The sequence below is a fragment of the Ruegeria sp. HKCCD6426 genome (assembly GCF_057221115.1).
In genome coordinates this window covers 112624-338205 of the sequence record NZ_JBWVBF010000004.1, presented here as the reverse complement: position 1 = coordinate 338205, position 225582 = coordinate 112624, and the positions used below count along the sequence as shown (strand labels likewise).

Here is a 225582-nt window from a genome sequence, read left to right as displayed (position 1 = left end):
TTCTGGAATTTGGTAAGATTGCGCAGGTGGGTACGCCTCGTCAGCTTTACGAAAGCCCCGCCAATCTATTTGTGGCACAGTTCATTGGCAGCCCGAAAATGAACATCCTGCCATGCACGACACAAAATGGCAGGTACAGCCTAAAACAAGGTGGTAGTGGTGATTTCGCTCTGCCCGGTGAAGCCACTGATCTCGGCATTCGACCCGAGCATATCGGCGTGGTCGCGGCTGGTGAAGGTCAAAGCGATGGTGTCATCGAGGTTTTCGAATATCTGGGGGCAGACACGTTTCTGATCGTTGATTGTGGTGTGGAGGAGAAAGTAACGGTTCGCCTTAACGGGGATACGAATCTTGAGCCTGGGGCTAGGATTGGCCTGCAATTTCCTTCGGAAAAACTACATTTCTTTGATGAAAACGGGCGGGCGCTGGTATCCGCTGACTAGCTGGTTCCGTTGGTTTGAAACTCCAAAAGAAAGAAAAATGAGGTGCGCCATCTGCGGTTTGGACGTTAGGTCGGGAATCTGAGTGCGGGCAGCCTGCAAACCCTGCGGTCTTAGCGATGACTTCTTGCGTCAACTATGCTCCGGCTCTCGGGTCGTGGCTTACGACAAACGGAACAAGTTAGGATATTCAGCCTGCCAATGAGGCTGAGCGTCGTAATAAGGTGCAAATCACAACCGGCGAGGAAGGCTGAGCGTCAGACTTGCGCCTTTGGAAACGTTGTTAATTGACAGTTGGCCATTGTGGCGTTGCGCAACGGCCAAAGCGATTGAAAGCCCAAGTCCACTGCCTGCTGAATGGTCCAGCTGAGTGAAGCGACGAAATGCCATTTCACTTTGTTCTGGTAAAAGGCCTCTGCCGTCATCTGTTATCGTAACTGATGCGCGATCCGGGTCACCAGTCAACACTACTGAAATTTTGCTAAGGGGCTCGCCGCCATGTTTCAATGAGTTGTCCAACAGGTTCTTAATCGCCTCGCTCAGAAATACTCTATCGCCAGGCACAAGTATCCTCTCAGCCGGTATCGACACGTCGAATTCGACGCCCATGGCAAGAACCTGTACACCCATATCTGCGCAGACCTCTTCGACAACTCTGCAGAAATCCACTTCTTCCAAGCGGTCTTGATGGGATGGCTGTCTGAGCCGCTCAAGGGACAATAGCTGCTCGGCGACGGTTGCCGAGTTCTTCGCGGCCCTTACCAGTTCGGCGATGCGCTTGTCTTTGTCATCATCGGTAGTTGCATCCCGCAATGCTTCGGCCATTGATTGCACGGCCGCCGCCGGGTTGCGCAGCTGATGTGCAGCTTCTGAGATGAAGGTTTGGTGGTCGCTGATACTCTTTTCCACCTGGCCGAACAATCTGTTCAGTGTTCTTACGACGCCCTCTACCTCGGATGGGACAGGCCGCCGGATTACGCTGAGATCATCCGGCGAACGCAAAGCAATTGCGCTCTGCAAGTCGAGCAGGGGACGCAGGCCGCGTTTAACGCCGAACCACACGACAAGAGCAAGGGTTATTAATAGTGCACCCATCAGGATTGCGGCGCGTATCGACAATTGATTGGCGAAGGATTGGCGGTCAGCCATCAGTTGCCACACGGTGACTGTCGCATCACCCACCAGATTGTCCAAAGTGACGCGCTCGGTCATTCGGAGGACGCGGACAGGTTCGTTGCGGTAGATCGCTTCGAAAAAATCGGGTTTGTATGGGTCCTGAGATTCACTGGCCCCGGACACGGGCGGGTAGGCATATCCCGTAACGTAGTATCCTCCGGGTCCCGTGACGTGATAAAAAACTTCGCCTCCAGAGGCGTCGCGGATCATGTTGCGCGTCGACGGTAACAGAGCATCGCCGCCAGATATTGCCACGTCGCGCGAAATCGCGAGACCTGCCGCCAGCAGGCTGTCGTCAAAAAGCTCTTCGGTCGTGTTTTGTGCCACCATGACGCGCCAGAAGCCTAATACCACCGACAGCAACACCAATGGCGTCAAAATAAGAAGAAAAAGACGCAGTCTGAGTGATCTGGACCTGATCACTTCTGTACCTCGAGCAGATAGCCCAGCCCGCGCGCGGTTTTGATCCCGATGCCGAATTCCTTCAGCCGCTTACGCAAACGAGAGACATGCGGTTCAACCGCCGTGTCGTCCACATCTGCACCAACGCCGTACACATGATCGGTCAGTTGACCTTTGGACACAATGCGACCGCGCCGTTCCAGTAGGCATTCCAGCACCGCCATCTCGCGTCGTGGAACGTCAAGAACCGTACCCTGCGAACTGACCTGACGGTTGGCACGGTCAAATTCCAGCCCACCCACTTGTTCTCGCACACCGTAGTCAAGGTCTTTGCGGCGTGACAGAGCTCGAATGCGCGCTTCGAGTTCGTCCATCTCGAAAGGTTTGACCAGGTAGTCGTCGGCGCCCATATCCAGCCCGGTGACCCGGTCGCTTGTTTCTGACCGTGCTGTCAACAGGATGACTGGTGTGCTTTCGCCGCGCTGACGCAGCGCATGCAGGATATTCAGCCCTGAACGGCCGGGCAGGTTGATGTCCAGCACAATCAGATCGGCGCCTTCGTGCATCAGGAACGTGTCCGCCTGATCGCCATCGTGCAGGACATCCGCAGAATGCCCTCGATCCCGCAGGCGATAGGCAATGGCGTTGGCAAGGGTTTCGTTGTCCTCGATGATGACGATCCGCATCCGTGCTCCCGCAAGTTTCACGCAAGGTTGGCCCCTCATGATTGCCAGATGGGAGGGGGAATCAACCCCACAGTTTCATTTGCGATCACGGTGGCGCGAAAGGCACCGTCGTGGTTGTTTGGTCAACAGGGAGGAACCAATGACCAATTCCAACTTCACCCGCCGTGCCGTCGTGGGGCTGATCGCCGCCGCAGGTCTCGCCGCGCCCGCAGCCGCTGAGGTCGATTTCTCGGGCAAGACCGTCGAATGGGTCATTCCGTTCTCGGAAACAGGGGGTTCAGCAAAATGGGCAAATTTCTTTGCCCCGCTTCTGTCCGAGGCGCTACCGGGCCAACCGACCGTTGTCGTGAAATTCATGCCGGGTGCCGGGTCGACCAAAGGCGCAAACTGGTTCCAAGAGCAAAATCATGAGGATGGAACCCTACTGTTCGGGACGTCCGGATCGACTCAATTTCCTTACCTTCTGAGCGACCCGCGCGTGCGTTACGAATATAATGACTGGATACCGGTTATGGCATCGGGGACGGGTGGTGTTGCTTATATCAACCCTGAAGATGGCGCCAAATTTGATGGCTCTGCAAACGGGCTCAAAGACACCAGTTTTATCTATGGTTCGCAGGGGGCAACCCGTCTTGACCTGGTGCCGCTGCTGGCCTGGCAAATGCTGGGTATGAATGTAGAACCGGTCTTCGGTATCAAAGGTCGGGGTGACGGCCGTCTGATGTTCGAGCGTGGTGAGGCCAATATCGACTACCAGACTTCGTCCGGCTACCTGGGAGGCTCAGTGCCTCTGGTCGAAGCGGGCCAAGCCGTACCAATGATGACTTGGGGCGCCCTGGACGCGGATGGCAACATCGTTCGCGACCCGACATTTCCAGAGATCCCGACATTCAAGGAAGTTTGCGAAGCCACTGACGGTTGCGAAACCAGCGGCGAGGCTTGGGACGCTTGGAAGGCGTTCTTCGTCGCCGGTTTCCCTGTTCAGAAACTTGCATTCCTTCCGGGCGACACACCTCAGGACGTCGTCGATACATACACAGCTGCATTCCAGGCTGTCACAGAGCGCGCGGATTTTGGCGAGATTTCATCTAAGCGCGTAGGTAAATACCCCGTGTTTGTCGGTGATGGCTCTAAAGCCGCACTGCAGACTGCGACCAACGTTGATGACAATGCCAAGGCCTATGTCCTGAACTGGCTCAAAGAAGCTTATGGCGTGGAATTAAACTGAGCCGAACGCTCACGGCGCGTGCCCTGAACTCAGGGCGCGCTCTTTTCAAATAATATCAAAAGATATGAAAGGCGGCCGCTATGGAGGTTTTCGCCACAGCTCTTCCTGCGCTTGGTGATGCGTGGAGTCTGATCCTGCAACCTGTTGTTCTGGGTTATCTGGTTCTCGGAGTCGTCATGGGGCTAGCCGTTGGGGTTTTTCCGGGGCTCGGTGGTATTGCAGGATTGTCCCTGTTGCTGCCTTTCATGTTTGGAATGGACCCAATCCTGGGTCTGGCGTTGATGATCGGGATGGTCGCGGTTGTTCCGACATCCGATACGTTCGCGTCGGTTCTGATGGGCATACCGGGCAGCTCGGCTTCTCAGGCCACTGTCCTGGATGGGTTCCCGATGGCCAAAAAAGGTGAGGCCGCGCGGGCCCTGTCAGCGGCCTTTGCGTCATCATTGTTTGGCGGGCTGGTCGGCGCAACTTTCCTGACAATGTTTATTCTGGTCGCAAGGCCGATTGTCCTGGCATTCGGTCTGCCAGAGATGTTGATGATCACAATCCTGGGCCTTTCAATGGTTGCCATTCTCGCTGGTCGCATTCCGCTGAAAGGAGTAGCGGCTGCCGGACTTGGCTTGATGGTCGGAACAATCGGCGAGGCGGATGCCGGCGGATCGCTGCGTATGGCGACCTATGACATTCCATACCTCACGGATGGGTTGAAGCTCGTCATCGTGGGTTTAGGCATTTTCGCCGTGCCTGAAATCGTCTCGCTGCTTAGGCAGGATCGTTCAATTGCCAAAGGGGCTTCACTTGGAGCCGGTTGGTTGGACGGCGTCAAAGACTGGTTCGCCAATATCTGGCTTTCAGTTAGGTGTTCAATCATTGGCGTAGTCGTCGGCGTCATACCTGGGCTGGGAGGATCGGTCGTCGACTGGATCGCTTATGGTCACACCGTTCAATCAACCAGAGACAAGAGCAATTTCGGCAGCGGCGAAGTCCGTGGTGTGATCGGCCCGGAAAGTTCGAACAATGCGAAGGAAGGCGGTGGTCTGGTGCCAACGCTTCTGTTCGGTATTCCCGGGTCGGGTTCGATGGCGATCTTTATTGGTGCGGTTGCCCTGCTGGGGTCAGGCGATATTGAAGTCGGACCGAGCATGCTTCAGGACAATCTCGACATCACGTATTCGATTGTCTGGCTGTTGGCTCTGGCCAATGTCGTCGGCACAATTCTTTGTATTGCAGCCTCGGGCGGTATCGCAAAGCTGACCACAATCCGTTTCACGTATCTGGCGCCGTTCCTGTTCATGCTGATCAGTTTCGCTGCCTTTCAATCGGGTCAGAACTTCGAAGATTTGCTGGCCCTTTTTGTCATCGGGTTGATTGGCATTTTCCTACGCCGCTTTGATTGGTCGCGTCCGGCCTTTCTGATCGGCTTCGTGCTTTCAAACCCGGTGGAAAAATTCACGAACCAAGCTTTCCAGATCGCATCGTTCCGTTTCCGCAAGAGCTTTGAAGAGGGAATGGAGTACGTTTTCAGCCCCATCGTAATCGTGCTTATCGTCGTCACCGTCATCTCAGTCATTCTGGGCATTCGCCAGGCAAAAATGATAATGGCCGAGGGCGATGTGCAGTCAGGCAGCAAACGCGCGCCATTGATTTTCCTATTGTCGCTTATGGCGTATCTGATTGTCGCCCTGGTCAACGCTAATGCGATCCCCGATTACAACATGACTGACAAGATCATACCGCTGGTGATCGGAGGCGTTTCGCTGCTTTGTTGTGTGATCCTGCTGATCCAGATGATGCGGCGGCCTGAAGGCGATGCGATCTTCGCCGACAAGGAAGTCGCTGGTGAAGACGCCAGTGCACCCCATGGTCTCTGGTCTACATTGGCTTGGTTTGCAGCGCTGATTGCGGCCACTTGGGTCGTGGGCTTTATCCTCGCTCTGATCGGATTCCTGATCGGGTTCCTCCGTGTTCGCGCCGGATCCAGCTGGCAGATGACGCTGATCCTGACTGCCTGTGGCATCGGATTCATGTGCTTCATGGCGGGTGCGTTGAACCGGGACTTCCCTCCAGGGCTGCTGCAGGACATGGTGAGCTTGCCGTGGCCCCTGAAATGAGTGATCCCCTCAAGTTGCGCTGCCTCGAAGGTGACGGCGCAGGTCCAGAAATCACGGCCGCATCACTGGCGTTTCCGCATGCGGCCAAACCCAACCTGTGCCGGGACCTCGAGATCGAGCATCAGGAATTAGGTATCGCGGCTCTGGCGGCGAACCGGTCGACAATTCCGAACTCTGTTGTCGCTGCCGCAAAAGCGGAAGATGGCTTTATTCTTGGATCCGTTAATCACAACGATTATCCGCCGGTAGAGAAAGGCAGCCGTAACCCTTCGGGCGTCCAGCGCAAGGAATTGGAGTTGCACGACAATCTCTGCCCAGTCATGACAGGGTTTGGGGTGGATGTGCCGTCGAATAAATCGTTCGATCTCGCGGAAACTTGTTCAGCTCAACATGTGACAGCGTTCCACGAAACAAACGCAATGCGTTTGTTTGACGAGTTTTTCCTGGACTGTACCCGGTCCATAGCGGCCGAGTATCCCCGCATCGCCTGCGATGAATTGCATGTATATGCCACCGCCGCTGATCTTATTCCCTCATCTGTGGGCACCGCTCTAACCGTGCCAGAAACGCGACATCGCGATCTGCATGGCGGACTTGAGGCGCGTGAAATCACCGAAGTTCACATAAAGCTCATCACGGAGGTTACGCGGTGACACAAACAGCAATCCCTTATGTTTTCATACGCGGAGGCACCTCGCGCGGTCCGTATTTTCATCGACCCGCTCTACCGGACGATCTGGAAACTCTGACTGAAGTACTGATCGCAGCCCTTGGGGCCGGGCATCCACTTAACATCGATGGGATCGGTGGTGGTGCGGCAGTTACGACAAAAGTTGCTATGCTGTCTGTCAGCGACGACGACTGGGCCGATATCGACTATTTCTTTGCGCAGGTTTCAGTGGAAGACAAGCTTGTCGATTTCAAACCTACCTGCGGGAATATACTTTCTGGGGTCGGTCCGGCGGCAATCGAAATGGGTTTGATTGAGCCGCAAGGCGACGAGACCGAAATTCGTATTCGTGCAGTCAACACAGGCGCACAAGTCGTGGCCAAGGTGCAGACCCCGGGTGGTGACCTGACTTATGATGGCAACACTGAGATTGCGGGGGTTCCGGGGCATGCGGCACCGGTGCAACTGAGCTTCATGGGGGTTGTAGGGTCATCCACGGGCGCCTTTTTACCCACTGGAAAGCTGCGCAACACTATTCAAGGGATTGAATTAACCTGCATGGATGTCGCGATGCCCATGGCTATTGCGCGCGCTGCGGATTTTGGTTTGACAGGCCATGAGAGCGCCGAAGAACTGGATGCCAACCGAAGTTTCTTTGAACGTATGGAAACCGTGCGGATCGAAGCAGGGCATTTGATGGGTATGGGCGATGTCTCGCAATCCGTGACACCGAAGTTCGGATTGTTGGCGCCAGCCAAAGACGGTGGGACCGTTGCGGTGCGGTACTTCATGCCGTGGAAAACGCACCCGACAATGGCGGTCACCGGTGCTCAATGCATGGCGTCGTGTGCCCTAACTCCGGGAACTGTCGCAGATGGCCTTCTGGATCGAATGGATTCACGCCCAGCCGAAGTCATACTGGAGCACGCATCTGGAAAAATTGACGTCCTTGTGGACTATGAAACCGACAATGGGTTTGTCCTGAATGCGGCAGGTTTGGTTCGTACGGCGCGTAAGCTTGCAGATGGGCAAATTTATGTGCCGCGCAGCGTGTGGGGCGGGCATTGATCGGATTCCCTGAAAATAGTATACCTTGGTATACAGTTTGGGAGGCCACAATGGACACGTATTCTGAATGCATCGACATTGCCCGGCAGGAACTTAAGTTGGCTCTGGCCGCATTGCGGCGCGACATAGCGGAATACCCGACACCAATCGCCGGATGTGACGAGCAATTCAACTATTTGCTGGACCAGAGCCAGCGTGTTCGCAATGCGCTGGCGGCACTTGAGGCTCCGCATTTCGTACCAACACCCAGGAAGCTGGAACTAGGGCGGGGCACCGAAAGCCGATGAAGGTGCACATTCTTGATGATTGGTTTGACACCCTGCGCAACTTGCCTTGTTTTGCGAAGCTATCTGGCCAGGATGTTACAGTTTGGACAGATCACGTCGAAGACACGTTTCAGCTTGCCACGCGCCTTCAGGATGCGGACGTGCTCGTTCTCTTTCGTGAGCGAACAAAGGTTACCCGCGACCTGCTCGAGAATCTGCCGAATTTAAAGCTTATCAGTCAGCGAAGCGTATATCCGCACGTGGATGTGCAAGCTTGTACAGATCACGGCGTCCTGCTGTGTTCGAACATGCATAGCGGCACACCTTCTTATGCTGCGGCCGAGTTGACTTGGGCTTTGATCATGGCGGGGATGCGCGATTTGCCGGCTCAGATGGCGTCGGCCAAAGCTGGACGATGGCAGGCAGGTGTCGGCAAAACGCTAAGGGGTCGGCAGTTGGGCCTGTACGGCTACGGCCGAATTGCGCGCGCAGTTGCGGGTTATGCCGAGGCGTTTGGAATGAAAGTCGTTTGGTGGTCGTCTGAAGAGGGGAGATCGCGGGCGAAAGGAGATGGTGCATGTGTCGCCCGCAATCGCCAAGCCTTCTTTTCAGAAAGTGACGTCGTTTCTGTGCACGTACGACTCAAACCGGAAACAATGGGTATAATCACTCCGGTCGATTTTGCAGCCATGCAACCCGCATCTCTTTTCGTGAACACTTCGCGAGCCGGATTGATCGCTCCCGGTGCACTGCTTGACGCGCTCAATGCCGGGCATCCAGGTAAAGCAGCAATTGATGTATTTGACACGGAACCGATGACTGAGCCCAGCGACCCGCTGTTGTCTCATTCAAACTTGATTGCGACGCCCCATATCGGCTTTGTCACAGAAGACGAGTTCGACCTGCAGTTCGCGGACATCTTCGATCAGGTCATCGCCTATGCGAAAGGAGCACCGACCCATATGATCAATCCCGAGGTTTGGACCAGCGCAAAATGAGATTGGCAACAATTGGTGCGCCGATGATCACCAGCACAATCCGTGTCAGGTGGTGGCTGATCACAAAGCCCAGATCTGCACCGGAAACGATAGCCAGCACTGTCATTTCTGCCTGACCGCCCGGAGCAAAGGCGAGGAAAGCTTCGACCGGGTGGCCAAGCCCAAGCGTTGTGACAACCGCTGTGAAAGCTGCCGCAAGAATAGCCAGCACGACCACGTATGCGACGCCTGCTGCAACAATCCGCCGTAATTCTGCCAGCGTCACACCCACGAACTGAACGCCAATTCCGCAACCGATGAAGAACTGGGCCATGAGAATCGCCTCACGCGGCGGTCGTGAATGTATGAGATCCGAAAGCGACAAGGCAGCAGTCAGGATCATAGGGCCAAGAATAGACGCGCCAAACAGTCCAATTTTCTCTCCCCCCTTCCATCCAGCGATCGCTGCCATGATCATCAATAACAGTTCGTGAATCGGCAAATCGCGTGCGGGTTCACCAATGGGGTTCGTCAGCTCGGCGCCGTAAAACACCGTTAGAAACAAGGGTGCCAATGTGACAATGATCAGAACGCGTGTGCCATGAATCAATGACAAAGTCCGTGGGTTCGCACCAGCTTCGGTGCCAAAGATGACCATATCCTGTAACCCGCCGGGCATCGCCGCATAAAACGCGGTTTTGTCGTCAAATCCCCAGATCTTGCGAAAAAATGGCACGCCAACTAGCCCGATCAGGATGATGAAGAACGGGACCAGCATGATCGACGCCGCCATCTTCGGCAGCTCCGCAAATAATGCAGGTGTGATCGAAGCACCCACAGCGACGCCAAGGATTGTACGGGCTCCGACTGAAACCTGACCGAACCCTTTAAGTGGAGCATGGGCCAATGCTGCGATCAGGCAGGCGGACATCGGGCCAAACAAGAACGGCAAAGGCAGGTCCAGCGCCCAAAACACCAGTGTGCCCAATACCGCAAGACTGATGGTGAACAACCTCTGCAACACCTGTTTTTTTTGGGCGGACAAAATGGGGTTTCCGTTTCGGTTGACTCGCTATGTATCCAAGTGTATACAATTGGACGCAATATGCAAGTGTGAGTGCCATGACCTTCCAGGACGACCAGATTCAGCCGGGCCCACAAGGGAATTCTGCGTATCAACGGATGCTGGACGAGATTCGAGCCGGTGCCTTGCTGCCAGGGGATCGGCTGCGGGAAATTGAGTTGTCCGAGCGGCTGGGTGTCAGCCGCACACCAGTGCGTGAGGCGATCCGGCAGCTTGAGGCAGACGGGCTTGTCACGCATGTCCCGAGACAGGGCGCTACGGTTCGCAGCCTGGATTATGCCGAGGTCATGGAGCTGTATGAGATGCGTGCTGTGCTTGAAGGCACCGCAGCGAGGTTGGCTGCGAGGGCGGCGTCGGATGTAGAGATGGATGAGCTGGAAGTTCTGAATGATCGTCTGGCTGAAGCAGGTACAGGGCCGGACGCGGCGCAGATCAATCGTATTTTTCATGCCACGCTACTGGACGCTGCCAAGAACCGATTTCTCGCAAAATCGATGTTGTCACTTCAAAAGGCTCTCCTGATCCTGGGCCCTTCACAACTGTTGGATGGTGATCGTGCCGAGGCAGCCGTGACTGAGCATCGACGTGTCATGACGGCACTGAAGGCACGAGACGGAGCGACAGCAGAGACAGAAATGCGCGCTCACATTCAAGCCGCACAGCGGATGCGTATTCGCGCCCTGCAAGAGCGTGATCGCACAATCGACCAGAACTGACAGAAAGACCGGACATGTCCACCAGAATGGAAGCTTACGATATCGCGGTCATAGGAGGCGGCAATGCCGCGTTGTGCGCTGCTATGACCGCGGCTGAAGCCGGGGCAAAAGTCTTGATCCTCGAAACGGCACCCAAGCCGTATCGGGGTGGAAACTCCCGCCATACGCGCAACTTTCGTTGCATGCATGTTGGCCCGCTGGGTCCGCTGGTCGAGGAATACAGCGAAGACGAATACCTCTCGGACCTGATGAAGGTTACAGGCGGCAAGACTGAAGAACATCTGGCGCGGCTTGCGATCCGAACCTCAGAAGAATGCCTGCCCTGGATGGAAAAACGAGGTGTAAGGTTCCAGCCATCCCTTTCCGGTACTCTTTCTCTTGCGCGAACCAATGCGTTCTTCATGGGCGGAGGTAAATCGCTGGTAAATGCTTATTACCGGACGGCCGAAGGCTTGGGCGTGGATGTCCTGTACGAAGCAGCTGTTACACATCTGGAGTTGAACGAAGACCAAGTGGAATGGGTCGACTATTCTTATGAGGGCGAGTCACATCGCATAACGCCCAAGGCCGTGATTGTCGCCTCGGGCGGGTTTCAGGCTGACACCGATTGGCTGACCCGTGCCTGGGGCCCTGCCGCGCAGAACTTTTTGATCCGCGGTACACCCTACAATCGTGGCGTTGTACTGGCGGATCTTCTGGATCAAGGTATCGAGAGCGTCGGTGACCCGACCCAATGCCACGCCGTGGCGATTGATGGGCGGGCTCCAAAATTCGACGGCGGCATCGTGACCCGTCTGGATTGTGTGCCCTTCTCTATCGTTGTGAACAAAGACGCTCAGCGATTTTATGACGAGGGCGAAGACGTCTGGCCCAAGCGCTATGCGATTTGGGGACGTCTCGTTGCAGCACAACCCGATCAGGTGGGCTATGTTATCATCGATGCCAAATCGCTGAACCTGTTCATGCCATCGGTATTTCCACCGCTCAAGGCGGATACGCTGGACGAACTGGCGGATATGATGGGACTGCCGGCCGACAAACTGAATGCTACTGTTGCGGCATTCAACGCGGCCTGTGGAGACACCAGCGCCTTCCATCCGACCGAGCTGGATGGGGTTGCGACAACCGGGTTGGAACCACCCAAAACCAATTGGGCCCGTCCGATCACTGAACCTCCATTTTATGGCTATTCGCTGCGCACTGGCGTGACCTTCACCTACCTGGGGTTGAAGGTCGACGACACCGCGCAGTGTTCAACACCTTCGGGCAAAGTCAGGAACCTTTGGGCCGCAGGCGAAACCATGGCCGGATCGATTCTGGGGCAGGGGTATCTCGCTGGTTTTGGCATGACCATCGGAACCGTTTTCGGACGTATTGCAGGACGTGAGGCCGCTGCTTATGCAAACTGATCTCATACAGGAAGCCCGTCGTCAGGCAGAAATCTGCAATGCCTGCCGTTATTGCGAGGGCTATTGCTCAGTCTTCCCCTCCCTTCACGCCGAACGCGCATTCTCGGACGGCGACATCACGCAGTTGGCCAATCTCTGTCACAACTGCCGAGGGTGCTATTATGCCTGCCAATACACGGCTCCGCACGAATTCGATCTCAATCTGCCCAAAGCGCTTGCCGAAGTGCGTCGGGACAGTTGGGAAAACCTTGCGTGGCCCCAGACACTGGCGCACAAGTTTCACACGCACGGTGCTGCCATCGCTTTGGCGCTGGTCGTCGGCTTTGCTGCCCTGTTCTGGGCAATACATGCGATTGGTTCGGCCGGCGGCCGTGGTTTCTATGCTGTCCTTTCTCATAACGCGATGGTGGCGATATTCGCGCCGGCATTCCTGTTGCCGTTGTTCAGCATTGCCATCAGTATGCGCCGGTATTGGCGCGCTGTGGGCGGCGAACCCATTCAATTGAGCGATCTATTAGCGGCCTTTAGGCGGGCAAGCAAAATGCAGGATCTGACAGCAGGACACGGAGAAGGCTGCAATTTCGAGGACGAGGATCGGTTCAGCCAAGCGCGCCGTCACGTGCATCAGGCTATTATGTACGGCTTCCTTCTTTGCTTTGCCTCTACATCGGTGGCCACGGTAATGCACTATTTCTTTGGGTTGCATGCCCCTTACGGATTCTGGTCACTGCCCAAGCTCTTCGGGATATCGGGTGGTATTCTTTTGACCGTTGGCTGCGTCGCGATGGTCCTGCTGAAACAGAGGTCGGAACGCGAGCTTGGCGACAGTTCGGCATGGGGTGGTGATATCGGGTTCACTCTGCTGCTGGGTTTCATCGGTTTCAGTGGGCTTGTTCTGTACGGTCTTGGGCACACCGCCCTTATGCCAGTAATGCTGGCGATTCACCTCGGGTCTGTCCTGACTTTTTTTCTGCTGACGCCGTTCACAAAGATGGCTCATGGGTTCTATAGGCTGGCAGCTCTTGTAAGAGATGCCCAACGGAAGAGGAACGCCTGAACAGGCATGTTTGCTTCAGCTTCTTTTGGTAAAACAGGTTCGCGGCTTCCAGCCGGGATTAGTCAGCAATAAGAACAACCTCTAAAACTGTGTAGGTTACGTGCCGTGCGTGCTCCAAATTGGGCTCGGAAAGACGACTTTCCGGTTCGAACACCTTCCAACTATGCTATTTGTTGTCCCACAGAAGGCACCGATCACCACGACCGGTTCTTCCCCATTCTGCGCTGCCAAGTCAGTCATGACCGTCGGAAATCCACCCGTATCAACCCGACGCTTCCAGCGATTGTAGAACAGCAGCGCGGATTGGAATGTCGCCAATTGGTCATCGACAAGTGCGAATTCGCTGCAACTGCATAAACGACACCTAACCGGGCAATGATTTGGTGGCCAAAATTTTGGGCGTAAGCAACATAGCTCTACATGCGATCAGAATATCTGATGCCTTTGGCTAGCCTCCAGATTGCGCTTGCACTCAGGCTCAGTCGTCGTATGACGATAAATGAAGTTGCCGCGAGGGAAGTTTGTAATGCAAATGCTTGGCACATTCATCAAGCCGATGCACCCCGAGGGCATCAAGTTTGTCGGGATTTTCGCACTGGTCACCTTGGGGCTGTTTCTGCTTTCGCCTGTTTTGGGTTGGGTTGGTATTGGCCTGACGATCTGGTGTTACTATTTCTTCCGCGACCCCAAACGCATTACACCCACTCGCCCCGGACTGATCGTAAGCCCGGCGGATGGTATCGTATCACTGATCGAACCCGCGGCTCCGCCAGCGGAGCTTGGCATGGCGGAGACGCCGCTCACGCGTGTCAGCGTTTTCATGAGCGTTTTCAATTGCCACGTGAACCGGAGCCCGGTTGCTGGCGAGATCACGTCCGTCGCCTATCGCCCCGGTAAGTTTTTCAACGCCTCTTTGGACAAAGCCAGCACCGACAATGAGCGTAACGGCCTGTGTATTCGGATGCCAAACGGGCAGGAACTTGCAGTGGTCCAGATCGCTGGTCTGGTGGCTCGCCGTATCGTCTGTTTTGTGGCCTGCGGCACGCAAATGCAGACGGGTGAGCGTTTCGGCCTGATCCGGTTTGGCTCACGCTTGGATGTCTATCTGCCGCCCGGTGTGACACCGTTGGTCAGTATTGGCCAGACTATGATTGCGGGCGAAACCGTGTTGGCCGAATTGCCCGTCTATGATGACGGATCGAGGACAGAACGGTGAATGGCGGTCGGGACAAGGCCATCACGGATTTTGCGCTGGTTCAGCTGATCCCGAATATGCTGACAATTGCAGCGATCTGCGCCGGCTTGTCGGCAATACGGTTTGGGATCCAGGGCAACCAGGTGTTGGCCGTGCAACTGATCGTGGCCGCCTGTGTTCTGGACGGACTTGACGGGCGTATTGCGCGCCTACTGAGCAGCGACAGCAAGATGGGGGCTGAACTCGATTCTCTGGCGGATTTTTTGAATTTTGGTATCGCACCGCCGCTGGTCCTCTATCTCTGGGCGCTCCAGGATATGCGCAGCGCGGGTTGGATATCGGTTCTGGTCTTCGCCGTCTGTTGTGTCATGCGTCTGGCCCGGTTCAATGTCAGCAACAAGACTGACGAAGATGAGACATCAAACGATTATTTTATCGGCGTGCCTGCGCCGGCCGGTGCGCTGCTGGTCCTGTTGCCGATGTCTGTTTCGTTTGCCTTTGCCAACACGCCTCTTCTGCCAGGTATCGTCATCTGCGCCTATATGGTCCTGATCGGCTTTCTGATGATCAGTCGTATTCCGACCTGGTCGTTCAAATCCGTCAGTGTGTCGCGGGACAACGTAAAAATATTTCTGGTGGGTTTCGCTTTTGTCGGAGCGGCGGTTCTAACCTACGCCTGGACTACTTTGGTTGTCCTGTGCGTCGGGTATGTTGGGATAGTTCTTTGGCACCTTTGTTTCAGAGGATCCCGCGCACTCACTCAACCGATCAGGAAGGGGAAGTAAGTTGAAAATCGAGGCGGTTCAAACCTCATATGCCCGCTGGGCACCGGTATATGACAAAACCTTCGGTGCAGTGACCAATGTAGGCAGACGTCGGGCAGTGGACTACATCAACACCCGCGCGGGGTCGGTGCTTGAGGTCGGTGTGGGGACCGGACTTTCACTGCAGCACTACAAAGCCGATCTGCAGGTGACCGGCATCGATTTCAGCAGCCAGATGCTGGCCAAAGCCCAAAGCAAAGTACAGCACCTGGGATTGAAGCAGGTCGTGGCACTAAAGCAGATGGATGCCCGTTCACTCGAATTTCCTGACAATTCTTTCGATATCATTGCCGCAATGCATGTGCTTTCGGTCGTACCCGACCCCGAACAAGTCATGTCCGAGATTGCCCGCGTGCTCAAACCGGGTGGCAAGGTCGTCATCACTAACCACTTTGTACGTAGCCAGGGCGTGCTGGCCATTCTGGAACGGATTTCCGCCCCCTTCGCCAACATCATAGGTTGGCATTCGGATTTCGAAATCGAAACGGTCCTGCAAGAGCCAAGCCTTGCGGTCGAAGAGCAGAAATCCTTGCCTCCACTGGGTATGATGACTTTTCTGGTTCTGACCAAAACTGCAAGAACCTGATTTGCTCAACGGCTGATCGCGGCCAGACGCAGTTCGCGCGGGCCAAATAGATGTCTGTGTCAGCTATTAGCGTTTTGCTTCTTAATCCCAGATGCATGGCTTCATCGCGATTTTGGCTCAATGCGCCATACAAATAGATAGCTTCTATTGCCTATCTCCGACCAAAATGGTCTCGCCTTATGAACCTGCTTACTGGTCTAATCGCTGAGGCAGGCTAGAATCGCATTCTGCGTTGTTTTTCAGCAAATCCGTACATTTTGCTGACAGGTTGGGCGCGACACACGTGTTTTAGTCGTTGCCTGAGCCGGTAGCATTGTCTCTACCTAAGCCGTTGCCCAAGCCGGTGGGCATGAACCGCAATTTGACCGTCGTAGTAGTTGAACAAAACCGTGACCGTGCTTTCGCAATTGTCGATGCACTGAAAGAGTCTGGTAACGTCGACGTATATGTGATCGGAAATGTCTCGGGGCTTGCACGCAAGATCGCCACCCACAGCCCGGATATTGTGCTGATCGATATCGATAACCCTTCGCGCGATATGCTTGAAGAGCTTACAATCGCCTCTGGTCCAATGGAGAGGCCAGTGGCGATGTTCGTGACCGGTGCCGCCGGGGGGCTTGCCAAAGACGCAGTTGAGGCAGGTGTTTCGGCATATGTCGTCGACGGGCTGCAAGCTGAGAGGATCAAGCCTGTCATAGATACGGCGATTGCCAGGTTTCAGGTCCTGCGCCAGATGCGCACGGAACTTGCCGAGACACAACGCGCGCTGGAGGAGCGAAAAGTCATCGACAGGGCGAAGGGATTGCTGATGAAAGCCAAAGGCATCCAAGAAGACGAAGCCTACGCTCTTCTACGCAAGACTGCGATGAACCAGAACCGCCGCGTTGCCGATGTGGCCGAAGCCCTTGTAACGGCGTCCGGGCTGTTATCATGAGAACGGTCTCTCTTCCCGTTGCGTATATGCCGCTAGTCGACGCGGCCCCATTGATCGTTGCAAGAGAAATGGGGTTTGACCATGCCGAGGGGGTGTCGCTGGAGCTGCACCCGGCGCCGTCCTGGTCATCACTGCGGGACATGTTGGCCTTTGGACATGTCGATGCAGCACATCTTCTATCTCCGATCCCGATTGCTACGAGATTGGGCCTGGGCGGCATCGCAACACCCCTGTCGGCTGTTTCGGTTCTCTCGCTGAATGGAAATGTCATCGGAGTTGGACGCGCGCTGGAACAGTCGCTTCGCGCTCAGGGTTACTCATTTGACTTCCATGATGCGAGTGCCGCTGGAGCCGCACTCGCGCGGGTCGCGGATGGCACGCTGGTGTTTGGTGTACCGTTTCCTTTTTCCATGCATGTCGAGCTTTTGCGGTATTGGGTAGAAGGAACCGAATTGGAATCTACGCAGGTCGAGATTCGAACCGTTCCGCCACCGTTGATGGCTCAGGCACTCGCGGCGGGTGAGATTGACGCCTTTTGTGTTGGAGAGCCTTGGGGGTCCGCCTCTGTCGAGGATCAAGCCGGTGCATTACTGCTGCCCGGGCGCGCGATCTGGTCCTGTGCGCCCGAAAAGGTTCTGGCAGTCAGGTCGGGATGGGCTGACACCGAGCCGCATTTGCTAGGCAGCCTGATGCGCGCGGTTTGGCGCGCTGGTCGCTGGCTTTCGAGCACAGGTAGCAGGACAACGGCTACGGAAATGCTGGCGCGTAAATCCCATCTGAATGTATCCCCGGAACTGATTGACCGTGCGCTGTCAGGAGCGTTCACGATTTCTTCCCGAGGTGAGCAACGTCATGTCGATCGATTTGTTGAATTCTATGACGGCGCAGCCACCTTCCCCTGGCGCAGTCAAGCTAAGTGGATCGCGCATCGTCTGGCGAAAAGAAACGGTCTGAACGCCTCGGATGCAGAGCATCGGGTCGCCGGGATTTTCCGCAGCGACCTGTACCGACGTGAGTTGCAAAACACGGGGGCAGAATTGCCGGGCGCTTCGGCAAAGCTGGAAGGCGCGAATCCCCATGCGAACGCCGTAGCATCGGCCCAAGGCGGTCTGATCCTGCCTCCAAACGTGTTTTTTGACCGCCAAATTTTTGAGCCGTCCGAATAGCTCTGCACAATCTTTTTGCACTGCAGCATAGAAAAATGCTGCGACGCAGAAAAAACAAAGCCCCAGTACCTGTTTTGGGATGACGGCACACATCGACGATGGCTTAATTTGATTATCGGAAGGCAACGACGCCCGCCGAAGGAATTCACCCGAAGACGACGGGTACCAATCAAGAGCAAAGCCGCTCGACCAACCGCCAACTCCTCCTGGCGGTGTGTGTCGGCGGCTTTTTTGTTTGCCCGAGAAGGGCAGGACCGAAAGGGACCAAGATGAATAGACTTCTTCTAAGCCTTGCTGCGACAACAGCGCTGGCCACGCCGTCATTTGCCGAATTGCTGGAGCTGGAGAAAGACGAACTGACTTTTGGCTTCATTAAGCTGACCGATATGGCGCCTCTGGCCGTGGCGTACGAGCAGGGGTATTTTCTGGATGAGGGCCTGTTTGTGACCTTGGAAGCGCAGGCCAACTGGAAAGTCTTGCTGGATGGTGTGATCGACGGGCAACTGGATGGTGCCCACATGCTGGCGGGTCAGCCCTTGGCCGCGACCATCGGATACGGGACTGAGGCACACATAGTCACGCCGTTTTCGATGGACCTGAACGGCAACGGCATCACCGTGTCAAACGAAATCTGGGAAGAGATGAAGCCCAACATTCCGGTGATGGACGACGGCCGCCCTCAGCACCCGATCAGCGCCGAGGCTTTGGCCCCGGTGGTGGAAAAATACAAATCCGAAGGCAAGCCCTTCAACATGGGCATGGTCTTCCCGGTTTCGACCCACAATTACGAGCTTCGGTATTGGCTGGCAGCCGGTGGACTGCACCCAGGTTATTACAGCCCCGATGACGTGACTGGTCAGATCGGTGCGGATGTATTCCTGTCAGTGACCCCTCCGCCGCAGATGCCCGCCACTTTGGAGGCCGGAACAATCTACGGCTATTGTGTGGGAGAGCCTTGGAACCAGCAAGCGGTGTTCAAGGGCATCGGTGTGCCGGTCATCACAGATTACGAGCTGTGGAAGAACAACCCCGAAAAGGTTTTTGGCATCACCGCAGAATTTGCCGAAGAGTATCCGAATACCACCTTGGCTGTGACGAAGGCGCTGATCCGTGCGGCGATGTGGCTGGACGAAAACGACAACGCCAACCGACCCGAAGCTGTCGAAATACTCAGCCGACCTGAATATGTAGGCGCGGATTATGATGTCATCGCAAACTCGATGACCGGTACTTTCGAATATGAAAAGGGCGACAAACGCGAAGTTCCGGATTTCAACGTGTTCTTCCGCTACAACGCGACTTATCCGTTCTACTCGGACGCTGTCTGGTACCTGACTCAAATGCGCCGTTGGGGTCAGATTGCCGACGCCAAGCCCGATAGCTGGTACGACGAAGTCGCCAAATCGGTTTACAAGCCTGAGGTCTACCTCGCCGCGGCCCGCCTGCTGGTGGACGAAGGTCTGGCGAATGAGGCTGATTTTCCCTGGGACAGCGATGGTTACAAGGCGCCGACACCAGCTGCGGATATCATCGACGGCATCGTCTATGACGGCCGCGTGCCCAACGCCTACCTCGAAAGCCTGTCCATCGGTCTGAAGGGCGATCAGAAGATCGTCGGCTCGGACGTACAAGGCTAATCCCGAAACGCCGCGCCCGGCTTTGATCGGGCGTGGCCCCCCAGGTTCCGCCCGCCAGTGCAAGGACACATCAAATGACAACGGTCGATCCAGAATTTAACGCAGACGCCGCCCGCGAGGAGCGTCGCGCCCGCCTTTTCACCCGCATTAATGCCGCCGACAAATGGTTCCAGGTACTGGGTCTCAGCTGGGCCACTCCGATCCTGAAGGCCGCTGCCGGAGACAATCCGCGTGCCCAGTTGGGCCAGATATGGAAGCTGCTGATTGTGCCCTTGCTGTCGATCTGCGTCTTCTTGCTGCTGTGGGCGACGCTGGCGCCCAAGGTGCAGACGTCTTTGGGCGCAGTACCCGGACCAGCGCAGGTCTGGGAAGAGATGGTCAGCCTAAATAACGACGCCCAGGCCAAGGCTGCAAAACGCGCCAAGTTCGAGGAAATGGTCGAAAAACGGAACCAGAAGTTCATTGACGCCGGTCAGCCTGAAAAGGTGAAAGACGTCGCCTTTACCGGTGCGCCATCCTACTACCAACAAATCTGGACCTCGATTAAGACCGTATTTTTCGGGTTTGTGGTTGCGACCGTTGTGGCCGTACCGCTTGGAATCGCTGCAGGCCTGTCTCCTACAGCAAATGCCGCCTTGAACCCACTTATTCAGATCTTCAAACCGGTCTCACCGCTGGCTTGGTTGCCCATCGTCACCATGATCGTTTCCGCAGTTTACGTCACCAATGACGGTTGGTTTGCCAAGTCGTTCCTGATCTCGGCAATCACCGTGACCCTGTGTTCGCTGTGGCCGACCCTGATCAACACGTCACTCGGTGTCGCGTCGATCGACAAGGATCTGGTGAACGTCTCGAAAGTTCTGAAGATGAACACCTACACCAAGATCACCAAGCTGGTATTGCCGTCGGCCCTGCCGCTGATCTTCACTGGCTTGCGCCTCAGTCTGGGCGTCGGCTGGATGGTTCTGATCGCGGCCGAAATGCTTGCGCAAAACCCCGGTCTGGGCAAATTCGTCTGGGATGAATTCCAGAACGGCTCGTCCAGTTCGCTGGCCAAGATCATGGTTGCGGTCTTCACCATCGGTATCATCGGCTTCCTGCTGGACCGGGTGATGTACGCGCTGCAATCCCTCTTTACCTTTACCAACAACCGGTGAGCGCGATGAGCATTCTAAGCTTCAAGAACGCCTCGAAATCCTTCAGTGAAGGGACTGCCCGTACCGATGTGCTGAAAGGTATCGACCTTGATGTGCAAGAGGGCGAGTTTCTGGTGATCCTCGGTTTCTCGGGCACCGGCAAAACTACCCTGATCAATCTGATGGCCGGGCTGGATACCCCGACTGACGGTGAGATCTTGTTTAAGGGCGCCTCGATCCAAGGACCGGGCCCGGAACGGGGGGTGATTTTCCAGAACTATTCGCTAATGCCGTGGCTGACGGTCAGCGGGAATGTCGGGCTGGCGGTTGATACGGTTTTTCCGGGTCTCAGCAAGGCCGAAAAGGCCGAGAAGATCGCGCGTTACGTCAAGATGGTGGGTCTCAGCCACGCAGCGACGCGCCGTCCGGCGGAACTGTCAGGTGGGATGCGCCAGCGGGTCAACGTGGCTCGTGCGCTGTCGATGAACCCCGAGGTTCTGCTGCTGGATGAGCCGTTGTCGGCGCTCGACGCCCTGACGCGTGCCAATCTGGCGGATGAGATTGAACATATCTGGGAAGCCGACAAGAAGACCTGTGTGCTGATCACCAATGACGTGGACGAGGCCATCGTACTGGCTGACCGCATCATCGCGCTGAACCCCGATGGCACGCTGGGGCAGGAGTTTCGTGTGTCGATCCCGCGCCCGCGCGACCGGGGGGCGATGAACAATGATGAGATCTTTAAACAGCTGCGAGCAGACGTCACCAAATATCTGATGGATGTGGGGATCGAAGCCAAGGTTGAAGGCTCGCGCATCCTGCCAGATGTGACACCGATCCATGGCGTGCCGACAGCGGTGGCAGAGGCGCAAAAAGGGTTGATTGAGAACCGCTTCCTCGACTTCTCTCAATTGCACAAGGTCTATCCGACGCCCAAAGGGCCGTTGACTGTAGTCGAAGATTTCGATCTGAAGATCGACAAGGGTGAGTTCATCTCGCTGATCGGCCATTCCGGGTGTGGCAAATCCACGGTTCTGACGATGGCGGCGGGGCTGAACGAAATCTCGAAAGGTGCGATCAAGCTGGATGGCCGCCATGTCGAAGGGGCTGATCCAGAACGCGCCGTGGTGTTCCAATCCCCCAACCTGTTCCCTTGGCTCAGCGCCAAAGAGAACGTCGCGATTGGTGTCGACAAGGTCTATCCCAAAGCCAGCATCGCCGAGCGGCAGGACGTAGTTGAATATTACTTGGAACGGGTCGGTCTGGCCGATGCGATGGATAAATCAGCCTCTGATCTGTCGAACGGCATGAAGCAACGCGTCGGCATCGCCCGCGCCTTTGCCCTGTCGCCCAAACTGCTGTTGTTGGACGAGCCCTTCGGAATGCTCGACAGCCTGACGCGCTGGGAATTGCAGGAAGTGCTGATGGAGGTCTGGTCCCGCACCAAGGTGACCGCGATCTGCGTGACCCATGACGTGGATGAGGCGATCCTGCTAGCCGACCGCGTGGTGATGATGACCAACGGCCCGCAGGCGACCATTGGCAAGATCGCCAAGGTCGATCTACCTCGACCACGGACACGCAAGGCGTTGCTGGAACATCCCGATTACTACACCTACCGGCAGGAAGTTCTCAGTTTTCTTGAAGAGTACGAACACGGCGCCAAGCCGAAATCGTCCGCCCCCAAGGCGATTGCAGCGGAGTGATGATATGAAACAAAGACTAGTCGTAATAGGTGCGGGAATGGCCTCGGGCAGGGTGCTGGAGCACTTGACAGACGCCGCGCCCGAAAGGTTCGATATTACCCTGTTCAACGCAGAACCGCGTGGGAACTACAACCGCATCATGCTCAGCCCGGTCCTGTCGGGAGAGAAAACGTACGAAGAGATCGTTACCCATGATGATGACTGGTACGCCGAACGGAACGTAAACTGTCGTTTTGGCGAGCAGGTGGTGAAGATCGACCGCGAGATGAAGGTGGTCGAGGGCACGAATGGGCATGTGCCCTACGACAAGTTGGTGATCGCGACCGGATCGAACCCGTTCATTATTCCGATGCCCGGTCACGATCTGGACGGCGTGATCGCCTATCGTGATCTGGAAGATACCCAGCAGATGATGGGTATGGGTCCGGACAATAAGGTTGTCGTGATCGGCGGCGGTTTGCTGGGGCTTGAGGCTGCTGCGGGCATGGCTGCCCATGGCGTTGACGTGACCGTGGTTCACATCATGGGTCACCTGATGGAGCGGCAGTTGGATGAAGCCGCCGGATACTTGCTAAAAAAGTCTCTGGAGGACAAAGGCATAAAGATCTGCCTTCAGGCGAATTCCAAGGAAATCCTCGGGCAGGGCGGCAAGGTCCGTGCACTGCTGCTGGAGGATGGCACCGAACTGCCCTGCGATCTACTGGTCATGGCCGTGGGCATCCGTCCCAACGCTTCGCTCGCGCAAGAGGCTGGGTTGGCTACCGGGCGGGGTATACATGTGGATGATCAGATGTTGACTTCTGACCCGGATGTCTACGCCCTAGGCGAATGTGTTGAGCATGACGGGGCTGTCTTCGGTCTCGTCGCGCCGCTCTACGATCAGGCCAATGTGGCCTCGCGGTCTCTGTTGGGTGAAGATGCTGCTTTCGTGCAGAAAACCTTGTCGACAAAGCTGAAAGTCACCGGCTGCGATCTGTTCAGCGCTGGTGATTTCACCGATGGTCCAGGGCGCGAGGATATTGTTTTCCGTGACCCTTCGCGCGGGGTCTACAAGCGCCTTGTCATTGAAGAAGACCGCCTGATCGGTGCGGTGATGTATGGTGACACTGCTGACGGCAGCTGGTTCTTCGGCCTGATCAAGGACGGTACCAGCGTCGAAGAAATGCGTGAGACGCTGATCTTTGGTCCAGCCTATCAGGGGGGCGATACTGCGGACCCTCTCTCAGCCGTTGCAGCATTGCCGCCTGAGGCGGAGATTTGCGGCTGCAACGGCGTATGCAAAGGCGACATTGTCGAGGCGATCGGCGCAGGCGCCCACGATCTTGGTGCCGTGCGAACAACCACCAAGGCCAGCGCGTCTTGCGGGACCTGTACGGGACTGGTCGAACAGTTGCTGCAGGTCACACTGGGCGACGGGTTCGAAATACCGACGGCCCAGCCGATTTGTGGCTGCACAGATCTGACGCATGAAGACGTGCGCCGTCTGATCAAGGGGCAGGAACTGAAAAGCCAGGCTGCCGTCTGGCAGGAACTCGGCTGGACCACGCCCAATGGCTGTCATGTCTGCCGTCCGGCAATCAACTATTACCTGCTAGCGGATTGGCCTCTGGACTACAGGGACGACCCGCAAAGCCGGTTCGTCAATGAACGCAAGCACGCCAACATTCAGAAGGACGGTACCTTCAGCGTCGTGCCACGTATGTGGGGTGGGATTACCACTCCGGAAGAACTGCGCGCCATCGCAGATGCAGCTGACAAATACGACGTGCCAACCGTCAAGGTCACAGGGGGTCAGCGCATCGACCTGCTGGGTGTCAAGGGCGAGGACCTGCCTTCGATCTGGTCGGATCTGAACAAGGCGGGACTGGTTTCGGGCCATGCCTATTCCAAGGGCCTGCGTACGGTCAAAACCTGTGTTGGCACCGATCACTGCCGGTTTGGGACGCAGGACAGCACGGGGTTGGGCATCAAGCTTGAGAAAATCTTGTGGGGATCTTGGACGCCACACAAACTGAAATTGGCCGTGTCGGGTTGCCCGCGCAACTGTGCCGAGGCGACCTGCAAGGACATCGGTGTGGTCTGCGTGGACTCAGGATTTCAGATCAGCATAGGCGGTGCTGCGGGCATGGACGTGAAGGAGACCGAGCTGCTGTGTCAAGTTCCCACGGAGCAGGAGGCGATCGAGGTCGTGATGGCCGTTACGCAGGCGTATCGTGAAGGCGGTAAGTATCTGGATCGACTTTATAAATGGTTGGGTAAGGTCGGTATGGACTGGGTAAAGGGGCAGGTGGTCGACGTTGAAAACCGTGCCGCCTTGGTCGCCCGATTTGAAGTGTCGCAAAGTGTTTATCGCAAGGACCCTTGGGCAGAGCACGTGCGGGAGAAGGCGCAGTGCTACGCGCCGATTGCAGATTTCACATTGGAGGCCGCGGAATGAGCTGGATCGACATTGGACATATCGACGACATTCCCCTTCGCGGCGCGCGTTTGGTGAAAACCCATATCGGCTGCATTGCCGTCTTTCGCACTGCTGAGGCCGAGGTGTTTGCCGCCACCAACAGTTGCCCGCACAAGGGTGGCCCTCTGTCAGAAGGGATCGTTCATGGCCAGTCGGTGACTTGCCCGTTGCACAACTGGGTCTTCGATCTGAACACAGGCGAAGCGCAGGGCGCAGATGATGGTCGGATCACCACATACCCCGTTCGGATCGAGGCAGGGCGCATTCTGATGGACGACAGCGCCGTAACCCAACGGAGTGCCGCTTGATGGACGGAACAGGCCTGCCAGAGGTTCGATCGACCTGTGCATATTGCGGCGTGGGATGCGGGGTCCTGCTGCGTCCGGACGGCGCCGGAGGGCTGACGGTACGCGGCGATCCGGACCACCCTGCAAACTACGGTCGGTTATGTTCCAAAGGCTCCGCCTTGGGTGAAACTGTTGGCTTAGAACACCGCCTGCTGACGCCGCGCGCTTTTGGGCGGGACACAAATTGGGACGATGCTTTGCAATTGGTCGCGGACCGGTTTTCCAGCGCGATTGCTGAACATGGCCCAGACAGTGTGGCCTTCTACGTTTCGGGGCAATTGCTGACCGAAGACTATTACGTCGCCAACAAGCTGATGAAGGGCTTCATGGGCTCGGCCAACATCGACACCAACTCGCGGTTATGCATGGCGTCGACCGTTGCAGGGCATAAAAGAGCCTTCGGTGCCGATACAGTGCCAGGCACCTACGAGGATCTGGACGAGGCCGATCTTGTCGTCCTTGTGGGCTCAAACCTCGCATGGTGCCATCCGGTGTTGTATCAACGCATACTGGCTGCACGTCAGGCGCGCGGCACAAAGATCGTCGTGATCGACCCGCGGCGCACTGCAAGTTGTGATCAGGCCGACCTGCATCTGGCGTTACGACCGGGCAGCGACGTCGCGCTTTTTAATCGGCTTTTGGTGAGAATTAACGATGCCGGCCATGTCGCCCCAGATTTTCTCAAGCAGACCGTAGGCTTCTCTGAGGCACTGAACGCTGCGGGGCGAGATGACCCGGCAGTGACTGGTTTGACGCAGGATGAAATCAATAGGTTTTGCGATCTATGGGTAAAAACCGAACGCGTTGTCACGATCTTCAGCCAGGGTGTGAATCAATCGTCCAGCGGGACGGACAAAGTGAACGCAATCCTCAACTGTCACCTTGCTACGGGTCGGATCGGTCGCCCCGGCATGGGTCCTTTTTCGGTCACCGGACAACCTAACGCGATGGGCGGGCGCGAGGTCGGCGGCCTGGCCAATATGCTGGCCTGTCATCTGGACATTGAGAACGCCGATCACCGCGCCGCCGTTCAGCAGTTCTGGAATGCTCCGTCGATGCCCAACAGGCCAGGATTAAAGGCGGTGGATCTATTCCACGCGGTTAATGAAGGTCAGATCAAAGCGTTGTGGATCATTCACACCAACCCGGCTGTCACCATGCCCGATGCCGACAAGGTTGCAAACGCCATCGCAGAATGCCCTTTCACCGTGGTCAGCGATCTTACCGATAAAACTGACACTGCACGTTTGGCCGATGTCCTTCTTCCCGCTGCCGGCTGGGCAGAAAAAAGCGGCACCGTCACGAATTCCGACCGCACCATAAGCCGTCAACGTGCAGCCTTGCCTCCGCCAGGACACGCGCGGCCCGATTGGGACATTCTGGCTGAAGTTGGGCGCCGTATGGGGTGGGACATGGCATTCGACTACCGGTCTCCCGCCGAAATCTTTAGAGAATACGCGGCGCTTTCGTCGGTTGCGAGCGGGTTTGGAAGGGACTTCGACATTTCCGGGTTGGCGGACATCACCGATGCCGCTTACGCAGAATTGGAGCCTGTAAAATGGCCGGTCGCCAAAAACCGCAACGGCGGAAGGTTTTTCCGCCGCGGGCACTTCTTTCATCCGGACGGCAAAGCGCGGTTTGTGCCGGTACATCACAGACCGCCCGCAACGAACACCGATCAGAAGTATCCCTTTCGCCTGAACACCGGTCGCATACGGGATCAGTGGCACACGATGACCCGCAGCGGATTGTCGCCCCGCCTGTCGGCGCACCTTGCCGAACCGTTTTTGGACATTCACCCCGAAGATGCAAGACGCCTTGACCTGTCCCCTGCAGATCTTGTTGAGGTCGAAAGCTCTGTGGGTCGCGCGATATTTCGGGCGCGCGTGACTGATGCAGTGGCGCCGGGTCAGGTTTTTGCGCCGATTCACTGGACCGGTGAGACGGCACCGTCTGCACGCGTAGATATGCTGGTTCCCAGCGTGACCGATCCAATTTCCGGGCAGCCGGAAAGCAAGGCCACCGCAGTTTCCGTTCGTGGCGTGAAAGCCGCCTGGTATGGTTTTGCCGTTTCAACGGAACCAATGTCACCACCCGTTGAATATTGGGCGACAGCCAGATCAGAAAAGGGATATCGCACGGAACTGGCTGGAGACGCGCCCGTCAAAGATTGGGAAAAAACAGCACGCGGCTGGTTTGGGTTGCCGGACGCGGCAGTCATATCAATTACCGATCCAGCACGGGGATCCTATCGCCTTGCCTTGGCAGAAGGGAGCCGGTTGAAAGCCGTCTTATTCATCGCGCGGGAACCGGTGACGGTGATGCGCGACTATGTATCGACGCTGCTTGAAACAGCGACCGAGCAGGTTTTAACCGGCCGCGCACCTCTGACATTTGAAGATGCGGGCCCAATAATCTGCTCGTGTTTTGGGGTTGGGCTGAACACGATTACTCGCGCTATCGAAACGAAACGATTGGTCAGTGTGGATGAAATTGGAGCGATGCTTCAAGCGGGATCAAACTGCGGCTCCTGTCGTCCTGAGCTCGCCGAATTGCTCAAGAAACGTTCAGTTTGCGGAAGCCGCACATCGCAGATCAAGCCACAACACAATATCGCATAGAGCGGTCGGAATACGGCCAGTACAAAGTCATGTACAACCGTTGGAAGGGGTGGAATGAAAAGCACCTTTACCTGTTCCATCAGGATGTCCCGCCGAACCTGCTCGTCGCTGACGTGTGCCCAGAAATCTGAGGTAGCGTTCGGCAGGTAACAGCCCTCTGCGGGTATTCGCTAAACAAAGTGTCTTTGGCATCGCTGCGGGGCAAAGCAGATACTCGATAGGGTCGATACAGCAAACCGTGTTAGGGGTTTGCCATGGAGAACACGACGCCAAGTTCCGGGCCTAGGCGCCGGACATCCGTTTGTCGTTATGTCAAAACAAATAGTGCCAACCCTATGCACTTCGAATGCCCTATTAATGCGACTAGGTCTACGACGACGTCGTTGAAGCATACACCTACTACACTCCGACGCCGGACTTCTCGCTACCGGGCAGAGTAGGGAATTGCGCGATAGCGATATTGTTCGTGCCGCAAACTCACGCGGAGCAAAAAACGAATTCACAGTATCGGCTATTTCCAGGCTTTCTCTGCAACTTGAAGGAAAGGCTGGTAGCAGCCCTAAGCTGAAATTGAGTTCCAGTACCCTTGGTGCGATGCAATCTTCCGGAACAACCGAAAAGTCCCTGCCGGATTTGTCATATGCGGGTGCTTGCTATGATCGGTCGCAATGCTTGCCCGATACTATTCTGCATTATGAAGTTTCCACGTGTTAGAGCATACCTTCCGACTTCCAGTCGGACCCGCCTCATCCCGAGTAAGGTCATGCAGAACAACACCGGGAAGCACTGCGTTTTCTGTCGCTGCTATCACATCGTTTGGTTGGCGAAGTATTGCTATCTGGTGCGTGACATTGGCCGACAGAATGAGGTCGGTATCTTGCGCAGAGTGCCTCCCCTCGGTCACGTGTATATGTTTGCGCTAGCACTGCTGGGGCCGTAGGTTCTGGCGGCTCAGCTAGCGGAATAACAAGATCGGATCCGCTGGCTACAACAATGACTAGTCTGAGAATTGGCGCCTTTTTGCAGCGCGGATTTCACGCGATTGTCGTTCCTGACCTACGCGGAAGGAGGTCTCGACAAAATCCATGTGCTGCCGGGCTGCGGCTTCGGCTCGGATAGGGTCGCCGTCGATGATGGCTTGCGCAATCTCTTTGTGCTGCTCCAATAGCGCCTCGCCCGAGCCGTCCATTGTGCGCAGAAACCTGCGATTATAAAACACCCCCTGACGGGTAAGGTCATAGATCGAGGCCATCATATGAATTAGGGTCGTATTCTGGCTGGCATCGACGACCGCTGCATGCAGTCGAAAGTCGGCATCTTCGCTGGCGTCATTGTCATCTTCTTCCCACGCCTTTTGCAAATCGTTGATGATTTCCGCGATACGTTCTTTGTCGGATTGAGTAGCGCGTTGCGCAGCCAGGCGGCTGGCAAAGACTTCCTGCTCGCGGCGATATTCAAGATAATCATAGAAAGCATCGCCATGGCGGGCATAAAGCGACAACAGGGCAGGGGACATGGCCCGTCCGGTTAGCGGGGCGATAAAGGTACCTTCGCCATGACGCACGGTGACCAAGCCGCGGTTTTCCAGCGTTTGAAGTGCTTCGCGCAACTTGGGACGCGAAACTCCCATGGCTTCGGCGAGGTCTCGTTCTGAGGGAATTTTTCGGCCCTCTTTCAGGATACCGTCGACGATCATCGTCTCGATTTGCTCGACGACGGCATCGGCGATTGATTCGTGACCCACGGGATCAAATAGGCTGTTGGCGCTCATGGTTCTTGTCCGGTGCTGAATATGTGGGGCACATAGGTTGTTCTTAAAATTTACCACTGATCTATTGTATTGCAAGCGAAACTACCCAAAAATACGGATAAAAGTTTTTTGAGTAACTATTTGTTTTTAAATAAATAGATCGAGATCCAAGAGAATTGAGGAAAAAATTGCAAAATCTGATGTTCGCTCACAGTCAATTGTTTTGGGATCAAGTGGTAAATTAAATTGTTGACTGGTAGATGTGGTAAAGAATATTTACCAGGTGTGCCGCTGACGCGGTGAGACTGGCAGCCGGACTATTGGCTGACCCGCACCTTGGAGGAGAAATCATGAAAACCACCCTGACCTCGATTGCCGTCGCTGCCTCACTGCTGGCAGCGCCGGTTGCTCATGCGGCAGATAAGATGTTGCTCAAGACCCCAATCGCGTTCTCAACCGCGCTGCCGGGTCTGGGATCGCCAATTCCGCGCGTGGCCGAACAACTGGACCTGATGTCCGGCGGCACGCTGAAAATGAAGGTTTATGAGCCGGGCAAACTGGTTCCGCCATTCGAAATTCTGGACGCTGTGTCCTCGGGCAAGATCAACTCGGGCTACACCACGGCTGGATACTGGGCCGGCAAAATTCCCGCAGCTCCGCTGTTTTCCGCTGTCCCGTTTGGCCCCGAGGCGGGCGAATACATGGCCTGGCTGTATTATGGCAACGGCATGAGCCTGTATCAGGAGATGTATGACCAGGCGGGCTTCAACGTGCACGTCATTCCATGCGCCATTATCGCCCCCGAAACATCGGGTTGGTTCGCGACAGAAATCAATAGCCCCGAAGACCTGAACGGCCTGAAGATGCGCTTCTTTGGTCTGGGTGGTGAAGTCATGCAGAAGTTGGGCGTTGCCACGTCACTGCTGCCGGGCGGCGAAATCTTCCCTGCGCTGGAAAAAGGCGCCATCGACGCGACTGAGTTTTCGATGCCTGCGATCGACGCGCGTCTGGGGTTCCACAAGCTGGTCAAGTACAACTATTTCCCCGGCTGGCACCAACAGGCCACCGTGTTTGAATTGATGATCAACAAGGACGTTTGGAACGAAGCCAGCGACCAGCACAAGTCGATCATCGAAAATGCCTGCAAGGCATCGATGGCCGATAGTTTTGCAGAAGGTGAGGCAATCCAGCATGCGGCCTTGCTCGACAACGTTGAAAACAACGGCGTTCAGATCAAGCAATGGAATGACGAGATGCTCGAGACGTTCCGCGCAACCTGGGAAGAGGTTGCAGCCGAACAGGCCGCCAACGACGCATTTTTTGCCAAGGTTCTGGCCGACATGAACGAATTCCGCGATGGCTATGCCGTCTGGAAAGAGAACGCGTTCCTCCCCCGCAAGTGATCAACCACTTGCGACTGTCCGGAGGCAGCACGATCCGCCGCCTCCGGATCCCCTGATTTTCTTCACTTTTAGTACATACCGGGCGCATTCACGTCCCCACCGCCTAATTCTCGAGGAGGAGACCATGGCCGAGATACACCGTCATCAGGACGACCCGATTGAAGTCTATGAAAGCATCCTTGAGCACGGCGAGCCTGATCGTCAGGCATTGGCCGTCGCCATCGACAAAGGCGTCAAGGGTATCAGCCATGTTGTCATGTGGGCCAACCTGCTTCTGGTCGCTGCCATCGTTTCACAGGTGGCCATGCGTTATCTGTTCAATCAAAACTATCCCAAGCTGGATGAAATTCAGTGGCATTTCTATGGGTTGGTAACGATGATCGGTATTTCGTATGCGCTGGTCACCGACAGCCATGTTCGTGTCGATCTGCTGCACATGCAGCTCAGTCTGCGGGCCCGTCGGATTATTGAAATAATCGGTATCTTTGCCCTTCTGGTCCCGTTCATCTACCTGATGGTCGATCAGGGCTATGATTACTTCTACGAAAGCTGGCGCGTGAATGAATCCTCGGACAGCCCTACCGGTTTGCCTGCCCGCTGGGCCTTGAAGGCGGTGATCCCGATCAGTTTTGTCCTGCTTGCTTTGGCTGCAGGCGCACGTTTGATCCACGACATTCACGCGCTGATCGCCAATCTCGAGGAAGAACGTCGGGGTAAGGGCCTGCGCCTGATATTCTGGGCGCTGTTGGGATTTGCCGTTGTGGCAACCGCGCTGACTTTCCTTGTCGAGACGACTGAAGAAAAGCTCGTCATCGCAATGTTCCTGACCTTCATCGCGCTTTTGTTCACCGGCTTCCCGGTGGCATGGACGCTGGCAGGGGTAGGGGTCGCCTATTGCGGTCTGGCCTATCTGTTCGACAACGGCATGATGAACTGGACGGGTCTAGAGGAAACGCTGACCGGTCTCGATTACCTGACACTGGGCGCGGTGGTGAACCGAGTCTATGCCACCATGTCCAATGCGGTGCTTGTGGCGCTTCCGATGTTTATCTTCATGGGCCTGATGCTGGACGAATCCGGCGTGGCCGAGCGGTTGATGTCGTCGATGCAGCGCCTGTTTGGCACAGTTCGGGGTGGGCTGGCGATCACGGTCACAATGATTGGGATTATCCTGGCTGCTTCAACGGGTATAATCGGCGCCTCCGTCGTTCTGCTGGGCGTGTTGTCGCTGCCTTCGATGATGGAGCAGAAATACAGCCCTTCTCTGGCGGCAGGCGTAGTCTCGGCAAGTGGCACGCTGGGCATCCTGATTCCACCATCGATCATGTTGGTCATCATGGCCGACCAGATGGCCTTGTCCGTGGGTGATCTGTTCATGGCCGCAGTATTCCCCGGGGTGATCATTGGCGCACTGTATCTGACCTATATCTTCGTGGTTGCCCTGATCAAACGTGATGTAGCTCCGGTGCCTGAAGGCGCGACCCGTCCCGATTGGGCAGCTGTCAAAGATGTGTTGATTGCTGTCCTGCCTACTCTGGCACTGATCCTGGCGGTTTTGGGATCGATCTTTGCAGGCCTCACCACACCAACCGAAGCCTCGGGCGTCGGCGCATTGGGCGCGACCCTGCTGGCGCTGGGGTATCGCAAGCTGACACTGGTCAAGCTGGTGAATGTTTTGAAAGCCACGTTCAATACGACCGCCTATATTTTCGCGATCTTCCTTGGCGCGACCGTATTTTCCTATGTCCTGCGTGAGCTGGGCGGAGATGCGCTGATCGAAGAGATGATCCAGGGCACGGGTTTTGGCCCCAACGGCACCGTTTTCATGATCCTGTTCATCGTCTTCCTGCTGGGCTTCGTTCTGGACTGGATCGAGATCACGCTAATTGTGCTGCCTCTGATGCGTCCGATCGTCAACGGGCTGGGTCTGGACATCAATGGATTCGGCGTCATCGATGAGCCGGCACTGGTGTGGTTCGTGATCCTCGTCGCGGTGACACTGCAAACTTCGTTCCTTACGCCGCCCGTGGGCTTTGCGCTGTTCTACCTGAAAGGTGTCTGCCCTCCCGAAATCAAGCTGACCGATATCTACAAGGGCATCATTCCGTTCGTGATCCTGCAGCTTACTGGCTTGTTCTTTGTCTTCCTATGGCCTCAATTGGCGACGTGGCTTCCTTCGGTCGCGTATTAAGGAGGGCCTCGGGATGACCGACATCGACCTGATCAAGCAGTTACAGGCCATTTGCGGGCGACGGCATGTGTTGACTTCTGCCCGCAGCACCCGCCGCTTCCGCCTGGGTTTCCGATCCGGTGAGGGGGATGCATTGGCAGTCGTCCAGCCTGGGACATTGCTTGAGCAGTGGCAGGTGCTTGAGGCCTGCGTTGACGCCGACAAGATCGTTATCATGCAGGCCGCCAATACCGGTCTGACCGAAGGATCCACGCCTAAAGGGCAGTACGATCGGGATGTGGTGCTGATCAACACGCGTCGCATGGATCAGCTGCACCTGATCAACGATGGCCATCAAGTGATCAGCTTTCCGGGCAGCACCCTGTTTGCGCTGGAAAAACTTTTGGCCCCGATTGGCCGACAACCCCATTCGGTGATAGGGTCGTCCTGCATCGGAGCATCGGTGGTTGGCGGTGTCTGCAACAACTCGGGCGGTTCTCTGGTCGAGCGTGGGCCCTCCTACACCGAACTGTCTCTGTATGCCCGCATCACAAAGGATGGTGTTTTGGAACTTGTCAATCATCTGGGCGTTCGCCTGGGTGACACACCGGAAGAGATCCTGACCCGGTTGCAAACAGGCGAATTCAGCGCCGAAGACATTGAGACCGATAATCGAAAAGCCTCGGATACTGATTACGCCCGTCGTGTACGCAACGTGGACGCCGACACCCCGGCTCGTTTCAACGCCGACAAGTCGCGGTTGTACGAAGCAGCGGGTTGCGCGGGTAAACTGGCTGTTTTTGCAGTGCGGCTGGACACGTATGCCAAGAACGAAACCGAGCGTACATTCTTTATCGGAGCACAAGACACCGCAGCACTGACCGAACTGCGCCGGCGTATCCTTTCAGATTTCAAAACGCTGCCAGTTAGTGCCGAATACATGCATCAGGAAGTTTTTGATATCTCGGATCGATATGGCAAAGACACGATGGTCATGATCGACAAGCTGGGAACTGACCGTTTGCCGACTTTTTTTGCCATCAAGGGCGCGGTGGATTCACGGCTCGAAGGTGTTCCGGTCCTTGCCAATTTCACCGACCGGTTCATGCAGTTTGCAATGCGCTTTTGGCCGGACATCCTGCCGCGCCGGATGCGGGCTTATCGGGATCGGTTCCCACATCACCTGATCCTCAAGATGCGCGATGACGGTATTGAAGAAGCCCGGAATCTGCTCGACGGTATGACCGCGGATAGCAAGTTGGATTTCTTCGAGTGCGACACACGTGAGGCCAAGATCGCTGGGCTGCACCGCTTCGCTGCAGCAGGGGCCGCCATTCGTTACATGAAAGTGCATGCGCACGAAGTGGAAGACATCATCGCGCTCGATATCGCGCTACGGCGCAACGATACAGATTGGTTCGAGGATTTACCGACGGAAATCGCCGACCAATTGGTGAGCAAGCTATATTACGGCCATTTCATGTGCCATGTGCTGCATCAGGACTACATCGTCAAGAAAGGCGCCGACCCCAAAGCGCTCAAATCCGCGATGTTGGACATATTGGATAAACGCGGCGCTGAATACCCGGCTGAGCACAATGTCGGGCATCTTTATGCGGCCAAACCTGCACTTTCTGCGTTCTACAAATCGGTCGACCCAACAAACAGCATGAATCCAGGAATCGGCAAAATGTCTCGCAACAGGAACTACTTGTAAAAACTTTCTCTGTCGAAGGCGCTGTCGCCGACTGGAATGCAAGAGGACTGAACGGGATCAAACGAAAAACAATCGAAACACGATGTATGCTTCACCGTAAATCCGCCGCATAACCAATCCAACCAGTGGAGCCAATTCCCTCTTAGATCAGACTGCTCTCTGGCCCGAAATCCCCGACAACGGGCAATTGCTCAGGGCTAAATCCGGACTTTGATATCTTCAGAGCGTTTGTCCGAGTGGACTGGGGCCGATGTGCATCGCGTTGTCAAAGAACTTCTGACGTTTTCACCTCCGTTTCAGCATCGCAAGCGCTGTGCCGGGGCAAAACTCATCATTGGCAACAAGCTGGCGGAATCAGGCGAAACCTGCTGCGATATCGCTCGGGCCCACCGGCAATTTGAGCAGGCATGATCTGGCAACGCCTTCGGCGAAATTCCTGCTGCTGAAGGCGTTTCAATACGCCGTATACAGCATTTGGTTGAGCTGACATCACCAAGGCCCTAACCTTGTTTGATCACCAAACAGGCCAGCAGAAAGAAAAAGCTCAATCGGGCACCCTGTGGCGTCGGAGAGGGTACGCAGCTTCGTGGTCACACTGCCATTCGTCAGGGTGATCAGTTTGCCACTCGCCCTTTCTTCAACCGCACGCAGAAGAATGTGCTGTGCTCCTTGAAGTAGGTTGTTTAAATCATGATCGTCCTGTTGTCCGTGTCCCCAGCAGCTAAACCGTCAACGATTTTAACAAATACGCTCATATTGCTTCGCCGCTTCTATCGGTTGTAAATCGTCTTTGACAGTCTATTTCCACAAGTCACATCCGACCACTGAGCCTCCCCAACTGAACTGACCCATCCCTATGTTTGGGGTTGGCGGCGTGCCAATTCTTCCACCCGAGGCATTTTGGCGGCGACGCGTTGGGATGTTCCCAGGTCATTTTTAAGTCACGATTGAGACCGCCGTGAGATCTGGCTTAGTCAGCTTTGAATGACCGCTTATGCAGACCTGGGGGAGGATATTAGCAGGTGCAGCGAAATCACACTTTTCGCTCGCCGCGCTGAGAATCGGCTGGTTTTCCGTCTGCACGAGAGTCTCAGACGTGTACGAATTTCTGAACGGCAACTTCGACGCTGAAAGCGTGCTCAAATTGCCTGTGTCTTGGATTTTGAAACGGAAATTCTATTCTTCCCCAGACAAGTTTCCAAGTCTCATAGGGCAGGTTCCAGATTTCGCCGGATATCAAGACTGAAAATCATGGCTGGGGTGGTAGGATTCGAACCTACGATACACGGTACCAAAAACCGCTGCCTTACCACTTGGCTACACCCCAACGGTGAGCGGCTATCTACGACTGTTGCTTTCCGGGTTCAAGAGCTTTTTGGACAAAATATTGCGTAACTCGCAATTTGTTTCAGGTGCGTTCTATTGGTTTCTTTCACGCTAACGAATTTGAGGAATCCGTTGCAAGCGGGCTGACTTTCAATGGTTATTTGTTCCTTCAGTTCCAGCCTAAAATGCTGTTGGGATCGACACATGAATCAATGGTAAGCGGGAGGGTGCACAGTCTGGAGCGAACCAAAGGGCCAAGAAACAAAGCGCGCCGAGAAACCTGAACTTGTTTCAAGCCGAAAATTACCATCTGTAACGCGTCAAAGACAGGACCCGTGTGAATGATGTCGCCTGATGTAACCGCCGAAGGTTGTTGACGCGGGATATGGGCTTGGAGCTGTTTGTCGCAGAAGGACTCGAATTGCTTCGAAACGGTGGCCGCTATTCGCGAATCTCGGATAGGTTGACGCCCCACAGGTTGGTTTTCTGGGTCCACCCTCGATACCCGCCAGCTGAGATTTGGCACCAATCATTCGTGCAACTGCCCAGTCGCGCGACCACGCCGGTTTCGAAATGTGCGTTTACCTGTGAGTTTGGGTCAGGCATTGCAAATATCGGCAACAAGTCGGGCTCGATCAGTACTGTGCGAACACCAGACAGAAGCGCGTAGTGTACCCATCCGCCTGCGCCGTCACGATCCTGAACCCTGCGCCAGTTGCCGTATTCGGCGGTGACCTGCAATGGCATGCCGCGCCGTTTGAACACCCAATCGATTCGATGAGTCAGCGACGGCCCGCGGCGGACGTTACCCTCGGCGGCTTTCATTGACACATAGCGTGGCAAGGGCAAGTTGGTGACCGGCCCGCGATTGTCCTGCGCGTTTGCCGACAAAGCACCGAACGCGACCAGAAACGCGAAAATCAGCGCCAAACCGCGGCGTTTCACCCAAAAAATAGCACTCACTGCCTGCCTGCTCTTATGCCTGTTTATCGTGTTTCGAAAAAAGGTTGCGTCAATGCACATGGGGTTCTTGTGCCCCGCCTGTTCCTGAGCCACGATGCCATGGCGCGCGACTGTTTGCAAAGCAGTAGGAGGGCTGAGGTGCCAAGAGAACGTCTGAGTGTTGTCGTTACGCGACGGTTGCCCGAGGCCGTGGAAACAAGATTGAGCGAGCTTTTCGATGTGCGTCTGCGCGACGACGATACGCCAATGTCTCGCGAAGAACTTGTTGCTGCGGTGAAAAATGCGGACGTGTTGGTGCCAACCATCACCGACATGATTGACGGCGGGATTCTGGGGCAGGCCGGAGAAAACCTGCGGCTGATCGCCAACTACGGGGCAGGGGTCGACAATATCGACGTTGCTACTGCCCGGCAGCGTGGAATCCTGGTCTCGAACACGCCGGGCGTGCTGACGGATGACACGGCAGATATGACCATGGCACTGATCCTGTCGGTCACACGCCGTATCCCCGAAGGCCTGGGCCTTATGCAAAAGGGTGACTGGTCTGGCTGGGCTCCTACAGCGCTGTTGGGAGGGCGGGTAGGTGGTCGCCGATTGGGGATTCTAGGTATGGGCCGGATCGGGCAGGCCGTTGCTCGACGCGCCAGCGCGTTTGGAATGCAGATTCATTACCACAATCGCCGCAGGCTGCGGCCCGAGATAGAACAGGAACTGGAAGCAACCTACTGGGAAAGCCTGGACCAAATGGTTGCGCGTATGGACGTCATTTCGGTTAATTGCCCGTCAACCCCTTCGACATTTCACTTGATGAATGCGCGACGATTGAAGTTGATGAAGCCTTCGGCAGTGATCGTAAATACTTCGCGTGGCGAAGTTATCGACGAGAACGCGTTGACGAGAATGATTCGCACAGGCGAGATCGCTGGCGCGGGTCTGGATGTATATGAACACGGGACCGATGTGAATCCGCGCCTGCGGCAAATGCCTAACGTGGTGCTGCTTCCTCATATGGGGTCGGCCACGCTCGAAGGCCGGATTGAGATGGGTGAGAAAGTCATTATCAACATCAAGACATTTGAAGATGGTCACCGCCCGCCGGATCAGGTCGTACCCGCCATGCTGTAGTAAACCCTGACTGTCGGCCAAGCGTCGTCTGCTGTGCTGGGTGAGTGTGTTGTAAGGCTAGTGGGAACGCTGGGCTGGTCAAAGTTGCGTTTATTTTGAATGGGAGTAAGCACATGCGTGCCAATTGGATTTCAGTTACTTTACTGGCAACCACGATTTTCACCGCGCCTGCATTGGCGCAGGAAGCTGCCGATTCCGTATCGCCAGAAGTTGCGACAGAGGGGCAAATTCAGGGCCTGACGGAACAAGTAATCGCCGCGCTCGAAGCCAAGGCTACCGGTGTGCCAGTTGAAGCCGAGAACTGGATGGTGGCTGCGGCAAACCCGTTGGCAGCCGAGGCCGGAGCCCGCGTTCTGAGCGCCGGCGGTACGGCGGCAGATGCAATGGTAGCCGTTCAGGTTGTTCTGGGTCTGGTCGAGCCGCAGTCCTCCGGCCTTGGTGGGGGTGCCTTCCTGGTCTGGTATGATGCCGCCAGCGGCACTTTGACCACTCTGGACGGGCGCGAAACCGCACCGCTTGCTGCAACTCCTACGTTGTTTCAGGATGAAAACGGAGAGCCCTTGAAATTCTTCGATGCCGTAGTGGGTGGTCTGTCCGTTGGGACGCCCGGTACGCCCGCATTGCTGGAAGAGGCACATCGGCGCTGGGGTCGTAGCCCGTGGCCGACATTGTTCGAGGACGGTATCAGACTAGCGGACGAGGGGTTTCTGGTTTCACCGCGTCTGGCTGGGCTGGTCGAGAATGACGCTGATCGTTTGTCGCGCTTTCCGGCAACCGCCGCGTATTTCCTGCCCGAAGGTCAACCCTTGGCCCAGGGTCAGCGTCTGACGAATCCAGCCTACGCAACGACACTTCGGGTCTTGGCTGCCGAGGGTGCCGCCGGATTCTATGGCGGTGATGTTGCTGCCGGAATCGTCAACACGGTTCGCACAGCACCGGGTAATCCGGGGGTGCTGTCGGGGACGGATCTAGCCCTTTATCAGGTGATCGAGCGTGAGCCGGTCTGCGCCCCCTATCGCGTTTACGAGGTTTGCGGAATGGGACCGCCCTCTTCGGGGGCTCTGACGGTCGGGCAGATTCTGGGCATGTTGCAGGGCTATGATCTTGCTTCGATGGGCGCGGAAAATGCAGAAGCGTGGCGGCTGATCGGTGATGCCTCGCGGCTGGCGTTCGCGGACCGTGGCCGATACATGGCCGACAGTGATTACGTTCCCGTGCCCACCAAGGGTCTTGTTGATCCTGAATACTTGTCTCAGCGCGGGGCCTTGCTTTCAGAAAGTAACGCTCTGTCCGACGTTTCGCCTGGAAACCCCGAATTCGATCACGCCTCGAACTGGGCGGACGATGTGTCACTTGAGCTACCGTCGACTTCTCACATCTCAATCGTGGATGCCTATGGCAACGTGTTGTCAATGACGACGACGATCGAAAACGGCTTTGGCTCGCGCCTGATGACCAACGGGTTTCTGCTGAATAACGAGCTGACGGATTTCTCGTTCAGCACGCATACCGGTGGTGTGCCAATCGCGAACAGACTTGAACCGGGCAAGCGCCCTCGTTCTTCTATGAGCCCGACAATTGTACTGCAGGACGGAGTACCGGTGCTGGCAATTGGCTCGCCCGGAGGTAGCCGTATTATCGGATATGTGGCCAAGTCGATTATTGCTTGGGCAGATTGGGATATGAACATCCAGCAAGCCCTGATGCTGCCGCACCTGGTCAACCGATTTGGCACTTATGATTTGGAAATTGATACAGCCGCAGAAGGGCATGGAGACACGCTGATCGCCATGGGGTTTGAGGTTAATCCGCGCGACCTGACTTCGGGCCTGCATGCCATCGAAATCGGTGAGGTTCTAAAAGGCGGTGCCGATCCACGGCGCGAGGGGATCGCACTTGGCGACTAAAACCTCAGCGATTGTGGGTATTGCCCCAACCCGGAGGGGCACTTAGTCATGGACCTAAGGACCCGTTTCTGGGTCAGGCCGCAGGAGAAAAGCTATGGTGCAGGCTACGACTTTGCCAAGGAACGATGATGGGATTGAAACTGCCATCAGCATCCTGAAGCAACGGTTCGGCGATCGGTTGCAAACCGGTGCCGCGATACGCGAGCAGCACGGCCACACCACGACATGGATCGAGAACCAGAGTCCTGATGCGGTGGTCTTTCCCCAATCGACCGAAGAGGTGTCCGAGATTGTCAGGACGTGCGCCGCCCACAAGGTGCCCGTCATTCCCTTTGGCACCGGCACTTCCCTTGAGGGTCACGTGAACGCGCCCGCAGGCGGCATCTCGGTCGACCTCAGCCAGATGAACAAGATATTGGCCGTCAATGCGGGTGATCTGGATTGCGTCGTGCAACCCGGTGTGACCCGCGAGGACCTGAACACCAATCTGCGCGATCAGGGCTTGTTTTTCCCTATCGATCCCGGAGCCAATGCCTCGCTCGGTGGAATGGCGGCAACGCGTGCCTCTGGCACCAACGCGGTGCGCTATGGAACCATGAAGGACAACGTCGTGAGTCTTGAGGCCGTCATGCCAGACGGTCAGATAATTCGAACTGGACATCGCGCGAAAAAGTCATCCGCCGGGTACGACCTGACCCGCTTGCTTGTCGGCGCAGAGGGCACACTTGGTATAATCACCGAACTCACGCTACGCCTGCAAGGTATCCCCGAGGCCATCTCTTCGGCTCGCTGTTCCTTCCCGACGGTCGACGCCGCCTGTCAGGCTGTGATGATGACGATCCAATACGGTATCCCGGTTGCGCGGATCGAGTTGCTGGACGAAATGTCGGTGCGGGCTGCCAATGCATATTCCGGGTTGGAGCTGCCGGAGTCACCACTGCTTTTACTGGAGTTCCACGGATCACAGAACGGTGCAGCCGAACAAGCCGAAACATTTGGGCAAATCGCTGAGGAATTTGGTGGAACCGATTTTGCGGCGACTTCGACCACCGAAGAGCGCAGCAAGCTGTGGCAGGCCCGGCATGATATGTATTGGGCCTGTCTGCAATTGCGCCCCGGTGCGCAAGGAATGTCGACGGATGTTTGCGTTCCGATCTCGCGCCTTGCCGAATGCGTAACCGAGACCCAGGAAAAAGCGGCAGACCTCGGATTGCTTGCGCCTATGGTAGGGCATGTGGGTGACGGGAATTTTCACACGCTGTTGCTGATCGACATGGAAAATGCGGACGAAGTTTCAAAAGCCGAAGGCTTCGTCGGCTGGCTGAACGATCTCGCCATCTCGATGGAGGGGACGTGCACCGGTGAGCATGGCATCGGACAGGGTAAGCGTCCCTATCTGGTCAAGGAGCTTGGCGCGGCGACAACCTATATGTCTGCGATAAAAGCGGCATTAGATCCTGATAACATCATGAATCCGGGTAAGATTTTGTCCTGACACTATCAGAAATTCTGCTGTTTGAGGCCATAACGGCGCCTTAATTCCATGTGATCAAATCCCTCAGAGCAGTATATTGATTCCGAGGTTTTCAATGGATTTGTTGCGTTTCTTTGGATTCGCGTTGGTCGCAATAATAGTTGTTAGCGGCCTGGACTATTACCAGCAGGATAAGAAACACGAAGGTACGCTTTCTGTCGACGGCTATATCGCGACGATTAACGATCGCTTCAACCTGTACCAAAAGGAACAGGCTGCTGAGGAGATCGAACAGGACAGGCAGAAACGATGGCGCGCCGGCGGTAAACCTTACCTTCCCGAATCTGGTGAAAAATGGGTGCGCCGCGCGATTGCAGATCATGATTTCACCGTTGACGCCCGTCTTGGTGAGGATCAGGCCAAGGCAAGCGATGCCGCGCGCCCATTGGCCATTGAAGTTGCCGTGCAAGAGGCGAAAACACGCGCCCGGAAGCTGGATCGCATCGGCTGGGTCTACGAAAACGGCGACAACGCGATCTGGCTGCAGATCTCATTGGTCAACCGGGCGAATACCAAAACTCTTGCGGGAAACATTGCGCAGTCGATCGCTTCGATGAATTTCTCTAACACCGATTATGTGCCTCTTGGGGTCATTGGCGGGGTCGCATATTTTCAGGCGATACAGGACGAATACTATGATGTGTCCAAGACGACGCGCCGGGATTGGGCAATGATCAAGAAGAAAGTGGCTGAGACCGGAGTGACAGTTAGCTTCAACACCTTTGTTGCAACGATTGGATTTGGTCAGGAAGTCCGCTTGCTGGTCCGATCAGATGCACCAGTTAACGAAGTTTACGAATTTCTCGGGCAGTTGAATTATGATGGCCTGAACGCTTTGCTCAGCCTGCCGGTGCCCGGTGTCGGAAACGATACGCAGGTGGATAAAGCAACCGAAGCCGAACTAGCCGTTGAAATGGCAAATCTGCGCAGTGAGTTCGTCAAGCTGAGGGGTGAATTGGCGAGCATGCGGATTCAGAATCTGGATAGTCTTTCGCTGGTCGCGAATACACTTGCTGGACAGTATGGCCTGCCAAATGACGCCTTCGATCTGACCGCAAACAAAATATCCTCACCCAATGATCTGATGCAGATAGGGTACCGCAAAGGGTTGAATGATCTGATGACAGCAGAAACAGAACAAGCGAGTTCCGAAGGAAAAGGTCTATTGGGTCGTTTGATGGCAAATATCAAAGGCGACGGTCCCGCTGCCGAGGAACAGAACCAGGAAACCTCGGGCGGGTTGTTGGCAGGTCTTACGTCCATGTTTGAGGGTTCAGGCGCCGAACAGGATAAGTCCGCAGGGGTTACCGTACGAAAGGGTGGTAGCGGTAGCAACGCTTGCTCTCTTGTTGGAAGCAGCAAACGCTGCGCCGTTGGAAGCAACTGATCCAATTTGCAACCAAAACGACGGCCCGCAGCACCTGCGGGTCGTTTTTTTTATATCACTGGTCGGATGAATGTCGCGCCGGTCGACTCAAATGCGCCATATGGTGTCAACTGAATTCAAGGGGAGACGCCCGGTTATGAAAACCCAAGTCAAAGCACTGGTCGTTGGCGGCGGTGCCGTCGGCACCTCGATTGCATATCATCTGGCCAAGGCAGGCTGGGAAGATGTGATGTTGATTGAGCGGGACGAGCTGACATCTGGCTCGACCTGGCACGCAGCAGGCCTGTTGCCGCTGTTCAACATGTCCTACGCGACGACCCACATCCACAAGTACTCGGTCGATTTCTACAAGCAGCTTGAGGAAGAGACCGGCCTGAACGCGGGCTTCGCTGTGGTCGGCAACCTGCGCATGGCGCAGACGCAGGAGCGTATGGACGAGTACATGCTCTATGCGTCCACTGCCGAGACTTGCGATGTCGCGTACGAGTGGCTGACCCCGGACCAGATCAAGGAACGCTGGCCGCTTATCGAAACCTCGGACTTGAAGGGCGCGATTTACCACACTGAGGACGGCTATATTAACCCCGCCGACGTGACACAGGCGATGGCCAAGGGGGCGCGCCAGCGCGGCGTTGAGATCGTCCGTAAGATGCAGGCCGACGCCTTCCACTGGAACGGTACCCACTGGGAAGTGACCTGCACCAAGATGGTCGAAAAGGGCGGCAATCTGGTTGAGAGCGATGAGCAAGTGGTGATCACTGCCGAGCATGTCGTGACCGCATCGGGCAACCACGCACAGCGCACCGCCAAGATGCTGGGTATCAAGATGCCTGCCATTCCGGTCGAGCACACCTTCATCGTCATGGACAAGGATCCAGAGCTGGTCAAATGGCGCGAGGCGGGCAACCCCGAACACCCCGTTGTGCGCGACGCAGATAACGAATCCTATGCACGAGAAGAACGCGGCGGCTGGATTCTGGGGATTTACGAACACGGCGCACCCGCGCGGTTCGAACACGGCGTGCCGGACAGCTTCCGCGCCGACCTGTTCCCGCTGGATCTGGACCGGATCGCCGATCAGTACATGGCGATGGCCGAACGTGTGCCGTCCTGTGCCGAATCCGGCCTGAAAGACGATTTCAACGGCCCGATCTGCTACACCCCCGACGGCAACCCGCTGGTTGGTCCGGCTCCGGGTCTGCGCAACATGTGGCTAGCTGAAGGGTTCTCGTTCGGTATCACCGCAGCGGGCGGAACCGGATACTATCTGGCGCAGATGATGGTCGATGGCGAAGCCGAGATCGACATGGCCTCGCTGGACCCCAAACGTTACTCGTCCAACTGGATGACCACCGAATTCGCGGCGCGCAAGAACGAAGAGTGCTACGAGCACGTCTATATCCTGCACCACCCCGACGAAGAGCGTGCAGCCTGCCGCCCGCTGCGCACCGTTCCGGCTTACGATCGTCAGAAAGCTCGTGGCGCACAGTTTGGCTGGGTCAACGGTTGGGAACGCCCAAACTACTTCGGTCCCCTGGATGCACCCGAGAACTTCGACCATGACGCCCGCTCGTTCCGTCGCGGTGGTTGGTGGCAATACGCTGTCGAGGAAGCAAAAGCCATCCGCGAAGGCGTTGGCCTGATCGACGCGTCGGCCTTTACCAAGCATGTCGTCAAAGGCCCCGGCGCGACCCAGTTCCTGGATTGGTTCACCTGCAACAAGCTGCCCAAGGTCGGTCGTATCAACCTGACCTACGCGCTGACCTCGCACGGCACCACACGCACCGAATACACCATCGTCCGCAACGGCGAGAACAACTACTACATCGTCTCCGCCGGTGCCTGGACCGAATACGACGCCGACTATCTGCGCAAGGCGGCCGAAGACAAGATGGAGGAGTTCGGCTACATCGAGATCCAGGACGTGACCACCCAGTGGGGCGTCTTCGCCATCGCCGGACCCAAATCGCGTGACGTTCTGAAAGAGGTCATCAAGGACGCCGATCCGGAAACCGCACTGTCCAACAAACGCTTCCCATGGCTCTCGGCCAGGCAGATCGAACTGGGCATGTGCCCGGTCAACGCGATCCGCGTGGCCTATACCGGTGAGTTGGGTTGGGAACTGCACCACCCGATCGAGATGCAGAACTACCTGTTCGACCTGCTCGAAAAAGCGGGTGAGAAGCACGGTATGAAGCTGGTCGGCGCCCGCGCCCAAAACTGGCTGCGTCAGGAGAAATCCTATCGTGCCTTCGGCAACGAACTGGGTCGCGATGCGAACCCGCTGGAAGCCGATCTGCCGCGCTTTGTCGATTTGAACAAAGAATTCCACGGCAAGGATAAGATGGTCGAAACCGGCGTGCGCGTGAAATGCTGCACCCTGCTGATCGACGGTCCCGAAGATGCCGATCCTTGGGGTCGCGAGGTGCTGTACACACCGGAAGGTGAGCGTGTGGGTCGTCTGACCTCGGGCGGTTACTCGGTGGCGTTCGAGAAATCCATCGGCATGGGGTATGTGAAACCTGATCTGGCCGTGGAAGGCACCAAGCTGAAGGTCAAGATACAGGATAAGTTGTGGGATGCGGTCGTCACCTGCGACAGCCCCTATGATCCGAAAAACGAGGTCATCCGCAAGGACGGCTGATTTGAAAAGGCCCCGGAGAGATCCGGGGCCTTTTTTCAGGATTGTTCGAAATCTATCTGGCTGACAGCGCCGTCTTTGTTGATGTCCAGCGCTCGCAGCCACATGTCGGTTCCGCTCAGAAATTCCTCACGGCTGACCTGGCCATCCTGATTGGTGTCGTTGAATTCACGCTTCAGCGTGTTTACCGCGATCATGGCCTTGCTTGGCACGCCTTCGGTTTGGGATGCCGCGGCCCGTGTGGCATCGAACTGGTCATATTCGACACTGTCGAGAATGCCATTTTCATCGCTGTCGAACATGTAAAAGAGGTCTTCGCGCTGTTCAGTTGCCTCGGACAAAGTAATGACCCCGTCGCTGTTCAGATCCCAGCTTTCAAGGAAGTGTTCCAGACCTTCATCCATATCGCTGGCGCTGAGTGCGACGCTTGCGGAAAAGGTTATGGCCAGTGCGGGCATAATAGGTTTCATTGCGGTCTTCTCCGTCTTTGATGGGGCGCTTCCAGTATTGAAACGTGCCAGCCCCGCCTGTCCGGCGGAGGCAGATTGACGCAGTTTACCCAGCGGTCAGTTCGTCAAAGCATTCCAACGCTTTGGCTGCGTACATCATGGACGGTCCACCGCCCATCTGGATGGCCATAGACAAAACATCCGATACTTCCTCCCGGGTAGCACCAGCTTTGATCAAAGCCTCGGTGTGCAGCGAAATACAAGGTTCGCATCGAACAGCGATGGACATTCCCAAGGCGATGAATTCCTTGGTCTTGTAGTCCAGCGTACCGCCTTCCTTGACTGACTTTCCCAATGCCCCAAAGGCACGGGCGGTGTCAGGGATCGCGGTATTGAGATTGCGTAGCCCTTTACGCGTATCAGAAAGTTTTTCCTGCCAGGCCATGATGAGTTCCTCATTATACATACAGTAATTCGCATATGATGGAGGAGGCGTGGTGCAGGCCTTGATCTTGGTCAGGTGCTCGGATTTTTTGCAACAAAAGCCAGATTGTTGGCAGGCATTTCGATGGCTTCGGCCAGGTCCAGACCGCATTCCTGAAAAAGAGTAAGGATTTGCGTGTCATCCTTGTAGCCGATCTCGGGGTCTTCTGCGGTCAAAGCTTCATGAAACCGCCGGTCGCCTTCGCTGGTCAGACGGCCCGAGCGTTTGAACGGTCCATACAGCACGAGGCAACCGGATGGACGCAGGGCCAGCGCTGCCTCGGCGACCAGCGTTTTGACCATGGGCCAGTTGATCAGGTGTAAGAGGTTAATGAGTACGATCAAATCCTGCCCGCCAAATGACTTGTGCCAATCTGGTAAGGTTGCATCCAGATGCGCGGCGTCAGCGACATTTGCCAGATCAATGTTGTAGGCGTCGATGCTGGCTCGACGTTCCTGCGCAATCTCTGTGGGTTGCCAAGTCAAACCCGGTAGGCGCTGGGCGAAAGCCATGACGTGTTGCCCTGTGCCGCTCGCCAGTTCCAAGGCTCGGCCTTGCTCGGGTGCAATGCGCTCAATCAGGTTGCACAGAGCTTCGACATTTCGATTGGCGGCCGGGGCGACCAGCTTGTCGCCTTCGCTTTGGATCACGACGCTGGCTTTTGGTGGCGGTCGTCGGGTCATCTGCGCAACCTATCCGGCTTCAGGGCCGCAAGAAATTCGGGCCCTAGATTTGTGCCATGTCCAATCGTGAGATCTGCCACCAGTTGGGATGCGGCTGGGGCGGTCTGAAAGCCGTACCCACCCTGACCGGCGGACCAGATAAAGGATGAATCAGATGGGTCCGGGCCCAAGACCAATGTTCCATCCGGGGCGAAGCTGCGTAACCCGGCCCAGTTGGTTTCGACCCGCGTCACGGGCTCTGTGACCATCGCTTCATACCGCGCCAGTCCTTCTGCCAAAACCATGTCATCAGCATAAGCATCGTGGGGCGTGGTGACGTCCACCTCGGAAGGGGACACTAACAGCTTTCCGGCGTCGGGCTTGGCATACCACCCTTCGCCAGCGCCAAGCATCATGGGCCAACCCGTCACGTCATGCCCGCCCGGTGCAGGGATGCGCGCCATGGATCGGCGACGGGGCAGAATCCCGATAGGTGTTATTCCTGCCATTTCTGCGATTTCGTCCACCCAGGCCCCCGCCGCGTTTACAAGATATCGGGCTTCGAACACTTGGGCCGCTTCGGCTGTCCAGTGCCCCAATTTTCGTATACTGGTTACTTTTTGGCGGGTCAGGACCGACCCTCCATTGGCGCGAATGGTGCGGGCAAAGTCCTGCAGCATGCGGTCGGTGTCTATGTCGAATGCAGCTTCGCCTACTGCAGCAAACCCGACCGTGTCCGGATTCAGGATGGGCACGCGAGATAGCGCATGCTCAACTAAAATGCCCTGCATATTCAGGCTGGTCAAATCTCTGTTGAACAACTCTGCCTGATCTTTGCCACCAAGCAGCATTAGCCCGCGGGGAGTCAGGTAGCCGCCATTTTCTGATTTCAGGAAATCCGCCCCGGCCTTGTTCAGGGCGACAACGGAAGGTGGGCCATAGCTTTCCTCGAATAACGCCGCCGACCGACCCGAGGCGTGATAGCCAAGGGCATCTTCGGCCTCGAGCACCGTGACGGATCCGTGCGACGACAACCGCGCGCCGGCACTGAGGCCTGCAATCCCGCCGCCCACAACAAGAAAATCGATCATTGATCTTTGGCCGCAGGGCAGGCTTTGGACGGGTGTGTATCAGTAAACATTTGTTTCTCTGGATTGTTTTGCGGAACCGTTCAGTTGCCTTGCAAACTATAAGCAGGCTTGAAATTGTGCATCAACCCATCCAAAGAAAGAACATACAGGAGACAGGAGGGTAGGGTGAACACTGCGGACATACACCCGATGGCCACAGGACATGTCCCGTCCTATGTGGTTCAGGCCGATGGCAGCGATTTTCTTTTCACGTTTATGCTGGTTTTTACGGTCGTCGTGATCGTATTGATCGGTGTTGCATATTTCACCTTGCACTCGATCCCCGAAAAAATCGCACATGAGTCAAATCACCCTCAGTTCCAGCTTGTGGGAATTTTGGCGCTTCTCGCATTGTTTACCCATAATGGCCTATTCTGGGTGGCGGCTATTCTGGTGGCGGGCTTTCAGTTCCCCGATTTTGCCGCGCCGTTACGCGCTATCGCCGACGCCATCCGCTCGCTCGCGCCGCAAAGTACGTCAACGCCACCCGTCGAAGAGTCGCCTGCTGACCCTAACCCACAAACAGCCGCGCCGCAGGAGCACTAGAACATGCTGGAAACACTGATGTGCGCGCTTGTGACCGTGCTGCCCGATTTCCTTTTTCGGCGCTTCGTACAGGGTAAGCGAATTGGCCATGAAATCACGCTGTTCACCATGTGGTACGAGTTGCGGTGGGGGTTAACGACCTGTGCCATTATGGCACTCACGGTGATCACGACGCTGTTCTATTTTCACCCGTCCAGCAGCGCTGCGGCGTCCTTTTTTCGTACCGTAACCATCTTGCCGCAGCTGGGCGGTCGCGTGTCCGAGGTTTATGTTGTCAACAACCAGACCGTGACAGCGGGCCAGCCGATTTTTCGGATCGAGGATTTCACCCAGACAGCTCAAGTTGAAGCTGCGCATGCGCAGATCGCACAGGTTCAGGCGTCGTTGAAAGTAGCACAGACGGATCTTGCCAATGCAGATGCCGGCATTGCAGGCGCCCGCGCTGCGCTGGATCAGGCGAAGGAAGACCTGGAGCGAAACACGACCCTGCGCGACGAAGGCTCCAGCGCGGTTCGTCTGGCGGAAATCGATCGGCTTGAAAATCTGGTGGCCGAACGTGAAGCCCAGGTTGTCGCGGCCCAGTCCCAACGCGCAGCCGTCGTTCAGCAGATCGAAGAACTGATCCCCGCCCAACTCGCCAGCGCCAATGCGCAGCTCGATGCCGCCCTGACCGAGTTGGATAAGACTGTGATCAACGCAGGTGTGACGGGCCGTATCGAACAATTCGGGTTGCAGGTTGGTGATTACGTCAGCCCCTTGCTGCGACCAGCAGGCATTCTGGTGCCTTCGTCGTCCGGCCACGACCGGTTTCAGGCGGCGTTCAATCAATTGTCCGCACAGGTCATCAAGCCGGGCATGATTGGCGAACTGGGATGCATGACCAAGCCATTCACAGTTATCCCAGTTGTAGTGGTCCAAGTTCAGGACGTGATCCCGTCTGGGCAGATTCGTCCTTCCGACGAATTGCGCGACGTTCAGACAAACACAAATCCGGGCTCGATTCTGGTCTATCTTGAACCTTTGTACAAAGGCATGGCGGACCGGATTCCACCCGGCAGTAACTGTCTGGCCAATGTCTATACCGACAACCATGCCAAGCTCGAAGATGAAAACCTTGGGTTCTGGGAAAAAGCGTTTCTGCATGTTGTCGACACTATTGGCGTTGTACACGCCGCCGGATTGCGCCTGCGCCTGATCCTGATGCCGGTGAACACGCTGGTTCTCAGCGGGCACTAAGTGGCATTCACAGCACGCGCCTCGCGGTAATGTGTCTGGTCATGATCGATAAGTGCGGTTAACTGCCGCTCATGTTCGATGCGCAGATCCGACCGATAATTGACCCGGCCCTGAATGCTCAGGGCCGCTTACTGGCCCGGTTGGGGTTTACGGCAAATCAGGTGACGTTGATCGGGCTGGCGCTTGGTCTGCTTGCCGCAGGGTTGATCGTGGCGGGTGAAACCTATTGGGCGTTGGGTCCAATGCTGTTGTCACGTCTTGCTGACGGTTTGGACGGAGCGGTCGCGCGGGCACGGGGCGGAACGGATTTTGGCGGGTATTTGGATATTACCTGCGACTTCCTGTTTTACGGCGCAATCCCGCTGGGGTTCATTTTGGCTGATCCGGTCACGAATGGGGCGGCCGGGGGCTTTTTGCTGCTGTCGTTCTATTTCAACGGGGCAAGTTTTCTTGGGTTTTCGCTGCTGGCGGATCGGCACGGCCTGAAGACCCATGCACGCGGAGAAAAGGCACTGTACTTCACGGGCGGTCTTTTGGAAGGCGCCGAAACGATCGCCTTTTTCACCCTGCTGTGTTTAGTGCCGAATGCCTTTTCGTTCTTGTCGTGGATTTTCGGAGGTTTGTGTTTTTTGACCGCGATTTCCCGGATCATTCTGGCATGGCGAATTTTCGGACATCACGACCAGAAATGAAAAAGCCCGCCGGAAGTGGCGGGCTTTAACTGTGTCATTAGATCGAGTTTACTGCGGAATTTCGCCTTCAAGCCCTTCGACATAGAAGTTCATACCAGCCAGTGTGCCGTCATCGGCAGTTTCACCTTCGCCCAACCAGTCGCTGCCGTCCTGCTTTTTCAGCGGGCCTGTGAAGGGGTGGTAGCTGCCATCGGCAATGGACGCCTTCAGGGCCAGTGCCTCTTCTTTGAGGTCCGCCGGAACAGCATCCGAAATTTCACCAATTTCCACCATTCCTTCCGCGATGCCGTCCCATGTGTTCACAGTTTCCCAGGAACCATCCATCACGGCTTTGGTGCGCGCGATGTAGTAAGGTGCCCAGTTGTCGATGATCGACGAAACACGCGGCATCGGAGCATATTCGCTCATATCCGACGCTTGGCCAAAGGTGATCACGTTACCCGCCTCTTGTGCAGCCGCTTGCGGAGCGGTCGAGTCGGTGTGCTGCAGGATCACGTCTGCGCCCTGTTCGATCAGAACGGTGGCGGCATCAGCCTCTTTTGCCGGGTCAAACCAAGTGTAGGCCCAGACGATCTTGAACTCGACATCCGGGTTGACCTTCTTGGCGTGGATATAGGCCGAGTTGATGCCACGGATCACTTCGGGGATCGGGTAGGAACCGATATAACCGACAGTGTTCGATTTGGTCATCTTCCCCGCGATATGGCCCTGAACTGCGCGCCCTTCATAAAACCGGGCGGAATAGACCGAAACGTTCGGCGCTGTTTTATAGCCGGTGGCGTGCTCGAACTTAACGTTCGGGAACTTCTTGGCAACGTTGATGGTCGGGTCCATGTAACCAAACGAGGTGGTGAAAATCAGATCAGCACCTTCCAACGCCATCTGGGTCATCACACGCTCTGCATCCGGTCCTTCGGGTACGGATTCAACGAACACGGTCTCGACCTTGTCACCGAATTCTTCCTCAACAGCCAGGCGGCCTTTGTTATGCTCATAGGTCCAGCCGCCATCTCCGACCGGGCCGACAAACACGAAGCCGACCTTTGTTTTGTCTTGGGCCATGGCGCCTGTCGCCAGACCCAGCGCCATCGCGGCGCTTGTCAGAATTGAAGTGAACTTCATGTGGTTACTCCCCAAGTTGGTTCAATTGGCCCCGCCTAGTGCGAGGCATGGAAGATACGGCCCAGTGAGGCAGGTGCGCTGCTCTTGTCGGCCGAAAGGATCACAAGCACAAGGATCGTGATAATATAGGGTGACATTGCCAGATACTCGACGGGAATGGCAACGCCCGCTGCCTGCAGATTAAGCTGCAACACTGTGATTCCGCCAAACAAATACGCACCCAGCAATGCACGCCATGGTTTCCAGCTGGCGAATACAACCAGTGCAAGCGCGATCCAGCCGACACCGGCCGTCATGCCTTCGGTCCACTGCGGAACACGGATCAGGCTGATATAGGCGCCACCCAACCCGGCACAGGCACCACCAAACAGGATCGCCAGAATGCGGATCTTGATCACCTTGTAGCCCAATGCATGTGCCGCATCGTGGTTTTCACCCACCGCTCGCAGGATCAATCCTACGCGGGTGTATTTCAGGACAGCCCAGACCGCGGCGGTCAATGCGATGCCGACATAGAGGATCGGATCATGCTGGAACAGGATCGGGCCAAGGACCGGAATGTCGCTGATCAGCGGGATATGGATTTCTCCCATGCTGGGCGGTTTGACACCTACATAGCTTTGTCCCAACAGGGCACTGAACCCAAGGCCGAACAGTGTCAGTGCCAGACCGCTGGCTACCTGATTTGCCAGCGCAACCTGTGTCAATAACACGAACAACAAGGACAACACTGCGCCTCCGACGGCCGCAGCGATAAAACCGAGCCAGGGTGAGCCGGTCTCGACGGAGATGGCAAAGCCGCTGATTGCGCCGACGATCATCATGCCTTCGACGCCAAGGTTCAGGACGCCGGCCTTTTCGACGACCAGTTCCCCAATCGCGGCCAAAAGTAGTGGGGTTGCTGCGACCATAAGGGAGGCCAGCAAAAGGACGGGGTTGATTTCAGTAAGGTCCATGGATCAAGCCACCTCGCTACGGGCCGCACGGATGCGGTAGTTGGTCAAAAGATCGAAGGCGAGCAGGAAGAACAGAAGCATGCCCTGGAACACCTGAATGGCAGCGGCGGGCAGACCTAGTTGAGACTGCGCGATCTCGCCACCAATATAAGTCAGCGCCATCAGGCCACCGGCCAGAAGAATGCCCACAGGATGCAGACGGCCCAGAAAGGCGACAATGATCGCGGTAAAGCCGTAGCCGACGTTGAAGTCGATGCTGACCACGCCCGAGGGTCCGGACACTTCGAACATACCTGCCAGCCCGGCAAGAGCTCCGGACAAACCAAGGCAGAACAGGATTAGCCGCGCCGGATTCACGCCAGCGAACTTCGCCGCGCGCGGGGCTTCACCCGTCAGGCGGATGTGAAAGCCCAGCATATGGCGATTCAGCAGAACATAGGCAAAGATCACGGCAATCAGGGCTGTAACGACACCCCAATGCATACCCGATCCCACGATCAGCTCGGCATTGTGGGCGCTCTCATAGGATTGCAGGTTGCGTGATCCAGGAAAGCCAAAGCCTTCGGGGTTTTTCAGCAGGCCCAGGGAAACCGACGCCAGCATCTGCTCGGCGACATAAACCAGCATCAATGAGACAAGGATCTCGTTGGTGCCGAAACGCACTTTCAGAAAGGCAGGGATCATCGCCCAGAGCCACCCGCCAAATGCGCCAGCGATTACCATGATCGGGAAAACGTACCACGCATCAAGCGGGTAAAACGCAAGACCGGCCCCCGCACCAAAAATGGCACCCATGATGTACTGACCTTCGGCACCAATGTTCCAGATACCTGCACGAAAGCCCAGCGACAGGCCGATGGCGATCAAAACCAACGGCGCACCTTTCACCAGCAATTGCGGACGGTAATAGAACGCAAACTCTCCGAACAAAGGCTCCCAGAAAATAGTTCCTATGGCCTGAATGGGGTTCTTGCCCAGAATGGCGAATAACAGCCCGCCAAAAAACATTGTCGCCAGCACGGCCACCAAAGGGGTCGCATAGGACCACGCTTTGGACGGCTGTGGCCGTTTCTCCAATACAATCATATGCTCATCCCCCCGTATACATTATCTTTTTTGAGTCTTGTCACTGGCTTACACATGGGCCACCTCCATGCCATGTGCTCCGCCCATCATCAGGCCGATTTCGTCGACCGTCAGACCTGTTGTTGTGCGCGGCGCGCTCAGCCGTCCTTCGTTCAGGGCGGCGAAGCTGTCCGATATTTCCATCAGTTCATCCAGATCCTGGCTGATGCAAACAACTGCCGTGCCTTTGGCCGCCAGATCCAGAATTGCCTGACGGATCGAAGCAGCAGCGGCAGCGTCGACGCCCCAAGTCGGCTGGTTCACCACCAGCACGTCGGGGTTTTGTAGAACTTCACGGCCAATCACGAATTTCTGCAGGTTCCCTCCCGACAATGATCGTGCCGCGTTCTCGGGGCCCGGCGTGCGGACATCAAAGTCTTCAATGATCCTCTCGGCAAAGCTCTGCGTTTCGGCCCATTTCAGGAACCCGTTGTTCTCAAGGCCTTCGCGTACCGAACCGGTAAGCAATGCGTTCTCGGTCAAGCTCATATCCGGTGCAGCCGCGTGGCCCAGCCGTTCTTCGGGTGCCGTCAGTACACCCAGGCTGCGGCGCGCAGTCGGGCCTAGTTTGCCAATCTTCTGACCGTTGAACTTGATCGCGTCCGCAGCGGTCGGAATTTCACCGGACAAAACGCCCAGCAGCTCATCCTGTCCATTGCCAGCAACGCCGCCGATGCCCAGTACTTCGCCCTTGCGCACTGTCATATGGACGTTTTTCAGAGCGGTGCCGAATTCCGATGGTGACGGAACAGACAGGCCACTTACGTCCAGTGCAACCTCGCCAAACTCACGCCCCGAGCGTTCCGGTGTTTGCAGAGTCGAGCCCACCATCATTTCGGCCATATCACGCGCAGAGGTTTCGTTTGGAACACACTCGCCCACGTTCTTGCCCAAGCGCAGGATTGTGGCGTGATCACAAAGCGTGCGGATTTCTTCCAGCTTGTGCGAGATATAGAGGATCGAAGTGCCCTCGGATCGCAACTTGTTCAGCGTTTCAAAGAGGATATCCACCTCTTGTGGTGTCAGAACCGAGGTCGGCTCATCCATGATCAGCAGTTTGGGATCCTGTAGAAGACAGCGAATAATCTCGACCCGCTGGCGTTCTCCGGCAGACAGGTCGCCGACCGTGCGGTAAGGATCAAGGGGCAGGCCGTATGTCTCGGAAACCTCCCGAATTCGAGAAGCCAGATCACCCATGGCTGGTGGTTTCTCCATACCAAGTGCGATGTTCTCGGCCACGTTCAGCGCGTCGAACAGCGAGAAGTGTTGGAACACCATTGCGATCCCATCCGCCCGCGCAGCACGGGGTTCAGGTGGTGCAAAAGTCTGTCCGCGCAGCAGCATCGTGCCGCTGTCGGGTTTCACCAGCCCGTAGATCATTTTCACCAGCGTGGATTTTCCCGCGCCGTTCTCGCCCAGCAGGGCATGAACTTCGCCTTCACCGATGTCAAAGGACACCTGATCATTGGCCACGACGCCGGGATAGGCTTTGGTCAGCCCTTGCAAACTCAATAATGGAGTGGTCACGCGCTCAGGTCCTTCTTCAAGTCGTTCTGCCGGGCAGGGCGCAGGATTTGCGCTGCGACGCCGACGGCGATCATCTGCGGGTGTTTGCCCAGTGACGGATCGCCAATCGGGCAAGTGATCCGGGTTATCCGTTCGGGCGGGTGCCCGAGGGTGGCCAGCCGCGACCGGAATCGCGCCCATTTGGTAGCCGAGCCGATCAAGCCCGCAAAGCGGAAATCGTGCAAAAGCAGCCTGTTGCACAGTTCCAGATCCAGATTGTGTGAATATGTCAGCACAAGGTGTTCGGCATCGCGTGGCGCATAGCGCACCAGCTCGGCTGGTTTCGCCGCTGGCGCGACGGTGACACCGCTCGGTACCGTTTCGGGGAACCGTTCTGGTCCGGTATCGACCCAAGTGATCGCCAGATCGGGCAGTGGTGACAGGACATCGACCAGAGCACGGCCTACGTGACCTGCGCCCCAAATCCACAAGTTGCGCTCCGGTTTATGCACCGGCTCTACCATCCAGCTGTCGATCAGTTGTGTGTCCGGCTGAACGCCCTGACCACGGGCCTGCGTCTGCAGGCGTTTGACCGAAAGGGGCATTTCGCCACCTGAGGTCGGGCGAGCGATCAGTGTGTCGTCCAACTTGTTTACGGTGTCGCGATCATAGATTTCACTGAACAGTGTTACCGCACCTCCGCAGCATTGTCCCAAGTCGGGGCCAAGCGCATGTTGCGTCAGGCGGGACGACTTGGTCTGAGACCGCGCTGCCTCGGCGGCCTGAAACTCCAGCGTTCCGCCACCGATAGTGCCTGATTGCCCGTCCTCCCAAACAAGCATAGCTGCACCAACTTCGCGGGGTGACGAACCTTTGATCCCGGCAATGACCACCCGGACCACTTTTCCGTGGGTTTTGACCGCCTCCCTCAATGCTTCCCGATCAAATCCCATTAGGTACCTTCCTTAACTCTTTGGACGCCGTGCCAGACTTCTTCCGCCGTGGCCGGTGCGTCCAATGCGGGATAGCTGTCTCCGCAGGCCGCCACCGCGTTCGACAGCGCCAGCCAGGCGGATATGCCCAGCATGAACGGCGGCTCTCCTACCGCCTTGGAGCGATAGATCGTGTCCTCACGGTTCGCGCCATCCCACAAAGCCACGTTGAAAACGTCGGGCCGGTCGGAACAGGCCGGGATCTTGTAGGTCGACGGCGCATGCGTGCGCAGGTTGCCCTTGCCATCCCAGACCAGTTCCTCGGTTGTCAGCCAGCCTGCGCCTTGCACATACCCGCCCTCAACCTGACCGACATCCAGTGCCGGGTTCAGCGAGGCACCTGCGTCATGCAGGATATCTGTGCGCAGAATTCGGTTTTCTCCGGTCAGCGTATCAACAGCAACTTCGGTGATAGATGCACCATAAGCGAAGTAGAAGAACGGTCGGCCGCGACCTTTGATCCGGTCCCATTCGATCTTGGGGGTCTTGTAGAACCCGGTCGCCGACAAGCTCACACGGCCCTGATAAGTCAACGCGGCGGCTTCGGCGAAGGGATAGGTCTCTTCGCCGACCGTGACCTGACCATCCGCAAATGTGACCGTTGATGGATCAGCCTGATGCCGTTCTGCCAGATAATCCGCCATCCGGTCGCGGATCGTGTCACAGGCAGCCTTGACCGCCATACCATTCAGGTCACTGCCCGAAGACGCCGCCGTAGCAGACGTGTTGGGCACCTTGGCTGTGTCCGTCGCCGTGATCTTAACCATCTCTAACGGAATGCCAAAGCGGGACGCAGCAACTTGCGCGACTTTCTGGAACAGTCCCTGGCCCATTTCCGTGCCACCGTGGTTCAGGTGAACCGAGCCGTCCTGATACACGTGCACCAGCGCCCCCGCCTGGTTCAGATGGGTCAGCGTGAATGAAATGCCGAACTTGACCGGAGAGAAGGCGATGCCTTTCTTGATAACGGAATTCTTGGCGTTCCACTTCTCGATCGCTGCCTTACGGGAGGCATAATCGCTGGATTTCAGCAACGCCTCTGTCATCTCATGCAGTTCGAAATCAGTGACTTCCATGCCGTAGGGCGTTGTATTGCCGCCTTCTGGCACCGGCCGAACAGGTGGCGCAGTCTTTACCTGCTCCACTGCACCCAAACTTGTCAGATCCTCGTGCGGGTCGACATGGCCCAAGGGACGGGTCGCTAGGTGCGTGGGTTCCATGGTTGGCACATGTGCTGGGTCATAGTAGTTCCGGCGACGCAGTTCGACCGGATCCAAACCCATCACGTGCGCGGCGTGATCCATCACTCGCTCAATGGCGACCATGCCCTGAGGCCCGCCAAAGCCGCGATAGGCGGTGGCAGATTGGGTGTTGGTCTTCAGCCGGTGGCTTTCGATCCGGGCATTCGGTAGCAGATAGGCGTTATCCGAATGCAACATCGCGCGGTCAGCCACGGGCAGGGATAGGTCCTGCGCCCAGCCGCAGATCGCGTATTGCAGGAAGGAAACGCCCTGAATATGCCCGTACTCATCAAATCCGGCTTTGTACGAAATGCGAAACGCATGGCGCTTGCCGGTGATGATCATGTCATCGTCACGGTCATAGCGCATTTTGCAGGCCTTGCCGGTTGCACGAGCCGCGACGGCACAGGCAACGGCCAGAGCATTGCCCTGACTTTCCTTGCCGCCAAATCCGCCGCCCATGCGGCGCGTTTCAACCCGAACGGCGTGCATTGGAACGCCCAATGCGTCCGCAACTTTGTGCTGAATCTCGGTCGGGTGCTGGGTCGAGCTATGCACCAGCATATCCGCGCCTTCATTTGGCACGGCCAAAGCGGCCTGTCCTTCCAGATAGAAGTGCTCCTGCCCGCCAAGTTCGAAACCGCCCTCAATCACATGAGCAGACCCGCCAATGGCGGCGTCCGCATTCCCTTTGGCATAAATTCGGGGGCCTTCTTCGAACCGGCTGTCCGCTGCCAAGGCATCCTCGACTGTCAGGATCGGAGTTTCTTCGGCATAATCGATCTTGTCCAAACGTGCCGCTTTACGCGCCGCAAGATGGCTTGTTGCGACCACAAGGAAGACGGGCTGGCCAATATAGTTGACCGTACCATCCGACAGCAAAGGCTCGTCATGGATGGACGGAGAGACGTCATTGGCAAAGGGCAGGTCCTCGGCGGTCATCACCATGACGACCCCTTCGGCGGCTTTTACAGCCGACAGATCCATCGCCGTGATCTTACCCTTGGCGATCGGGCTTTGGCCAAAAGCCAGATGCAGCGATCCTTTGGGCGTCGGGATGTCGTCCACATAACGTGCAGTACCAGAGACATGCAGCGGCGCGGCGTCGTGCGGGAGTGGTTTTGTCACGCTCATGCTGTCACCTCCAGCACGTTAGTTACCTCGCCCTGATCTTCGAGGAAGTATCGTTCGAGCATCGCCTTGGCCGTTTCCAGCCGATACGTGGCCGAGGCGCGCATGTCCGTCATCGGGGTGAAATCGTCAGCAAAAGCAGGGATCGCGGCCCGAATGGTTTCGTGTGTCCATGGCTTGCCGGCCAAAGCGGCCTCGACGTTAGAGGCTCGTTTCGGAATTCCAGCCATTCCGCCAAAGGCGATGCGTGCCTGCGTGACGATGCCGTTCGAAACGGTGATGTTGAAACACCCGCACACGGCCGAGATATCCTGATCGAAGCGCTTGCTGAGTTTATAGGTTTTCAGACGGTCGACCTGACGCGGGAAGCTGACGGCTTCGACAAATTCGCCCGGGGTGCGATCTTGCTTGCCGTAGTCGATGAAGAACTCTTCCAGCGAAACCGAACGACGTGCATCTCCCTTGCGGAGGTGCAGCGTTGCATCCAGAGCAATCAGCGCGGGCGGATTGTCTCCGATAGGCGAGCCATTGGCGATGTTCCCACCAACGGTGGCCGCGTGGCGGACCTGAACGCTGGCATAGCGGCGGATCATCTCGGCGTAGGAAGGATGCAGGTCGGCTAGCGCCGCACCCATGCGGTTCATGTCGACCATGGCACCGAAGCGGACTTCGTCATCTGTGATGTCAATTTCCTTCAGATCGTCACAGCGGTTCAGGAAAATGACCGGGTCCAAATTCCGCAGTTGCTTGGTGACCCACAAACCTACGTCGGTTGCTCCTGCTACCAGTGTGGCATCCGGGTGCTCGGCAAAAACGGCGGCCAATTCGTCTGAGGATTCCGGCAACATGGGTGAGGCCGCCCGCGTCGCTACAGGCTTGTCCCGAACCCAGACCGGAACAGGGTGTTTTTCAACGGCTTCCGCCGCGCGAATGATCGGTGCATAGCCCGTGCAGCGGCAAAGATTGCCGGCAAGCTGAGTGTCGTGATCTGTTGCGCCAGTGGCGTGGCTTGCCACTATCGACATCACGAAACCGGGAGTGCAGAAACCGCATTGCGAACCATGCAGGTCGACCATGGCCTGTTGAGCGGGATGCGCTTCACCATTCGGACCACAGGCACCTTCGACCGTACGCACCGCCTTGCCGTGCAATTGGGGCAGGAACAGGATGCAGGAATTCAGCGCTTTGTGGCCGCCTTCATCCGTCACCATCACGGTGCAGGCACCGCAATCGCCCTCGTTGCAGCCTTCTTTGGTGCCGGTCAGGCCGCGGTCCTCGCGCAGCCAGTCCAGCAGGGTCGCTGTCGGATCGACATCCGCCAGCTCCACTGTCTCTCCGTTCAGAAGAAACGTGATATTCATACGAGAAACCCGTCGCCTTACCCGGTTGTGCCCTTCGGTGCTCTCCTTCGATGCGACGTAGAAAGAGTAGCGGGCTGGTAGCTTGCCGTAAGATGTTAGAAACAGCGCAGGTTGTCTGGCAAGAAAAACTGCCCCTGCGATGCACCAATACCGCCAAACGGCGTGAATTATTTAACCAACTGTATTGCTCAGTGTTTTGAAACTAAAGTGTTTTCTGTTTGGCGAAGAACTTCCCACCCGAAGCACCTTCTGAAAAAACCGAATAATCGCCGTCGATTATTTTGACAGTTCGTGGCTCAGGTTCCGGCTTTTGCGTGGTCGCTGGCTGAGGTAGCCTGCCGGTCATGAGCAGTATTCCCCGATTCATTCACCTCCGCGTTCACACCGAATATTCGCTGCTGGAAGGTGCCGTGCGCCTGAAAAAGCTGCCGGCTATTTGCGAGCAGATGGAGATGCCGGCCGTCGCTGTGACCGACACAAACAGTATGTTTTCGGCGCTCGAGTTTTCGGTCACCGCTAGCGGGGCGGGCGTGCAGCCGATCATGGGGTGCCAGGTCGACTTGACTTACGTGCAGGCGCAACCGGGTGAAAAGCCAAAAGCGCCCGCGCCGCTGGTGTTGCTGGCACAATCTGAGGTCGGGTATGAAAACCTGATGAAGCTCAGCTCTTGCCTCTATGTGGACAAGGGCGGACAACTGCCGCAAGTGACGCTGGAGGAGTTGGCGGACCGATCAGATGGCCTGATCTGCCTGTCCGGTGGGCCCGATGGCCCGGTGGGACGGCTTTTACAGCAAGGTCAGCGTCCGGCGGCAGAGGTTTTAATAGATAGGCTGGCGGCGATGTTCCCGGATCGCCTGTATATCGAATTGCAACGCCATCCGGGTGAGGGTGGCCAGCCCGAAGCCGAACGGCTGACTGAACGTGGTCATGTCGAGATGGCCTATGCCAAGAACCTGCCACTGGTTGCCACCAACGACGTCTATTTCCCGACCTCGGATATGTACGAGGCGCATGATGCGCTGATCTGTATCTCTGAAGGCGCCTATGTCGACCAGCAAGACGGCCGCCGTCGTCTGACCGCACAGCATTATTTCAAGTCTCAGCAAGAGATGGTGACTCTGTTCGCCGATCTGCCCGAGGCCATCGAGAACACCGTCGAGATTGCCAAACGCTGTGCGTTCATGGCCTATCGTCGCGACCCGATCCTGCCAAAATTCGCTGATGATGAGGTCGCCGAACTGCGCCGCATTGCGAATGAAGGACTGCAGAAGCGTCTGGCGGTGATCCCGCATGCTGTGACGCCCGAGGAGTATCAAGAGCGGCTGGATTTCGAGCTCGACATTATCGAAGGGATGGGTTTCCCGGGCTACTTCCTGATCGTTGCGGACTTTATCCAATGGTCCAAAGATCAGGATATTCCTGTGGGGCCGGGTCGGGGCTCGGGTGCGGGCTCGCTGGTTGCTTATGCGCTGACGATCACCGACCTTGATCCATTGCGCTACAGCCTTCTGTTCGAACGCTTCCTGAACCCCGAAAGGGTTTCGATGCCAGACTTCGATATCGACTTCTGCATGGACCGTCGGGAAGAAGTAATCCGCTATGTGCAGCAGAAATACGGCCGCGACAAAGTGGGGCAGATCATCACCTTTGGTGCGCTCTTGTCGAAGGCGGCCGTGCGTGACATCGGACGAGTTCTGCAAATGCCTTACGGGCAGGTGGACCGGCTGTCCAAGATGATCCCCGTCGAAGGCGTCAAACCCGTATCCATCGAAAAAGCGTTGAAAGACGAACCGCGCCTGCGCGAAGAAGCCCGCAACGAAGAGGTTGTGGATCGTCTGCTAACATACGGCCAGCAGGTCGAGGGTCTGCTGCGGAACGCTTCGACGCACGCAGCGGGGGTTGTGATTGGAGACCGCCCGCTGGATGCGCTGGTACCGCTTTATCAGGATCCGCGCTCGGATATGCCTGCAACCCAGTTCAACATGAAGTGGGTGGAGCAAGCCGGGCTGGTGAAGTTCGACTTTCTGGGTCTGAAAACCCTGACCGTGATCCAAAACGCTATGGATCTGATCTTTAAGTCCGGGCGCCCGCTGCACGTCACCGCTGATGGCACGGAACTCTATGAACCGGCCGAGGGGGCCGAGAACCAGATCAACGCAATCCCTCTGGACGACGAAGCGACGTATAAACTCTATTCTGCTGCTAAAACAGTCGCAGTGTTCCAGGTGGAATCCTCGGGCATGATGGACGCGCTCAAGCGTATGAAACCCACGTGTATCGAGGACATTGTTGCTCTTGTGGCGTTGTACCGCCCCGGTCCGATGGAGAACATTCCAACCTATTGCGAGGTCAAGAACGGGCTGCGGAAAATCGAGTCCGTACATCCTCTAATCGACCATATCCTTGAAGAAACCCAGGGCATCATCGTTTATCAGGAACAGGTGATGCAGATCGCGCAGGTCATGGCAGGGTATAGCCTTGGCGGTGCCGACCTGCTGCGCCGTGCGATGGGTAAGAAGATCAAAGAGGCGATGGACGCCGAACGCCCGAAATTCGAAAAGGGCGCGGGCGAAAATGGAGTGGATGCCAAGAAGGCGTCTGAGGTCTTCGACCTGCTCGAAAAATTCGCGAACTATGGCTTCAACAAATCACACGCAGCTGCTTATGCGGTGGTCAGTTACCAGACCGGCTGGCTGAAGGCGAACCACCCGGTTGAGTTCATGGCGGGCGTCATGAACTGCGATATCCACCTGACCGACAAGCTGGCTGTCTATTTCGAGGAAGTCCGTAAAGGCCTGGAACTTCCCTACGTGCCGCCCTGCGTGAACCGCTCGCTGGCGACTTTCGACGTGGTCGAGGGGCACTTGGTCTATGCGCTGGGCGCGCTCAAGAATGTAGGCGCCGAAGCGATGAACCTTGTGGTCGAAGGGCGCGCGGAAAAGCCATTTGTGAACCTGTTCGATTTTGCCCGCCGCGTCGACCTGAAGAAAGTGGGCAAGCGCCCTCTGGAAATGCTGGCGCGGGCCGGGGCTTTTGATCAGCTCGACAAGAACCGCCGTCGTGTATTCGAAAGCCTTGATCCGCTTGTGCAATACTCGGCGGCAATCCATGAACAGAAGAACTCGAACCAGGTGTCCTTGTTCGGTGAGGCTGGCGACGACCTGCCCGAGCCGCGCCTGTCGCAGTCGCCGGACTGGCTGCCGGCGGAGCGGTTGAGCGAAGAATTTAAGGCCATCGGCTTTTACTTGTCGGGTCACCCTCTGGACGACTACATGCCGGCGCTAAAGCGGCGTGACGTCATGACTCTGGATCAGGTCATCGAGCATGTCAGGCACAAAGGGATGATGCTTGCCAAAATGGCAGGGGTGGTTTCCGGGAGACAAGAGAGGAAATCGGCAAAGGGTAACCGCTTTGCCTTTGCTCAGCTTTCCGATCCGACCGGCGCTTACGAAGTCACGCTGTTCTCGGATACTTTGGAAAAGTCGCGTGAGTTTCTGGAGACCGGCGCGCAGGTTGTCCTGACCGCCGAGGCGACGATGGAGGCGGACCAGCTGAAACTGCTCGGCCGCTCCGTCGGTCCGGTTGACGCCGTAGTAGCCGAATCCGGTGCAACCGGGCTCAAGATTTTTGTGGAAGAACCGCAGGTTTTGCCGACAGTGGCAAAAGTGCTTGAGGACGCGGCCAGCGCGGCCAAAAACGCTTCGAAGGGTCCGATTCAGCTGTGCCTGATGGACCCTGGCTTGCCCGGAGAAGTTGAAATGGAGTTAGGTCAGGATTTCCCGATCAACCCACAGATCAAGGGCGCAATTAAATCGTTGGACGGAGTCATGTCAGTCGAGGAGATCTAACGCCCACCGTTTTGTTGCCAGTACATTGGCGCCTCGTTAGGCTTACCCCAAAGGTAATTGCTCAGGTCATGCCATGGGAGGGCATCCACATGACGATTTCAGGAATTGGATTAAGAACAGTTGCATTTGCCGCAACAACGTCGCTGGCTTTGATCTCGGCCACAGCGGGGTTGGCGGATGACAAAGAGAAAAAAGCGGTAAAGGGCGCGTTGATCGGTGCGGGGGTCGGCGCTCTGGTTGGTGATGGCAAAGGGGCCGCTGCAGGGGCGGTCGTTGGCGCGCTCATCGGCGCGAATTCAAAGTAATCGGAGGGGTATGAGATGCGTATTTTCGCTATTCAGATAATGACCGCCGCTCTTATTTCTGTTCCGGTCCTGGTGCAGGCTGACGAGGCAGCAAAACAGATGGCGCAAGAAGCCCTGCCGATGATGTACCATACCTGTGCCTCCGTCATTGAAGAGGCCGATGGGAGCGACGAATACGTTCTGGACGTGGTCAGCAAGATGACGGCCCTTTCGCTCTATAACCGACAGATCAATATCGAGGACTACGCGTCGTCTGATGAGGATAAGGCCAAACTGCGTGAGACATTTTTGGCCGCTCTGACTGAGGGTTGCGCGGGGGACGAGAATGCGTTGCTTGGCGGTGTCGTTGATGATGCCGTAAAATCGACTTTGGGTTTGTAGGATCTCAATAGTGAGGCGGGCGTTCGTCTCCCAAGATAACGCCGCCGGATCCTTCCTGTGCGCGCTCAGCTTCGCGCTGTAACAGCATTTCAACCCGACGGGTCAGGCGGTCGATTTCGTCCTGTTGCCGAGTGACGACTGTGTTCAGCTCTTCGACCGTGCGGGTCAAATGGGCGATCTGTTCTTCCAGATGCTGCATGGGACGCTCCTGTCTCTGAGCCGGTCATAGCGGCCTGCTGTCTCCAAGGCCAGAGAAAGAACGCCTGCGGCAGAGGGTTGGCTTGCCCCGATCCGGGCCATGGGATAGACCGCGCGCGGAACAGGAAAATCCCAAGGACGCCCCAAATGGCCAAGCCCAAGAAACAGCCCCGCCCCAAGGCAGTCACGCCGAAAGGGTTCCGTGACTATTTCGGCTCGGAAGTCACGCAGCGCACCGAGATGCTGCGGACCATTGCTGGCGTCTATCATCGCTACGGTTTTGACGCACTGGAAAGCAGCGCGGTCGAAACCGTCGAGGCGTTGGGCAAGTTCCTGCCCGACGTCGACCGCCCGAACGAAGGCGTGTTCGCATGGCAGGAATTCGATGAGAACGACAATGGCGACTGGATGGCCCTGCGCTACGATCTGACCGCGCCTTTGGCGCGCGTCTATGCGCAGCACCGCAACGATCTGCCGACACCCTATCGCCGCTATGCGATGGGTCCGGTTTGGCGCAACGAAAAGCCTGGTCCGGGTCGGTATCGCCAATTTTATCAGTGTGATGCGGATACTGTGGGGACGGCCTCGATGACGGCCGATGCCGAGATCTGCGCAATGCTATCGGACACGTTGGAGACCGTTGGTATTCCGCGCGGTGACTATCTGGTGCGCGTTAACAACCGCAAGGTTCTGAATGGCGTGCTCGAGGCGATGGGTCTGGGCGAAGACGCGGCGGCCCGCGATAACGTTCTGCGCACCATCGACAAGTTCGACAAGGTGGGGGAGCAGGGCGTGCGAGAGTTGCTGACCCAGGGTCGTCTGGATGCATCGGGGGCGTTCATTGACGGCGTTGGCCTCAGTGACGATCAAGCCGAGCCGGTGATTGCCTTTCTGACATCCAAGGCCACCGACACTGCCGGGACGCTGGCTAATCTGCGGGCCGCCGTGGGCGACAGCATGATGGGTGCGGATGGTATCGCCGAGCTGGAACAGATCGGCGCCTTGCTGGATGCGGGCGGCTATGGTGCCGACAGGATCGAGATCGACCCTTCGGTCGTGCGCGGTTTGGGCTACTACACCGGGCCGGTTTATGAAGCTGAACTGACCTTTGAGATTTTCGACGAGAAAGGCCGTAAGCGCCAATTCGGGTCGGTCTCGGGCGGTGGGCGCTATGACGATCTGGTCAGGCGGTTCACGGGGCAGGAAGTTCCTGCCACGGGTATATCCATTGGAGTTGACCGCCTTCTGGCGGCGCTGCGCGAAAAGGGTCGGATCAGTGCCAGGGCCAAGGGCCCTGTGGTTGTCACCGTTATGGATCGGGATCGGATGGCCGATTATCAGACAATGGTGGCTGAATTGCGCAATGCAGGTATCCGGGCTGAGGTTTATCTGGGAAATCCCAAAAATTTCGGCAACCAGTTGAAATATGCGGACAAGCGCAACTCTCCTATCGCTGTGATCGAGGGCGGTGATGAAAAGGCTAACGGCATCGTGCAGATCAAGGACCTGATCCTCGGCGCCAAGATCGCCGAAAGTGCCACGCTTGAGGAATGGAAAGAGCGCCCCAGCCAGTTCGAAGTACCGCGCGGTGATCTGGTCGCCAAAGTACGTGAAATTCTGGACAGTCAGGACTGACCCATGGCCAACCGTTCCCAGATACAGACGCGCGCCGCGATGATGCGTGTCCGGTTCGAGGCCGCCGGGGCGTTGGTCGTGGACCCACCGCTGCTACAACCGGCTGAAACTTTGCTGGACCTTTATGGCGAGGATATCCGAGCCCGCGCATATGTGACCTCTGACGCCTTGCGCGGTGAGCAGATGCTCCGACCGGATTTCACGCTGCCCGTAGTGCAAATGCATATGAGCGAAGGCGCAGAGCCTGCGCGTTACACCTACTCCGGCGAAGTCTTCCGGCGGCAAGAGCACGACCCGGATCGTGCCAACGAGTATATTCAGGTGGGGTACGAGGTCTTTGACCGCGATGATCCCGCCGGGGCTGATGCCGAGGTGTTTTCTCTTTTCGCTCTGCAATTGCGCGGCTTGCCCCTGCGTGCCGCGACTGGCGATATCGGCATCTTGACAGCCGCTGTTGAGGGGTTGCGCACGACGGATCGGCGGAAGGCGGCATTGATGCGGCACCTGTGGCGCCCGCGCCGGTTCCGTGTGTTGCTGGATCGATTTGCCGGTCGAAAGCCCGCCCCGGAAGGACGTGACGCCTTGCTTGATGCAGCCGATCCGATGGCTTTTGAATTTCCTATTATCGGTAAACGCCGAGCGCCGGAGATTGCTGCGCGCATCGAAGCCTTGTGCGAAGACCGCGACACGCCTCCGGTTTCTGACAGCGAGTTGGCTGGGCTGGAAACACTTCTGAATGTGAGGGAAACCATGCCCTTCGCGCTGGAACAATTGCGCGATGTTGCGGTGGACCTTCCGCAGATCACTCCAGCACTGGATCGCCTTGAGGCGCGGATTGCGTCTCTGCAAGCACGCGGCGTTAACGTGGAACGGTTGGATTTTGAGGCCGCCTATGGGCGCACGTCGATGGAATATTACGACGGTTTCGTTTTTGGCTTTTATGCTGAGGGTCGGCCCGATTTGCCGCCCATTGCCACTGGCGGGCGTTATGACGCGCTGACGCGGCAATTGGGGAACGGAGCGGAGATTCCGGCCGTTGGAGGCGTCATTCGCCCGGATCTGATGCTCGAGATCGAGGAGGCGATGCAATGAGCCTGAAACTGGGCGTACCATCCAAGGGCCGGTTGATGGAGAAGACCTTCTCGTGGTTCGAAAAGCGCGGCGTTTCTCTGTCACGCAGCGGATCGGATCGGGAATATGCCGGTAAGGTCGAAGGAATCGATGGGGTTTCCCTGATCCTGCTTTCCGCAGGAGAAATCCCGCGGGAACTGGCCGCTGGCCGTATCCATTTGGGCGTCACTGGCGTTGATCTGGTGCAAGAAAAGTTGCCGCGCTGGGAACAGCAGGTAGAAGAGATCTCACAACTGGGGTTCGGCAAAGCCGATCTGATCATCGCAACACCCGCCTGCTGGGTGGACGTGGACACGCTGGACGATCTGGACGCGGCGGCGGCTGCGTTCCGCAAAACGCATGGCCATCGGCTTAGGATTGCGACCAAATACCATAGGCTGGTGCGGGAATTCCTGACCGACGCAGGTGTGGCTGACTATACACTGGTTGATAGCCAGGGCGCGACTGAAGGCACCGTGATGAACGAGACCGCCGAGGCGATTGCGGATATCACATCAACTGGTGAAACCTTGCGGGCAAACCACCTGAAAATCCTGTCTGATGGGCTGATCCTGCAATCTCAGGCCACTCTTTGGCGTAGCCGCGTGGCGAAATATGACGCTGAAAATAAATCAGTTTTGTCCGGGCTATTGGATCAATTGGGATAATTAAAGCACGCCGATATCCGCCAGTGCCCGATTCAAGTCTTCGGGCAGGGCATCGTCTTGTTCACGCCCTTTCGGCAGGTCGGCCGGGGTATCTTCGGGTTTAAGGTAACGCCAACCCTGAAAAGGGCGTTTCAGGGCGTTCTGAGTGCGATGCACTTCGGGATCCAGAACAATGGCGCAGCGACGGATACCGTCTTCTCCCCGGACCTCGTCCAGTCGCAGGATGCGCTGACGGCATTGAACGACGCCTTTGATTACCCAATAGATTGACCCACCGTTCAGAATCTCGGCCTCGCGCTTGGGCCACATGCGGGTGACATGGCGTGGTAAGCCGTCCTCGTACAGCGGCTTTCGGCTGTCCTGCCACGCGATCAGCGTATCGACGCTTTCAGAGCCGACGGATAGTTTTATGAGGTTTACGAATTTATCCACAGTTTTCCCACAGAGTCGTCCCGAGGTCTTGCTTTATATTGTAGAGCAACGGGAAAAGGCATCAAGTTGTTGTGGCATTTGTCGGCACATTTAGTCTATCTTGGATTCCTCTTTGCTAAATAGGAATCACCAATGAGCCGCTTTGCCGCCCCCATCGCCGAGCAGATCTGGGACATGAAGTACCGTTTCAAACAAGCGGATGGTACGCCCATAGACAAGACTGTTGAGGACAGCTGGCGGCGTATTGCGCGCGATCTGGCGCGAGTTGAAAAGGACCCTGCACATTGGGAAGAAAAGTTCTTCGAGGCGCTGGAGGACTTTAAATACCTTCCGGCTGGTCGCATCACCGCGGGTGCCGGCACTGCCCGGCAGGTGACCCTGTTCAATTGCTTCGTCATGGGGACGGTTCCCGACAGCATGGGCGGCATATTTGACATGCTGAAAGAGGCCGCGCTGACTATGCAGCAGGGTGGGGGGATCGGTTACGATTTCTCGACGATCCGCCCACGTGGCGCGGATGTGCATGGGGTGGCCGCGGATGCTTCTGGGCCGCTCAGCTTCATGGATGTCTGGGACGCGATGTGCCGCACGATAATGTCAGCGGGCTCGCGCCGCGGCGCAATGATGGCCACGATGCGGTGTGATCACCCAGATATCGAGCAGTTCATCACCGCCAAATCCGACCCTGCCCGCTTGCGCATGTTCAACATGTCGGTGCTGGTGACAGATGCCTTCATGGAAGCGGTCAAGGCAGATGGCTCATGGGAACTAGTGTTCGGCGACAAGGTCTATCACACCGTTCAGGCGCGTGATCTGTGGAACAAGATCATGCAGGCGACCTATGATTATGCGGAGCCGGGCGTGATCTTTATCGACCGGATCAACAAGGCCAATAACCTGAGCTATGTCGAAACCATCGCGGCTACGAACCCTTGCGGCGAACAGCCGTTACCGCCTTATGGCGCCTGCCTGCTTGGTTCGATCAATTTGGCGCGGTTAGTGACTGAACCGTTTGAGAACGGTGCTCATCTGGATGAAGCAGCGATGCAGGAGCTGGTCTCTACCGCTGTCCGGATGATGGACAACGTGGTTGATGCTTCGAAATTTCCATTGCCGGAACAGGCTGCCGAGGCGCAGGCCAAGCGCCGTATCGGTTTGGGGGTAACAGGCTTGGCAGATGCATTGCTGATGTTGGGCCTGCGCTATGGATCCGACGAGGCGGCGCGTCAGACCGAGCTTTGGTTGCAGGCAATCGCTCGCGCCGCATATCTGGCGTCGGTGGATTTGGCACGCGAGAAGGGGGCTTTCCCGTTGTTCGACGCCGAGAAGTACCTGGCCAGTGGCACAATGCAGCAAATGGATGAGGACGTGCGTGATGCAATCAGGGAAAACGGTATACGTAACGCGCTGCTGACGTCGATTGCACCGACCGGCACGATTTCGTTGTACGCCGGAAACGTCTCATCAGGGATCGAACCTGTTTTTGCTTATGCTTACACGCGCAAGGTTCTGCAAAAAGATGGATCGCGCACCGAAGAAGAGGTGGTGGACTACGCTGTTCAAATGTGGCGCGACAAGTTCGGTGATAAGGAGTTGCCTGACTTTTTCGCCAACGCACAGACCTTGTCCCCGTCCGATCACGTCAAGATGCAGGCAGCGGCGCAGAAATGGATCGACAGCTCGATTTCAAAGACGATCAACTGCCCTGAAGACATTAGTTTTGATGCGTTCAAGGATGTTTACATGCAGGCTTGGGATCAAGGCTGCAAAGGGTGCACAACCTATCGTCCAAACGATGTGACCGGTTCGGTTCTGACAGTTTCTGAAAGTTCGGAAAAGGTTCCGGGCGAAAGTGCCGACGCCCCGCATGAAGTCGAAGGTGGCGACGTTATCTATATGTCGGAACCGCTGGACCGCCCTCAGTCACTGGAGGGATCGACATACAAGCTGAAGTGGCCAGACAGCGAGCATGCGATTTATTTGACCATCAACGATATCGTCATCAGCGGGCGTCGGCGACCGTTTGAAGTTTTCATCAACTCCAAAAACATGGAGCACTATGCCTGGACGCTTGCGCTGACCAGAATGATCTCGGCCGTGTTCCGTCGTGGTGGGGATGTTTCCTTTGTCGTCGAGGAACTGAAGGCAGTGTTCGACCCGCGCGGCGGCGCCTGGGTCAAGGGCAAGTACATCCCGTCCATCCTGGCTGCGATCGGCGGAGTGATCGAGCAGCACATGATTGCGATCGGGTTTTTGGAGGGTGAAGGCATGGGGCTGAAATCCGACCCTCAGGCGCAGGTGGTAAACATGGATGCGCCACGCGGCAAAGCCTGTCCGTCCTGCGGGCAATTTGACATGGTCATGATCGAAGGTTGCATGACATGTCGAAGCTGTGGGCATTCCAAATGTGATGGATGAAATTCTATGTAATTTTTTGTTGATGTGAAAATCAGGATCGGTTTGCAATTTATCGAGCTCAAGCTGCAACTTTGGCCATCTAAACCTTGCCACCGCTGTACGAGGCGGTGGCATTGTCGTTGAATTTGGAATGTATTGAAGGTCGTTGTCGTTGTCGTTGTGGGAGGGCATGGCGGATCGTAGGATCAGTGATGGAAACACCAAACTTGCCTGCCATTCGCGCGCTTCGTCCAGTTTGAAACAAGGGACGTATCATCGGTCAGAAGCGGCCACTAATACCAAAGCACGTCTGGGCGATCCGAGTTCGACTTGAACTGGCCGAAAACCACCGTGATCTCGCGCTGTTCAACATGGCAATCGACAGCAAGGTACGCGGCTGCGATTTGGTGAAGATGAAAGTCGCCGACGTAATGGCCTCTGGTCAGATCAAGGAACAGGCGATGGTGTTGCAGAGCAAAACGCAGAAACCCGTGCGCTTCGAAATATCTGAAGGGACGCGCGCCTCCGTCGAGAAGTGGATGGAAGACAAACTCATGATCGGTTCAGAATACCTGTGGCCTGGGCGGTTTCATGAGCGCCTGCATATCTCTACCCGCCAGTACGCACGGATCGTATGTGATTGGGTGACGTCCATTGGGTTGGAGGCGAGCGCTTACGGCACACATTCAATGCGGAGAACTAAGGTCACCCAGATTTACAAGAAGACGGGCAATCTGCGCGTAATACAACTCTTGCTCAGCCATACTAAGATGAACAGCACAGTTCGGTATCTCGGCGTTGAGCTTGAGGGCGCCTTAACCGTAGCGGAAGCTATTGAAATCTAATGCCTCCGGGCTGCTTTCACGGGCGGCCCGAACCGGACATTAGGTCACCCGTTAGTGCTGCAGTGCGGCTACGCCAACACAAACACTTGGATTTCTAACAAGCAGTGTCACAGATTATCACCTCTTTGCGTTACCAGTCTTCCCATTAACGATCTCAAGTATTCTGTTTCTTTGAATTTTTCCCGATGGCCCTTTTGGCAGATCCGGCAAGATATGAACTTCATCGGGAGACTTGAAGCGACCTAATTGGGTTTGGCAAATCTTCGACAGGTCTTGCGGCGTCAATTCAGATCCTTCGCGAATTCTTACGGCCGCCTCGACGGTTTCGCCATAGCTGTCGCAGGGGCGTGCAAAAGCCGCGGCTTCAACTACATCGGGGTGAGAATAAAGCGCTTCGTCGATCTCACGTGGTGCAATGTTTTCACCGCCCTTGATGATTAGTTCCTTCAACCGTCCAGTGACAAAAACGTAACCATCCTTGTCCATGCGCGCCAAATCACCGGTTCGCAACCAGCCATCGGAAGTAAATGTACCTGCAGTGGCATCCGGGTCTTTTAAGTACTCCAGCATCACATTCGGTCCACGTATGACTAATTCGCCTTCCGTTCCGTGCGCAATATGTCGAAGGCTCGCGTCAAAAATTGCCGCCTCATTTCCGTAAGCGATGCCCGGAGATCCAATCTTGCGGACACCCGGAGGCAATGGGTTAGACAGAATTTGCGCGGCGGTCTCGGTAAGACCCATAGTTTCCACGATTGGGATTTCGAACCAATCTTCAAACGCGCGCTGCACGTCCGGTGCCAAAGCCGAAGAAGCGGATCGACCGAAACGAACACGTTGTCGGGTTTGGATATCCGGTCCGGTGTCGGAGTGCAGCAAGTGGGAAATTATGGTTGGCACGACTGAAAACCAGGTTGCCTCGACCTTCCCCAGATTGTCCCAGAACCGGCTGGCAGAAAACCGTTCACACATCGCCAACGAACCGCCCGATACCAATGTTCCCATGACTGTCACGCACAGCCCGTTGATATGGTAGATCGGCAAAACGCAAAACCCGCGATCAGCCTCGGTCAGTTCATGAGCAACAGTTGTCGTCCAACCACCTGCCAGCAGGCTGGAATGAGTGTGGACAACGCCTTTTGGGCGACCGGTCGTCCCCGATGTATACATTAAAAGCGCGTGGTCGCCGGGCGTGACGTCATGTAGACCGCCAACAGCATCCTTGGCATCTGCAACTTGCAACGAGGTGATCTCGGCAGGATCAGCAGTTCGTTCGAACAAATCCGTTTGTCCGGGATGCACAAAGCCATAGCGTGAGCCGCTGTGTTTCAGCGCATAGGATACGGCGTTGTCGCCAGCGACGAGGTTAATCATTGTTGCCCGGAATCCTCCGTAGAGAACACCGAAAAGGACCTCAAGTGCTTCACGGCTATTGGGGTAGAGGATGGCTATGCTTTCCCCTTTTGCCACACCCATACCGGTTAACATGACTGCGATGCTGTGGGCTGTTTCGCGCAATTCACCCCAGCTCAGATCCGGTTCTCCGTCGGGGAAAACAAACCCGATTCCGCCCTGACTTGCTCTTTGGTTCAACCAGTCGCGGACGGTTCCTTCGGGCGGTTCCATCATTGTCCAACCTCCGACCAATAGTCGCCGAAAATCTCCTCCAGCCCAGGTTCACGCAGAGGTATTTCACGCACTATCTTGGTGGTCTGGACGAAATGCCGCCAATGCAGGTTGGTGTCGATGGAATTCCCACCCCAACTGCCGCACCCCATCGAGAGCGAAAACGGCATTCCATTGGTGAAACTGCCGCCGGTGGCAAAGGTATGCGCCTGGTTTACAATGACCCGACAAGTGGGCATCTCGTGTCCCAACTTAACTGCGCGCGTGTCGTCATCAGTATGGATGCCGACCGAATGCCCGGCCCCCTGATGTGCCAGAATGCGAGTGGCAATAGCCTTGGCCTCGTCAAAATCTGCTGCGCGGTAGAGCGCCAATACCCTGCTGAGTTTTTCGCCGGACAAAGGATGATCCGGGCCTATCCCGTCGGTTTCCACCGCCAGAAACTTGGTCCCCTCTTGTACTTTACCCGTCATTCCCAGGGCTTCGAGCATCTTGTCGGCGTCCTGCGCTATGGCCGAACGGTTAAGATGACCATCGGGCCAAAGCCGCGCGACGATGTCACTTGCACCGGAAGACGGAACCAATGCACCGCCCTCGGCAGCCATTGCGGCGACGAAGGCGTCATAAACTGCGTCCACCACGATCACCGCATTCTCAGAAGAACAGGACGTTGCGTTGTCGAAACACTTTGATGCAGTGATCTTGGCTGCGGCGGCAAGCAGATCGGCAGTCTCGTCCACAATCACTGTGACATTGCCAGCGCCAACTGCGACCGCTGGCGTACCACAGGATTGTGCACGTTGGACGTTGTTTTGACTTCCGGTGCATATCACCCGATCGACAGTTTCCATTAGTCGCTGTGTCTTGGCCTTTGAACCCGGCGCCGGGATCATCTGAACCAGATCGCGATCCAATCCCAGCTTGTCGAATTCTGTGTGAATGTACCCAATCAGCATCTCGCAGGATGCCACGCCCTTGGGGGAGGGCGCCACCACAATGGAGTTGCCGCCCTTTAGCGCATTGATGATGTTGTTCGCGGGCGTCGCGGCCGGGTTGGTAGACGGCACAACCGCGCCGATCACACCGACAGAGCGCGCAATCTCGGTAATACCAGTAATAGGATCGTCACTAATGATGCCGTGGGTTTTCGCGTCAGCGATATCTCGCAGCAGACCGAGTGTCTTGCGATGGTTCTTAGTGATCTTGTCGGGCACATTGCCAAGACCAGTGGTTTCAACAGCAGTCTCGGCCAGCGACCGATTGCGTGCTGGTTCCATGATGGCCCATCCCACTGCAAGTGCCGCTTTGTCATAAAGCGCCTGACTGCCACCGGTTTCGAAAGCTGCCTGGGCCGTACGCGCTCGTGCTACAATACTGTCTACTTCAGCGATTTCGGGGGAAATCCCGTCCTGAGCGTTCATCTTGGTCCTCGATTGTTTGTTCGGGGCGGACCCACTCCGCCCCGCAAGGTTCGGCCGGATCAGAGGCCAGCCAATAACTCATTCAGCGTTTGTTGACGCTGCGCCCACATCTCGATCACTTCGTCTCGTGTCATGATGTGCATAGGCGAACCGCCTGCCTGCATCTTTTTGGCTACACGATCGTTGGCAAACATTTCCGGGACCGCGGCCGCCAGTTTCTCTATCACCTCAGGAGGTGTTCCCTTGGGCACCATCACGCCTCGGAAATTGACCGAAGAATTGTCGACATCCAGCCCCTGTTCCATCATCGTAGGCACATCCGGCAGGAAGGCGTTGCGCTCCAGATCAGCAACTCCCAGGATTTTTACGTTGCCTGCCTCTTGCGCACGGAATGCATCCGAAAGGTTGTTGATACCGCCCATGACTTCACCGGCAATAACCGCTTTCATGGCTGCAGCCCCGCCGCCTTTAGTCGGGATGTAGGCCATCTTGGTTCCCGCTGCCTTATCGATCTGAAGGGCGGCAATGTGGTGGCCCACAAAAAGTCCCGCTCCGGATACAGTCAGCTTGCCGGGATTTTCCTTAGAATAAGAGACGACATCGTCCATAGAATTAAACGGGCTGTCCGCACCAACAACGAAAACTGCCGGATCTGCACCCCAGTTTGCAATGGGTTCAAAACTGTCTGCCGAGTACTCCACACCGCCCTTGATCGACTGGGCGATGAAATGCGGAACGTTATAGGCCGCCAGCGTATAGCCATCCGGGTCAGCCTGGGTTGCAAACCAGTTCCAGCCAACGCGCCCGCCCGCACCAGGTTTGTTGATGATGGCAATGGGCATCCCCAGCGCATCCTCGTTCCCCGAGGTCATCGTGACAATCCGCGCCTGAAAATCAGTTGCTCCACCGGCGCCGTAGCTGACCATCATCATGATCGGTCGTTCGGGGTATTCCTCGGCCACCGCCGCGCCTGTTAGACTCATTAGGGCCAAAGCGGCCCCTGCAATCATTCGTTTCATTTGTGTTTCCTCCCTAAATTAGTTCACCCGCATCCTGTGCGGTCAGAACAGTATTTCCTTTGGCGTGTAGACGTTCAGAAGCATGCCAAAGAGCCCGTACATCACCGCTATGAAAACCGCTGTGATGATGCCGCGCTTGATCCAAGTTTTGGATTCGGAATGAGGAGCCGGATCGTAAATTGACAGCAGAGTGAAGAAAGCGATTGCCGTCGCAGTGTAGAACCCCAGGGTTTTGGCTCCCCAGAAAACGTAGATTAGCGTTACGATCAGACCCGGCAGCATGTTGATGAACATCGAGCGTGTCACACCGTTCCCGACCTTGGACAATCCCATCACCGCCTTGCCGAATGTCCATCCGGCCAGAACCACAAAGACCGATGCGATCAGGCGCGGGAACAGGAACGCCTCGGCCGGTTGCTGAGTAAAGCTGACCCAGGTCACCCAAAGACCAACCGCAAATACCAGACCAGACCCAAAAACATGCTGCGAGCGGTTCATGCCTGCGCCTCCTCTTTGGTGGTGTAGCGACGATGACGCAATTCCATCCAGACCGAGTATGCGACCGATGCCAGCACCACAGCGATCAGCAGCAGGTTCAATCCACCGGTCAGGAAATAAGCCGCCTTGCCTTCGGTCGCGTCCGCAATCATCCCACCCTGAATGAAGTTGGCCTCGGCGATTGGTCCAAGGATCAACCCCAACACCAACGGTGCGGCTGAGAAGCCAAAGCGTTCCAGGAAGAACATGCCGATGCCGAGGCACGCCATGACATAGACATCACCCATTGACCCCTGAACCGAATAAGCTCCGAAGACTGACAGCGCCAGTACGATGGCCGCCATAACCGATTGCGGAACCTGAGCCACACGGGCCGCAAGACCCGCCACATAGAGGCCGAAGATGCACATTAAAACCTGCCCGATCAGCATCGAGTTGATGAAGGTCCAAGCGACATCAGGATGGTTGTCGAACAGGTCCGAGCCCGGGAAAATTCCATGGATCAGCAATCCACCTAACAGGACCGCGGCAGTAGGGCTGCCGGGGATCGATAGGGTCAATAATGGTACCAGTGAAGGTCCGACCATCGCATTATTGGCGGATTCCGCAGCGATCACGCCTTCGGAATGACCTGTGCCGAACCTGTCCTTTTCGGATGAGAATTTCTTGGATTGGTCATAGGCAACCAAACCTGCGATCTGTCCACCAACACCCGGGATCAGACCTATGATCGAACCGGTCAATGTGCCGATACTCAACGCGCGGGTGCGGGCAAATAGTTCTCGAACCGCAGCCAGTATCGAATGGCGTTGCACTTCGATGACTTCGGCGCCGGTGTTGTGGCGACCTTTTGCAAACATCGTCAGAACCTGAGGGATTGCAAACAAACCAATCAGCGCAGCAATGATGTTGATGCCTCCGCCCAAAGCGGGATGAAAGATGAACCGTTGCGCGCCCATGATGTCGTCAAACCCGATGGTGGCCAGCCACAACCCGATACAGCCAGAGAGCAGGCCTTTGACCACCGAGGCAGAATCCAGTGTACCGATCACCGTCACCCCCAGAATGGCCAGCCAGAACAGGTGCGAAGGGCCGAAAGCCAATGCCCATTTGGCCAGTACAGGGGTCAGAAAAATCAACAGGAGCACACCAAAGATGCCACCCACGGCCGAGGCCAGAAAAGACAGCTGCAACGCCCGCGCTCCCTGGCCCTGCTTGGCCATAGTGTGCCCATCCAATGTCGTTGCGATATTGGCTGGTGCACCGGGGATCTTGAGCAAAATGGCACTAACCGCGCCGCCGGCAACAGTCGAGGTATAGGCCGCCCCCAACAGGATCAGTCCCTGCGCCGCCTCAAGTTGGAAGGTAAACGGTATCAGCAGGGCAACTGCCATGGTAGGTGACAGCCCCGGGGTTGCACCAAGGATTAGCCCTCCAATCGTGCCACCCAACAGCAGTAGAAACGATAGCGGTGTGAATACGTCTCCGAAGTAATAAATGAATTCCATTCAGGGCCTCCCACCCCATCAGTTCACACTTTTACTTTTGTTGACAAATCAGGTTAGGCCATGAAAATAGTATTGCAAATGTTTTCATAAATTCGACCATGCGGAAGAATATTATGGCTAATTTTCAAAAGGGTAAGGTGGATATTGTCGCGGTCGCAAAGGCCGCAAAAGTTTCACCGTCCACAGTCTCTCGCACCTTCAACCACCCAGATCTGGTGAACCCAGCGACTCGAAAAAAGATCAACAGGGCGGTTCAGAGACTTGGATACATCCGAAACCGGGCGGCACAGACGATGCATGGCAAACGATCAGGCACCATCGGTCTAGTGGTGCCAACGATAAACCACGCCATTTTTGCCGAAGTCATTCAGGCTTTTTCGGATTCCATCGATAATGCCGGGTTCAGTCTGTTACTGGCATCACATGGTTATGACCTCAATCGGGAATACGCGATGGTTCGCAAGCTGCTGGAGCATCGTGTGGACGGAGTGGCGCTGGTCGGATTGGAGCATTCCGAAGCCACCGCCCGGCTGATCGAACAGCAGAAAGTACCGGCGCTTGCAATTTGGAATTATTCGGAGGATTCCGCCCTTCCGTGTGTTGGGGCAGACAACCGGTTGGCCGGGCGTCTTGCGGCAGAACATCTGCTGGCCTTGGGGCACCGCGACATCGGGCTGATCTTTCCTAAAACCACCGGTAATGACCGAGCGCAAAATCGGCTTTCTGCCGTACATGATGCGCTAAACGAAATGGGTATTTCCGTTCCGAGTGAGCATGAATCGGAAGCCCCATATAGTGTGTCTCAAGCCAAGCAAGCAGCCATGTCTCTTTTGACTGAACGCTCTCGTCCCACGGCTCTACTTTGCGGGAATGACGTCATTGCGCAGGGCGCATTGTTTGCGGCCCAAAACCTTGGTTTGAAAGTTCCCGATGACCTGTCCATCATCGGGATCGGAGATTTCAAAGGATCCGCGGATGTTGAACCGGGGCTAACTACAATTCGCATCCCTGCAGAAACCATCGGCAAACTCGCTGGCGAAAAGTTCACCGACTACATTACGTCAGACGATGCAAAGCCCTTTAGAATCTGCTGCGAGTTAGAGCGCGTTATTAGAGGAACAACAAGTCTGGCTTCGAATTCTTAGGCAACTAAGAAATGCAAGTCATCGCCCGGAACATCCAAATTTTGGAAGTCTGCCGAAACGCAGAGACTAATTGCCGTGGCGTATTAGAGCAACTGGATCTCAAGCGTATTGAGTGTCCGGTTTTGTTACCACAGCGAAGTTGTTTTGAACTTGCAGTGAACACACACTTCCCGCCCATGGCAGACAAAAGTGTTCCACTCTTACTTTTATCGAACTGCCTGTAGGCTGCACGCATCTGGACGATAAACACAAGAACAACCCCCTTGAAAGGGCAACTTTCCTTCATTGTTGCAGAGAACGACACCTTAATTTGGTCATTCAATCTAATCTCATACCGTGCCACAACTACCTCAAAGGATTGTGCTGGGCATTTCCAGCAATCGGCGTAGGCATGCCTGCACCCTCATCGGCAGAACGAATACCGCCAGTTTTGTCTAGTGGTACACACTTCGGGCCACGTCGTTGCCTCGCGCGGAGATGTTCAACGGGTTGTCGTCATTGAAACCGATCTTGAATACAAATGGGCGGTCGTCCTGGATGCCGATCCTTATGTGCAGGAACCCAGAGAGCAGGTTCGATTTGATTGGCATGATGTTGGACGGCTTCGCATTCACTTCATTGATTTGCTCATCGGTATGCATAGCGGCACGACTTCAGTATTGATCGTGAAACCAGAAAAGCGAATTCGACAACACAAGTTCGTAGTTGAGACACGAAAACTCGCGAGGCAGGTCAAAAGCTCTGGCATCGTCGACGAGGTGCGTGTCTTGACTGACGAGTGGTAACGGCATGGTTTGTCGCTCATTCCTCGTAGCAAACAGAATTGGGATGATATCCTCTGGAACCTCTCGGAATTCGCACCTCGCGGAGATGAACTGGAACAATTGGCTGGGAACGCTTAATTGCGTACGGTATCGTCATTACTAAAATCCGTAGCAGGTCAGTTCGAGGGACAGACAGGTCCGGAGTGGCCTGAGTCGCAGCCTGTCGAACAGGCAGCCTGCACTTCTAAAATGATTGTCGTTTTCGCGGGAGGGGTGGGGTGGCCCCCTCTCTGAGAAGACTGACGTCTGACTGTAGGGGCTTTGCCGGGCGTTTAGGCTTCGAGATCGCCAAAGGTTGAGAAGCAAGCATCCGGGGTTTCTGCTATTTTCATCGACCTTGGAGGGATCATCAGAAAAATTTCAGATCCGGATACTCGGCTGGGCCGAGGTGAACTTGCACAAGTGTTGAAGATCAGTCGAGTCGCCATAAAGCGACTGATCGAAGGAGAGGGGGGAGCCATTGTTGATGCCCTTACCTCGAACAAGCCAACTTGGCGCCCCGATACGCTATCCCTACAAAGATGTTTATCGGTTTCAGAGAAAGTATGCGATGTTGAGAGAATTGATCAGAGGCACTGGGCTTCATCATACTCAGGTTAATAAACAACTGCGTAACAAAGGTGATGGGCCAATTCGTGACACGGAGAAGATCAAAATACACCTCTTCGAACAGACAGCTGCCATAAACGCACTGAATATTGAACATCACTGAGACGAGGTCGCGCTTTGTGCTCCTTTTTTGCGGCTGCAAGCCAGACGGTTGCAACTTTCTGCTGGTTGAAATTGTATAATGGGTATCCGAGTTAACTGTAGCCCGCTTCCAACTGACGTGCATTATTGAGGTCGTCTATTTTGGGTTGAAATCTAATGTATCTTTGCACATAAGGGTTGTATCCTGAGGCCCGAAGTCTCAAGTTGAGTTGACTCTGAAGCAACATTCTCGTGAATGCTGTAATTGCGTCTCTTTTCTGCCGGATTCATCATTGATACACACAAACTGTGAGCGGTTGGGGTGTTGAAAGGTGCAGGCGAGCAGATGAGAGCCGGGGATAACGGTCGAACAGCAATTACCTGGACGCAAACAGAACTGGATGGGCTTGAGGCTGCGCCACTGGCCCACTTGTCTGTTGGAGCGGCATGGTCATGGCGTGGTCGAGGACTAGCATTGACGGGAGCAGAAGCACTTGGCTTTGAGCAAACCGTATACGCGGGTTCAGTCGCAACACTATCTGAGCGAATTCAAACTGCCTCGGTAAAGCATTCTGGAACTGAACAGGCATTTGTCGAAATTTCCAATGGCGCGCAACGTTTCGTTGCAGATCTGGTGTGGGCCGACGGTGAAGAAATGCCCGTGTTGATCTTCACAAACGGTTGCCCGGCGCGAGATCAGGAGTTCTGGGTCAGCCGAGTTTCAGAATTGTCAGAGCAAAATGGTAACGTGGACTTGCCAGACGAAACTGTCGTCTCGTTCCCTGTTCTGCGTACGATTTCAGAGTCTGAAATGAATACGGCGCGACCCCTGATCTTGACGGCAGCGGAGTAAACGCGACTGCCAGTGCGCCAGCAAGCTTTTTGCTCCGGAAGTGCTGATAGTCATACTTGGCGTGTTGACTCCACCAATTTCGCAGATATAAGCGCGGCTTCATTGGTGTTGGTGGCCCCCGCAAGGGGATACCTGTCATGGGGGAAACCTCAAGAGGACAACGCCCTTCATAGTGGCCCGCATGGGCTTCGACCAAAACGAAGGAGATCAGCCGTGACCAAACGCACGTCTGCCAAGTACAAAATCGACCGCCGGATGGGCGAAAACATCTGGGGTCGTCCGAAATCCCCGGTTAACCGTCGTGAATACGGCCCCGGCCAGCACGGTCAGCGCCGCAAGGGCAAACTGTCTGACTTTGGTCTGCAGCTGCGCGCCAAGCAGAAGCTGAAAGGTTACTACGGCGACCTGACCGAGAAGCAGTTCCGCCGCATCTACGCCGAAGCCGAACGTGTTAAAGGCGACACCGGTGAAAACCTGATCGGTCTGCTGGAGCGTCGTCTGGACGCCGTCGTCTACCGCGCCAAGTTCGTACCGACCGTCTTCGCGGCACGTCAGTTCGTGAACCACGGCCACGTCAAGGTGAACGGCAAACGAGTGAACATCCCGTCCTATCGTGTCAAAGAAGGCGACGTGATCGAAGTTCGCGACAAATCCAAGCAACTGGCTGTTGTTCTGGAAGCGGCTGCTCTGGCCGAACGTGATGTGCCTGACTACATCGACGCCGACCACTCCAAAATGACCGCGACTTTCGTCCGCGCACCCGGCCTGGGCGATGTGCCTTACCCGGTCGTCATGGAGCCGAACCTGGTCGTCGAATTCTACGCGAAGAACTAATCTTCGCCGATATCCCGACGTTGGGGCTGCGCAGTTTGCGCGGCCCTTTTCTTTTTGCGATCCTAAAGCGGTAGTGGTCGTCCCTCGGCAATTGCTTCCATTGCAAAATACGATGTCACGCTGTCCAGCTCGACCTTTTCGATCAAGCGCTGGTAGACCTTGTCGTAAGACGCCATATCCTGCGTAACCACTTTCAGTTGATAATCGTAATCGCCGCCAATTCGATGGAAGTCGACCACCTCTGGAATCGTCAATACATGGCTTCGGAATGCCTGCAGCCACTCGGCTGAATGATGCCGGGTGCGCAGCATGACAAAAACCACAAGGCTCAGCCCCAGCTTTTCTCGCGCGATTCTGGCAGTTGACCCCAGAAGTACTTCATCGTCGTTGAGTGCCTTTAGACGACGCCAGCAAGCGTTCTGAGACAAGCCAACCCTGTCAGCCAGCTCGCGTTGCGACAAGGTGGCATCCTTTTGCAGCTCCTTCAGGATGCGGGTGTCTATTTGATCTAAATTTTTGCTCATTAAAACTCATATGACACAATAAATGAGGAAAATCAGCAAAAAACGGTGAAGTTTCTGCGTTGAATATCAATCATATTTGGTAGTGCAATATGGAGCCAATGAAATGACCCTGTCCAGTTTCCGCGCGGAAATCCAAGCCGCTACTCACGACAAAACTCTGCGCGATGGACTGATCGGAGAGAGTGTTCTGATCCCGGGTTTGCATGGGGACGTGCCGCTTGTGTATGCGGACTACGTCGCTTCGGGGCGCGCTATGCGGCAGGTTGAGGACTATGTGTCCCAACACGTGTTGCCATTCTACGCAAACAGTCACACCGAAGCCTCTTATTGCGGTTCATACATGACGCGTCTGCGTCGTGAAGCACGATCCGAAATTGCCCGCATTGTTGGCGCGAGGGGAGAGGATACGGTGATTTTCGCCGGGTCTGGTGCCACTGCTGGGCTCAACCGGTTGGTCAGCTTATTTGGTGTACAGGAGGCTGACCAGCCGGTTGTTTTGATTGGCCCTTACGAACACCACTCGAATATCTTGCCCTGGCGTGAAAGCAAGGCGCGTGTGATCGAAATTCCCGAGGCGCCGGTGGGCGGGCTGGATTTGAACGCTCTGCAGGCGGCTTTGATCGAAACTGCGGATGCGGATCTGGTTATCGGTTCCTTTTCTGCAGCGTCGAATGTGACCGGAGTCATAACCGACCCTGATCCGGTTACACGGTTGCTGAAAAGACACGGCGCTTTGGCCGTATGGGACTATGCCGGTGGCGGGCCATACCTGCCCATGGATATGGGGCCGGACGATGCGCGCAAGGATGCAATTGTGGTGTCGCCGCATAAATTCCCCGGCGGACCCGGTGCTTCCGGTGTGCTGATCGTCAATGGCAGCGTCGTCCAAAAAACCTGTCCCAGCTGGCCGGGCGGTGGCACTGTCAGCTTTGTTTCGCCCTGGCGGCACGATTACAGCGCGAACCTGGCGACGCGCGAAGAAGCCGGAACTCCCAATGTGATCGGTGACATCCGGGCTGCGCTTGCCTTTATCGTAAAGGACGCCGTCGGCACCAAAGAAATTGCCAGACGCGAAGCGCTGTACAACCAGATGGCGCTGGAGGGGTGGGGCAATAATCCGCATCTGACCTTGCTCGGAACGAACAACCCGCATCGTCTGCCGATCTTTTCGTTCCTAGTGTGCGACAGGGCGGGGCAGCCGGTACATCAGCAATTGTTCACTCGGATGCTAAGCGACATATACGGCATTCAGGCCCGCGGCGGCTGCGCTTGTGCCGGGCCTTATGCGCATCGTCTGTTGGGAATTGACCAAGCGACCTCCGAAGCATTGCACGCTGCATTGTCGGCAGGCGAAGAGATGAAAAAGCCAGGTTGGGTCCGTCTGAACTTTTCCTATCTCATGAGCGAAGAGACGGTCCAGTTCATCATCGACAGTGTCAATGATCTGTCGCGTAGGACCGAGGAATACGTGCCGTTTTACACCGCCGATCCGGCAACGGCCCGCTTCGAGGCGGCCTGAAGGAATTGCCGCTTTTCTCAACCCGTTGAGACAGGTATGAGGGGCCCACGTAAGGAGCCTCTCATGACCAAAATCACCCCGCAACCCGGTATTATGGACATCGCGCTGTATCAGGGCGGCCAGTCCCATATCGCGGGCGTGGCAGACGTCATAAAGCTAAGCTCGAACGAAAACCCTTTTGGTCCCAGCCCCAAGGCGATCGAGGCAGTGCGCGATAGTGCCGCGACCCTGCATCGCTATCCCAGCACAGATCATGCTGGCTTGCGCGCGGCGATTGCGGATCGGCATGGTCTGGACTCGGCGCGGATCATATGCGGTGTTGGCAGCGACGAGGTCTTGCAATTTGTGGCGCATGCCTATGCAGGGCCGGAAGATGAAGTGATCTATACTGAGCACGGATTTTCCATGTACCCGATTATTGCCCGCATGGTTGGGGCAAGACCGGTGATGGTCGCCGAGCGGGAACGCAAGGTGGATGTCAATGAGATTTTGGCTGGCGTCACCGAGAAAACAAAAATCGTCTTTGTCACAAATCCGGGCAACCCGACCTCGACAATGATCTCCGACGCAGAATTGATGCGCCTGGCTGATGCGTTGCCTAAGACCTGCCTAATGGTGCTGGATGGAGCCTATGCGGAATTTGTCCAAGGCTTCGACGGTGGCGCGAGCCTGGTCGATCGCTATCCCAATGTCATCATGACGCGGACATTCTCGAAAATTTACGGTTTGGGCGGCATGCGCGTTGGTTGGGGTTATGCACAACGAGATATCATAGACGTTCTCAACCGGGTACGTCAGCCATTCAACCTTTCATTGACGGCTATGGCCGCGGCTGAAGCAGCCGTTCAGGACGAGGAATACTTGACTTTCTGCCACGCGGAAAACGCGCGTTTGCGGGTTTGGCTGGCGGAGGAGCTGGAAAAGATCGGTGTTCCCTCGGATCCGTCCTGCACAAATTTCATCCTCGCGCGCTTTGCTGACAGGGTCGAGGCTGAGGCCTGTGACGACTTTCTGAAAACACAGGGTTTGATCGTTCGCCGTGTTGCGGGGTACAACCTGCCGAACGCCCTGCGGATCACCGTGGGTGACGAAGAAGCCTGCCGCCGCGTTGTAGCAGCCATCACTGCGTTCAAAGGAGACGCCGCATGAGCCAGATATACGATCGTGTGGCGCTGATCGGGCTGGGCCTGATCGCTTCGTCCATGTTCTGGGCGATTAAACGCGCCGGACTGGCTGGTGAAGTAACAGGTTACGCCCGCTCGGAAGAGACCCGTGACACCGCGCGCCGCATCGGGCTTTGCGACAGGGTATGCGACACCGCGCAAGAGGCGGTCGAGGGGGCGGATCTGGTTGTTTTGTGTGTTCCGGTCGGGGCCATGGGCGCAGTGGCCAAAGACATTGCCCCCGTGTTGAAGCCGGGCGCGACTGTGACCGACGTAGGCTCAGTCAAGCGGGCTGTAATTCAAGCGGTCGGGCCGCATGTTCCAGACGGGGTGCATTTTATCCCGGCTCACCCCTTGGCCGGCACGGAGCATTCCGGGCCGGAATCCGGGTTTGCCGAGTTGTTCGATAATCGCTGGTGCTTGCTGGTGCCGGTAGAAAACTCTGACCCCGAGGCGATAACGCAGCTTCGCGCGTTGTGGGAAGGGCTTGGGTCAAATGTTGATGAAATGGACGCCGACCATCATGACCTCGTGCTGGCAGTGACGTCTCATGCGCCGCACCTGATCGCCTATACGATGGTAGGCGTGGCCGACGACCTGCGGCGCGTCACAGATACCGAGGTGATCAAGTACTCGGCCGCCGGTTTCAGGGATTTCACCCGTATTGCAGCCTCGGACCCGACCATGTGGCGGGATGTTTTTCTAAGCAATAAGGATGCAACGCTGGAAATTCTGGGCCGTTTCACGGAAGAACTTTTTGCCCTGCAACGGGCGATCCGTACTGGTGACGGCGATCATCTGTTCGACTATTTCACCCGCACGCGCGCGATCCGACGTGGGATCATCGACGCGGGGCAGGATACAGACGCTCCGGATTTCGGACGCGGAAAGACAAGCTGATGCGACTACGCTGGGGCCACTTTCTATTTGTGCTTGGGGCTGTCATGGCAGTAACCACTCAGGCGGCTCCTCTCGACCGGTCCCTTGTTCCCTTGATCCGCCCAGCCGGAGCCTCGGTGGTACAAGTAGCGGCAATTGTCAGCGCGGCGCCAGTGGTACTCGACTCCAGAGTGCGCCCCGCATTGCGCCCGGCTTCTCCTCAGGTTCTTGCGACTGCTGCGCGTGCGGTTGATCTGCCTCTGCTTGGACCTGACACATCTCTTATGCCTTACATGCGGCCCAAGTCCTTGGAGCAGGAGATATTGTTCAAGAGACGTAAACTGCGCAAAGGATCCGTCTGCGGAGACATAGCCATTCAGGGTAAGCCCGTGGGCAAAGTTCCGGGCAAGATCAACGCCTGCGGCATCAAAGAGGCAGTTCAGATCACATCCGTTTCCGGTGTGGCTCTGAGCCGCCCGTCGACCATGGACTGCGGCACGGCGATTGCCCTGAACAAATGGGTCGACAAGACAGTGAAACCGACCTTCAAAAGACGGGGGCCGGTGGCGGAACTACAAATTGCGGCCCATTACGCCTGCCGAACGCGCAACAATCGTAAGGGCGCGCGGATTTCGGAACACGGCAAGGGGCGGGCCATCGACATCTCGGGCTTCAAAATGGCAGACGGTGAGGTCGTTACCGTCCTGAACGGTTGGCGCAAGAACCCGTCGAAAAAACAGCTGACTAAAGTCTGGCGTGGGGCTTGCGGGCCGTTTGGCACGGTTTTAGGCCCTAATTCGGATCGCTATCACCGCGACCACTTCCATCTGGATACCGCCCGACACCGAAGCGGCCCTTATTGCCGTTAGCGTAAGATCAGCCGCGGCGCGGGACCTAATGGCAACGGCCCCAAGGCCACAAATCCATCCCGGAAATTCAGCTGCAAGTCCAGTGCGTTGGGATTGCCGCCCAGTCCGGCCATGAAGTTCAGTGCACGTGTGACAGGATCTACCGCCTTATCGGGCAGCGCACCTGCGGCATTTGCCATGGCAATCATGTCGCGCCAGTTCTCAGCTTTGACGGCAATTTCACCGGTCGGGATGCCCTGGTTGTCCACAGTCAGTTCGCCAGCGGCGAACAGGCGAAGCTCACCCCAGTGAACCTCGGCCAGCCGCAGATCGATGGCTGTTGGTTGGGGTCTGCTTTCTTCTAACGCAGTCCTGTCCCAAGGCTTGTCAAACGTGGCTGTCATATCCAGCTCAAGCGTTTCGAATGCCTGTGGCAATGAAGTGGCCGAGCGCATCAGGTCACGCAGGTCGTCGCCCGGGGTAAAGCCATCAGCACGGGCAGCAATGACGTATGCGTTGGGGTTGGGCGTCTGTTCCATGGCGAGTGCGAGTGTGTTACCGCCCGCCAGGGGATTCTCGTCGTTCGTAATAGACCAAGCGTCGGCTGTCAGGGCCATTTTTTCCAATGTCAGCGCGACACCCGGTTGCAATTGCAGCTCGGCCAGCAACTCTTCGGCTTGTATTGTCGCTGTCTGATCAAAATACGACAGTCTCTGCGGGGTATCGGCAAAGCGCAATACCTGACGGCCGGGCCAGATGGCAGGGCTTTGAAATTCGATCCAATCCGCGCTCCATGCCGTGCCGTTTACGGGATCCGCCAGCGCCGGATTGGCCAGTCGCGTCATATGGTGTGTCGGGTAGCCGGCTGTTTCGACGCCGGAAAAATCTGCCTGCCAGCCGAGATTTTGTTGTTTGTCGAACCAACCCGTAATGGCAGTCCGCAGCCCATATCCGGCTATGAACCAATATGCGCTCCACACGACGGCTGCAAAAATGAATACTCGTATCAGACGGCGCATGGCAAATGGCCCTTTTTCCTGCCTTGGATTTGATGTTTATAGGCGTAAACGGGCAAGGACCAGTGCTATGACGATGTGGGTTTTCGGATATGGATCGCTGCTGTGGAACCCGGGATTCCCTATTGCCCGCAGCGAGCGCGCCACGCTGCATGGCTATGCCCGGTCCTTTTGCATGAGTTCGATCCACCACCGAGGAACTGAGGAAAAGCCAGGTCTGGTACTGGCCCTGGACGAGCAGACAGACGCACGCTGCACCGGGCTGGCATTAGCCGTCGAAGATGGCCACGAAGAGCGGACGCTGGATGAGCTGCGCGAGCGCGAGCTGATTTCTTCAGCCTATCTGGAGCGAATGTTGGATGTGCATTTGGATTGCGGGCAGGTCGTAAACGCGGTGACCTATGTGATTGATCCGCACCACGTGCAGTATTGCGGTGGTATGCCTCTGGAGAGGCAGGCCCAGATCATCGCACATGCGGTCGGTGGCCGGGGTCCGAATACCGAGTATCTGTACAACACTGCCTCACATCTGGACGAGATCGGATTGAACGACCCAGATCTTGAGTGGTTGTCGCAACGGGTACGCACAATTAGCGGATAAACCCTTGGCGTCATCGGCAGGTTTTCGCTAGGCTCTGGCCCAGAGCAGAAAAATACCGGGAACTACGCGCATGGCGCAGGCACAGCAGGGCGCGAGACCACATTTCTCGCAACCGATCCGTCAGATCTTGATGATGCTGATCGCAATTGGGCTGTCGGGAGCGGGTGTGTTCCTGGCACTGCCTTATGTGTTGCCCGTCATTCAGGCGAACCTGTACCTGAATGGGTTTATTCTGCTGGTCTTTGTCGTTGGTGTACTGGCTTGTTTTTTGCAGGTGACTCAGCTGATCGGGTCGGTCCGCTGGATCGAAGCCTTTGTCGGCGGGGTCGAACGTGACGACACCAGCACGCCGCAATTGTTGGCGCCGCTGGCCTCGCTGTTGCGAGCAAGGGGTGCGCGATCGCAGATCAGCTCCAGCTCGACCCGATCCATTCTGGATTCGGTAGCCGAGCGGATCGAAGAAGAGCGTGAGATCACACGCTACATTACCAACGTCCTGATTTACCTTGGCCTTTTGGGTACGTTTTTTGGCCTGGCAACGACAGTTCCTGCAATTGTCGACACGATCCGCAGCCTGAACCCGCAGGCAGGTGAAGAGGGGTTGGCCGTGTTCAACCGCCTGATGACCGGTCTGGAGTCTCAGCTACAAGGTATGGGTGTCGCCTTTGGATCATCTTTGCTTGGTCTGGCGGGGTCGCTGATCGTTGGCCTGCTGGAGCTGTTCGCCGGCCATGGCCAGAACAGGTTCTACCGAGAGCTCGAGGAATGGTTGTCCGGCATCACTCGCGTCGGTTTCAGCGGAACCGACGAAGGCGGTGCGGAACTGGCCGTGCTGACGCCCGTACTGGACGCGATGGCCGAGCAGATGGACGCCCTTCAAGACATGTTCTCGGCGCAAGAGAAAGACCGCATCGAAGTGTCTTCCAAACTGGGCCAGCTTGTCGATGTGATCGGCGATATGAACCAGCGTCAAGCCCAGACCGAAGGCGTCACAGCGGCGCTGGAACGTGTCGCGCTGGGACAAGACGCCTTGCTGGACCATATGCGTGACCATGGTGCAGGCGAGGGCATAGATGCCGAAAGCCGAATGCGGCTGCGCTCAATGGACGTGCAGTTGCTGCGCATCCTCGAGGAAATTTCTGCCGGACGGCAGGACAGCATGAACGAGCTGCGCAAGGATTTCGAACTGCTGGTCAAGGCGCTGACGCTGCCTCGGGGTGCTGTGCGAACGCCGCCGGAAGGGGAATAAAGTATGGCCCTGTCCCGTCGCACCGGTCAGCGTTTCCAGGGGTCGGTCTGGCCCGGTTTCGTGGATGCGATGACTGGCCTGTTGATGGTGCTGACCTTTGTGCTGACCATCTTCATGGTGGTGCAGTTCGTGCTGCGCGAAACGATCTCGGGTCAAGAGGACGAACTGACTGCCTTGTCAGATGAGATCGCAGCGCTGGCCGGGGCGCTGGGGTTGGAAGAGCGTGAGAACAGCCGCCTGCAAGCGCGTCTGGGCGCGTTAAACACGACATTGTCCACCGTCGAAGAGGATCTGGCTCTGGCTAGGACCCGCATCACCGATTTCGAAGCGCAAGTTGCCGCTCTGCTGACCGAGCAGGAACGGGCGCAGGGCAATATAGCGGCGCTGGAAAGCCAGAGGGACGAGTTGCTGACCGAACAGGATACGTTGAATCTTGCTTTGGCCCAAAGTCGTCAGGAGATTGACGCGCAGGCCGAAGCGGCGCGTCTTGCCGCTGCCCGACGCGAGGCGCTGGAAGCTTTAGTGGCTGACCTGGAAACAACGGATGCTGCGCAGGCCGCGCAGATTTCTGATCTTGAACAACAGCTTTCGGAAGAAGAAGCAGCCCGTCTGGCAGAAGCCGCTGCGGCTGAAACCTTACGCGACCGTCTAAAGAACGCAGATGCCGAGTTGACGGCGATGACGCTTGCGCTGGAAGCGCAGCGCAAGGAAGCCGAGGATACGCTGACTCTGTTGGCTGCAGCACAGGCTGCTAAAGCCGAGCTGGAGCGGCAGTTCGGCGAACTGAACGCTGAAGAACTGAAGGCCCAGCTGCAAGCCGCGCTGGATGCGCAGACGCAGGCACAGGCCGAGGCAGAGGCTCAAAAAACGCTGGCTGAAGAGCGCGCCGCGCTGTTGGCGGTGGCGCGGGATACGCTCGCGTCGGAACAAGAGATTTCGACAGCGGCGCAACGCCAGACTGCTTTGCTCAATCAGCAGATGTCGGCTTTGCGGGGCCAATTGGGCTCGCTTCAGGCTCTGCTGGACGATTACGAAGATCGCAACGCTGCGGCTGAAATCCAAATTCAGACGCTTGGGCAGGACTTGAACGCAGCGCTGGCTCGTGCGGCTTCGGAAGAACGCCGTCGTCGTTTGCTGGAAGAGGCCGAGCGCATTCGTCTGGAAGCCGAAGCTGAGGCGCTGGCTGGCCAAAACCTGGAACTGACCGCGCAAGCTGAAGACCTGCAACGCTATCGCTCTGAGTTTTTTGGCCGGTTACGGGATGTGCTGGGCGATCAGGAAGGTGTGCGCATCGAAGGCGACCGCTTTGTTTTCTCCTCTGAGGTTCTTTTCGACACCGGGTCGGCAGTTTTGTCTGGCGAGGGCAGGCAGGAGGTTGCCAAAGTAGCCAACATTCTGCGCAGCGTCGCGGCCGAAATTCCCGAAGGTTTGAACTGGGTGATCCGGGTCGATGGCCACACGGACAACGTGCCGCTGGCCGGGTCCGGGCGCTATCGTGACAATTGGGAGCTCAGCCAGGGCCGTGCTTTGTCAGTTGTGCGCTTCATGGTCGACGCTCTGGGTATCCCGCCGGATCGGCTGGCCGCTAACGGGTTTGGAGAGTTCCAGCCCGTCAATCCGGCGGACACGCCGGAAGCAAGGGCACAGAACAGACGGATCGAACTGAAGCTCACCGAAAGGTAAGTCAGGTTACTCAAAGGAACCGGGGCACACGTCCAAATGCCGGGTTGCGCATAGCGTTATCGTCGTCCGAAACGGAACCTCTTGTCTGGAGTTCCCGCGATGTAGCATGGAGCAACAGGGAAACCCTCGGCCCGGAAGTAAGTATATGTTCCAGAGGGATACTCAGCTGAACCGTAGGCGCCCCGTTACATTGATCCAGGTGTCCCTGACCCCGGCAATCTTCATGACCATTCCTCCTATTGTTCAATGATCCAACTGAAGCGTTCGCGTGGGAGATCGCCGTCTCCTGGAATGGGAACTCGAAAATAGCACGCCCCAAGTACATAAGTCATGACGCACCGAGATGAAAAGAAAACACCCGACGGATTTAACCGCCGGGTGTTCAAATTCGTAATTCGATGCCGAATGGATCAGTCCGCAGTCAGCAACGGGGGTTTGTCCCCTGGAATGCGCGGTTGATCGGGGCCCAGGATTTCCAGATCCAGCTCGCCTTTCTTGACCGAAACGCGAACGAGGCCACCTTTCGCAAGTTTGCCGAACAACAACTCTTCGGCCAATGGCTTCTTGATGTGCTCCTGAATCACACGGCCCAGCGGACGCGCGCCCATCTTGTCATCATAGCCCTTGTCTGCCAGCCACTCGGCAGCTTTCGGTGTCAGATCAATGCTCACGCCACGATCCAGCAACTGTGCTTCAAGCTGCAATACGAATTTCTCGACCACTTGCAGAATGACCTCTTTCGGCAGCGGCGCGAAGGAGATCACGGCGTCCAGACGGTTGCGGAACTCTGGCGTGAACATACGTTCGATGGCAGCGGTGTCTTCGCCCTCGCGACGATCACGGGCAAACCCGATGGCGGCCTTGGCCTGTTCCTGCGCACCCGCGTTCGAGGTCATTATCAAAACCACGTTGCGGAAGTTAACGGTGCGGCCGTTGTGATCGGTCAGCTCGCCGTGGTCCATCACCTGCAACAGGATGTTGAACACGTCCGGATGTGCCTTTTCGATCTCGTCGAGCAGTAGCACGCAATGCGGATGCTGGTCGACGCCGTCAGTCAGCAGACCGCCCTGATCGAAGCCCACATATCCCGGAGGCGCGCCGATCAGACGGCTGACCGCGTGTTTCTCCATGTACTCCGACATGTCGAAGCGCAGCAGTTCCACACCAAGCGTGTCTGCCAGCTGTTTCGCAACCTCTGTTTTACCGACACCAGTCGGACCAGCGAACAGGTAGTTGCCGATGGGCTTTTCAGGTTCGCGCAGACCGGCACGGGCCAGTTTGATTGCGCTGGAGAGTGCCTCGATGGCCTCATCCTGACCAAACACCACCCGTTTCAACGAGGCTTCAAGGTCTTTCAGAACTTCGGCATCGTCTTTGGTGACATTCTTGGGTGGGATGCGAGCGATCTTGGCAACAACCGCCTCAATCTCTTTGACGCCGATTGTTTTACGGCGTTTGCTTTCCGCGACCAGATGCTGTGCCGCACCGGCCTCGTCGATCACGTCGATGGCCTTGTCTGGCAATTTCCGGTCGTTGATATAGCGTGCGGCCAGTTCCACCGCTGTCTTGATCGCATCAGCGGTATATTTGATTTCGTGGTGCTTCTCGAAATAGGGTTTCAGACCGCGCAAAATCTTGATGCTGTCTTCGACCGAAGGCTCGTTCACGTCGATTTTCTGGAACCGGCGGGACAAGGCGCGGTCCTTTTCAAAGTGCTGACGGAATTCCTTATAGGTTGTTGACCCCATCGTGCGCAGCTTGCCGCCCTGCAGGGCAGGTTTCAGCAGATTCGACGCATCCATCGCGCCCCCTGACGTTGCGCCAGCTCCGATCACAGTGTGAATCTCGTCAATGAACAGCACCGCGTCCGGATGCTCTTCAAGCTCGGTCACGACGGCTTTCAGACGTTCTTCGAAGTCACCGCGATAGCGGGTACCCGCTAGCAGGGCGCCCATGTCCAGCGAAAAAATCGTGGTTTGGGACAGCACCTCGGGCGCATCGCCGGACACAATCTTATGCGCCAGACCTTCGGCTATCGCAGTCTTGCCGACGCCGGGGTCTCCGACTAGCAGCGGGTTGTTCTTGCGACGACGGCACAGCACCTGAATGCACCGCTCGACCTCATCACTGCGACCGATCAGTGGATCCACTTCGCCCGCGCGAGATTTGGCGTTTAGATCAATACAGTATTTTCCAAGCGCACTTTCCTTCTGCTCGCCTTCGCTGGCGGCAGGCTGTGCCTCATCTTCGACTTGATCTGCACCCGATACCGGGCGGTTTTCGCCATATGCCGGATCTTTTGCTACACCATGCGCGATGAAATTGACCGCATCATAGCGAGTCATGTCCTGTTCCTGCAGGAAGTATGCGGCATTGCTTTCGCGCTCGGCAAAGATCGCTACAAGCACGTTGGCGCCGGTTACTTCGGTCCGGCCCGAGCTTTGCACATGAATCGCAGCGCGTTGAATGACGCGCTGGAAGGCTGCAGTTGGAACGGCCTCAGACCCATCGATATCCGTGACCAGGTTCGACAGATCCTCGTCAATGAACTCAACCAAAGTGCTGCGCAATTCGTCCAGATCGACGCTGCAGGCTTTCATAACCCGAATGGCATCGGGTTCTTCCAGCAGCGCCAGCAGCAGATGCTCCAGCGTTGCGAATTCATGCCGCCGTTCATTCGCAGCTGCCAAGGCCGCGTGAATGGCTTGTTCTAGTGTGCTCGAGAATGAAGGCACGCGGGTGCTCCTCTGTCTTGGGTCGGAACGGGGGCAGGCGTCGGCCGGAACCCCATCCAACCATGTCCTCATACTATTAGAGTTTGGTTGATCGTGGCCCGGCTTCAAGGGTTTTCTTTCACTTGACAGTCACATTTCCTGTGACCGTGGCCGTGAGGAAGGCGAAATAGGTACTAAAACCTGTCTTTTCTAGCCCGAATTTCGGCAAACACTTCGGCAGGGGGTGCATTTTCCATTCCAAGCCTGGCCTGAATCGCAGGATCAGAGGCGCGCAAGAACGGATTTGTCTCCTTCTCGAGTGCCAAAAGAGATGGAACCGTTGCTTCTCCGGCCTCGCGCGCGCGGTCGATGTCGGCAATACGGTTCGACAGGGCAGAGTTGTCCGGGTCGATTGTAACAGCAAATTTCGCGTTGGACTGGGTGTATTCGTGGCCGGAATAAACCAGGGTGTCATCGGGCAAGGCGGCCAATTTGCCTAGTGATTCCCACATTTGCGGCGCGCTGCCTTCGAACAATCTGCCGCAACCCAGCGCCATCAGGCTGTCGGCGGTAAAAACCGCGTGGCTTTCGGGCAGATAGAACGCGATGTGGCCAATAGTGTGGCCCGAGACGTCCAGGACTTCGACGGGTTCGCCGCCGATGGTAAATGTATCGCCTTCTGCCACTTGTCGATCCAGCCGAGGCAACCGGTACGCATCTGCGGCTGCGCCAATTACCTGGGCGGGATGCTGCTCCAGGATTGCGGGCAGGGCGTCGACATGATCCCAGTGGTGATGGGTCAGCAATGCGTGGCTCAGCCGCCAGCCTCGTGCTGACAGCTCTGAAAGGACGGGGCCCGCCTCAGGAGCATCGACCAGCGCGGTTTCGCCACTGTTGGCATCATGGGCCAGAAAGGCATAGTTGTCGCTGAGACATGGGATGGTGACGATCTCAAGAGGCATGGCCTTTTGCCCTTTCGTTGCTAGACTGCGCCCAGCTAAGCCGATTGATCAGGTGTCCGCAATGCATCTTGATGTGCAGGATCTAAGGAATTTCTACTACCGCAGCACGTTGGGACGTGCAGCGCAGGCGGCGATCCGCGGGCGGTTGATCGGGCTATGGCCTGAAGCAAAAGGACAAACAGTCGTAGGCTTTGGGTTCGCTGTTCCCTTGCTGCGCCCCTATTTGGCTGATGCCCGGCGCGTGATCGGCCTGATGCCCGGTCCGCAAGGAGTCATGCCATGGCCGGCGGGAATGCCAAACGTTTCGGTTTTGACAGAAGAGACGCTCTGGCCGATTGAAACGGGTCACGTGGACAAGTTGGTCGTCATGCATGGGCTTGAAACGTCGGGTCGGCCAAGCCAGTTGCTGGACGAATGCTGGCGCGTGTTGGGGCCCGGCGGGCGTGCGCTTTTTGTCGTCCCGAACCGTACGGGGCTTTGGTCGCGATCAGATCGGACCCCGTTCGGATTTGGTCGCCCCTATTCCGCGACGCAACTGGAAAGCCAGCTCAAGGCACATCACTTTATCCCCGAGAACCATTGCTCGGCCCTGTACCTGCCGCCGTCGTTCCGTCGGTTCTGGTTGAAATCGGGCAACCTGATCGAGAAAACAGGACAGCGCCTGCCGACTGTGATGGCCGGCGGAGTTCTGATGGTCGAAGCCACCAAACAGATCAGGCCGCCAAGCGGAAGTGTCACAAAAGACACCGAACGCCGCCCGATCAAGGCGCTTGATGGACTGTTAAAACCGGCCTAGCGTCACAGGCCGGATTTCATCGCATCCAGCGCGGAAATTGAGGGAAATAGGTCACAGGAATCGCAAAAAACTACACTTTGGTAACATTTTTCCCGCCTCACAGCCGGATAAAAGGGTCGCACCTTGTCTAAGTTGCTGAAATATAACGCTTTGTGGATAAAGTGGTTCCCGTGATAATATATTGCTAGCTGGGTTCGGCTCTGCTACATCCCCGGTGATTTTGATCCCCGCCCTTTATGGACGGGGTTTCTTCACGCCCCCGGGGTAGCTGCCGCACGCGAATTCGGGGCCCAAAATATCGGAAGGGTGGACGTGTCCGAACCAGCTTCGATTTCCACAGGCATCGCCGAGCGCTATGCCACTGCGATCTTCGAGATCGCCAAAGAGAATAATGACCTTTCAGGTCTGGAAACCGGCATCAATGATCTGGCAGCAGCTATGGGCGAGAGCGCCGATTTGCGCGACCTGATTGCATCGCCGTTGATTTCCCGCTCCGAACAGGAAGCAGCGATTACGGCGGTTGCCGACAAGATGGGTTTGCACACCATTCTGCGCAATACGCTGGGCCTGATGGCTGATAAACGCCGCCTGTTTGTAATACCGCAGCTGGTACAGGTACTGCGCGACATGCTAGCAGACGAACGCGGCGAAGTGACTGCCGATGTTGCCTCTGCCAAAGCGCTGACCAAGACCCAAATGGAAAAACTGTCCAAGACGCTGTCCGAGCGTGTGGGCAAGACCGTGACAATCAATGCGACCGTTGATGAAAGCCTCATCGGCGGTCTTGTCGTTAAAGTGGGCTCGAAAATGATCGACAGTTCGATCCGTTCGAAGCTCAACTCCCTACAGAATGCAATGAAAGAGGTCGGATAAATGGGAATCCAAGCTGCAGAGATTTCTGCAATCCTGAAGGACCAGATCAAGAATTTTGGTCAGGAAGCCGAAGTAGCCGAAATCGGCCGCGTGCTGAGCGTCGGTGACGGGATTGCCCGTGTATACGGCCTGGACAACGTGCAAGCGGGTGAAATGGTCGAATTCCCCGGCGGCATCATGGGCATGGCGCTGAACCTGGAAAGCGACAACGTTGGTGTCGTTATCTTCGGTTCCGACCGTGACATCAAAGAAGGTGACACCGTCAAGCGCACCAACTCGATCGTGGACGTTCCGATTGGCAACGGCCTGCTGGGCCGTGTCGTTGACGGTCTGGGCAACCCGCTGGACGGCAAGGGCCCCATCGAATCCACCGAGCGCGGCGTTGCAGACGTCAAAGCGCCTGGCATCATCCCGCGTAAATCGGTGCACGAGCCGATGGCAACTGGCCTGAAATCGGTTGACGCGATGATCCCGATTGGCCGTGGCCAGCGTGAGCTGATCATTGGTGACCGTCAGACCGGCAAAACCGCCGTTGCTCTGGACGCGATCCTGAACCAGAAGACCTACAACGACGCAGCAGGCGACGACGAGTCGAAAAAACTGTACTGCGTCTACGTCGCGATCGGTCAGAAGCGTTCGACCGTTGCGCAGCTGGTGAAGAAACTGGAAGAGTCCGGTGCGATTGATTATTCGATCGTCGTGGCCGCAACCGCGTCCGACCCGGCGCCGATGCAGTTCCTGGCACCCTATGCCGCAACGGCGATGGCCGAGTTCTTCCGTGATAATGGCCGCCACGCTCTGATCATCTATGATGACCTGTCGAAACAGGCTGTGTCCTATCGTCAGATGTCGCTGCTGCTGCGCCGTCCACCCGGACGCGAAGCCTATCCTGGCGACGTTTTCTATCTTCACTCCCGCCTGCTGGAGCGTTCGGCAAAGCTGAACGAAGACTTCGGTGCCGGCTCGCTGACCGCTCTGCCGGTCATCGAAACCCAAGGTGGTGACGTTTCGGCATTTATTCCGACCAACGTGATCTCGATCACCGACGGCCAGATCTTCCTTGAAACCGAATTGTTCTATCAGGGTATCCGCCCTGCTGTGAACACCGGTCTGTCGGTTTCGCGTGTGGGCTCTTCGGCTCAGACAAACTCAATGAAGTCGGTCGCTGGTCCGGTTAAGCTGGAGCTGGCTCAGTACCGCGAAATGGCTGCGTTTGCGCAGTTTGGTTCCGACCTCGACGCCGCAACTCAGCAGCTGCTGAACCGTGGTGCGCGACTGACCGAGCTGATGAAACAGCCGCAATACTCGCCGCTGACCAACGCTGAAATCGTCTGCGTCATTTTCGCCGGTACCAACGGTTACCTCGACAAGATCGACGTGTCCGATGTTGGCCGTTACGAAGCTGGCCTGCTGGCGCACCTGCGCGGCAAGCACGCCGACCTGCTCACGTGGATCACTGACGAAGATCCCAAGATCAAGGGCGACGCTTCCGACAAGATCAAGGCTGCGATTGACGAATACGCCGCAACCTTCGCTTAAGGGAGAGGCGGGCATATGCCAAATCTTAAGGACCTTAAAAACAGGATCGAGTCGGTCAAATCGACCCGCAAGATCACCAAGGCCATGCAGATGGTCGCGGCTGCAAAACTACGCCGCGCCCAGGAATCTGCCGAAGCCTCGCGTCCCTATGCCGAGCGGTTCAACGCCGTGATGGCGGGGCTGGCGGCATCGGTCGGGGGTAGCGACAGCGCCCCCAAGCTGCTCCGTGGTACGGGCAGTGATGATGTCCATTTGCTGGTTGTCATGACAGCTGAACGCGGCCTCTGTGGCGGCTTCAACTCGAACATAGCCAAGCTGGCCCGTCAGAAGGCGGAAGAGCTGCGCCTGAAGGGCAAGACAGTCAAGGTTCTGACTGTCGGCAAGAAGGGCCGCGACGCGCTGAAGCGTGATTTGGGCGATCTGTTCGTTGGACATGTCGACCTGAGCGAGGTCAAGCGTCTGGGCTATACCAACGCGCAGGACATCGCGAAGGACATCCTGTCCCGCTTCGACGGGAGCGAGTTCGACGTTGCCACGATCTTCTATTCGAAGTTCGTAAACGTTGTGACCCAGATCCCGACGGCACAGCAGATCATCCCCGCCTCGTTCGAGGAAACCGAGGATGACGACAGCGGTGCCATTTTCGACTATGAGCCCAGCGAAGAGGCCATTCTGGCCGACCTGCTGCCCAAGGGGGTTGCGACCGCGATCTTCTCGGCTCTGCTCGAGAACGGAGCGTCTGAACAGGGTGCACGGATGTCCGCGATGGACAACGCGACACGTAACGCGGGTGAGATGATCGACAAGCTGACGATCCAGTTCAACCGCTCACGTCAGGCTGTGATCACCAACGAGCTGATTGAAATTATTTCCGGCGCCGAAGCGCTGTAAGAAAACCGGAGACAACAATATGGCGAATGCAAAAGGCAAAGTCACACAGATCATCGGGGCCGTCGTCGACGTGCACTTCGACGATCAGCTGCCTGAAATTCTGAACGCGCTGGAAACCGAAAACAACGGCAAGCGTCTGGTACTGGAAGTTGCCCAGCACCTAGGTGAAAACACTGTCCGCACCATCGCGATGGACGCGACCGAAGGTCTGGTCCGTGGTGCGGAAGTTGTCGACATGGGCGCACCGATCTCGGTTCCTGTTGGTAACGCCACTCTGGGCCGCATCCTGAACGTTGTTGGTGAACCGATCGACGAAAAAGGTCCGGTCGAAGCAACCGAATCCCGTGCGATCCACCAACCTGCGCCGACCTTCGCGGAACAGTCGACCGAGTCGGAAGTTCTGGTTACCGGCATCAAGGTTGTTGACCTGCTGGCCCCCTACGCCAAAGGCGGTAAGATCGGCCTGTTCGGCGGCGCCGGCGTTGGTAAAACCGTTCTGATCATGGAACTGATCAACAACATCGCAAAAGTGCACTCGGGCTTCTCGGTGTTCGCGGGTGTTGGTGAACGGACCCGTGAAGGGAACGACCTGTACCACGAGATGATCGAATCGAACGTTATTAAGCCGGACAATCTGTCGGAATCGCAGGTGGCTCTGGTTTACGGTCAGATGAACGAACCTCCGGGAGCACGTGCACGTGTTGCCCTGACCGGTCTGACTCTGGCCGAGCAGTTCCGCGACCAGTCTGGTACCGACGTTCTGTTCTTCGTCGACAACATCTTCCGTTTCACGCAGGCGGGCTCTGAGGTGTCGGCTCTGCTGGGTCGTATTCCTTCGGCGGTGGGCTACCAACCAACACTGGCCACCGACATGGGCGCCCTGCAGGAACGCATCACCTCGACCAAGTCGGGCTCGATCACCTCGGTTCAGGCGATCTACGTGCCTGCGGACGACCTTACCGACCCCGCGCCGGCAACTTCGTTCGCTCACTTGGATGCGACCACCGTTCTTAACCGTGCGATCTCGGAAAAGGGTATCTACCCGGCTGTGGACCCGCTCGACTCGACCTCGCGTCTGCTTGACCCGGCGATTGTTGGTGAAGAGCACTACAAGGTTGCGACCGACGTTCAGCAGATCCTTCAACGCTACAAGTCGCTGCAGGATATCATCGCCATCCTCGGCATGGACGAACTGTCGGAAGAGGACAAACTGACCGTGGCCCGAGCCCGTAAGATCGAGCGTTTCCTGTCGCAGCCGTTCGACGTGGCCGAAGTCTTCACCGGTTCGCCCGGCGTTCAGGTTGCCCTGGATGTCACCATCTCGTCGTTCAAGGCCGTTGTGGCTGGCGAATACGATCACCTGCCCGAGGCAGCCTTCCTGATGGTTGGCGGCATCGACGATGTGATCGCCAAGGCGGAGAAGATGGCCGCAGAAGCCGCCTAAGGAGCACACCTGATGGCAAACACGATGCAATTCGACCTCGTCAGCCCCGAGCGGAGCCTTGCTTCGCTCAGCGCGACGGCGGTCCAGATTCCCGGCGCGGACGGGGACATGACGGCAATGCCCGATCATGCCCCCACAATCACCACGCTGCGCCCGGGCATCCTGAAGGTCGACGCGCCCGAAGGGTCCAGCGAGTATCTGGTCACCGGCGGGTTTGCCCAGATCAACGGCGATAGCCTTTCGGTTCTGGCCGAAAAGGCGATCCCGGTTGCCGAAGTGACCCGGTCACATCTGGATGATCTGATCGCAGAAGCGAAAGCCTCGCACGAGGCGGCCAAGGACGGCGATGATCAATCCATCGTCGACGACGCCGCCAAACTGCTGGCTGATATGGAAGCCTTAGGCACCCATATGAGCCTGTAACGGCCGAGCGACATTGGAAACACAAAGACGGCTCCGCGACTGCGGGGCCGTTTTTTTGTCGTGATTTTACCAAATGGTCGGGATAAGCTACGGGAATTCAAGAATAATGATGACAGAATGAAAAAATTTCAAACTCACCCCATAGGTATTGATCAGGGCGAAGAAGTGCTGTTTTCCGAATTCGCTGAAGGCGGGGCGATGTGGACAGGACAAGGCCCCCGCGAACGCCGTGCTGAAATCCACTTCAGCGAACCCTTCCGTTCACCTCCGGTTGTGCAGATTGGTGTCTCGCTGTGGGACGTCGACACATCGTCCGCTTTGCGCGCCGAAGTTCAGGCTGAAGAGATTGCATCCGGCGGCTTCACAGCCGTTTTTCGCACCTGGTCCGATACGCGCATTGCTCGAATCCGCATCGCCTGGATGGCAATCGGAGAAGTGCCGCATTCGGATGATTGGAACATCTCATAATTAAACTGAAACGGGTCGGCCCGCGTCCACCAAGAACCCCAAACTGTTTCAAAACGAATTTAGTCGTCCAAGGTCTCGATCATGTCTACCCGTGTGGTATGTCGACCGCCTTCGAACTCGGCTGTTAAGAAAGCGTCGACAATATCCAATGCTTGTCCTTCACCCACAACGCGCGCACCGATGGAAAGCATGTTGGCGTCATTGTGCTGGCGGATCATGCGAGCCGAGAACGCGTCCGAACAAACACCGCATCTGATTCCCGGGACCTTGTTTGCCGCCATCATGATGCCCTGGCCGGTGCCGCATAGAATGATCCCTAGCTGACATTCACCAGAAGCAACGGCCTGCGCCGCGGCTTTGCCGTGCTTGGGGTAGTGCGTGCTTTCGGTGGAAGTTGGACCAATGTCCATAACGTCCCAGCCTTGGGCTACGATATGGGCGGAAACTGCCTGGCGCAATTCAATGGCTGCGTGGTCGCTGGAGAGAACGATGCGTTTGTTGGCTGTCATAGAGACGTCGACCTGTCTTTGTGTTCGCGGGAATGGGAACTTGTAGCTAGCTGGAGTTTAGCAGAGCCGGAACATCCGCTAAATGTCCGCTGTTTTGATGCCATGATAACGAAAGGGCGGCCTGTGTCAGCCGCCCAAGTCGATGCTCAATTTGTATTATACAGCGACTCGTATATTGGTGTCAGTGTTTTGTCTTCGAACAAAGATGATACGCTTGTGCCGTTCCAGATATTCAAGATCGCCTGAGTGAAAATCGGAGCGGTCGGGACGATGCGGATATTCGTTGCGTTCGCGACCTCAGGCGTGGGCTGGATCGTATCCGACAGCACTAGCGATTTCATGACCGAGTTGGTGACGCGTTCGACCGCTGGGCCGCTCATGACGCCGTGAGTAATGTAGGAATGCACCTCTTTGGCGCCGTTATCCATCAGCACCTGTGCGGCCTTGCAGAGCGTTCCTGCCGTGTCGCAGATGTCGTCCACGATAAGGCAGATTTTGTCTTTGACGTCGCCGATCACGGTCATCTCAGCCACTTCACCAGCTTTTTCCCGGCGTTTGTCGACGATCGACAATGGGGCACCGATCCGTTTTGCCAATTCACGGGCGCGCGCCACGCCACCCACGTCCGGCGAGACGACCATGATCTCGTCCAACCGGTCCTTGAATTGCGCCTTCACGTCCAGCGCGAAAATAGGCGAGGCGTAAAGGTTATCGACCGGCATATCGAAAAACCCCTGAATCTGGGCCGCGTGAAGGTCCATGGTCAGAATCCGCTCGATCCCAGCACCGGTCAGCATGTTGGCGACAAGCTTCGCAGAAATCGGCGTACGGGCTTTGGTGCGGCGGTCCTGACGGGCATAGCCAAAATAAGGGATCACCGCAGTGATACGTTGGGCAGACGACCGCCGCAGCGCGTCGGCAATGATCAGCAGTTCCATCAGGTTGTCATTTGCCGGATTCGAGGTCGGCTGGATGATGAACATGTCTTCGCCGCGGACGTTTTCGAATACTTCGACAAAGATCTCACCGTCGTTAAAGCGTTCGACTCGAGCATCGACCAGACCCTGGTCAACACCGCGATGCAGGCTCATGCGGCGGGCAATGGTTTCGGCAAGAGGAAGATTGGCGTTCCCAGCGATCAGCTTGGGTTCGTGAAGTGTCGGCATCGGCTGTAGGTCCCCAGGCAGCAATGGCAATGTGACAGATTCGTGATGTTGACACCGCTTAGCATGGCCTTACCGTCCAGCAAAGGTAACGCAGCGGAGAAAGTGCACATGACCCAAATTGACTACTTTTTTGCGACACTCTCGCCCTATTCCTATTTGGCGGGTACGCGTTTGGAGGAGATTGCCGCAAAGCACGGTGCAACGATCAACTATAAGCCGCTGGATATCATTGCCCTGTTTGGCCGCACCGGAGGGACCCCGCCGAAGGACAGGCATATCTCACGCATTGAATACCGCGCGCAGGAACTGCAGCGTCAATCCCGAAGCCTGGGTATGGATTTCAACCTGCAGCCGGCGCATTGGCCGACCAACATGGCGCCGTCGTCTTATGCGGTGATTGCGGCCATCAAAGACGGCTCCGGCGATGTGGGCAAGCTGTGTCATTCGATCCTGCGCGCGTGTTGGGCCGAAGAAAAGGACATTGCGCAGGATGATGTAATTCGGGATTGCCTGTCGCGGGCCGGGTTCGATCCAAATTTGGCGGATAGCGGTCTACTGATCGGTGCCGAGACGTATGCTGCCAATCTCGAAGAGGCTGTGGATCGCGGCGTATTTGGCGCGCCGTTTTACATCACACCTGATGGTCAGCGGTTTTGGGGTCAGGATCGCCTGGACGATCTTGACCGGCATTTGACCGAGACGAAATAAGCGCGCCTCGTGGCCCTGTCAAAGAAGGGCCAAAAAACGGTCGATCTGGTCGGTACTGACCGACCAGTCGCACACCAGGCGGCAAGCGAGCATTTCTTCCTCGTCCGGACCGTCAAGGGAATCGCCCCACAGATGATACACAGCCCCGGCTTCGTGCAGGCGTTTGTGTTGGCTGCGTGGGAAGCTGGCAAAGATCATATTGGCCTGTGGTTCGTGCAGAAACGCAGCACCAGCTGCACGCAACCCTTTGACGAGGTGTGCGCAATTGGCGTTGGCCTGATGGGCGGATTTTAACCACAAATCGTCACGCAGATAGGCAGCCATCTGTGCTGACAAGTAGCGATGCTTAGAGAACAGATGCGCCCCGCGCTTGCGGCGTAACTCGAACTCCCACGCTTTGCTTTCGTCGAAGAAAATCACAGCCTCGACACCCAACAGACCGTTTTTTGTACCACCAAAGCTGACCGCGTCTATGCCGGCCTTCCAGGTCATTTCAGCGGGGGAACATTTTAGTGCTACCAGAGCGTTGGTAAAGCGCGCGCCATCCATATGTACCGGTAGGTCATAGTCCTTGGCGACCCGGCACAGCGCCTGTAGCTCGTCAAGAGAATACACGGATCCCCGTTCAGTCACTTGTGTAATCGAAACCGGCCCGCGCTGAGGACCGTGAACGCCCCGCGTTTCTTCGCCCTCAATCGACTGGCGCAATGCCTGAGGGGTCATCTTGTCACCACCGCGGACAAGGGTCAGTTTTGCCCCGGTATAGAATTCCGGTGCGTTACATTCGTCCTCGTGGATATGTGCGACGGGCGAGCAGAACACGGTTTCCCATGGTTTCGACAGGGTGGCCAACGCAAGCGAATTTGCTGCCGTGCCAGTTGCAACCAAGTAGACTGCCGCTCCCGGAGCCTCAAAAATGCCCCTGATCTGGTCACGCACTTCATTCATAAGCGTGTCCGCACCATAGGCCATCTGATAACCTTGGTTTGCCTCGGTCAGCGCTGCCAGAACCTCTGGATGAACGGGTCCGGAATTGTCAGAAGCAAAATGCATCAGCTCGGCTCCTCGATAATATAGTCTTCCCACTCTTCAATGGGGGTTTCGAACTCGGAAACGGTTCGGTCTTTTACCGACACACCGGCGGTATGAACCGTTTCAGGCGTACCAGACAATAAGGGATGCCAATCGTAAAGGGGTTTGCCCTCCCAAAGCAGACGATAGGCACAGGTCAGGGGCAACCAATAGGCGTGATCGTCGATATTGTCCGGCCTCATCACTATGCACTCGGGCACAAATTGGTGCCGGATGTCGTATTGCGTGCAGCGGCAGGATTCATCGTCCAACAGACGGCAGGCGACGCAGGTCAGGGCGACTTCACCGGTGTCTTCGTCTTCCAGCTTGTTCAGGCAGCACTTGCCGCAGCCGTCGCACAACGCCTCCCACTCGCGCGAGTTCATCTTTTGCAGCGGTTTACGCTCCCAAAAGCGAGGCGGCAGGCCAGCGCGCTCAATCGGATCGGTGGTCATAGGGCCGCCAGCAAGTCGCGCGCCTGCGCGCAATCCGCATCCATCTGCGTGATCAGGCTGTCCAGTCCCCCAAACTTCATCTCTGGGCGAAGATACTCGACCAACCCAACTGACAGGGTCGTGCCGTACAGATCGCCCGAGAAATCAAACAGGAACGTTTCGATATTTGGCACTTCACCATCAAACGTCGGTCGTGTCCCAATGGAAGCGGCACCTTGATAACTGCCTTGATGCGGGCCATCCAGAACATCCACCAGAACGGCATATACCCCGAATTTCGGCGGGTGCAGCCCTTCGATTGACATATTCGCTGTGGGAAAACCCAACTCACGCCCGCGCTGCTCACCGCCCACCACTTCGCCTTCAATGCGGTGCCAGTGACCCAGCATTGTCGCCGCATCACGTGGGCGCCCCTCGGTCAGTGCCGTGCGGATCGCGGTCGATGATACCACGTTTTCAGATCTCTCCATCAACGGGGCGATTGTGACGCCGAACCCCATCTCATTTCCAAAGCGCATCATGTCATGGGCCGATCCGCTGCGACCTTTGCCAAAACAAAAATCTGCGCCCACGACGACATGAGACAAGCCGAGCCCAACACAAATTACGTTATGCGCGAATTCCTCGGGCGACAGGCCTGCCAGCGCGGCATTAAAGGGAAGCTCATACAGCTTCCGGACACCAAGTTTTTCTAAACGATGAGCCCTCGTATTGCCGCGCATCAGGCGAAACGGCGGAGAGTCGGGCGCAAAATACTCGCGCGGATGCGGCTCAAAGGTCAGCACCCCGAGCGGGGCATCGGGCGCGGCATTTCGGGCAAGATTGATCACCGATTGGTGGCCGACGTGCACGCCGTCAAAATTACCGATCGCAACGCTGGCGCCGCGGTCTTCTGGCTCGATAAACTGGAAATCCCGGATGATTTGCATGTGGGTTGCCTAGCGGGACTATGGGCTGGGTTCAAGCACCTGATTTAGGTGCAGACCTCGGGTGCCGCATGGTTTCTTCAGCGAGAAAGCGGTGAGCCCAGTCCACATTGATGGTATCCGCCAACTTTGCTGTAGGCGTCGTCACACGATTGGTGACCGTTGGATCGAGGCCCAACTTGGTCAACAAACCAGAGAGCGTTCCAATCGGATTGTGCGAAAGGTCGTCGTATTGGATAGTCACGGGTTCAATACTCTCTTGCTCAAACCAGCTTCTCCATTTTGCGTCCATTTCCTCAAACTCGGTTTTGCACCGTTCTATTTTATCTCGATCATAAACAGGATCAGTGTGTGGTGAGAGGCGTTCCAGTTCGGTTCCGTCAGAGTTTCTGTGCCAGAGGCCGGTCTGACTGGCTTTGACGAACGAGATTGCCTGTCCCAACTTGTCGCGGCGCGTAAGATGGATGAAGAGAGGGCGGCCGAAGGCAGCCTCGACACGGGCTACATCATCCGAGAGTTCGGGGTGGAGGAGTTCGAGTTGTTGAAGGAAATACGTGAGGCTCTTGCCCTGCAGGCGCAGCCCGAACATCGCCGTGTTTGCTTTTCCTTCTTCATAAACAGCGTCAAATACGGCAGCTAACGCTGTTGCCGCTTCTTCGAAGTCGCACTTGTCTAGGCTGTATTCCTTTAGCCAGCCCGCTAAAGAGGGTGAGTGAAAGAAGGAGTCAGGCTTTCCGGAAACTCCGGTGGCCGAGAGCATTCTGCATAACAATGTACTGCCGCTGCGCGGGCTGCTGCAAATGACGTAAGACTGGTACGGTTTCATAATGGTATCGCGTCTTGGATCATCTCAAAACAGGTGTCTGTGGCAAGGCAAGTTTTCGGAAAATTTGGTCAATTTCAATGCGGGTCAACGAAAAAGGCGCCAGTCTTGGCGCCCTTGGTTTCAGCAGGTGGCTTTGAAGTCAGTCGAACTTGCGCGACGGCGCCAGAACCATCGCCTCACCCACCAACACCTTTTTGCCGTCGACTGAACAATGGCAATCCAACTTAACGCGGCGCTTAGAGAAATCGATGTCGATGACTTTGACTTCGGCATAAACCATGTCGCCGGGACGTACCGGAGCCAGAAACTTCAACGACTGACCCATGTAGACGGTGCCATGCCCGGGCAATTGCTCTCCGATCACGGCCGAAATCAGCCCGGCTGTCAGCATACCATGGGCGATGCGCCCTTCAAAAATTGTATCACGGGCATAATCATCGTCCATATGCACCGGGTTTCGATCCGTCGAGACCTGAGCAAACATCTCAATATCTTCGTCGGTCACCACTTTCCGCAGGTGACGGGTCATGCCCATTTCGATGTCTTCGATACAGATCGTTCCGCGCGGAAGATTATCCAACATGTTGCCCTCACTCGAGATCGGAAGGGCAACAAAAAACCATCATCGGTCGCCCTTGAGCAACTTTATTACTTCGCAGTTGCAGAAAATCAAGTCTTTTTTGACTACCTCAAGCGGCCGATCGAGTAGGTCGGACTGATGTTTTCTTTTTCGTTATGATCTCTTAGGGCATGTTCGTCCGGATGGTGCGACGTTTTGGTTTCTGCTGCGGCCAACCCGCCGGTTATGAACAGTGTGTCAATGCCTTCGCCCATGCCCCCGGCAATATCGGTTTTTGGCCCGTCACCAATGGCCAGGATCTCGGAATCCGAGGCATCAACCCCCAGCGCCAGCAGTCTTCGCCGCGCCAGATCGTAGATCGGCGGGTGCGGTTTGCCGAAATAGAGGCTCTCTCCACCCATCTCGGTGTACAGCTGCGCTAAAGCTCCTGCACACCACTCCCGCGTTTCACCTCGATCGACCACAATATCCGGATTGGCGCAAAGCAGTTTCATGCCTTTTTGCTTTGCGTACAGGAAATCGGGGCGGTTCACGGCAGGATCAGCCATCGGATCGAACGGGCCGCAACACACGATGCCCTCGGCTTCGTCCAGCGGTACGCGTTCAATTTGCAACGGATGATCCAGCAGTTTCAGCTGTTCAAAAAAACCTGCGTCGCGTTGCCACTCTCCCATGAAATAGACTTTTTCGCCCACTTCACCGCGGAACATGGCAGATCGGGCCGAGTCTCCGCTGGTTGCTATGGTGTCGTATGCGTCGTTCGGCACGGCGAACTGACCCAACTGTTCTGCGACCCCAGCGCGCGGTTTGGGCGAATTAGTAACCAAGACCACCGTGCCGCCGTTTTGGCGATAGGCTTGTAATGCCGCCACGGCCTCGGGAAACGCGGTGATGCCGTTGTGGACGCATCCCCACAAATCCACAAACAGTGCTTTATAGCGGTCGGAGACTTCAGAAAGCGTTGAAATGATCTGGGTCATATGGCCCCTCATGTGACTGGGAAATGCAGCTTCCCAAGCCTATGGCAGAGCTTATTCCATTTGGCCAGAGGGGCAGGGCCTTGCAAAAAACAAGGGCGCCCAAATTGGGCGCCCTCGGTGCTGGGTGTATCAGACCTTGAGGTTCGGAATGATCTGCTTCTTGCGGCTCATGACGCCGGGCAGGACAACCGCGTCGCCGTCTACCGAAGCCCCAAAGCTCTTTTCCGCGACGGTCTTTACCAGATCGTTCGGCACCAGCAGAGTGGCTTCTTCGTTCAGAATGTCGACGACAAACAGAAGAACCTGATCGACACCGTCTTCCTTGGCTACGTCACCCATGGATGTTGCCAGGCTGGCTTTGCGGTCCAGTACAACACCGGGCGCAGTGGTTTCCAGAACTGAGACGCGGAACTTGGTGCCGTCGACCTCGTATTCTTTGCTGTCCATGCGGATTAATTCGGCGTCCGAGAAGGACGAAACGTCTGATTTCGCCGCGAACATGTCGGCGGCATAAGCTGATACGTCCAGACCCAGATCAGCAGCCAGCTTCTCAGCCACGGCGCGATCATGCGCGGTAGTGGTTGGCGAGCGGAATTCCAGCGTGTCCGACAAAATGCAGGTCAGCGCTGCGCCTTTTACGGCTTCGGGCATTTTGGTCGCGTCGTCGCCCATCAGGTCGACCATGATGGTCGCTGTGCAGGCCAGCGGGCGCACAGTGATGTCGATCGGACCTTTGGTTTCCAAACCACCGACCAGCTTGTGGTGGTCGATAATGGCGCGGATATCGGCGCTGTTGATGCTGGCGGGCAGCTCGGCTGGGTTGTTGGTGTCAACGATAACAACCGGCGCGTCTGCGGCGACGTCTTCGATGATGCGCGGCTTGGGCAGATCCCAGCGCTGCAGCATGAAAGCCGCTTCGGTGTTGGGCTCGCCCAATAATACGGGTTCGGCCTGCTCACCTTTCACTTCGTTCAGGTACCAGGACCAAAGGATCGGAGAGCCGGTGGAATCTGTGTCGGGGGATTTGTGACCAAATACTAGGGTTGTCATGTCAGCGTCCTGAGGATTGGAAATTTGCGGCCTTATAGGCCGGTCGACAAGGGTTGTCACCCGGTTGCGGGACCGCTGCGACGGATGGTCTGAGATTCTGGTGCTTTACCTAAAATGGGGCTCGGGTCAGCGTGTACCCAGCCTGTTCTAAATGCTTCAACAGGCCGTGGTGGTCGCTTAAGTGCCCCGCGCCAACCGCAATTACTGCTGTTTGGTCCGTGATATCCAGAATGCGTTTCATCCAGTTGGCATTACGCTCAACAAGCAGTTGCTGCTCAAACCCTTGCCATTCCGCGTCGAATTCCTCGGGGTTCAGACCAGACTCTTCAAGGCCCTGCAACCGCGCCAGCTGGAGGATCTCGGCATGTTTCTCCTCAAGATAACTGTTGGCCATGGTCGCCAGTTGATCGTCACTGCCCTGCATGGCGCCAGATAGGCGCACGAGGGACTGTACTTGCTCATCCAGCGGATAACTGTCGAACATGGCCATCACATCTTCGATCCGTTCCAGAGAGAATTGCGGAATGCCGTTTTCCTTGGCCAGATCAGTCAGGCGTGCGTCCATTCCGTACTGAGCATTCGGGTCATCCATCAGGCAGGGCGGGATGCTCAGCATCATGCCGAGGAACCAGGGTCGCATCTTGGCGGCCATCCAGCTTGGGATACCACGTTCGGCCAGAGCCGCAGACAGCGCAGCCCAGTCTTCTTCTGCCATCAGGTCAATCAGGGTCGGCCCCGAGGTAATCAGAACGGGGCTAAAGTCATTCGCAAGGTTCTGCTCGAAAGCGGTCATTTCATCCTGCGTAACTTCAAAGTAAAATGCGTCCGCCTCGCTTAGGACCGGTGTCAACCGCTCGACCACTGCCCCCATGCGTGCATCGTTTATGTGCAAGGTTCCGATCAGGTGAAGAACCGCGTCATCTTTGGCTGCAATCCAATGGTTGCCTTCCGGGTAAGGAATATCGGCCAGAGCCAACTGTAACTCTGCCTTGGTTTCGTCGGACATTTCTGACCGGGTATCCACACCTTCGCAGGCTGCCTGAACGGAGAAAGGCAGAAACAGCAGGGCAAGGCAGATTAGCAGGCGCATCATATGTTTCTCTGTAAGATCGGTGGTGCTGTGACACTGCCCCGCCGTGTGGATCAGTGCAAGGCCGATCAGAAAAGTGCGCGTAACAACTGGAACTTCATGGAAATTTTCTTAGCATAGAGCAATGGACCGTGAGCAGGATCTTTACCCTCCAATCAAGGCGCTGCTGGAGCGTCAGGGATACGCCGTCAAAGGCGAGGTTGGAGCTGCGGATATCGTGGCCGTACGGGAAGGCGACGATCCGGTAATCGTCGAACTGAAGCTGCGGTTCAGCCTTGCCCTGTTTCATCAGGCGATCACGCGACTGAAGATCACCGACCAAGTCTATATCGGCGTCAGCAAGCCGAAAGGGCGAACGGCCCGGCGCGCCCTCAAGGACAATCTGGCTCTGTGCCGTCGATTGGGTCTAGGGCTGATAACCGTAAGGGGTGACGGTTCAGTCGAAGTGCAATGTGACCCGGGGCCTTTTGCGCCGCGCAAGAACAAGGACAAGGCCACGCGGCTGTTGCGTGAATTCGATCGTTTGGAAGGGGACCCGAACGCAGGCGGCGCAACGCGCCATGGGATCGTTACCGCTTACCGACAGGATGCGCTGAAATGCGCGGCTTATCTGGCTGAGAGCGGCGCATCCAAAGGCTCGGACGTTGCCAAGGCAACCGGGGTGGCCGAGGCGACCCGTTTGATGCGCGACAATCATTACGGATGGTTCAGCAAAATCGAAAAGGGTGTGTATGGCCTGACCGAGGCCGGTTTTGACGGCCTCAAACATTGGGCTTACAGCTGGGAAGAAACCGGCCAATAGCCATTCGGTGCAAGAGAATTCCAGCCTACGTTCGCGGTCGTAGAAAAAAACTCCTCACATATTGTTGACTCGTCTGATCCTAGTCCCTAGCTATGCGTCGTTATCACTCTCACTACCCGAGTGCTAACGCCTCGCCAATCGGCGGGGGGAGGACAATAAACTTTGAGCCCAAGGAGCTGCAAAGATGGCATTGAAACCGCTTCATGACCGCGTGCTGGTTCGCCGTACCGAAAGCGACGAAAAAACCGCAGGCGGCCTGATCATTCCCGATAGCGCAAAAGAAAAGCCCAGCGAAGGCGAAGTCGTCGCAACCGGCGAAGGCGCACGCAAGGACAGCGGCGAACTGATCGCAATGGCTGTAAAATCTGGCGACAAGATCCTGTTCGGCAAATGGTCGGGCACTGAAGTCCAGGTCAACGGCGAAGAACTGCTGATGATGAAAGAAAGCGACATCATGGGGATCATCGAGTAAGCGCCCGCGCTTTCTCTGATCTTCTCACGCTTTATCTCAAACAAATTTCTCAAGGAGAAACAACATGGCTGCTAAGGACGTCAAGTTCGACACCGATGCCCGTAACCGCATGCTGGCAGGTGTGAACATCCTGGCCGATGCTGTCAAAGTGACCCTGGGCCCCAAAGGCCGCAACGTGGTTCTAGACAAATCCTTCGGCGCACCGCGCATCACCAAAGACGGTGTTTCGGTTGCCAAGGAAATCGAACTGGAAGACAAGTTCGAGAACATGGGCGCGCAGATGGTGAAAGAAGTCGCCAGCCGCACCAATGACGAAGCCGGTGACGGCACCACCACCGCAACTGTTCTGGCTCAGTCCATCGTCAAAGAAGGCCTGAAGCAGGTTGCTGCTGGCCTGAACCCGATGGACCTGAAGCGCGGCATCGACCTGGCAACCGCCAAGGTTGTTGAAGGCATCAAAGACGCTTCGCGCGAAGTCAAAGACTCGGCAGAAGTTGCTCAGGTTGGCACCATCTCGGCCAACGGCGAAGCCGAAATCGGCCAGCAGATCGCAGACGCGATGCAGAAAGTTGGCAACGAAGGCGTTATCACCGTCGAAGAAAACAAAGGTCTGGAAACCGAGACCGATGTTGTCGAAGGTATGCAGTTCGATCGTGGCTACTTGTCGCCTTACTTCGTCACCAACGCAGACAAGATGATCGCAGAACTCGACGACTGCATGATCCTGCTGCACGAAAAGAAACTGTCCTCGCTGCAGCCGATGGTTCCGCTGCTCGAGCAGGTGATCCAGTCGCAAAAGCCGCTGCTGATCATTGCTGAGGATGTTGAAGGCGAAGCGCTGGCAACTCTGGTTGTCAACAAACTGCGCGGCGGCCTGAAAATTGCTGCTGTCAAAGCACCGGGTTTCGGCGATCGCCGCAAAGCCATGCTGCAGGACATCGCGATCCTGACCGGCGGTCAGGTCATCTCGGAAGATCTGGGCATGAAGCTCGAGTCCGTCACCATGGACATGCTGGGCACCGCCAAGAAAATCGAAATCACCAAAGACGAAACCACCATCGTCGACGGTGCTGGTGAGAAAGCCGAGATCGAAGCGCGTGTTGCTCAGATCCGCACTCAGATCGAAGAAACCTCGTCGGACTACGACCGTGAGAAGCTGCAAGAGCGCGTTGCCAAACTGGCAGGCGGTGTTGCTGTTATTCGCGTCGGCGGCATGACCGAAGTTGAAGTGAAAGAGCGTAAGGACCGTGTGGACGATGCTCTGAACGCAACGCGCGCTGCTGTTCAGGAAGGCGTTGTTGTTGGCGGTGGTGTTGCTCTGGTTCAGGCCGGTAAAGCACTGGAAACTCTGGAAGGCGCAAACGCTGACCAGAACGCAGGCATCAACATCGTTCGCAAAGCAATCGAAGCGCCGCTGCGCCAGATCGCCGAGAACGCAGGTGTTGACGGTGCGGTTGTCGCGGGCAAAGTCCGTGAATCCGCTGACGCAGCATTCGGCTTCAACGCTCAGACCGAAGAATATGGCGACATGTTCTCGTTCGGCGTGATCGACCCGGCCAAAGTTGTCCGTACCGCTCTGGAAGATGCGGCATCGGTTGCTGGCCTGCTGGTCACCACCGAAGCGATGGTTGCTGACAAGCCCGCCAAAGAAGGTGCACCTGCCGGCGGCGGCATGCCCGACATGGGCGGCATGGGCGGCATGATGTAAGCTGCTTAGGCCTTAGTGCTTGGGAGCGGGGTCGCCTTAGGGCGGCCCCGTTTCGTTTGGGTGACCCAGACCGAAGTAAAGTGAGTGTCAAAACCCAAGCCAACGCGCTATGCGGATAATATGAGATTATTCCTGCTGACTGCGCTAACGATGTGCGCCTTTGCGTCAAATTCGATTCTCAATCGCCTTGCGATTGACAGTGGCGCTAGTGACCCCGCCGGGTTTGCCATCTTTCGGGTGTTTTCCGGGGCACTGGTTCTGGCTGCGTTGGTCTATGCGCGTGGAGGCGGCCTGCCGCTCGGCAACAGGCGGCGCGTTATGGGGGCAGGGGCACTGTCGCTATATATGATCGGCTTCTCGGTGGCTTACTTGACTCTGGATGCGGGGCTGGGAGCCTTGATCTTGTTTGGTGTCGTGCAGATCACAATGTTCGCCGCCAGCGCGGTAATCGGGGCGACGCCAACAACCCGACAAATATTGGGCGCAGTCATTGCGCTGTGCGGTTTGGCATATGTTCTTTGGCCTTCAGACGCTGTGCATGTCGATCTCACCGGAGCTGCATTGATGACGGCTGCAGGGATAGGCTGGGCAGCGTATTCTCTGGTTGGCCGGTCCGAACCGGACGCCCTGTCAGGCACAGCCGCAAATTTTGTGGTGGCGTTGCCGGTAACCGCTTTGGCTTTGCTGCTAGCCGGAGGAACGTGGCAGATGACCACGTTCGGCTATGTTCTGGCGGCTTTATCCGGCGGCGTCACATCTGGTCTGGGCTACGCGCTTTGGTATCGCGTATTGCCGCAGCTTACTCCAGCGATCGCGGCCGTGGTCCAGCTGAGTGTCCCTGTGATTGCGATTGCGGGTGGAGTTGTCCTGTTGGGCGAAGTGGCGACACTACAGCTTTTGTTGGGTGCAGCTCTGGTTTTGGGCGGTATCGCGCTGGCGGTGGTGCGCATTGGACGTAGCTAGGGGTTCCCTCACTTGGTCATAGCACCTATCTGGCTGGCATGAGATTTTTTGTCGCCCTTCTGTTCCTTCTCACGCCGGTTGCAGCGTCCGCGAAATGCGTTGTGCTATTGCATGGTCTCGCGCGGACCGAAGCGTCGTTTTCAGTCATGGAACAGTTGTTTCGAGCGCATGGTTACACTGTGATTCGGCCCGGCTACCCGTCCACCGATCTTCCGATCCCCGAGCTGGCCAACCAGACATTACCCAACGCCCTTGCAGAATGTGGAGGGGAGACAACCAATGTGGTTACGCATTCGATGGGGGGTATTCTGTTGCGGTATTGGCTACAGGACAACTCGCCCGAGAATCTGGGCCGTGTTGTCATGTTAGGACCGCCAAACCAGGGCAGCCAGCTAGTAGATGAGCTCGGCGATTGGGAAGTATTTGGTCTGTTGCACGGGCCAGCTGGCCTGGCCTTGGGAACCGGCCCGGAAGGGCTGCCGCGTCGTCTGCCGCCTGTGGATTTTGAACTTGGTGTCATTGCCGGTGAAAACTCGCTGAACCCGGTGTTTTCATCGCTGATTGACGGCCCGGATGACGGCAAGGTCTCGGTTGAAACCACCAAGGTCGAAGGGATGGCGGATCATATCGTTTTGCCAGTGACCCACACATTCATGATGAACAACCCGCGCGTCATGGCGCAGGCGTTACACTTCATCGAGTTCGGCAAGTTCGATCCGCAAATTACTTGGCTTGATGGAGTCACCGACATAATAAACGAGATCTGCATCGGGCAAGATTGCTCGGAACCAGAGTCGGAACCCACGCAATGACCTCTCTTGAACTGACATTTACGGGCGCGGGTGTCCTGCAGCCCGCAGACGGCGTTGTGCAAGCAGACCTCAGCATCGGCGATGGGCTGGTGCAAAAGGGTCGCATTGCACGGGAAATCGACCTGACGGGGTATATCGTCCTGCCCGGAATCATTGATTTGCACGGCGACGGGTTCGAACGGCATATCGCACCGCGGCGCGGAGCGATGAAGCAGATGGCCGAGGGCATTCTCTCGGTCGAGGCAGAACTAGCCGCAAATGGCATTACCACCGCAGTGCTGGCACAATTTCACAGTTGGGAAGGTGGGGTGCGTGGGCCGGAATTCGCAGATCAGGTCTTTGAAGCTATCGCATCGGTAAAAGCCAGCGTTGTTACTGACCTGATCCCCCAGTTGCGGTTTGAAACCCATATGCTGGATGATTACGTCGACCTTCCAAAGCGCATTGCCGATTGGCAGGTGCCCTACGTGGTTTTCAATGACCACCTGCCGCATGACCGCTTGGCCGAGGGCCGCAAACCACCGCGCCTGACCGGGCAGGCGCTAAAAGCCGGTCGCAACCCGGATGCCCATTTTGACTTGCTGATGAGTATGCACGCGCGGAGGGACGAGGTTCCTGCCGCACTCGATGCGCTATGCACAGAATTGCGTCAGCAGGGAGTTCGACTGGGCAGCCATGACGATGCCACCGCAGAAACGCGGGCATGGTGGCGCGAAAGGGGCGTCACAATCGCAGAGTTCCCTGAAACGCTTGTAGCCGCCGAGGCCGCCCGCGCAGCGGGTGACCACATCATTCTTGGATCGCCCAATGTCGTGCGCGGGGGGTCTCACAAGGGCAATGCCAGTGCGCTGGATCTGATTACGATGGGGCTGTGCGATGCGTTGGCTTCGGATTACCACTATCCCAGCCCGCGCCGAGCTGCACTGATGGTTGCCAAAACCGGTTTGCTCGATCTGGCAGGTGCGTGGGCCCTGATTTCGTCAGGGCCCGCCCGTGTATTGGGACTGAGCGATCGAGGCACCCTCGCACCCGGCAAGCGCGCTGATCTGGTGGTACTGGATGCCGAGACACATCGCGTCGCGGCAACAATTGCCGCGGGCAGCGTCAGTTACATGTCCGGCGACATCGCCACGCGATTTATCGGCTGAAAATACATAGGAGTACCGGATCAGGTTCAGCGAGCGATCCGGTTGAAATGTCCCATTTTTCGACCAGGTTTGACCTCGGCTTTGCCGTACAGATGCAGGGCGACGTCCCGCTCGCGCGCCAAATCGGGCACGCGGTCCATGTCATGCCCAATAAGGTTCTCCATCACCACATCTGAATGACGTTGACCGTCGCCTAAAGGCCAGCCGGTCACGGCGCGGATGTGCTGCTCAAACTGATCAACCGCACATCCGTTCTGTGTCCAGTGCCCCGAATTATGTACACGCGGTGCGATTTCGTTCACGACTAGCCCATCGGATGTCACGAACAACTCAACACCCATGACGCCGACATAATCGAGCGCGTTCAGGATATTAGCAGCCAGCAGAATCGCATCCGTGCGCTGGGCCGGTGACAGGCGGGCAGGGACCGTCGTGGTGTGCAGGATGCCGTCACGGTGCACATTCTCGCCCGGATCGAAACAGGCAACTTGACCGTCCAGCCCGCGGACGGCGATGACGGATACTTCATGCGAAAAGTTCACGAAGCCTTCCAGAATGGACGGCGCCCCGGCCATTTCCCCCAGCGCCACTTCGGCGTCCTCAGGTGTCCGCAGCCGGGCCTGCCCTTTGCCGTCATAGCCAAAGCGACGGGTTTTCAGGATGGCGGGTGCTTGGATCCGATCGATGGCAGTCTTCAAGTCGCTCAGGTCCGAAACATCCGCAAAAGGCGCGGTATTCAAACCCAGATCTTGCAAAAAGGTCTTTTCCGTCAACCGATCCTGACTGACCCGCAATGCTTCACGTCCCGGCCGGATCGGGCGATGAGCTTCTAGTAGGTCCAGTGCCTCGGTGGGGATGTTTTCAAACTCATAGGTGATCACATCCACCGCCTCGGCAAAAGCACGCAGAGCCTCAGCGTTGTCATACGATGCGGTTGTGACACGGTCGGCGACTTGACCCGCCGGCGGGTTGGCTCCGGGCTCAAAAATGTGCGTCTTAAACCCCAGCCGCGCCGCCGCGACCGAGAGCATTCGTCCCAATTGGCCGCCGCCAAGGATCCCGATCGTTGCGCCGGGGTGCAGCATATCCGTCATCATTTGGTCTCCAACCGTTTGCCGATCGCCGTCAGGGCGGCGCGCAATGCTTCATGTGCCCCGTCTGTCTGCAAGGCTTGCGTCATTTGCAGGCTGAGCGTTCCATCTGTCGCCAGTGCATCACGTTCTTCCGCAAGGCGTCCCGCTTGCCCCTTTTCCATCGCGGACAGAAATCCGGAAACGAGCTGAGAGGTGTAATACTCGGCCGCGGTCGCGTCGCCGGTTTCCTTTCCCAGCCAGTCCGCACCTGTTGCCAACATGTCCAGAAGACCCGGCACCATGGCGCAGACTGCAAAATGCGCGTTAAGCGCGGTCTCGGTGGAGACTTTAACGACGGGATTCTCTGGCTCAAGCAATTCAGCCAGCAGATCGTCGTCGCCAAAGGCCGCCATTGGGCACCCACCTTGTTGCAAAAAGCCCAGTGGGATCGTCTGCACGAAGCGCATCGCAGGCGCGCACAGGGTTTTCAGCTGCCTTTCGGACACCGCCGCCATCACAGAAATGATCCGGTGATCGGCCCGAAAAGCCAGCGGCTCCAATACTTCGGCAGCCAATTGCGGGCGCAAGCAAAGAAACACAATCTCGGAATTGTCGATTACGGTTTGCGGCTCAGCAACCGTGGCGTTGATATCCGCCTTCAGCGCCGACGAGACCGGCGCGCTGCGTTCCGTCACAAAGATTTGGTGGCCTTTGCTCGCCAGAAAACGCGCGATGGGGTTTGCAATGTGACCGGTGCCGATAAACCCGATCCGGCTCATCCTTCGGGTTCCTCGGGGATTGAGGCGGACAGCGCTGCGCGCCAATCGTCAAGACGTTTTGCCAGGACCTGATCTTGCAGGGCGAGGATACCCGCCGCCATTAGTCCGGCATTTGCGCCGCCTGCAGATCCGATGGCCATCGTCGCCACGGGAAAACCCTTGGGCATCTGAACGATGGAATAGAGGGAATCTACACCCGACAAAGCCCGCGTTTGCACAGGCACGCCGATCACGGGAACTCGCGTTTTCGAAGCCATCATACCCGGCAGGTGGGCAGCGCCACCAGCGCCCGCGATAATAACCTGCAAACCACGGCCAACGGCGGTCTTGCCGTAGTCCCACAGTCGGTCCGGCGTGCGGTGGGCCGACACGATGCGTTTCTCATAAGCCACGCCCAATTCATCCAGAATATCTGCGGCTTCCTTCATCGTTGGCCAATCCGACTGGCTGCCCATGATGATCCCGACTTTGATCTCACCCATCCGCTCGTGTCCCTGCGATCCAGAAAGAGCGCGCACTATAGCCAAATCCGCTTTGGAGGCAATGCGACGCAGGTACCTCAGGCGATGATATCAGGTGTCAGACGGTCTTCGATCAGGCGAATAATATCCTTGAGGCGTAATTTCTGCTTTTTCAACCGCTTCAGCGTAAGTTGATCGGCAGTACCCTTGGCTTGCAGCGCCTCGATCGCTTCGTCCAGGTCGCGATGCTGGCGCCGGAAGACCTCCAGTTCAACCCGCAGAACTTCATCGGTTTTCATGGACAGATCAGTGGGCGCGTTCATTGGCGACTCGATATTGTTGTGGTGCTTTCCACACAAGATAGTGTGTCGGGGTTTATCCGGCCAGACCTTGTGGACATCCTGTTTTCTTCCCATATTCTATATCACGCGGTTGCCGGTACGGGGCCGCATAATGCGTCGCTTTGACAAAAAAGGACGAAAATACGTGTCGAAACTTACTCTTGGCTCATACCCGCATCTTTTGGGGTTTGAGCAGTTGGAACGCCTTCTGGAGCGGTCTGCAAAGGCCGGTAATGAAGGTTACCCGCCTTATAACATCGAACAGACCTCGGATTTTTCCTATCGCATCACCCTAGCCGTGGCCGGGTTTGCCGAAGAAGACCTGTCGATTACCATCGAGGATCGTCAATTGGTGATCCGAGGCCGTCAACGCGACGACAGCGACGGGCGCATCTACCTGCACCGTGGTATCGCGGCGCGTCAGTTTCAGCGCATGTTCGTGCTGGCCGATGGTGTCGAGGTGGGCGAAGCGATCATGGAAAATGGTCTGCTGCACGTGGATCTGACCCGCGCCGTACCCGAAACCGTGGTGCAAACGATAAACATAAGAAAGGGGTAAGAGCTATGAATACACCGGTAGAAATCAACACCGAAGGCGATCGTATCGTCTATGTGAAAACAGTGGATGTGGCAGACCTGCCTCGGGATGTTCGCGATCAGGCAGGCGATCTGGATCATCTATATGCGGTTCACGACTCGGACGGGCAGCAATTGGCGCTTGTGGCTGACCGCAAGCTGGCTTTTGTACTGGCCCGTGAGCACGATCTATCCCCGGTGGCCGTTCACTGAACGGCTTCTGAACTTCCCAAATTGGCGTGACAATTACCGCGATTGTGGCGAAACATACGAACCGGCAGGGGCCGCCCTGACGTGATGACTTGACGCGGATAGGAGAATGCGGATGAGCTGGTTCGATTTCGATTGGGTGGACGCATTCAGCGACCGCGACTTTGGCGGCAACGGATGCGCAGTAGTACACGGCGGAGCCGGGCTCTCGGATGAGGTCTGCAAAGCCTTTGTCCAAGAAACGTCGTTAGTGGAATGCACATTTACGGGCTCATAAGACATTGCGGATATTCGTGTGCGCTATTTCCTGGCCAGCCGGGAAATTCCATTTGCAGGCCACCCAACTGTCGCGACTGTTGCCGCCGCGCGTTCTCGCGACCTTTTCTCGGGAGACGCCCTGACATTGGAGACCGGCGCCGGTGTTGTTTCCATTCGTCTGAATGGTGATGAGATCGAGATGACACAAGTTGCGCCCGAATTTGGGTTGCATGTCCCTGCCGACCTTGTGGCCGACGCGATAGGCTTGTCGACGGATTCGATTATTTCGCCGCCGCAACTGGTTTCGACGGGGCTGCCATTTTGTATCACAGTATTGCGTGATCACGACGCGCTACGGGCCGCTCGGCTGGCCGAAGAGCCGCTCCGCAAGGTTGCCGAAGCCGCAGGCTACTCTAGCTCAGACATGGCTGAACCATTTCTGGTCACTTTGAAGGGGGCAACCAACGCTGGAGACACATTCTCGCGACTACTGCTGGCGCCGCCCAGCCCACCTGAAGATCCATTTACCGGGTCGGCCACGGGCGCAATGGCGGCCTATCTTTGGAAATATGGCCTGATGGACAAGGACACGTTCATTGCCGAACAGGGGCATGACATGGGCCGTCCCGGTCAGGCGAGAGTAACCCGGGTTGGTGCGGTCGACGCTATGTCGGGTGTTAAGGTTGCGGGCAGAGGGCACGTCCTGATGCGCGGACAGGTCGACTTGCCGCAATAGTTATTGTTGTTCAATCACATTGAAAAAGGCCTCCGGATCTCCGGAGGCCTTTGCTTTTTCGAATGAAGCCGGATCAGGACCCTGCGATCAATCCCATGCTTTCCAGTTTCAACAGGACTTGGTGGGCGCAGTTATCGACTTCGACATTCTCGGTCTCAACACTCAGTTCTGGGTTCTGAGGCACGTCATAAGGGTCTGAAATTCCGGTGAATTCCTTGATCTTTCCCTCGCGCGCTAACTTGTAGAGGCCCTTGCGGTCACGGCGCTCGCATTCTTCGATACTGGTGGACACGTGGACCTCGCAGAACGCGCCGAACTGTTCGATCTCTTCCCGCACAGCGCGGCGCGTAGAGGCGTAGGGCGCGATCGGGGCACAGATGGCGATGCCGCCATTCTTTGTGATCTCGCTGGCCACGTAGCCGATGCGGCGGATGTTCAGGTCGCGGTGCTCTTTCGAGAAACCAAGCTCCGACGACAGGTTTTTCCGCACAATGTCACCATCCAGCAGCGTCACTGGGCGGTCGCCGGTTTCCATCAGCTTGACCATAAGCGCGTTGGCGATGGTCGACTTGCCGGAACCGGAGAAGCCGGTGAAGAACACGGTGAATCCCTGCTGTGAGCGCGGCGGGAAACGGCTGCGCAGTTCCTGTACTACTTCGGGGAACGAGAACCACTCAGGAATCTCTAACCCTTCGCGCAGGCGGCGGCGCAGTTCTGTGCCCGAGATATTCAGGATAGTGACGTTGTCCTTGTCTTTGATCTCGTCATTGGGCTCATACTGGGCACGTTCCTGTACGTAGACCATGTGTTTGAAGTCGACCATCTCGATGCCGATTTCGTCCTGGAATTTGCGGAACAGGTCCTGCGCGTCGTAGGGGCCGTAAAAATCTTCACCCTGGCTGTTTTTGCCCGGGCCAGCATGGTCGCGGCCAACGATGAAGTGGGTACAGCCGTGGTTGGCGCGGATCAAACCGTGCCAGACTGCCTCACGCGGTCCTGCCATGCGCATCGCGAGGTTCAGCAGCGACATCGACGTGGTCGAGGCCGGGTATTTGTCCAAAACCGCCTCATAGCAGCGTACGCGCGTAAAGTGATCTACGTCGCCAGGCTTGGTCAAGCCGACAACGGGGTGGATCAGCAGGTTGGCCTGCGCCTCTTTCGCAGCGCGGAAGGTCAGTTCCTGGTGCGCACGGTGCAACGGGTTTCGGGTTTGGAACGCAACGATCCGGCGCCATCCCAGCTTGCGGAAATAGGCGCGCAGCTCGTTCGGAGTGTCGCGGCGCGCGCGGAAGTCATAGTGAATAGGCTGCTGGATTCCGACCACAGGGCCACCCAGATAAACCTTGCCTGCCGCATTATGCAGATAGTTCACTGCGGGATGCGCGTCGTCGTCCGCGCCAAAAACCTTCTCGGCCTCACGTGACTTGTCCGGCGTCCAGCGGTCGGTCACAGTCATGGTTGCCAGAATGACGCCTTCCTGATCGCGTAGTGCGATGTCCTGACCCAGCTTGATCGTGTCGGCGAATTCTTCACCGACATCCAAAGTGATCGGCATTGGCCAAAGCGTACCGTCAGCCAAACGCATGTTTTCGACCACGTTGTCGTAGTCGGCTTCGCTCAGGAAACCCTTCAGTGGGTTGAACCCGCCATTCATCAGCAGTTCCAAGTCGCAGATCTGGCGCGGGCTCAGATCCCAGCTGGTTAGGTCTGCTGCCTCAACCTTCAGTTTTTGGGCCGATTCATAAGAAACGTAAAGTTCGGGGATCGGAGCCAGATTGCTTAACATCGTCATCAGAATACTCTTGTCGCAGTGTTGATTTGTCAGTGATTCTCGGGCGTTTGCGAGGCAATTGCCTCGACTTTCGGTCGAAGTCCACTGGGGTCAATGAAACAAAGGACGATATGCGCTGTTTTTTTCCTGATTGGAAGGAATTTCCAGTCGAGTATTCAAAAATGCACTTTGGTTCTGTCAATTGGCAACATTTCACTCAGTCGTGGCATGTGTGTTCTTGTTCCCGGCATGTTGGTCAATTTTCGATGCACGGGCGACCGGTAGGGCAGGAACAGGATTCGTGACACCGCGAAGTTGAAACAGGCGGATGCAATTGGGGTCGATTTCGATGTCAGCGGCTTGCAACAACTTTTCGGAGACCAGCAGTTCAACGCCCTGCGCCTTGGTCTCGCTTTCCAGGCGGCTGGCGACATTGACGGCATCTCCGATTATTGTACGAGAGGCGTGTCCGGCCGCACCGATCTCGCCGAGTACAAGATCACCCAGATGAAGCCCCATACCGATGCGAATGCGCGGACTGCCTTCGGCTTCCAACTGTTGATTGAATCCGTCCAACGCATAGCTGATAGCGATTGCTGCGTTTAGGCCTGCGCGGGCCGATCGGGCGGCATCGGGTTTTTCGAACACGGCCAACAGGCCGTCGCCCATGTATTTGTCCACGACCCCACCTTCGTCGGTGATGGACGGAACAATCGCATCGAAAAAGCGGTTTAGCAGAAACACAATATCATAGGGCAATTGCCCCGTGGTACGCGCCGTAAACCCGCGCATGTCCAGAAACAGCACAGCCAGTTGTCGTTCCTGTCCTTGGCTGGCATGCCCCCGGCTGCGCCCGCCATCCGGTCGAAAAACACGAAACACGGTGACCGGTTCGGTCGGGCGTATCTGACAGGCCAGTCGCGTTTGCCCTGTTGCGCCAACTGCGTTCAGGCTACGGGCCTCGACATCGCTGGGCTGGGGCAGGCTGTCGGCTCCGTTTTCGACGATAACCCGACAGGTGGTACACCGCCCTTTGCCGCCGCAAAGAGCAGTGTGCGGAACACCGTTTGCTTGAGAAATTTCCAGCAAGGTCATGCCTTTTTCTGCCACGACTTCTGGGCCGCGGGCATATTTTACGCGGACCGAGTGCCTGCGTCGCCAAAACTTGCGCCCGAGATAGACAAATGCTGTCACACCCAGTGACAGCCAAAACGCCATCAATGCATTGTCCTTGATGTCGAACATTGCTTGAAACGCCTGAGGAGAAGGCCAGTTGTAATGCTCGATATATTGCTCGCGCAGGAACTCATCCGCAAAGTCGCTCCAGATGCGTCTGCCTTCGGTCAGAAGTCCGGCAAATGCAAACGACGGTATAAACACCGCAATTCCGATCAGATAGGGAACTGCCTTGTGCCACCAGCGGGTTAGTCGGAGCCACATATGGAGACCGATACACCCGTGTATCCATACAATCAGCAGCAGGAGGCTTTGCAGCCATATGGCCGAGTTGGGCCACATCAGCACGATGATATAGCCCATCTCGTCGTTGACATCATAAAACTCGTGGGCAACGCGTGTGTGAATGATATGCGTGATAAGCTGAAGCGGTATCAGCAAACCAAGAACAACCTGCAAGGCAGAGCTGAATGGCATGCGCAGGGTTCTGCGCTGGGCAATGGACACCAGGGCTAAACCAGCATGTACGAACAGTGCTACGTAAAGGAGCACACTCATTACGTCGTGTCGCGTGACCGCCTTTCGCCGGTCCTGCATGCCATGCAAATAGTCGGTGTGAAACAGGCCCAGGCCAATATTCAGGAAATGGAAAAATGCGAAGGTGAACAGAACAAGACCACTGCTGATCCTGAGCCGGGTTGCCCACCCACCGCGCCATAGAGCGTTTTCCAATGATGTCACCCGCGTTCACCTTGCCTTGCCTCGAGTCTGGAGCGACATCGGGCAGCGGTCAAGCTGAAGGAGCAGAGCCCGTTGGCGGCCAAGCAGCAGCTGGGCCGTCCGGAGTGATGAGGGAAGGTTCGTTTCTGAACAGGACCAGGTGGCTCAGATCCGGTCGGGATCGCGAGCTGTACAACATCCCGTCAGCGCCTCGATTGCGTGCGTCGTCGGAAAACGACCAGGTCGGGGCTGCGGCGCCTGTCGCCCGGACGTCCTGCCAGACTACGGAAGCAAGGGTTGTTCCGCGCAAATCCAACAGGCGTGCACGTGATACCCTAAACCGTTGAATGATCCGTGCCGGGTCATCCGTCGAGACATAGCGGCGAATTGCGACTCCGGCCCCACTCATGCTTAGTGACGCATAAAGAGCCATTTGCCCCGCATGATGAAACCGACCTTCCGGCGCACGGGCGGGGGCTAGTGGTGCATCTGCCTGAGACAGAAACAGAATTCTCCAGACCGGGCCGGAGAACTCTATCAACCGCTTACTCCTGCTCCGCCAGGAACCGCTCAGCGTCTAGTGCAGCCATGCACCCCATGCCGGCGCTGGTGACTGCCTGACGGTAAACATGGTCCGTCAGGTCGCCTGCCGCGAAAACGCCAGGAACGGAGGTTTCAGTTGTTCCGGGCTTGGTCACGACGTATCCGCCCATATGGGTGTCCAATGAGTCCTTGACCAGTTCGTTGGCCGGCGCGTGCCCGATGGCGACAAAAACGCCTTTGCAGGGGATTTCAGTAATCTCACCGGTCTTTACGTTCTTGACGCGGACACCTTCGACGCCCAACGGCGCGTCGGTCCCGATTACTTCGTCCAATTCATGGAACCAGAGCGGCTCGATCTTTTCGTTCTTCAGTAGGCGATCCTGCAAAATCTTTTCCGCGCGCAACTCGTCGCGGCGGTGGATCAGGGTAACCTTGCTGGCGAAGTTTGTCAGGAAAAGAGCCTCTTCGACTGCGGTGTTTCCGCCCCCGATGACTACGATTTCCTGCCCGCGATAGAAGAAACCGTCGCATGTCGCGCAAGCTGAGACACCGAAGCCTTTGAACTTCTCTTCAGAGGGCAGACCCAGCCATTTGGCCCGAGCTCCGGTCGCCAAAATGACCGCATCGGCAGTGTAATTGGTGCCGTTGTCGCCTTTGGCTGTGAAGGGGCGCTTGTTCAGATCCAGATCGCTGATGATGTCCCCGATAACCTCGCAGCCCATGGCCATGACGTGATCTTGCATTCGAACCATCAGATCAGGGCCCTGAACCTCGGTGTCGCCGGGCCAGTTCTCGACCTCGGTCGTAGTGGTCAGTTGGCCGCCGGGTTCGATTCCCTGCACCAGAATAGGCTCCAGCATTGCTCGGCTTGCATAAACGCCTGCGGTATATCCTGCGGGTCCCGATCCGATGATCAGAACTTTGGTGTGTCGTGTTTCAGCCATTGTACCCCCACTCAATCTGCCTCGGCGGACTTTCTGTCCTGCGCGGTTCGATATAGCGTCCAGCGGGCGAGGCTTAAAGCCCCTTCCTTTTGCTGGTCGGATATGCGTTCTTGGCATGGTAATTCTGACTGAAATCCTTTGAGAATAAACGATATTGCGTATCTGCGAAATATTATTGCGCATTTCCGGCCTGCTGTTATAACAACCGAAAAATCAGGAGCATTTTATGGTCACGACTCGGCTGGATGAAATCGACCGCAAAATTCTGGCAGAATTGCAGGCGGACGGTCGCATGACCAATGTGGAACTAGCCAAACGAGTGGGAATTTCAGCTCCGCCCTGCCTAAGACGGGTACGCACGCTGGAAGAGTCGGGCTATATCCGTGGCTACCACGCCGAAGTGAACACCCGCGAACTGGGGTTCGAAGTGCAGGTATTTGCCATGGTGGGTCTGGAAAGCCAGGCCGAATCCGAGCTGAGCGCATTTGAAGACCGGTGCCGTGATTGGCCGCTGGTCCGCGAATGCCACATGCTGAACGGTGAAGTGGATTTTATCCTGAAATGTGTCGCACCGGATCTTAGCAGTTTTCAGCAGTTTCTGACCGGCGAACTACTGACCACGCCAAACGTGGCCAGCGTTAAGACATCTCTGGTTATCCGAGGCGCAAAAGACGAGCCAGGCGTACCATTTGACGTGCTGGAAGACCGGATGAACCGTATGGCCTGAGGCCCGTCGCAGCATTGCTTGCGCAACAAGGTTGAAGAAAAGCGGCAACCGTCAAGGATACCCCCCACCATAAAATTATCTGCATGATGCCCCCACACTTGCAGCAATCGTCAAAGTACTCACGCGGTAATCGCGTCAACCTCGCCATCTCCGGCGCGCGGCAAAAACAACGGGCCGAAATCGTTTAGCGATTCTATATGAGAGAATAGGTTCAGGTAAATAGAACGCAAGGACTGACTGATCATCCGAGCGGCGTTGATGCCTGGATGATAGGTTTCGAATTGCAAACCATCGACTCTGATCACGGAATGGCGCGACAGGCAGATGTGAAACAATTCCACCGGAGTGGGTGGAAGTGTTTCGATAACGCTCATGCCATCCTGGAACTCGTACACGGGTGTCAGCACGGGCTGGCCACCATTGAGGTGGCGCAAATGTGCTGGCGTGCCCAGCAGTCGCGCAGCAGGACCGGTGATCACACCTGACATCGGTTTTTGCATCCCGAATGTGTCGGCCATGATCCGCGTAAGGGGACGCGTGCGACCGCGCGAATCTTCTCGCCCTGGAATCAGTGTGACCGAGCCTTTCCAAAGGACAGTCTGCGAGGAACCGTCCTGGGTCAGTACGGTGTCGCCCGGCATCAAATCCTCGATCGCCGTTGGTCCCAGTTCGGTTTCGACAAGCGAGCCACGCGTAAACGCGCAGAACGCATCTTCGAACATCGGTAGGGCTGGCGCGACGTGTCGTGTTTGCGAAACGTCGCCGTTTTTCAACAGTGTACAGACTTCATAGCGCCGCAGCTGCGCCTTTTGTTGTGTTGCGGGTCTTGGCGCGTCCCGTAACAGGGCCGATGTCTCGACCGCGTTTCTGGCCGCGCGCGCCAGCGAATTTGGAATAGTCATCTATATTCCGTCCCCTCTAAATCTCCGTTTCGGCAGGTTGAACCCCCGTGCATGCCTGCCAAACGGTCTTGTTCTTTGTCTAATTTGAGGGGCAGACGCAGGACGGTCGCCACAAAGGCGCCGAGCCGCGAAAGAAAGTCGCAATGTTTTGGTCAATACTCTGACCCCCCAGACAAACTCGTAACCCGCGGGCGAAAATTACCCACGTACACACGCCCCGAATTAAAAACCGCCGCAGAACTCTTCCGCAGCACCACGCACCAGCTCGGAGCAAATGTCCGGTGTGTAGTTTGTCCGTCAGGGGCCGGCAGCTTGGCCCCGCGGGATTGATGCATCAGCGACGTGCGGCCAATCGGCGCGCGACTCTGACGGAATGGCTGGAAACCCGCTTCCAGGGCATTTCAGGTTCCTGTTCCCTGATGGCCGCAACAACGGCGCTGAGAAAGCGCGATTTCGACTTCATTTTAGATCCTGCTCTGTTAGGGGCTTGAGCCCCGATTTCCGGTTATGAACCTAACGTGCCGCCGATTTGAGGCGCAGATAAGGCTGATCCGGGATGAATTCAGGACAAAATGAAGGTTATAGGTACTCCTTTGTTAACCAGATCAGGCAGGCCAAGGTGAAGTACCGGATAACTGCCTGAGGACTAGTAAAAACTTGAAACGATTCTGATCAAAATAAACACAAAGATTGTGGCATAATCTGGGCAAAGCCGCCATATTTCGGTCTAAAATTACAGCTTGATAGCGGAAATCAGACGACCGTAATCGACTTCCTGAGCGTGGGTTGTGCGGCGATAAGAGAAAAATCTGTCCGGGTCTGAATACGTACAATGCCGGGTCCACTCGGCCTGACCAACGCCAGCTTCGCGTAGTCGGTGCAGGCCAAACGCAGGCAGGTCGAATTGCAACCGATCCCCCTGACCATTCGCAAAAAAACGGGCATTCTCGGATGATTCCGACAGGAAATCCTCCAGGAATTCCTGACCGACCTCATAGGCGCGCTGCGAAATTGTTGGCCCGATCACTGCAACAGTGTTTTCCCGCTTTGCCCCCAACGCTTCCATGGCATCCAGCGTGGCTTCAAGCACGCCGTCCAGTGCGCCGCGCCATCCGGCATGAGCGGCTCCGATCACATTTGCGTCACCATCGGCGAAGAGGACCGGCTGGCAATCAGCGGTCAAAATGGTTAAGGCCAGCCCTGGAGTGGCTGTGACGACAGCATCTGCCTTGGGTTTGTCGCCGTTGATTGGAGCCTCAACCGTCAGAACAGTCGGCGAATGTACCTGATGCACTCCGATCAGAGCCTCGGGCGTCACCTCCATGGCATGCGCCACGCGCCGGCGATTCAAGGCAACGGCCTCAGTCAGGTCCGAAGACCCATACCCACAGTTTAGACCTGCAAAAATCCCTGAGGAAGCGCCTCCGCGTCGAGTGAAGAACCCGTGGCGAATGGGAGACAACAAATCCGAGGTCAGAATTTCCAGTGTCATCGCTCAAGTCCCGGTGGCGTCGCTGCGGTTGCAGGGAAGAGACCCAGCACCTTGAACAGGTTTCCCATTTCATCGGGATGCGTCAACCGTCGATGTGCTGCAATCAGCGCGTCGAGCGCCGATCCGCTTTGTTGAGCGGCCAGCGCCTGAGCCCGAGCCGTGATACCTAGCCGTTCAAGAAACACACCCTGCGGCGTAAGCCGCGTATGCTTACACCCGACGGCACGGGCAGTAATGGCCAGTGGTTGAAAGTCCACATGAGCCGTAAGGTCCGCATGACCTGGTGCCTCCAGCGGATCGGTGTGTTCATGGGCGCGCAGAGCCTGAAATGTGTCGCCCAACGAGCGCCAGTCGCCATAGTCAATGATCAGCGCTGTTCCACCTGCAGACGCAATATGACTGGCGATTACGGTGAGAACCGGGATTGCCGCAGCGCAGATTTCAACAAGATCTCCATCCACGGTATCTTCCAGCCGATCCTTCAGGGCGATCTGAGCGGATTGCGGCCCGAGACCAAACGCTAGTTTTTCGCCGTCGGCGCCGATAAGTCTTTCACACCACCCGTCTCCTTCGCGTAGGAACTGTCGGATCGGAAGGGCGTCGAAAAACTCGTTTGCGACCAGAAACAAGGGCAGGTCAGGTAACTCGGTCAGGGTATCGATCCACCGAGGGGAGTGCCCCTCCAGCGTTATTGTCTGAATTTCACGCAAGGTTGGTGAAGCTTCGAACAGGACGATCTGTGCCGCATCGTGAAATCCCGGCACAGTCCGGGTGGCGCGCAGGATATCGGCCATCAGCGTACCGCGCCCCGGTCCAAGTTCCGCCAGAACGATCCGTTCTGGCTGGCCTTGATTGATCCAGGACTGCGCCAGACACAGCCCGATCAGTTCGCCGAACATCTGACTGACTTCGGGGGCGGTAACAAAATCACCGCGCGCACCCAATGGATCGCGCGTCATATAGTACCCAAATTCCGGATTCAGCAGACATTCAGACATGTAGTCTGCAACGGTCATGGGGCCATCCAGCCGGACGCGTGTGATCAGGTGATCCTTCAGGGTCATGACGCGCGCCGCGCTCGCAGAACAAACCAGAGGCCGAGGGCAATCATCGGAAGTGAAAGCAACTGTCCCATGGTCAGGCCATATCCACCTATGTGCCATGCCAGCCCAAGTGGATTGCCCGGAGACACAAATTGGGCATCCGGCTGGCGAAAGAACTCGACAACAAAGCGCGATGCTCCGTAGCCCGCCAAAAAGATTCCCATGATCAGGCCTGGCCTGCGCAATGCTCCGCGCCAGTAGGCCAACCAAATCAACAATGCCCCCAGCAGCAAGCCCTCCAACGCGGCTTCGTACAGTTGCGACGGATGCCTTGCGCAAAGTCCCGCAACAACGCCAGGGCAGTCCTGTGCCGCCATGCCGGGAAAGACAAACGCCCAAGGCAACTCAGTCGGTCGGCCCCACAGCTCGGCATTCACGAAATTCGCCAGCCGTCCCAACAACAGGCCCGGCGGCACCGTATACGCCACCAAATCACCGAGGGATAGAATGGGTACATTGTGGCGCCGCGCATATAAGTAAGAAGCAATCACCACTCCGAGCAGGCCGCCGTGAAAAGCCATGCCGCCCTGCCAGACTTTTACGATTTCCAAAGGGTGCGACAGGTAATAAGCGGGCTGATAGAACAGCACAAAGCCCAGTCGACCGCCCAGAATCACGCCGATAATGATCCAGGTGACCAGATCCTCAAGTTGTTCGGGCTTCATCGGCGGAGAATCGTCCCGCCAAAGGACAGGGCGTCGCAACGCCATCATGGCCATGCGCCACGCAATCAGGATACCCGCAATATAGGCCAGCGCGTACCATCTCAGGGCGAACTCCATCCCGAACAGTGAGATCGAGAATAGTTCGGGCGACAGATCGGGGAAATTCAGAACAGCCTGCATGTGCGTCTCATTGCCCGGGGATTGCGGGGCAAGTCAACCTTGAGCCCGAGCCATTCTTTACCCATATAGAGACCAACCGCGATATCGGAGTAAAGCCATGCAAACCCGCAACAAGATTCTTGACGACGTTTCTCAACTGATGACCAACGCAATGGGCGTGGCCCAGGGTGCGAGGGAAGAGGCAGAGAACGCGATGAAGTCGATGATGGACCGTTGGCTGGCCGACCGCGATTTTGTCACCCGCGAAGAATTCGATGCCGTCCGCGCAATGGCTCAGAAAGCACGTGAAGAAAACGCAGCCCTCGAAGAACGCATTGCCGCGCTCGAGGCCAAGCTGGGCAAATAACGCCAGAGCGTTTCGCTGAAATCAGATTTCCGGGCAAACCCAAATACCACGCAATCCAGCTTTGGGTTGTGCGGTGCGGTGTATGTTGACGCATCGCAGAATTTAATCAAGACAAAGCTGCATCTCGTGCCAATATTTTGATTGCCGTTGCCGGCTATCCACAACTTATTGCCGTTATCCCCAAGAAATGGGGTTGCCAGAGTACCTGCCACATCGCACCATATTTAGTACAGGCCAATGGGGGAAGCCCGGCTTGTAGAGCAGTCAACTAGCGCTGGGGCGCTGCCAGCCCCCGAAATGCTAGAGATGAGTGAGGTGGCATTATGGCCCTTTCCGAGCAGTTTCTCGAAGAAGACCTTCATCCAATCGACATTGTTGAGCACCTGGCCGAACACCACGACTGGGATTTTGACCGCATCGGGGATGATCAGATTGCCATGGCCGTTGAAGGCCAGTGGCGTACTTATTCGATCACACTGGCGTGGTCCAACTATGACGAAACGCTGCGGATGGTTTGCTCGTTCGAAATGGAGCCTCCAGCCGATCGTGACCCAGAGCTTTATGAATTGCTCAACAAGATGAACGATCAGTGCTGGGCCGGTGCGTTCACTTATTGGGCAAACCAGAAGCTGATGGTTTATCGGTACGGTCTCGTGCTTGCGGGTGGCCAGATGGCCAGCCCCGAGCAGATTGATACGATGATCAACGCAGCCGTTCTGAGCGCCGAGCGTTATTATCCAGCTATCCAGTTGGTAACGTGGGGGAACCGTACCCCCGAGCAAGCGATGCAAGTCGCCATTGCAGAGGCCTACGGCCGCGCGTAAAGCTTTGCCCTGAACCTGAAAGTTAGGGGAGGGGCAATCATGGACATGACACGTGTCGCCGAGCAGGGGCTTGTGCTTCTGGGATGCGGTAAGATGGGGTCCGCAATGCTGGCGGGTTGGCTGGATCATGGCCTGCCCGCCGCTTCCGTCTGGGTGATCGACCCTTTCCCGTCTGACTGGCTGAAGGCGCAAGGCGTCAACATCAACACTCCGTTGCCAGAGTCGCCGGCCGTCGTTCTCGTCGCGGTCAAACCGCAGATGATGGGTAAGGCTCTGCCTGCCATTCAGGCACTTGGTGGCGGTGGCAGTCTGTTTGTGTCCATCGCTGCAGGTACTTCGCTAGCGACCTTTGAAAATGCATTGGGCGAGGGCACACCGATCATTCGGGCGATGCCCAATACGCCAGCAGCAATTCGCCAGGGAATCACCGCTTTGATCGGGAACGGCAATGCGTCTGACGACGACCTGACTCTGGCGGAAAACCTCCTGTCCGCCATTGGAGATACGGTACGTCTTTCAGACGAAGGGCAGATGGATGCGGTAACCGGGCTCAGCGGATCTGGCCCGGCTTATGTGTTTCACTTGATCGAAACGCTGGCCAAGGCAGGCGAGGCGCACGGGTTGCCGCATGACCTCGCAATGAAGCTGGCGAAATCTACTGTTGCAGGGGCAGGGGCGCTGGCTATGGCCGCAGAAGAGGACCCATCCCAGCTGCGCGCCAATGTCACGTCGCCCAACGGAACTACCCAAGCCGCATTGGAAGTGTTGATGCACGAAGAGACCGGGTTCCCAGATTTGCTGCACCGGGCTGTCAGAGCAGCAACGACCCGATCCAAGGAGTTGTCGCGTGAGTGAGATAACTTTTGATGAATTCCTCAAAGTTGATATCCGCGTGGGCGAAGTAATCCGCGCCGAGCCGTATCCTGAGGCACGAAATCCCTCGATCAAAATGTGGATCGACTTTGGCGATGAAATTGGTGAACGCAAAACCTCGGCCCAAATCACCGCACATTACGATCCGCCGACTCTGGTAGGAAAGCAGGTGATGGCGGTGGTCAACTTCCCCCCGCGCCAGATCGGTAAGTTCATGTCCGAGGTCTTGGTGCTGGGTCTGCCCGATGACAACGGTGAGATCGTTCTGATCGGACCGGATGGCGAAGTCCCAATCGGTGGAAGGATGCACTGATGAAGGTGTTGATCACCCGCCCGATGCCCCCGGTTGTCGAGGCCCGTGCCCGCGCTGATTTCGATGTTGAGATACGCAGCGACACCCTGCCATTGACGCGCGAGGAAATGCAGCGAGCCCTGACCGAATTTGACATCGTGGTGCCAACTCTGGGCGATCAGTTCTCGGCGCAGGTCTTTGCAGAAGCGCCAAAGCCCCGATGCAGTTTGCTGGCAAATTTCGGCGTGGGCTACAATCATATAGATGTCGCCGCTGCCCGTTCCGCGGACATTGAGGTCACAAACACGCCCGGTGCGGTCACCGATGCAACGGCCGATATTGCGATGACCCTGCTGCTAACAACCGCGCGCAGAGCGGGCGAGGGTGAGCGGATGGTGCGCGCAGGGCGCTGGCAGGGGTGGCACCCGACACAAATGCTGGGTCACCACGTTACAGGCAAGCATGTTGGCATTGTTGGAATGGGGCGTATCGGTCAGGCTATCGCGCGGCGCTGCCATTTCGGATTCGGGATGCAGGTCTCATACACTGCACGCAGTACGAAACAGCTCGATTTTCCAGCGACCTACACACAGGACCTTGAGGTTCTGGCCTCCGCGGTCGACTTCCTTGTGCTTGCGGTTCCTGGCGGCGCAGAGACCCGCCACCTGATAAACACCCAGGTGTTGGCAGCGATGAAGCCGACGGCTCTGTTGATCAACATCGCGCGTGGGGAAGTTGTCGATGAAACCGCTCTGATCGCTGCACTGAAAGCTCACCAGATCGCAGGTGCCGGACTAGACGTTTATGAGTTTGAGCCTGCTGTCCCGCAGGCTTTGCGCGATATGGAAAACGTGACACTGCTGCCGCACCTTGGCACTGCCACCGAGGAAGTACGCACTGATATGGGCAATATGGCTTTGGATAATGTCGCCGCCTTCGTGGCCGGACGCGAGCTACCTAACCTGGTCTAAGTTCCAACGGCCTCACGCCAGTGCTTTCGGCAGAGCGAGACGTAGGTCTCGTTTCCGCCGATCTGAACCTGAGCACCTTCAGTGATGGCGCGACCGTTTTCATCCTGACGAATCACCATCGTCGCCTTTCGGCCGCATTTACAGATGGTCCTGACTTCCCGCATCTCATCTGCCAAAGCCAGCAAAGCCGCCGACCCGGGAAACAGTTTGCCTTGAAAATCTACCCGCAAACCGTAGGCAAGTACGGGAATGTTCAGATCATCCACCGCTTGGGCAAGCTGCCAGACTTGATCCTCGGACAGGAACTGAGCTTCATCAATGAACACGCAGGCCGCTGGACCGCGCTTCAGCCGTGTTTCAATCATGAAATACACGTTGTCCTCAGGGCGGAATGTATCCGCCTCTTCCGAGATGCCGATGCGTGATGCGATACGCCCCGCTCCTGCGCGCCCATCAACAGCCGCAGTCATCAGATAGGTATCCATGCCACGCTCGCGGTAGTTGTGCGACGCTTGCAATAGTACGGTCGACTTGCCCGCATTCATTGTGGAGTAGTTGAAGTATAATTTAGCCATATCGCGGGTCTAATTCGCGCCAGCGCTAGGGGCAAGTCAACTGTGCGGTTGACAAAAAGCGCCGCCGCCGTTGCGGTCTTCGGGATTGAGCAGATGCTCTTGGGGATGGATATCCCGAATTCACAACAGCGGCGCACTCGGCCAACATGAGGCCATTAACGGCAGGGCCAGAATCGTGCCCTGTTACCACTCTTTACCGGCTCGAACGGCCGCCACTCACTCACAAAATCCCTGCATATCTGAGGGATAGTCAATTTATGGCATTTCAATTATGTATCGAATATGGGAAATTTCCCCACCCATTCCCCCGTATGGACAAGCGGCGGGCGGGTGCGCAGGTAACAAAGGTAAGAATATGGCGGATATCGGGGCCTATCTGAAGAAGCATACCGAAGCATTGGTGAAAGACGTCGGAATCGAAGCCGCGTGCGAAATCACGGGGAAATCCAAGGCTACTTTGGGTCGATACTATTCCGACAACGCTGAGCATACCGATCGTTTCATGCCAGTGGACGCGGTCGCGCGGCTGGAGAACGCATCCTCTTTCCCGCACGTGACGTCGGCGCTGGCTGATCTTCGGAATATCACACTGTCCTATGACGGGCGGAATGCAGAAAGTCCTCGCACCGGGGGTGTCAATTCGGACGTCATCGCGTTGAGCCAACGGTTTGCAATGCTGATGACCGAATATCAGGCCGCGATCGAAGACGGAATTATCACCGTGAACGAAGCCAAACGCCTGCTGAAAGAGACCAGCCTCCTTCAACACGTGCTGATCGAAATGAAGCTGCACCTGGAAGAAGAAAGCGTAAGCTGAGCCTGAAACTGCAGCTTGTTACTCGGCTTAATGCGGCCTGGTCAGGTGTGCTTTTTCACGACAACTGACCCAACTGAATAGCCCGCGCCAAACGAACAGATCAGCCCGACATCTCCGTCCTGTAGATCATCAGAGTATTTTGAGAATGCGATGATCGAACCAGCTGAGGATGTGTTTGCGTAGTCCTGCAGGATGTTGGGTTGCTCGCCCTCTTCAGGTTCGCGTCCCAGAACTTTTTTGCCAATGAAGTCATTCATTGTCTTGTTGGCCTGGTGCAACCAAAGACGTTTCAGGTCGCCGCTGCTCAGATCCTCTGCCGCCATATGGTCGGCAATATGCCGGCTGACCATAGGTAGGACTTCTTTGAACACCTTACGGCCGTTCTGCATGAACTGCATATCACGGCGATCGGTTACGCCGTCCGGGCGCGACCGACGTAGAAAACCGTTATTGTTCCTGATGTTGTTGGAAAACTCTGTTGCGCAGCGGGTCGAAACGATTTCGAAATGCGGGCCTGTTGCATCTTCGATGCGTTCGATCAGCGTTGCAGTGGCGACATCTCCAAAGATGAAATGACAATCACGGTCACGCCACTCCAGATGCCCCGAGCAGATTTCCGGGTTCACGACAAGCGCCGCCCGAACTGAGCCCGACCTAACCATGTCTGCCGCCGCCTGAATGCCAAACGTGGCTGATGAACATGCCACGTTCATATCAAACCCAAAGCCTTTGATTCCCAACGCTTGTTGAATCTCTATCGCAATTGCGGGATAGGCGCGTTCGTGGTTTGAGGCCGCGCAGATGACCAGGTCCACGTCTTCCGCAACACGCCCTGCTTGAGCCAGTGCTTTGCGGCAAGCATCTGTCGCCATCTCGGTCATGATCCCCGGCTCATCATCGGTGCGCTGGCGCAGCGATGGGTGCATGATTTTGGGGTCCAGCACACCGGTTTTGTTCATAACATACCGGTTCTCGATACCCGAAGCCTTGAAGATAAAATCCTCCGAGGAATGCTGTATCGGATCCATCTGCCCGGCAGCGATGGCCTCGGCATTTTCGGAGTTCTTGCGGTCCGCATAGGCATTGAACGCCTTAACAAGCTCAGCATTCGTGATGACGTTCTGCGGGGTGAAAACTCCGGTACCTGTGATGGCGGGCGTATACATGAAGGGTCCTGAATGTTTTGATCTGCTCAAAATGCAGTCACTTCAGCGTTTGATCAAGGTATGTTGACCCTAGGGAATTGGCCCGATCGGGTCACATTCAGTGACACATCCTGTAGTAATGCGTGCTTTTCGCGTCGTGGGAACCGTATCGGATAGTTCGGCGCGTAAAAAAGCCCCGGTCATTTGCCGGGGCTTTGCAGTGTGAATTCTCGGTTTGGCTTTGGTCTCAACCCTGTAGCGACTTCACTTCAACGTCTTCTTCGGCCTGCGCCTTGATCGCTAGCGCCGCGGCGTTGGATCCGGCCGCGGTCGTGAAATAGGGAATCTTGTCGTACAAAGCGATGGACCGGATTGCCTTGCTGTCTTCGACAGCCTGCGCGCCTTCGGTGGTATTCATCACCAGTTGCACCTGACCATCTTTCAGCATGTCGACCACATCCGGGCGGCCTTCGTAAACTTTGTTAACCACGTCACAGGTAACGCCCTGTTCTTCAAGCCAGCTTTGAGTGCCGCGAGTGGCGACCAGTGAAAAACCCTGCGCGGTCAGAACCTGTGCCGCCTCGAGCATCGCCTTGCCCTTGTCGGCATCCTTGATTGAGATGAAGGCCCGTCCCGATGGCGGCAATACCATTCCCGCACCCATTTGCGCCTTGAGGAAAGCGCGCGGGAAGTCGCGGTCCCAACCCATGACCTCACCGGTCGAACGCATTTCGGGCCCGAGGATCGTGTCGACACCGGGGAAGCGGGCAAAGGGCATGACCGCCTCTTTGACCGAGAACCACGGCATGTCCGGGTCGGCCAAAGTCATTTGATCGGCGATTTTGGTGTCTTTTCCTTCCTGATAGGGCGGACGCATTGGGAAGTTCGAGAGTTTCTCACCCGCCATCACGCGTGCTGCGATGGATGCAATCGCACTGTCGGTGGCTTTAGCAACGAAAGGCACGGTGCGTGAGGCGCGCGGGTTTACTTCGATCAGGTAGATTTCATCATCCTTGATCGCGAACTGCACATTCATCAAGCCGACGACGTTCAGCGCCTTGGCCAGTTTGAAAGTTTGATCCTTGATCCGACCGATGATCTCTTTCGACAGCGAATAGGGTGGCAGAGAACAAGCCGAGTCGCCCGAGTGGACGCCCGCCTCTTCGATGTGCTGCATGATGCCCGCGACATGCACATCGGTGCCATCGCACAGCGCATCCACGTCCAGTTCGACCGCACCTGCCAGATAGCTGTCCAGCAAAACCGGGCTGTCACCCGAGACCACCACAGCTTCGTTGATGTACCGCTTCAGCTGATCCATATCGCGCACGATTTCCATCGCGCGGCCGCCCAGTACGTAAGAAGGGCGGATGACCAGCGGAAAGCCGATTTCTTCTGCGATTTCCAATGCTTGTTCGTCAGTTGAGGCGATGCCGTTCTTCGGTTGCTTCAGGCTCAGCTCGTTGACCAGCGCCTGGAAGCGTTCACGGTCTTCTGCTAGGTCAATTGCGTCCGGAGTGGTGCCGAGGATCGGAATACCTTCCGCTTCCAGCGCGTTGGCCAGTTTCAGCGGAGTCTGGCCGCCGAACTGAACGATCACGCCATGCAGCGTGCCATTTTCCTGTTCCTTCGTCAGGATCTCCATCACGTGTTCGAAGGTCAGCGGCTCGAAATACAGACGATCCGAGGTGTCATAGTCCGTCGAGACTGTCTCGGGGTTGCAGTTGACCATGATGGTCTCAAAGCCCGCCTCGGTCAGCGCGAAACAGGCGTGACAGCAGCAATAGTCGAACTCGATACCCTGACCGATCCGGTTCGGGCCACCGCCGAGGATAACCACTTTCTTGCGGTCGGATGGACGCGCTTCGCATTCGACGTCGCCCATCATTGGGGCCTCGTAGGTCGAGTACATGTAAGGCGTTTGCGCTTCGAACTCGGCGGCGCAAGTGTCGATGCGTTTGAACACAGCATTGACGCCGAGATTGCGACGGGCGCGGCGGACATTGTCTTCGTCACGACCGGTCAGGTTGCCCAGACGTGCGTCGGTGAAGCCCAGCATTTTGAGCTTGCGGAGACCTTCTTCGGTGACCGGCAGGCCATCTTCGCGGACTTGACGCTCGGCATCGATAATCTCGCGGATGCGGGCCAAGAACCACGGATCAAACTTGGTGACGCCAAAGATCTCGTCATCGGTCAGACCATGACGCATCGCTTGCGCGATAGTGCGCAGACGGTCGGGAGTTTGTTGGCTGATCGCACGAATAACAGCAGCTTTGCCAGACGCGTCGAGCAGTGGTCTACCAGACGCGAAAACGTCTTTGCCGGCACTGACGTTTTCGCCTAAGCCAAGGCTTTCGGGAATTACTGCGTCAATATCCACGCCTTCAATTTGGACTTCATCAAAGCCGGTCAGGCCCGATTCCATCGACGCAAGTGCCTTTTGCATCGATTCGTGGATGGTGCGGCCGATAGACATGGCCTCACCCACCGATTTCATCGCGGTGGTCAGGTAGGGTTCAGAGCCCGGGAACTTCTCGAATGCGAATTTCGGGATCTTGGTGACGACATAGTCGATAGTGGGCTCGAACGATGCGGGTGTGACCTTGGTGATGTCATTGTCCAACTCGTCCAGCGTGTAGCCAATGGCCAGTTTGGCCGCGATTTTGGCAATCGGGAAACCCGTTGCTTTCGACGCCAGCGCGGATGAGCGTGACACGCGGGGGTTCATCTCGATCACAACCATCCGGCCATCGTCGGGATTGATCGCCCACTGCACATTTGATCCGCCGGTCTCGACGCCGATCTCACGCAGCACAGCAATCGAGCCGTTGCGCATGATCTGGTATTCCTTGTCGGTCAGCGTCAGCGCCGGAGCGACGGTAATCGAGTCACCGGTATGCACGCCCATCGGATCGACGTTTTCAATGGAACAGACGATGATGGCATTGTCGGCTGTGTCGCGCACAACCTCCATCTCGTATTCTTTCCAGCCCAGCAGGCTTTCATCGACAAGGATCTGGTTCACCGGCGAGGCATCCATGCCCGAACGGCAAAAATGGATATAATCCTCACGGTTATAGGCCACGCCTCCGCCCGTACCGCCAAGGGTAAAGGCGGGGCGGATAATAGCGGGCAGGCCGATTTCGTCCAACTCATCCAGGGCCATCTGCACACCAGCATCCAGATCGGTGGAACCGTCTTCACGCTTGGGCGCGGTTACGATGGTTGCCTTGGGGTTTTCCAGACCCAACCGGTCCATCGCTTCACGGAACAGGGCGCGGTCTTCGGCCATTTCAATTGCGTCGCGCTTGGCGCCGATCATCTCGACGCCGAATTTTTCCAGCACGCCCATCTCTTCCAGCGCCAGCGAGGTATTCAGACCGGTCTGTCCGCCCATGGTGGGCAGCAGCGCGTCAGGGCGTTCTTTCTCGATGATTTTGGCGACAACCTCGGGCGTGATCGGTTCGATATAAGTAGCGTCGGCCAAACCGGGGTCAGTCATGATCGTGGCGGGGTTCGAGTTCACCAGAATAACCCGGTAGCCTTCCTCACGCAGCGCTTTGCAAGCCTGAGCGCCGGAATAGTCAAATTCGCAGGCCTGCCCGATGACAATGGGGCCCGCCCCGATGATCATGATCGACTGGATGTCGGTTCTTCTCGGCATGGCCATATTCCTTTGATTGTCCGCGAGTCAGGGCACCGCCCAAGCGCCCAAATTGTCCTGCGTTATAGGGACCGCGCGAAAAGGTGCAAGAGGGATCGGAAACAGGGGCGAAATTGCCGCTTTCCCCCCTTTCCCTTACTGCCGTATTCTCTATATCGCGACGCACAGCAAAAGAGGATGCACTTGCGTATTCGTTTCGATCAGGGGCCGGCCGGGCGAGGAACCCAGTTTGAGCACCCGTCTCATGTGATCCGCGCGGACAAGGCGGAGGATGTGCCCCAAGCTTTGGCGGCGCTGGATGAGGCGCGCGCGAAAGGTGCGTGGTTGGCCGGGTACGCAACCTACGAGCTGGGATATGTTTTGGAGCCGCGACTGGCGGAACGACTTCCCGAAGGGCGTCGATTGCCGTTGTTGTGTTTCGGAGTTTTCGACTCGCCGGATCGAGTGGGGCTGCCCAAGCCGACCGGTGAAATTACTGAATTCACACCACGATGGGACGAAGCCCGATACACACCGGCATTTCGATCCGTTCACGATGCCATCGGGGCAGGGGACATCTATCAGGCCAACCTGACTTTTCCGATCGACCTAAAAGTTACGGGTGACAGCGCAGCGCTCTATGCCTCGCTGACAGCGGGGCAACCTGTAGGTTACGGTGCCATTGTGCAGCAGGAGGGCCTGCCTGATCTGCTCAGCCGCTCGCCGGAGTTATTTTTCCGTACCGATGCCGAGGGACGGATCGAAACACGTCCCATGAAAGGTACGCAGCCCCGCAGCGAAGATCCGGCCGAAGATGCGCGGCGTCGGGCTTTTCTGTCCTCGGACGAAAAGAACCGGGCCGAAAACCTGATGATCGTCGACCTGCTGCGCAACGACATCAGCCGTGTTGCGCTGGCGGGTTCTGTCCGGGTGCCTGAACTGTTCAAGGTCGAAACCTACGCGACGGTGCACCAGATGGTTTCACTTGTTCAGGCCCAGTTGCATCTGGGGGTAGGGCTGTCGGATATCCTGAATGCTTTGTTCCCGTGCGGTTCGATCACAGGTGCACCCAAGATTCGCGCAATGGAAATCTTGTCGGACCTGGAACCCTGGCCCCGCGATATCTATTGCGGCACAATCGGCTGGGCCGCGCCAGACGGGCGATCCGAGTTCAACGTGGCTATTCGCACCTTGATGGTCGACGAAGGAACCGCGATCCTGAATGTAGGCGGCGGTCTTGTCTGGGATAGCACCGCCCCATCGGAATATGAGGAGGCGTTATGGAAATCCCGCTTCGCCCGCCAGTTGAACCTGATTTCCGCCTGATCGAGACTATGGCCTTCAGGCCGGAGCAGGGATTTGTTCGACGGGACCGTCATTTGGAGCGCATGGCCCGCTCGGCTGCGGCATTCTGTATTCCGTTTGACACCAATGCAGCGGTTGAAACACTGGATGCGGTGGCTGGGGTTGCTCCATTACGCTGTCGCCTGACTTTGGATGCGGCAGGCGGATTTGAGATCACGGTCGGGGATCTATTGGCCAACCCAGCGAGATGGAAGCTGACCGTTTCAAACGAACGTCTTGCTGCGTCGGATATCTGGTTGCGTCACAAAACAACGCGCCGCGCGGTGTATGACACAGCGCGCGCATCTCTGCCCCAAGGCGTGGACGAATTGCTGTTTCTCAATGAGCGCGGCGAACTTTGCGAAGGCACCATCACCAATCTGTTCCTGACCATGTCTGATGGTCGTTGCTTGACACCTGCACTGTCCAGCGGCTTGCTGCCCGGTATTCTGCGTGAAGAACTGCTGGATAATAAGCGGGTTACCGAGGCTGTGCTGACCTTGGCCGATTTAGAGAATGCGCAAACTATCCACCTCGGCAATTCCCTGCGGGGGCTGATCCAGGCGGAGCTTGTGACACGGTGAGTAAACAAAGCGAATGGGTGGAATCGCCTGCAAATCATCCACGGCTCCGGTTGGAATTCGGGCTGTTCTATATCGCGGTCCCGGTCCTGATCGCCGTGCTCTTCCCACCAGACTGGATGTTCCCGTCGCTGTTTGCCTTTACCGCGTTGGGCATACTCTTACTGCAAGACACACCGGGATTTTCGTGGCCCGAGTTGCGCTATGGCTGGCGCAACTGGTCCTGGCCCGAGGTTTTGGTGTTCACAACCGCGATGGCGGCACTGTGCTCGGCCCTCGTTCTGATCGTACGGCCCAATGCGGCCTTTGCCCTGCTGTTGCGCCGCCCGGAATTGCTGGCTTTTATCTGGATCGGATATCCTTTGCTATCCGCACTGCCGCAAGAACTGCTGTTCCGCTCACTTTTCTTCCGCCGTTATCACGCGATCCTGCCAGATGGTTGGGCCGCTTACCCGTTGAATGCAGCGCTGTTTTCGCTGGCGCATCTGATGTATTGGAGCTGGATTGTCGCCATCATGACATTTGCGGGCGGGCTGCTGTTCACCTGGGCCTACCGGGCGCGCGGGTCGTTTTTCTACGCGGTCCTGTTGCACGCAATTGCAGGCAATATCATCTTCGCGGCCGGTCTGGGCATCTATTTCTATTCAGGCAATGTGCAAAGGCCGTTTTGACGGCGCGACCTGCCTTGACTTTCCGGGCCTGACGGGGTGTATCGGCGCGACGAATTCTGCGCCCGAAGGGATATTCCATGCACGCCTATCGCAGCCACACCTGCGCCGCTCTGACCGCCGCCAACGTTGGCGAAACCGTTCGCCTGTCCGGCTGGGTCCATCGGGTACGAGATCACGGCGGCGTGCTGTTCATTGACCTGCGCGACCATTTCGGAGTCACCCAGGTTCTGTGTGACGGCGACAGTGCCGCATTTGCTGAGCTGGAGAAGGTGCGTTCCGAATGGTGCATCCGCATCGACGGCACCGTCAAAGCGCGCGACGCTGAGCTGGTGAACCCGAAACTGCCCACCGGCGAGATCGAAGTTTACGTGCGCGGGCTGGAAGTTCTAGGCGCTGCCGACGAGTTGCCGTTAATGGTGTTCGGCGATCAGGAGTACCCCGAAGAAACTCGCCTGCGCTATCGCTATCTAGACCTGCGTCGCGAAGCGATGCAGCAGAACATGACCCTGCGCTCCGACGTCGTCGCCTCGATGCGTCGCCGCATGTGGGATCAGGGCTTCCGCGAATATCAGACGCCGATCATCACTGCATCCTCGCCCGAAGGCGCACGGGACTTCCTCGTGCCGTCGCGTCTGCATCCCGGCAAATTTTACGCGCTGCCGCAGGCCCCACAGCTGTTCAAACAGCTGATCATGGTGTCGGGCTTCGATAAGTATTTCCAGATCGCGCCCTGCTTCCGTGACGAAGATCCGCGTGCAGACCGTTCGCCAACTGATTTCTATCAGCTAGACCTCGAGATGTCGTTCGTTGAGCAGCAGGATGTTTTCGACACGATCCAGCCTGTTCTGACCGGCGTATTTGAGGAATTCGGCGGTGGCCGCAAGGTCGATCAGGAATGGCCGCAGATCTCGTACAAAGACGCAGCGCTTTGGTACGGCAGCGACAAGCCGGACCTTCGTAACCCGATCAAGATGCAAGTTGTGTCCGAGCATTTCCGTGGCTCGGGTTTTGCGATCTTCGCCAAGCTGTTGGAGCAGGAAGGCACCGAAATCCGCGCCATTCCGGCACCAACTGGCGGTAGCCGCAAGTTCTGCGACCGCATGAACGCCTTTGCTCAGAAAGAAGGTCTGCCGGGTATGGGCTATATCTTCTGGCGCGATCAGGGCGAAGGGATGGAGGCCGCGGGTCCGCTGGCCAAAAACATCGGTCCTGAGCGCACTGAGGCGATCCGCCAGCAGCTGGGTCTGGGCGTTGGCGACGCGGCGTTTTTCCTGGGTGGCAAGCCAAAAGCCTTCGAAAAGGTCGCTGGAAAAGCCCGCGACGTGATCGGGGACGAACTGGGCCTGACAGAAAAAGACCGTTTTGCCTTTGCCTGGATCGTGGACTTCCCGATCTACGAACAGGATGAAGAATCCGGTGCGATCGACTTTGAACACAACCCGTTTTCGATGCCGCAAGGTGGTATGGAAGCTCTGCAGGGTAACCCCTTGGACGTGCGCGGCTATCAGTACGATCTGGCTTGTAACGGCTATGAACTGGTCTCGGGCGCGATCCGGAACCACAAGCCCGAGATCATGCTCAAGGCCTTTGAGCTGGCCGGCTACGGCGCGGATGAGGTCAAGAGCCGTTTTGGTGCATTGTTCAACGCTTTCCACTATGGTGCCCCGCCACACGGCGGTTGTGCCGCCGGGATCGACCGAATCGTGATGCTGTTGGCCGACGAAGCCAACATTCGTGAAGTCATGATGTTCCCAATGAACCAGCGTGCCGAAGATCTGATGATGGACGCTCCGTCCGATCCGACGTCGGATCAGCTAATGGAACTCGGTCTCCGCATCATTCCACAGGATTAACCCCAACCGCTCGCCTCAGGCGGGCGGTTTTCGTTTTGGGGTATCGCTTTTGGATCACCCTTCTTGCACCCTTTATATGGCACCAAACATCTGTTTGCGCGGCTGTTTTCAGAGTGGGGCTTGCCCGGAAAGCTACCCGAGCGGATTGCTTAATTGCTGACGCTTGGCGCGAATTCTCTGTGCTGTCCGTCTGGTATGACGATATGCCCAATAACACAGGAGAGAGGCAGTCACGAAATAGGCCGTCACCACTTATATTGCCTCCTGCCGTTGCAGCCGGTTTTGAACCAGCCCGGCAACCCGTGCCGCCTGAGCGGTGACCGGAGCACCCTGTGCCCGTGATGCAGCTAGTTTTTGAGCCGCTTCCGCTAGTACGGTGTCGTCAGCGTCCCGCGCGACACTGCTCAGAAACTGTACCGCGTAATCCAGCGTGCGATGATCAGTCGGACCGGTCAGAACATCCGCGACATGGGCCATGTCGTCCTGATATGCCAGCGGATCAGGGTTGATGGTGTCATCCCTAACGGCGCTCATCCCGCCCGGGCGCCGATCCGCGGGCAACAGTTCAAGAATTGCTGTCTGGAAATAAGCCAGAGAGGTCAGCGGTTTGGCCAAGAACCCATCCGCCCCTGCGCGCGTCGCCAGTTCTTCGGCCTCATCGTCGCCTGACAAACCCAGAATAACGCTGATCCGAGGGGCGGCGTGCGTCAGTTCGGAGATCAGATCCGCGCCAGAGCCATCAGGCAGGCCCATATCCACGATGATGATCGACGGACGGTAAATCTGCAGATGCCGCCGCGCCGATTTCAGACAATCCGCCCGCCGAATACGCGCGCCGCTGTGCAGGCACATCAAGCGGATGGCGTCACAGGCATACCGGCTGTCCTCGACCACAAGGATGGTCTGTCCCAGCAACGGCCGCAACGCTGTGGCAGAGGGGGCTTCGAATGGTCCCGAATCGTCCATGGCAGAACTCCTAAATAGCAGATGTCTCACGCTAGGAACTTCTGGCTAATACGGGGTTAACGCGCGTTTTGGCGCACTTGCCCTTTAGCTGGGCAACCCCCATAACCGCTGCAACGCAGAAACGAGGAGAGTTCCATGATCGGCCGCCTGAACCACGTCGCCATTGCAGTTCCAGACCTCGAGGCCGCGACGGCGCAATACCGAAACGCGCTGGGCGCCAAGGTCGGTGCACCACAGGACGAACCCGATCACGGTGTTACGGTCGTGTTCATCGAATTGCCGAATACCAAGATCGAACTGCTGTACCCGTTGGGCGAGGACAGTCCGATCAATGGCTTTCTCGAAAAGAACCCTTCGGGCGGAATCCATCATGTCTGTTACGAGGTCGAAGATATCATCGCCGCGCGCGACCACCTGAAAGAAACTGGCGCACGGGTTCTGGGTTCGGGTGAGCCTAAGATCGGCGCGCATGGCAAGCCCGTTCTTTTCTTGCACCCCAAGGATTTCAATGGCTGTCTGGTCGAACTGGAACAGGTCTGAGGCTACCCCATGACAATCACGGCCGCGCTGGTACTGTTCGCCGTCATCTGGTTCCTGACCTTGCTGGTTGTCCTGCCGGTGCGGATCAAGACACAAGGGGATCTGGGCGACATCGTACCAGGCACCCATGCGGGTGCGCCCGAAGTCCATCATTTGAAGAAAAAGATGTGGATCACTACTGGTATTTCTGTGGTCCTGTGGGCGATCATCGCAGGTATTATCCTGTCTGGCGTAATCTCCGTGCGGGATTTCGATTGGCTCAACCAGTTGGAGCCACGTGAATAGGCGTCAGGGTTTGGCTTCCGACAACCCGTGGTAAATATGCGTGAAGGTTGCCGCTCCGATGATCGGGATTACGAGGTTGACCAACGGTACTGACAGCGGGATGGCCATCAAGGTTCCGGCCAGCCAGATTGTCGCCGAGTGTTTGGCCCGCAATTTGCGTGCGCCTTCACGTCCTATCCTCCGCATCGCGGCAAGGGTGAAGTACTCTCGCCCCAGCAAAAAACCGTTCATGGCCCAAAAAATGAAGGGCGCAAGCGGCGTGAATATCGCGTAGAGGATCAGCGCCAGCAAGTTTGCTCCGATCAACACACCGAGAAAAGTTATGGTATCCCAAAGAGCATCGCCAAACGGAATACCGGGAACCTTCGGAAGACTTGGATAGTGCTTGTCTTCGACGGCTTGCGCGACTTCTTCCAAAAACATGGATGTGATGGCCGATGCAACCGGAACCATCAGGAACATCGGCAGGACCAAGACCAAAATGATGCCCGAGTAATTCAGCACATCGTTCAGCCAGGGCACCGCACCGACAATGGGCAATGAAATCTCATTTCCGGACAGCGTGTTTATCAGCCAGATTGCGCCGGCGCAGGCAACAATCAACAGAAGGATCGTGAGGCCGATGCCGCGCCAAAGGACGCCCCTGAATTTGGGGTCACCAATCTGTCCCAGTGCGGCAAAGAAGGCATTCAGGATGATCATTCCGAAAGCCAACTGGTCATAGCCGCGACATCAGGCCGAGGGCGTTCAGGTGGAGAGACGCCTTCCGTGGCGATGTGGATCAGCCCGGCGACTCGCTCATTCTCGGCCAGCCCAAACGCCTGTTCACAGAACCCTCTGTCGTGCGACTGCCAGCCGGACAACCAGTTCGCGCCCCACCCGGCAGCCAGCGCAGCGTTGAGCAGTCCCAGGCAAACGGCGCCTGCAGAATATGTCTGTTCGATCGCCGGAACTTTGTCCGAAGGTTTCTGAACTTCGATCACCGCCACTGCCAATTGACCCATGTCGAATTGGTTGCGTGCCTTGGCAATATCCTCCGGACTTTTTCCCAAGATAGCACCGCGCGTTTCCGTCAGCTCGGCCAAGCGCGGCATCGCGTCCTTTTCGAGAACAATAAACCTCCAAGGCTCCAACTTGCCGTGATCGGGGTTGCGTGCAGCTGCTGTCAGCAGCGGCAAAAGCTCGTCCCGTGTCGGGGCTGGGGCCACCAGCGTCTTAGCCGGGCGGGATCGGCGAGTCTGCAGAAATTCAAGCGCGGCGGGGGACTTCAGCGACATATGTTAACTTTCTTTACATGACCCGCTTGTATCTCGGTCGTACGGGGCTCCATTTCAAGGGCAAACTGATGGGATCGCACTGAGATTTTCAATCGGAAAACGTAAGGAAGCGCGTGTATGACCTAATAAACGACCGACATTTGGCCTGTGCACCAAATTTCCGCTCGCCCTATCGGTCACATGCTAATGCGGTCGTATAATTGGTTCTGGCATGGGCTTTCTAGCCACGACCAGTTTCGCGAACCTGATAAACGCCTTCGGGCAAATCCAGTGCCGCGGCCAGGTCGCGTACCTGTTCTGGTGATAGCGTGATTTTTTGGATCTTATCTGTGCGTGGGTCCAGCTGTTCCAGCGTTACACATTCTGCAAAGCTGTTGATGACGACGTCCTCTTGCAAAGGCTTGGGGCCTTCGTCAACCAGAGTGATAACCGTCGAGTCGAATTCATGCTCAATCGAAAACATGATCACACAGTGCAAGGCCATACCAGCTATTGCAACCCGTGTTGAACCAATTCGATGGTGGCCGAGCCGGAATTGCCGCGTTATGCTTGCCTGCCGGCAGGAGTGACTGGAAGGAAATCGAATGCACCGCCTTGCCCTGATGCTGGTTCTGTCCTTGGCGGCGTGTGGGTTTCCCTCGATCAAGGCCGTGCCGGCCAAAGACTGGCAGCCCAGCTCACCTGACTTACAGATTACGGCTCGAAATTTCGCCGAAGTCAGCCACAAGGTTGCGGACGCTGCCCGGACCGAATGTCGGCGCCACACCCGCGCGGTCAATTGTGATATCGGGATATTGGTCGATCTTAATCCGCGTGCACCTGCCAACGCCTTTCAGACGCTGGATGCGGACGGGCGCCCCGTCATCATCTTTTCGCAGTCCATGATCCGCTCAGCGCACAACTCGGATGAGTTGGCTTTTGTCATGGGACATGAAGCCGCGCATCATATCCTGGGTCATATTGACCGCCAGGCTGAAAACGCCAAGGAAGGCGCGCGCATCTTTGGAGATCTTGCCCGGACCTATGGCGAAGATGACGCTGGTATAGAACGGGCGCAAGAATTGGGTGCCGAAGTTGGGGTGCAGAGCTATTCCAAGGATTTTGAACTCGAAGCCGACCAGCTAGGAACGGTTATCACCTTTTCGTCCGGATATAATCCGCTGATCGGTATGAACTTTTTTCGTAGAATTCCGGACCCGGGTGATCGATTTCTGGCCACCCACCCCCCTAATGCCCAACGGGTAGAAGTGGTTCTGGAATCGGCGAAACAGCTGGGACTAATCCAATGACCCGCATGACCTGTTTGGGTGTGATCCTAAGTGATCGAGGGTCAAAATACGCGGTGACGGGTGCACCCGTTTCCTGCCGCGAGGATGTGGACGCGGTACTGGCGCAGCTGAAATCCGACAAGGCTTATGCCAAAGCCACGCACAACACCTGGGCGGCCATATTACCAACGGGTGCGCTCAAGGCGGATGATGGCGAATCCGGTGCCGGGATGGTCATACTGCGGATGATGCAGCGTGCCGGGCTTGAGGATCACGTCATTGTGGTGACCCGTTGGTACGGCGGAAAGAAATTGGGCGGAGATCGCTTTCGGCGCGTGCAGGACGCCACTCGAACCTACCTGGATCACCTCGAATCAGAGCATTGACCTGAGTCAAAGGCACGAGTCACTTGATGCAGTACCGTTTACGCAGACGCGAAACGGAAAGGAAACCGCATGCCCCGCCGCGAAACTTTGCGACATCACGCTGGTCTGGTGGATCAGATGGCCACAAAACTGGGCGTGGATTTGGAAGAAGCCGCCATTGGTGGCGCGCTGCGGGTGGATGACATCTCGGAAGCCGTTCTGCGGTGTACCGATTGTCCGAATCCAGGTCATTGCGAGGCTTTTCTGGCGCAGATGCACGCCAATCCCGAAGCGCCGGAGTACTGCCGTAACCGGGATTTGTTGGACCGGCTTGCGCCATAACGGAAAGGGGCCACCATGCCGCAACTCGGAGAGATCATGACCCATCTTCGTCTGGTGCTGCGAATGGGGCAGGCCACCGGAACTGACATTGTAGCCGCACACCGCAATGGCCACTTAAGTCAGAAGGAGTGGGCCGAGATGGTTCAGCATTGTCGAGGGTGTGAGTGGGCCAGCGCCTGCCCGGACTGGCTGGATAAAAACGACACCGTCCAGGATGTGCCGTGCAGCTGCCTTAATCAATCCTGGTTTGCTGCGCTGAAAACCAGAACGCCGCAGGTAAGCTGATGCCACAGAATTCGCTGGGTGATATCGAAAAACACTTTTGGCTGACTCGCTCGGTCGCTCGCTGTATGGGCATTTCGCTAAGCGAGGCCATGGTAGAAGGAAAGCTGTCATCCCACGATTATGCCGAGATGATTACCCGATGCCGCGCTGCGGACTGCAGTGAAAACTGTCAGTTTTGGCTGGCGGCACAACAGGCCCGCGCCCGGATCGCGCCTGAATTTTGCGTAAATGCGGAAACTCTGAACGATTTGATCTGAAATCTGTCAGAGGCGCGTATGACTACCGTCACACAGCGGTTGGGTCGCGGTTTGCTTGCAACCGCAGAAGAAAGCTTTCTTGCTTTCCTCTGCCTTGAATTTCACGGGCTCCAAGCCCGTGCCTTTATGTGATTCATCGCAAAACGGCTGTTTTTGTGATTTTCCGCAAGCGCACCAGAAATAGCTTTTGCCCTCAATCACCTCGACGGGAAACGGGGATTTCTGGGCGATGATCGGGGCGTCTGACATGTGGCTGCTCCGTCATTGGCTGGTATCAGCCCCTAGGATTAGGATAATTTCTCAAAATGAACAGCCTGCATTCGAAGACCCCCTGCAGGCGTGGTTTTGCCTTTAATCACAAGGTTGTGATTAACTTAGTTGCCAGAGTGCTGTCTTGGCCGTATTCTGATCTCGGCCCCGAAAAGTTGGGCAATATCAGAAAAGTAATAGAGGATTGAAGGACATGAAGCTGAAATTCGCTGCTATTTGTGCCACGGCCGTTGTATTGGCCGCCTGCTCGCAGCAGGAAGAACCGACCCCTGTTTACGTTCAGCCCGACTATGACAAATACGGCACGCCAAGCTGCTCGGCCGGCTATCAACTGGCCACGACGGAAGCTGGCCAGACCGTATGTAACCCGGTCACACAATAATCGTTTCGCAGGCGGCCCAATTGCGGGCCGTCTGCAAACATACTTTGACAGACCGCCCCCGGGGCGGTTTTTTGTTGTCTTATGTCCGCTATTGGTATTTGGGGGATTCCGTTGAAAAACTTCTTTGTTCGGCTGATTGACCGTACCAAGTGGAGCTGGCAGGGGCTGGTTGCAACGTTTCGCGAAGAATACTCGTTTCGTGTCTGGGTCTGGGCGAACTTGATTTCGGCAGTATTAGCCCTGTTGCTGCCAATTTCAGGCAGTATGCGTGCACTGATTCTGGTGTTGGGACTTCTGGTACTTGTGGCCGAGCTGTTCAATACAGCCATTGAACGCGCGGTGGACCACACCTCGACGGATCACCATAAGTTGGCCGGCCAAGCCAAGGACGCCGCCAGCGCCGCGGTTGCCTTGACGGCGGTTGCTGCCGGGGTCGCCTGGGTCGTAGCGTTGCTTGCGCTTACATGAACACTCGCCGCTAACTCTTAGACCTTCTCAGACAATTTTCCCCACAGGTCATATTCGCCGGCCTCGTCAACCTCGACCGTCACGATGTCACCGGGTTTCAATCCTTCAAACCCTTCATCAATGAACAGGTTGCCATCAATCTCGGGCGCGTCCGCTTTGGTTCGGCAAATTGCGGCCTCTTCATCGACGTCGTCAACGATGACTTCCAAAGTCTTGCCGACCTTTGCCGCCAACTTGGCCTCAGAGATAGACTGCGCCTTTTCCATAAAGCGGTTCCACCGGTCTTGTTTGACCTCGGCAGGGACATGATCGGGCAGATCGTTCGATCTCGCTCCGTCGACATTTTCGTACTGAAAACACCCGACGCGATCCAGTTTCGCTTCGTCCATCCAATCGAGCAGTGTCTGAAACTCAGCCTCGGTTTCACTGGGATAACCAACGATGAAGGTCGACCTCAGCGTGATGTCCGGGCACACAGACCGCCACGCTGTGATCTCGTCCAGGGTTTTGGCTGCCGCCGCAGGGCGCGCCATGCGTTTCAGCACGTCAGGATGGGCGTGCTGGAAGGGAATATCAAGATAGGGAAGCACATTGCATCCAGCATCGGCCATTAGCGGGATCAGCTCACGCACATGCGGGTAGGGGTAGACGTAATGCAATCGTACCCAGGCTTCGAACTGCCCCAACTCGCGGGCAAGATCGGTGATGTGGCTGCGGACCTCCCGATCCTTCCATGGGTTCAAATCGTATTTCCGATCCAACCCATAGGCCGAGGTATCCTGAGAAATCACGAGTAACTCTCGCACGCCATTGTCGACCAGTTTTTCTGCCTCGCGCAGCACGGCGTGGGCTGGGCGACTGGCTAGCTTGCCGCGCATATCGGGGATGATGCAGAACTTGCATTTGTGGTTACAGCCCTCTGATATCTTTAGATAGCTGTAGTGGCGCGGTGTCAGCTTCACACCCGAAGCGGGTAGCAGGTCCACATATGGATTCGGGTCTGGAGGCACGGCAGAATGCACGGCATCCAGCACCTGTTCATACTGATGTGGGCCAGTAACAGCGAGAATACGGGGGTGATGCTCGCGGATATAGTCAGGCTCCGCCCCCAGGCACCCGGTCACGATGACTTTGCCATTCTCGACGAGTGCCTCGCCAATGGCGTCCAACGATTCGGCTTTGGCGCTGTCCAAAAATCCGCAGGTATTCACGATCACGGCATCGGCCCCCGCATAATCGGGCGAGATGCCGTACCCTTCAGCACGCAGGCGCGTTAGAATGCGCTCGCTGTCTACCAGGGCTTTGGGGCAGCCAAGCGACACCATTCCAAGGGTCGGTTGGCCTTGTCTGGGCGCATCTGAGATCCGGGCGGCAGGCGCCAGGTCGGGGCGGAGGTTTGGCGGGTTCGAACTCATGTCGCGGCATATAGTGGGGAACGCTTCCCCTTGCAAATGTTGCCCGCGCAGGGCTGACTTGCACCAGAGCAGATAAGCCGAAAAGGCAGGTGGCGAAATATGAAGTGGCTGATACGAATCCTATTCATTCTGGTTGCAGTCTTTGGACTGGTTGTGGGGGCCTTGCTTTTGATGCCCGGCGACAAGCTGGGTGCCATCCTGGCCGAGCAGGTCAAAGCGCAGACAGGTCGAGATCTGACCCTGTCCGGTGACGTCAGCCTGTCATTCTGGCCAGTTCTGGGCATGGAAACCGGGCCAGTGACTTTTGGAAATGCGCATTGGGCCGGACCCGAACCGATGCTGAGCGCAGAGAGCCTTGCGGTTGGCGTCGACGCTTCGGCGCTGCTGGCCGGAGACCTGAAGATCAAGCGCGTTGTGGCCGACAACCCGGTTCTGCGCCTGGAACTGAGCGACGGTCGCGGCAATTGGGAACTGAGCGCCCCCGCCACGAACACCGGCTCGGTAACCGGCGGCGGTGCACCAGAGGCATCCAGCGCAGTTACCTTGGATCGTTTGGAGTTGACAGGTGCGCGCCTGATCTATGTCGAAAATGGCCAAACAAGTATGGACTTCGCGAATGTCGATCTGGCCGCGCGCTGGCCAGATGTCTCCGCCCCGATGGAATTGGAGGCCAGCATGCCTGTGCCGGGCGGCACCGTACAGGTGGATTTGAAAATACCGGATCTCCCAACTTTTGCGAGTGGCAGCGTCACTCCGCTGGAGTTAAGCATGACAGCACCGGGGGGCGAGTTCGGTTTTTCCGGGCGCGTGAATCTGACCGGCGAAATGGACGGAAAGACGACGGTTAAATCCACGAACACACATGCGATGTTGGCGGCTTTCGGTCAGAGTGGTGTCACCGTTCCAATGGGATTGGGCCGGGTCGCCGAAGTGAATGCTCAGATGACATACACCAGTGACGGCCAAATTTCGTTGCGGAACATGACGGCGAAACTGGACAATAACAGGTTGACCGGCGAGGCGGATATTGTAATCGCCGATCCGCCCCAGATCACGGCGCGGCTGAACGCTGGTGATCTGGACCTGACAAAGTCGCTCGCGGGTGGCACTGGGGGCGGTGGATCAGAAAGCTCTGCTGCGGCGCAAGGGTGGTCAAAAACGCCAATAGACGCTTCCGCACTTGCTTTGGCAAACGGCACAATCAGGCTGCAGGCCAGTTCGATCGCCTTGCCTGACCTGATGATTGGTCAGAGCGACCTGACCCTCAGCCTCGACCGTTCTCGCGCAGTTTTGAAGATGCATCCGGCGACGCTGTTTTCCGGGAAGTTGAACGGGCAGGTTGTCGCGAACAACAGGCGCGGGTTGTCAGTTGGCGGAAATCTGAAGGCTGATGGCATCGACATTCAGCAGGCGCTGAGTGCCTTGGGTGGAATCGAACGACTGTCGGGAACTGGGTCAGGCGCACTGGAGTTTCTTGGGGTCGGCCAGACCGAAGATCAGATCATGCGCTCGCTCAGCGGTAAGGGAAACGTCAATGTCGGCAGCGGCGTCATCTCGGGCTTTGATCTCGACCGGCTGATGGGGCGTGGCAAGGGGAAGGGCGGAACGACAGTGTTCAACAGTCTTACTGCCAGTTTCAAGATGGAGGGTGGCAACCTGACCAATAACGACTTGCTGATGCAGTTGGATAACTTCCGCGCTGACGGGGCAGGGCGTGTCGGGTTGGGTGCGCGCGATATCGACTATTTGTTCACACCGGTCGCTTTGCGGGCTAATTCCGGACAGGGGATTTCCGTTCCCGTTCGCATTCAGGGACCGTGGAGCAACCCTTCGATCAAGCCCGACCTTTCCAAGGTCATAGAAGCTGCCGCTGAGGGTAAGATCAAAGGGCTTGAGAATGACGCCAAACAAAAGGTCTTGGACAAAGTGGGTGATGAGTTGAACACCAGCATCACCGACAGCGAACAGATTGAAGACGCCATCAAAAACAAGCTTGAAGACGAAGCTAAGAAAAGCCTGCTAAAGCTGCTGGGCGGCGACTGAGCGGGGCGTCGGCTATTCTGCCCCGCCCCTTGATCTGCGTTCAGATGGTTTGATCGTAGTCGCCCACACCGGGTTCGGTGCGGATAACGGCGTCGATTTCGCCGAAGATCGCACGCATCTCGTCTTCGCTGTCACTGCTTTCGCAGACTACAACAAGATTTGGCGTGTTCGAAGATGCCCGCACCAGACCCCAGCTACCATTATCCAGAATGACGCGTGCACCATTTACCGTGACGACCTCTTTGATCGCACGACCTGCAAAACTGTCACCGGCCTCGCCCTTGGCAACCAGCTTGTCTACCAAACGTTGCAGAATGTCGTATTTCTCGGTGTCGGCAGCGTAAGGAGACATGGTCGGCGTCGACCACGTTTTGGGCAGCGCTTTGCGCAGGTCTGACATGCTTTGATCAGGGTTGCGATCCATCAGCTTGCAGATTTCGACGGCCACGCGCATTCCACAGTCGTAGCCACGCCCGATAGGTTCGGCCAGAAAGTAGTGCCCAGACTTTTCGAACCCGGCCAGCGCGCCGATTTCCTTGACGCGGCGCTTCATGTGGCTGTGACCCGTCTTCCAGTAATCCGCTTTCACACCTAACGCTTGCAACTCGGGATCGCTGGCGAAAAGGCCTGTGGATTTCACATCCGCGACAAAGGTTGAACCGGGATACAGCTTGGCAAGATCGCGGGCCATGATGACGCCCACCTTGTCGGCAAAGATCTCTTCGCCTTCGTCATCTACGACGCCGCAGCGGTCGCCGTCCCCGTCAAATCCAAGCGCCAGATCGGCGCCGCTGGATTTCACTGAGTCCGCCATGTCATGCAGCATTTCCATGGCTTCGGGGTTGGGGTTGTAGTTGGGGAACGTGTAATCCAGCTCATTATGGCTGGGCACGACTTCGACGCCCATACGTTCGAATAATTCGGGGGCGAAAGCCGATGCGGTGCCGTTACCGGTGGCACAAACCACCTTCAGCGGGCGGGACATTTTGAAGTCACCCACCAGATCGTCAAGATATGCTTCTTTAACGCCGTCCACGAATTCACAAGATCCGCCATCGCGCGCGACGCCTGCACCACTCAGCACTATGTCCCGCAATTCGGCCATTTCGTTCGGTCCGTGCGTGAGCGGGCGGTCAAAACCCATCTTTACACCAGTCCAGCCATTGGGGTTGTGGCTGGCGGTCACCATGGCCACAGCGGGCACGTCCAGATGGAACTGCGCAAAATACGCCATCGGGCTGAGCGCTGGCCCAATGTCCTTTACTTGAATTCCCGCCTGCATCAGCCCCACGATGAGGGCGTTCTTGATCGACACGGAATAGTCACGATAGTCGTTGCCCACTGCGATCACCGGCGCGATGCCACGTTTGTGCATCTGGGTACCCAGACCCAGACCAAGGGCGGTCATGCCGGGTAGATTGATCTCATCCGGGTATTTCCAGCGCGCGTCATATTCGCGAAAGCCAGTGGGCTTGATCATCGGGTCGCGCAGAAAGCTCCAGGTGTTTGGGGTCACCTCGGGAAGGGGTTTGATCATAACTATTCTCAATCGTTAAATCTTAATCGGATTTTCTTTGGCTAACGCATCTAAGCGCATCAATGTGTCAACAAGTTTTGGCATTTGATCCAGGTAGATCATATTCGGGCCGTCACACGGTGCATTGTCCGGGTCCTGATGGGTTTCCATGAAAACTGCGCCTGCACCAACAGCTACAGCCGCCCGCGCCATGACTGGGGCGAATTCACGCTGACCGCCCGATGAGCCGCCCTGACCACCTGGCTGCTGCACGGAATGGGTTGCATCCATCACCACCGGGTAGCCGGTTTGGGCCATCTGCGGCAGTGACCGCATGTCGGCAACCAATGTGTTATACCCAAAGGACGTTCCGCGTTCGGTCAGCAAAATATTCTGATTGCCGGTACTTTCGATCTTGGAGACGATGTTGGGCATCTCCCAAGGGGCTAGAAACTGACCTTTTTTTACGTTGATGACCGCGCCGGTGTTGCCCGCCGCCAGCAGCATATCGGTCTGACGGCAAAGAAACGCGGGGATTTGCAATACATCTACGGCCTCGGCCGCGATAGCGCATTGCGCCTCTGTGTGGACATCTGTCAGCACCGGGATTCCCATCGTTTTCCGAATGTCGTCCAGCACTTTGAGGCCCGCATCAATCCCCATCCCACGTTTGCCGGACAAAGAGGTCCGGTTGGCTTTGTCATAAGAAGCTTTGAATACGTATTGCGCGCCAGCAGCCTCGCACGCCTCTTTCATAGTGCCCGCAATCATCTGGGCATGGTCGGCTGTCTCAAGCTGGCAGGGGCCGGCGATGATAGTCAGCGGAAGATCGTTGCCGACGGTCACGTCGGAGATTTTTACATGTTTCATGAGTCTTACGAGGATACCTGTTCACGAAGGACCGACGCAGTAAGCGAGATCATGAGGTAGATACCAGCAAATAACAGGAATGCCAAAATCGTATTTTCGAACTTCCGCGGATAGCTGGGTTCTTCACTGGGAACAGGGTTCACAGACACGGTCAGATAGCGCACCTTTCGGTTGGCCTCGGTCCGCGTCGCTTCCATTTGCTGCATAGCGGTTTGCAGCATCATGTCGCGCGCGGCCAGGTCGGCCTGCGCCATCTGGATTCCCACACTTAACCGCGCAAGCGAGTTTTCGCCGGCAGAGGCATCCAGCATCTCGGCGTTCAACTCTTCTAGGACCGTTTCAAGCCGGGCGATGTCGCGGCTGACGCCGTCGACTTTGGCCTGGTTTGGGCGAAGGTTGTCCAGAAGTGCTGCCATTTGCAGTTCTTTGTCCTGCAATTCGAATTCAAACTGGTCAATGCGGGCACGCAGGCTGGCAATGACGCTTTGCGGATCTAGGATTGCGCCCTGCAATTGCAACTCGATCAGGTCTTCTTGTGCCTGCCTGCGGGCTTTTTGCGCGGACTCGAAACTTTCTAACGCGTCACGCATCTGATCTTCACGCTTTTTCTCGGACAGGGCATTCACCCGATCCTCGGCGTAAGAAATCAGTTTTTCAGAGAATATTGTTGCTGTGGCGGCGTCCGGCGCGGCCACTTCCATCCGGATTACGCCTTCGGTTGGGTCATAACCGATGGTGACCTTCCGCTTGTAGAGTTTGTAGGCATCTTCCAGCGTTGCACCCGTAGCAAGCCGCTGTACCGGGTCGATCCAGTCCTGCTTGAACACATCCGAAAACCCTGCATCACGATCCAGAGACAGAAGCGCCTCCTTCGATTCAAGGAAAGACTGGACCGAGATCGAATCCTGCGTCGTTGCAAACTGCGTGCCTGCCAATAGCCCGCCGATCGACCCCGGCCCACCATCCGCCTGAAGGATCAGAAACTCTGAATCACTGGCATACATCGGGGTCGCCACACGGTAGAAATAGAAACCGACAATCAGCGTCGGTAGCATTACAAAAGCCGCCAGCCTTGCAAAAAGGCCAAAAAGCTTGCGCCGTCTGCGCCGGGCGATGTCTTTCTGAATCTGTCCGATTTCGTACTCGCGGCGCTGTGCCGGGCTAAGCTCCGGACCGGGCAGGTTTTCAGGTTTGCTGGGGATCGTTTGTGGCAGCTGAACTTTTACTTTGTCCTGTGCCTCGGACGCGGGCTGGTCATTGGCCGCAAGGTTCAAAAGGTTCATACGCTGAAACGGATCGATCCCATTTTCGCGTAGTAGGCGCACCGCGTCATAGTCCGACGTAGCGGCCAGTCCGTTTTTCTGCGCCAATCGCCGCGCTACCCGCAATTGGCGACCGGTCAACCCTTCGCGCTTGATGGCGCCCAGATCGGTCGAGGGTTTCGCATTTTCAGCCGCCTCTTGCGCCTGTCCCTGAGTCGCGCGCCGAATCCGAGAGATGGCGTCAGAGCGCGCGTCTGCCGTTCCTTTGCCTTGCGGCTTAGGGTTTGGGTTGTATTTCCTAGCCTTGGGTTTGGTAGTCATATAACTGTTTTGCCTCTTCCAAGGTTTCAAACATGTAAAGCTGTCCGTCCACCAGAACGGCAGCCTGCCGGGCGAACTTCTCCAGAACCGCAGGGTTGTGGGATACAATCACCAGCGTCGTCGTGCGCAGCCGGTCACGCAGAATGTCCCCTGCCTTCTTGTTGAACTCGACATCCGTGGTCGCGGGCATCCCTTCGTCGATCAGGTACATGTCGAAATCCAACGCCAACATCAGCGCAAAGGTGAACCGGGCCTTCATACCAGCGGAATAAGTGCCCAGAGGTTGATTGAAGTATTCCCCCAGATTGCACAGCCAGTTGCAATATGCTTCGACATAGTCGGGGTCCATACCGTAGATTTTCGCAATGTACCGGGCGTTTTCCAATGCGGACAGGCGTTTGGATACCCCGCCGGTGAACCCCATCGGGAACGATACACGGCAGTCGCGGCGGATTACGCCTTCGTCGGGTTTTTCCAGCCCGGCCATCATGTTGATAAGCGTGGTTTTACCCGTCCCGTTCGGGGCCAGAATACCAATGGATTTGCCCAGCTCGACACGAAAAGACACCTGATCCAGGATCACCTTGCGGCGCGTCCCGGTCCAGAAGGATTTGCTGACATTTTCGAATTCCAGCATTTGTGACCTGCTCAGTCTTTCGTCTTGCGTCGGCTGAAATGCATGAGTGCTACCGATCCATATTGGCGACATTATGTCGAATTATGAAACAAATGATCAATGCATCCGCTGACGTTATCACGCAATGTGTGATGTTGAAGGCAAATAGCAGGTGTTGGACACATTGCCGAACATGCCTATCTTTTCTGGAAATTCAATAAAACGTCGAAGGATCGGATGAATTCACTGCACCGGGAAATTGAGGCCTGCCAACTGTGCGCCGACAGGTTTGCGAAAACTGCGACCGCGCATCAGCCGCGACCCGTTGTCTGGTTCCGCTCAGGGGCACGCATCCTGATCGCGGGTCAGGCGCCCGGTGCGCGGGTGCACGAGTCCGGACGTCCCTTTACCGACCCCTCGGGCGACCGATTGCGGGCGTGGCTTGGGCTGGACGAGGTCGGGTTCTATGACCGGTCGGTGGTCTCGATCGTGCCAATGGCGTTTTGCTTCCCCGGCTACAATGAACGCAATGCGGATCTGCCACCCCCGTCTTTGTGCCGTCGCACCTGGCACAACCGAGTGATGGAGGAATTGGGGGATGTGCCGCTGACCGTGCTGGTCGGCGGGCACGCGCACAAATACCATCTTTGTGTGAAAACACCGGTTACGGAAACGGTTCGGAATTGGCGGGACCATGCGCCGCGGGTCTTTGCCTTGCCTCATCCGTCCTGGCGGAATACGGCTTGGCTGAGGAAAAACCCATGGTTCGAGGCCGAATTGGTGCCGGTTCTGCGTGCCCGGGTGCAAGAGGTGCTGAATGACTGATGCCACGGCCTTGGATGCCGCACACGCCGCAATGCAGGCGGATCCACAAGATGATGCGGCCCGATTGCGTTTTTTTGAGCGTCTGGCCGACAGTGAACTATTCCTGATGCTCGCCGAAGAGGCGCAGGATGAAAACATCACGCCCGAGTTGTTCGATGTCGCCGATGGTCGTTTTGTTCTGGCCTTCGACCTTGAGGAACGACTGGCTCAATTCGCCGGTCGTCCGGTTCCTTACGTGGCCCTCTCCGGGCGGGTCCTGTCGTCAATGCTATCCGGGCAGGGCGTCGGCTTAGGCTTGAATCTGGATGCGGCGCCGTCGTCGATGTTGATCCCCGCAGAGGCTTTGGGCTGGCTGTCGGATACGTTGCAGCATGGGCCCGAGGAAATACGACGGCGCGTTGCAGAATTCCTGTCGCCGACGGGCTTACCTGACAAACTGCTGTCGGCATTGGACGTCAAACTCGCAACCGCCGCAGGTCTGGCGACCGCTGCCTTTCTTGTCGGTACGAAATCCGAAGACGGCGGCCACGGTCACTTGCTTGGGTTTGTTTCAGCCGTGGAAGGCGCAAAACCGGCACTAGCCCAGGCCGTGTCCGAGGCCGTGACATTTTCCGGGATCGAGGCCGGAGCGCTGGATGTCGGTTTCTTCGAGCCCGAAGATCCGACGACTGCAGCGTTGGCCAAAGTGGGCCTGCGGTTTGACTTGCCGCAGCCTCATGCGCCAAATGTAGAGAGAGCCGCCCCAGGCAGTGATCCGGAACGGCCCCCAATTCTCAGGTAGTCAACTCTGCTGTTCAGTCCGCCGGTTCAAGCTTGTCCTGAGTGCGGGTTTCAAAATCGCTGGCGTCATGGCGTTCATGCAATTGCGTGTGGGGTTCGCCAAAGGAACGGTTGACCATACGACCGCGCTGAACGGCGGGACGGGCGTCGACCTCTGTGGCCCAGCGCACAACATTCTTGTAGGAATCGACATCCAGGAACTCTGCCGCGTCGTAAAGACGGCCAAGTACCAGCTGCCCATACCAAGGCCAGATCGCCATATCGGCAATGGAGTAATCTTCGCCCGCAATAAAGGTCTTTTCGGCCAGCTCTCGATCCAGCACGTCCAGCTGACGCTTTGCTTCCATCGCGAAACGGTCAATTGGATACTGCCATTTTTCGGGCGCGTAGGCGTAGAAATGACCAAATCCACCGCCCAGATAGGGCGCGCTGCCCATCTGCCAGAAAACCCAGTTCATCACCTCTGTGCGCTTGGGGCCATCCTTTGGCAGGAACGCATCGAACTTTTCGGCAAGATGAAACAGGATCGAAGCGCTTTCGAACACGCGAACCGGTTTCTCACCCGACCGGTCCCAAAGGGCCGGGATTTTGGAGTTGGGATTGGCGCCCACAAAACCCGATCCAAACTGATCGCCGTCGCCGATATTGATTAGCCAGGCGTTGTACTCGGCGTCCTTATGCCCAAGGGCCAGCAGCTCTTCCAGCATGACCGTCACCTTGACGCCGTTGGGTGTCGCGAGCGAGTACAATTGCAGAGGGTGCTGACCGACAGGCAAGTCCTTGTCATGAGTGGCGCCTGCAATGGGCCGGTTGATATTGGCAAAGCGCCCGCCGCTTTCGCTGTCCCAAGTCCAGACCTTCGGGGGAGTATAGGTGGATTGTTCGCTCATCTTCTGCCTTTCGTATCAGTGCCGAACCATGCGGCGGCTGCATGCACAGCTAATATTGCAAAAGGTAAAGTCCAACCCCGGATGGGGAACTGATTTTGTAACAATACCGGGCACAGGCCTCACGTTTCTTCGTGGGATGTCACACCACCGCGAGCGGTACTACGAAGTGATCCAAAATCGCATATTGTCTTGCCAGTCCCGCCACAACGGCGCCCCAGACACAGTTGAGACAAAAGGATCGACCACATGAAACGATTTGCCCTGACCTTTGCGGCGGCTCTGGCCCTAGCCGTTCCTGCCTTTGCCGGAGATCAATACATCGACGGCACGGGCTTTGCCGTATCAGGCTATGATGTTGTCGCTTATCGCGGCCTTGATCAGGTGGCAGTCGGCCAGACGCAGCCTGCTCCAGTCCGTGGTCATTCCAATATCACCGCAGATTACAATGGTGCCACCTGGGCTTTTGCGACTGAAGAAAACCGAGACAAATTCTTGGAAAATCCTGCGTACTACGCTCCGCAATATGACGGCCATTGCGCCTATGGCGTTTCGCGCGGCGGTAAAGTCCCAGCCAACCCGAACCTGTGGCGGATCGTTGATGACAAGTTGTACCTGAACATTACCGACGTGGTGGTGGGGTTCTGGGAGGAAGACGTCCCAGGCAACATCAATCTGGCTGAAGGAAACTGGCCGGGGATCGAACCTGATGCTGCTTCGACCAGCGTAATCCCGAAATTCACCTCGGAAGGCCCAATCGCCAACTAACGCGATACCAACCAAAAAAGCCCGGCTGAATTCAGCCGGGCCTTAGTGGCAGATGGGCACAACCCCCTTCAACTGGCAAGCCAGTAGTCATCTCGCATCTGCTGGTTCGCTTTGAATTTGATTTTAACGCTGCGAGCACCGGGAAATTTCCGTTCTCGGATCGTATCCGGAACAACAACTTCGCCTTGCCCCGAGTTCTTTGATTCAAACGTCAGAATTTCTGCCCCTGTCTTTCGCGAATCTGCCAGAACCGAGGTCGGCAACGCCACGCGATTGGGACCCGTGCAGACAGGTGTCTTTACAAAATAAGTCAGATCCCGGCCGAAACAGCCAACTGCGTCAGGCACGTGATCCGCGACCGGATCAGTGTCTGAGCTGTTAGAATCATCTGTCGCACCGCCCAGCGTTGAATGATCCAACAGCGCGTGATCCGGGTTCAATAGATCCCGGCACGCCTCGAGAACGTCCTCCGTCAACTCGACCACTCGTTTTCGCAATTTCGGACGGCGCGGCTTTGCGGTCCCGGAACGGTTTTTGCCCGCCAGGCCCTCTTGTCGCAGAAAATCATATGCAGATTTCGCGCGCGAAAATCCGGAATAGTCGCCTCCGGTGTGATCAGGGTGGGCATGAAAGGCCACATTTCGCCATGCCTCACGAATATCGTCGGCACTGGCGCTTTGGTTGAGGCCCAGCTCTTGCAACGCTTCGGCCCGAGCCCTGATCCTGTTTACTGGCTCCATACTCACAAAACTCGTTAAAAACTACACTCGCACCACTTTGCGAACAGTCACTTTTTTGTCAAATTTTTCTGGGTATTAGCGTGTTTTGAGTTAACAGTCCGGCAAGGCGATCCGAAATTGTTGCCCAGTATCCTTGCACCGATGAGGATTCAGTTCCGCCACATTCCGCACTGAAAACGCCCCGATCAAAACAAGATTGAGCGGGGCGTCGAGTATTGGAGGCCGGAATTCGGGTCAGGCCACGTTCTGCAAATCAGCCCGCGGAGTGATCCCCAGCGCAAAACACACATCGCGCGTCAGTTCGGGGCGATTGAGCGTGTAGAAATGCAGCTTGTCGACGCCGCCTTCAATCAGATCCGAACACAGCTCGGTGCATATCGCAGTGGCCAATAGGTCTTCACGGTCATCTCGCACGGCTTTTTCGAATGCCTGGTCCACCCAAGTCGGAATACGCGTGCCGCAGCGTTCTGCAAACTTGCGCGCGCCCTTCCAGTTTTCGATCGGCAGAATGCCCGGCACGATGGGTTTGTCGATTCCGGCTTTGGCACAGGCATCACGGAACCGAAAAAACGTCTCGGCCTCGAAGAAGAACTGCGTCAATGCCTCGTCTGCACCTGCATCCAGCTTAGCCTTCAGCCAATCAATGTCGGTGCGCGAGTTTTGGGCCTCGGGGTGAATATCGGGATAGGCGCCGACCCGAATGCTGAACATTTCGGTTTCAGCCAACGCGGAAATCAGTTCGACCGAGTTTGAAAATCCTTCAGGATGCGGCTCAAAGCGATCCTGCCCTGATGGCGGATCACCTCGCAGAGCGACGATATCCTGAACGCCAGCTCGAGCGAACGTATCGGCGATTTCCAGCGTTTCCTGACGCGAGGCGTCGACGCAGGTCAGATGGGCCGCGACTGGCAATCCCGAGGATTTATGGAGCGTGGCGACTGCGTCTCGTGTCAGTTCGCGCGTTGTACCACCTGCGCCGTAGGTCACGGAAACAAACCGGGGCTCTAACGGGGCAAGCGTTTGAACCGTATCCCAAAGGCGGAATGACGCCTCCAGCGACTTGGGCGGGAAGAACTCGAAGGAAATTTCGGGCTTAGTCATCGGTGCCTCTTCAACAACAGAACTATTCCCTTGTGACACTCTATGCATTGTGAGACAAACTCATATTATTCAAGAACAACATGAGCTACGTGAGAAATGCATATCGAATTCCGCCACCTTCGTACCATCAAAGCTATCCACGAATGTGGCGGTTTGGCCCGTGCAGCGGACCAGCTGAACATAACGCAATCGGCATTGAGCCATCAGATCAAAGGCTTGGAAGATCAGGCCGGGGTTGAGCTGTTCCTGCGCAGGTCCAAGCCGATGAAACTGTCCGCTGCCGGTTTGCGCCTTTTGCGACTGGCCGAACAGATTCTACCTCAGGTCGAAGCGATGCAGGATGAGTTTTCGTCACTTCGTGATGGGCGGACAGGGCGGATGCATATCGCCATTGAATGTCATGCCTGTTTCGAGTGGCTGTTCCCGGTGCTGGAATCGTTCCGCAAATCCTGGTCCGACGTGGATGTCGACATTCGCCCCGGCTTGGCGTTTGACGCCTTACCTGCGCTTCAGAAGGAAGAAGTGGATCTGGTCGTCTCATCGGACCCTGAGGATTTACCCGGTGTCGAGTTTGTCGAGCTTTTTGACTATAACGCCGTGTTCGTGGCCGCTTCGACTCATCCGCTGGCCGATAAATCCTTTATCGAGGCCGAGGACTTCCGAGGTCAAACACTGATCACCTATCCGGTTGAGCGGACACGTCTGGATGTGTTCAGCCAGTTGTTGATCCCCGCTCGCGTCGAACCCGCGTCAATCCGGCAGGTTGAGTTGACCGCAGTGATCTTGCTGCTTGTTGCTTCGAACAGGGGGATTTCGGTCCTCCCGGATTGGGTCGTGCGAGAAGTCAAATACAGCTCGGACTATGTCACCCGCCCGCTTACAAAAGAGGGAATTACCCGCAGGTTGTACGCCGCCGTCCGGACCGAAGACCTTGAAAAACCCTTTGTGCAAGAGCTGGTAAAACTGGCCCGATCCGAGGCGCGCAAGCTGCAGGCGCAATAGGATCAGGGCAGGGCGCTAAACGCGGGGCTGTTATGCACATCATTCCTCTTGGCAAGGGCGCAATGCACCAGTATACGCGCGGTTTGACCGGACAGGAGCCTTTTGACAATGGTTGGCAGTGCAAATCTCAACATCATGATGAAAGCCGCGCGTAAAGCGGGGCGGTCTTTGGTCAAGGACTTCCGTGAAGTCGAGAACCTGCAGGTGTCGATGAAAGGCGCCGGTGACTTTGTCTCCAAGGCCGATATTGCAGCCGAGAATATCCTGAAAGAGGAACTGCTGGGTGCCCGTCCGACCTATGGTTGGCTTGGCGAAGAAGGTGGTGGTCAGGACGGCGAAGACCCGACCCGCCGCTGGATCGTAGACCCGCTGGACGGAACCACGAACTTCCTGCACGGCCTTCCGCATTGGGCGGTTTCAATTGCGCTGGAGCACAAGGGCAAGATCGTCGCCGGTGTAATTTATGACCCGGCCAAGGACGAGATGTTCTTTGCTGAAAAGGGCGAGGGCGCGTGGATGAACGACATGCGTATTCGGGTTTCTGGCCGTCACCGCATGATCGAGTCCATTTTCTCGACGGGTTTGCCGTTTGGCGGCCGGGCCGACTTGCCGGCTACGCTGCAGGATCTGGCGCGCCTGATGCCTGCATGTGCAGGGGTGCGTCGCTGGGGTGCTGCTGCTTTGGACATGGCTTACGTCGCTGCGGGTCGTTACGAAGGCTTCTGGGAGCGCCGTTTGAATGCCTGGGACTTGGCCGCCGGTATCATAATTGTCAAAGAGGCGGGTGGTTTCGTGCAACCGCTCAACCCCGAAGGCAGCGTGTTGGAAGACGGCGAGGTGATCTGCGCCAACGAGCCGATTTTTGACACCTTTGCCAAAGTCATCCGGGGCTGACATCCAGATACACGTACTGAACAAGCGCGCCCCAACGAGGCGCGCTTTTTTAGTTTTAGAGGGTCGCGCGTTGCGCCAGCCCGGCCTCATCCGCCAGCCGGGCGGCCACGGAAGCAACGGCAAGGTCCTGAAGGCCCACACCGGTCCCATCAAACAATGTGACCTCTGTTTCATTGGTGCGCCCCGCGTGATCTCCATTGATGACAGCGCCAATTGAAGTGATCTCGTCCGCAGAAAGATCGCCTGAGCCCACCGCGTGTTGCGCCTCACCAATGGTGACGGATTGCGCTACCTCGTCGGTGAACACAGTGGCCGCGGCGACAAGGGCTGGGTCGACCTCCATCTTGCCTTTGGTGTCTGTGCCCATGCAGGCCAGATGCGTGCCGGGTTTGATCCAGTCTTTCATCAAAAGCGGCTCAAACGCCGATGTGATAGTGATGATCACATCCGCTTGCGCGCCCAGTTCCTGCTGGCTCACGGCTTCGAATTCCAGACCGATCTCTTCGGCGACCGCCGCCAGTCGGGGCAGCATGTCAGGATGCGGGTTCCAGGCCACGACTTTCTCGAACGCGCGCTGCTCGGCAGCGGCCCGCAGTTGGAACGTGGATTGGTGCCCGGCTCCGACCATGCCCAGCACCTTGGCGTCTTTGCGGGCCAGATGTGCAATCGACACCGCCGAAGACGCAGCTGTACGTAAAGCCGTCAGGTAATTGCCACCGACCAGAGCGGACAGACGGCCCGTGTCCGGATCGAACAGGAACACCGTGGATTGATGGTTTGTCAGCCCCTTGTCGGCATTTCCGGGCCAGTATCCGCCGGATTTCACACCCAGAACCTGACCATCGCGATCAAACCCGGACTTGAAGCCGTAAAGGGCATCTGCATAACCCAGTGCCTCGCGGACGACCGGAAAGTTGCGCGCCCCGCCGCTGGCCATAGCGCCAAATACGGATTGCACAGCATCAAAAGCTTGTTCCCGACCGACCAGCTGTTGGCAGAGGTCTTCGCCCACAATCAGCAGGCCATCTTGGGTGTTCATGGCATCCCTCATCTCTCAATATGCCTTTCCGCGTGCCGAGACAGGCCACAGGGCTTCGACCTTCCCGTTCCGGACGCCCACATACCAGTCGTGGACATTGCAGGTGGGATCACAGTGCCCCGGCACCAGCCGCAGCTTGTCATTCACCTTGAGCACACCGTCAGGATCGCCGATCACGCCGTGCTCATCGGAACATTTGAGGTATTCCACATCATCGCGCCCGTAGATGAACGGCAGCCCGCTATCGACCGATTGCGCCTTGAGGCCTGCATCGCAGATGGCCTTATCGGCCTTGGCATGGCTCATGACGCTGGTCAGGATAAACAGCGCATTTTCCCATTCGCCCTGATCGATGCGATTGCCGTCTTTATCCAGAATGCGACCATAGTCAGCGTCCATGAAGGCGTAGGATCCGCATTGCAATTCATTGTAAACGCCCGAGTTGCTTTCGAAATAATACGACCCGGTGCCGCCGCCGGATACCAACTCGCAATCGATGCCTTCGGCTTTCAGGCCATCAACAGCGTCTTTAACCATCGCAATGGCGGTATCCAGTTTTTCCTTGCGCGCCTCGTAGGTGTCGAGATGCTGCATCGCGCCCTGATAGGCCTGGATGCCGGTAAATTTCAGATTTGGCGCAGCCTCTACCGCTTTGGCGATTGCGACTACATCGGGGGTCGTCGTGACGCCGCATCGACCCGCACCGCAATCAATCTCGATGAATACCTCCAGCTCGGTCCCGTGGTTTTGCGCTGCCGCTGACAGGTCCTCTACATTCTCTATGTCGTCGACACAGACAATCGTGCGGGCGCCCAGCTTGGGCAGGCGTGCAAGGCGGTCGATCTTGGCCGGGTCGCGCACCTGGTTCGAAACGAGGATGTCCTTGATGCCACCGCGGGCAAATACCTCGGCTTCGGACACTTTCTGACAGCAAACGCCGACAGAGCCGCCCAGTTCTTCCTGAAGTTTGGCCACATCCACGGATTTGTGCATCTTGCCATGAACGCGATGACGCATTCCGTGCGCTTTGGCGTAGTCGCCCATCTTCTTAATGTTGCGCTCCAGCGCGTCCAGATCGAGGATCAGGCAGGGCGTCTGAATTTCGGACTCATCCATGCCGATTGCAGCAGGGATATCAAAGCCGACTTCCAATTGATCAATGTTCACAGGTTTGTTCATCCTAATCCTCCTTACCCTTTCAGCCAGGGTAGTTTGTCCAGATCCACATTGCCGCCGGTGACGATTACGCCGACGCGCTTTCCCCGAAACACGTCGGGGTTTTTGAGAATTGTTGCCAACGGTACCGCCGAAGATGGCTCCATCACCACCCGCAGGTACTTCCAGGTCAGTTTCATCGCTTCGATGATCTCGGCGTCGGACGCCGTGAAGATATCGGTCACGTGGTTCGAGACGAAATGCCAGGTGTTTTCCTTGAGCGGAACCAACAGTCCGTCTGCAATCGTCTTGGGCGCATCATCTGCGATGATATGGCCTGCTTTGAACGAGCGATAGGCATCGTCAGCCTGTTCCGGTTCAGCCGCATATATCGCAGTTTGCGGTGCCAGATTGGAGACCGTCAGGCAGGTGCCTGACGCCATGCCGCCGCCGCCAATCGGCGCGATTACTGCGTCGATACCGTCGGTTTGTTCCAGCAGCTCCGCCGAACAGGTGGCCTGACCGGCTATCACGCGGAGATCATTGTAGGGGTGCACGAACTCGCCGCCGGTGCGCGCCTGTACTTCGGCAAAGGTCGCTTCACGGGACGATGTTGAGGGTTCACATTCGGTTATCGTTCCGCCATAGCGGCGCACGGCGTCTTTCTTTGCCTGTGGTGCCGTGCGTGGCATGACCACGTTGCACGGAATGCCGCGACGGCCTGCGGCGTAAGACAGAGATAGAGCGTGGTTGCCGCTGGAGTGCGTGCAGACGCCTTTTTCCATCATGTCTTCGGGCAAACCGAACACCGCATTACAGGCTCCGCGTACTTTGAACGCGCCTGCCTCCTGAAAGTTCTCACATTTGAAGAACAACTGAGCGCCGGTCAGATCGTTGAGATAATCCGACGTCATAACCGGCGTTCGACGGATATAGGGTTTGATCCGCTCATGCGCCGTGCGCATGTCGTCAATTGTCAGGTCGGCGGCTGTGATTTGATCCAACATCCATGCCCTCCTTATGCGGCTGCCTGAGCGCGACCGGACGACCCGGTGCGGAAATAGTCCTGCGCCGCCGCGACGCCGCTGCCCAGTTTGATGGGATAGTCATGGTCAGCCATCGCCATCTCGATGGTTGCCAGCCCGGAAAGAACCATCACGTCCGTCAGGCTGCCTAAATGGCCAATGCGGAAGGCCTTGCCATTCAGCTGTCCCAACCCGATGCCGAAAGAAACACCATATGCATTGAATGCGTGGTCCGTCAGGGCGTTGCTATCGAACCCTTCGGGCACATAGATTGCGCTGACGGTGTCCGAATAGAGGTCGGGTGACTGTGCGACCAGTTTCAGACCCCAAGCGTCAACCGCCCGGCGCACACCTTCGGCGAGGCGGAAGTGGCGGGCATAAACGTTGTCGAGGCCTTCCTCGAACAGCATCTTCAGGCTCTCGCGCATGCCATAAATCAGTTGCAGCGGCGGGGTGTAGGGGAACCCTCCGGAGGCATTGGCTGCCATCATGTCCTTGAAATCAAAGAATGTGCGGGACAGTTTGGCTGTCTTTGTTGCCTCCAGCGCCTTAGGGCTGACGCACAGGATCGCCATACCAGTCGCCAACATGAACCCTTTTTGCGAACCCGATACGGCGATGTCGACGCCCCAGCGATCAAACTCAAACGGCATTGATGCCAGAGAGCTGACGCAGTCCACATACATCATCGCGGGGTGATCTGAGGCATCCATGGCTTGCCGAACTGCACCGATATCCGAACGCACACCTGTCGCTGTTTCGTTATGAGTCACCAGAACGGCGCGGATCGTGTGGGCCGTATCGGCGGCCAGAATTTCCTGAAACTTGTCGGCTGGTGCTCCGCTGCCCCACGGGCAATCAATGATCTGTACGTCCAGACCATGCCGCTGGCAAAGATCAATCCAGCGATGGCTGAAAACGCCATAGCGGCCGACAAGAACCTTGTCGCCAGGGCTGAGCGTATTGGTTACGGCTGCTTCCCATCCACCGGTCCCGCTAGCGGGGAAGGTCACGATCTGGCCTTTGGTTGTGCCAAACACCTTCTTGGTGTCTTCAAGCACCGGCGCAAAGGTTTCTACAAAGTCCGGTGCACGGTGATCCTGCGTTTGGACCTGCATGGCAAGGCGCAGTCGGTCGGGAATGTTAGTAGGGCCTGGAATAAAGACCGGGTTCTGGTTTGACATCATCATGTCCTCCGCTTTGGACATAAGTGTCGCTCGTCTTCACCTTTAGTGCAATTTTCTTGAAAAATATTTTCATTTATGGGATTAAATAAGTAAGGCACTGAAAAATAACCGAATTCAGTTTCTCAGTTTAGCATGTGAAAAACAATGGTCTAATGAGCCTGAAGCAGGGCGGGCCGAAAACGTCAGGAAGTATCATTATGGAGACTCAGAAGAGACCGCGCGGCAGACCCAAGTCTTTATTCAAGGAAAGTTCGGCTGGGACGATGCAATCGCTGGACAGGGCATTAGGCGTGCTCACGTCGATTGCCCGGCTTGAAAGGGCGACACTCAGCGATCTGGCGCGCGAAATAGGCGTGCCAACAGCCACCACGCATCGCATCCTCGTGACGCTGCAAAAGCACGGGTTTGTAACCTTTGACGAAGAAAGGCAGGAGTGGCTGATTGGGATCGAGGCGTACCGAACTGGCGCAACATTTCTGCGCCGCAGTAGCGTTTTGGAGATCGGCCGGCCAATTCTGCGCAGGTTAATGCAGGACAGCGGAGAGACGGCCAATCTGGCCGTACCGGACGGGGCCGAGGTCGTCTTTGTCGGGCAGGTCGAAACCCTCAACCCGATCCGGGCATTCTTTCCGCCTGGTGCAAGGACGCCAATGTACGCCTCGGGTACGGGCAAAGCGATTCTGGCCGCAATGAGCGAGGCTGCTTTGGCCAAGGTTCTGAAAGCAATGGATCCGATTGCCTTTACCGAACACACACGATTGCCAGATTCAGGTTTATTGGATGATCTTTCGTCAACCCGAAAACGTGGTTGGTCTCATGACCGGGAAGAGCGGTATGAGGGTATGTCATGCATTGGTGCCGCGATCTACAACAGTCGGTCGGAACCGTGCGCGGGTGTATCTGTGTCCGGCCCGACCGTTCGGTTCAATGAAGCGCGGGCGCCAGAACTGGCCGCTCTGGTCATGCAGGCCGCGCAGGAAATCACCCACCTCAGTGGCGGGCAAAACCCGGACTAAACACCCTACCGACGCGGCACCTTAGGAATACGCGACGCCGAGAGTTTGTATTTATGCTCTGGATGCGGCGGGTGGCCGTGGGTGCGGTTCCAGAACCTTATCCCTCCGCGTTTCAGCCAAAGCGGAATGCACAGGATCAGGCCGACCACAAAACCGCCTGTGTGCGCCCAATAAGCCACACCACCTTCGTCCGGGTTGCTGGCCAGGCTGCCCAGAAACTGAAATCCCAGCCAGACGCCCAACATGACAAAGGCCGGTATCGTGAAGACGCGGAAATACACGATCAAAATCAGCAGAATGTCCACACGGGCGCGCGGGAACAGCAGCAAGTACCCTCCCATGATACCAGCGATTGCACCGGAGGCGCCGATTGTGGGCACACCCGAGCCCGGAGCGGTCACTACATGGATCAAACCTGCGCCGACACCGGCAACCAGATAAAACAATAAAAAGGGCAGGTGGCCCATCTCGTCTTCCAGATTGTCGCCGAAAATCCACAAAAACAGCATGTTCCCGGCAAGGTGCATCCAGCCTCCGTGAAGGAACATCGATGTGACCAGCGTCTCGAATGCGAACCCGTCGGAAATCCGCGCAGGAATGATCGCGTAGTCGAAATAGAGGCGATTGATCAGGCGCGCGTCGTCCATGATCCCCACGTAGCTAAGGAAGATCAGGATATTCGCCGCCATCAGCGCGTAGACGACATATGGTGTACGCCCCGAAGGGTTATGATCGCGGATTGGAAACATGGCGCGACGCTGGGCTTTTCATGGCCCAGCGTCAAGGTCAGGTTATGCCGCACCTCCCAAAAGTGCAGCATTGCCGCCCGCAGCCGTGGTGTCGACACAGACGTGGCGCTCTCCCAATACACGTGCACGGTCCGGTTTGCCGGGGATTAGCGGAAGAATGGGACCGTCCCGGCGAGCCAGATGCTGTTCAATTTCACGCGCGGTGTCTTCGTCACCCCACCACAGGACGCCGGATATTCCATCCAGGTTCTCTAACCGATGCAGGTCAAGATTTCCGGTTGCGAGAAGGGTTGTTCCACCCAAAGCTTTCACTGCATCCGCCTGCGCTCGAGCGGCGTCTTCTCCCGGCCCCATACATAGAAGGGGTAGTCGAGGAAACTCACTCAGGCGATTAGACTCACCGGTCGGGCCGGGCAGGGATTGGGTCCGGACAGCAGCTGCTTGACCTTCGGGCACGGGAAGCGCAGCCATCGTACCGCTCCACTGGTCCTTGGCCGCCTGCCGGTCAGGAGCACAGAAACGATTTATGTAGTTCGGCCCGCCAGCTTTAGGGCCTGTTCCAGAAAGTCCTTCACCTCCAAAGGGTTGAGATCCGACGATTGCGCCGATCTGGTTGCGGTTCACATAAATATTGCCCGCGTGAATCGCCTCGGTCACATGCTGAACACGATCGTCGATCCGAGTGTGCAGGCCAAAGGTTAGCCCATAGCCAGTGGCATTGATATCGGCGATAACCTGATCGATATGCTGTGCCTTGAATCGGGCGACATGCAGGACTGGGCCGAATATCTCACGCTCGAGGGCTGCAATGCCGGGAACCTCGATCAGTGTCGGGGCGACAAAGGTGCCTTCGGGTGGTAGAGGTTGCTCTTTGAGCACCCGGCCCTCGGCCCGCGCCCGGGCAACGTGGTCCGAAATGCCCTGACGAGCCTGTTCGTCGATAACCGGTCCGCAATCGGTCGAAATCAGCCACGGGTTCCCAACCTGAAACGCGTCCATCGCGCCCTTCAGCATGGTCAGGACGTCATCGGCAATGTCTTCCTGCAGGTAGAGGCACCGCAAGGCAGAACAGCGTTGCCCTGCAGATTGAAACGCACTTTCCATGACCGCTTGAACGGCTTGTTCTGGTAGGGCCGTGCTGTCCACGATCATTGCGTTCAGGCCGCCGGTTTCCGCGATCAGCGGCGTGCCTGGGCGGAGGTTTTCGGCCATGGTCGCGCGGATTTTCAATGCTGTCGCGGTCGAGCCGGTAAAGGCGACACCGGACACGCGGGGATCCGAAGTCAGAGCGGCGCCCACCGATGGGCCGCCGGGTAGCAATTGTAGCACGTCACGTGGCACGCCAGCCTCGTGAAGCAATTGCACGGCTCGATGCGCGATCAGCGGGGTCTGAGGCGCTGGCTTGGCCAACACCGCATTTCCAGTTGCCAGAGCCGCCGAAATCTGACCCGTGAAGATAGCCAGTGGGAAGTTCCACGGACTGATACAGGTAAAAACCCCTGCTGGCTTGGCATCAGGAATGTTGGCAGCGTAATAGCGCAGGAAATCGACGGCCTCGCGCAGTTCGGCAACCGCATCGGGTAGTGACTTGCCGGCCTCACGGGCCAAAAGGGCGAACAACTCGCCAAAATGCGCCTCGTAAAGGTCGGCCGCAACGTTCAGAGCATGCGCGCGATCTTGCGCCGAAGCCTGCCATGGGTTCGCAGTTGCCAAAGCCAGTTCGACATCTTCAGCACTGGCCGGCGCGACAGAGCCGGGGTGGTCTTGCGGTTGCGCCGGATTGATCACCTGCTGGTCTTTTTCCGGCCTGGCGGTCTCGGACAGCAGCGGTTGAGCGTACCAGTGATGCGCCCTGAACTCGTCCCGGGCCGCTTCGATGCGGTCCAGGGTAGGCGTGTGCTGCAGGTCGAACCCTTTTGAGTTCGGACGCTCAGGAGCGAACAGTTCGGGACCGGTGGGCAGTGGTGCCGCGGGGTTTTGAATTGCCAGGAACGGGTCTGCTGCGACTTCTTCCGGGGGAACGTCCTCATCGACGATTTGGTTGACGAATGACGAGTTAGCGCCGTTTTCCAACAGGCGCCGAACCAGATAGGCCAGCAGATCGCGATGTGCACCGACGGGCGCGTAGATGCGGCAGCGGGTGTTTTGTTGATCCTTGACAATCTGGTGCAGCGTCTCACCCATCCCGTGCAGGCGCTGAAACTCGAAAGGCTGATCGTCCGCCATGTGCAGAATGGCGCTAACCGTGTGTGCATTGTGGGTGGCGAATTGCGGATAGATTCGGTCCGTCATACCCAGCAGTTTGCGCGCGTTGGCGATATAAGAGACGTCTGTCGCGGCTTTTTGCGTGAAGACCGGAAAGCCATCAACGCCCTCGACCTGAGCCCGCTTGATCTCGGTATCCCAATATGCGCCCTTGACCAGACGGACCATCAGCTTGCGGTCGTGACGCTGGGCCATGTCGTAAAGCGTATCCAGCACCAAACTGGCGCGAGGGCCGTAAGCTTGTACCACGATACCGAGCCCATCCCATCCCGCCAGAGCGGGTTCGGCCATAACGGCCTCTATGACTTGCAGAGACAACGACAGGCGATCGGCTTCTTCCGCGTCGATGTTCAGCCCCATCCCGGCGGATTTGGCAAGCAGGGCCAGAGAGCGTAGACGCGGAACCAGTTCCTCCATAACGCGCTGTTCCTGCGCCAATTCATAGCGCGGATGCAGTGCGGACAGTTTGACCGAAATGCCAGGGTTTGCGCGAATGTCATTATGCGTGCAGGCCTCGGCAATGGCGGCGATGGCTCGGGAATAAGACAGGTGATAGCGCGCGGCGTCGGCATCGGTTCGGGCGGCCTCACCCAGCATATCGTAGGAATAGGTGTAGCCTTTGGTCTCCATCCCGCTGGCGCGCGATATGGCGGCCTGAATGGTTTCGCCCAGAACGAATTGGCGGCCCATCTCTTTCATCGCACGGCCCACCGCTGTGCGGATCACAGGTTCGCCCAACCGTTTGATCGCTCCGCGTAGCGCGCCAACCGGTGAAGACTTGTCCTCGTCCAGAACACGCCCGGTTAGCATCAGAGCCCATGTCGAAGCGTTGACCAGAGAGGATGAAGACTGCCCCAAGTGCTTGCCCCAGTCCGAAGGGGCGATCTTGTCTTCGATCAGAGCGTCGATCGTGTCGGCATCCGGGACGCGTAGCAGCGCCTCGGCCAAGCACATCAGGGCCACACCTTCATCAGTGGACAGGCCGTATTCCGCTAAAAACACTTCCATCAAGCCAGGAGAGGTGCTGGATCGGATGTCGCGCACCAGCTTGGCCGCCACTGTGCAGATAGACTGGCGATCGCTGGGCTCCAGCGCAGCCTGAGTAATGAGATCCTCCAGTGCGGCAGGCTGATCGGCATAGGTCTGGTTGTCGATAAGGGTGCGCAAAGAATGAGACATGTATCCTCCAGATTTTTGAAGAGTATACATGTGAATTTTCAGGACAATCGTTCATAATCTTATGTTACACAGTTCAATGAACCGAATTTTGCAGGAATCGAAATGCGAAAAGACTTTCCCGGGCTCGATCGGTTTGATCAAGCCCTGCTGACGATTCTAGCCGAGGATGGCCGGATATCCGTGGCCGATCTGGCCCGACGGATCGGGTTGTCGAAATCACCGACTCAGGCGCGATTGAAGCGGCTCGAGTCTGACGGCGTCATCACCGGTTATCGTGCCATGCTGGACCCGATCCGGCTGGGGTTGGATCACGTCGCCTTTGTTGAAGTGCGTCTGTCAGACACTCGCGAAAAGGCATTGGGAGAGTTCAATGCTGCGGTGCGCCGAATAGCCGAGATCGAGCAAGCCCATATGATTGCGTCGAATTTCGACTATCTGCTCAAGGTGCGAACAGGGTCGATGTCGGAATACCGGGCAGTGTTGGCCGAAAAGATCTCGGGTCTTCCGCATGTTGCGAACACATCGACGTTCGTCGCGATGGAAGCGGTAAAGGAAACAGGTCTGCTGAGTGCGATTGAGCCCGAGGGTTGACGGTTTCGAATTCCGCTCCATCATTGGCGCATGAAGTGGATTGCTTTTGCCTCAGTGGTGTTCTTGGTCTTACCCGTTATCGCGAATTCCGAAGGATGCCCGGAGTCCCCGGACCATCGGGCGGATATTGATGCGCTTATCGCCCAGACACAGGCGGCGACGTCGCAGGCCGACGCTCAGGTGATTTCAAGCAGGATGTGGGAGCTGTGGACTGACGCACCGGATGCGCGGGCTCAGATGCTGTTGGATCGTGGAATGGGGATGCGCGAAGGGTGGAACCTGACCGGCGCGTTGAACGAGCTGAATGCCTTGGTTGAATACTGTCCGAACTATGCCGAGGGTTACAATCAGCGTGCCTTCGTCAATTATCTCAGACAGGATTACGCATCGGCGTTGCAAGACCTTGACGTGGCGATTGAGCTGTCTCCGAACCACGTTGGTGCGCTAAGCGGGCGGGCGTTGTCGTTGCTGGGCCTGAAACGTCTGGATGAGGCCCGGTCTGCATTGAGCTATGCACTTCGGTTGAACCCATGGTTGTCAGAGCGCGCTTTACTGGAAGCGGGCGGGTTGCTGGACCCTCCGGGTGAAGATATCTGACATTCGCCCTGGGAACGCCCCCGAGACCGGGTCTCAGGGGCATCATCTTTGCTACAATATTTAGCCGACCAAACCGTTGTCTTCCCGTTTGATGGCAATCACGGATGACCGCGGTGTGCCGCCATCCGGCCAGTTGCTGCCGGGATGCTGGATGCCGACAAACATGGTGCGGCGGTCAGTGGACCAGGCCAGACCGGTGACTTCGCTGCCGTTCGGGCCCGTCATGAAGCGCACGATTTCACCGGTTACCGGATCGCCAACCAGCATTTGGTTGTTGCCGTTGCCTGCAAAGTCTTCTTCGTTGTCGTCATTGCCGTCTGTCTGAATCCAGACCAGCCCGGTCGAGTCGATAGCCATGCCGTCTGGCGAGTTGAACAGGTTGCCCTCATTCACATTGGGCGAACCGGCGCGGTCATCGGAATGCACGGTCGGGTTGCCTGCCATGACGTAGAGATCCCAGTCGAACCTATCTGCGGCGTGATCCTCGTTTGCCGGACGCCAGCGCACGATTTGGCCGTACTTGTTGGCATCGCGCGGGTTGGGGCCATTGGCCGAAGTGTCATCGCCGCCTGCATTCGGCTTGACGCCACGGTTCTTGTTGTTGGTCAGGCAGCAATAAGCCTCGACCGCAACGGGGCTCGACGCCACCCATTCCGGGCGGTCCATGGTGGTGCCGCCTGCAGCCGATGCGGCCATACGCGTGAAGATCAGGATTTCGACCGACTCCATGCCAGTGGTTTCAGGCGTCAGAGGCAGCCACTGACCGGTCATGTCGTCGTTGAATTTGGCGACATAAAGCGTGCCATCATTCAACAGGCCCTCTGTCTCAACGCCCGGTTGGTAGCTGCCGTTCGAGACGAACTTGTACAGGTATTCGCCCCGCTCATCGTCGCCCATGTAAACAACCACGCGACCATCTGTTGCCAGAGCCACTTCGGCGTTTTCGTGCTTGAAGCGACCCAGACCAGTGTGCTTGACAGGAGTGCTGTCCGGTTTGGTCGGGTCGATTTCAACGATCCAGCCTGCCCGGTGCGGCTCGTTCGGGTTTTTTGAGGTGTCAAAGCGGGGGTCGAACAGTTCGTAACCGTTCCAGCTTTCGGCTTTGATGCCGTAACGTTTCATGCCATCCGCGACTTTCTGATCGTAGCTGGCACTCTCGTCAGTAGAACCGAAGTACCCATTGAAGTTCTCTTCGCAGGTCAGATAGGTGCGCCAAGGTGTTTTACCGGCGCCACAATTATTCATTGTGCCCAAGGACGAAGCACCAGTCGGATCTGCATTGGTTTTCAGCAGGTCGTGACCGGCTGCAGGGCCAACAATCTTCATTGGTGTGTTGTGGTGAATACGGCGGTTGAAAGGGCTGTCTTTGACAGCCGACCAGCCTTCAGCGCCTTCCTTGATCTCCATCACAGTCACGCCCTGAATGTTCTGCAGCTTGAGGACATCGTCAGCGCTGGCAGGGACACCTTCCTGTGCGGCAGGCAGGTTGATTTTGCGGTTCGGGTATTCGTGGTTGATCGCGATCAGTTCGCGACCTTGGAACGGAAAGGTCTCCATCCCGTCGGTGTTTTCACCAAATACTTTGTCAGAATTCTCGATCTGACCGCCGTCAGTAATGTCATAGCCCGCGGCGTCCGAGAACAGCGGATCGCCCCAGCGCATCAGCATCTTCCACTCGTATCCTTCTGGCACGTGCACGGTGCCGTCGGTCTGAGCGGCAATCGGAGTGAAGGCAAAACGAGAATTCGTCACGGCTTGCGCCGCTGTCGATCCCATCAGACCCGCACCCATTGCCGCAGCGCCGGATCCAAAGGCCAGAACACCGCCAAGGAAACCACGGCGGGAAATCGCGCTTTCCACGACGTGGTCAAAGTCATTTTCTTCGGGGCGGGGAAAGTGCAGCTCGTCCCAATCGTCTGCGGACAGGGAGGTAGGATCTACGTCTTGCATGGATGGCTCCTGATAGTCTGAACAAAGATTCGTCCCGCGGGTGTAGGGCGCAGATATGACAGGAAAATAACATCCGAAGTAAAGTTCAACTTCGGCGTTCCCGCGTGCAGAGTTTTGCCGATCAGCAGGAACAACTGACCATACACAGGGCATAGGTTCGCTTGCGCTTTTGTATCTTCAGCCTGATCAATGCGTGCGAATTCAAGCCGCCTTGGCTTTACGTCGGCAGTAACAGGACGCATGGATTGGCACAGTCGCACGTGCTGCGGCTTTGTCGAGTTGCAGCTTGATATGTCGCGCCTCGGTTTCTTCGCCGCGTCGTACCAGGCATTCGTGCAGGCCGTGAAGGCTCCAGATGTTTCCTGGGTGTTGGCAGGCCCGGGCAAGGGTGTTGTCCAGACCAAGATCGGCACGATAGACCGCTTCGGCTTCGTCAAGCCGCTGATCTTCCATCAAAAGAGCACCGAGTGCGTGTCTGGTTGGCTGCATCCAGCCCCAAGGTTCGTCATAAACAAGGTTGTCGTCCAGTTCGACCGAGCGGCGCAGATGAGCCAGCCCGCCCTCGCGGTCACCGGATTTGAAGGCAATTTCGCCATCCATCATCGCCTCGCCGATCAGCAGAACATCCTCGGCGGTGTTATTGAAAACCAGACGGCTTTCCGGCACGTCCTTACGGGCTTGGACGGCCAACTCACGCGCCTTTTGTGCGGCTTCCATCTGTCCCAGATTAGCCAGAGCCACGGCACGAGCCTGATGAATTGCGGCTGTGGTGTAGCTATAAAGCTCGGCATCCTGCGGCATAGGCTCGTCCAGAATCTCCTGCCACATGCCAAAGCGGACCATGACGTGGATTTTCTTGCCGTAGAAAGATTCGAACAGGTCAGGGAAGTACCGGATCACATTGTCGGGCAGCATCCGCATTAGTTCTTCCGAAGCGGCCAGAGCCTTTTCGGGTTGCCCAAGAAACATAGCGCCGTAAGCCTCGAAATGTACATTGTGAACGCGGTAGACGGTGTAAAAGTTTTCGCCACCTGCCATGGCCTCGTATTTCTTATCCACTTGGGCTGCGCAGTGATTGCGCCAGACTACGTTCTGATAGTCGCCGCACAGAACGTCGATATGTGTAGCCATGTGCACCAGATGGCCGCTTTCTGGCACCAGATCGACCAGCCTGTCGCCGTGCCGCAGCGCCTTTTCCGGTGTAGGCGACATCTCCATGAGGTGAATATACATGTGCAGTAAACCTGGATGGTCCCAGGCGCCGGGCAGGGTATCAAACGCCGTCTCAAGAACAGTTAGCGCCTCAACGGTTGAGGCACCTTCGGCAGGGATGCCCTGTTTTAGATCCCAGAGTTGCCACGGAGTGCGATTCATCAACGACTCGGCAAAAATCGCCGCCACGTCCAGATCATCCGAGAATTCAGCGTAAACATTGCGCATCGAATCCGAAAACGCGTCGTTCCACGGGCCGTAATCTTCGATTTCAGGATCGGTTGGAAAACGGTGTGACAAAGCCTCGATCAGCGCGGCCTCCAATGGAGTAACTGCTTCGCGCAGAGCCATTGCATCCTGAATGGCCCGATGTGCCCGTTTCAGTGTTTCCACTTTTTCGTCGGGTTCAAAGAACTCCCATGGTTTGTTGTAATTAGGGCCAATAGCATGAGCGACGCCCCAATACGCAAGGCCGCATTGCGGGTCTCGTGTAATCGCCTGATCGAAACAGGCCGCCGCGGCTTCGTGGTTGTAACCATAGAGCCAGATAAGCCCCTGATCGAATATCTCCTGTGCTTTGGGCGAAGATGTCGTGATTTTTCGGCTATATACACCCAGATCGAAGTCAGTCATTTTTGAAATCCCCCGTGAGAATACTGCCCGCATCCAAATCAGGCCCAGACTGGGCGGATCGCGAACCGCCTCAAGATAACACAAATTCGTGATCTCTGCTTCGGGGTGCGGGACAGTTGGTTCGGAAAAGCGGGTTGAGCGGTGATTTCGCTTCTTGACGACCGCAAGCGCATGGACTACTCAGCCCAGACCTGAGCGGGTATAGCTTAATGGTAAAGCCCCTGCCTTCCAAGCAGGCTATGTCGGTTCGATTCCGTCTACCCGCTCCAGTTCAGCTCTGAATTCTCTGCGTCAAATGGCCCTTTAAACCTGCCAAATTGTGTGTGCAGCTTGACCCCGGATGCCTCTGCGGCCAAGAAGCGTTCACTTAGGACCGTTCAGGAAACAAGGGCCCGACATGGCTAGAAAAACAGCTGCCAGTCCAGCAACCGCACCCGCACCGGGGGCCAGCGAAGAAAGAGCGGGCTCTAAGAAAGTGGGCGTATTGGCCTCGCTTTGGCCATTCATGAAGCCCTACAGGTTGTTGATGATGGGCGCGACTTTTGCGCTGATTCTGACTGCCAGCATGACTTTGACCCTGCCTTTGGCCGTGCGTCGCGTGGTCGATAATTTCCGAATTCAGGATGGTGAGCTGCTGGATTGGTATTTTCTGGCAGCGCTTGTGATTGCCGGTATCCTGGCTGTGGGTACAGGTATCCGTTATGCGCTGGTGACCCGGTTGGGCGAACGCGTGGTTGCCGATATCCGCAAGGCTGTTTTCGACCGCGTGATCGGCATGAGCCCGGAATTCTACGAACGTATCATGACAGGTGAGGTGCTGAGCCGGATTACCACGGATACAACCTTGATTCAGTCGGTGCTGGGTTCATCCGTATCCATCGCACTTCGCAACATGCTTCTGTTCGTCGGTGGTCTGGTTCTGATGCTTCTGACATCGGCCAAGTTGACCGGTCTTGTCTTGTTGCTGATTCCGGTGGTGATTGTACCGATTCTGGTCCTGGGGCGCCGTTTGCGTGGAATCAGTCGCGAGAATCAGGATTGGATTGCGGCATCTTCAGGAAATGCAGGCGAGGCGCTGGGCGCAGTGCAGACCGTACAGGCCTTTACACATGAGGAAGCCAGCCGAAAGCAGTTTGGCGAAATGACCGAGACATCCTATGTGGTGTCGCTGCGGCGTATCCAGACACGGGCTGTGTTGACGGTAATCGTGATCTTTTTGGTCTTCTCCGGTATCGTCGGGGTGCTGTGGATGGGGGCCAATGACGTTCGCAACGGCGTCATGACAGAAGGCGTTCTGATCCAGTTCGTGATCTATTCGATTATCATGGCTGGTTCCGTAGCCGCTTTGTCCGAGATCTGGAGCGAGCTTCAGCGCGCGGCTGGCGCGACGGAACGGTTGATCGAGTTGCTGAACGCCGAAGATACAGTGTCCGACCCGACAGGGGCGCAAGCACTGCCGCAACCTGTTCGCGGTGAAATCCGGTTCAATGACGTCACGTTCCGCTATCCGGCACGTCCTGATGTGGTTGCGTTGGATCATCTCTCACTGACAGTCGAACCGGGCGAAACCGTAGCATTCGTGGGCCCGTCAGGCGCGGGTAAAACAACTGTCATCCAGATGATCCAGCGATTCTATGACCCGGATGCAGGGCACGTCAGCCTGGACGGGATCAATCTGCGTGATCTCGACCGATCGGACTTCCGGCAGCATATGGCGCTGGTTCCACAGGACCCGGTGATCTTTGCGTCCTCGGCTCGTGAAAACATCCGTTTTGGCCGTTTGGACGCGACCGATGCCGAAGTCGAGGCCGCAGCGCGCGCTGCAGCGGCCCATGACTTTATCGCCGCTTTACCAGAAGGTTACGACAGTTTCGTGGGCGAGCGCGGCGTGATGTTATCCGGTGGCCAGAAACAGCGCATTGCTATCGCGCGTGCAATTCTGCGCGACGCGCCGGTTCTGCTGCTGGACGAGGCGACCTCGGCACTGGATGCTGAAAGCGAACGCGCGGTGCAGGGTGCGGTTGACAAGATGCGCGCTGGGCGCACGACGCTGATTGTGGCACACAGGTTGGCGACTGTGAAAAAGGCGGACCGCATCGTGGTGATGGAGAACGGGAGCGTTGTCGCTCAGGGAACGCATGATGACCTGGTGTCTCAGGACGGTCTTTATGCGCGTCTGGCACGCCTGCAGTTCACCGACGGTGTTGCTGCGGAATAAAGTGACGCTCCGGCACATCACTTTCCGCCGCAGCGTCATTCTACATTTTCTCTGATCCGAGAGCTAAGCCGTTGCTTGCACGAGCTTGCTTTTGCTTCCATCTTGGGGGCAAGCGATAGCCCGTGCGCGACACGGGAGAAAAAGGGGAGGAGCCGTATGGCCTTTGCGGGATTCGAAGACAGGGCGCGTATCGAACAGGAGATGCCGTGGGAGGATCGAGACGTCGCTGTCACCTTCCATCAATTGCTGTCGCGCACGGCGGGCAAATTCCCGAACCACAAGGCCATGAGTTTTCAGCTGCTGTCCGGTCCGACGGATAAAGCCGAGACGCTGACCTGGTCTGAACTGCTGGGCAAAGTTAACCAGGCTGCCAATCTGTTCCGGTCGTTAGGGATAGGGGAAAAGGACGTGGTGGCCTATGTCCTGCCCAACTGTAACGAGACGCTGATTACGATGATGGGTGGTGCGGTGGCCGGGATCGTTAACCCGATCAACCCGCTGCTGGAGCCGGAACAGATCGCAGCCATTTTGCGGGAAACCAACGCAAAGGTGGTGGTGACCCTGAAGTCATTCCCCAAAGCAGATGTGGCCCAAAAAGTCGAGGAAGCAGTGCGCCACGCGCCTAAGGTTAACACCATCTTGGAAATTGACCTGAACCGGTACCTGACACCGCCCAAGTCGTGGCTTGTCCCGCTACTGCGCCCCAAAATGGGCGACAAGGAACACCTGGCTCATGCGGACTATAAGAACTTCAACAAAGAACTGGCCAAGCAGCCCACGACACTGACCTTCGAGGACAGTCAGGAAGACCGCGTTGCCTGTTACTTCCATACCGGAGGTACCACCGGTATGCCAAAGGTGGCGCAACACAGGTATTCCGGACTGATTTACAATGGCTGGCTGGGCAACACCCTGCTGTTTGACGAAAACGATGTCATCATGTGCCCGCTGCCAATGTTTCATGTTTTTGCAGTACATGTGATCGTGATGGCTGCGGTATCCTCAGGTGCGCATGTGATCTTCCCGACACCGGCCGGCTATCGCGGCGACGGCGTGTTTGACAACTTCTGGAAGCTGATCGAACGCTGGAAGGTCTCGTTTATCATTACAGTTCCGACCGCTATTTCCGCCAAGATGCAGCGCCCGGTGGATGCGGATATTTCATCCGTGAAAACCGCGTTTTCGGGCTCGGCCCCGTTGCCGGTTGAATTGTTCCGCCGGTTCGAAGAGGCCACTGGAGTGACCATCGTCGAGGGCTATGGCCTGACCGAGGCAACATGTTTAGTCTCGTGTAACCCGGTGGACGGTGAAAAGAAAATCGGCTCGATTGGCATTCCGTTTCCTTATACGGACGTCAAAATCCTGCAGGACAGCCCTGATGGTCCGAAAGAATGCGAGAAGGACGAGATCGGTGAGATATGCATCTCGAACCCGGGCGTCTATGCGGGCAACACGTATACCGAAGCGGACAAGAACGTGAACCTTTATCATTTCGATAAATACTTGCGGACCGGTGACCTGGGTCGCTTTGACGAGGATGGCTATCTCTGGATCACGGGCCGCGCCAAGGACCTGATCATCCGCGGTGGGCACAATATCGACCCGGCCGAAATTGAAGAAGCGCTGTTGGGGCATGACGCAGTCGCCTTTGCGGGTGCAATTGGTCAACCGGATGCGCATTCGGGCGAGGTGCCTTGTGCCTTTGTTGAATTGGTAGACGGTGCATCAGCTACCGAAAAAGAACTGATGGAATACTGCAAAGTCCACGTTCACGAGCGCGCTGCACAGCCCAAGCATATGACGATCTTGCCCGAGCTGCCGAAAACTGCCGTTGGAAAAGTGTTCAAGCCGGAGCTGCGCAAACAGGCGATCACACGCATCTATAATGGCGCGCTGGAAACCGCAGGGGTGGCCGCACGGGTTGTGTCTGTGATCGACGATAAGAAACGTGGACTCGTTGCGCAGCTTGACGCGAACGGTTCCTCCGACGACGATGTTTCCAAGGTGCTGGGTGCGTTTACCCGGCCTTGGGAGTGGTCTGAATAATTCGGAGGGACAATGGACTATGAACGTCTGATCGACGAGGAAACCTGGGCGTTCATAAGGCGCACGGCTGAAAGCTATCCTGACGATGCAGTTGACCTGACGATCGCAGATCAACGTCGGGTTTATGACGAAATGAGCGAAGATTTTCGTCAACCCCGTCCACCGGGAGTGGAAGTAACGGACATGTCCGCTGATGGAGTGCCTGTCCGCGTCTACTCTGCCGGAGATCCCACACGGACTGTTGTCTATTACCATGGCGGCGGTTTTGTCGTCGGTGGCCTGAACAGCCACGACGACGTTTGTGCCGAGATTTGTGTCCAGACAGGATACCGGGTTGTGGCCGTTGATTACCGTCTGTGTCCGGAACATACACACCCGGCTCAGTTCAACGACAGTTGGACCGCAACTAACTGGTCTGTTCAACAGTTCGGTGAGCCCGTCGTTTTGGCTGGCGACAGTGCAGGCGGCAATCTGGCGGCTGCCGTCGCGCAGTACTCTCGGGGTCGGTTGGACAACGTTTTGGGCCAAGTCCTGATATATCCAGGCCTTGGAGGTGATGCATCAAAGGGATCGTATATCGAGCATGCGCACGCTCCGCTGCTGACCCTTGATGAAATCCAGTTCTACGAAAAAGTCCGGTGCGGCAATGTCGTGCCCCAGGATGATCCTACCTTTGCGCCGCTTCACGACTCTGATTTTTCGGGTCTGCCGCCAACAGTGGTTTTTACAGCCGATTGCGATCCGCTGCGCGACGACGGACCGGCCTATTGCGAGAAAATCGCCGCCGCAGGGGGGCGGTCGCATTGGATAAACGAGCCAGGGTTGATTCACGGATATCTGCGGGCCCGTACTTCGGTAAAACGGGCCGCAGACAGTTTTGAGAGGATCTCGGTTGCAATCGAGGCATTAGGGCAAGGCATCTGGCCTTATGACTGACGCTTGACGTCAGCTCAGGAACGAAGCGGCCTTCATTGTATCCGCTACCGGTGCTCCTGTGCGTTTCAGGATCGTGGGGGCCAGTTGCAACTGGTCAATCACGGTGTCGGCGTCAGGACCTTGCGCATCACCAAAATAATACAGTGCAGTTTCCTGTTGCAGTGGGCCACGCCCGCCATGGTGTCCGCGCTCGTCCTGTCCGTGATCGGCGGTTACGATCACCTCGTACCCCAACTCCCGCCACCGTGGGATGAAGGGGGCCAGCATTTCGTCCATGACGAAACAGGCGTGGTCCATCTCTTGGCAATCGTGGTAAAAACGGTGCCCCATGCTGTCCAGCGTGCAGGTGTGCAGGATGCCGTAATCAAGTCCAAACCGCAGGCACATGTTAGTCAGCGTGGCAAACAGGTCCACGTCGCTGGGTGTCATCTGATTGTCTTTGCCGTAGCCGGTCATGCTGTGGAACCGGCCATGGTTGATGGTTTTGCTGTCCGGCTCGTCGTATTCGATGTCACGCACGTAATCGAATGGATGGCGGTTGAAGAACTGCGACCAATAGCTGTGTGTGACAGCACCCGTCACACCACCTGCTTCGCGAACTTGGCTGAACACGTCCTTGTGGCTCAGACGAAATACATTGCCGTTTCCTGTACAACCGTGTTCCTGCGGCGTGACCCCGGTATGAATCGAGGCATAACAACTGGCAGAGGTAGATGGCAGCACAGCCCGTAGTTTCCAAACCTGCGCTTCTCCGCTGTCGACCCAGCCTTCGAGATTGCCGAACAGGCGTCGAAAGTTGCGCCACGGGACACCGTCCAGAATGATGAGAAGTAGTTTACGGTCCATGTGATGACCCTTTTGACAGTATTTGCTTTCAGCCGATCCTAGGGGATTCGCATTCTCAAGGCCGCCAGTTCGCGCCCTGAATAGTAGAATCCCGACGCGTGTCTGCAGACAATGGGCCGGGATTTCAGTGTTCTATCAGCTTTTCGCGAAAAGACCGGATTAGTTCCCGGCACTCTCCATTTTGCGATGTGCCACAACTTCTTCCAGCCAGCCCAGATGCATTTCCGGAACCGAGCTGAGCAGCAGGTCGGTATAGTCGTCAAACGGCGGGCTCAGCACCTGCGACTTGGAACCATAGCGAACCACGCGGCCCTGATACATTACGGCAATCGAGTCAGAGATCGCTCTGACCGTTGCCAGATCGTGGGTAATGAACAGGTACGCCACATCCTCGATCTTCTGCAGGTCCAACAGCAGTTTGAGAATTCCGTCTGCCACCAGCGGGTCGAGCGCTGAGGTGACCTCGTCACAGATGATCATCTTGGGCTTGGCTGCCAGTGACCGCGCAATACAGACACGCTGCTTTTGACCGCCAGACAGTTCCGCCGGATATCGATCCATGAACTTTTCACCCAGTTCGATCTCGTCCAGCAGTTCGATGATCCGCTTGCGCTTTTCGCCACCGCGCATGTTGAAGTAGAACTCCAACGGGCGGCCGATGATCGTTCCAACTGTCTGGCGCGGATTCATCGCCACGTCAGCCATCTGATAGATCATCTGCAACTCGCGCAGGTCTTCGCGGGATCGGCCCTTCAGGTCGCCACTGAGCTTGCGCCCGGCAAAGGTGATCTCACCATCACGCGGTGGCAGCAGGCCGGTGATGACCCGTGCCAGCGTCGACTTGCCCGAGCCGGATTCGCCCACAACCGCCAGCGTCTGCCCCGGATGAAGCTCGACATTGACGTTGTGCAGCACGTCGAAGTTCAACCCCTTGTAGCGTGCCGTGATGCCGTCGACGCTCAGCACCGGTTCCGGCGTCGGCTGTTTCTCTTCGTGTTCGATCGAACGGACTGAGACCAGCGCTTGCGTGTACTCTTCTTGCGGGTTGTTGATGATCTGATCGGTGCTGCCGTATTCGACCGTGTTCCCCATCCGCAGAACCATGATGTCGTCGCTCACCTGCGCTACAACCGCAAGGTCGTGCGTAATGTAAAGCGCGGCAACTCCGGTATCGGCAATGGCCTCCTTGATCGCCATCAGAACGTCGATCTGGGTGGTCACGTCCAGGGCTGTAGTCGGTTCGTCAAATACCACCAGATCAGGCTCAGGGCACAGCGCCAGCGCGGTCATGCAGCGTTGTAGCTGACCACCTGAGACCTGGTGTGGATAGCGATCACCGATATTGTCCGGATCGGGCAAACCTAATTTGGCGAAAAGCTGTCGCGCGCGGCCCTCGGCCTCTTTACGGCTGAACTTTTTCTGCTCGACGGCCGCTTCGACAACCTGATCCATGATCTTCTTGGCCGGGTTGAACGACGCCGCGGCGGATTGCGAGACGTAAGTCACCTCACCGCCGCGCAGTTTGCGGATATCGCCGTGGGACGTTTTCAGAATGTCCCGTCCATTGACCCAGACCTCACCACCGGTGATTTCCACGCCACCGCGGCCATAGGCCATCGAGGCCAGACCGATGGTGGATTTACCGGCACCGGATTCTCCGATCAGCCCCAGCACCTTGCCGCGCTCAAGGTCAAAGCTGACCCCGTGCACGATTTCGATGTCATGGGGTTTCTCACCCGGCGGATAGACGGTCGCGCCGATTTTGAGGTCGCGGACCTTGAGAAGGGTATCACTCATCCCCGGCCTCCTTTCAGCGATGTGGTACGGTTCAGGACCCAGTCAGCCACAAGGTTGACCGAGATGGCGAGTGTCGCAATGGCGACAGCAGGGTACAGGGCCGCGCCGATGCCATAGACGATGCCGTCCTTGTTTTCCTTCACAATGCCACCCCAGTCGGCCAGTGGCGGCTGAACGCCCAGGCCCAGGAACGACAGGGTCGAGACAAACAAAACCATGAAGATGAACCGAAGGCCCAGTTCAGCGACAAGTGGCGACAGGGCATTAGGCAGGATCTCACGGAAGATGATCCAGACTTGGCCTTCACCCCGCAGCTTTGCGGCTTCGACATAGTCCATTACGGCGATATCCACTGCGACGGCGCGGGCCAGGCGATAAACGCGCGTGGCGTCCAGCAGGCCCATGACGATGATCAGTACAGGAATGGTAACCGGTACCATAGCAAGCACGACAAGAGCAGTGATCAGAGACGGGATCGACATGATCAGATCGACGGTTCGCGACATGAGCTGATCAGCCCAGCCACCCAGAACGGCGGCCAGAAAGCCAAGGATCGAACCGGTCACAAAACTGAGAATCGTGGCAGCCGTCGCGATGAAGATCGTAGTGCGCCCGCCATAGATCATTCGGCTCAGCAGGTCACGGCCGATATTGTCTGTACCCAGCCAGAATTTCGAACTGGAGGGTTCCCACACATCGCCTACGACTTCGGCCATTCCATAGGGGGCCAGCAGAGGTGCGAAGATCGCGATGAAGAAGTACAGGGCTGTGAAGGCCAGCCCGATCATTGCAGAGATTGGGATGTTCTTCATTTCGGATGCCTCAGCCTTGGGTTGGCCAGAATGGCAACGATGTCTGCAACCATGTTCAATCCGATATAGATAGCGGCGAAGATCACACCGCAGGCCAGAACGACGGGAACGTCACGTTTGGTCACATGGTCCACAAGATACTGCCCCATGCCTGGATAGACGAAGACCACCTCGACCACGACGACGCCGACGACCAGATATGCCAGGTTCAGCATCACCACATTTACGATGGGTGCGATTGCGTTCGGAAAAGCATGGCGATAAATGACCTTGAAGTTGGTCAGACCCTTCAGTTCGGCTGTTTCCACATAGGCAGACTGCATCACGTTCAAAATCGCCGCACGTGTCATTCGCATCATATGCGCCAGAACAACCATGGTCAGAACGATGACGGGCAGGGCAATCGCATTCAGTTTTTGACCAAGCGACATGCTGTCATTGATCATGGCCAGCGGAGAAAACATTCCCAACTTCACCGCGATGAAATAGACCAGCACGTAGCCGATCAGGAATTCCGGGATTGAGATTGTTGTCAGAGTTATTGCCGAGATCAACTTGTCCGGCCAGCGGTTGCGGTAACGCACGGCCAGCAGGCCCAGAAAGATAGCCAGTGGAACCGACACGATAGCGGCCCAGAATGCCAAAAACAGAGTATTGCCCAGACGGCTGCCGACGGAGTCTGCAATGTCCAGTTTGTTGGTAAGAGATTGGCCGAGATCACCCTGAACGATACCTGCCAGCCATTCGAAGTAGCGGGTCAGAGCCGGGCGATTCAATCCCATTTCCTCTCGAAGGTTTGCCAGGGCCTCTGGGGTGGCAGACTGGCCCAGGACGGCTTGCGCGGCGTCTCCGGGCAGGGCTTCGGTGAGGCCGAATATCAGGGCCGAAGCGCCAAACAGCAACAGGAATCCCAGCGCAAGGCGTTGGGAAACCAATTTGATAATAGGGTGCATAAATCCGTGATCCGTATCAGACGAACCACAGTTTGCGCGAAACCTGACCGTTCATCAGTTCGCCATTCGGATCGGTCTCCCAACCGTCCAGCGTATTGCTGGATGCATCGACGAAGTTGTTGAACATCGGGCAGATCAGGCCGCCTTGATCGCGGACCATTTGACCCATCTGGCTGTAGATGCCTTTGCGTTTCTCGGCATCCAACTCGGCACGGGCCGAGAACAGCAGATCGTCAAACGCCTGAATCTTGAACCGGGTGTCGTTCCAGTCCGCGGTCGACAGATAGGCAGTCGCGTACATCTGATCCTGTACCGGACGGCCACCCCAGTAGGACGCGCAGAAGGGCTGTACATTCCAGACTTCGGACCAGTAGCCATCATTGGGTTCACGCTTGATTTCCAGCGGGATTCCAGCCTGAGCTGCGGTTTGCTGGAACAGAGCCGCCGCATCCACGGCACCGGGGAAGGCACCATCTGATACGCGCAGAATGATCGGTGAACCATCGTGGCCAGACTTCTTGTAGTGCTCTGCTGCTTTCTCGAGGCTGAATTCACGTTGCGCGATGGTTTCATCAAACAACGGATAGGCTGCGTTGACCGGCATATCGTTTCCGACCGAGCCATAGCCGCGAAGGACTTTGTCCACCAGTTCCTGGCGGTTGACCGCGTATTTTAGTGCGGTCCGCAGTTCGTTGCTGTCGAACGGCGCTGTGTCGCAATGCATGATGAAAACATAGTGGCCCCGGCCAGGAGTCGACTGAACCGTAATGTTTGGCGCACGACCCAGCAGATCAGCGACCTTGGGTTCGATACGGTTTGCCAGCTGAACTTGCCCACCCTGCAGTGCTGCCGTACGGGCAGTTGCATCGTTGATCACAACGTTCTCGACTGTGTCGAAATGGGCGTCGTCATTCCAGTAATTCGCGAATTTGGTGAACAGGTGGCGTACGCCGGGCTCATCGACTTCGACCTGGTAGGGTCCGGTACTGATACCGGCTGCCGGGTTGTCCATGCCGCCGTCCGGCTGGATCACCAGGTGATAATCTGACATCAGATAGGGCAAGTCGGCGTTTGCTTCGCTCAGGGTCACCTGGAAGGTGTCACCGTCTGCCTTCATCGACTCGATTCCCTTCATGATGCCAAGGGCACCTGATTTGGAATCTTCGTTCGAGTGGCGCTCCATGGTTTTCAGAACGTCTTCACTGGTCAAGGATTTGCCGTTGTGGAATTCGACGCCCTGACGCAGTTTGAATGTCCAGACCTTGGCATCCGCGCTGCCCTCAACACTTTCTGCCAGGCGGGGTTCGATTGTTCCATCGGGCGCAACCTCAACCAGCGTGTCGCCAAAATGACGGCCATTCATATAGGGTACCGAGCTGGCATAAGTCGCCGGGTCCAACGAGTTGGTGGATTCACCGCCATAGAGGCCCAGTTTCAGATCACCACCCTTTTTCGGACCAGCCGCGCGCGCCGCGTCGGCAAACATGGTGCTGGCCATGGCGGCTGAGACACCCAAGGCCGCTGCCTTGCCCATGAACTCGCGACGAGTCAGCTTGCCGGCTGTCACCTGTTTGGTCATGTGAGTGAGTTGTTCGTTCATCCAAAATCTCCCAGTTGATTGGATCAGCCCTTCGCGGACTTTTTGTTGACGCATGAGTCAACGTTGGCGCATTTCAGTCCACCGGGCAATACCTATTGTCCGGATTTGGAACGTGCGATTTTCACATTTGATTGCGCGAAACAGTGTCATCGAAATCCTTGGTAAAGACCAAGATATCGTTTTCAAACGCTTTTATGCTGGCCATCAGAAAAAAACTCTTATCATCCGAGAACATTTCACAGCGCGTTTCCGTACGTAATTCGCAGCCCGGACGTTCCAGTTCCTGTGTCCATTCGCAGACGCCGCGGGCAGACAGGGGGTCATCAGGGTGAATCGACCACGTCTCGCACGCCGTGCCGCCACTGATCAGACCGTGCTGATCGTCTTGAGTTTTCCCGAAGTCATCCTCGACAATCAGATGGACGGTGCCAGTGTTCATGTCAGTCTCAAGCCGACGGGCATTGGAAGCCTCGCGGAGGATGGTGGCCTGGTGCGGCTCTTCCGCGTCTGGCAGGGCAAAGTTGCATTCATCGTCGGTTCCTGAAGTTCGAGATGGTATGGAAATCTGCCCTGAAGTCAGATGCAGTTCGGCCGTTTCGGGCGAGGGCCAGATCAAGGGCCAATAGGCGCTGGAAATCGCCACACGCAGGCAGTGCCCCTTGGGAACCCGGTAGGCGATGTGGTCCAGATCCAGCTCAACCTCATACGGTTCGCCTGGGCGCAGATCTGAAGGCTCGGCATGGCAGTCGCGATGGCTGAAGTTCAATACACCATAAGTGATTCTGGTCGAGGCGCCGTCGGGATGGACGTGATTCAGGCGAACGGCCATCTGCGCCTGCGGTTTGTCGGAGCTGACAGTCAGTCGAATGCGCGGGGCGCCCACGATGTCCAGATCGGCCTCTAGCGGGTCTCCATCGAAACATGCTGACAAGGCGTCATCCGCGCGCTGATCCCCTGGCATATCGGGGCCCAGCCAGATGGCGCAGTACTCACCGCCTTCCAAACCGCAGTGGTGGGGTGATCGAATGCGGGCGTCCAACGGCCCTGAGCGCCCCAAACCGGCATCACTCAATTCAAGGTCCAGTTTGTTCAGGTGTGAGGTTGCCCCTATGGCTTCCGTAATCCAGCGCCCGGGCCTTTCACTGTACCACCGCGCCGGGCGAACGCCGTCCATAAGGTAGGCGCGGAAATCGGGGTCATCTACTACGCCAGTATCCTGCCCTTTGAGCCAGCGATCCCACCAGCGAAGCGCCTCTTGCAGGAACCCGATCCGGGGTTCCGGCACGGCGAAATGAGGATACTTGTGGACCCATGGCCCAACGATGCCTTTGACTGGTGCGTCCAGATTCTCAACCAGCCTAGGTACAGTGTTTTTGTAAGCATCGCCCCACCCACCAACCGCGAGAGTCGCGGCTTGTATTGCGCCAAAATCTTCACAGACGGACCCGTGTCGCCAATACGCATCACGAGTTTGGTGCCGCAGCCAGGTCGACGGCAGGAAAGGTTCGTTCTCTAACCGCTCGACCCATAACTCGCGCCAGTTAGGACGCAACTGGGGATCGGGCGCACGCGATGAATAGGACAACATCGTTGCGCCCCATCCGAGGTTTTCATTTAACAAACATCCGCCTTTGTAGTGAATGTCGTCCGCGTAACGATCCGCGGTTGAACACAGGGTGATAATCGCCTTGAGCGGATCGGGACGCAGGGCAGCGACTTGAAGCGCATTAAAGCCACCCCAACTGATCCCCATCATACCGACCGAACCGCTGCACCAAGGCTGATCGGCCAGCCAATGGATCACCTCGACGGCATCGTCCAGCTCTTGCTGAGTATATTCATCCTCCATCACCCCTTCGCTGTCACCGTTCCCACGCATATCGACGCGAATGCAGGCATAGCCGCGCTTGGCGAACCAAGGATGAGTTAACGCGTCCCGTGCAGTAGTGCCGTCGCGCTTGCGATAGGGCAGGTATTCCAGAATGGCCGGGACAGGATTCTGGACGGCGTCCGTTGGTCGCCAAACCCGCGCCGACAAACGGCAGCCATCCGACAGCCGTATGCCCAGGTCCGGGATATCTTCGATGTCGCAGAGAGAATTGAGAATGCGCGTCATTTGTTCACTCTCAGTCTCTTCGCGGCATTAGAGAAGGGCAAAAGCGCCAATCTAACTCCTTATTGCGACAATGAGATCCATGACGTTTGTGCCAGTTGGGCCTGTGATCAGCAGTGCACCCGCGTTATCCAGAAATGTGCCGCTGTCCGCACTGGCCAGATACTGTTCAGCGTCGTCTCGCCAAGTATCACCGTTCACAACGGCACCCGCCGCCAGTGTCGGGCCATCGGTTCCGTCTGTTCCACCGACAACCACAGTAAGCCCTTCGCATCCAGCGATCTCACGCGCCAGCGCCAGGGCCAGTGCCTGATTGCGTCCACCGCGGCCGGGGCTTTCGGGCAGCACTACGGTGGGTTCTCCACCAAAAACCATGATGCCGCTTTCCATCTGTCTCAGGCGCGGGCCAAGCTGTGATGCGACACAAAGGTAGTCATCATGGAGGCATTCCTGATTGCTCAGAACCTTTTGCCCTGCCGCCAACGCCGCCGCCTCGGCGGCAGTGCGCGCATGCGCGTTTGATGCAATTATCCTGGTTGTCGCCTGAAAGTCATGGTGTTCGGGCGGGGCGCCAATACCCGACCCGATGACGCCCAAAGCGTCGCCCGGAACATCCGAGATCGCCAGAACTGTCACCAGTTGACCTTTAAAATGGGACAGCAATCCGCCCCCTTTGATGCGCGACAGTTTGCGCCGCTCGGCATTCATCGCACCAATATCCAATCCCCTGGACAGCAGCTGGCGGTTTAGCCGCTCCAAATCTGCCAGAGTCTTGCCGGGCATCAAATCCTCGGCCAGTGAAGACGCCCCACCGGAGACCAACAAAAGCAGATGAGAGCCTTGTTCCATCTCCTCAACCACATTGCGCAAGGCAGCGCCGCCTTTCAGACTGCGATCGTCGGGGACGGGGTGAGAGGCCTCGATCACTTCTACATGGTCAGGCAAGTCACGACCGTGATCATCTTTTGTGACGACAAGAGTTGGAACCGCTCCGAATTGATGCAAAGCTGCGCGGGCCATGGACGCCGCAGGTTTACCCACCGCTAGAATGTGATCGGGCCTAGGGACATCGGATAGCGCCTTCTGCGTTGCCGTATAGCCGCCCACTGCGTCGACCCCGGCTTGCCAGATGTTGATAGCCAATTCTGTTTGTTTCACTGGTTTTCCACCCAAATTGTAACCGGCCCGTCGTTGACCAATTCAACGTCCATATCGGCGCCGAAGCGGCCTGTTTCGACTGCGATGCCCTGTTCCTTTAACTGCTGCGCAAAAAACTCGTACAGGTATTCGCCTTGTTCCGGGGCGGCTGCATTCGAAAACCCTGGCCGGTTCCCGCGAGATGTGTCCGCCGCAAGCGTGAACTGACTTACGACAAGGGCCGATCCTCCGATGTCCAGAATTGATCGGTTCATTTTGCCTGCGTCGTCCTTGAATATCCGCAGCTTGGCGATTTTTGCCGCCAAATTGCTTGCCTGTTTCTCACCGTCGTCCTGCATGGCGCAGACAAGGACCATCAGCCCTGGTCCCGTTTGCCCGATGATAGCACCGTCGACCGACACCTGTGCACGTGAAACTCTTTGTAATAGGGCGCGCAATTCTTTCTCCCATCATGCAATTCGGCAGATTTAGCCGTGCCAGTGAACAACTTCGTCCAGCCCGGCGCGATCTGTTCGAAACGCGTTCGCGGGATGTTGCTTGTCCGGATAGCCGAACGATATTGCACATAAGATCAACCGATCTTCGGGGATCTCAAAATAGCGCCGCAGGAATGGGCCGTACGATGCCACGGCTGCTTGCGGAATGCTCGCGATACCAGACGCCTGTGCCGCCAGCGTAAAGGCTGTGACAAACCCGCCGCAATCCATCGCTCCATAGGATCCCAGCTCGGCCGGGCTGGAGACGATTGCGCAATGCGGCGCACCAAAGAGTGAGAAGTTTTCCATCATCTGCTGGGCCGAGCCCGCGCGATCGCCTTTTTGGACACCCACGGCTTCATACAGTGCCCAGCCACAGGCGCGGCGGCGAGCTTGATAGACACCGCTGTACGAGCTTGGGAATGGCAGGTCAGGGGCCGGTGCGCCTGATTGCGCTTCTTGTTGCAGCGCCTGACGAAATTTATCCGTTTCTGCGCCACTGGTGACATGGACAAACCACGGCTGCGCATTGCACCAGCTGGGAACTTGCGTCGCGCTGGTCAGGATTTGTGCAATTTGTTTTTTTGGAACGGAATCGGGCAGGAATGCGCGGCACGAGTACCGGTTGTCGAGCAAGTTGTTCAGCACATCCAATGTCAACTCGGCCTCTCCCCACCCGGACGACGCGCAGGATGGCCTCAGACTACCCGAGTTTCAAGGCCCGGCGTAGTGGATTTACTACAGATATTTAGTGCTCGCCTATTGTTGGCCAGTCGCAATCAGATAGCCGGCTGCTGCCGCGACCAGCAGGCCCAATACGACGGCAATGGTGATCTTGATAGCCGACCACGGCCGTTCCCCCTGTACACGCCCTGTCCGCCCGTTCACCACAAACCGATAAGTATCACCACGGTATTTGTAGGCCGCCAACCAGACAGGCAGAAGGATGTGTTTGAACGTCACATCCCTTACTTCAGTGTCGACATCATGGATGCGCTGGCGGTCACCGCCAATATCAAAGCGTACGTCGCGCTCGATCACCCGCGACATGTACTCGCGCGCCTCGGTAAACCCTTCCTTCAGCTCAATCGTATAGGCTTCGGCTCTGAACCCTGCCAGATATTCAGGTTGGTAGGGTTCCAGCGCGGGCAGGTCCCAGGGCTCTAGTGCATCGGTGTAAGATTTCGGCAGCGAGCGAGAGGCCAGAACAAGCACATCGTCGAAAAAACGCGCAACGCGTCCCGATTTCGGTGTCCAGCGCACTTTGGCGACCTGTTGCTGAACACGTTTGCCATCGCGCATAACGGTGCGCGTTTCATAATAAACCACGCCGCGTTCGCCGCGATAACTGGATTTGGTGTCGGCGTCAAAAGTCCAATAGGGTACGTAGATCCCCTGCATCTTGCGCCCTTTGCGCGCGTAGTCCTTCAACCCGTTCGGCGCGAACCACAGCCGCCCCAGCCAGTCGCCCATCGCTTTATGTGCAGCCCTTTCATCCAAGGCAAAGGGCAACACTCCGCGTGGCTTGATATGGCGGCTGACGCCCGTGTCTGTCACGACGGGAGTGGCGCAGAACGGACATTCGGCGGCATGTGTATTCGGATCGAACTCGACCTGAGCAGCACAGTTTTGGCAGGACAGAACACGGGTTTCCTCGATTTCCGCTTCCGGCAACTTGTCAGCGATGGCAGCGTCGAAATCCAGTTCACGCAGATTGGCGCCACCCCACGGGCCGGCACCGATTGCTTCAGAGTGACCACAGTGGTCGCATGTCAGCGTGCCCTTGCTGGGATCGAACCTGTAATCGGCGCCGCATTGGTCGCAAGGAAAGCGATGTTCATCCGTGGTCATTGCCTGGCCTACCTTGTTTTCCGGTCTCGAAGTGGTTGCATTCAGGCTCCGGGCGGTGGCGGTGGTAGGATCGTGAACAGCTGAGCCAGCTCCTGCACATCTCCGGCTTTTTTCCAACCATCCTGCCCGGCGGTCCAGACATGTGTGTCGCGCGTGATTTCACCCTCTGTCGCCATGCGCCCCATCTTGGCTTTCGAAAATGGACCGCTGGTTTGACCATCCATTGCAATGTGCCAGACATGTTCGACAGGCGGAGGGGGCGGCGGTGCCACTTGCGCAGGCGGTTGCGGGGCAGCGGGGGTGGAACCACCCCAGGGCCCCGAGGGTTGACCCGCTGCCATGTTGGACATCTGCTGTGCCATGGCCATTCCCATACCCATTCCAAGACCTGCGGCCATGCCACCACCCTGGCCAGGGTTGGTCGCGGCAGCGGTCATCGCTTCGGCAGCCGAGTACTGGGTAAATTTACCCAGGTCACCCGCAAGCCCCATTGAGGTCCGCTTGTCCAGCGCCGCCTCAACCGCGGGCGGCAATGAGATGTTTTCTATGTAGAATTCAGGCATCTCCAGACCGTATCCTTCAAGAACCGGAGAAACCTCGGCGGCGATCAGTTTACCCAGATCGGCGGTGTTTGCGGCCATGTCCAGAACTGGAATACCCGATCCAGCGATGACCCGACTGAATTCCTGCACGATAATGTTGCGGATCTGAAAGCTGATCTCGTCCATGGTGAATTCGCCATCGGTGCCGACGATTTCGACCAGGAATTTTGCCGGATCCTTGACACGCACCGTATAGGTGCCAAAAGCCCGAATTCTGGTGGGACCGAACTCGGGATCCCGCAGCATGATCGGGTTTTTCGTTCCCCATTTCAGGTTGTTGAATCGGGTGGTGTTGACAAAGTAAATTTCGGATTTGAACGGCGACTGAAACCCGTGGTCCCAATGCTGCAGCGTCGTCAAAATCGGCATGTTATTGGTCTCGAGCATATAGAGACCCGGGGTGAACACATCGGCCAGCTGGCCTTCATGCACGAACACGGCGGCCTGTCCTTCGCGGACTGTCAGCTTGGCGCCGTATTTGATCTCGTGGCCCTCGCGCTCGAACCGCCAGACCATGGTGTCGCGGGTGTCGTCTACCCAATGAATGACATCAATGAACTCTCCGGTCAGAAAATCGAAAATTCCCATTTGGGTTCTCCTGTCCTAGGGGTCAGAGTGACTGACCCATCAATTCGCGAGCGATGATCCGTACCACGGGCCGGGCGTCTTCGACCGTCACACCGGGTTCAAGGCGCGGATCATACAGCATCGTCAGCAATTTCTCGTCATGGCTTGTCAGCAATGCGAACTCGTCATCGTCGTTGAAGATCGACGGTCGCGCGGCAGGGCTGTCATTCGACAAGCCCAGTCCCTGCGCAATCTCTTCGTGAATGCAGCTGAGCCTGACCAAATCGGGCAGTTCAGCCCGGATCAGGGTCACGGCGCGCACGTATTTATGCGGTGCAGCGCGGGTTGCGGAAGCAAAAACAAAACAGTCGAAATTTGCACGCGGGTTTGCAACCAGATCCAAAGAGGACTGGCTGATATTCGGGATTAATTCTTTTAGGCGTGAAACCACGTAACTGCTGTCGTCTTTGCCGGCGAAAAAGACGTGAAAGTTCGCCTTGCGGCTAACCGTCGTTACGGAATGGTCCGTCAGCTTGGCTAATCGATTGACGAAGGCATCGACTTTGGCTGTGTCCTGTGTTCGCACATCCGGCGCAACCGAAGGGCCAAACTCGGTCTGAATACGCACCGGCCCCGCCCAGCGGCTAAGCTGCCCGTCGGTCTGACGCGACCCGATCGAGATCGCGTGATCGGGATATTCACTGTAGAAAGCGATGGCTTCGAAATTTCGAGCCAAATCGTCGGCATCATAGGGCGTGTCCGGGCCACCGCCATCCGTGCGCAATAGTCCGCGCGTCAGAAGATCGCGCTCGACGCGGTCATAAAATCGGGCCAGATCCTGGCTTGCGGCTGACGGCGGGACATAGGCATTTGCCGCAGGTTCCGGCTGTACAGGCGGAACCTGCAAGGCGACTGAGTTCGTCAACGTTTCATCACAATTGGCAAGCGCCAGCAATGACGTCAGCACCAGTGCAGGTTTCAGATGTCCAATTGGCGCCACGCCCAGCCCGCCTTTAGCCCGAAACAGCCGTTCCGGCATTGTCGCCGATTCCGTCGCGCCTAGCCTTTGCGGCGGCCAGAGTATCGCGCAGTTCGGCCTCCATATTCTTCAATTCCACCTCGGCGGCGGCGCGTTTGGCCTTGCCTTCATCCGCAATAGCCAGGCTTTCATTGATAGTACCAATCAGATCCGCATTGGCTTGTTTGACGGCTTCGATATCGAATACACCGCGCTCCATCTCTTCCCGGATCATCTTGTTTGACTGACGCAGATTGGCTGCGTTCGAGGTCAGCAGTTCGTTGGTCAGATCATTAGCACCGCGCACAGCCGCGGCGGCTTCGGCGCTGCGCTGGATGGTCACGGCCTGTGCCAGTTGCGTTTCCCACAGTGGCACCGTGTTGACCAAAGTGGAATTGATTTTGGTCACCAGCGATTTGTCGTTTTCCTGAACCAGCCGAATGGACGGCAGTGATTGCATTGTGACCTGACGCGTCAGCTTCAGGTCATGCACACGGCGCTCTAGGTCGTCGCGCGCTGCACGCAGATCGCGCAGCTCCTGCGCTTTCATGACCTGATGATCCTCGGGTGCGGCCTGAACCTCAGCTTCTTTTTCAGGGATTTCCTGGCTGTCCAATTCAGTCAGCTTTTCCTCGCCCGCTGCGATATAGAGGGCAAGCTCGTCGTAAAACTCCAATGTCTTCTCATAGAGCATGTCGAGCGATTTGATGTCTTTCAACAGCGTGTGCTCGTGCCCCAGCAGATCGTCGGTGATGCGGTCGATCTGGTTTTGCACCTCTTCATATTGCGCCGTGAACTTGGCGAAAGGCGCGGCTTTTCCAAGCAGTTTTTCCCACCAGCTGCGTTCGCGCCGCACGTCCAGTTCACTGACCGAAAATCCGCGGATTGTCGTGACGATGTTGCGCAGACTGTCGCCCGCAGGGCCAACGTCCTTGTTGCGCACATCGGCCAGCATGGCCTGGCTGATCTCTTGCAGTTCAGCCTGCGCGGATGATCCGAAGGATACGATCGAGTTGGTGTTCTCCATGTCGATCTCGTTCATCCGCTTGCGGATTTCTGCTCCGACGGGTTCTTCTGCTTCTTCCAGCGGGACAACTTCGGCCTGTGGGTCGGGCAGGGTGACAGCAGTGATCTCCCGAACCAGAGTTTCGGCCTCGACCGCTTTGTTCTTGATGGTATCGGACATGGGGATAATCCTCGCTAATAAATGGCCGGTCAGTCCAACCGGACGCCTTCGCGCTGCAGCCTTTCGCGCAGCACATCAATTTCCACTGTCAAATCGCTGCGGTCATCCAGCAGCATCTTACGGGTACGCGCGGCAAAATTCTGTTCCAGGTCATCTAGAAGCGCCGAGAAATCCGCCAACGCCTGTGCATCGCGCGTACGCGCGTAAACATCGGCGAACTTGATCGTAGCATCGCGTGCACCTTGCAAATAAACCGTCAGGTATTTTCGGGCTCCGGCCAGATCGCGCGGGTCTTCCTCGACCGTGCGGAACAGATCACGGGCAGTGTCCTGAAACCGTTCGACCCGCGCCTCGATCTTGCGGTCGCCAGCTCGCTTGATGGCGTCGGTCATTTCAGTCAGATGCGTTTCCGCATCCTCGACAACCCGGGCCACGCGATCTTGCTGAAAGGTATCGACACCTTCCATCCCTTTGTCTTTCAACGGATCGAGCCCAAAGGACACCGAATGCAGAACTGTAGCTGCAATACCGAACAAAACAGGAGCAAGAAGGCTGGCCTGCGTGGCGGTTTCAGTATCCAGAAACTCGGTCCGGTAGGCCGCTAAAGCAGCGCCAAGGCCGGTCAGAACACTGGCAAAAATTTTGCGTGGAAATGCGGGGCGGCGGGCCGTGCGGCGCGCGTTGTATGCAGCCTCGGCGCGGAGGCCTTCGCGCAACAGGAACGCGGCGGCCGTAAGTAGCCCGGCAGCCACCAGACCCATCGTCATGCCAATGGCACCATCATTCAGGGACAGAAAGACCAGAGGGACTGCGGGCAGAAACAGCAAATTAGCCCGGGCTCCAGCGGGTTCTACACGTGCGCCGTCGAACTGACCGCGCGGACGTGGATCGTTGCGATTAGGCTCGCCATCGGGGCTGAATTTTCCGCCATAACGCTTAGCCATGGCTCTACAGGCCCCCTAGCAGGCCGGTGCAGACACCGAACAGCAACGCCAGAAGCACTGCGTAGGCCAGTTTTTGCACTCCGGTACCAGACAAGTTGTTTCCCCCACTGAGCCTTCCAGTGAAAATTTAGGGGATGTCAGGCCGTCGCGCTAGGGGGAAGGTAATGTAACTTGTGTCACTTGCGAGGTTTCTTGCCGACGGGCGGTCGCTTTCGTTGCGGTCGTGAAGGGCGTTTGGTGTTAGCTTCTAGTTTGGCCTCGCCCTCAAGCCCAAGTTGGTCACGCAGAACACGGCGGCGGATTTCTTCGACTTCGCCCGGTTTCAGACTGCCCAGTTGGAATGGCCCGTACGAGACGCGCAACAGCCGGTTTACCACATAGCCGATATCTTCGATCGCGCGCCGGATCTCGCGGTTTTTTCCCTCACGTAACCCGATGGTCAACCAGGCGTTTGCACCCTGTTGGCGGTCCAGCGTAACCGTCATGGGTTGAAACCGTTCTCCTTCGATGACCAGCCCTTTGCGCAGCGGTTCAAAGTCTTCGTCCTTGGGGCGGCCATTGACACGCACGCGGTATTTTCGCAGCCACCCCGTCGCGGGCAGCTCAAGCTTGCGTTTGATGCCGCCGTCATTGGTCAGCAGCAGCAACCCTTCAGAATTGAGATCCAATCGCCCGACGCTCATGACGCGGGGCATGTCATCTGGCAGCTTGTCGAAAATCGTCGCGCGCCCCTTTTCGTCGCGTGCGGTCGTCACCAGCCCCGTGGGTTTGTAATACAGCCAAAGGCGCGATGGTTCGGGTTCCGAAACGGGCTTGCCGTCCACGGTAATCCTGTCTTTGGCTGTCACGTTCAGCGCAGGGCTGTCGATCGCCTTGCCATTAACAGTCACACGACCGGCTTCGATCATGCGTTCTGCCTCGCGACGCGAGGCGACACCGGCGCGGGCCAGTACTTTGGCGATCCGGTCGCCGGGAGGAGGGGTGTTGCTCATCCCCCGGCCATAACCCATCTGCGCGACTTGCGAAAGGCAGGTTTCTGAGGCAGTCAGGGGCATGACCTTCAAATCGCATATGAAACAGGCGTTGGACGAGGCGCGCGCCGCGGCGGATCGAGGCGAAGTGCCTGTAGGTGCGGTGATTGTCGCCCCGGATGGCAGCGTTGTGGCAGCGGCGGGCAACCGGACGCGCGAGTTGAGCGACCCTACGGCCCACGCCGAGATATTGGCGTTGCGTGCCGCGTGCGCGGCAGCCGGGTCCGAACGGCTGCCGGGTCATGATCTGTATGTCACACTCGAACCGTGCGCCATGTGCGCGGCGGCCATGGCGGCGGCGCGTGTAACACGGGTGTATTACGGCGCGCCTGACCCTAAATCAGGTGGCGTGACCCACGGCGCGCGGGTGTTTTCCCATCCGCAGGCCCACCATTCACCCGAGGTTTACGACGGTATCGGCGAAGATGAGGCTGCCGAGCTGTTGAAAACCTTTTTCGCATCTCGGCGTTAGCCTCCGCCGGGCTGGCACTCCCGGTTAAAGCGTGATGGCTTTCATGACTTCCGGGTCGATGACGTCAACACCGGGCAGCCCGTCTGCAAGCGCCTGAGCCGATTGTTCGAGGATCGGAAAAGTTTTGTGGTGGCAGGGGATTACGGTCTTGAAGTTAAAGTAGCGTTTTGCCGCATAGGTCGCGCCCTTCATATCCATGGTGAAATGACCGCCTGCAGACAGGATGCCGATATCGGGTTGGTAATAATCACCCATCCATTCCATATCCGCCATGATGTCGGTATCGCCCGAGACATAGACCACGCGCCCTTCAGAACTGATCATGAAGCCGACCTCGGTTCCACCGGTCCGCAGCCCATCAGGCGTGGAAAAGGTCGAGCTGTGAGAGGCAGGCACCATGCTGACTTTCACTCCGTTCAGGTTCACAGTCCCGCCTTTATTGAAGCCAACAGTCTCGATACCTTCGGATTCGGCCCAATACCCCATAAGGTCATATTGCCCGACGACGGGCACACCCAAATGTTTGGCCAGCGGCAGAACGTCAACCACGTGATCGAAATGGGTGTGGGTCAACAGGATATGCGTCGCGCCTTCGACGGCTGCGTCGTGCTGAGTTTCCGGCAGGACCGGGTTGCCGGTCAGCCATGGGTCAATCAGCAGAACCTGACCTCCGGTTTCGATACGAAAGCTGCCGTGGCCCAGCCAAATGATATTCATGAACAATTCCTCCAAAATGCGCTTGGACACAGCCTAGCATCCGTTATGTAAAAATCTATGGACTGGACACGTCAAATTGACAGCTATTGCGAACGGGTGTCGCCCGCCTATTGGGCTGAACCGATCAATGCGGTGACAAACGCTGCATTCCTGATCGCTGCGTTTGTCATGTGGCAAAGGTTGCGCGGGCAGAAGGCGCCTCTGGCCTATCTGCTGGTGATGGTTCTCGCGATCATTGGGGTCGGCAGTTACCTGTTCCACACTCACGCCCAGGTCTGGGCGGCGATAGCGGATACCACGCCCATCCTGTTGTTCATTCTTGTCTATATTTTTGGCGTGAACCGAGACGTCTGGGGGCTGGGCAAATGGCCATCACTGGGCCTTACCTTGTTGTTTTTTCCCTACGCGGCTTTGACCGTACCGGTTTTTCAGCTGATTCCCGGGCTTGGTAGCTCGGCTGGATATGCACCTGTGCCCCTGTTGATTCTGGTCTATTCCTTGCTGTTGCGCCGTCGTGAACCGCAGGTTGCGCGAGGGCTGATGATCGGGGCGGTAATCTTGATTATCTCAATCACGTTTCGTGCACTGGACGCGCCGATATGTGGGCGGTTCCCCTTGGGGACGCATTTTATGTGGCACATTCTAAACGCCGTCATGTTGGGCTGGATGATCGAAGTCTATCGCAGAGCCCTGATCAAATCACACAATCAATCCGGCAGCTTTCGAGCAATATAAAATCCATAGCTGACATAGTTCGCATACCGCTCGTAAAGAGAGATCTCGGCCTGTTCCGCCTTGACCAAAGCACGCGCCTGATCCGAATGTCCGTGCCGCTCCAGAAATTCACTGAATCTTTGCTGCATTGGGCGGTAATACGTGTCTAGCCAACAGTCTGTCGAAAGTGGGAAATACCCCAGCAACGCATACCCATTTGCCTCGAGCTGCGCGATTTTTGCCGAGGCAAGGGCAACCTCGGGGTATTCGCGGTTCCAGTGCTCTGTCAGTTCGTCCGGCCGATTCTGTGTCAGCCAGGTCAATTCAGACACAGCTAGAACGCCACCCGGCTTCAGGAACTGTCGCCAAGCCTGAATCCCGGTTTCAAATCCTATGTTGTAGATGGCCCCCTCGGACCAGATCACGTCCAACTCGGCGTCCTGAAACGGCAGCGCCTCCATCGAGATGGCAAGCGTTCGGATGCGATGGGCAACACCCGCAGCGGCCGCCCGGTTCTCCAGTTCAGCCAGGAAATCGGGCAGGAAATCCACGGCCAGAATCTCGGCGTCCAAATCCTTTGCGAGAATCAGGCTTGCCGCGCCGGTGCCGCAACCGATATCGGCGATTCTGAGGTTTCTCTGATCTGTAAGCCCGGCAAGATCCATTGCGAGCCGAGTCGTAGCCGCGTTGCCCGGGCCTTGACGGGCGCCGCCTAAATGCAAGTCCAATAAAAGCTGCAGATCGTCCATCAAAACTCCCCTTAAGACACCACGCCCGGATTTTAAGACTGAAAAGCTGCTGCCAAGGGATCAGGCAGGTCGAATTCCCTCAAAACTCGCGAACGGCCTTCATCAGACATTTTGAGGGCTGTCTTTTCCACGATGCGCTGAATTTTTTCAGCGGAGTGTTTTTCGGCGAATGGTTGGAAATACCATTTCAGGAAGACGAAGCAGATCACGTCCTCCAACGCTTGAACGTCAGGGTCTCGCTTGATCCCTTGCTTGCGCAACATGCGTCCGACAGCATCGATCTGATTTTCGCCATAACCCGTCTGTTTCATCAGGCCCATGGCAACTTCTGCGTGATAGACACCCTGTGCTTTGCGCCAGGCCAGATACCCCGCGCGTCCTTCCGGGTATTCGGTGCGCTTTAATTTCCACCGCTCAACATGTTGCGCGCGCGCAGCGATTTGCAGTTCCTCCGAGGCATCAGGAAAAAGACGGTTCAGTTCAGCGCTCATTCTTTGACCGTAGAGCAGGGCCTCTGGTTGACCGTCTTCCTGATTGGGGTCCTGTACGTTGGCTGCGTCGATTGCGTCCAATACCGTTTGCTTATGTGTGCTCATGTCCTGCTCCACTGGCTAGCCCACTTTGGGCGAGACTGGTGAGTTCATCCTAGCGGCTTGCAAGGGCAAGTGCAGCACTCAATTGCAGAAATTCCGGGTCGGGGAGGGGGGGACCCGACCCGGATGAAGGACAAGTTTACTTGTCCAGGGGGGATCGGTTTTTCGTCGGTGTTCCAGGGGTCTGGTCGGGAAAAGTAAGATCCGGGATCAAAGTGTTGGTTGTGCCAAAGGCATATGCCGGGGTGCTCAGGGCGACGACGGACAGAGTAACGGCTGCGATGAAGGTTTTCATGTTCACTCTCCGGTTTGCATTGTTTTGCAATACTTGAAATGAACAGTTCAGTTTAGAAAATCAAGGGGCAAAGTGAACTATTTAGTTTATTTTTTGCGAAGCCTGGTTTCGGGCAATGCCGGCCATTTCCAAACCGGGCAGAGCAAGACAGTCGCGCAGCGGTCTTGCAGCTGTTGCAGCAGACGGGTAAATGCCCCCTAACGCATATGAGGGAAGCCGATGTCGATTGACCAAAGCACCGCCGCCAAGGTGGCCAAACTGGCCCGGATCAAGGTCGAGGATGACGCGCTACCGGCGCTGGCATCCGAGTTTAACACCATACTTGGGTTCATCGAGCAACTGAACGAAGTCGATGTTGAAGGCGTCGAGCCGATGGTCTCGGTCGAACCCATGCGCCTGAAGCGGCGTGAGGATGTGGTCACTGACGGCAACCAGCAGGACAAGGTTCTGGCCAACGCGCCCGACGCCCGCGAAGGGTTTTTCGCAGTCCCCAAAGTGGTGGAGTAAGACATGAGCGATCTGAATAAACTGGGCCTGGCCGAGGCCCGAGATGCGCTGCGCAAGGGCGATGTGACATCGGTCGAACTGACCGAGTCCTGTCTGAAGGCGATTGATGAAGCCGACGCACTGAACGCCTTTGTCCACAAAACGCCCGAGATCGCATTGGAACGCGCCAAAGCTGCGGACATTCGGATTAAGGGCGGCGAGGCGCCGTCGATGTGTGGTCTGCCGATCGGCATCAAGGATTTGTTCTGCACTAAGGGCGTGCCGTCGCAAGCCGCTTCAAAGATTCTGGAAGGCTTCAAGCCGGAATATGAATCCACAGTGTCTCAGCAACTGGCCGATGCAGGCGCAGTAATGCTGGGTAAGTTGAACATGGACGAATTCGCCATGGGGAGCAGCAACGAGACCTCGGTCTATGGCAATGCTGTCAGCCCCTGGCGGCGCGGTAATGACGATGCTCAACTGACGCCGGGCGGTTCGTCGGGCGGATCGGCTTCTGCAGTGTCCGCTGATCTATGCCTTGCCGCAACCGGCACCGATACCGGCGGCTCGATCCGTCAACCGGCTGCCTTTACCGGCATTACTGGCATCAAGCCGACCTATGGCCGCTGCTCGCGCTGGGGCATCGTCGCGTTTGCGTCTTCCCTGGATCAGGCCGGTCCGATGACCAAGAACGTGCGCGACGCGGCCATCATGCTCGAAGCCATGTGCGGGCACGATCCCAAGGATTCGACCAGCACTGAACTGGCTGTTCCAAACTTCGAGGCAATGCTGACCGGCGATATTAAAGGCAAGAAGATCGGTATCCCGAAAGAGTACCGCATGGACGGTATGCCCGCCGAGATCGAAAAGCTCTGGTCCGATGGTGCCGAGATGCTGAAAGCTGCTGGCGCTGAGATCGTCGACATCTCGCTGCCGCACACGAAATACGCCCTGCCTGCGTACTATGTGATTGCTCCGGCCGAAGCGTCCTCGAACCTCGCCCGCTATGACGGTGTGCGCTATGGTCGCCGCGCCCAGCTGGCGCAGGGCGATGGCATAACTGAGATGTACGAAAAGACACGCGCTGAAGGGTTCGGCCACGAAGTCCAACGCCGCGTTATGATCGGCACCTACGTTCTGTCGGCAGGCTTCTATGACGCTTATTATAACCGTGCGCGCCGGGTGCGGACGCTGATCAAGAAAGACTTTGAAGATGTGTTCGCGACAGGAGTGGACGCCATCCTGACCCCCGCAACACCTTCTGCGTCCTTTGGCTTGGGTGAAATGACCGAAGCGGACCCGGTTCAGATGTATCTGAACGACGTGTTCACCGTGACCGTCAATCTTGCAGGCCTGCCAGGAATTTCGGTACCGGCGGGGCTGGACGCTCAGGGCCTGCCTCTGGGGCTGCAACTGATTGGTCGTCCGTGGGAGGAAGGTGATCTGCTCAACACCGCCTATGCTTTGGAAAGCGCCGCCGGGTTTGTGGCCAAGCCCGGTAAATGGTGGTAAGCCTCGGGCAGGCAAGACAACAAGAAAACGGAGCAGCGAAAATGCGCAGAATGCTTCTGATCCCGACCATTGGGTTAATTGCGGCATGTGATACGGTGACGCCTGTTTCGAGCACCGGATTTAACACGCCCGATTATCAGGCTCAGCGTGAGGCGCAGTTGACGGGGCAGGGCTTAACGGGCAACCCGCTGGCACCGCCCCCCGTTATTTCAGAGGAACCGCTATCGGCACAGGGCTCGGGCGGGGCAGTGACGCCTCTGACCGGTGACGATGCAACCGACATCGCCAACCAGACGGCCGCCGCGCTGGCCGGCACCTCAGGTCAGGCGGTGCCCGTAGCCAACGCGTCAGCAGTTAACAGCGCTGGGATTTCGGACGAACAGGATTTCGCCGCTGTCTCGAACCGTCGCACAATTGAATCCGATGCGGCCCGCATTGAACAGAACCGCCAGACCTATGAGGTGGTTGCCCCTACCGCCGTGCCGCAACGGGGTGCCGAGGGTCAGCCAAACATCGTGCAATACGCGCTTAGCACCTCAAACCCGGTTGGCACGCAGCTATACAGCCGTGCGGGATTTAACCTGCAAGCCAAGGCTCAACGCAACTGTGCTAAGTTTGCGTCTCCCGATCAGGCTCAGATCGAGTTCCTGTCCAATGGTGGCCCGCAGCGTGACCGAAAAGGGTTGGACCCGGACGGTGATGGGTATGCCTGCGGCTGGGACCCCACCCCCTTCAGAAGCGCTGTCGGCAACTAACCCGTTGCAACCGATCTGGCACCCATCTCCAAATTTCGGCTCGCGCCGTGATGGGCTGACCCCGACCCTCATCGTGCTGCACTACACAGCCATGGACAGCGCCGACGAGGCTCTGGATCGTCTATGCGATCCCGCAGCCGAAGTGTCTGCTCATTACCTGATCGGTACTGACGGCACCTTATGGCAAATGGTTCGGGAGCAAGACCGGGCCTGGCACGCTGGCGCAGGAGAGTGGCATGGCCAGCGCGACATCAATTCGCGCTCGATCGGCATAGAGATGGACAACCGAGGCGATCATCCTTTTTCGGCCCCGCAGATGGCGGTTCTGGAAACCCTGCTGAGGGAAGCCATGGCGCGCTGGGCGATAGGCCCGGACGGTGTCATTGGCCATTCCGACATGGCTCCGGGTCGCAAGTCTGACCCCGGTCCACGTTTTGACTGGCAACGGCTGGAACGCCAGAATCTGGCAAAATTGCGGGGAGATGACGAAGGCCAGCAAGATGCGCACTTGGATGAGTTCCGTGTTTTGGCACGCGAGGCTGGATTCACCGCCGAAGTCGATGACGACGCCCTTCTCGCAGCAGTGCGTCTCAGGTATCGCCCGTGGGGAAGCGGGCCGCTGGCACCCGCTGATTTCTCGCCCCTTCGCCGCTCAGGCGTATCAACCTGATCTACTCTTGACGGCGTTCGACCCAAAGCATACCCACGACCCCGCGCGGAGGGCCGGATGGCCGCTGGGGCACATGCCCGAGAGGAAAGTCCGGACTCCACAAGACAACGGTGCCGGGTAACGCCCGGGCGGGGAAACCCGACGGAAAGCGCCACAGAAATCAGACCGCCCCGGGCTTCGGTCCGAGGTAAGGGTGAAACGGTGGGGTAAGAGCCCACCGCGTCCCTGGCAACAGGGACGGCACGGCAAGCCCCACCGGGAGCAATGCCGAATAGGGTCCCCGCGCGGGCCGGTCGGCGTAAGCCGATACCGCCGCTAGGCACGTCTTGGCCGAGAGGGACCGGGTTGGCAGCTTGAGCCGCGCAGTAATGCGCGGCCTAGAGGAATGGTCATCGAAGGGGGCAACCCCGGAACAGGATCCGGCTTACAGGCCCTCCGCGCATATCCTGTTATCCACCTGGCGGCGTGTATGCACCTGTCAGTGCCGCGGCTTTCTCGGTGATGGACACAAATTCTGATGCGGTCCATGCGCGCACGGTTTCGATTTTGGATACCGCACCCGAGGCCGCGACTGCCATCCCCACGGCAACCGCATCGGTGCCGTCCGGTGCTTCGCTGATGACAACAACGTCATTGCTTCCAGTCGTGATATAAAACGCCAATAGCTTTCCGCCGACCCCTTCAAGTAGCGCCTTGACCGGACCAGTTCGATCTTCGGGTTTTTTCAGCATCCCCTTGACACCAGTGTGCGAATAAGACGCGTATGTAATGAAAACAGGCATTTCCAACTCCTTTTAAGAAGGTTCAATCGGGGCCCGAAATTCGGCCGACCCCGTGGCCGGAATGGGTGCTTCAGCCGGTTGCAAAAATCGCCTGTGCGATCAGCCAGACACCCATGACAGTCAGTGCCGCGCCAGTGACAGGGGTCAACCAACCCGCCCTCGGCAACAGTTTTTCCACCGCAACGTAAATCGCTATCCCTGCAATCCAGTAGAGGTTCATGACACCGCCCACGAACAGCAGCAGCATCAACGCCCAGCAACACCCCAGGCAAAACACACCGTGCGAGGCTCCAACGCGAAATGCGCCCATCGGTCCATGGCTGTTGTGTTCTGCAAGGAACTGAGCAGGGCTTCGGCAGTGACGCAGGCAAGCTGACTTCAGACTGGACAGTTGATAAAACCCGGCCGCCAGCAACAAAAAGCCAGCAAACCCCTTTGATCGAATCGTCATCATCGGGCCATCTGAAAGGCCGGAGTGCTCCAGCCCCCATTGCGCGACCGTGGCGAAAGCGCTGAACACAGCCCAGGCGACCAGATAGCCGGACAGAAAGAGCAAACTGTAGAATGCCGTGCGATCTTTTTCGGGGCCCATCCGCTTGAGCGCAACGTAAAGCAACACCATTGGTGCGGCACTGGGGGTCATCATGGCGATCATCATGATCCACCACATGAGGAAAATAAGGACGGCATAGCCCGCGTCCCAGGAAATACCATCCTCCATCTGCATCGGGTGTCCGATCGGGCCAGCCATCCGGGTCATCTCGACTGCGGACATGTTCATGCCGATACCGGTGATCGTGTACCATAATGCGGCCAGAACGATCAGAAGAACGCAGCCTAGTACAATGGCGCTGTCCTGACGCAACAACCGCTCGACCGACCCGGGACGGGGAGAGGCAGGGTGATGGATCATCGGATCATTCCGATCAAGCGCCGAGCACGCCGTGGCCAGATATGTTCAGATGGGCCAGATGAGCGTGGGTCGCGTCAAAGGTCAGGCTGATCGCGCCACCGGTAGTCTTCGCCGTTCCCGAGGCCGACTCGGCATGGCGATACTCAAACCCGTTTGGCAGTTGAATTGAAGCCCGATGCGGCGCGCCCGAGACGATGTGCGCGATTGGATTGACCTCGAGGTCGAAAACACCTGGAACTTTGGCGAAGCCTGAGCGCTCCTCCCGGCTCCAGTTCAATTCGATGGGCAAATAGAGTGTTTCGTGCTTGGTCGGGGCCATTGCGCTGTAGACGTACCACATGGTCGCCATTTCATCGGTGTCCTCGCCAGTCATGATGGCTTGCAAGGCGGCTCTTTGGTCTTTTGTGGCGCTTTCATCGATGATCAACTGCATCTCGCAGTTGCCTTCGTGAATTGGGCCAGGCCAATAGTAGACTCCGGCCGCGCGCAGGCCGGCCAGATCCGTGTCTCCGTATTTTCCGCTTTCAATGTCAAAAACCACAACCGCTTCGCGGTTGCCATGTGTAGGAAGTACGCTGAATTGGCACGGGCACCCGTAATTGCAATTGCAATTCGCCAACTCTTCGCCCTGAATCGTCAATTCTGTCATGAGATCCCCCCGGAAATGTCGTGCAATGAATTCCTGCTAAGACAGGGTATTGCCTGTTTCCGGTGCCTCTTGCGTCGAGCCTGGCTTTAGCTTCTTTGTGTCGTGACTGCGTGGCAAGGCTATCACAAACTCGTGATCATTCCAAATCTGGTCCCGGGCCTGCTGGAAGGGGGGCGGGGATTTATGATCCGGTGCGGCCGATTCCTGTTGACTCGGCTGAGCGAGCGGGTAAAAGCGCACGCTCATAGGAATTCAACCGAAAGGCCCCTGCCTTTTCGGACGCAGGAGATAACCATGGCGAAGCCGACGACAATCAAGATCCGTCTGAACTCGACCGCGGGCACGGGCCACTTCTACGTGACCAAGAAAAACGCTCGCACCATGACCGAGAAAATGACCATTCGTAAGTACGACCCGGTCGTTCGGAAACATGTCGAGTACAAGGAAGGCAAGATTAAGTAATCTGCCGTCCAGCTTGGACAATTTCAAAAGGACCCTGCCCAAGGCAGGGTCCTTTTTTACGTGCGCTGATCAAGTGTACGATCATCTGAAGAATAAGTTCCGCGTTGATCCAGCCGTTGCAGAGGCGCATCAGCCATTCGGGTAATCTGAACAAGGGCGGCTTGCTTTTTCGTGTGGCGTACCGCTACGCTTCAGCTAACCGTTCCAAAATGTTGACCGTCATGAAAAAAATCTTATTGCCCACACTGGCCATACTGACCCTTGCCGCATGTGAAGATCCGTACAATCGCGAAGGTATCGGTTTCACTGGAATTGACGGCGAGCCGCGTACAATTTCCGATGTTAAAGGTGCGGCGGCGTTTGTCCCCGAGGCTACCAACGTGCCAGCGGAACTTGCCGAATTGCCCACCATTCAGATTGCATCCGACCAGGTTGAGAAGGAAAAACTGGCTGGAGTTGCCATTAACAACGGTGGTCAATCCGTAGCCAATGCAGTGCAATTGACCGGGAGTGATACGGAATTGTATCTGAGCACGGTCAGCGTGAACGGGACGCTGTACGGAGTGTTACGCACAAAAAATAACAGCACCAAGATCGACAATTCCATTGGTTCGATCTTTGGGTCTGAAACGGAGCGTTTCACCGGGTGTCTGCCCGCAGGGGACGTATATGGCAAAGGATCGTCTTCACGCAGTGCGGGCTTTGCAGTGCCGCTGAATTGCAGCTGAAGACTAATACCGATACGTAAAGGTTAACCCCCGTCGCTTTAGCGGGGGTTTCTTTTTTGACGACAATCAGTGGCTGAGCTTAGCGGTCGATGCCAGCAACCTTTATAATTGATGGTACCGTTCGCGGCAGTTCGAGACGTAACAAAAAAGGGCGGGCCAGACTGGGCCCGCCCTTTAAAGACCAAAAGTTGATCCGCGTTATTCGCGGTTGCCCAACAGTTGCAGCAAGAACATGAACATGTTGATGAAGTCCAGATACAGGTTCAGCGCTCCCATGATGGCAGCTTTACCCAGCCACTCCTGATCGCCCGCATGGGCCATCTGCAGATAGGTCGTCTTGATCTTCTGCGTGTCATAAGCGGTCAGACCGGCAAAGATCAGAACGCCCAGAATGGACACGGCAAACATGATCGCAGGCGACTGCAGGAACAGGTTGATGACCATCGCGACGATCAGACCGATCACACCCATCATCAGGAACGTGCCCATACCGGACAGGTCCTTCTTGGTGACGTAACCGTATAGCGACAGACCAGCGAACGCGATCGAAGTGACCAGGAACACCTGCGCGATCGAAATGCCAGTGAAGGCCACGAAAATCCAGCTCATGGACAAGCCCATGACAGCCGCGAACGCGTAGAAGAACAGTTGCGCACCGGCAGCCGAAAGACGGTTAATCGCGGCGCCGAATCCGAACACCATAGCCAGAGGAGCGAACATCACGATCCATCCCAGAATGTTGGGGCTCAGCGTGATGGGGTCACGAAACACTGACAACAGCTGATCGTTGCTGCCCACGGCCCAGGCCACGGCAAAAGTAATCAGCATGCCGACGGACATTGTGCCGTAGACTTTGTTCATATGGGCGCGCAGGCCCTCATCAATCTCGGCAGCGCGCGCGCCGGCCGCCGTCCGGATCGTGTCAAATTGTGCCATATAAGGGTCTCCCTTCAATTTCCTTTGCTCAGCCCGCGAAAGCAGGCCAGCTTCCCAGCAAATATCGGAGAGAGTGGCCTGTCTTTCAAGGGTTTTAGGCCCAATTCTCAGCAAAACTGTCAACAAATCTGGCGGCTTTTTTGATCAAGCCTCCAAATTGATGCCCAACGTCAATCAATACAGGTGCTTGCACCAATGTTTTGGTGCGTCCCAGATTGGTCGTGCGGCCTCAGCATTCGCTTCGGCGCGGGTGATGCCGATATCTTCGAGTGCGCGATCATCGAGCCTCGACAGTGTACGGCGTTGTTTGGCCAGGCTCAACAGACGCCAGATTTTGCTACCTTGACCAGACCGTGACAGTCCGAGTGGATTTGTGATTGCAATTTGGGTCATGATCTTTGCCCTTTCGTGGTTATGTGATGAAGTTGGTGGTTAAGATCAAACTTCTTGATCTATATGGCGCATCATGACATATTTGAAAAATGAATGTTTATGAAGACTCCCATAAGGAATCTTGAAGATGCGAAACTTGGATATCACCACCTTACGATCGTTTGTGGCCGTCGCGGATCATGGCGGTGTCACGCGCGCTGCCGGTTTCCTTCATCTGACCCAGTCGGCGGTTTCGATGCAGCTCAAGCGGTTGGAGGAACTGTTGGACCTTGATTTGTTGGACCGCAGTGGCCGGACTATTGCGCTAACCGCATCCGGAGAGCAGTTGCTGGCCTACGCCCGGCGAATGATCGCACTGAACGATGAGGTGATTTCCAAACTGACGGATCAGGCGTTTGAAGGCGAGGTCGTTCTGGGCGTGCCCCACGACATCGTTTATCCGGCAATTCCGCGCGTATTGCAGCGGTTCAACGCGGATTTCCCGCGCGTTCGGGTGCAGCTGGTGTCCTCGTATTCCCTGCAGCTGAAAGACATGTTCAAGCGTGGCGAATGCGATTTGATTCTCACAACCGAAGCATCAAGCGGAGAGGGTGCAGAGACCGTAGCCGAATTGCCCTTGAGGTGGATCGGTGCTCCGGGTGGGTCCGCGTGGCGCAAGCGCCCGATCCCACTGGCATTGGGGCGCCGGTGCCTGTTCCGACCGCAGGTGATAGCCGCGCTGGATGAGGCCGGTATCCCGTGGGAGCTGTCTGTTGAAACCGAAAACGATAGGACAATCGAGGCAACGGTCAGTGCTGATCTGGCCGTCCACGCTATGCTGGATGGAACAGAGGCGGCTCATCTGGAACAGATCGACTCGGGCGGGACTCTGCCCGAACTGCCTGCGCATATGATTAATTTGTATGGTGCCGACAAAGCGCGAGATTCAGTGGTCGACGCGCTGGCGTCTCTGGTTCGGCAGAACTTCCGATTGGTGGGGAGAACCCCACTCAAAGCTGTCGTCGGCTGAAACGGTCAGGGCGCAATTACGATCTTGCCGGTCGATTTGCGCTCTTTCAACAATTGCATGCCTTTTTCAACTTCACGCAAAGGGAGAAGATGGCTGATATGCGGTTTGATCCGCCCTTCGGCGCGCCAGCGGAATAGGGTGGCAAAGCTGTCGTGAATGACCTTTGGTCTGAATTTCAGGTAGCCACCGAAATAAACGCCGATCACAGTCAGGTTTTTGACCAGCAGATGGTTTGCCGGGATCTGCGGAACGTCCCCACCGGCAAAGCCGATCGGCAGCAGACGCCCTTCCGGGTTCGTGGCACGGAAGGCCGCCTTGAAGACATCCCCGCCAATTGCATCGTAGACCACATCGGCCCCTCCCAGGGCGAGCACGCGCTCGCGCAAGTCCTCACTGGCGTCGACAAGATAATCGGCGCCCGCTTTTTGGGCGACAGCCAGTTTCTCTGGCCCACGTGCCTGTGCGATGACAGTCGCGCCCATCAGTTTTCCCAGCTCTACCGCAGTCAGCCCGACACCACCTGCGGCACCTGTCACCAAGAGGGTTTCGCCGGGCTGCAGTTGCGCACGATGGTGCAGGGCAATGTGGCCGGTGCCATAGGCGATTTGAATCGCGGCGGCGTCTTCATAACTCACAGAGTCGGGCAGCGGAAAAACCCGGTCAGTGTCAAAGACGCCAAATTCGGCCAATCCGCCTTGTCCTGAGAAGACCCCGACCCTGTCTCCGGGTTTCAAGCCTTCAACGCCGCTTCCGACCACATCAATAATTCCTGCGATTTCCATGCCGAGGGTGAACGGAGGCTCGGGCGTTTCCTGATACGTGCCCTTCTGCATCAGCAAATCTGCAAAGTTCAGGCCGCAGGCCCGAATAGCCACCCGGACCTGTCCTTCGGCTGGATCGGGTACTTTTGTGTCGCAAAGCTCTGCTTTGGATCCCTTGGAATTTACGCGATAGGCCAGCATGTTCGCTCTCCGGTTTTTGGCGCATTGACGGGGGCGAACAAGTGATTGTCAATTGCTAACGTAAGTGTTGTGAAGCAGGCTGCTGTAAACATCCATCTCAGTTTCATCAATTGCAACAACTGAAACTGGTTTTGGTGGGCTACAACCGGAAACAACTATTCGTGGTTTTGAATTCAACCCGCTTGAAAAAAAATCTGAAAGCGGCAATATTGGTGCGTAGTGCCGTTCGGGGGGTACATTCCGGATTAGGAAGTTCTTAAGCAGCGACCCGCTAGTTTCGCGGTGATAGCTGCTGTCGGTTTTTTCCGAACGGTTGTTTGAGTTATAGAGGAGAATACCAATGACCCATCACGTCGATGTCCATGTGGGCAAGCGCGTCCGGCATCGCCGCTGGCTGATTGGCATGACCCAGCAGCAGCTGGCGCAGCAAGTTGGTATCAAATTTCAACAAATTCAAAAGTATGAAACGGGTGCCAACCGTATCAGCGCTTCACGTCTTTGGGACATTGCCGAGGCATTGGAAGTTCCTGTCAGCTTTTTCTTTGAAGGACTTGAAGAGGTTCAGAAGGACGATGCTGAAAAGACATCGGTGCCTGCTGACTTGATGGGGGATAAAGAGGCATTGGATCTGGTACGTTCCTATTACTCGATCCCGGAGAACCAGCGCCGCCGTCTTTTCGAACTGGCTCGTGTTCTGAGTGAAGTCGCCTGAAACGACTGTCTTGACATTGGGGGTGATGCCGTCGCACGGGTAGCGCATGCGACACACTCCTCTTAGCGATTTAGAAATTGCCGAAGAAATGGCCGACGCGGCGCGTGCGGCCATTCTTCCCTATTTCCGTCAGTCTGGCCTGAAAGCCGACAACAAATTGGACGCGGGATTCGATCCCGTCACCATCGCCGACCGCGAAGCTGAAAAGGCGATGCGTGCGGTCTTGGCCAAGCACCGGCCTGAAGACAGCATTTTGGGCGAAGAATTCGGTCAGACCGAGGGCACCAGCGGCCGGACGTGGGTGCTTGATCCGATTGACGGAACTCGCGGTTTTATCAGTGGCACACCAACCTGGGGTGTTCTTATTGCTTTGGGAGCGGAAAACGGCCCCTATTTGGGTGTAATTGACCAACCGTATATCGCCGAACGATTTGTCGGTTTTGACGGACAGGCTTTTGTCAACGGCCCGATGGGTAAGGCCGGCCTGAAGACCCGCGCGACACGGTCTTTGGATCAGGCGATTATATTCACCACCTTTCCCGAAGTGGGCACTACGGCTGAGGGCGAAGCGTTTCGAGCCGTATCGAGGCACACCAAGCTTACGCGATATGGGATGGATTGCTATGCCTACGCACTGCTGGCGGCAGGGCAGGTCGATCTGGTGATCGAAGCGGGATTGAATGCTTATGACGTCCAGGCACCCATAGCGGTCATCCATGCAGCCGGAGGGATCGTGACCGACTGGCAGGGTAATCCGGCCCATGACGGTGGAAGGGTCTTGGCCGCAGCCAACCCCCAGATTCACGCCGCAGCTTTGGAGATTTTGCGCACCTATTGACCCCGGTTGCCGCGCAAGGCGGCAATGTTTATCATCGCTACGGCTGGTTCTTGAGCCCGTTTTCCACCAGCCGACACTCCTTTGCATGAGGCGGGCAAATGCAGGAGTGCATGATATGCCTGAAATTTTGATCCGAAACGCCGACTCGATTTTGACGATGGACGATGCCCGGCAAGAATTGGGTGGCGCGGACCTTTTGATTCGCGATGGTCAAATTGCGCAGCTCGGCCATGGGCTGGCGACCGAAGGCGAGGTCCACGATGCCTCTGGATGTATCGTCACACCAGGGTTGGTCAACACCCATCACCATCTCTATCAGACCCTGACCCGAGCGGTCCCGGGCGGGCAGGATGCCTTGCTGTTCGGTTGGCTCAAAACGCTCTACCCGATCTGGTCTCGGTTCGGGCCCGAGGAAATGTTCATCTCGGCACAGATCGGCCTGGCCGAGCTGGCCCTGTCAGGGTGCACGCTCAGTTCTGACCATCTGTATTTGTATCCCAACGGCGCGCGCCTTGATGACACTATTGCTGCAGCGGCAGAATTAGGGCTGAGGTTTCATCCCACACGTGGCGCGATGAGTATTGGAGAAAGCAACGGAGGATTACCGCCGGACTGCTTGGTCGAGGCCGAAGGCGCCATCTTCGAAGACATGATCCGGGTCGTTGATACCTTTCATGACCCGTCTGAGGGCGCAATGTGTCGGGTGGGCCTTGCGCCGTGCTCTCCGTTCTCTGTCACTCGCGATTTGATGCGGGAAGCGGCCCTGTTGGCGCGGGACAAGGGCGTCATGTTGCACACGCATCTGGCTGAAAATGACGAGGACATAGCCTATTCTCAGGCGCAGTTTGATTGTCGCCCAGGTCAATACGCCGAGGACTTGGGATGGACCGGGGACGACGTTTGGCATGCCCATTGCGTGAAACTGGACGGGGCCGAGATTGACTTGTTTGCCAGAACAGGCACAGGCGTGGCCCATTGCCCCTGCTCGAATTGTCGCCTCGGATCCGGGATCGCCCCGGTTCGGGCAATGCGCGACGCGGGCGTAACGGTTGGGTTGGGGGTTGATGGATCTGCCAGCAACGACACCGGCAATTTGATGGCCGAGGCGCGTCAGACCATGTTGTTGCAGCGTGTCGAAAATGGTGCGGATGCTATGTCCGCCCGCGAGGCGCTTGAAATTGCAACCCGAGGTGGCGCGGACGTTCTGAACCGGTCCGATTGCGGACGCCTGATGCCGGGGAAACGAGCAGATATCGCAATCTGGGACACAAGTGGCATCGAAAGCGCAGGCAGTTGGGACCCAGCCGCACTGTTGCTGGCTGGGCCGTCTCGGGTCAAACACCTGTTTGTCGAAGGTCGCCAGATCGTTCGCGATGGTCAGATATCGACGCTTGATCTGCCGCGCGTGATCGAACGGCAAAATCAACTGGCGCGAGCGTTGCAGGAGTAAAGGAGCTTCAGCGCGTGGTCGATTTTCCCGCGATCCACACATCGGCGACGGCTCGGTCGTCGCCCATCATGATGGTAGGGAAGATCGCTTCCCAAAGGTCGTCTGCATTGGCCTCGCGCTGAGCAATGGCTGGTGTGGACGCAAGGTCCAATACGACCAGATCTGCTTCCATCCCTTGAGCCACATTGCCGATGCAGTCATCCATCCGCAGCGTTCTGGCCGATCCGACTGTCCCCAGCCACAGCAATTGTGCCGGGTGCAGCGGGCGGCCGCGCAACTGGCCGATCTCGTAGGCTGCCGCCATCGTGCGCAACATCGAAAAGCTCGACCCGCCACCGGTGTCGGTGGCCAAACCAACCCGATGCCCGTCCCGGAACAGACCGTTCATGTCAAACAGGCCCGACCCGATGAAGGTATTCGATGTCGGGCAATGGATCAGCGCGGCGTCCACCTCGCGCAGCCGGTCCCGTTCGCGTGGCTCCAGATGGATACTGTGGCCGTAAAGACCGCGCCCACCCAAAAGGCCGAAGGTTTCATATGTATCAAGATAATCCCGCGCATCCGGGAACAAGGACTTAGCCCATTCGATTTCATCGGTCTGCTCGCTCAGGTGAGTTTGCATCAGGCATTCAGGGTTTTCAGCCCACAATGCGCCCATGGCTTCCAGCTGTTCCGGTGTGGAAGTGGGTGAAAACCGCGGCGTGATCGCGTAAGAAATCCGATCGATCCCATGCCACTTGTGTAGCAGCGCCTTGGATTGATCATAACCAGTCTGTGCGGTGTCCCGAAGCCCTTCAGGCGCGTTGCGGTCCATACAGGTTTTTCCTGCCACCACACGTTGGCCACGGTTTTGGGCAGCCGTGAAAAAGGCATCCACACTTTCGGGATGGATGGTGCAGAAACTGCACATAGTTGTTGTGCCATACGCGGTTGTCAGGTCCAGGTAACGGTTGGCAATCTCTGATGCGTATTCCGGCGCGCTAAATTTCATCTCTTCCGGGAAAGTGTAGGTGTTCAGCCAGTCAATAAGGCGCTTTCCCCAGCTGGCGATCATGGCTGTCTGCGGATAGTGGACATGCGGGTCGATGAACCCGGCCATGATCAGGTGGTCGCCATAATCCTTTACATGTGCTTCCGGATGCGCCGCGAATAGGTCCGCAGCCGAGCCCAAAGCCGCAATTTGCGCGTCCTCGATCAGGACCGCTTCGTGAATTCTGGTTGCGTCAATTGGCTCACCTTCAAATGGTGATCCGGTGAAAGTCAGCACGCGACCTTTCAACAGCGTCTTTTGCGCCATGTGTCCTGTTCTCCGCCCTTTTTGAAACGTCCTTCAGCATAAGGGGGCGAAAGATGTGGGTAAATCGTAGCATTGTCATTGTTTTCCGGTAGCAGCTTCTTCTATTTAGGGCCCAATCGCCGTGAAAAGGGGGCAGCGCATGACGACAGGCAGTGACGAGGTCAAACCCGATCAGCCCCGGGACGAAGACGCCTATGCGCTGAATCCGAGGACGGTTGCAGGGATTCACTACGCAGTGGACGTGGAAGATCGCGACAAGCTGATTGAGCTGATGGAGCCGCTGCACGCTGCGGACATTGCCGACCTTTTGGAGCAGATGAATTCCTATGATCGGACTCGCCTGATCCGCCTGTACGACAGGGAATTCGACGGTGATATCTTATCGGAGCTGGATGAAGCCGTGCGCGAAGAGGTCATCAACGTCCTCAAGCCGGATGTTTTGGCCGAAGCGGTCCGGGATATGGAAAGCGACGATGTTGTTGACCTGTTGGAAGACCTGGAAGAACCGCAGCAGGAGACCATTCTGGATGCGCTCGAAGACTCCGAGCGTGTTGCGGCCGAACAGGCGCTGTCTTACCCGGAAAACTCTGCCGGTCGTCTCATGCAGCGCGAAGTGGTCATGGCGCCCGAACATTGGACGGTGGGGCAAGCTATTGATTTCATGCGGGCCAATGACGACCTCCCTGAGCAATTCTACTTTGTCATTCTGGTTGATCCGCGGCTTAAGCCTGTCGCGCAAATCTCTTTGGGCAAGTTAATGGCCACACGGCGCGAGGCGCCGCTGAAAGATATTGCCGATGAGGAACTGCACATCATTCCCGTCGATCAGGACGAAGAAGACGTGGCCTACGCTTTCAACCAATACCATTTGATCTCGGCCCCTGTGGTGGATGCAGACGGTCGGTTGGTTGGTGTCATCACAATCGATGACGCGATGGTCGTTCTGGATGAAGAATATGAAGAGGACATGCTGCGTCTGGCGGGTGTTAGCGATGAAAGCTCACTATCCGACAGTGTGGCCGCGACAAGCAGGCGGCGCCTACCTTGGCTGGCGGTAAACCTATGCGCGGCAATTTGTGCTTCGTTGGTGATCTCGCAGTTCGAGGCAGCAATCGATCAACTGGTAGCCCTTGCCATTTTGATGCCGATTGTCGCGTCGATGGGCGGAAATGCCGGAACACAGTCCCTGACAGTTGCCGTTCGCGCGTTGGCAACGCGCGACCTCACAGGTTCAAACGTGGCACGAGTGATCCGGCGGGAGCTTTTGGTCGGGATGCTCAACGGGTTGTGTTTCGCAATCGTGTTGGGAACCGTGGGAATGCTGTGGTTTGACTCGCCGTTATTGGGTGTCGTGATTGGATCTGCTCTGGTCGTGAACATGATCATCGCCGGCTTTGCAGGTACGGTAGTACCGGTGGTGCTGGACCGTCTGGGCGTTGACCCGGCGCTGGCATCGGGAACCTTTGTGACTACAACGACGGATGTCATGGGGTTCTTCATATTCCTTGGCCTTGCCAGCGTGGTGCTTCTGTGACCGAAACGACCGACCTGACCGAAATCAAAGCAGCTGCGCGAAAGGCTGCATTTACCCGCCGCAAGGTCGCGTTTGATACCCGGCTGCCGGGGGCCGCAGGGCGATTGTCTGAAGTTCTGGCAGGCCATAGGGGAGTACCCTTGTCCGGCTACATGCCAATCCGAACCGAAATTGACCCCCTGCCTGCGATGGCCGAGGCCGCAGCATACGGCCCGGTCGGTGTGCCGGTGATTCAAGCCGCTGGTCAACCGCTGCGTTTTTCCCGCTGGACACCCGAGGGCGTGCTGAAGGACGGGCCATTTGGGGCAAAAGTTCCCGAGGTTGACGACTATTTTGATCCGGAAATCCTGATTGTTCCGCTGGTCGCCTTTGACGCAAAGGGCGGCAGGCTGGGTTATGGCGGCGGGTTTTATGACCGTACATTGGAAGGTTTGCGCGCAAAGCGCCCGACATTTGCCATCGGTTTCGCCTTTGACGCGCAAGAAGCCGAAGGGTTGCCACTGGAGCCGACAGATCAGCCGTTGGATATGGTTATTACCGAAAGCCGGGTTCTGACGTTCCGCGCGTGATCGTCAACTTGGGTCAACCTGTGTGGTTCTCACGGAAATAGTCCCAAGCATCAACCTCGCGTCCGTCCGACAGAATGCAGATACCTGTCTGACCATCTGCGCCATCGCGGATCTCATAACGAGCGCCGCTTTCAATGCAGTACGTCGCCGCCGGATTCGCCAGCTGCGCGGCACTTTCGGAAGTCGAGGCTTGATTGCAAGCGGCGAGCGTCGCGAAAACGGCGGTGGTCAGAAGAATACGACGCATCAAAATCCTCCGTAAGAATTTGTCTAATCAGGTTATGTCCGCAGCTTAACCGCTTGTGCTTGTCAAACACCACACTTAGGACAGTTCGAATGAGAATACTTTTTCTGGGTGACGTCATGGGGCGCGCTGGCCGCGCCGCGATTCAGCAACACCTGCCACGTCTGCGCGACGAATGGCGGCTGGATTTTGTTGTGGTCAATGGCGAGAATGCCTCGAACGGGATGGGCTTGAGCGGGGATCATGCCAAACTGTTGCTCGATGCCGGAGCCGATTGTGTAACCCTGGGCGACCATGCGTTCGACCAGAAAGACATGCTGCAATTCATCGAGAGCGAGCCTCGTATCGTTCGCCCGGTGAATTTTGCCAAAGGTGCTCCGGGGCGGGGGCATCGCCTGTACACAGCACCAGGCGGACGCAAAGTCCTGGTGGTGCAGGTGCTGGGCCAAGTGTTCATGAAACGGCCGTTTGACGACCCGTTCTCGGCCATCGAACCGATCC

At 56.8% G+C, this 225582-nt stretch carries 214 protein-coding genes, 2 tRNA genes, 1 other RNA gene and 1 pseudogene (2 of these 218 cut by a window edge); 117 read left to right on the top strand and 101 right to left on the bottom strand.

The annotated features are described in order from the left end of the window. A protein-coding gene (locus AC2TDA_RS14430; RefSeq protein WP_480877034.1) for an ABC transporter ATP-binding protein crosses the window boundary here: on the top strand, window positions 1-443 show its final stretch. It extends 616 nt beyond the left edge of the window; only the last 443 of its 1059 coding nucleotides appear in the window; the start codon falls outside the window, past its left edge; it ends in the stop codon at window positions 441-443. Between the two features lie 228 nt (window positions 444-671). Here the strand turns inward: AC2TDA_RS14430 and AC2TDA_RS14425 are convergent, their stop codons facing one another. Together AC2TDA_RS14425 and AC2TDA_RS14420 are read right to left on the bottom strand one after the other, a co-directional pair. Further along, entirely contained in the window at window positions 672-2039 is a 1368-nt protein-coding gene (locus tag AC2TDA_RS14425) for a sensor histidine kinase (protein WP_480896864.1), read from the bottom strand. Next, entirely contained in the window at window positions 2036-2704 is a 669-nt protein-coding gene (locus AC2TDA_RS14420) for a response regulator transcription factor (RefSeq protein WP_480849148.1), read from the bottom strand. The genes AC2TDA_RS14425 and AC2TDA_RS14420 overlap by 4 nt, the downstream gene beginning before the upstream one ends. 139 nt (window positions 2705-2843) lie before the next feature. On the opposite strand from AC2TDA_RS14420, the gene AC2TDA_RS14415 reads away from it, so the two are divergent. The 6 genes from AC2TDA_RS14415 (at window position 2844) to AC2TDA_RS14390 (ending at window position 9045) form a co-directional block, all read left to right on the top strand. Next, window positions 2844-3932, top strand: coding sequence for a tricarboxylate transporter (locus AC2TDA_RS14415; RefSeq protein ID WP_480849147.1), 1089 nt, complete (start codon window positions 2844-2846; stop codon window positions 3930-3932). A gap of 80 nt (window positions 3933-4012) precedes the next feature. Next, window positions 4013-6043, top strand: coding sequence for a tripartite tricarboxylate transporter permease (locus AC2TDA_RS14410; protein ID WP_480877031.1), 2031 nt, complete (start codon window positions 4013-4015; stop codon window positions 6041-6043). Beyond that, entirely contained in the window at window positions 6040-6696 is a 657-nt protein-coding gene (locus AC2TDA_RS14405; protein WP_480877029.1) for an isocitrate/isopropylmalate family dehydrogenase, read from the top strand. Before AC2TDA_RS14410 ends, AC2TDA_RS14405 begins: the two co-directional genes overlap by 4 nt. Next, window positions 6693-7781, top strand: coding sequence for a 4-oxalomesaconate tautomerase (locus AC2TDA_RS14400; protein ID WP_480877026.1), 1089 nt, complete (start codon window positions 6693-6695; stop codon window positions 7779-7781). The genes AC2TDA_RS14405 and AC2TDA_RS14400 overlap by 4 nt, the downstream gene beginning before the upstream one ends. Before the next feature lie 50 nt (window positions 7782-7831). Then, entirely contained in the window at window positions 7832-8068 is a 237-nt protein-coding gene (locus AC2TDA_RS14395) for a hypothetical protein (protein WP_480877024.1), read from the top strand. Continuing rightward, window positions 8065-9045, top strand: coding sequence for a D-2-hydroxyacid dehydrogenase family protein (locus AC2TDA_RS14390; RefSeq protein WP_480877021.1), 981 nt, complete (start codon window positions 8065-8067; stop codon window positions 9043-9045). Before AC2TDA_RS14395 ends, AC2TDA_RS14390 begins: the two co-directional genes overlap by 4 nt. Here the strand turns inward: AC2TDA_RS14390 and AC2TDA_RS14385 are convergent. After that, on the bottom strand, window positions 9014-10069 hold the full coding sequence (locus AC2TDA_RS14385; RefSeq protein WP_480877018.1) for an AbrB family transcriptional regulator: 1056 nt from the start codon (window positions 10067-10069) through the stop codon (window positions 9014-9016). The genes AC2TDA_RS14390 and AC2TDA_RS14385 overlap by 32 nt on opposite strands. A gap of 77 nt (window positions 10070-10146) precedes the next feature. On the opposite strand from AC2TDA_RS14385, the gene AC2TDA_RS14380 reads away from it, so the two are divergent. The 14 genes from AC2TDA_RS14380 to AC2TDA_RS14315 all read left to right on the top strand — a co-directional run bounded on the left by AC2TDA_RS14380 (window position 10147) and on the right by AC2TDA_RS14315 (window position 27900). Beyond that, window positions 10147-10824, top strand: a complete 678-nt coding sequence (locus AC2TDA_RS14380; protein ID WP_480877015.1) for a GntR family transcriptional regulator — start codon at window positions 10147-10149, stop codon at window positions 10822-10824. 14 nt (window positions 10825-10838) lie between these two features. Then, window positions 10839-12233: an FAD-dependent tricarballylate dehydrogenase TcuA gene (tcuA, locus tag AC2TDA_RS14375; protein ID WP_480877013.1), complete on the top strand. Its 1395-nt coding sequence runs from the start codon at window positions 10839-10841 to the stop codon at window positions 12231-12233. Then, entirely contained in the window at window positions 12223-13290 is a 1068-nt protein-coding gene (tcuB, locus tag AC2TDA_RS14370; RefSeq protein WP_480877010.1) for a tricarballylate utilization 4Fe-4S protein TcuB, read from the top strand. Before tcuA ends, tcuB begins: the two co-directional genes overlap by 11 nt. Before the next feature lie 526 nt (window positions 13291-13816). After that, window positions 13817-14506 (top strand): phosphatidylserine decarboxylase, encoded by a 690-nt coding sequence (locus tag AC2TDA_RS14365; protein WP_480877008.1) that lies wholly within the window; start codon window positions 13817-13819, stop codon window positions 14504-14506. A 56-nt stretch (window positions 14507-14562) separates the two neighbouring features. After that, window positions 14563-15270, top strand: a complete 708-nt coding sequence (pssA, locus tag AC2TDA_RS14360; RefSeq protein ID WP_480878084.1) for a CDP-diacylglycerol--serine O-phosphatidyltransferase — start codon at window positions 14563-14565, stop codon at window positions 15268-15270. 1 nt (window position 15271) lies between these two features. Further along, on the top strand, window positions 15272-15895 hold the full coding sequence (locus AC2TDA_RS14355; RefSeq protein ID WP_480877005.1) for a class I SAM-dependent methyltransferase: 624 nt from the start codon (window positions 15272-15274) through the stop codon (window positions 15893-15895). A 349-nt stretch (window positions 15896-16244) separates the two neighbouring features. Further along, window positions 16245-16829 carry an ANTAR domain-containing response regulator gene (locus AC2TDA_RS14350; RefSeq protein ID WP_480849128.1) on the top strand — a complete coding sequence of 195 codons (585 nt, stop codon included), beginning with the start codon at window positions 16245-16247 and terminating at the stop codon, window positions 16827-16829. Further along, on the top strand, window positions 16826-17995 hold the full coding sequence (locus tag AC2TDA_RS14345; protein WP_480877002.1) for an ABC transporter substrate-binding protein: 1170 nt from the start codon (window positions 16826-16828) through the stop codon (window positions 17993-17995). The genes AC2TDA_RS14350 and AC2TDA_RS14345 overlap by 4 nt, the downstream gene beginning before the upstream one ends. A 269-nt stretch (window positions 17996-18264) precedes the next feature. Continuing rightward, window positions 18265-19632 (top strand): CmpA/NrtA family ABC transporter substrate-binding protein, encoded by a 1368-nt coding sequence (locus tag AC2TDA_RS14340; protein ID WP_480876999.1) that lies wholly within the window; start codon window positions 18265-18267, stop codon window positions 19630-19632. Between the two features lie 74 nt (window positions 19633-19706). After that, the gene (locus AC2TDA_RS14335; protein ID WP_480876997.1) at window positions 19707-20789 is read left to right on the top strand and encodes an ABC transporter permease; all 1083 of its coding nucleotides are present in this window, start codon (window positions 19707-19709) and stop codon (window positions 20787-20789) included. A 5-nt stretch (window positions 20790-20794) separates the two neighbouring features. After that, on the top strand, window positions 20795-22474 hold the full coding sequence (locus tag AC2TDA_RS14330) for an ABC transporter ATP-binding protein (protein ID WP_480876994.1): 1680 nt from the start codon (window positions 20795-20797) through the stop codon (window positions 22472-22474). A gap of 4 nt (window positions 22475-22478) precedes the next feature. Next, window positions 22479-24911 carry a nitrite reductase large subunit NirB gene (gene nirB, locus AC2TDA_RS14325; RefSeq protein WP_480876991.1) on the top strand — a complete coding sequence of 811 codons (2433 nt, stop codon included), beginning with the start codon at window positions 22479-22481 and terminating at the stop codon, window positions 24909-24911. Continuing rightward, window positions 24908-25240, top strand: a complete 333-nt coding sequence (gene nirD, locus AC2TDA_RS14320) for a nitrite reductase small subunit NirD (protein WP_480849120.1) — start codon at window positions 24908-24910, stop codon at window positions 25238-25240. Before nirB ends, nirD begins: the two co-directional genes overlap by 4 nt. Beyond that, entirely contained in the window at window positions 25240-27900 is a 2661-nt protein-coding gene (locus AC2TDA_RS14315) for a molybdopterin-dependent oxidoreductase (RefSeq protein ID WP_480878082.1), read from the top strand. The genes nirD and AC2TDA_RS14315 overlap by 1 nt, the downstream gene beginning before the upstream one ends. A 997-nt stretch (window positions 27901-28897) precedes the next feature. Here AC2TDA_RS14315 and AC2TDA_RS14310 read toward each other — a convergent pair. Continuing rightward, window positions 28898-29671 (bottom strand): FadR/GntR family transcriptional regulator, encoded by a 774-nt coding sequence (locus AC2TDA_RS14310; RefSeq protein WP_480876988.1) that lies wholly within the window; start codon window positions 29669-29671, stop codon window positions 28898-28900. A 329-nt stretch (window positions 29672-30000) separates the two neighbouring features. On the opposite strand from AC2TDA_RS14310, the gene AC2TDA_RS14305 reads away from it, so the two are divergent. The 3 genes from AC2TDA_RS14305 (at window position 30001) to dld (ending at window position 34940) form a co-directional block, all read left to right on the top strand. Next, complete coding sequence (locus AC2TDA_RS14305; RefSeq protein WP_480849117.1) at window positions 30001-31053, top strand: TRAP transporter substrate-binding protein; 1053 nt, start codon at window positions 30001-30003, stop codon at window positions 31051-31053. 124 nt (window positions 31054-31177) lie between these two features. Beyond that, entirely contained in the window at window positions 31178-33244 is a 2067-nt protein-coding gene (locus AC2TDA_RS14300) for a TRAP transporter large permease subunit (RefSeq protein ID WP_480876985.1), read from the top strand. Window positions 33245-33257: 13 nt separating this feature from the next. After that, window positions 33258-34940, top strand: coding sequence for a D-lactate dehydrogenase (gene dld, locus AC2TDA_RS14295; protein WP_480876983.1), 1683 nt, complete (start codon window positions 33258-33260; stop codon window positions 34938-34940). 1252 nt (window positions 34941-36192) lie between these two features. Here the strand turns inward: dld and AC2TDA_RS14290 are convergent. Both AC2TDA_RS14290 and AC2TDA_RS14285 read right to left on the bottom strand, forming a co-directional pair. Further along, window positions 36193-36267, bottom strand: a tRNA-Gln gene (locus AC2TDA_RS14290). 440 nt (window positions 36268-36707) lie between these two features. Further along, on the bottom strand, window positions 36708-37229 hold the full coding sequence (locus AC2TDA_RS14285; RefSeq protein ID WP_480876982.1) for an SH3 domain-containing protein: 522 nt from the start codon (window positions 37227-37229) through the stop codon (window positions 36708-36710). Window positions 37230-37367: 138 nt separating this feature from the next. Between AC2TDA_RS14285 and AC2TDA_RS14280 the strand changes: the two genes are divergently transcribed. The 5 genes from AC2TDA_RS14280 (at window position 37368) to AC2TDA_RS14260 (ending at window position 45826) form a co-directional block, all read left to right on the top strand. Beyond that, window positions 37368-38354, top strand: coding sequence for a 2-hydroxyacid dehydrogenase (locus AC2TDA_RS14280; protein WP_480849110.1), 987 nt, complete (start codon window positions 37368-37370; stop codon window positions 38352-38354). A 113-nt stretch (window positions 38355-38467) separates the two neighbouring features. Next, the gene (gene ggt, locus AC2TDA_RS14275) at window positions 38468-40261 is read left to right on the top strand and encodes a gamma-glutamyltransferase (RefSeq protein ID WP_480876979.1); all 1794 of its coding nucleotides are present in this window, start codon (window positions 38468-38470) and stop codon (window positions 40259-40261) included. Window positions 40262-40355: 94 nt separating this feature from the next. Further along, window positions 40356-41756, top strand: coding sequence for an FAD-binding oxidoreductase (locus tag AC2TDA_RS14270; RefSeq protein WP_480876974.1), 1401 nt, complete (start codon window positions 40356-40358; stop codon window positions 41754-41756). Between the two features lie 94 nt (window positions 41757-41850). After that, window positions 41851-43182, top strand: coding sequence for a hypothetical protein (locus tag AC2TDA_RS14265; protein ID WP_480876972.1), 1332 nt, complete (start codon window positions 41851-41853; stop codon window positions 43180-43182). Between the two features lie 136 nt (window positions 43183-43318). Continuing rightward, complete coding sequence (locus AC2TDA_RS14260) at window positions 43319-45826, top strand: GcvT family protein (protein WP_480876969.1); 2508 nt, start codon at window positions 43319-43321, stop codon at window positions 45824-45826. Window positions 45827-45861: 35 nt separating this feature from the next. Here the strand turns inward: AC2TDA_RS14260 and AC2TDA_RS14255 are convergent, their stop codons facing one another. From AC2TDA_RS14255 to AC2TDA_RS14240, 4 genes are all read right to left on the bottom strand, one after another. After that, window positions 45862-46293 (bottom strand): EF-hand domain-containing protein, encoded by a 432-nt coding sequence (locus AC2TDA_RS14255; RefSeq protein WP_480849102.1) that lies wholly within the window; start codon window positions 46291-46293, stop codon window positions 45862-45864. An 85-nt stretch (window positions 46294-46378) separates the two neighbouring features. After that, on the bottom strand, window positions 46379-46717 hold the full coding sequence (locus tag AC2TDA_RS14250) for a carboxymuconolactone decarboxylase family protein (protein WP_480849101.1): 339 nt from the start codon (window positions 46715-46717) through the stop codon (window positions 46379-46381). A 71-nt stretch (window positions 46718-46788) separates the two neighbouring features. Beyond that, window positions 46789-47439: a DUF938 domain-containing protein gene (locus tag AC2TDA_RS14245; protein ID WP_480876966.1), complete on the bottom strand. Its 651-nt coding sequence runs from the start codon at window positions 47437-47439 to the stop codon at window positions 46789-46791. Continuing rightward, window positions 47436-48509: an NAD(P)/FAD-dependent oxidoreductase gene (locus tag AC2TDA_RS14240; protein WP_480876964.1), complete on the bottom strand. Its 1074-nt coding sequence runs from the start codon at window positions 48507-48509 to the stop codon at window positions 47436-47438. Before AC2TDA_RS14240 ends, AC2TDA_RS14245 begins: the two co-directional genes overlap by 4 nt. A 189-nt stretch (window positions 48510-48698) precedes the next feature. Here AC2TDA_RS14240 and AC2TDA_RS14235 point away from each other — a divergent pair, with 189 nt between their 5' ends. From AC2TDA_RS14235 to AC2TDA_RS14225, 3 genes are all read left to right on the top strand, one after another. Then, on the top strand, window positions 48699-49094 hold the full coding sequence (locus tag AC2TDA_RS14235) for a hypothetical protein (protein ID WP_480878081.1): 396 nt from the start codon (window positions 48699-48701) through the stop codon (window positions 49092-49094). 3 nt (window positions 49095-49097) lie between these two features. After that, window positions 49098-50330 (top strand): HlyD family secretion protein, encoded by a 1233-nt coding sequence (locus AC2TDA_RS14230; RefSeq protein ID WP_480876961.1) that lies wholly within the window; start codon window positions 49098-49100, stop codon window positions 50328-50330. A gap of 71 nt (window positions 50331-50401) precedes the next feature. Then, window positions 50402-51022, top strand: coding sequence for a CDP-alcohol phosphatidyltransferase family protein (locus AC2TDA_RS14225; RefSeq protein ID WP_480876958.1), 621 nt, complete (start codon window positions 50402-50404; stop codon window positions 51020-51022). 48 nt (window positions 51023-51070) lie between these two features. Here the strand turns inward: AC2TDA_RS14225 and AC2TDA_RS14220 are convergent, their stop codons facing one another. From AC2TDA_RS14220 to xdhA, 7 genes are read right to left on the bottom strand one after another with little or no spacing between them, the layout of a single operon-like run. Further along, on the bottom strand, window positions 51071-52144 hold the full coding sequence (locus AC2TDA_RS14220) for a BMP family ABC transporter substrate-binding protein (protein ID WP_480849093.1): 1074 nt from the start codon (window positions 52142-52144) through the stop codon (window positions 51071-51073). Between the two features lie 35 nt (window positions 52145-52179). Beyond that, the gene (locus AC2TDA_RS14215; protein WP_480876956.1) at window positions 52180-53100 is read right to left on the bottom strand and encodes an ABC transporter permease; all 921 of its coding nucleotides are present in this window, start codon (window positions 53098-53100) and stop codon (window positions 52180-52182) included. A 3-nt stretch (window positions 53101-53103) separates the two neighbouring features. Further along, window positions 53104-54186 (bottom strand): ABC transporter permease, encoded by a 1083-nt coding sequence (locus AC2TDA_RS14210; RefSeq protein ID WP_480849089.1) that lies wholly within the window; start codon window positions 54184-54186, stop codon window positions 53104-53106. Window positions 54187-54234: 48 nt separating this feature from the next. Then, the gene (locus AC2TDA_RS14205) at window positions 54235-55752 is read right to left on the bottom strand and encodes an ABC transporter ATP-binding protein (protein WP_480876953.1); all 1518 of its coding nucleotides are present in this window, start codon (window positions 55750-55752) and stop codon (window positions 54235-54237) included. Next, on the bottom strand, window positions 55749-56684 hold the full coding sequence (xdhC, locus tag AC2TDA_RS14200; protein WP_480876950.1) for a xanthine dehydrogenase accessory protein XdhC: 936 nt from the start codon (window positions 56682-56684) through the stop codon (window positions 55749-55751). The genes AC2TDA_RS14205 and xdhC overlap by 4 nt, the downstream gene beginning before the upstream one ends. Continuing rightward, window positions 56684-59098, bottom strand: coding sequence for a xanthine dehydrogenase molybdopterin binding subunit (gene xdhB, locus AC2TDA_RS14195; RefSeq protein WP_480876947.1), 2415 nt, complete (start codon window positions 59096-59098; stop codon window positions 56684-56686). Before xdhB ends, xdhC begins: the two co-directional genes overlap by 1 nt. Then, a complete protein-coding gene (gene xdhA, locus AC2TDA_RS14190; protein ID WP_480876944.1) occupies window positions 59095-60456 on the bottom strand; it encodes a xanthine dehydrogenase small subunit in 1362 nt (453 codons plus the stop codon). The genes xdhB and xdhA overlap by 4 nt, the downstream gene beginning before the upstream one ends. A gap of 344 nt (window positions 60457-60800) precedes the next feature. On the opposite strand from xdhA, the gene dnaE reads away from it, so the two are divergent. The 3 genes from dnaE (at window position 60801) to AC2TDA_RS14175 (ending at window position 64990) form a co-directional block, all read left to right on the top strand. Further along, the gene (gene dnaE / locus AC2TDA_RS14185; protein ID WP_480876943.1) at window positions 60801-64304 is read left to right on the top strand and encodes a DNA polymerase III subunit alpha; all 3504 of its coding nucleotides are present in this window, start codon (window positions 60801-60803) and stop codon (window positions 64302-64304) included. An 89-nt stretch (window positions 64305-64393) separates the two neighbouring features. Continuing rightward, a complete protein-coding gene (locus AC2TDA_RS14180) occupies window positions 64394-64609 on the top strand; it encodes a YMGG-like glycine zipper-containing protein (RefSeq protein WP_480849079.1) in 216 nt (71 codons plus the stop codon). Window positions 64610-64624: 15 nt separating this feature from the next. Next, entirely contained in the window at window positions 64625-64990 is a 366-nt protein-coding gene (locus tag AC2TDA_RS14175; protein ID WP_480876940.1) for a hypothetical protein, read from the top strand. Window positions 64991-64994: 4 nt separating this feature from the next. Here AC2TDA_RS14175 and AC2TDA_RS14170 read toward each other — a convergent pair whose 3' ends face one another. Then, window positions 64995-65189 carry a SlyX family protein gene (locus AC2TDA_RS14170; protein ID WP_480849077.1) on the bottom strand — a complete coding sequence of 65 codons (195 nt, stop codon included), beginning with the start codon at window positions 65187-65189 and terminating at the stop codon, window positions 64995-64997. Between the two features lie 146 nt (window positions 65190-65335). On the opposite strand from AC2TDA_RS14170, the gene hisS reads away from it, so the two are divergent. The 3 genes from hisS to hisG are packed head-to-tail and all read left to right on the top strand — an operon-like array spanning window position 65336 to window position 68601. Continuing rightward, entirely contained in the window at window positions 65336-66823 is a 1488-nt protein-coding gene (gene hisS, locus AC2TDA_RS14165) for a histidine--tRNA ligase (RefSeq protein ID WP_480876937.1), read from the top strand. Between the two features lie 3 nt (window positions 66824-66826). Then, the gene (locus AC2TDA_RS14160) at window positions 66827-67915 is read left to right on the top strand and encodes an ATP phosphoribosyltransferase regulatory subunit (protein WP_480876934.1); all 1089 of its coding nucleotides are present in this window, start codon (window positions 66827-66829) and stop codon (window positions 67913-67915) included. After that, window positions 67912-68601 (top strand): ATP phosphoribosyltransferase, encoded by a 690-nt coding sequence (gene hisG / locus AC2TDA_RS14155; RefSeq protein ID WP_480876932.1) that lies wholly within the window; start codon window positions 67912-67914, stop codon window positions 68599-68601. The genes AC2TDA_RS14160 and hisG overlap by 4 nt, the downstream gene beginning before the upstream one ends. On the opposite strand, the gene AC2TDA_RS14150 is transcribed toward hisG, so the two are convergent. Continuing rightward, window positions 68602-69033: a DUF1489 family protein gene (locus tag AC2TDA_RS14150; RefSeq protein WP_480876929.1), complete on the bottom strand. Its 432-nt coding sequence runs from the start codon at window positions 69031-69033 to the stop codon at window positions 68602-68604. 132 nt (window positions 69034-69165) lie between these two features. Between AC2TDA_RS14150 and AC2TDA_RS14145 the strand changes: the two genes are divergently transcribed. Continuing rightward, complete coding sequence (locus AC2TDA_RS14145; protein ID WP_480876926.1) at window positions 69166-71451, top strand: adenosylcobalamin-dependent ribonucleoside-diphosphate reductase; 2286 nt, start codon at window positions 69166-69168, stop codon at window positions 71449-71451. 251 nt (window positions 71452-71702) lie between these two features. Continuing rightward, window positions 71703-72275 carry a tyrosine-type recombinase/integrase gene (locus tag AC2TDA_RS14140; RefSeq protein ID WP_480878079.1) on the top strand — a complete coding sequence of 191 codons (573 nt, stop codon included), beginning with the start codon at window positions 71703-71705 and terminating at the stop codon, window positions 72273-72275. 117 nt (window positions 72276-72392) lie between these two features. Here the strand turns inward: AC2TDA_RS14140 and AC2TDA_RS14135 are convergent, their stop codons facing one another. The 5 genes from AC2TDA_RS14135 to AC2TDA_RS14115 are packed head-to-tail and all read right to left on the bottom strand — an operon-like array spanning window position 72393 to window position 78347. Continuing rightward, on the bottom strand, window positions 72393-73904 hold the full coding sequence (locus AC2TDA_RS14135) for an AMP-binding protein (RefSeq protein WP_480876923.1): 1512 nt from the start codon (window positions 73902-73904) through the stop codon (window positions 72393-72395). Beyond that, window positions 73901-75322, bottom strand: coding sequence for an acylating sulfoacetaldehyde dehydrogenase (gene sauS, locus AC2TDA_RS14130; RefSeq protein ID WP_480876920.1), 1422 nt, complete (start codon window positions 75320-75322; stop codon window positions 73901-73903). Before sauS ends, AC2TDA_RS14135 begins: the two co-directional genes overlap by 4 nt. 59 nt (window positions 75323-75381) lie before the next feature. Next, entirely contained in the window at window positions 75382-76341 is a 960-nt protein-coding gene (locus tag AC2TDA_RS14125) for a Bug family tripartite tricarboxylate transporter substrate binding protein (RefSeq protein WP_480848713.1), read from the bottom strand. Between the two features lie 42 nt (window positions 76342-76383). Beyond that, window positions 76384-76839 carry a tripartite tricarboxylate transporter TctB family protein gene (locus tag AC2TDA_RS14120; protein WP_480876917.1) on the bottom strand — a complete coding sequence of 152 codons (456 nt, stop codon included), beginning with the start codon at window positions 76837-76839 and terminating at the stop codon, window positions 76384-76386. Beyond that, window positions 76836-78347, bottom strand: coding sequence for a tripartite tricarboxylate transporter permease (locus tag AC2TDA_RS14115; RefSeq protein WP_480876914.1), 1512 nt, complete (start codon window positions 78345-78347; stop codon window positions 76836-76838). The genes AC2TDA_RS14120 and AC2TDA_RS14115 overlap by 4 nt, the downstream gene beginning before the upstream one ends. A gap of 113 nt (window positions 78348-78460) precedes the next feature. Here AC2TDA_RS14115 and AC2TDA_RS14110 point away from each other — a divergent pair, with 113 nt between their 5' ends. From AC2TDA_RS14110 to rpsD, 4 genes are all read left to right on the top strand, one after another. Beyond that, window positions 78461-79492 (top strand): LacI family DNA-binding transcriptional regulator, encoded by a 1032-nt coding sequence (locus AC2TDA_RS14110; protein ID WP_480876912.1) that lies wholly within the window; start codon window positions 78461-78463, stop codon window positions 79490-79492. 437 nt (window positions 79493-79929) lie between these two features. Beyond that, window positions 79930-80277, top strand: a complete 348-nt coding sequence (locus AC2TDA_RS14105) for a hypothetical protein (protein WP_480876909.1) — start codon at window positions 79930-79932, stop codon at window positions 80275-80277. Between the two features lie 1075 nt (window positions 80278-81352). Beyond that, window positions 81353-81859 (top strand): hypothetical protein, encoded by a 507-nt coding sequence (locus AC2TDA_RS14100; RefSeq protein WP_480876906.1) that lies wholly within the window; start codon window positions 81353-81355, stop codon window positions 81857-81859. Window positions 81860-82072: 213 nt separating this feature from the next. Further along, on the top strand, window positions 82073-82693 hold the full coding sequence (gene rpsD, locus AC2TDA_RS14095) for a 30S ribosomal protein S4 (RefSeq protein WP_039537647.1): 621 nt from the start codon (window positions 82073-82075) through the stop codon (window positions 82691-82693). A 62-nt stretch (window positions 82694-82755) separates the two neighbouring features. Here rpsD and AC2TDA_RS14090 read toward each other — a convergent pair whose 3' ends face one another. Further along, entirely contained in the window at window positions 82756-83217 is a 462-nt protein-coding gene (locus tag AC2TDA_RS14090) for an Lrp/AsnC family transcriptional regulator (protein ID WP_480848704.1), read from the bottom strand. Between the two features lie 103 nt (window positions 83218-83320). Between AC2TDA_RS14090 and AC2TDA_RS14085 the strand changes: the two genes are divergently transcribed. The 4 genes from AC2TDA_RS14085 to AC2TDA_RS14070 all read left to right on the top strand — a co-directional run bounded on the left by AC2TDA_RS14085 (window position 83321) and on the right by AC2TDA_RS14070 (window position 87647). Then, window positions 83321-84736, top strand: coding sequence for an aminotransferase class V-fold PLP-dependent enzyme (locus AC2TDA_RS14085; RefSeq protein WP_480876903.1), 1416 nt, complete (start codon window positions 83321-83323; stop codon window positions 84734-84736). A 63-nt stretch (window positions 84737-84799) separates the two neighbouring features. After that, window positions 84800-85885 (top strand): histidinol-phosphate transaminase, encoded by a 1086-nt coding sequence (gene hisC / locus AC2TDA_RS14080; RefSeq protein ID WP_480876901.1) that lies wholly within the window; start codon window positions 84800-84802, stop codon window positions 85883-85885. Continuing rightward, complete coding sequence (locus tag AC2TDA_RS14075; protein ID WP_480876898.1) at window positions 85882-86799, top strand: prephenate/arogenate dehydrogenase family protein; 918 nt, start codon at window positions 85882-85884, stop codon at window positions 86797-86799. The genes hisC and AC2TDA_RS14075 overlap by 4 nt, the downstream gene beginning before the upstream one ends. A 44-nt stretch (window positions 86800-86843) precedes the next feature. Continuing rightward, window positions 86844-87647, top strand: coding sequence for an extensin-like domain-containing protein (locus AC2TDA_RS14070; RefSeq protein WP_480876897.1), 804 nt, complete (start codon window positions 86844-86846; stop codon window positions 87645-87647). Here AC2TDA_RS14070 and AC2TDA_RS14065 read toward each other — a convergent pair. After that, the gene (locus AC2TDA_RS14065) at window positions 87644-88645 is read right to left on the bottom strand and encodes a DUF2125 domain-containing protein (RefSeq protein WP_480876894.1); all 1002 of its coding nucleotides are present in this window, start codon (window positions 88643-88645) and stop codon (window positions 87644-87646) included. The two genes, AC2TDA_RS14070 and AC2TDA_RS14065, sit on opposite strands and share 4 nt — an antisense overlap. A 67-nt stretch (window positions 88646-88712) precedes the next feature. Here AC2TDA_RS14065 and AC2TDA_RS14060 point away from each other — a divergent pair, with 67 nt between their 5' ends. The 3 genes from AC2TDA_RS14060 (at window position 88713) to AC2TDA_RS14050 (ending at window position 92175) form a co-directional block, all read left to right on the top strand. Next, the gene (locus AC2TDA_RS14060; RefSeq protein ID WP_480848694.1) at window positions 88713-89243 is read left to right on the top strand and encodes a gamma-glutamylcyclotransferase; all 531 of its coding nucleotides are present in this window, start codon (window positions 88713-88715) and stop codon (window positions 89241-89243) included. Window positions 89244-89313: 70 nt separating this feature from the next. Beyond that, the gene (locus AC2TDA_RS14055) at window positions 89314-90492 is read left to right on the top strand and encodes a biopolymer transporter ExbB (RefSeq protein WP_480848693.1); all 1179 of its coding nucleotides are present in this window, start codon (window positions 89314-89316) and stop codon (window positions 90490-90492) included. A gap of 3 nt (window positions 90493-90495) precedes the next feature. After that, window positions 90496-92175, top strand: a complete 1680-nt coding sequence (locus AC2TDA_RS14050; RefSeq protein WP_480876891.1) for a peptidoglycan -binding protein — start codon at window positions 90496-90498, stop codon at window positions 92173-92175. Between the two features lie 410 nt (window positions 92176-92585). Here the strand turns inward: AC2TDA_RS14050 and clpA are convergent, their stop codons facing one another. Both clpA and gloB read right to left on the bottom strand, forming a co-directional pair. Beyond that, complete coding sequence (gene clpA, locus AC2TDA_RS14045) at window positions 92586-94910, bottom strand: ATP-dependent Clp protease ATP-binding subunit ClpA (RefSeq protein ID WP_480876889.1); 2325 nt, start codon at window positions 94908-94910, stop codon at window positions 92586-92588. A 173-nt stretch (window positions 94911-95083) separates the two neighbouring features. Further along, window positions 95084-95851, bottom strand: coding sequence for a hydroxyacylglutathione hydrolase (gene gloB / locus AC2TDA_RS14040; RefSeq protein ID WP_480876887.1), 768 nt, complete (start codon window positions 95849-95851; stop codon window positions 95084-95086). Between the two features lie 61 nt (window positions 95852-95912). Between gloB and AC2TDA_RS14035 the strand changes: the two genes are divergently transcribed. The 7 genes from AC2TDA_RS14035 (at window position 95913) to AC2TDA_RS14005 (ending at window position 102285) form a co-directional block, all read left to right on the top strand. Continuing rightward, window positions 95913-96647 carry a class I SAM-dependent methyltransferase gene (locus AC2TDA_RS14035; RefSeq protein ID WP_480848688.1) on the top strand — a complete coding sequence of 245 codons (735 nt, stop codon included), beginning with the start codon at window positions 95913-95915 and terminating at the stop codon, window positions 96645-96647. Window positions 96648-96959: 312 nt separating this feature from the next. Continuing rightward, window positions 96960-97520, top strand: a complete 561-nt coding sequence (locus AC2TDA_RS14030) for a F0F1 ATP synthase subunit delta (protein WP_480876884.1) — start codon at window positions 96960-96962, stop codon at window positions 97518-97520. Beyond that, window positions 97521-99059, top strand: a complete 1539-nt coding sequence (gene atpA / locus AC2TDA_RS14025) for a F0F1 ATP synthase subunit alpha (protein ID WP_480876882.1) — start codon at window positions 97521-97523, stop codon at window positions 99057-99059. A 15-nt stretch (window positions 99060-99074) separates the two neighbouring features. After that, a complete protein-coding gene (locus AC2TDA_RS14020) occupies window positions 99075-99950 on the top strand; it encodes a F0F1 ATP synthase subunit gamma (RefSeq protein WP_480876880.1) in 876 nt (291 codons plus the stop codon). Window positions 99951-99969: 19 nt separating this feature from the next. Next, window positions 99970-101394 (top strand): F0F1 ATP synthase subunit beta, encoded by a 1425-nt coding sequence (atpD, locus tag AC2TDA_RS14015; protein ID WP_480848682.1) that lies wholly within the window; start codon window positions 99970-99972, stop codon window positions 101392-101394. A gap of 12 nt (window positions 101395-101406) precedes the next feature. Further along, entirely contained in the window at window positions 101407-101817 is a 411-nt protein-coding gene (locus AC2TDA_RS14010) for a F0F1 ATP synthase subunit epsilon (protein ID WP_480848680.1), read from the top strand. A 117-nt stretch (window positions 101818-101934) separates the two neighbouring features. Continuing rightward, a complete protein-coding gene (locus AC2TDA_RS14005) occupies window positions 101935-102285 on the top strand; it encodes an H-type lectin domain-containing protein (RefSeq protein ID WP_480876878.1) in 351 nt (116 codons plus the stop codon). A gap of 59 nt (window positions 102286-102344) precedes the next feature. Here the strand turns inward: AC2TDA_RS14005 and rpiB are convergent, their stop codons facing one another. Beyond that, on the bottom strand, window positions 102345-102794 hold the full coding sequence (gene rpiB / locus AC2TDA_RS14000; RefSeq protein ID WP_480876875.1) for a ribose 5-phosphate isomerase B: 450 nt from the start codon (window positions 102792-102794) through the stop codon (window positions 102345-102347). 146 nt (window positions 102795-102940) lie between these two features. Further along, a complete protein-coding gene (locus tag AC2TDA_RS13995) occupies window positions 102941-103960 on the bottom strand; it encodes a ribose-phosphate pyrophosphokinase (RefSeq protein ID WP_480848675.1) in 1020 nt (339 codons plus the stop codon). Between the two features lie 108 nt (window positions 103961-104068). Between AC2TDA_RS13995 and AC2TDA_RS13990 the strand changes: the two genes are divergently transcribed. Further along, complete coding sequence (locus tag AC2TDA_RS13990) at window positions 104069-104668, top strand: DsbA family protein (protein WP_480876872.1); 600 nt, start codon at window positions 104069-104071, stop codon at window positions 104666-104668. Window positions 104669-104686: 18 nt separating this feature from the next. On the opposite strand, the gene AC2TDA_RS13985 is transcribed toward AC2TDA_RS13990, so the two are convergent. The 8 genes from AC2TDA_RS13985 to AC2TDA_RS13950 form a co-directional block, all read right to left on the bottom strand. Continuing rightward, window positions 104687-105721 (bottom strand): threonine aldolase family protein, encoded by a 1035-nt coding sequence (locus AC2TDA_RS13985; protein WP_480876870.1) that lies wholly within the window; start codon window positions 105719-105721, stop codon window positions 104687-104689. Further along, entirely contained in the window at window positions 105721-106194 is a 474-nt protein-coding gene (locus tag AC2TDA_RS13980; RefSeq protein WP_480876867.1) for a YcgN family cysteine cluster protein, read from the bottom strand. The genes AC2TDA_RS13985 and AC2TDA_RS13980 overlap by 1 nt, the downstream gene beginning before the upstream one ends. Next, entirely contained in the window at window positions 106191-107123 is a 933-nt protein-coding gene (locus AC2TDA_RS13975) for a bifunctional riboflavin kinase/FAD synthetase (RefSeq protein WP_480876865.1), read from the bottom strand. The genes AC2TDA_RS13980 and AC2TDA_RS13975 overlap by 4 nt, the downstream gene beginning before the upstream one ends. Window positions 107124-107154: 31 nt before the next feature. Next, window positions 107155-107946, bottom strand: a complete 792-nt coding sequence (locus AC2TDA_RS13970) for a Stf0 family sulfotransferase (RefSeq protein WP_480876862.1) — start codon at window positions 107944-107946, stop codon at window positions 107155-107157. Window positions 107947-108085: 139 nt separating this feature from the next. Then, window positions 108086-108529: a MaoC family dehydratase gene (locus tag AC2TDA_RS13965; protein WP_480848666.1), complete on the bottom strand. Its 444-nt coding sequence runs from the start codon at window positions 108527-108529 to the stop codon at window positions 108086-108088. A 101-nt stretch (window positions 108530-108630) separates the two neighbouring features. After that, entirely contained in the window at window positions 108631-109506 is an 876-nt protein-coding gene (locus tag AC2TDA_RS13960) for a TIGR01459 family HAD-type hydrolase (protein WP_480848664.1), read from the bottom strand. Window positions 109507-109635: 129 nt separating this feature from the next. After that, on the bottom strand, window positions 109636-110556 hold the full coding sequence (locus AC2TDA_RS13955) for a manganese-dependent inorganic pyrophosphatase (protein WP_480848662.1): 921 nt from the start codon (window positions 110554-110556) through the stop codon (window positions 109636-109638). 109 nt (window positions 110557-110665) lie between these two features. Beyond that, complete coding sequence (locus tag AC2TDA_RS13950; RefSeq protein ID WP_480848661.1) at window positions 110666-111649, bottom strand: TraB/GumN family protein; 984 nt, start codon at window positions 111647-111649, stop codon at window positions 110666-110668. 121 nt (window positions 111650-111770) lie between these two features. Between AC2TDA_RS13950 and AC2TDA_RS13945 the strand changes: the two genes are divergently transcribed. From AC2TDA_RS13945 to AC2TDA_RS13920, 6 genes are all read left to right on the top strand, one after another. Next, a complete protein-coding gene (locus AC2TDA_RS13945; RefSeq protein ID WP_480876860.1) occupies window positions 111771-112448 on the top strand; it encodes a DUF2161 domain-containing phosphodiesterase in 678 nt (225 codons plus the stop codon). Between the two features lie 184 nt (window positions 112449-112632). Then, window positions 112633-112920: a co-chaperone GroES gene (locus AC2TDA_RS13940; protein WP_170395406.1), complete on the top strand. Its 288-nt coding sequence runs from the start codon at window positions 112633-112635 to the stop codon at window positions 112918-112920. Between the two features lie 64 nt (window positions 112921-112984). After that, window positions 112985-114628, top strand: a complete 1644-nt coding sequence (gene groL, locus AC2TDA_RS13935; protein WP_480848657.1) for a chaperonin GroEL — start codon at window positions 112985-112987, stop codon at window positions 114626-114628. A gap of 120 nt (window positions 114629-114748) precedes the next feature. Then, entirely contained in the window at window positions 114749-115591 is an 843-nt protein-coding gene (locus AC2TDA_RS13930; protein ID WP_480876857.1) for a DMT family transporter, read from the top strand. Between the two features lie 38 nt (window positions 115592-115629). Then, window positions 115630-116403 carry an alpha/beta fold hydrolase gene (locus AC2TDA_RS13925; protein WP_480876854.1) on the top strand — a complete coding sequence of 258 codons (774 nt, stop codon included), beginning with the start codon at window positions 115630-115632 and terminating at the stop codon, window positions 116401-116403. Beyond that, window positions 116400-117551, top strand: coding sequence for an alpha-D-ribose 1-methylphosphonate 5-triphosphate diphosphatase (locus AC2TDA_RS13920; protein ID WP_480876851.1), 1152 nt, complete (start codon window positions 116400-116402; stop codon window positions 117549-117551). Before AC2TDA_RS13925 ends, AC2TDA_RS13920 begins: the two co-directional genes overlap by 4 nt. Before the next feature lie 26 nt (window positions 117552-117577). On the opposite strand, the gene AC2TDA_RS13915 is transcribed toward AC2TDA_RS13920, so the two are convergent. The 4 genes from AC2TDA_RS13915 to AC2TDA_RS13900 all read right to left on the bottom strand — a co-directional run bounded on the left by AC2TDA_RS13915 (window position 117578) and on the right by AC2TDA_RS13900 (window position 120187). Further along, complete coding sequence (locus tag AC2TDA_RS13915) at window positions 117578-118645, bottom strand: 5-(carboxyamino)imidazole ribonucleotide synthase (RefSeq protein WP_480876848.1); 1068 nt, start codon at window positions 118643-118645, stop codon at window positions 117578-117580. After that, the gene (locus AC2TDA_RS13910; protein ID WP_480848651.1) at window positions 118645-119403 is read right to left on the bottom strand and encodes an NAD(P)-binding domain-containing protein; all 759 of its coding nucleotides are present in this window, start codon (window positions 119401-119403) and stop codon (window positions 118645-118647) included. Before AC2TDA_RS13910 ends, AC2TDA_RS13915 begins: the two co-directional genes overlap by 1 nt. Beyond that, complete coding sequence (gene purE, locus AC2TDA_RS13905; RefSeq protein WP_480876845.1) at window positions 119400-119885, bottom strand: 5-(carboxyamino)imidazole ribonucleotide mutase; 486 nt, start codon at window positions 119883-119885, stop codon at window positions 119400-119402. Before purE ends, AC2TDA_RS13910 begins: the two co-directional genes overlap by 4 nt. A 77-nt stretch (window positions 119886-119962) precedes the next feature. Further along, window positions 119963-120187 (bottom strand): YdcH family protein, encoded by a 225-nt coding sequence (locus AC2TDA_RS13900; protein ID WP_176861378.1) that lies wholly within the window; start codon window positions 120185-120187, stop codon window positions 119963-119965. 163 nt (window positions 120188-120350) lie between these two features. Here AC2TDA_RS13900 and AC2TDA_RS13895 point away from each other — a divergent pair, with 163 nt between their 5' ends. From AC2TDA_RS13895 to AC2TDA_RS13885, 3 genes and pseudogenes are all read left to right on the top strand, one after another. Then, a complete protein-coding gene (locus AC2TDA_RS13895) occupies window positions 120351-120764 on the top strand; it encodes an Hsp20 family protein (RefSeq protein ID WP_480848647.1) in 414 nt (137 codons plus the stop codon). 5 nt (window positions 120765-120769) lie between these two features. Continuing rightward, window positions 120770-120994, top strand: coding sequence for a DUF1150 family protein (locus AC2TDA_RS13890; protein WP_480848646.1), 225 nt, complete (start codon window positions 120770-120772; stop codon window positions 120992-120994). A gap of 112 nt (window positions 120995-121106) precedes the next feature. Further along, window positions 121107-121985, top strand: a pseudogene (locus AC2TDA_RS13885) (PhzF family phenazine biosynthesis protein). 73 nt (window positions 121986-122058) lie between these two features. Here AC2TDA_RS13885 and AC2TDA_RS13880 read toward each other — a convergent pair. From AC2TDA_RS13880 to trxB, 4 genes are all read right to left on the bottom strand, one after another. Further along, window positions 122059-123777, bottom strand: a complete 1719-nt coding sequence (locus tag AC2TDA_RS13880; protein ID WP_480876842.1) for a bifunctional sulfate adenylyltransferase/adenylylsulfate kinase — start codon at window positions 123775-123777, stop codon at window positions 122059-122061. Between the two features lie 192 nt (window positions 123778-123969). After that, on the bottom strand, window positions 123970-125664 hold the full coding sequence (locus tag AC2TDA_RS13875; RefSeq protein ID WP_480878078.1) for an adenylate/guanylate cyclase domain-containing protein: 1695 nt from the start codon (window positions 125662-125664) through the stop codon (window positions 123970-123972). A gap of 58 nt (window positions 125665-125722) precedes the next feature. After that, complete coding sequence (locus AC2TDA_RS13870) at window positions 125723-126193, bottom strand: RES family NAD+ phosphorylase (RefSeq protein ID WP_480876839.1); 471 nt, start codon at window positions 126191-126193, stop codon at window positions 125723-125725. Window positions 126194-126197: 4 nt separating this feature from the next. After that, on the bottom strand, window positions 126198-127139 hold the full coding sequence (gene trxB, locus AC2TDA_RS13865) for a thioredoxin-disulfide reductase (protein WP_480876837.1): 942 nt from the start codon (window positions 127137-127139) through the stop codon (window positions 126198-126200). 226 nt (window positions 127140-127365) lie between these two features. Here trxB and AC2TDA_RS13860 point away from each other — a divergent pair, with 226 nt between their 5' ends. After that, window positions 127366-127866 (top strand): Lrp/AsnC family transcriptional regulator, encoded by a 501-nt coding sequence (locus AC2TDA_RS13860; RefSeq protein WP_480848637.1) that lies wholly within the window; start codon window positions 127366-127368, stop codon window positions 127864-127866. Window positions 127867-127985: 119 nt separating this feature from the next. Here the strand turns inward: AC2TDA_RS13860 and AC2TDA_RS13855 are convergent, their stop codons facing one another. From AC2TDA_RS13855 to lgt, 4 genes are all read right to left on the bottom strand, one after another. After that, window positions 127986-128768 (bottom strand): Hint domain-containing protein, encoded by a 783-nt coding sequence (locus AC2TDA_RS13855; protein ID WP_480848635.1) that lies wholly within the window; start codon window positions 128766-128768, stop codon window positions 127986-127988. Window positions 128769-129501: 733 nt separating this feature from the next. Further along, complete coding sequence (gene pgeF, locus AC2TDA_RS13850) at window positions 129502-130260, bottom strand: peptidoglycan editing factor PgeF (RefSeq protein ID WP_480848633.1); 759 nt, start codon at window positions 130258-130260, stop codon at window positions 129502-129504. Further along, the gene (locus tag AC2TDA_RS13845; RefSeq protein WP_480876834.1) at window positions 130257-131324 is read right to left on the bottom strand and encodes a class I SAM-dependent methyltransferase; all 1068 of its coding nucleotides are present in this window, start codon (window positions 131322-131324) and stop codon (window positions 130257-130259) included. The genes pgeF and AC2TDA_RS13845 overlap by 4 nt, the downstream gene beginning before the upstream one ends. Continuing rightward, window positions 131321-132208 (bottom strand): prolipoprotein diacylglyceryl transferase, encoded by an 888-nt coding sequence (lgt, locus tag AC2TDA_RS13840; protein WP_480876831.1) that lies wholly within the window; start codon window positions 132206-132208, stop codon window positions 131321-131323. The genes AC2TDA_RS13845 and lgt overlap by 4 nt, the downstream gene beginning before the upstream one ends. 97 nt (window positions 132209-132305) lie before the next feature. Here lgt and AC2TDA_RS13835 point away from each other — a divergent pair, with 97 nt between their 5' ends. From AC2TDA_RS13835 to AC2TDA_RS13815, 5 genes are all read left to right on the top strand, one after another. After that, a complete protein-coding gene (locus AC2TDA_RS13835) occupies window positions 132306-132554 on the top strand; it encodes an accessory factor UbiK family protein (protein WP_480848629.1) in 249 nt (82 codons plus the stop codon). Window positions 132555-132877: 323 nt separating this feature from the next. Continuing rightward, entirely contained in the window at window positions 132878-133378 is a 501-nt protein-coding gene (locus AC2TDA_RS13830) for a type III secretion system chaperone family protein (protein WP_480848628.1), read from the top strand. Window positions 133379-133417: 39 nt separating this feature from the next. Beyond that, window positions 133418-134233, top strand: a complete 816-nt coding sequence (gene proC, locus AC2TDA_RS13825; protein ID WP_480876828.1) for a pyrroline-5-carboxylate reductase — start codon at window positions 133418-133420, stop codon at window positions 134231-134233. Then, the gene (locus AC2TDA_RS13820) at window positions 134226-134564 is read left to right on the top strand and encodes a tRNA-binding protein (RefSeq protein WP_480876825.1); all 339 of its coding nucleotides are present in this window, start codon (window positions 134226-134228) and stop codon (window positions 134562-134564) included. Before proC ends, AC2TDA_RS13820 begins: the two co-directional genes overlap by 8 nt. After that, window positions 134564-135514, top strand: coding sequence for a 2-hydroxyacid dehydrogenase (locus AC2TDA_RS13815; RefSeq protein WP_480876823.1), 951 nt, complete (start codon window positions 134564-134566; stop codon window positions 135512-135514). Before AC2TDA_RS13820 ends, AC2TDA_RS13815 begins: the two co-directional genes overlap by 1 nt. Here AC2TDA_RS13815 and AC2TDA_RS13810 read toward each other — a convergent pair. Beyond that, window positions 135511-136089 (bottom strand): thymidine kinase, encoded by a 579-nt coding sequence (locus tag AC2TDA_RS13810; protein WP_480876820.1) that lies wholly within the window; start codon window positions 136087-136089, stop codon window positions 135511-135513. The two genes, AC2TDA_RS13815 and AC2TDA_RS13810, sit on opposite strands and share 4 nt — an antisense overlap. A 355-nt stretch (window positions 136090-136444) precedes the next feature. Between AC2TDA_RS13810 and AC2TDA_RS13805 the strand changes: the two genes are divergently transcribed. Continuing rightward, window positions 136445-136906: a hypothetical protein gene (locus tag AC2TDA_RS13805; RefSeq protein WP_480848619.1), complete on the top strand. Its 462-nt coding sequence runs from the start codon at window positions 136445-136447 to the stop codon at window positions 136904-136906. Window positions 136907-136947: 41 nt separating this feature from the next. Here AC2TDA_RS13805 and AC2TDA_RS13800 read toward each other — a convergent pair whose 3' ends face one another. Beyond that, complete coding sequence (locus AC2TDA_RS13800; RefSeq protein WP_480848617.1) at window positions 136948-138072, bottom strand: beta-ketoacyl-ACP synthase III; 1125 nt, start codon at window positions 138070-138072, stop codon at window positions 136948-136950. Between the two features lie 226 nt (window positions 138073-138298). Further along, window positions 138299-141715, bottom strand: a complete 3417-nt coding sequence (carB, locus tag AC2TDA_RS13795) for a carbamoyl-phosphate synthase large subunit (RefSeq protein WP_480876817.1) — start codon at window positions 141713-141715, stop codon at window positions 138299-138301. Window positions 141716-141892: 177 nt separating this feature from the next. Between carB and AC2TDA_RS13790 the strand changes: the two genes are divergently transcribed. The 4 genes from AC2TDA_RS13790 to aspS all read left to right on the top strand — a co-directional run bounded on the left by AC2TDA_RS13790 (window position 141893) and on the right by aspS (window position 146143). Then, a complete protein-coding gene (locus tag AC2TDA_RS13790; RefSeq protein WP_480848613.1) occupies window positions 141893-143020 on the top strand; it encodes an aminodeoxychorismate synthase component I in 1128 nt (375 codons plus the stop codon). Next, entirely contained in the window at window positions 142975-143622 is a 648-nt protein-coding gene (locus AC2TDA_RS13785) for an aminotransferase class IV family protein (RefSeq protein WP_480876814.1), read from the top strand. Before AC2TDA_RS13790 ends, AC2TDA_RS13785 begins: the two co-directional genes overlap by 46 nt. Next, window positions 143619-144290, top strand: a complete 672-nt coding sequence (locus AC2TDA_RS13780) for a CPBP family intramembrane glutamic endopeptidase (protein ID WP_480876812.1) — start codon at window positions 143619-143621, stop codon at window positions 144288-144290. The genes AC2TDA_RS13785 and AC2TDA_RS13780 overlap by 4 nt, the downstream gene beginning before the upstream one ends. 77 nt (window positions 144291-144367) lie before the next feature. Beyond that, window positions 144368-146143: an aspartate--tRNA ligase gene (aspS, locus tag AC2TDA_RS13775; protein ID WP_480848610.1), complete on the top strand. Its 1776-nt coding sequence runs from the start codon at window positions 144368-144370 to the stop codon at window positions 146141-146143. Between the two features lie 252 nt (window positions 146144-146395). Here aspS and AC2TDA_RS13770 read toward each other — a convergent pair whose 3' ends face one another. Further along, window positions 146396-147109: a response regulator gene (locus AC2TDA_RS13770; RefSeq protein WP_480876809.1), complete on the bottom strand. Its 714-nt coding sequence runs from the start codon at window positions 147107-147109 to the stop codon at window positions 146396-146398. Between the two features lie 135 nt (window positions 147110-147244). Here AC2TDA_RS13770 and mce point away from each other — a divergent pair, with 135 nt between their 5' ends. Together mce and AC2TDA_RS13760 are read left to right on the top strand one after the other, a co-directional pair. Further along, window positions 147245-147649, top strand: a complete 405-nt coding sequence (gene mce, locus AC2TDA_RS13765) for a methylmalonyl-CoA epimerase (protein ID WP_480848607.1) — start codon at window positions 147245-147247, stop codon at window positions 147647-147649. Between the two features lie 9 nt (window positions 147650-147658). Then, window positions 147659-147934, top strand: a complete 276-nt coding sequence (locus tag AC2TDA_RS13760) for a DUF1467 family protein (RefSeq protein WP_480848606.1) — start codon at window positions 147659-147661, stop codon at window positions 147932-147934. 3 nt (window positions 147935-147937) lie between these two features. Here the strand turns inward: AC2TDA_RS13760 and AC2TDA_RS13755 are convergent, their stop codons facing one another. From AC2TDA_RS13755 to AC2TDA_RS13745, 3 genes are all read right to left on the bottom strand, one after another. After that, window positions 147938-148636, bottom strand: coding sequence for an EI24 domain-containing protein (locus tag AC2TDA_RS13755; protein ID WP_480876806.1), 699 nt, complete (start codon window positions 148634-148636; stop codon window positions 147938-147940). Further along, window positions 148633-149211 (bottom strand): nitroreductase family protein, encoded by a 579-nt coding sequence (locus tag AC2TDA_RS13750; protein ID WP_480848603.1) that lies wholly within the window; start codon window positions 149209-149211, stop codon window positions 148633-148635. The genes AC2TDA_RS13755 and AC2TDA_RS13750 overlap by 4 nt, the downstream gene beginning before the upstream one ends. Before the next feature lie 220 nt (window positions 149212-149431). Then, window positions 149432-149674, bottom strand: a complete 243-nt coding sequence (locus tag AC2TDA_RS13745) for a hypothetical protein (protein WP_480848602.1) — start codon at window positions 149672-149674, stop codon at window positions 149432-149434. Between the two features lie 121 nt (window positions 149675-149795). On the opposite strand from AC2TDA_RS13745, the gene AC2TDA_RS13740 reads away from it, so the two are divergent. The 5 genes from AC2TDA_RS13740 to AC2TDA_RS13720 all read left to right on the top strand — a co-directional run bounded on the left by AC2TDA_RS13740 (window position 149796) and on the right by AC2TDA_RS13720 (window position 151728). Continuing rightward, on the top strand, window positions 149796-150500 hold the full coding sequence (locus AC2TDA_RS13740) for a M48 family metalloprotease (protein ID WP_480876804.1): 705 nt from the start codon (window positions 149796-149798) through the stop codon (window positions 150498-150500). Next, window positions 150497-150865: a YigZ family protein gene (locus AC2TDA_RS13735; RefSeq protein ID WP_480876801.1), complete on the top strand. Its 369-nt coding sequence runs from the start codon at window positions 150497-150499 to the stop codon at window positions 150863-150865. The genes AC2TDA_RS13740 and AC2TDA_RS13735 overlap by 4 nt, the downstream gene beginning before the upstream one ends. Before the next feature lie 69 nt (window positions 150866-150934). Continuing rightward, on the top strand, window positions 150935-151186 hold the full coding sequence (locus AC2TDA_RS13730) for a DUF6455 family protein (protein WP_480848597.1): 252 nt from the start codon (window positions 150935-150937) through the stop codon (window positions 151184-151186). Window positions 151187-151201: 15 nt separating this feature from the next. Further along, window positions 151202-151471 carry a DUF6455 family protein gene (locus tag AC2TDA_RS13725; RefSeq protein WP_480876798.1) on the top strand — a complete coding sequence of 90 codons (270 nt, stop codon included), beginning with the start codon at window positions 151202-151204 and terminating at the stop codon, window positions 151469-151471. Then, window positions 151471-151728: a DUF6455 family protein gene (locus AC2TDA_RS13720; RefSeq protein ID WP_480876795.1), complete on the top strand. Its 258-nt coding sequence runs from the start codon at window positions 151471-151473 to the stop codon at window positions 151726-151728. Before AC2TDA_RS13725 ends, AC2TDA_RS13720 begins: the two co-directional genes overlap by 1 nt. A gap of 6 nt (window positions 151729-151734) precedes the next feature. Here the strand turns inward: AC2TDA_RS13720 and AC2TDA_RS13715 are convergent, their stop codons facing one another. Further along, window positions 151735-151977 (bottom strand): CDGSH iron-sulfur domain-containing protein, encoded by a 243-nt coding sequence (locus AC2TDA_RS13715; RefSeq protein ID WP_480876792.1) that lies wholly within the window; start codon window positions 151975-151977, stop codon window positions 151735-151737. Between the two features lie 214 nt (window positions 151978-152191). On the opposite strand from AC2TDA_RS13715, the gene AC2TDA_RS13710 reads away from it, so the two are divergent. Both AC2TDA_RS13710 and AC2TDA_RS13705 read left to right on the top strand, forming a co-directional pair. Then, window positions 152192-152380 carry a hypothetical protein gene (locus AC2TDA_RS13710; protein WP_480848591.1) on the top strand — a complete coding sequence of 63 codons (189 nt, stop codon included), beginning with the start codon at window positions 152192-152194 and terminating at the stop codon, window positions 152378-152380. 111 nt (window positions 152381-152491) lie between these two features. After that, window positions 152492-152848 carry a diacylglycerol kinase gene (locus tag AC2TDA_RS13705; protein ID WP_480848590.1) on the top strand — a complete coding sequence of 119 codons (357 nt, stop codon included), beginning with the start codon at window positions 152492-152494 and terminating at the stop codon, window positions 152846-152848. Between the two features lie 17 nt (window positions 152849-152865). Here AC2TDA_RS13705 and rimO read toward each other — a convergent pair whose 3' ends face one another. After that, window positions 152866-154263 carry a 30S ribosomal protein S12 methylthiotransferase RimO gene (rimO, locus tag AC2TDA_RS13700; RefSeq protein WP_480876789.1) on the bottom strand — a complete coding sequence of 466 codons (1398 nt, stop codon included), beginning with the start codon at window positions 154261-154263 and terminating at the stop codon, window positions 152866-152868. Between the two features lie 99 nt (window positions 154264-154362). Here rimO and AC2TDA_RS13695 point away from each other — a divergent pair, with 99 nt between their 5' ends. After that, entirely contained in the window at window positions 154363-156306 is a 1944-nt protein-coding gene (locus AC2TDA_RS13695; protein ID WP_480876787.1) for an AsmA family protein, read from the top strand. 40 nt (window positions 156307-156346) lie between these two features. On the opposite strand, the gene AC2TDA_RS13690 is transcribed toward AC2TDA_RS13695, so the two are convergent. From AC2TDA_RS13690 to AC2TDA_RS13675, 4 genes are read right to left on the bottom strand one after another with little or no spacing between them, the layout of a single operon-like run. After that, a complete protein-coding gene (locus AC2TDA_RS13690) occupies window positions 156347-157843 on the bottom strand; it encodes a phosphomannomutase/phosphoglucomutase (RefSeq protein ID WP_480876784.1) in 1497 nt (498 codons plus the stop codon). A 15-nt stretch (window positions 157844-157858) separates the two neighbouring features. Then, window positions 157859-158692, bottom strand: a complete 834-nt coding sequence (kdsA, locus tag AC2TDA_RS13685) for a 3-deoxy-8-phosphooctulonate synthase (RefSeq protein WP_480848585.1) — start codon at window positions 158690-158692, stop codon at window positions 157859-157861. 5 nt (window positions 158693-158697) lie between these two features. Continuing rightward, the gene (locus tag AC2TDA_RS13680) at window positions 158698-160275 is read right to left on the bottom strand and encodes a KpsE/RkpR family capsule polysaccharide export protein (protein ID WP_480876781.1); all 1578 of its coding nucleotides are present in this window, start codon (window positions 160273-160275) and stop codon (window positions 158698-158700) included. Next, entirely contained in the window at window positions 160253-160912 is a 660-nt protein-coding gene (locus AC2TDA_RS13675; RefSeq protein WP_480848581.1) for an ABC transporter ATP-binding protein, read from the bottom strand. Before AC2TDA_RS13675 ends, AC2TDA_RS13680 begins: the two co-directional genes overlap by 23 nt. 216 nt (window positions 160913-161128) lie before the next feature. On the opposite strand from AC2TDA_RS13675, the gene AC2TDA_RS13670 reads away from it, so the two are divergent. Together AC2TDA_RS13670 and AC2TDA_RS13665 are read left to right on the top strand one after the other, a co-directional pair. After that, window positions 161129-161716 (top strand): uracil-DNA glycosylase family protein, encoded by a 588-nt coding sequence (locus AC2TDA_RS13670; protein ID WP_480876779.1) that lies wholly within the window; start codon window positions 161129-161131, stop codon window positions 161714-161716. After that, on the top strand, window positions 161709-162497 hold the full coding sequence (locus tag AC2TDA_RS13665; RefSeq protein ID WP_480876776.1) for an SseB family protein: 789 nt from the start codon (window positions 161709-161711) through the stop codon (window positions 162495-162497). Before AC2TDA_RS13670 ends, AC2TDA_RS13665 begins: the two co-directional genes overlap by 8 nt. A 13-nt stretch (window positions 162498-162510) precedes the next feature. On the opposite strand, the gene yghU is transcribed toward AC2TDA_RS13665, so the two are convergent. Next, window positions 162511-163386: a glutathione-dependent disulfide-bond oxidoreductase gene (gene yghU / locus AC2TDA_RS13660; protein WP_480876773.1), complete on the bottom strand. Its 876-nt coding sequence runs from the start codon at window positions 163384-163386 to the stop codon at window positions 162511-162513. A gap of 246 nt (window positions 163387-163632) precedes the next feature. Here yghU and AC2TDA_RS13655 point away from each other — a divergent pair, with 246 nt between their 5' ends. Then, complete coding sequence (locus tag AC2TDA_RS13655) at window positions 163633-164151, top strand: YHS domain-containing (seleno)protein (protein ID WP_480848573.1); 519 nt, start codon at window positions 163633-163635, stop codon at window positions 164149-164151. Window positions 164152-164219: 68 nt separating this feature from the next. On the opposite strand, the gene AC2TDA_RS13650 is transcribed toward AC2TDA_RS13655, so the two are convergent. Next, window positions 164220-164891, bottom strand: coding sequence for a J domain-containing protein (locus AC2TDA_RS13650; protein ID WP_480876770.1), 672 nt, complete (start codon window positions 164889-164891; stop codon window positions 164220-164222). Between the two features lie 234 nt (window positions 164892-165125). Next, on the bottom strand, window positions 165126-165992 hold the full coding sequence (gene metF, locus AC2TDA_RS13645; protein ID WP_480848569.1) for a methylenetetrahydrofolate reductase [NAD(P)H]: 867 nt from the start codon (window positions 165990-165992) through the stop codon (window positions 165126-165128). 96 nt (window positions 165993-166088) lie between these two features. Here metF and AC2TDA_RS13640 point away from each other — a divergent pair, with 96 nt between their 5' ends. Further along, window positions 166089-166994: a LysR family transcriptional regulator gene (locus AC2TDA_RS13640; protein ID WP_480848567.1), complete on the top strand. Its 906-nt coding sequence runs from the start codon at window positions 166089-166091 to the stop codon at window positions 166992-166994. 108 nt (window positions 166995-167102) lie between these two features. Next, window positions 167103-167888, top strand: coding sequence for an inositol monophosphatase family protein (locus AC2TDA_RS13635; protein ID WP_480848566.1), 786 nt, complete (start codon window positions 167103-167105; stop codon window positions 167886-167888). 55 nt (window positions 167889-167943) lie between these two features. On the opposite strand, the gene bhcD is transcribed toward AC2TDA_RS13635, so the two are convergent. The 4 genes from bhcD to bhcA are packed head-to-tail and all read right to left on the bottom strand — an operon-like array spanning window position 167944 to window position 172291. Next, entirely contained in the window at window positions 167944-168927 is a 984-nt protein-coding gene (bhcD, locus tag AC2TDA_RS13630; protein WP_480876767.1) for an iminosuccinate reductase BhcD, read from the bottom strand. A gap of 15 nt (window positions 168928-168942) precedes the next feature. Beyond that, window positions 168943-170106, bottom strand: coding sequence for a 3-hydroxy-D-aspartate aldolase BhcC (gene bhcC / locus AC2TDA_RS13625; RefSeq protein WP_480848562.1), 1164 nt, complete (start codon window positions 170104-170106; stop codon window positions 168943-168945). Between the two features lie 11 nt (window positions 170107-170117). Beyond that, window positions 170118-171089 (bottom strand): beta-hydroxyaspartate dehydratase BhcB, encoded by a 972-nt coding sequence (gene bhcB, locus AC2TDA_RS13620; protein WP_480848560.1) that lies wholly within the window; start codon window positions 171087-171089, stop codon window positions 170118-170120. Between the two features lie 11 nt (window positions 171090-171100). Next, window positions 171101-172291, bottom strand: a complete 1191-nt coding sequence (gene bhcA / locus AC2TDA_RS13615) for an L-aspartate--glyoxylate aminotransferase BhcA (RefSeq protein WP_480878077.1) — start codon at window positions 172289-172291, stop codon at window positions 171101-171103. Between the two features lie 200 nt (window positions 172292-172491). On the opposite strand from bhcA, the gene AC2TDA_RS13610 reads away from it, so the two are divergent. Next, on the top strand, window positions 172492-173310 hold the full coding sequence (locus tag AC2TDA_RS13610) for an IclR family transcriptional regulator (protein ID WP_480876764.1): 819 nt from the start codon (window positions 172492-172494) through the stop codon (window positions 173308-173310). Window positions 173311-173315: 5 nt separating this feature from the next. On the opposite strand, the gene AC2TDA_RS13605 is transcribed toward AC2TDA_RS13610, so the two are convergent. Together AC2TDA_RS13605 and putA are read right to left on the bottom strand one after the other, a co-directional pair. Next, window positions 173316-174059, bottom strand: a complete 744-nt coding sequence (locus tag AC2TDA_RS13605) for a rhomboid family intramembrane serine protease (protein ID WP_480876761.1) — start codon at window positions 174057-174059, stop codon at window positions 173316-173318. Window positions 174060-174101: 42 nt separating this feature from the next. Continuing rightward, a complete protein-coding gene (putA, locus tag AC2TDA_RS13600; RefSeq protein ID WP_480876758.1) occupies window positions 174102-177503 on the bottom strand; it encodes a bifunctional proline dehydrogenase/L-glutamate gamma-semialdehyde dehydrogenase PutA in 3402 nt (1133 codons plus the stop codon). A 102-nt stretch (window positions 177504-177605) separates the two neighbouring features. Here putA and AC2TDA_RS13595 point away from each other — a divergent pair, with 102 nt between their 5' ends. Further along, window positions 177606-178094, top strand: a complete 489-nt coding sequence (locus tag AC2TDA_RS13595) for an Lrp/AsnC family transcriptional regulator (RefSeq protein ID WP_480848551.1) — start codon at window positions 177606-177608, stop codon at window positions 178092-178094. 30 nt (window positions 178095-178124) lie between these two features. Further along, window positions 178125-178691: a tetratricopeptide repeat protein gene (locus AC2TDA_RS13590; RefSeq protein ID WP_480876757.1), complete on the top strand. Its 567-nt coding sequence runs from the start codon at window positions 178125-178127 to the stop codon at window positions 178689-178691. A 60-nt stretch (window positions 178692-178751) separates the two neighbouring features. Here the strand turns inward: AC2TDA_RS13590 and AC2TDA_RS13585 are convergent, their stop codons facing one another. After that, the gene (locus AC2TDA_RS13585; protein WP_480876754.1) at window positions 178752-180641 is read right to left on the bottom strand and encodes a PhoX family protein; all 1890 of its coding nucleotides are present in this window, start codon (window positions 180639-180641) and stop codon (window positions 178752-178754) included. A 201-nt stretch (window positions 180642-180842) separates the two neighbouring features. Further along, window positions 180843-182486 (bottom strand): hypothetical protein, encoded by a 1644-nt coding sequence (locus AC2TDA_RS13580; RefSeq protein WP_480876751.1) that lies wholly within the window; start codon window positions 182484-182486, stop codon window positions 180843-180845. 195 nt (window positions 182487-182681) lie between these two features. Between AC2TDA_RS13580 and AC2TDA_RS13575 the strand changes: the two genes are divergently transcribed. The 4 genes from AC2TDA_RS13575 to AC2TDA_RS13560 all read left to right on the top strand — a co-directional run bounded on the left by AC2TDA_RS13575 (window position 182682) and on the right by AC2TDA_RS13560 (window position 187686). Next, window positions 182682-182755, top strand: a tRNA-Gly gene (locus AC2TDA_RS13575). A gap of 128 nt (window positions 182756-182883) precedes the next feature. Then, entirely contained in the window at window positions 182884-184704 is a 1821-nt protein-coding gene (locus AC2TDA_RS13570; protein ID WP_480876749.1) for an ABC transporter transmembrane domain-containing protein, read from the top strand. A 156-nt stretch (window positions 184705-184860) separates the two neighbouring features. Then, on the top strand, window positions 184861-186750 hold the full coding sequence (locus AC2TDA_RS13565) for an acyl-CoA synthetase (RefSeq protein ID WP_480848541.1): 1890 nt from the start codon (window positions 184861-184863) through the stop codon (window positions 186748-186750). 12 nt (window positions 186751-186762) lie between these two features. Further along, window positions 186763-187686 (top strand): alpha/beta hydrolase, encoded by a 924-nt coding sequence (locus tag AC2TDA_RS13560; protein WP_480876747.1) that lies wholly within the window; start codon window positions 186763-186765, stop codon window positions 187684-187686. A gap of 9 nt (window positions 187687-187695) precedes the next feature. Here the strand turns inward: AC2TDA_RS13560 and AC2TDA_RS13555 are convergent, their stop codons facing one another. The 15 genes from AC2TDA_RS13555 to AC2TDA_RS13485 all read right to left on the bottom strand — a co-directional run bounded on the left by AC2TDA_RS13555 (window position 187696) and on the right by AC2TDA_RS13485 (window position 204664). Continuing rightward, window positions 187696-188532 carry an alkaline phosphatase family protein gene (locus tag AC2TDA_RS13555; RefSeq protein ID WP_480876745.1) on the bottom strand — a complete coding sequence of 279 codons (837 nt, stop codon included), beginning with the start codon at window positions 188530-188532 and terminating at the stop codon, window positions 187696-187698. Window positions 188533-188691: 159 nt separating this feature from the next. Beyond that, entirely contained in the window at window positions 188692-190329 is a 1638-nt protein-coding gene (locus tag AC2TDA_RS13550; protein ID WP_480848536.1) for an ABC transporter ATP-binding protein, read from the bottom strand. Continuing rightward, window positions 190326-191141: an ABC transporter permease gene (locus AC2TDA_RS13545; protein WP_480876742.1), complete on the bottom strand. Its 816-nt coding sequence runs from the start codon at window positions 191139-191141 to the stop codon at window positions 190326-190328. The genes AC2TDA_RS13550 and AC2TDA_RS13545 overlap by 4 nt, the downstream gene beginning before the upstream one ends. Further along, a complete protein-coding gene (locus AC2TDA_RS13540; RefSeq protein WP_480848533.1) occupies window positions 191138-192094 on the bottom strand; it encodes an ABC transporter permease in 957 nt (318 codons plus the stop codon). Before AC2TDA_RS13540 ends, AC2TDA_RS13545 begins: the two co-directional genes overlap by 4 nt. A gap of 16 nt (window positions 192095-192110) precedes the next feature. Then, on the bottom strand, window positions 192111-193694 hold the full coding sequence (locus AC2TDA_RS13535; RefSeq protein WP_480876739.1) for an ABC transporter substrate-binding protein: 1584 nt from the start codon (window positions 193692-193694) through the stop codon (window positions 192111-192113). Window positions 193695-193815: 121 nt separating this feature from the next. After that, complete coding sequence (locus tag AC2TDA_RS13530) at window positions 193816-195810, bottom strand: CocE/NonD family hydrolase (RefSeq protein ID WP_480876737.1); 1995 nt, start codon at window positions 195808-195810, stop codon at window positions 193816-193818. Window positions 195811-195861: 51 nt separating this feature from the next. Beyond that, window positions 195862-196965: a glycerate kinase type-2 family protein gene (locus tag AC2TDA_RS13525; protein WP_480876734.1), complete on the bottom strand. Its 1104-nt coding sequence runs from the start codon at window positions 196963-196965 to the stop codon at window positions 195862-195864. Beyond that, window positions 196962-197402, bottom strand: coding sequence for a D-aminoacyl-tRNA deacylase (gene dtd, locus AC2TDA_RS13520; RefSeq protein WP_480876732.1), 441 nt, complete (start codon window positions 197400-197402; stop codon window positions 196962-196964). Before dtd ends, AC2TDA_RS13525 begins: the two co-directional genes overlap by 4 nt. 30 nt (window positions 197403-197432) lie before the next feature. Continuing rightward, complete coding sequence (locus AC2TDA_RS13515; RefSeq protein ID WP_480876729.1) at window positions 197433-198101, bottom strand: nitroreductase; 669 nt, start codon at window positions 198099-198101, stop codon at window positions 197433-197435. Window positions 198102-198200: 99 nt separating this feature from the next. After that, window positions 198201-199292 (bottom strand): TFIIB-type zinc finger domain-containing protein, encoded by a 1092-nt coding sequence (locus AC2TDA_RS13510; protein WP_480876726.1) that lies wholly within the window; start codon window positions 199290-199292, stop codon window positions 198201-198203. Between the two features lie 41 nt (window positions 199293-199333). Beyond that, window positions 199334-200482, bottom strand: a complete 1149-nt coding sequence (locus AC2TDA_RS13505; RefSeq protein WP_480876723.1) for an SPFH domain-containing protein — start codon at window positions 200480-200482, stop codon at window positions 199334-199336. A 22-nt stretch (window positions 200483-200504) separates the two neighbouring features. Beyond that, window positions 200505-201500: a DUF2927 domain-containing protein gene (locus AC2TDA_RS13500; RefSeq protein ID WP_480876721.1), complete on the bottom strand. Its 996-nt coding sequence runs from the start codon at window positions 201498-201500 to the stop codon at window positions 200505-200507. Beyond that, entirely contained in the window at window positions 201475-202665 is a 1191-nt protein-coding gene (locus tag AC2TDA_RS13495) for a toxic anion resistance protein (protein ID WP_480876719.1), read from the bottom strand. Before AC2TDA_RS13495 ends, AC2TDA_RS13500 begins: the two co-directional genes overlap by 26 nt. Before the next feature lie 29 nt (window positions 202666-202694). Beyond that, window positions 202695-203609: a 5-bromo-4-chloroindolyl phosphate hydrolysis family protein gene (locus AC2TDA_RS13490; RefSeq protein ID WP_480876717.1), complete on the bottom strand. Its 915-nt coding sequence runs from the start codon at window positions 203607-203609 to the stop codon at window positions 202695-202697. A 176-nt stretch (window positions 203610-203785) separates the two neighbouring features. Next, window positions 203786-204664, bottom strand: coding sequence for a pseudouridine synthase (locus AC2TDA_RS13485; protein WP_480876715.1), 879 nt, complete (start codon window positions 204662-204664; stop codon window positions 203786-203788). Between AC2TDA_RS13485 and AC2TDA_RS13480 the strand changes: the two genes are divergently transcribed. Further along, a complete protein-coding gene (locus AC2TDA_RS13480; RefSeq protein ID WP_480848513.1) occupies window positions 204663-205112 on the top strand; it encodes a nucleoside deaminase in 450 nt (149 codons plus the stop codon). The genes AC2TDA_RS13485 and AC2TDA_RS13480 overlap by 2 nt on opposite strands. Window positions 205113-205136: 24 nt before the next feature. Here AC2TDA_RS13480 and AC2TDA_RS13475 read toward each other — a convergent pair whose 3' ends face one another. Further along, window positions 205137-205829, bottom strand: a complete 693-nt coding sequence (locus tag AC2TDA_RS13475; RefSeq protein ID WP_480876712.1) for a metal-dependent hydrolase — start codon at window positions 205827-205829, stop codon at window positions 205137-205139. 57 nt (window positions 205830-205886) lie between these two features. Here AC2TDA_RS13475 and AC2TDA_RS13470 point away from each other — a divergent pair, with 57 nt between their 5' ends. Continuing rightward, entirely contained in the window at window positions 205887-206564 is a 678-nt protein-coding gene (locus tag AC2TDA_RS13470) for a ceramidase domain-containing protein (RefSeq protein ID WP_480876709.1), read from the top strand. On the opposite strand, the gene AC2TDA_RS13465 is transcribed toward AC2TDA_RS13470, so the two are convergent. From AC2TDA_RS13465 to AC2TDA_RS13455, 3 genes are all read right to left on the bottom strand, one after another. Next, the gene (locus tag AC2TDA_RS13465) at window positions 206537-207292 is read right to left on the bottom strand and encodes a class I SAM-dependent methyltransferase (RefSeq protein ID WP_480876707.1); all 756 of its coding nucleotides are present in this window, start codon (window positions 207290-207292) and stop codon (window positions 206537-206539) included. The genes AC2TDA_RS13470 and AC2TDA_RS13465 overlap by 28 nt on opposite strands. 32 nt (window positions 207293-207324) lie before the next feature. Then, window positions 207325-207888 carry a DUF4202 domain-containing protein gene (locus AC2TDA_RS13460; RefSeq protein ID WP_480848506.1) on the bottom strand — a complete coding sequence of 188 codons (564 nt, stop codon included), beginning with the start codon at window positions 207886-207888 and terminating at the stop codon, window positions 207325-207327. Window positions 207889-208024: 136 nt separating this feature from the next. After that, complete coding sequence (locus AC2TDA_RS13455) at window positions 208025-208180, bottom strand: hypothetical protein (protein ID WP_480848505.1); 156 nt, start codon at window positions 208178-208180, stop codon at window positions 208025-208027. A gap of 219 nt (window positions 208181-208399) precedes the next feature. Between AC2TDA_RS13455 and gatC the strand changes: the two genes are divergently transcribed. From gatC to rnpB, 5 genes are all read left to right on the top strand, one after another. After that, window positions 208400-208687, top strand: coding sequence for an Asp-tRNA(Asn)/Glu-tRNA(Gln) amidotransferase subunit GatC (gatC, locus tag AC2TDA_RS13450; RefSeq protein WP_170325838.1), 288 nt, complete (start codon window positions 208400-208402; stop codon window positions 208685-208687). A gap of 3 nt (window positions 208688-208690) precedes the next feature. Next, window positions 208691-210178 carry an Asp-tRNA(Asn)/Glu-tRNA(Gln) amidotransferase subunit GatA gene (gene gatA / locus AC2TDA_RS13445; RefSeq protein WP_480876704.1) on the top strand — a complete coding sequence of 496 codons (1488 nt, stop codon included), beginning with the start codon at window positions 208691-208693 and terminating at the stop codon, window positions 210176-210178. A gap of 41 nt (window positions 210179-210219) precedes the next feature. Continuing rightward, the gene (locus AC2TDA_RS13440) at window positions 210220-210933 is read left to right on the top strand and encodes a hypothetical protein (protein WP_480848501.1); all 714 of its coding nucleotides are present in this window, start codon (window positions 210220-210222) and stop codon (window positions 210931-210933) included. Further along, window positions 210884-211603 (top strand): N-acetylmuramoyl-L-alanine amidase, encoded by a 720-nt coding sequence (locus AC2TDA_RS13435; protein WP_480878076.1) that lies wholly within the window; start codon window positions 210884-210886, stop codon window positions 211601-211603. Before AC2TDA_RS13440 ends, AC2TDA_RS13435 begins: the two co-directional genes overlap by 50 nt. Window positions 211604-211648: 45 nt before the next feature. Beyond that, window positions 211649-212046: RNase P RNA component class A (gene rnpB, locus AC2TDA_RS13430), an RNA gene on the top strand. Between the two features lie 6 nt (window positions 212047-212052). Here the strand turns inward: rnpB and AC2TDA_RS13425 are convergent. The 3 genes from AC2TDA_RS13425 to AC2TDA_RS13415 all read right to left on the bottom strand — a co-directional run bounded on the left by AC2TDA_RS13425 (window position 212053) and on the right by AC2TDA_RS13415 (window position 213947). After that, complete coding sequence (locus tag AC2TDA_RS13425; protein WP_480848499.1) at window positions 212053-212385, bottom strand: GYD domain-containing protein; 333 nt, start codon at window positions 212383-212385, stop codon at window positions 212053-212055. Window positions 212386-212455: 70 nt separating this feature from the next. Continuing rightward, window positions 212456-213298, bottom strand: a complete 843-nt coding sequence (locus AC2TDA_RS13420) for a DUF2182 domain-containing protein (protein ID WP_480876701.1) — start codon at window positions 213296-213298, stop codon at window positions 212456-212458. A gap of 13 nt (window positions 213299-213311) precedes the next feature. Beyond that, on the bottom strand, window positions 213312-213947 hold the full coding sequence (locus AC2TDA_RS13415; protein WP_480876698.1) for a DUF1326 domain-containing protein: 636 nt from the start codon (window positions 213945-213947) through the stop codon (window positions 213312-213314). 294 nt (window positions 213948-214241) lie between these two features. Between AC2TDA_RS13415 and rpmG the strand changes: the two genes are divergently transcribed. Next, a complete protein-coding gene (gene rpmG, locus AC2TDA_RS13410) occupies window positions 214242-214409 on the top strand; it encodes a 50S ribosomal protein L33 (protein ID WP_037309480.1) in 168 nt (55 codons plus the stop codon). A gap of 104 nt (window positions 214410-214513) precedes the next feature. Further along, a complete protein-coding gene (locus AC2TDA_RS13405; RefSeq protein WP_480848494.1) occupies window positions 214514-215137 on the top strand; it encodes a hypothetical protein in 624 nt (207 codons plus the stop codon). A 198-nt stretch (window positions 215138-215335) separates the two neighbouring features. Here the strand turns inward: AC2TDA_RS13405 and AC2TDA_RS13400 are convergent, their stop codons facing one another. Both AC2TDA_RS13400 and AC2TDA_RS13395 read right to left on the bottom strand, forming a co-directional pair. Continuing rightward, window positions 215336-216073, bottom strand: coding sequence for a Bax inhibitor-1/YccA family protein (locus tag AC2TDA_RS13400; protein ID WP_480848492.1), 738 nt, complete (start codon window positions 216071-216073; stop codon window positions 215336-215338). 174 nt (window positions 216074-216247) lie between these two features. Continuing rightward, window positions 216248-216466 (bottom strand): DUF1127 domain-containing protein, encoded by a 219-nt coding sequence (locus AC2TDA_RS13395; protein ID WP_480876696.1) that lies wholly within the window; start codon window positions 216464-216466, stop codon window positions 216248-216250. 127 nt (window positions 216467-216593) lie between these two features. Here AC2TDA_RS13395 and AC2TDA_RS13390 point away from each other — a divergent pair, with 127 nt between their 5' ends. Then, window positions 216594-217475, top strand: a complete 882-nt coding sequence (locus tag AC2TDA_RS13390) for a LysR family transcriptional regulator (RefSeq protein WP_480876694.1) — start codon at window positions 216594-216596, stop codon at window positions 217473-217475. A gap of 5 nt (window positions 217476-217480) precedes the next feature. Here the strand turns inward: AC2TDA_RS13390 and AC2TDA_RS13385 are convergent, their stop codons facing one another. Then, entirely contained in the window at window positions 217481-218437 is a 957-nt protein-coding gene (locus tag AC2TDA_RS13385; protein WP_480876691.1) for an NADPH:quinone oxidoreductase family protein, read from the bottom strand. 340 nt (window positions 218438-218777) lie between these two features. On the opposite strand from AC2TDA_RS13385, the gene AC2TDA_RS13380 reads away from it, so the two are divergent. The 3 genes from AC2TDA_RS13380 (at window position 218778) to AC2TDA_RS13370 (ending at window position 221437) form a co-directional block, all read left to right on the top strand. Further along, window positions 218778-219149, top strand: coding sequence for a helix-turn-helix domain-containing protein (locus AC2TDA_RS13380; protein WP_480848484.1), 372 nt, complete (start codon window positions 218778-218780; stop codon window positions 219147-219149). A gap of 46 nt (window positions 219150-219195) precedes the next feature. After that, entirely contained in the window at window positions 219196-219987 is a 792-nt protein-coding gene (hisN, locus tag AC2TDA_RS13375; RefSeq protein WP_480876688.1) for a histidinol-phosphatase, read from the top strand. 115 nt (window positions 219988-220102) lie between these two features. Beyond that, window positions 220103-221437, top strand: a complete 1335-nt coding sequence (locus tag AC2TDA_RS13370; RefSeq protein WP_480876685.1) for an 8-oxoguanine deaminase — start codon at window positions 220103-220105, stop codon at window positions 221435-221437. Window positions 221438-221444: 7 nt separating this feature from the next. Here AC2TDA_RS13370 and guaD read toward each other — a convergent pair whose 3' ends face one another. Beyond that, entirely contained in the window at window positions 221445-222734 is a 1290-nt protein-coding gene (gene guaD, locus AC2TDA_RS13365; protein ID WP_480876683.1) for a guanine deaminase, read from the bottom strand. 139 nt (window positions 222735-222873) lie between these two features. On the opposite strand from guaD, the gene mgtE reads away from it, so the two are divergent. Together mgtE and AC2TDA_RS13355 are read left to right on the top strand one after the other, a co-directional pair. Continuing rightward, window positions 222874-224268: a magnesium transporter gene (gene mgtE / locus AC2TDA_RS13360; protein ID WP_480848477.1), complete on the top strand. Its 1395-nt coding sequence runs from the start codon at window positions 222874-222876 to the stop codon at window positions 224266-224268. Continuing rightward, the gene (locus AC2TDA_RS13355; protein ID WP_480876680.1) at window positions 224265-224837 is read left to right on the top strand and encodes a 5-formyltetrahydrofolate cyclo-ligase; all 573 of its coding nucleotides are present in this window, start codon (window positions 224265-224267) and stop codon (window positions 224835-224837) included. The genes mgtE and AC2TDA_RS13355 overlap by 4 nt, the downstream gene beginning before the upstream one ends. Window positions 224838-224850: 13 nt before the next feature. On the opposite strand, the gene AC2TDA_RS13350 is transcribed toward AC2TDA_RS13355, so the two are convergent. Next, a complete protein-coding gene (locus AC2TDA_RS13350) occupies window positions 224851-225084 on the bottom strand; it encodes a putative hemolysin (protein ID WP_480876679.1) in 234 nt (77 codons plus the stop codon). A gap of 89 nt (window positions 225085-225173) precedes the next feature. On the opposite strand from AC2TDA_RS13350, the gene AC2TDA_RS13345 reads away from it, so the two are divergent. After that, a protein-coding gene (locus tag AC2TDA_RS13345; protein WP_480848471.1) for a TIGR00282 family metallophosphoesterase crosses the window boundary here: on the top strand, window positions 225174-225582 show its 5' portion. It continues 404 nt past the right edge of the window; the window shows 409 of its 813 coding nt (coding positions 1-409); the start codon lies at window positions 225174-225176; the stop codon falls past the right edge of the window.

What these genes read in the sequence shown, in the direction of transcription:
- AC2TDA_RS14420 (WP_480849148.1), bottom strand. Translation starts at nt 2,704, where the DNA reads ATGCGGATCGTCATCATCGAGGACAACGAAACCCTTGCCAACGCCATT.
- AC2TDA_RS14415 (WP_480849147.1), top strand. Translation starts at nt 2,844, where the DNA reads ATGACCAATTCCAACTTCACCCGCCGTGCCGTCGTGGGGCTGATCGCC.
- AC2TDA_RS14410 (WP_480877031.1), top strand. Translation starts at nt 4,013, where the DNA reads ATGGAGGTTTTCGCCACAGCTCTTCCTGCGCTTGGTGATGCGTGGAGT.
- AC2TDA_RS14405 (WP_480877029.1), top strand. Translation starts at nt 6,040, where the DNA reads ATGAGTGATCCCCTCAAGTTGCGCTGCCTCGAAGGTGACGGCGCAGGT.
- AC2TDA_RS14395 (WP_480877024.1), top strand. Translation starts at nt 7,832, where the DNA reads ATGGACACGTATTCTGAATGCATCGACATTGCCCGGCAGGAACTTAAG.
- AC2TDA_RS14390 (WP_480877021.1), top strand. Translation starts at nt 8,065, where the DNA reads ATGAAGGTGCACATTCTTGATGATTGGTTTGACACCCTGCGCAACTTG.
- AC2TDA_RS14380 (WP_480877015.1), top strand. Translation starts at nt 10,147, where the DNA reads ATGACCTTCCAGGACGACCAGATTCAGCCGGGCCCACAAGGGAATTCT.
- tcuA (WP_480877013.1), top strand. Translation starts at nt 10,839, where the DNA reads ATGTCCACCAGAATGGAAGCTTACGATATCGCGGTCATAGGAGGCGGC.
- tcuB (WP_480877010.1), top strand. Translation starts at nt 12,223, where the DNA reads ATGCAAACTGATCTCATACAGGAAGCCCGTCGTCAGGCAGAAATCTGC.
- AC2TDA_RS14365 (WP_480877008.1), top strand. Translation starts at nt 13,817, where the DNA reads ATGCAAATGCTTGGCACATTCATCAAGCCGATGCACCCCGAGGGCATC.
- pssA (WP_480878084.1), top strand. Translation starts at nt 14,563, where the DNA reads ATGCTGACAATTGCAGCGATCTGCGCCGGCTTGTCGGCAATACGGTTT.
- AC2TDA_RS14350 (WP_480849128.1), top strand. Translation starts at nt 16,245, where the DNA reads ATGAACCGCAATTTGACCGTCGTAGTAGTTGAACAAAACCGTGACCGT.
- AC2TDA_RS14345 (WP_480877002.1), top strand. Translation starts at nt 16,826, where the DNA reads ATGAGAACGGTCTCTCTTCCCGTTGCGTATATGCCGCTAGTCGACGCG.
- AC2TDA_RS14340 (WP_480876999.1), top strand. Translation starts at nt 18,265, where the DNA reads ATGAATAGACTTCTTCTAAGCCTTGCTGCGACAACAGCGCTGGCCACG.
- AC2TDA_RS14335 (WP_480876997.1), top strand. Translation starts at nt 19,707, where the DNA reads ATGACAACGGTCGATCCAGAATTTAACGCAGACGCCGCCCGCGAGGAG.
- AC2TDA_RS14330 (WP_480876994.1), top strand. Translation starts at nt 20,795, where the DNA reads ATGAGCATTCTAAGCTTCAAGAACGCCTCGAAATCCTTCAGTGAAGGG.
- nirB (WP_480876991.1), top strand. Translation starts at nt 22,479, where the DNA reads ATGAAACAAAGACTAGTCGTAATAGGTGCGGGAATGGCCTCGGGCAGG.
- nirD (WP_480849120.1), top strand. Translation starts at nt 24,908, where the DNA reads ATGAGCTGGATCGACATTGGACATATCGACGACATTCCCCTTCGCGGC.
- AC2TDA_RS14315 (WP_480878082.1), top strand. Translation starts at nt 25,240, where the DNA reads ATGGACGGAACAGGCCTGCCAGAGGTTCGATCGACCTGTGCATATTGC.
- AC2TDA_RS14310 (WP_480876988.1), bottom strand. Translation starts at nt 29,671, where the DNA reads ATGAGCGCCAACAGCCTATTTGATCCCGTGGGTCACGAATCAATCGCC.
- AC2TDA_RS14305 (WP_480849117.1), top strand. Translation starts at nt 30,001, where the DNA reads ATGAAAACCACCCTGACCTCGATTGCCGTCGCTGCCTCACTGCTGGCA.
- AC2TDA_RS14300 (WP_480876985.1), top strand. Translation starts at nt 31,178, where the DNA reads ATGGCCGAGATACACCGTCATCAGGACGACCCGATTGAAGTCTATGAA.
- dld (WP_480876983.1), top strand. Translation starts at nt 33,258, where the DNA reads ATGACCGACATCGACCTGATCAAGCAGTTACAGGCCATTTGCGGGCGA.
- ggt (WP_480876979.1), top strand. Translation starts at nt 38,468, where the DNA reads ATGCGTGCCAATTGGATTTCAGTTACTTTACTGGCAACCACGATTTTC.
- AC2TDA_RS14270 (WP_480876974.1), top strand. Translation starts at nt 40,356, where the DNA reads ATGGTGCAGGCTACGACTTTGCCAAGGAACGATGATGGGATTGAAACT.
- AC2TDA_RS14265 (WP_480876972.1), top strand. Translation starts at nt 41,851, where the DNA reads ATGGATTTGTTGCGTTTCTTTGGATTCGCGTTGGTCGCAATAATAGTT.
- AC2TDA_RS14260 (WP_480876969.1), top strand. Translation starts at nt 43,319, where the DNA reads ATGAAAACCCAAGTCAAAGCACTGGTCGTTGGCGGCGGTGCCGTCGGC.
- AC2TDA_RS14255 (WP_480849102.1), bottom strand. Translation starts at nt 46,293, where the DNA reads ATGAAACCTATTATGCCCGCACTGGCCATAACCTTTTCCGCAAGCGTC.
- AC2TDA_RS14250 (WP_480849101.1), bottom strand. Translation starts at nt 46,717, where the DNA reads ATGGCCTGGCAGGAAAAACTTTCTGATACGCGTAAAGGGCTACGCAAT.
- AC2TDA_RS14245 (WP_480876966.1), bottom strand. Translation starts at nt 47,439, where the DNA reads ATGACCCGACGACCGCCACCAAAAGCCAGCGTCGTGATCCAAAGCGAA.
- AC2TDA_RS14240 (WP_480876964.1), bottom strand. Translation starts at nt 48,509, where the DNA reads ATGATCGATTTTCTTGTTGTGGGCGGCGGGATTGCAGGCCTCAGTGCC.
- AC2TDA_RS14235 (WP_480878081.1), top strand. Translation starts at nt 48,699, where the DNA reads ATGGCCACAGGACATGTCCCGTCCTATGTGGTTCAGGCCGATGGCAGC.
- AC2TDA_RS14230 (WP_480876961.1), top strand. Translation starts at nt 49,098, where the DNA reads ATGCTGGAAACACTGATGTGCGCGCTTGTGACCGTGCTGCCCGATTTC.
- AC2TDA_RS14225 (WP_480876958.1), top strand. Translation starts at nt 50,402, where the DNA reads ATGTTCGATGCGCAGATCCGACCGATAATTGACCCGGCCCTGAATGCT.
- AC2TDA_RS14220 (WP_480849093.1), bottom strand. Translation starts at nt 52,144, where the DNA reads ATGAAGTTCACTTCAATTCTGACAAGCGCCGCGATGGCGCTGGGTCTG.
- AC2TDA_RS14215 (WP_480876956.1), bottom strand. Translation starts at nt 53,100, where the DNA reads ATGGACCTTACTGAAATCAACCCCGTCCTTTTGCTGGCCTCCCTTATG.
- AC2TDA_RS14210 (WP_480849089.1), bottom strand. Translation starts at nt 54,186, where the DNA reads ATGATTGTATTGGAGAAACGGCCACAGCCGTCCAAAGCGTGGTCCTAT.
- xdhC (WP_480876950.1), bottom strand. Translation starts at nt 56,684, where the DNA reads ATGGGATTTGATCGGGAAGCATTGAGGGAGGCGGTCAAAACCCACGGA.
- xdhB (WP_480876947.1), bottom strand. Translation starts at nt 59,098, where the DNA reads ATGAGCGTGACAAAACCACTCCCGCACGACGCCGCGCCGCTGCATGTC.
- xdhA (WP_480876944.1), bottom strand. Translation starts at nt 60,456, where the DNA reads ATGAATATCACGTTTCTTCTGAACGGAGAGACAGTGGAGCTGGCGGAT.
- dnaE (WP_480876943.1), top strand. Translation starts at nt 60,801, where the DNA reads ATGAGCAGTATTCCCCGATTCATTCACCTCCGCGTTCACACCGAATAT.
- AC2TDA_RS14180 (WP_480849079.1), top strand. Translation starts at nt 64,394, where the DNA reads ATGACGATTTCAGGAATTGGATTAAGAACAGTTGCATTTGCCGCAACA.
- AC2TDA_RS14175 (WP_480876940.1), top strand. Translation starts at nt 64,625, where the DNA reads ATGCGTATTTTCGCTATTCAGATAATGACCGCCGCTCTTATTTCTGTT.
- AC2TDA_RS14170 (WP_480849077.1), bottom strand. Translation starts at nt 65,189, where the DNA reads ATGCAGCATCTGGAAGAACAGATCGCCCATTTGACCCGCACGGTCGAA.
- hisS (WP_480876937.1), top strand. Translation starts at nt 65,336, where the DNA reads ATGGCCAAGCCCAAGAAACAGCCCCGCCCCAAGGCAGTCACGCCGAAA.
- AC2TDA_RS14160 (WP_480876934.1), top strand. Translation starts at nt 66,827, where the DNA reads ATGGCCAACCGTTCCCAGATACAGACGCGCGCCGCGATGATGCGTGTC.
- hisG (WP_480876932.1), top strand. Translation starts at nt 67,912, where the DNA reads ATGAGCCTGAAACTGGGCGTACCATCCAAGGGCCGGTTGATGGAGAAG.
- AC2TDA_RS14145 (WP_480876926.1), top strand. Translation starts at nt 69,166, where the DNA reads ATGAGCCGCTTTGCCGCCCCCATCGCCGAGCAGATCTGGGACATGAAG.
- AC2TDA_RS14135 (WP_480876923.1), bottom strand. Translation starts at nt 73,904, where the DNA reads ATGATGGAACCGCCCGAAGGAACCGTCCGCGACTGGTTGAACCAAAGA.
- sauS (WP_480876920.1), bottom strand. Translation starts at nt 75,322, where the DNA reads ATGAACGCTCAGGACGGGATTTCCCCCGAAATCGCTGAAGTAGACAGT.
- AC2TDA_RS14125 (WP_480848713.1), bottom strand. Translation starts at nt 76,341, where the DNA reads ATGAAACGAATGATTGCAGGGGCCGCTTTGGCCCTAATGAGTCTAACA.
- AC2TDA_RS14120 (WP_480876917.1), bottom strand. Translation starts at nt 76,839, where the DNA reads ATGAACCGCTCGCAGCATGTTTTTGGGTCTGGTCTGGTATTTGCGGTT.
- AC2TDA_RS14115 (WP_480876914.1), bottom strand. Translation starts at nt 78,347, where the DNA reads ATGGAATTCATTTATTACTTCGGAGACGTATTCACACCGCTATCGTTT.
- AC2TDA_RS14110 (WP_480876912.1), top strand. Translation starts at nt 78,461, where the DNA reads ATGGCTAATTTTCAAAAGGGTAAGGTGGATATTGTCGCGGTCGCAAAG.
- AC2TDA_RS14100 (WP_480876906.1), top strand. Translation starts at nt 81,353, where the DNA reads ATGAGAGCCGGGGATAACGGTCGAACAGCAATTACCTGGACGCAAACA.
- AC2TDA_RS14090 (WP_480848704.1), bottom strand. Translation starts at nt 83,217, where the DNA reads ATGAGCAAAAATTTAGATCAAATAGACACCCGCATCCTGAAGGAGCTG.
- AC2TDA_RS14085 (WP_480876903.1), top strand. Translation starts at nt 83,321, where the DNA reads ATGACCCTGTCCAGTTTCCGCGCGGAAATCCAAGCCGCTACTCACGAC.
- hisC (WP_480876901.1), top strand. Translation starts at nt 84,800, where the DNA reads ATGACCAAAATCACCCCGCAACCCGGTATTATGGACATCGCGCTGTAT.
- AC2TDA_RS14075 (WP_480876898.1), top strand. Translation starts at nt 85,882, where the DNA reads ATGAGCCAGATATACGATCGTGTGGCGCTGATCGGGCTGGGCCTGATC.
- AC2TDA_RS14070 (WP_480876897.1), top strand. Translation starts at nt 86,844, where the DNA reads ATGGCAGTAACCACTCAGGCGGCTCCTCTCGACCGGTCCCTTGTTCCC.
- AC2TDA_RS14065 (WP_480876894.1), bottom strand. Translation starts at nt 88,645, where the DNA reads ATGCGCCGTCTGATACGAGTATTCATTTTTGCAGCCGTCGTGTGGAGC.
- AC2TDA_RS14060 (WP_480848694.1), top strand. Translation starts at nt 88,713, where the DNA reads ATGACGATGTGGGTTTTCGGATATGGATCGCTGCTGTGGAACCCGGGA.
- AC2TDA_RS14055 (WP_480848693.1), top strand. Translation starts at nt 89,314, where the DNA reads ATGGCGCAGGCACAGCAGGGCGCGAGACCACATTTCTCGCAACCGATC.
- AC2TDA_RS14050 (WP_480876891.1), top strand. Translation starts at nt 90,496, where the DNA reads ATGGCCCTGTCCCGTCGCACCGGTCAGCGTTTCCAGGGGTCGGTCTGG.
- gloB (WP_480876887.1), bottom strand. Translation starts at nt 95,851, where the DNA reads ATGCCTCTTGAGATCGTCACCATCCCATGTCTCAGCGACAACTATGCC.
- AC2TDA_RS14035 (WP_480848688.1), top strand. Translation starts at nt 95,913, where the DNA reads ATGCATCTTGATGTGCAGGATCTAAGGAATTTCTACTACCGCAGCACG.
- atpA (WP_480876882.1), top strand. Translation starts at nt 97,521, where the DNA reads ATGGGAATCCAAGCTGCAGAGATTTCTGCAATCCTGAAGGACCAGATC.
- AC2TDA_RS14020 (WP_480876880.1), top strand. Translation starts at nt 99,075, where the DNA reads ATGCCAAATCTTAAGGACCTTAAAAACAGGATCGAGTCGGTCAAATCG.
- atpD (WP_480848682.1), top strand. Translation starts at nt 99,970, where the DNA reads ATGGCGAATGCAAAAGGCAAAGTCACACAGATCATCGGGGCCGTCGTC.
- AC2TDA_RS14010 (WP_480848680.1), top strand. Translation starts at nt 101,407, where the DNA reads ATGGCAAACACGATGCAATTCGACCTCGTCAGCCCCGAGCGGAGCCTT.
- AC2TDA_RS14005 (WP_480876878.1), top strand. Translation starts at nt 101,935, where the DNA reads ATGAAAAAATTTCAAACTCACCCCATAGGTATTGATCAGGGCGAAGAA.
- rpiB (WP_480876875.1), bottom strand. Translation starts at nt 102,794, where the DNA reads ATGACAGCCAACAAACGCATCGTTCTCTCCAGCGACCACGCAGCCATT.
- AC2TDA_RS13995 (WP_480848675.1), bottom strand. Translation starts at nt 103,960, where the DNA reads ATGCCGACACTTCACGAACCCAAGCTGATCGCTGGGAACGCCAATCTT.
- AC2TDA_RS13990 (WP_480876872.1), top strand. Translation starts at nt 104,069, where the DNA reads ATGACCCAAATTGACTACTTTTTTGCGACACTCTCGCCCTATTCCTAT.
- AC2TDA_RS13985 (WP_480876870.1), bottom strand. Translation starts at nt 105,721, where the DNA reads ATGCATTTTGCTTCTGACAATTCCGGACCCGTTCATCCAGAGGTTCTG.
- AC2TDA_RS13980 (WP_480876867.1), bottom strand. Translation starts at nt 106,194, where the DNA reads ATGACCACCGATCCGATTGAGCGCGCTGGCCTGCCGCCTCGCTTTTGG.
- AC2TDA_RS13975 (WP_480876865.1), bottom strand. Translation starts at nt 107,123, where the DNA reads ATGCAAATCATCCGGGATTTCCAGTTTATCGAGCCAGAAGACCGCGGC.
- AC2TDA_RS13970 (WP_480876862.1), bottom strand. Translation starts at nt 107,946, where the DNA reads ATGAAACCGTACCAGTCTTACGTCATTTGCAGCAGCCCGCGCAGCGGC.
- AC2TDA_RS13965 (WP_480848666.1), bottom strand. Translation starts at nt 108,529, where the DNA reads ATGTTGGATAATCTTCCGCGCGGAACGATCTGTATCGAAGACATCGAA.
- AC2TDA_RS13960 (WP_480848664.1), bottom strand. Translation starts at nt 109,506, where the DNA reads ATGACCCAGATCATTTCAACGCTTTCTGAAGTCTCCGACCGCTATAAA.
- AC2TDA_RS13955 (WP_480848662.1), bottom strand. Translation starts at nt 110,556, where the DNA reads ATGACAACCCTAGTATTTGGTCACAAATCCCCCGACACAGATTCCACC.
- AC2TDA_RS13950 (WP_480848661.1), bottom strand. Translation starts at nt 111,649, where the DNA reads ATGATGCGCCTGCTAATCTGCCTTGCCCTGCTGTTTCTGCCTTTCTCC.
- AC2TDA_RS13945 (WP_480876860.1), top strand. Translation starts at nt 111,771, where the DNA reads ATGGACCGTGAGCAGGATCTTTACCCTCCAATCAAGGCGCTGCTGGAG.
- AC2TDA_RS13940 (WP_170395406.1), top strand. Translation starts at nt 112,633, where the DNA reads ATGGCATTGAAACCGCTTCATGACCGCGTGCTGGTTCGCCGTACCGAA.
- groL (WP_480848657.1), top strand. Translation starts at nt 112,985, where the DNA reads ATGGCTGCTAAGGACGTCAAGTTCGACACCGATGCCCGTAACCGCATG.
- AC2TDA_RS13930 (WP_480876857.1), top strand. Translation starts at nt 114,749, where the DNA reads ATGAGATTATTCCTGCTGACTGCGCTAACGATGTGCGCCTTTGCGTCA.
- AC2TDA_RS13925 (WP_480876854.1), top strand. Translation starts at nt 115,630, where the DNA reads ATGAGATTTTTTGTCGCCCTTCTGTTCCTTCTCACGCCGGTTGCAGCG.
- AC2TDA_RS13920 (WP_480876851.1), top strand. Translation starts at nt 116,400, where the DNA reads ATGACCTCTCTTGAACTGACATTTACGGGCGCGGGTGTCCTGCAGCCC.
- AC2TDA_RS13915 (WP_480876848.1), bottom strand. Translation starts at nt 118,645, where the DNA reads ATGACGGATATGCTGCACCCCGGCGCAACGATCGGGATCCTTGGCGGC.
- AC2TDA_RS13910 (WP_480848651.1), bottom strand. Translation starts at nt 119,403, where the DNA reads ATGAGCCGGATCGGGTTTATCGGCACCGGTCACATTGCAAACCCCATC.
- purE (WP_480876845.1), bottom strand. Translation starts at nt 119,885, where the DNA reads ATGGGTGAGATCAAAGTCGGGATCATCATGGGCAGCCAGTCGGATTGG.
- AC2TDA_RS13900 (WP_176861378.1), bottom strand. Translation starts at nt 120,187, where the DNA reads ATGAACGCGCCCACTGATCTGTCCATGAAAACCGATGAAGTTCTGCGG.
- AC2TDA_RS13890 (WP_480848646.1), top strand. Translation starts at nt 120,770, where the DNA reads ATGAATACACCGGTAGAAATCAACACCGAAGGCGATCGTATCGTCTAT.
- AC2TDA_RS13880 (WP_480876842.1), bottom strand. Translation starts at nt 123,777, where the DNA reads ATGACGATGTTAAGCAATCTGGCTCCGATCCCCGAACTTTACGTTTCT.
- trxB (WP_480876837.1), bottom strand. Translation starts at nt 127,139, where the DNA reads ATGGCTGAAACACGACACACCAAAGTTCTGATCATCGGATCGGGACCC.
- AC2TDA_RS13860 (WP_480848637.1), top strand. Translation starts at nt 127,366, where the DNA reads ATGGTCACGACTCGGCTGGATGAAATCGACCGCAAAATTCTGGCAGAA.
- AC2TDA_RS13855 (WP_480848635.1), bottom strand. Translation starts at nt 128,768, where the DNA reads ATGACTATTCCAAATTCGCTGGCGCGCGCGGCCAGAAACGCGGTCGAG.
- pgeF (WP_480848633.1), bottom strand. Translation starts at nt 130,260, where the DNA reads ATGACACTGGAAATTCTGACCTCGGATTTGTTGTCTCCCATTCGCCAC.
- AC2TDA_RS13845 (WP_480876834.1), bottom strand. Translation starts at nt 131,324, where the DNA reads ATGACCCTGAAGGATCACCTGATCACACGCGTCCGGCTGGATGGCCCC.
- lgt (WP_480876831.1), bottom strand. Translation starts at nt 132,208, where the DNA reads ATGCAGGCTGTTCTGAATTTCCCCGATCTGTCGCCCGAACTATTCTCG.
- AC2TDA_RS13835 (WP_480848629.1), top strand. Translation starts at nt 132,306, where the DNA reads ATGCAAACCCGCAACAAGATTCTTGACGACGTTTCTCAACTGATGACC.
- AC2TDA_RS13830 (WP_480848628.1), top strand. Translation starts at nt 132,878, where the DNA reads ATGGCCCTTTCCGAGCAGTTTCTCGAAGAAGACCTTCATCCAATCGAC.
- proC (WP_480876828.1), top strand. Translation starts at nt 133,418, where the DNA reads ATGGACATGACACGTGTCGCCGAGCAGGGGCTTGTGCTTCTGGGATGC.
- AC2TDA_RS13815 (WP_480876823.1), top strand. Translation starts at nt 134,564, where the DNA reads ATGAAGGTGTTGATCACCCGCCCGATGCCCCCGGTTGTCGAGGCCCGT.
- AC2TDA_RS13810 (WP_480876820.1), bottom strand. Translation starts at nt 136,089, where the DNA reads ATGGCTAAATTATACTTCAACTACTCCACAATGAATGCGGGCAAGTCG.
- AC2TDA_RS13805 (WP_480848619.1), top strand. Translation starts at nt 136,445, where the DNA reads ATGGCGGATATCGGGGCCTATCTGAAGAAGCATACCGAAGCATTGGTG.
- AC2TDA_RS13800 (WP_480848617.1), bottom strand. Translation starts at nt 138,072, where the DNA reads ATGTATACGCCCGCCATCACAGGTACCGGAGTTTTCACCCCGCAGAAC.
- carB (WP_480876817.1), bottom strand. Translation starts at nt 141,715, where the DNA reads ATGCCGAGAAGAACCGACATCCAGTCGATCATGATCATCGGGGCGGGC.
- AC2TDA_RS13790 (WP_480848613.1), top strand. Translation starts at nt 141,893, where the DNA reads ATGCACTTGCGTATTCGTTTCGATCAGGGGCCGGCCGGGCGAGGAACC.
- AC2TDA_RS13785 (WP_480876814.1), top strand. Translation starts at nt 142,975, where the DNA reads ATGGAAATCCCGCTTCGCCCGCCAGTTGAACCTGATTTCCGCCTGATC.
- aspS (WP_480848610.1), top strand. Translation starts at nt 144,368, where the DNA reads ATGCACGCCTATCGCAGCCACACCTGCGCCGCTCTGACCGCCGCCAAC.
- AC2TDA_RS13770 (WP_480876809.1), bottom strand. Translation starts at nt 147,109, where the DNA reads ATGGACGATTCGGGACCATTCGAAGCCCCCTCTGCCACAGCGTTGCGG.
- mce (WP_480848607.1), top strand. Translation starts at nt 147,245, where the DNA reads ATGATCGGCCGCCTGAACCACGTCGCCATTGCAGTTCCAGACCTCGAG.
- AC2TDA_RS13760 (WP_480848606.1), top strand. Translation starts at nt 147,659, where the DNA reads ATGACAATCACGGCCGCGCTGGTACTGTTCGCCGTCATCTGGTTCCTG.
- AC2TDA_RS13755 (WP_480876806.1), bottom strand. Translation starts at nt 148,636, where the DNA reads ATGATCATCCTGAATGCCTTCTTTGCCGCACTGGGACAGATTGGTGAC.
- AC2TDA_RS13750 (WP_480848603.1), bottom strand. Translation starts at nt 149,211, where the DNA reads ATGTCGCTGAAGTCCCCCGCCGCGCTTGAATTTCTGCAGACTCGCCGA.
- AC2TDA_RS13745 (WP_480848602.1), bottom strand. Translation starts at nt 149,674, where the DNA reads ATGTTTTCGATTGAGCATGAATTCGACTCGACGGTTATCACTCTGGTT.
- AC2TDA_RS13740 (WP_480876804.1), top strand. Translation starts at nt 149,796, where the DNA reads ATGCACCGCCTTGCCCTGATGCTGGTTCTGTCCTTGGCGGCGTGTGGG.
- AC2TDA_RS13735 (WP_480876801.1), top strand. Translation starts at nt 150,497, where the DNA reads ATGACCCGCATGACCTGTTTGGGTGTGATCCTAAGTGATCGAGGGTCA.
- AC2TDA_RS13730 (WP_480848597.1), top strand. Translation starts at nt 150,935, where the DNA reads ATGCCCCGCCGCGAAACTTTGCGACATCACGCTGGTCTGGTGGATCAG.
- AC2TDA_RS13725 (WP_480876798.1), top strand. Translation starts at nt 151,202, where the DNA reads ATGCCGCAACTCGGAGAGATCATGACCCATCTTCGTCTGGTGCTGCGA.
- AC2TDA_RS13720 (WP_480876795.1), top strand. Translation starts at nt 151,471, where the DNA reads ATGCCACAGAATTCGCTGGGTGATATCGAAAAACACTTTTGGCTGACT.
- AC2TDA_RS13715 (WP_480876792.1), bottom strand. Translation starts at nt 151,977, where the DNA reads ATGTCAGACGCCCCGATCATCGCCCAGAAATCCCCGTTTCCCGTCGAG.
- AC2TDA_RS13710 (WP_480848591.1), top strand. Translation starts at nt 152,192, where the DNA reads ATGAAGCTGAAATTCGCTGCTATTTGTGCCACGGCCGTTGTATTGGCC.
- rimO (WP_480876789.1), bottom strand. Translation starts at nt 154,263, where the DNA reads ATGAGTTCGAACCCGCCAAACCTCCGCCCCGACCTGGCGCCTGCCGCC.
- AC2TDA_RS13695 (WP_480876787.1), top strand. Translation starts at nt 154,363, where the DNA reads ATGAAGTGGCTGATACGAATCCTATTCATTCTGGTTGCAGTCTTTGGA.
- AC2TDA_RS13690 (WP_480876784.1), bottom strand. Translation starts at nt 157,843, where the DNA reads ATGATCAAACCCCTTCCCGAGGTGACCCCAAACACCTGGAGCTTTCTG.
- kdsA (WP_480848585.1), bottom strand. Translation starts at nt 158,692, where the DNA reads ATGAAACATGTAAAAATCTCCGACGTGACCGTCGGCAACGATCTTCCG.
- AC2TDA_RS13680 (WP_480876781.1), bottom strand. Translation starts at nt 160,275, where the DNA reads ATGACTACCAAACCCAAGGCTAGGAAATACAACCCAAACCCTAAGCCG.
- AC2TDA_RS13675 (WP_480848581.1), bottom strand. Translation starts at nt 160,912, where the DNA reads ATGCTGGAATTCGAAAATGTCAGCAAATCCTTCTGGACCGGGACGCGC.
- AC2TDA_RS13670 (WP_480876779.1), top strand. Translation starts at nt 161,129, where the DNA reads ATGAATTCACTGCACCGGGAAATTGAGGCCTGCCAACTGTGCGCCGAC.
- AC2TDA_RS13665 (WP_480876776.1), top strand. Translation starts at nt 161,709, where the DNA reads ATGACTGATGCCACGGCCTTGGATGCCGCACACGCCGCAATGCAGGCG.
- yghU (WP_480876773.1), bottom strand. Translation starts at nt 163,386, where the DNA reads ATGAGCGAACAATCCACCTATACTCCCCCGAAGGTCTGGACTTGGGAC.
- AC2TDA_RS13655 (WP_480848573.1), top strand. Translation starts at nt 163,633, where the DNA reads ATGAAACGATTTGCCCTGACCTTTGCGGCGGCTCTGGCCCTAGCCGTT.
- AC2TDA_RS13650 (WP_480876770.1), bottom strand. Translation starts at nt 164,891, where the DNA reads ATGGAGCCAGTAAACAGGATCAGGGCTCGGGCCGAAGCGTTGCAAGAG.
- metF (WP_480848569.1), bottom strand. Translation starts at nt 165,992, where the DNA reads ATGACTAAGCCCGAAATTTCCTTCGAGTTCTTCCCGCCCAAGTCGCTG.
- AC2TDA_RS13640 (WP_480848567.1), top strand. Translation starts at nt 166,089, where the DNA reads ATGCATATCGAATTCCGCCACCTTCGTACCATCAAAGCTATCCACGAA.
- AC2TDA_RS13635 (WP_480848566.1), top strand. Translation starts at nt 167,103, where the DNA reads ATGGTTGGCAGTGCAAATCTCAACATCATGATGAAAGCCGCGCGTAAA.
- bhcD (WP_480876767.1), bottom strand. Translation starts at nt 168,927, where the DNA reads ATGAACACCCAAGATGGCCTGCTGATTGTGGGCGAAGACCTCTGCCAA.
- bhcC (WP_480848562.1), bottom strand. Translation starts at nt 170,106, where the DNA reads ATGAACAAACCTGTGAACATTGATCAATTGGAAGTCGGCTTTGATATC.
- bhcB (WP_480848560.1), bottom strand. Translation starts at nt 171,089, where the DNA reads ATGTTGGATCAAATCACAGCCGCCGACCTGACAATTGACGACATGCGC.
- bhcA (WP_480878077.1), bottom strand. Translation starts at nt 172,291, where the DNA reads ATGTCAAACCAGAACCCGGTCTTTATTCCAGGCCCTACTAACATTCCC.
- AC2TDA_RS13610 (WP_480876764.1), top strand. Translation starts at nt 172,492, where the DNA reads ATGGAGACTCAGAAGAGACCGCGCGGCAGACCCAAGTCTTTATTCAAG.
- AC2TDA_RS13605 (WP_480876761.1), bottom strand. Translation starts at nt 174,059, where the DNA reads ATGTTTCCAATCCGCGATCATAACCCTTCGGGGCGTACACCATATGTC.
- putA (WP_480876758.1), bottom strand. Translation starts at nt 177,503, where the DNA reads ATGTCTCATTCTTTGCGCACCCTTATCGACAACCAGACCTATGCCGAT.
- AC2TDA_RS13595 (WP_480848551.1), top strand. Translation starts at nt 177,606, where the DNA reads ATGCGAAAAGACTTTCCCGGGCTCGATCGGTTTGATCAAGCCCTGCTG.
- AC2TDA_RS13590 (WP_480876757.1), top strand. Translation starts at nt 178,125, where the DNA reads ATGAAGTGGATTGCTTTTGCCTCAGTGGTGTTCTTGGTCTTACCCGTT.
- AC2TDA_RS13585 (WP_480876754.1), bottom strand. Translation starts at nt 180,641, where the DNA reads ATGCAAGACGTAGATCCTACCTCCCTGTCCGCAGACGATTGGGACGAG.
- AC2TDA_RS13580 (WP_480876751.1), bottom strand. Translation starts at nt 182,486, where the DNA reads ATGACTGACTTCGATCTGGGTGTATATAGCCGAAAAATCACGACATCT.
- AC2TDA_RS13570 (WP_480876749.1), top strand. Translation starts at nt 182,884, where the DNA reads ATGGCTAGAAAAACAGCTGCCAGTCCAGCAACCGCACCCGCACCGGGG.
- AC2TDA_RS13565 (WP_480848541.1), top strand. Translation starts at nt 184,861, where the DNA reads ATGGCCTTTGCGGGATTCGAAGACAGGGCGCGTATCGAACAGGAGATG.
- AC2TDA_RS13560 (WP_480876747.1), top strand. Translation starts at nt 186,763, where the DNA reads ATGGACTATGAACGTCTGATCGACGAGGAAACCTGGGCGTTCATAAGG.
- AC2TDA_RS13555 (WP_480876745.1), bottom strand. Translation starts at nt 188,532, where the DNA reads ATGGACCGTAAACTACTTCTCATCATTCTGGACGGTGTCCCGTGGCGC.
- AC2TDA_RS13550 (WP_480848536.1), bottom strand. Translation starts at nt 190,329, where the DNA reads ATGAGTGATACCCTTCTCAAGGTCCGCGACCTCAAAATCGGCGCGACC.
- AC2TDA_RS13545 (WP_480876742.1), bottom strand. Translation starts at nt 191,141, where the DNA reads ATGAAGAACATCCCAATCTCTGCAATGATCGGGCTGGCCTTCACAGCC.
- AC2TDA_RS13540 (WP_480848533.1), bottom strand. Translation starts at nt 192,094, where the DNA reads ATGCACCCTATTATCAAATTGGTTTCCCAACGCCTTGCGCTGGGATTC.
- AC2TDA_RS13535 (WP_480876739.1), bottom strand. Translation starts at nt 193,694, where the DNA reads ATGAACGAACAACTCACTCACATGACCAAACAGGTGACAGCCGGCAAG.
- AC2TDA_RS13530 (WP_480876737.1), bottom strand. Translation starts at nt 195,810, where the DNA reads ATGACGCGCATTCTCAATTCTCTCTGCGACATCGAAGATATCCCGGAC.
- AC2TDA_RS13510 (WP_480876726.1), bottom strand. Translation starts at nt 199,292, where the DNA reads ATGACCACGGATGAACATCGCTTTCCTTGCGACCAATGCGGCGCCGAT.
- AC2TDA_RS13505 (WP_480876723.1), bottom strand. Translation starts at nt 200,482, where the DNA reads ATGGGAATTTTCGATTTTCTGACCGGAGAGTTCATTGATGTCATTCAT.
- AC2TDA_RS13500 (WP_480876721.1), bottom strand. Translation starts at nt 201,500, where the DNA reads ATGCCGGAACGGCTGTTTCGGGCTAAAGGCGGGCTGGGCGTGGCGCCA.
- AC2TDA_RS13495 (WP_480876719.1), bottom strand. Translation starts at nt 202,665, where the DNA reads ATGTCCGATACCATCAAGAACAAAGCGGTCGAGGCCGAAACTCTGGTT.
- AC2TDA_RS13490 (WP_480876717.1), bottom strand. Translation starts at nt 203,609, where the DNA reads ATGGCTAAGCGTTATGGCGGAAAATTCAGCCCCGATGGCGAGCCTAAT.
- AC2TDA_RS13480 (WP_480848513.1), top strand. Translation starts at nt 204,663, where the DNA reads ATGACCTTCAAATCGCATATGAAACAGGCGTTGGACGAGGCGCGCGCC.
- AC2TDA_RS13485 (WP_480876715.1), bottom strand. Translation starts at nt 204,664, where the DNA reads ATGCCCCTGACTGCCTCAGAAACCTGCCTTTCGCAAGTCGCGCAGATG.
- AC2TDA_RS13475 (WP_480876712.1), bottom strand. Translation starts at nt 205,829, where the DNA reads ATGAATATCATTTGGCTGGGCCACGGCAGCTTTCGTATCGAAACCGGA.
- AC2TDA_RS13470 (WP_480876709.1), top strand. Translation starts at nt 205,887, where the DNA reads ATGGACTGGACACGTCAAATTGACAGCTATTGCGAACGGGTGTCGCCC.
- AC2TDA_RS13465 (WP_480876707.1), bottom strand. Translation starts at nt 207,292, where the DNA reads ATGGACGATCTGCAGCTTTTATTGGACTTGCATTTAGGCGGCGCCCGT.
- AC2TDA_RS13460 (WP_480848506.1), bottom strand. Translation starts at nt 207,888, where the DNA reads ATGAGCACACATAAGCAAACGGTATTGGACGCAATCGACGCAGCCAAC.
- AC2TDA_RS13455 (WP_480848505.1), bottom strand. Translation starts at nt 208,180, where the DNA reads ATGAAAACCTTCATCGCAGCCGTTACTCTGTCCGTCGTCGCCCTGAGC.
- gatC (WP_170325838.1), top strand. Translation starts at nt 208,400, where the DNA reads ATGTCGATTGACCAAAGCACCGCCGCCAAGGTGGCCAAACTGGCCCGG.
- gatA (WP_480876704.1), top strand. Translation starts at nt 208,691, where the DNA reads ATGAGCGATCTGAATAAACTGGGCCTGGCCGAGGCCCGAGATGCGCTG.
- AC2TDA_RS13440 (WP_480848501.1), top strand. Translation starts at nt 210,220, where the DNA reads ATGCGCAGAATGCTTCTGATCCCGACCATTGGGTTAATTGCGGCATGT.
- AC2TDA_RS13435 (WP_480878076.1), top strand. Translation starts at nt 210,884, where the DNA reads ATGCCTGCGGCTGGGACCCCACCCCCTTCAGAAGCGCTGTCGGCAACT.
- AC2TDA_RS13425 (WP_480848499.1), bottom strand. Translation starts at nt 212,385, where the DNA reads ATGCCTGTTTTCATTACATACGCGTCTTATTCGCACACTGGTGTCAAG.
- AC2TDA_RS13420 (WP_480876701.1), bottom strand. Translation starts at nt 213,298, where the DNA reads ATGATCCATCACCCTGCCTCTCCCCGTCCCGGGTCGGTCGAGCGGTTG.
- AC2TDA_RS13415 (WP_480876698.1), bottom strand. Translation starts at nt 213,947, where the DNA reads ATGACAGAATTGACGATTCAGGGCGAAGAGTTGGCGAATTGCAATTGC.
- rpmG (WP_037309480.1), top strand. Translation starts at nt 214,242, where the DNA reads ATGGCGAAGCCGACGACAATCAAGATCCGTCTGAACTCGACCGCGGGC.
- AC2TDA_RS13400 (WP_480848492.1), bottom strand. Translation starts at nt 216,073, where the DNA reads ATGGCACAATTTGACACGATCCGGACGGCGGCCGGCGCGCGCGCTGCC.
- AC2TDA_RS13395 (WP_480876696.1), bottom strand. Translation starts at nt 216,466, where the DNA reads ATGACCCAAATTGCAATCACAAATCCACTCGGACTGTCACGGTCTGGT.
- AC2TDA_RS13390 (WP_480876694.1), top strand. Translation starts at nt 216,594, where the DNA reads ATGCGAAACTTGGATATCACCACCTTACGATCGTTTGTGGCCGTCGCG.
- AC2TDA_RS13385 (WP_480876691.1), bottom strand. Translation starts at nt 218,437, where the DNA reads ATGCTGGCCTATCGCGTAAATTCCAAGGGATCCAAAGCAGAGCTTTGC.
- AC2TDA_RS13380 (WP_480848484.1), top strand. Translation starts at nt 218,778, where the DNA reads ATGACCCATCACGTCGATGTCCATGTGGGCAAGCGCGTCCGGCATCGC.
- hisN (WP_480876688.1), top strand. Translation starts at nt 219,196, where the DNA reads ATGCGACACACTCCTCTTAGCGATTTAGAAATTGCCGAAGAAATGGCC.
- AC2TDA_RS13370 (WP_480876685.1), top strand. Translation starts at nt 220,103, where the DNA reads ATGCCTGAAATTTTGATCCGAAACGCCGACTCGATTTTGACGATGGAC.
- guaD (WP_480876683.1), bottom strand. Translation starts at nt 222,734, where the DNA reads ATGGCGCAAAAGACGCTGTTGAAAGGTCGCGTGCTGACTTTCACCGGA.
- mgtE (WP_480848477.1), top strand. Translation starts at nt 222,874, where the DNA reads ATGACGACAGGCAGTGACGAGGTCAAACCCGATCAGCCCCGGGACGAA.
- AC2TDA_RS13350 (WP_480876679.1), bottom strand. Translation starts at nt 225,084, where the DNA reads ATGCGTCGTATTCTTCTGACCACCGCCGTTTTCGCGACGCTCGCCGCT.